The sequence below is a fragment of the Vibrio sp. PBL-C16 genome (assembly GCF_034321865.1).
Taxonomy (GTDB): Bacteria; Pseudomonadota; Gammaproteobacteria; order Enterobacterales; family Vibrionaceae; genus Vibrio; species Vibrio alginolyticus.
This window is the reverse complement of sequence record NZ_JAXLNY010000002.1, coordinates 3113913-3276969: the sequence shown is the minus strand read 5'-3', so window position 1 is coordinate 3276969 and position 163057 is coordinate 3113913. Positions and strand designations below refer to the sequence as shown.

General features: G+C 46.6%; 138 protein-coding genes, 10 tRNA genes, 11 rRNA genes and 2 riboswitches (1 of these 161 running past the window's edge). Of the genes, 52 read left to right on the top strand and 107 right to left on the bottom strand.

The window, feature by feature from the left end; translation table 11 throughout:
• The 7 genes from UQW94_RS23345 to UQW94_RS23315 all read right to left on the bottom strand — a co-directional run.
• Window positions 1–2458 (bottom strand): 23S ribosomal RNA (locus tag UQW94_RS23345); the annotation flags it as partial.
• A 302-nt stretch (window positions 2459–2760) separates the two neighbouring features.
• Window positions 2761–2836, bottom strand: a tRNA-Ala gene (locus UQW94_RS23340).
• A gap of 42 nt (window positions 2837–2878) precedes the next feature.
• Window positions 2879–2955, bottom strand: a tRNA-Ile gene (locus UQW94_RS23335).
• Between the two features lie 66 nt (window positions 2956–3021).
• Window positions 3022–4574 (bottom strand): 16S ribosomal RNA (locus UQW94_RS23330).
• Between the two features lie 317 nt (window positions 4575–4891).
• Window positions 4892–5008: ribosomal RNA gene (rrf, locus tag UQW94_RS23325) — 5S ribosomal RNA — on the bottom strand.
• 93 nt (window positions 5009–5101) lie between these two features.
• A 23S ribosomal RNA gene (locus tag UQW94_RS23320) occupies window positions 5102–7992 on the bottom strand.
• A 306-nt stretch (window positions 7993–8298) separates the two neighbouring features.
• Window positions 8299–9851, bottom strand: a 16S ribosomal RNA gene (locus tag UQW94_RS23315).
• A gap of 571 nt (window positions 9852–10422) precedes the next feature.
• Here UQW94_RS23315 and UQW94_RS23310 point away from each other — a divergent pair.
• Entirely contained in the window at window positions 10423–10878 is a 456-nt protein-coding gene (locus tag UQW94_RS23310) for an RNA-binding protein (RefSeq protein ID WP_017636066.1), read from the top strand.
• Here UQW94_RS23310 and murI read toward each other — a convergent pair.
• Genes murI through btuB form a run of 3 tightly spaced genes read right to left on the bottom strand, consistent with a single transcriptional unit; the run spans window position 10841 to window position 14263 of the window.
• Window positions 10841–11644 (bottom strand): glutamate racemase, encoded by an 804-nt coding sequence (gene murI / locus UQW94_RS23305; protein WP_005389694.1) that lies wholly within the window; start codon window positions 11642–11644, stop codon window positions 10841–10843. The two genes, UQW94_RS23310 and murI, sit on opposite strands and share 38 nt — an antisense overlap.
• A gap of 31 nt (window positions 11645–11675) precedes the next feature.
• Window positions 11676–12368, bottom strand: coding sequence for an adenine nucleotide alpha hydrolase (locus UQW94_RS23300; RefSeq protein WP_225474221.1), 693 nt, complete (start codon window positions 12366–12368; stop codon window positions 11676–11678).
• Window positions 12369–12427: 59 nt separating this feature from the next.
• The gene (gene btuB, locus UQW94_RS23295; protein WP_322142587.1) at window positions 12428–14263 is read right to left on the bottom strand and encodes a TonB-dependent vitamin B12 receptor; all 1836 of its coding nucleotides are present in this window, start codon (window positions 14261–14263) and stop codon (window positions 12428–12430) included.
• A 55-nt stretch (window positions 14264–14318) separates the two neighbouring features.
• Window positions 14319–14519: riboswitch (cobalamin riboswitch) on the bottom strand.
• A 184-nt stretch (window positions 14520–14703) separates the two neighbouring features.
• Between btuB and trmA the strand changes: the two genes are divergently transcribed.
• A complete protein-coding gene (gene trmA, locus UQW94_RS23290) occupies window positions 14704–15813 on the top strand; it encodes a tRNA (uridine(54)-C5)-methyltransferase TrmA (RefSeq protein WP_154204964.1) in 1110 nt (369 codons plus the stop codon).
• Between the two features lie 66 nt (window positions 15814–15879).
• Here trmA and UQW94_RS23285 read toward each other — a convergent pair whose 3' ends face one another.
• Complete coding sequence (locus UQW94_RS23285; protein ID WP_005378634.1) at window positions 15880–16245, bottom strand: YijD family membrane protein; 366 nt, start codon at window positions 16243–16245, stop codon at window positions 15880–15882.
• Window positions 16245–16886, bottom strand: coding sequence for an HTH-type transcriptional repressor FabR (gene fabR, locus UQW94_RS23280; protein ID WP_005378632.1), 642 nt, complete (start codon window positions 16884–16886; stop codon window positions 16245–16247). Before fabR ends, UQW94_RS23285 begins: the two co-directional genes overlap by 1 nt.
• Before the next feature lie 263 nt (window positions 16887–17149).
• On the opposite strand from fabR, the gene sthA reads away from it, so the two are divergent.
• Entirely contained in the window at window positions 17150–18580 is a 1431-nt protein-coding gene (sthA, locus tag UQW94_RS23275) for a Si-specific NAD(P)(+) transhydrogenase (protein WP_322142586.1), read from the top strand.
• 57 nt (window positions 18581–18637) lie between these two features.
• Here the strand turns inward: sthA and dinF are convergent, their stop codons facing one another.
• The 3 genes from dinF to lexA form a co-directional block, all read right to left on the bottom strand.
• Complete coding sequence (gene dinF, locus UQW94_RS23270; RefSeq protein WP_225474223.1) at window positions 18638–19987, bottom strand: MATE family efflux transporter DinF; 1350 nt, start codon at window positions 19985–19987, stop codon at window positions 18638–18640.
• A 55-nt stretch (window positions 19988–20042) separates the two neighbouring features.
• The gene (locus tag UQW94_RS23265; RefSeq protein ID WP_017636072.1) at window positions 20043–20837 is read right to left on the bottom strand and encodes a class I SAM-dependent methyltransferase; all 795 of its coding nucleotides are present in this window, start codon (window positions 20835–20837) and stop codon (window positions 20043–20045) included.
• Between the two features lie 194 nt (window positions 20838–21031).
• Complete coding sequence (gene lexA, locus UQW94_RS23260) at window positions 21032–21652, bottom strand: transcriptional repressor LexA (protein WP_005378682.1); 621 nt, start codon at window positions 21650–21652, stop codon at window positions 21032–21034.
• Window positions 21653–22020: 368 nt separating this feature from the next.
• On the opposite strand from lexA, the gene plsB reads away from it, so the two are divergent.
• Window positions 22021–24447 carry a glycerol-3-phosphate 1-O-acyltransferase PlsB gene (gene plsB / locus UQW94_RS23255; protein ID WP_213970092.1) on the top strand — a complete coding sequence of 809 codons (2427 nt, stop codon included), beginning with the start codon at window positions 22021–22023 and terminating at the stop codon, window positions 24445–24447.
• 64 nt (window positions 24448–24511) lie between these two features.
• Here plsB and ubiA read toward each other — a convergent pair whose 3' ends face one another.
• Both ubiA and UQW94_RS23245 read right to left on the bottom strand, forming a co-directional pair.
• Entirely contained in the window at window positions 24512–25366 is an 855-nt protein-coding gene (gene ubiA, locus UQW94_RS23250; RefSeq protein WP_005378684.1) for a 4-hydroxybenzoate octaprenyltransferase, read from the bottom strand.
• Complete coding sequence (locus UQW94_RS23245; RefSeq protein WP_005378686.1) at window positions 25367–25906, bottom strand: chorismate lyase; 540 nt, start codon at window positions 25904–25906, stop codon at window positions 25367–25369.
• 161 nt (window positions 25907–26067) lie between these two features.
• Here UQW94_RS23245 and UQW94_RS23240 point away from each other — a divergent pair, with 161 nt between their 5' ends.
• Entirely contained in the window at window positions 26068–26478 is a 411-nt protein-coding gene (locus UQW94_RS23240) for a flagellar basal body-associated protein FliL (RefSeq protein ID WP_005378687.1), read from the top strand.
• Between the two features lie 63 nt (window positions 26479–26541).
• Here UQW94_RS23240 and glpG read toward each other — a convergent pair whose 3' ends face one another.
• The 6 genes from glpG to ftsY form a co-directional block, all read right to left on the bottom strand.
• Window positions 26542–27384 (bottom strand): rhomboid family intramembrane serine protease GlpG, encoded by an 843-nt coding sequence (gene glpG, locus UQW94_RS23235; RefSeq protein ID WP_017821294.1) that lies wholly within the window; start codon window positions 27382–27384, stop codon window positions 26542–26544.
• Window positions 27384–27704 (bottom strand): thiosulfate sulfurtransferase GlpE, encoded by a 321-nt coding sequence (gene glpE, locus UQW94_RS23230; RefSeq protein ID WP_005378691.1) that lies wholly within the window; start codon window positions 27702–27704, stop codon window positions 27384–27386. Before glpE ends, glpG begins: the two co-directional genes overlap by 1 nt.
• A 493-nt stretch (window positions 27705–28197) precedes the next feature.
• Entirely contained in the window at window positions 28198–29055 is an 858-nt protein-coding gene (gene rpoH, locus UQW94_RS23225) for an RNA polymerase sigma factor RpoH (protein ID WP_005378693.1), read from the bottom strand.
• Window positions 29056–29231: 176 nt separating this feature from the next.
• Entirely contained in the window at window positions 29232–30200 is a 969-nt protein-coding gene (ftsX, locus tag UQW94_RS23220) for a permease-like cell division protein FtsX (RefSeq protein WP_005378695.1), read from the bottom strand.
• On the bottom strand, window positions 30190–30864 hold the full coding sequence (gene ftsE / locus UQW94_RS23215) for a cell division ATP-binding protein FtsE (RefSeq protein ID WP_005378697.1): 675 nt from the start codon (window positions 30862–30864) through the stop codon (window positions 30190–30192). Before ftsE ends, ftsX begins: the two co-directional genes overlap by 11 nt.
• 22 nt (window positions 30865–30886) lie before the next feature.
• Complete coding sequence (gene ftsY, locus UQW94_RS23210) at window positions 30887–32119, bottom strand: signal recognition particle-docking protein FtsY (protein WP_104979838.1); 1233 nt, start codon at window positions 32117–32119, stop codon at window positions 30887–30889.
• Window positions 32120–32349: 230 nt separating this feature from the next.
• Here ftsY and rsmD point away from each other — a divergent pair, with 230 nt between their 5' ends.
• Together rsmD and UQW94_RS23200 are read left to right on the top strand one after the other, a co-directional pair.
• A complete protein-coding gene (gene rsmD / locus UQW94_RS23205; protein WP_005378702.1) occupies window positions 32350–32949 on the top strand; it encodes a 16S rRNA (guanine(966)-N(2))-methyltransferase RsmD in 600 nt (199 codons plus the stop codon).
• A 25-nt stretch (window positions 32950–32974) separates the two neighbouring features.
• Window positions 32975–33241, top strand: coding sequence for a DUF1145 domain-containing protein (locus UQW94_RS23200; RefSeq protein ID WP_005378704.1), 267 nt, complete (start codon window positions 32975–32977; stop codon window positions 33239–33241).
• 57 nt (window positions 33242–33298) lie between these two features.
• Here UQW94_RS23200 and UQW94_RS23195 read toward each other — a convergent pair whose 3' ends face one another.
• From UQW94_RS23195 to UQW94_RS23180, 4 genes are all read right to left on the bottom strand, one after another.
• Window positions 33299–33883, bottom strand: a complete 585-nt coding sequence (locus UQW94_RS23195; protein WP_005389671.1) for a YhgN family NAAT transporter — start codon at window positions 33881–33883, stop codon at window positions 33299–33301.
• Window positions 33884–33989: 106 nt separating this feature from the next.
• Window positions 33990–34211 carry a YecH family metal-binding protein gene (locus tag UQW94_RS23190; RefSeq protein ID WP_005378711.1) on the bottom strand — a complete coding sequence of 74 codons (222 nt, stop codon included), beginning with the start codon at window positions 34209–34211 and terminating at the stop codon, window positions 33990–33992.
• Between the two features lie 69 nt (window positions 34212–34280).
• Window positions 34281–34901: a lysoplasmalogenase gene (locus UQW94_RS23185; protein ID WP_005389670.1), complete on the bottom strand. Its 621-nt coding sequence runs from the start codon at window positions 34899–34901 to the stop codon at window positions 34281–34283.
• Window positions 34902–35982: 1081 nt separating this feature from the next.
• Window positions 35983–36351 carry a hypothetical protein gene (locus tag UQW94_RS23180; protein ID WP_005378717.1) on the bottom strand — a complete coding sequence of 123 codons (369 nt, stop codon included), beginning with the start codon at window positions 36349–36351 and terminating at the stop codon, window positions 35983–35985.
• A gap of 327 nt (window positions 36352–36678) precedes the next feature.
• Between UQW94_RS23180 and UQW94_RS23175 the strand changes: the two genes are divergently transcribed.
• On the top strand, window positions 36679–37008 hold the full coding sequence (locus UQW94_RS23175) for a DUF2500 domain-containing protein (protein ID WP_005389668.1): 330 nt from the start codon (window positions 36679–36681) through the stop codon (window positions 37006–37008).
• Here UQW94_RS23175 and UQW94_RS23170 read toward each other — a convergent pair.
• The 7 genes from UQW94_RS23170 to rhtB all read right to left on the bottom strand — a co-directional run bounded on the left by UQW94_RS23170 (window position 37005) and on the right by rhtB (window position 43680).
• On the bottom strand, window positions 37005–38018 hold the full coding sequence (locus UQW94_RS23170) for an acyltransferase (protein ID WP_017636080.1): 1014 nt from the start codon (window positions 38016–38018) through the stop codon (window positions 37005–37007). The genes UQW94_RS23175 and UQW94_RS23170 overlap by 4 nt on opposite strands.
• Window positions 38019–38301: 283 nt before the next feature.
• Window positions 38302–39519, bottom strand: coding sequence for an organoarsenical effux MFS transporter ArsJ (arsJ, locus tag UQW94_RS23165; RefSeq protein ID WP_136977232.1), 1218 nt, complete (start codon window positions 39517–39519; stop codon window positions 38302–38304).
• A 254-nt stretch (window positions 39520–39773) separates the two neighbouring features.
• Complete coding sequence (locus UQW94_RS23160) at window positions 39774–40268, bottom strand: cyclin-dependent kinase inhibitor 3 family protein (RefSeq protein WP_005383629.1); 495 nt, start codon at window positions 40266–40268, stop codon at window positions 39774–39776.
• Between the two features lie 12 nt (window positions 40269–40280).
• Window positions 40281–41282 carry an ArsJ-associated glyceraldehyde-3-phosphate dehydrogenase gene (locus UQW94_RS23155; protein ID WP_005383630.1) on the bottom strand — a complete coding sequence of 334 codons (1002 nt, stop codon included), beginning with the start codon at window positions 41280–41282 and terminating at the stop codon, window positions 40281–40283.
• A gap of 42 nt (window positions 41283–41324) precedes the next feature.
• Entirely contained in the window at window positions 41325–41660 is a 336-nt protein-coding gene (locus UQW94_RS23150; RefSeq protein ID WP_005378730.1) for a metalloregulator ArsR/SmtB family transcription factor, read from the bottom strand.
• 154 nt (window positions 41661–41814) lie between these two features.
• Window positions 41815–43038, bottom strand: a complete 1224-nt coding sequence (locus UQW94_RS23145; RefSeq protein WP_053304474.1) for an EAL and HDOD domain-containing protein — start codon at window positions 43036–43038, stop codon at window positions 41815–41817.
• A 24-nt stretch (window positions 43039–43062) separates the two neighbouring features.
• A complete protein-coding gene (gene rhtB, locus UQW94_RS23140; RefSeq protein ID WP_225474225.1) occupies window positions 43063–43680 on the bottom strand; it encodes a homoserine/homoserine lactone efflux protein in 618 nt (205 codons plus the stop codon).
• A gap of 65 nt (window positions 43681–43745) precedes the next feature.
• On the opposite strand from rhtB, the gene UQW94_RS23135 reads away from it, so the two are divergent.
• Window positions 43746–44756 carry an alpha/beta fold hydrolase gene (locus tag UQW94_RS23135; protein ID WP_005378733.1) on the top strand — a complete coding sequence of 337 codons (1011 nt, stop codon included), beginning with the start codon at window positions 43746–43748 and terminating at the stop codon, window positions 44754–44756.
• 244 nt (window positions 44757–45000) lie between these two features.
• Complete coding sequence (locus tag UQW94_RS23130) at window positions 45001–45825, top strand: Cof-type HAD-IIB family hydrolase (protein ID WP_017636084.1); 825 nt, start codon at window positions 45001–45003, stop codon at window positions 45823–45825.
• A 50-nt stretch (window positions 45826–45875) separates the two neighbouring features.
• On the opposite strand, the gene UQW94_RS23125 is transcribed toward UQW94_RS23130, so the two are convergent.
• A complete protein-coding gene (locus tag UQW94_RS23125) occupies window positions 45876–46346 on the bottom strand; it encodes an EVE domain-containing protein (RefSeq protein WP_225474227.1) in 471 nt (156 codons plus the stop codon).
• Window positions 46347–46393: 47 nt separating this feature from the next.
• Between UQW94_RS23125 and UQW94_RS23120 the strand changes: the two genes are divergently transcribed.
• The gene (locus UQW94_RS23120; protein ID WP_054575536.1) at window positions 46394–47944 is read left to right on the top strand and encodes a COG3650 family protein; all 1551 of its coding nucleotides are present in this window, start codon (window positions 46394–46396) and stop codon (window positions 47942–47944) included.
• A complete protein-coding gene (locus tag UQW94_RS23115) occupies window positions 47944–48540 on the top strand; it encodes a tRNA-uridine aminocarboxypropyltransferase (protein WP_322142585.1) in 597 nt (198 codons plus the stop codon). The genes UQW94_RS23120 and UQW94_RS23115 overlap by 1 nt, the downstream gene beginning before the upstream one ends.
• Before the next feature lie 83 nt (window positions 48541–48623).
• Here UQW94_RS23115 and UQW94_RS23110 read toward each other — a convergent pair whose 3' ends face one another.
• From UQW94_RS23110 to lptM, 7 genes are all read right to left on the bottom strand, one after another.
• Window positions 48624–51110 carry an EAL domain-containing protein gene (locus UQW94_RS23110; protein ID WP_322142584.1) on the bottom strand — a complete coding sequence of 829 codons (2487 nt, stop codon included), beginning with the start codon at window positions 51108–51110 and terminating at the stop codon, window positions 48624–48626.
• Window positions 51111–51248: 138 nt separating this feature from the next.
• Window positions 51249–51965 carry a 5-amino-6-(5-phospho-D-ribitylamino)uracil phosphatase YigB gene (yigB, locus tag UQW94_RS23105; protein WP_225474275.1) on the bottom strand — a complete coding sequence of 239 codons (717 nt, stop codon included), beginning with the start codon at window positions 51963–51965 and terminating at the stop codon, window positions 51249–51251.
• 8 nt (window positions 51966–51973) lie between these two features.
• Window positions 51974–52906: a tyrosine recombinase XerC gene (gene xerC, locus UQW94_RS23100; RefSeq protein ID WP_005378742.1), complete on the bottom strand. Its 933-nt coding sequence runs from the start codon at window positions 52904–52906 to the stop codon at window positions 51974–51976.
• A complete protein-coding gene (locus UQW94_RS23095) occupies window positions 52872–53603 on the bottom strand; it encodes a DUF484 family protein (RefSeq protein ID WP_017636089.1) in 732 nt (243 codons plus the stop codon). Before UQW94_RS23095 ends, xerC begins: the two co-directional genes overlap by 35 nt.
• Window positions 53597–54427, bottom strand: a complete 831-nt coding sequence (gene dapF / locus UQW94_RS23090; protein WP_225474273.1) for a diaminopimelate epimerase — start codon at window positions 54425–54427, stop codon at window positions 53597–53599. Before dapF ends, UQW94_RS23095 begins: the two co-directional genes overlap by 7 nt.
• A 10-nt stretch (window positions 54428–54437) precedes the next feature.
• Window positions 54438–55691, bottom strand: coding sequence for a diaminopimelate decarboxylase (gene lysA / locus UQW94_RS23085; protein ID WP_033907276.1), 1254 nt, complete (start codon window positions 55689–55691; stop codon window positions 54438–54440).
• 61 nt (window positions 55692–55752) lie between these two features.
• Window positions 55753–55869: an LPS translocon maturation chaperone LptM gene (gene lptM / locus UQW94_RS23525; RefSeq protein WP_005378746.1), complete on the bottom strand. Its 117-nt coding sequence runs from the start codon at window positions 55867–55869 to the stop codon at window positions 55753–55755.
• A 74-nt stretch (window positions 55870–55943) separates the two neighbouring features.
• On the opposite strand from lptM, the gene cyaY reads away from it, so the two are divergent.
• On the top strand, window positions 55944–56258 hold the full coding sequence (gene cyaY / locus UQW94_RS23075; protein ID WP_225474272.1) for an iron donor protein CyaY: 315 nt from the start codon (window positions 55944–55946) through the stop codon (window positions 56256–56258).
• Between the two features lie 69 nt (window positions 56259–56327).
• On the opposite strand, the gene UQW94_RS23070 is transcribed toward cyaY, so the two are convergent.
• Complete coding sequence (locus UQW94_RS23070) at window positions 56328–58856, bottom strand: class I adenylate cyclase (RefSeq protein ID WP_322142583.1); 2529 nt, start codon at window positions 58854–58856, stop codon at window positions 56328–56330.
• Window positions 58857–59202: 346 nt separating this feature from the next.
• Between UQW94_RS23070 and hemC the strand changes: the two genes are divergently transcribed.
• Genes hemC through UQW94_RS23050 form a run of 4 tightly spaced genes read left to right on the top strand, consistent with a single transcriptional unit; the run spans window position 59203 to window position 63282 of the window.
• Complete coding sequence (gene hemC, locus UQW94_RS23065) at window positions 59203–60141, top strand: hydroxymethylbilane synthase (protein WP_005383388.1); 939 nt, start codon at window positions 59203–59205, stop codon at window positions 60139–60141.
• A gap of 2 nt (window positions 60142–60143) precedes the next feature.
• Window positions 60144–60872, top strand: coding sequence for a uroporphyrinogen-III synthase (locus tag UQW94_RS23060; protein ID WP_053350816.1), 729 nt, complete (start codon window positions 60144–60146; stop codon window positions 60870–60872).
• A 17-nt stretch (window positions 60873–60889) separates the two neighbouring features.
• Window positions 60890–62101: a uroporphyrinogen-III C-methyltransferase gene (locus UQW94_RS23055; RefSeq protein WP_005378751.1), complete on the top strand. Its 1212-nt coding sequence runs from the start codon at window positions 60890–60892 to the stop codon at window positions 62099–62101.
• Entirely contained in the window at window positions 62101–63282 is a 1182-nt protein-coding gene (locus UQW94_RS23050) for a heme biosynthesis protein HemY (RefSeq protein ID WP_262634483.1), read from the top strand. The genes UQW94_RS23055 and UQW94_RS23050 overlap by 1 nt, the downstream gene beginning before the upstream one ends.
• A 664-nt stretch (window positions 63283–63946) precedes the next feature.
• Here UQW94_RS23050 and UQW94_RS23045 read toward each other — a convergent pair.
• The 12 genes from UQW94_RS23045 to trxA all read right to left on the bottom strand — a co-directional run bounded on the left by UQW94_RS23045 (window position 63947) and on the right by trxA (window position 75576).
• A tRNA-Ser gene (locus UQW94_RS23045) sits at window positions 63947–64037 on the bottom strand.
• A gap of 70 nt (window positions 64038–64107) precedes the next feature.
• Window positions 64108–64224, bottom strand: a 5S ribosomal RNA gene (rrf, locus tag UQW94_RS23040).
• A gap of 93 nt (window positions 64225–64317) precedes the next feature.
• Window positions 64318–67207: ribosomal RNA gene (locus UQW94_RS23035) — 23S ribosomal RNA — on the bottom strand.
• Window positions 67208–67470: 263 nt separating this feature from the next.
• Window positions 67471–67546, bottom strand: a tRNA-Ala gene (locus UQW94_RS23030).
• Window positions 67547–67588: 42 nt separating this feature from the next.
• Window positions 67589–67665: transfer RNA gene (locus UQW94_RS23025), tRNA-Ile, on the bottom strand.
• A gap of 66 nt (window positions 67666–67731) precedes the next feature.
• Window positions 67732–69284: ribosomal RNA gene (locus tag UQW94_RS23020) — 16S ribosomal RNA — on the bottom strand.
• 472 nt (window positions 69285–69756) lie between these two features.
• A complete protein-coding gene (gene fre, locus UQW94_RS23015; RefSeq protein ID WP_005382872.1) occupies window positions 69757–70470 on the bottom strand; it encodes an NAD(P)H-flavin reductase in 714 nt (237 codons plus the stop codon).
• Between the two features lie 14 nt (window positions 70471–70484).
• The gene (locus UQW94_RS23010) at window positions 70485–70754 is read right to left on the bottom strand and encodes a 2Fe-2S iron-sulfur cluster-binding protein (protein WP_009696789.1); all 270 of its coding nucleotides are present in this window, start codon (window positions 70752–70754) and stop codon (window positions 70485–70487) included.
• Window positions 70751–72604, bottom strand: a complete 1854-nt coding sequence (gene ubiD / locus UQW94_RS23005; RefSeq protein ID WP_033907314.1) for a 4-hydroxy-3-polyprenylbenzoate decarboxylase — start codon at window positions 72602–72604, stop codon at window positions 70751–70753. Before ubiD ends, UQW94_RS23010 begins: the two co-directional genes overlap by 4 nt.
• A 91-nt stretch (window positions 72605–72695) precedes the next feature.
• Window positions 72696–73688, bottom strand: a complete 993-nt coding sequence (locus tag UQW94_RS23000) for a hypothetical protein (RefSeq protein ID WP_005378756.1) — start codon at window positions 73686–73688, stop codon at window positions 72696–72698.
• A 105-nt stretch (window positions 73689–73793) separates the two neighbouring features.
• Window positions 73794–75053, bottom strand: coding sequence for a transcription termination factor Rho (gene rho / locus UQW94_RS22995; RefSeq protein WP_005378757.1), 1260 nt, complete (start codon window positions 75051–75053; stop codon window positions 73794–73796).
• A gap of 196 nt (window positions 75054–75249) precedes the next feature.
• Window positions 75250–75576, bottom strand: coding sequence for a thioredoxin TrxA (gene trxA / locus UQW94_RS22990; protein WP_004745500.1), 327 nt, complete (start codon window positions 75574–75576; stop codon window positions 75250–75252).
• A 111-nt stretch (window positions 75577–75687) separates the two neighbouring features.
• Between trxA and rhlB the strand changes: the two genes are divergently transcribed.
• The 3 genes from rhlB to UQW94_RS22975 all read left to right on the top strand — a co-directional run bounded on the left by rhlB (window position 75688) and on the right by UQW94_RS22975 (window position 80336).
• On the top strand, window positions 75688–77007 hold the full coding sequence (rhlB, locus tag UQW94_RS22985) for an ATP-dependent RNA helicase RhlB (protein ID WP_005378764.1): 1320 nt from the start codon (window positions 75688–75690) through the stop codon (window positions 77005–77007).
• A 20-nt stretch (window positions 77008–77027) separates the two neighbouring features.
• On the top strand, window positions 77028–78521 hold the full coding sequence (gene gppA / locus UQW94_RS22980; protein WP_054577299.1) for a guanosine-5'-triphosphate,3'-diphosphate diphosphatase: 1494 nt from the start codon (window positions 77028–77030) through the stop codon (window positions 78519–78521).
• A 171-nt stretch (window positions 78522–78692) separates the two neighbouring features.
• The gene (locus UQW94_RS22975) at window positions 78693–80336 is read left to right on the top strand and encodes a sugar nucleotide-binding protein (protein ID WP_054577298.1); all 1644 of its coding nucleotides are present in this window, start codon (window positions 78693–78695) and stop codon (window positions 80334–80336) included.
• 222 nt (window positions 80337–80558) lie between these two features.
• On the opposite strand, the gene UQW94_RS22970 is transcribed toward UQW94_RS22975, so the two are convergent.
• From UQW94_RS22970 to recQ, 3 genes are all read right to left on the bottom strand, one after another.
• The gene (locus tag UQW94_RS22970; RefSeq protein WP_005378770.1) at window positions 80559–81233 is read right to left on the bottom strand and encodes a 7-cyano-7-deazaguanine/7-aminomethyl-7-deazaguanine transporter; all 675 of its coding nucleotides are present in this window, start codon (window positions 81231–81233) and stop codon (window positions 80559–80561) included.
• Between the two features lie 234 nt (window positions 81234–81467).
• Complete coding sequence (locus UQW94_RS22965; protein WP_167415541.1) at window positions 81468–81773, bottom strand: DUF3630 family protein; 306 nt, start codon at window positions 81771–81773, stop codon at window positions 81468–81470.
• 9 nt (window positions 81774–81782) lie between these two features.
• Window positions 81783–83618 (bottom strand): ATP-dependent DNA helicase RecQ, encoded by a 1836-nt coding sequence (recQ, locus tag UQW94_RS22960; protein WP_042523966.1) that lies wholly within the window; start codon window positions 83616–83618, stop codon window positions 81783–81785.
• 178 nt (window positions 83619–83796) lie between these two features.
• Here recQ and rarD point away from each other — a divergent pair, with 178 nt between their 5' ends.
• The 4 genes from rarD to ggt all read left to right on the top strand — a co-directional run bounded on the left by rarD (window position 83797) and on the right by ggt (window position 88213).
• Window positions 83797–84714, top strand: coding sequence for an EamA family transporter RarD (gene rarD, locus UQW94_RS22955; RefSeq protein WP_258457744.1), 918 nt, complete (start codon window positions 83797–83799; stop codon window positions 84712–84714).
• Window positions 84715–84786: 72 nt separating this feature from the next.
• The gene (locus UQW94_RS22950) at window positions 84787–85584 is read left to right on the top strand and encodes an AraC family transcriptional regulator (protein ID WP_322142582.1); all 798 of its coding nucleotides are present in this window, start codon (window positions 84787–84789) and stop codon (window positions 85582–85584) included.
• 91 nt (window positions 85585–85675) lie between these two features.
• Entirely contained in the window at window positions 85676–86335 is a 660-nt protein-coding gene (locus UQW94_RS22945; RefSeq protein WP_322142581.1) for a LysE family translocator, read from the top strand.
• Between the two features lie 111 nt (window positions 86336–86446).
• Window positions 86447–88213, top strand: a complete 1767-nt coding sequence (ggt, locus tag UQW94_RS22940) for a gamma-glutamyltransferase (protein ID WP_322142580.1) — start codon at window positions 86447–86449, stop codon at window positions 88211–88213.
• 819 nt (window positions 88214–89032) lie between these two features.
• On the opposite strand, the gene uvrD is transcribed toward ggt, so the two are convergent.
• Window positions 89033–91207 (bottom strand): DNA helicase II, encoded by a 2175-nt coding sequence (gene uvrD, locus UQW94_RS22935; protein ID WP_005378778.1) that lies wholly within the window; start codon window positions 91205–91207, stop codon window positions 89033–89035.
• Between the two features lie 281 nt (window positions 91208–91488).
• On the opposite strand from uvrD, the gene UQW94_RS22930 reads away from it, so the two are divergent.
• The 4 genes from UQW94_RS22930 (at window position 91489) to UQW94_RS22915 (ending at window position 93942) form a co-directional block, all read left to right on the top strand.
• Window positions 91489–91749 (top strand): DUF2282 domain-containing protein, encoded by a 261-nt coding sequence (locus UQW94_RS22930; protein ID WP_005378779.1) that lies wholly within the window; start codon window positions 91489–91491, stop codon window positions 91747–91749.
• A 99-nt stretch (window positions 91750–91848) separates the two neighbouring features.
• Window positions 91849–92721: a DUF692 domain-containing protein gene (locus UQW94_RS22925; protein ID WP_213969099.1), complete on the top strand. Its 873-nt coding sequence runs from the start codon at window positions 91849–91851 to the stop codon at window positions 92719–92721.
• Window positions 92718–93476 (top strand): DNA-binding domain-containing protein, encoded by a 759-nt coding sequence (locus tag UQW94_RS22920; RefSeq protein ID WP_322142579.1) that lies wholly within the window; start codon window positions 92718–92720, stop codon window positions 93474–93476. Before UQW94_RS22925 ends, UQW94_RS22920 begins: the two co-directional genes overlap by 4 nt.
• A gap of 10 nt (window positions 93477–93486) precedes the next feature.
• Entirely contained in the window at window positions 93487–93942 is a 456-nt protein-coding gene (locus UQW94_RS22915; protein WP_017821782.1) for a DoxX family protein, read from the top strand.
• Window positions 93943–93973: 31 nt separating this feature from the next.
• On the opposite strand, the gene UQW94_RS22910 is transcribed toward UQW94_RS22915, so the two are convergent.
• Window positions 93974–94255 (bottom strand): hypothetical protein, encoded by a 282-nt coding sequence (locus UQW94_RS22910; RefSeq protein WP_005378786.1) that lies wholly within the window; start codon window positions 94253–94255, stop codon window positions 93974–93976.
• Window positions 94256–94346: 91 nt separating this feature from the next.
• Window positions 94347–95540 carry a multidrug effflux MFS transporter gene (locus tag UQW94_RS22905; protein ID WP_005382927.1) on the bottom strand — a complete coding sequence of 398 codons (1194 nt, stop codon included), beginning with the start codon at window positions 95538–95540 and terminating at the stop codon, window positions 94347–94349.
• A gap of 107 nt (window positions 95541–95647) precedes the next feature.
• Here UQW94_RS22905 and UQW94_RS22900 point away from each other — a divergent pair, with 107 nt between their 5' ends.
• Window positions 95648–96589 carry a LysR family transcriptional regulator gene (locus tag UQW94_RS22900; RefSeq protein ID WP_005378791.1) on the top strand — a complete coding sequence of 314 codons (942 nt, stop codon included), beginning with the start codon at window positions 95648–95650 and terminating at the stop codon, window positions 96587–96589.
• A 203-nt stretch (window positions 96590–96792) separates the two neighbouring features.
• On the top strand, window positions 96793–98583 hold the full coding sequence (locus UQW94_RS22895; protein ID WP_033907323.1) for an aminopeptidase P family protein: 1791 nt from the start codon (window positions 96793–96795) through the stop codon (window positions 98581–98583).
• Between the two features lie 122 nt (window positions 98584–98705).
• Here the strand turns inward: UQW94_RS22895 and thiH are convergent, their stop codons facing one another.
• From thiH to UQW94_RS22815, 16 genes are all read right to left on the bottom strand, one after another.
• Window positions 98706–99818, bottom strand: a complete 1113-nt coding sequence (gene thiH, locus UQW94_RS22890) for a 2-iminoacetate synthase ThiH (protein ID WP_322142578.1) — start codon at window positions 99816–99818, stop codon at window positions 98706–98708.
• Between the two features lie 34 nt (window positions 99819–99852).
• Window positions 99853–100620 carry a thiazole synthase gene (locus tag UQW94_RS22885; protein ID WP_213880928.1) on the bottom strand — a complete coding sequence of 256 codons (768 nt, stop codon included), beginning with the start codon at window positions 100618–100620 and terminating at the stop codon, window positions 99853–99855.
• Between the two features lie 5 nt (window positions 100621–100625).
• Window positions 100626–100880 carry a sulfur carrier protein ThiS gene (gene thiS, locus UQW94_RS22880; protein WP_005378804.1) on the bottom strand — a complete coding sequence of 85 codons (255 nt, stop codon included), beginning with the start codon at window positions 100878–100880 and terminating at the stop codon, window positions 100626–100628.
• Between the two features lie 38 nt (window positions 100881–100918).
• On the bottom strand, window positions 100919–101692 hold the full coding sequence (locus tag UQW94_RS22875; RefSeq protein ID WP_017633516.1) for a HesA/MoeB/ThiF family protein: 774 nt from the start codon (window positions 101690–101692) through the stop codon (window positions 100919–100921).
• On the bottom strand, window positions 101679–103094 hold the full coding sequence (locus UQW94_RS22870) for a thiamine phosphate synthase (RefSeq protein WP_322142577.1): 1416 nt from the start codon (window positions 103092–103094) through the stop codon (window positions 101679–101681). The genes UQW94_RS22875 and UQW94_RS22870 overlap by 14 nt, the downstream gene beginning before the upstream one ends.
• Window positions 103094–105034 (bottom strand): phosphomethylpyrimidine synthase ThiC, encoded by a 1941-nt coding sequence (gene thiC, locus UQW94_RS22865; RefSeq protein WP_005378810.1) that lies wholly within the window; start codon window positions 105032–105034, stop codon window positions 103094–103096. Before thiC ends, UQW94_RS22870 begins: the two co-directional genes overlap by 1 nt.
• Before the next feature lie 163 nt (window positions 105035–105197).
• A riboswitch (TPP riboswitch) is annotated at window positions 105198–105296 on the bottom strand.
• A 60-nt stretch (window positions 105297–105356) separates the two neighbouring features.
• Window positions 105357–105740, bottom strand: a complete 384-nt coding sequence (crcB, locus tag UQW94_RS22860; protein WP_005378811.1) for a fluoride efflux transporter CrcB — start codon at window positions 105738–105740, stop codon at window positions 105357–105359.
• Window positions 105741–105863: 123 nt separating this feature from the next.
• Entirely contained in the window at window positions 105864–107246 is a 1383-nt protein-coding gene (locus UQW94_RS22855) for a multicopper oxidase family protein (protein WP_213965903.1), read from the bottom strand.
• Window positions 107247–107490: 244 nt separating this feature from the next.
• A tRNA-Trp gene (locus UQW94_RS22850) sits at window positions 107491–107567 on the bottom strand.
• 61 nt (window positions 107568–107628) lie between these two features.
• Window positions 107629–107705, bottom strand: a tRNA-Asp gene (locus tag UQW94_RS22845).
• Between the two features lie 45 nt (window positions 107706–107750).
• A 5S ribosomal RNA gene (rrf, locus tag UQW94_RS22840) occupies window positions 107751–107867 on the bottom strand.
• A 93-nt stretch (window positions 107868–107960) separates the two neighbouring features.
• Window positions 107961–110851 (bottom strand): 23S ribosomal RNA (locus UQW94_RS22835).
• Window positions 110852–111210: 359 nt separating this feature from the next.
• Window positions 111211–111286, bottom strand: a tRNA-Val gene (locus UQW94_RS22830).
• Window positions 111287–111314: 28 nt separating this feature from the next.
• Window positions 111315–111390: transfer RNA gene (locus UQW94_RS22825), tRNA-Lys, on the bottom strand.
• Between the two features lie 2 nt (window positions 111391–111392).
• Window positions 111393–111468: transfer RNA gene (locus UQW94_RS22820), tRNA-Glu, on the bottom strand.
• An 89-nt stretch (window positions 111469–111557) separates the two neighbouring features.
• A 16S ribosomal RNA gene (locus UQW94_RS22815) occupies window positions 111558–113110 on the bottom strand.
• A gap of 506 nt (window positions 113111–113616) precedes the next feature.
• Between UQW94_RS22815 and UQW94_RS22810 the strand changes: the two genes are divergently transcribed.
• Window positions 113617–114165, top strand: a complete 549-nt coding sequence (locus tag UQW94_RS22810; protein WP_213969140.1) for a gamma carbonic anhydrase family protein — start codon at window positions 113617–113619, stop codon at window positions 114163–114165.
• Window positions 114166–114172: 7 nt separating this feature from the next.
• Here UQW94_RS22810 and UQW94_RS22805 read toward each other — a convergent pair whose 3' ends face one another.
• From UQW94_RS22805 to UQW94_RS22790, 4 genes are all read right to left on the bottom strand, one after another.
• On the bottom strand, window positions 114173–114436 hold the full coding sequence (locus UQW94_RS22805) for a DUF1488 domain-containing protein (protein ID WP_005379090.1): 264 nt from the start codon (window positions 114434–114436) through the stop codon (window positions 114173–114175).
• A 3-nt stretch (window positions 114437–114439) separates the two neighbouring features.
• Entirely contained in the window at window positions 114440–115273 is an 834-nt protein-coding gene (gene aroE / locus UQW94_RS22800) for a shikimate dehydrogenase (protein WP_005379088.1), read from the bottom strand.
• 101 nt (window positions 115274–115374) lie between these two features.
• Window positions 115375–116292 carry an oxygen-dependent coproporphyrinogen oxidase gene (gene hemF, locus UQW94_RS22795; RefSeq protein ID WP_053350839.1) on the bottom strand — a complete coding sequence of 306 codons (918 nt, stop codon included), beginning with the start codon at window positions 116290–116292 and terminating at the stop codon, window positions 115375–115377.
• Window positions 116293–116339: 47 nt separating this feature from the next.
• A complete protein-coding gene (locus tag UQW94_RS22790; RefSeq protein WP_005379084.1) occupies window positions 116340–116897 on the bottom strand; it encodes an L-threonylcarbamoyladenylate synthase in 558 nt (185 codons plus the stop codon).
• Between the two features lie 199 nt (window positions 116898–117096).
• Between UQW94_RS22790 and purE the strand changes: the two genes are divergently transcribed.
• Together purE and UQW94_RS22780 are read left to right on the top strand one after the other, a co-directional pair.
• Complete coding sequence (gene purE, locus UQW94_RS22785) at window positions 117097–117582, top strand: 5-(carboxyamino)imidazole ribonucleotide mutase (protein ID WP_005379082.1); 486 nt, start codon at window positions 117097–117099, stop codon at window positions 117580–117582.
• Window positions 117583–117586: 4 nt separating this feature from the next.
• Window positions 117587–118720, top strand: coding sequence for a 5-(carboxyamino)imidazole ribonucleotide synthase (locus tag UQW94_RS22780; RefSeq protein ID WP_225474240.1), 1134 nt, complete (start codon window positions 117587–117589; stop codon window positions 118718–118720).
• Window positions 118721–118785: 65 nt separating this feature from the next.
• Here the strand turns inward: UQW94_RS22780 and UQW94_RS22775 are convergent, their stop codons facing one another.
• From UQW94_RS22775 to UQW94_RS22760, 4 genes are all read right to left on the bottom strand, one after another.
• Window positions 118786–119355: a type I DNA topoisomerase gene (locus tag UQW94_RS22775; RefSeq protein WP_053350677.1), complete on the bottom strand. Its 570-nt coding sequence runs from the start codon at window positions 119353–119355 to the stop codon at window positions 118786–118788.
• Between the two features lie 76 nt (window positions 119356–119431).
• Entirely contained in the window at window positions 119432–119911 is a 480-nt protein-coding gene (locus UQW94_RS22770; RefSeq protein ID WP_033906575.1) for a DUF494 family protein, read from the bottom strand.
• A 2-nt stretch (window positions 119912–119913) separates the two neighbouring features.
• Window positions 119914–121023 carry a DNA-processing protein DprA gene (dprA, locus tag UQW94_RS22765; protein WP_322142576.1) on the bottom strand — a complete coding sequence of 370 codons (1110 nt, stop codon included), beginning with the start codon at window positions 121021–121023 and terminating at the stop codon, window positions 119914–119916.
• Window positions 121007–122101, bottom strand: coding sequence for a LysM peptidoglycan-binding domain-containing protein (locus UQW94_RS22760; RefSeq protein WP_151514380.1), 1095 nt, complete (start codon window positions 122099–122101; stop codon window positions 121007–121009). Before UQW94_RS22760 ends, dprA begins: the two co-directional genes overlap by 17 nt.
• A 138-nt stretch (window positions 122102–122239) precedes the next feature.
• Here UQW94_RS22760 and def point away from each other — a divergent pair, with 138 nt between their 5' ends.
• The 6 genes from def (at window position 122240) to UQW94_RS22730 (ending at window position 128609) form a co-directional block, all read left to right on the top strand.
• Window positions 122240–122758 carry a peptide deformylase gene (gene def, locus UQW94_RS22755; RefSeq protein WP_005379068.1) on the top strand — a complete coding sequence of 173 codons (519 nt, stop codon included), beginning with the start codon at window positions 122240–122242 and terminating at the stop codon, window positions 122756–122758.
• 33 nt (window positions 122759–122791) lie between these two features.
• The gene (gene fmt, locus UQW94_RS22750) at window positions 122792–123739 is read left to right on the top strand and encodes a methionyl-tRNA formyltransferase (RefSeq protein WP_005461453.1); all 948 of its coding nucleotides are present in this window, start codon (window positions 122792–122794) and stop codon (window positions 123737–123739) included.
• Window positions 123740–123819: 80 nt separating this feature from the next.
• Complete coding sequence (rsmB, locus tag UQW94_RS22745) at window positions 123820–125103, top strand: 16S rRNA (cytosine(967)-C(5))-methyltransferase RsmB (protein ID WP_322142575.1); 1284 nt, start codon at window positions 123820–123822, stop codon at window positions 125101–125103.
• 63 nt (window positions 125104–125166) lie between these two features.
• Window positions 125167–126543, top strand: coding sequence for a Trk system potassium transporter TrkA (gene trkA / locus UQW94_RS22740; RefSeq protein WP_005379062.1), 1377 nt, complete (start codon window positions 125167–125169; stop codon window positions 126541–126543).
• Between the two features lie 9 nt (window positions 126544–126552).
• Window positions 126553–127998: a TrkH family potassium uptake protein gene (locus tag UQW94_RS22735; protein WP_005386656.1), complete on the top strand. Its 1446-nt coding sequence runs from the start codon at window positions 126553–126555 to the stop codon at window positions 127996–127998.
• 26 nt (window positions 127999–128024) lie between these two features.
• On the top strand, window positions 128025–128609 hold the full coding sequence (locus UQW94_RS22730) for a DUF3157 family protein (RefSeq protein WP_169629131.1): 585 nt from the start codon (window positions 128025–128027) through the stop codon (window positions 128607–128609).
• A 33-nt stretch (window positions 128610–128642) separates the two neighbouring features.
• On the opposite strand, the gene trhA is transcribed toward UQW94_RS22730, so the two are convergent.
• Together trhA and UQW94_RS22720 are read right to left on the bottom strand one after the other, a co-directional pair.
• Entirely contained in the window at window positions 128643–129296 is a 654-nt protein-coding gene (trhA, locus tag UQW94_RS22725) for a PAQR family membrane homeostasis protein TrhA (protein ID WP_005379047.1), read from the bottom strand.
• Window positions 129297–129366: 70 nt separating this feature from the next.
• Entirely contained in the window at window positions 129367–130173 is an 807-nt protein-coding gene (locus tag UQW94_RS22720; protein WP_031781056.1) for a sporulation protein, read from the bottom strand.
• Window positions 130174–130469: 296 nt separating this feature from the next.
• Between UQW94_RS22720 and UQW94_RS22715 the strand changes: the two genes are divergently transcribed.
• The 5 genes from UQW94_RS22715 to UQW94_RS22695 all read left to right on the top strand — a co-directional run bounded on the left by UQW94_RS22715 (window position 130470) and on the right by UQW94_RS22695 (window position 134478).
• Entirely contained in the window at window positions 130470–130637 is a 168-nt protein-coding gene (locus UQW94_RS22715) for a hypothetical protein (RefSeq protein ID WP_005379043.1), read from the top strand.
• Between the two features lie 166 nt (window positions 130638–130803).
• Window positions 130804–131070 (top strand): YihD family protein, encoded by a 267-nt coding sequence (locus tag UQW94_RS22710; protein WP_017821571.1) that lies wholly within the window; start codon window positions 130804–130806, stop codon window positions 131068–131070.
• A gap of 311 nt (window positions 131071–131381) precedes the next feature.
• Complete coding sequence (gene ccoG / locus UQW94_RS22705) at window positions 131382–132803, top strand: cytochrome c oxidase accessory protein CcoG (protein WP_225474243.1); 1422 nt, start codon at window positions 131382–131384, stop codon at window positions 132801–132803.
• 48 nt (window positions 132804–132851) lie between these two features.
• Complete coding sequence (locus UQW94_RS22700) at window positions 132852–133838, top strand: serine/threonine protein kinase (protein WP_225474246.1); 987 nt, start codon at window positions 132852–132854, stop codon at window positions 133836–133838.
• Window positions 133839–133872: 34 nt separating this feature from the next.
• Complete coding sequence (locus UQW94_RS22695) at window positions 133873–134478, top strand: thiol:disulfide interchange protein DsbA/DsbL (RefSeq protein ID WP_225474244.1); 606 nt, start codon at window positions 133873–133875, stop codon at window positions 134476–134478.
• Between the two features lie 46 nt (window positions 134479–134524).
• Here the strand turns inward: UQW94_RS22695 and UQW94_RS22690 are convergent, their stop codons facing one another.
• Complete coding sequence (locus UQW94_RS22690; protein ID WP_005383867.1) at window positions 134525–135403, bottom strand: acyltransferase; 879 nt, start codon at window positions 135401–135403, stop codon at window positions 134525–134527.
• 149 nt (window positions 135404–135552) lie between these two features.
• Here UQW94_RS22690 and UQW94_RS22685 point away from each other — a divergent pair, with 149 nt between their 5' ends.
• Window positions 135553–136509, top strand: coding sequence for a DUF2860 domain-containing protein (locus UQW94_RS22685; protein ID WP_005383865.1), 957 nt, complete (start codon window positions 135553–135555; stop codon window positions 136507–136509).
• A 55-nt stretch (window positions 136510–136564) separates the two neighbouring features.
• Here UQW94_RS22685 and UQW94_RS22680 read toward each other — a convergent pair whose 3' ends face one another.
• Window positions 136565–138088 (bottom strand): YifB family Mg chelatase-like AAA ATPase, encoded by a 1524-nt coding sequence (locus UQW94_RS22680; RefSeq protein ID WP_005383862.1) that lies wholly within the window; start codon window positions 138086–138088, stop codon window positions 136565–136567.
• A 465-nt stretch (window positions 138089–138553) separates the two neighbouring features.
• Between UQW94_RS22680 and ilvG the strand changes: the two genes are divergently transcribed.
• From ilvG to ilvA, 5 genes are read left to right on the top strand one after another with little or no spacing between them, the layout of a single operon-like run.
• Window positions 138554–140200, top strand: a complete 1647-nt coding sequence (gene ilvG / locus UQW94_RS22675) for an acetolactate synthase 2 catalytic subunit (RefSeq protein ID WP_005378960.1) — start codon at window positions 138554–138556, stop codon at window positions 140198–140200.
• Window positions 140201–140211: 11 nt separating this feature from the next.
• Window positions 140212–140496, top strand: coding sequence for an acetolactate synthase 2 small subunit (gene ilvM, locus UQW94_RS22670; RefSeq protein ID WP_005378958.1), 285 nt, complete (start codon window positions 140212–140214; stop codon window positions 140494–140496).
• Window positions 140497–140508: 12 nt separating this feature from the next.
• Window positions 140509–141447 carry a branched-chain-amino-acid transaminase gene (gene ilvE / locus UQW94_RS22665; RefSeq protein WP_171345097.1) on the top strand — a complete coding sequence of 313 codons (939 nt, stop codon included), beginning with the start codon at window positions 140509–140511 and terminating at the stop codon, window positions 141445–141447.
• Between the two features lie 13 nt (window positions 141448–141460).
• On the top strand, window positions 141461–143302 hold the full coding sequence (gene ilvD / locus UQW94_RS22660; RefSeq protein WP_005383859.1) for a dihydroxy-acid dehydratase: 1842 nt from the start codon (window positions 141461–141463) through the stop codon (window positions 143300–143302).
• A 2-nt stretch (window positions 143303–143304) separates the two neighbouring features.
• Window positions 143305–144852, top strand: a complete 1548-nt coding sequence (gene ilvA / locus UQW94_RS22655; protein WP_042523890.1) for a threonine ammonia-lyase, biosynthetic — start codon at window positions 143305–143307, stop codon at window positions 144850–144852.
• Window positions 144853–144906: 54 nt separating this feature from the next.
• Here the strand turns inward: ilvA and punR are convergent, their stop codons facing one another.
• Window positions 144907–145809 carry a DNA-binding transcriptional activator PunR gene (gene punR / locus UQW94_RS22650; RefSeq protein ID WP_017821565.1) on the bottom strand — a complete coding sequence of 301 codons (903 nt, stop codon included), beginning with the start codon at window positions 145807–145809 and terminating at the stop codon, window positions 144907–144909.
• Window positions 145810–145961: 152 nt separating this feature from the next.
• On the opposite strand from punR, the gene punC reads away from it, so the two are divergent.
• Window positions 145962–147167, top strand: coding sequence for a purine nucleoside transporter PunC (gene punC / locus UQW94_RS22645; RefSeq protein WP_005378946.1), 1206 nt, complete (start codon window positions 145962–145964; stop codon window positions 147165–147167).
• A gap of 44 nt (window positions 147168–147211) precedes the next feature.
• Here punC and UQW94_RS22640 read toward each other — a convergent pair whose 3' ends face one another.
• The gene (locus UQW94_RS22640) at window positions 147212–147988 is read right to left on the bottom strand and encodes a transporter substrate-binding domain-containing protein (protein ID WP_322142574.1); all 777 of its coding nucleotides are present in this window, start codon (window positions 147986–147988) and stop codon (window positions 147212–147214) included.
• A 115-nt stretch (window positions 147989–148103) separates the two neighbouring features.
• Here UQW94_RS22640 and UQW94_RS22635 point away from each other — a divergent pair, with 115 nt between their 5' ends.
• The gene (locus UQW94_RS22635) at window positions 148104–148844 is read left to right on the top strand and encodes an amino acid ABC transporter permease (RefSeq protein ID WP_005383852.1); all 741 of its coding nucleotides are present in this window, start codon (window positions 148104–148106) and stop codon (window positions 148842–148844) included.
• A gap of 80 nt (window positions 148845–148924) precedes the next feature.
• Here the strand turns inward: UQW94_RS22635 and glmU are convergent, their stop codons facing one another.
• The 16 genes from glmU to mnmE all read right to left on the bottom strand — a co-directional run.
• Window positions 148925–150286, bottom strand: a complete 1362-nt coding sequence (gene glmU, locus UQW94_RS22630; RefSeq protein WP_047102566.1) for a bifunctional UDP-N-acetylglucosamine diphosphorylase/glucosamine-1-phosphate N-acetyltransferase GlmU — start codon at window positions 150284–150286, stop codon at window positions 148925–148927.
• 149 nt (window positions 150287–150435) lie between these two features.
• A complete protein-coding gene (locus UQW94_RS22625; protein WP_005378937.1) occupies window positions 150436–150858 on the bottom strand; it encodes a F0F1 ATP synthase subunit epsilon in 423 nt (140 codons plus the stop codon).
• 18 nt (window positions 150859–150876) lie between these two features.
• On the bottom strand, window positions 150877–152280 hold the full coding sequence (gene atpD / locus UQW94_RS22620) for a F0F1 ATP synthase subunit beta (RefSeq protein ID WP_005378933.1): 1404 nt from the start codon (window positions 152278–152280) through the stop codon (window positions 150877–150879).
• A gap of 35 nt (window positions 152281–152315) precedes the next feature.
• Window positions 152316–153182, bottom strand: a complete 867-nt coding sequence (gene atpG, locus UQW94_RS22615; protein ID WP_005378932.1) for a F0F1 ATP synthase subunit gamma — start codon at window positions 153180–153182, stop codon at window positions 152316–152318.
• 44 nt (window positions 153183–153226) lie between these two features.
• On the bottom strand, window positions 153227–154768 hold the full coding sequence (gene atpA, locus UQW94_RS22610) for a F0F1 ATP synthase subunit alpha (protein WP_005378931.1): 1542 nt from the start codon (window positions 154766–154768) through the stop codon (window positions 153227–153229).
• Between the two features lie 13 nt (window positions 154769–154781).
• Window positions 154782–155315, bottom strand: coding sequence for a F0F1 ATP synthase subunit delta (atpH, locus tag UQW94_RS22605; RefSeq protein ID WP_005378930.1), 534 nt, complete (start codon window positions 155313–155315; stop codon window positions 154782–154784).
• A gap of 14 nt (window positions 155316–155329) precedes the next feature.
• Complete coding sequence (atpF, locus tag UQW94_RS22600; protein ID WP_005378929.1) at window positions 155330–155800, bottom strand: F0F1 ATP synthase subunit B; 471 nt, start codon at window positions 155798–155800, stop codon at window positions 155330–155332.
• 74 nt (window positions 155801–155874) lie between these two features.
• Window positions 155875–156129: a F0F1 ATP synthase subunit C gene (atpE, locus tag UQW94_RS22595; protein WP_002540812.1), complete on the bottom strand. Its 255-nt coding sequence runs from the start codon at window positions 156127–156129 to the stop codon at window positions 155875–155877.
• 57 nt (window positions 156130–156186) lie between these two features.
• The gene (gene atpB, locus UQW94_RS22590; RefSeq protein WP_005378922.1) at window positions 156187–156999 is read right to left on the bottom strand and encodes a F0F1 ATP synthase subunit A; all 813 of its coding nucleotides are present in this window, start codon (window positions 156997–156999) and stop codon (window positions 156187–156189) included.
• Between the two features lie 8 nt (window positions 157000–157007).
• On the bottom strand, window positions 157008–157397 hold the full coding sequence (locus UQW94_RS22585) for a F0F1 ATP synthase subunit I (RefSeq protein ID WP_005378921.1): 390 nt from the start codon (window positions 157395–157397) through the stop codon (window positions 157008–157010).
• A gap of 189 nt (window positions 157398–157586) precedes the next feature.
• On the bottom strand, window positions 157587–158468 hold the full coding sequence (locus UQW94_RS22580) for a ParB/RepB/Spo0J family partition protein (protein ID WP_206949710.1): 882 nt from the start codon (window positions 158466–158468) through the stop codon (window positions 157587–157589).
• Window positions 158469–158492: 24 nt separating this feature from the next.
• The gene (locus UQW94_RS22575) at window positions 158493–159266 is read right to left on the bottom strand and encodes a ParA family protein (RefSeq protein ID WP_005383838.1); all 774 of its coding nucleotides are present in this window, start codon (window positions 159264–159266) and stop codon (window positions 158493–158495) included.
• 10 nt (window positions 159267–159276) lie between these two features.
• The gene (rsmG, locus tag UQW94_RS22570; RefSeq protein ID WP_005378902.1) at window positions 159277–159912 is read right to left on the bottom strand and encodes a 16S rRNA (guanine(527)-N(7))-methyltransferase RsmG; all 636 of its coding nucleotides are present in this window, start codon (window positions 159910–159912) and stop codon (window positions 159277–159279) included.
• The gene (gene mnmG, locus UQW94_RS22565) at window positions 159912–161807 is read right to left on the bottom strand and encodes a tRNA uridine-5-carboxymethylaminomethyl(34) synthesis enzyme MnmG (protein ID WP_005378901.1); all 1896 of its coding nucleotides are present in this window, start codon (window positions 161805–161807) and stop codon (window positions 159912–159914) included. The genes rsmG and mnmG overlap by 1 nt, the downstream gene beginning before the upstream one ends.
• A gap of 477 nt (window positions 161808–162284) precedes the next feature.
• Complete coding sequence (mioC, locus tag UQW94_RS22560) at window positions 162285–162719, bottom strand: FMN-binding protein MioC (protein ID WP_322142573.1); 435 nt, start codon at window positions 162717–162719, stop codon at window positions 162285–162287.
• A 100-nt stretch (window positions 162720–162819) separates the two neighbouring features.
• Window positions 162820–163057: the 3' end of a tRNA uridine-5-carboxymethylaminomethyl(34) synthesis GTPase MnmE gene (gene mnmE / locus UQW94_RS22555; protein ID WP_005383836.1), read on the bottom strand. Its footprint extends 1124 nt past the window's final position; the window shows 238 of its 1362 coding nt (coding positions 1125–1362); the start codon falls outside the window, past its right edge; it ends in the stop codon at window positions 162820–162822.

Below are 163057 nucleotides of genomic sequence, written 5' to 3'. Positions count from 1 at the left end.
TCTTGGGCGGTATCAGCCTGTTATCCCCGGAGTACCTTTTATCCGTTGAGCGATGGCCCTTCCATTCAGAACCACCGGATCACTATGACCTGCTTTCGCACCTGCTCGAATTGTCATTCTCGCAGTCAAGCGGGCTTATGCCATTGCACTAACCTCACGATGTCCAACCGTGATTAGCCCACCTTCGTGCTCCTCCGTTACGCTTTGGGAGGAGACCGCCCCAGTCAAACTACCCACCAGGCACTGTCCGCAACCCCGATAAGGGGTCGACGTTAGAACATCAACACTACAAGGGTGGTATTTCAAGGACGGCTCCACGCAATCTAGCGACTGCGCTTCAAAGCCTCCCACCTATCCTACACATGTAGGGTCAATGTTCAGTGCCAAGCTGTAGTAAAGGTTCACGGGGTCTTTCCGTCTAGCCGCGGGTACACTGCATCTTCACAGCGATTTCAATTTCACTGAGTCTCGGGTGGAGACAGCGTGGCCATCATTACGCCATTCGTGCAGGTCGGAACTTACCCGACAAGGAATTTCGCTACCTTAGGACCGTTATAGTTACGGCCGCCGTTTACCGGGGCTTCGATCAAGAGCTTCGACCGAAGTCTAACCCCATCAATTAACCTTCCGGCACCGGGCAGGCGTCACACCGTATACGTCATCTTGCGATTTTGCACAGTGCTGTGTTTTTAATAAACAGTTGCAGCCACCTGGTATCTGCGACTCTCAATAGCTCCATCCGCGAGGGACTTCACCGTCGAGAGCGTACCTTCTCCCGAAGTTACGGTACCATTTTGCCTAGTTCCTTCACCCGAGTTCTCTCAAGCGCCTTGGTATTCTCTACCCGACCACCTGTGTCGGTTTGGGGTACGATTCCTTACAATCTGAAGCTTAGAGGCTTTTCCTGGAAGCATGGCATCAATGACTTCACATCCGTAGATGCTCGACGTCGTGTCTCAGCTTTAAGAAGAGCCGGATTTACCTAACTCTTCAGCCTACGCACTTGAACCTGGACAACCGTCGCCAGGCCCACCTAGCCTTCTCCGTCCCCCCATCGCAATTGTAAGAAGTACGGGAATATTAACCCGTTTCCCATCGACTACGCCTTTCGGCCTCGCCTTAGGGGTCGACTTACCCTGCCCCGATTAACGTTGGACAGGAACCCTTGGTCTTCCGGCGAGGAGGTTTTTCACCCCCTTTATCGTTACTCATGTCAGCATTCGCACTTCTGATACGTCCAGCATGCGTTACCACACACCTTCAACCGCTTACAGAACGCTCCCCTACCCAATGCACTAAAGTGCATTGCCGCAGCTTCGGTTTACTACTTAGCCCCGTTACATCTTCCGCGCAGGCCGACTCGACCAGTGAGCTATTACGCTTTCTTTAAATGATGGCTGCTTCTAAGCCAACATCCTGGCTGTCTGAGCCTTCCCACATCGTTTCCCACTTAGTAGTAATTTGGGACCTTAGCTGGCGGTCTGGGTTGTTTCCCTCTCCACGACGGACGTTAGCACCCGCCGTGTGTCTCCCGGATAGTACTTACTGGTATTCGGAGTTTGCAAAGGGTTGGTAAGTCGGGATGACCCCCTAGCCTTAACAGTGCTCTACCCCCAGTAGTATTCGTCCGAGGCGCTACCTAAATAGCTTTCGGGGAGAACCAGCTATCTCCAGGTTTGATTGGCCTTTCACCCCTAGCCACAAGTCATCCGCTAATTTTTCAACATTAGTCGGTTCGGTCCTCCAGTTGATGTTACTCAACCTTCAACCTGCCCATGGCTAGATCACCTGGTTTCGGGTCTATATCCAGAGACTGAACGCCCAGTTAAGACTCGGTTTCCCTACGGCTCCCCTAGATGGTTAACCTTGCCACTGAATATAAGTCGCTGACCCATTATACAAAAGGTACGCAGTCACAGGACAAAGCCTGCTCCTACTGCTTGTACGTACACGGTTTCAGGTTCTATTTCACTCCCCTCACAGGGGTTCTTTTCGCCTTTCCCTCACGGTACTGGTTCACTATCGGTCAGTCAGTAGTATTTAGCCTTGGAGGATGGTCCCCCCATATTCAGACAGGATATCACGTGTCCCGCCCTACTCGATTTCACTGAACACACGTCGTCAACTACGGGACTATCACCCTGTATCGTCGGCCTTTCCAGGCTGTTCGTCTAACGCGTGTAAAGCTTAAGGGCTAGTCCAATTTCGCTCGCCGCTACTTTCGGAATCTCGGTTGATTTCTTTTCCTCGGGGTACTTAGATGTTTCAGTTCCCCCGGTTCGCCCTGTTGAGCTATGTATTCACTCAACAGTAATACCTTATGGTATTGGGTTTCCCCATTCGGAAATCCCAGACTCAAATGGTTTTTACTACCTAATCTGGGCTTATCGCAAGTTAATACGTCCTTCATCGCCTCTGACTGCCAAGGCATCCACCGTGTACGCTTAGTCACTTAACCATACAACCCGAAGGAGTTTCGAGTTGATGTTCAAATCACCAAAGTTGTCTCTCATTATTTGAATGAGCGAGAGACATTCGATTTTGCCGGACTCATCTCTTTACCTTCATTTTTAGAAAAAATGAAAACAAAAAGCCAAGAACACTTGAATGTGTTTTTTGGTGTTTGTCTTAAAGACAAACATTGAGAACTTTACAAACAATCTATAAAATGATTGTTTTGTCAGCTTTCCAAATTGTTAAAGATCTAGATTTTCTGATGAAAACCATTTTTAAAGATTCTTTTTCAAGAACACTTAAAGATGGTGGAGCTATGCGGGATCGAACCGCAGACCTCCTGCGTGCAAGGCAGGCGCTCTCCCAGCTGAGCTATAGCCCCATCAAGGTGTCGATACTGTCGCCAATTCCTTGGGAAAGAAATTGGTGGGTCTGAGTGGACTCGAACCACCGACCTCTCGCTTATCAGGCGAACGCTCTAACCACCTGAGCTACAGACCCAGTATCGTCTCTTTACTTTATAAACCATATCAATCTGTGTGAACACTCATCGCAATAATCATCGTTTAAGGAGGTGATCCAGCGCCAGGTTCCCCTAGCGCTACCTTGTTACGACTTCACCCCAGTCATGAACCACAAAGTGGTAAGCGTCCCCCCGAAGGTTAAACTACCTACTTCTTTTGCAGCCCACTCCCATGGTGTGACGGGCGGTGTGTACAAGGCCCGGGAACGTATTCACCGTGGCATTCTGATCCACGATTACTAGCGATTCCGACTTCATGGAGTCGAGTTGCAGACTCCAATCCGGACTACGACGCACTTTTTGGGATTCGCTCACTTTCGCAAGTTGGCCGCCCTCTGTATGCGCCATTGTAGCACGTGTGTAGCCCTACTCGTAAGGGCCATGATGACTTGACGTCGTCCCCACCTTCCTCCGGTTTATCACCGGCAGTCTCCCTGGAGTTCCCGACATTACTCGCTGGCAAACAAGGATAAGGGTTGCGCTCGTTGCGGGACTTAACCCAACATTTCACAACACGAGCTGACGACAGCCATGCAGCACCTGTCTCAGAGTTCCCGAAGGCACCAATCCATCTCTGGAAAGTTCTCTGGATGTCAAGAGTAGGTAAGGTTCTTCGCGTTGCATCGAATTAAACCACATGCTCCACCGCTTGTGCGGGCCCCCGTCAATTCATTTGAGTTTTAATCTTGCGACCGTACTCCCCAGGCGGTCTACTTAACGCGTTAGCTCCGAAAGCCACGGCTCAAGGCCACAACCTCCAAGTAGACATCGTTTACGGCGTGGACTACCAGGGTATCTAATCCTGTTTGCTCCCCACGCTTTCGCATCTGAGTGTCAGTATCTGTCCAGGGGGCCGCCTTCGCCACCGGTATTCCTTCAGATCTCTACGCATTTCACCGCTACACCTGAAATTCTACCCCCCTCTACAGTACTCTAGTCTGCCAGTTTCAAATGCTATTCCGAGGTTGAGCCCCGGGCTTTCACATCTGACTTAACAAACCACCTGCATGCGCTTTACGCCCAGTAATTCCGATTAACGCTCGCACCCTCCGTATTACCGCGGCTGCTGGCACGGAGTTAGCCGGTGCTTCTTCTGTCGCTAACGTCAAACAACGCCGCTATTAACGACGCCGCCTTCCTCACGACTGAAAGTACTTTACAACCCGAAGGCCTTCTTCATACACGCGGCATGGCTGCATCAGGCTTGCGCCCATTGTGCAATATTCCCCACTGCTGCCTCCCGTAGGAGTCTGGACCGTGTCTCAGTTCCAGTGTGGCTGATCATCCTCTCAGACCAGCTAGGGATCGTCGCCTTGGTGAGCCCTTACCTCACCAACTAGCTAATCCCACCTAGGCATATCCTGACGCGAGAGGCCCGAAGGTCCCCCTCTTTGGCCCGTAGGCATCATGCGGTATTAGCCATCGTTTCCAATGGTTATCCCCCACATCAGGGCAATTTCCTAGGCATTACTCACCCGTCCGCCGCTCGACGCCGTTATCGTTCCCCGAAGGTTCAGATAACTCGTTTCCGCTCGACTTGCATGTGTTAGGCCTGCCGCCAGCGTTCAATCTGAGCCATGATCAAACTCTTCAATTTAAGATTTTGTTTGGCTCAATGAATACTGAACATTACATAAGTAATGTTTGAATTGACTGTGCTGAATCTTTCGATTCAATGGTCACTTCGTTTCATTGAAACCTAATTTGAAACCGAAGTTTCTAATTGGATTATCATCAACGAGTGCCCACACAGATTGATAGGTCTATATTGTTAAAGAGCTTGGCTTTCAGTGCCTTAGCACTTAAGCGAGGTGCGTATAATACGCTTTCCACTTTGAAAGTCAACATAAAATTCTAAACTTTTGTTTAAAACCTTATGTTGACTCGTCTGTATTCAGACAAGTCGGAAATAAAGCCTGGCGATGTTCTACTCTCACATGGGGAAGCCCCACACTACCATCGACGCTATTTCGTTTCACTTCTGAGTTCGGCATGGAAATCAGGTGGGTCCAAAACGCTATGGTCGCCAAGCAAATTCTTTAATCTGGAAAGCTGTTTTTTAATTCTCGTTCTTACACATTCAACGTTCTTTCATTGAGTCCATCAAAACCCCTTGGGTGTTGTATGGTTAAGCCTCACGGGCAATTAGTACAGGTTAGCTCAACGCCTCACAACGCTTACACACCCTGCCTATCAACGTCGTAGTCTACGACAACCCTTTAGGATACTTAAAGTATCAGGGAGAACTCATCTCAAGGCTCGCTTCCCGCTTAGATGCTTTCAGCGGTTATCGATCCCGAACTTAGCTACCGGGCAATGCGTCTGGCGACACAACCCGAACACCAGAGGTTCGTCCACTCCGGTCCTCTCGTACTAGGAGCAGCCCCTTTCAATTCTCCAACGCCCACGGCAGATAGGGACCGAACTGTCTCACGACGTTCTAAACCCAGCTCGCGTACCACTTTAAATGGCGAACAGCCATACCCTTGGGACCGACTTCAGCCCCAGGATGTGATGAGCCGACATCGAGGTGCCAAACACCGCCGTCGATATGAACTCTTGGGCGGTATCAGCCTGTTATCCCCGGAGTACCTTTTATCCGTTGAGCGATGGCCCTTCCATTCAGAACCACCGGATCACTATGACCTGCTTTCGCACCTGCTCGAATTGTCATTCTCGCAGTCAAGCGGGCTTATGCCATTGCACTAACCTCACGATGTCCAACCGTGATTAGCCCACCTTCGTGCTCCTCCGTTACGCTTTGGGAGGAGACCGCCCCAGTCAAACTACCCACCAGGCACTGTCCGCAACCCCGATAAGGGGTCGACGTTAGAACATCAACACTACAAGGGTGGTATTTCAAGGACGGCTCCACGCAATCTAGCGACTGCGCTTCAAAGCCTCCCACCTATCCTACACATGTAGGGTCAATGTTCAGTGCCAAGCTGTAGTAAAGGTTCACGGGGTCTTTCCGTCTAGCCGCGGGTACACTGCATCTTCACAGCGATTTCAATTTCACTGAGTCTCGGGTGGAGACAGCGTGGCCATCATTACGCCATTCGTGCAGGTCGGAACTTACCCGACAAGGAATTTCGCTACCTTAGGACCGTTATAGTTACGGCCGCCGTTTACCGGGGCTTCGATCAAGAGCTTCGACCGAAGTCTAACCCCATCAATTAACCTTCCGGCACCGGGCAGGCGTCACACCGTATACGTCATCTTGCGATTTTGCACAGTGCTGTGTTTTTAATAAACAGTTGCAGCCACCTGGTATCTGCGACTCTCAATAGCTCCATCCGCGAGGGACTTCACCGTCGAGAGCGTACCTTCTCCCGAAGTTACGGTACCATTTTGCCTAGTTCCTTCACCCGAGTTCTCTCAAGCGCCTTGGTATTCTCTACCCGACCACCTGTGTCGGTTTGGGGTACGATTCCTTACAATCTGAAGCTTAGAGGCTTTTCCTGGAAGCATGGCATCAATGACTTCACATCCGTAGATGCTCGACGTCGTGTCTCAGCTTTAAGAAGAGCCGGATTTACCTAACTCTTCAGCCTACGCACTTGAACCTGGACAACCGTCGCCAGGCCCACCTAGCCTTCTCCGTCCCCCCATCGCAATTGTAAGAAGTACGGGAATATTAACCCGTTTCCCATCGACTACGCCTTTCGGCCTCGCCTTAGGGGTCGACTTACCCTGCCCCGATTAACGTTGGACAGGAACCCTTGGTCTTCCGGCGAGGAGGTTTTTCACCCCCTTTATCGTTACTCATGTCAGCATTCGCACTTCTGATACGTCCAGCATGCGTTACCACACACCTTCAACCGCTTACAGAACGCTCCCCTACCCAATGCACTAAAGTGCATTGCCGCAGCTTCGGTTTACTACTTAGCCCCGTTACATCTTCCGCGCAGGCCGACTCGACCAGTGAGCTATTACGCTTTCTTTAAATGATGGCTGCTTCTAAGCCAACATCCTGGCTGTCTGAGCCTTCCCACATCGTTTCCCACTTAGTAGTAATTTGGGACCTTAGCTGGCGGTCTGGGTTGTTTCCCTCTCCACGACGGACGTTAGCACCCGCCGTGTGTCTCCCGGATAGTACTTACTGGTATTCGGAGTTTGCAAAGGGTTGGTAAGTCGGGATGACCCCCTAGCCTTAACAGTGCTCTACCCCCAGTAGTATTCGTCCGAGGCGCTACCTAAATAGCTTTCGGGGAGAACCAGCTATCTCCAGGTTTGATTGGCCTTTCACCCCTAGCCACAAGTCATCCGCTAATTTTTCAACATTAGTCGGTTCGGTCCTCCAGTTGATGTTACTCAACCTTCAACCTGCCCATGGCTAGATCACCTGGTTTCGGGTCTATATCCAGAGACTGAACGCCCAGTTAAGACTCGGTTTCCCTACGGCTCCCCTAGATGGTTAACCTTGCCACTGAATATAAGTCGCTGACCCATTATACAAAAGGTACGCAGTCACAGGACAAAGCCTGCTCCTACTGCTTGTACGTACACGGTTTCAGGTTCTATTTCACTCCCCTCACAGGGGTTCTTTTCGCCTTTCCCTCACGGTACTGGTTCACTATCGGTCAGTCAGTAGTATTTAGCCTTGGAGGATGGTCCCCCCATATTCAGACAGGATATCACGTGTCCCGCCCTACTCGATTTCACTGAACACACGTCGTCAACTACGGGACTATCACCCTGTATCGTCGGCCTTTCCAGGCTGTTCGTCTAACGCGTGTAAAGCTTAAGGGCTAGTCCAATTTCGCTCGCCGCTACTTTCGGAATCTCGGTTGATTTCTTTTCCTCGGGGTACTTAGATGTTTCAGTTCCCCCGGTTCGCCCTGTTGAGCTATGTATTCACTCAACAGTAATACCTTATGGTATTGGGTTTCCCCATTCGGAAATCCCAGACTCAAATGGTTTTTACTACCTAATCTGGGCTTATCGCAAGTTAATACGTCCTTCATCGCCTCTGACTGCCAAGGCATCCACCGTGTACGCTTAGTCACTTAACCATACAACCCGAAGGAGTTTCGAGTTGATGTTCAAATCACCAAAGTTGTCTCTCATTATTTGAATGAGCGAGAGACATATCGATTTTGCCGGACTCAATTTCGAATAATCACTGTAAAAGTGATATTCCCAAGAACACTTGAATGTGTTTTTTGGTGTTTATCTTTCGATAAACATTGAGAACTTTACAAACAACAATAAATTGTTGTTTTGTCAGCTTTCCAAATTGTTAAAGAGCTATGTTAGCTACAAGCTTGCGCTTGTGAACTATCAATCTGTGTGGACACTCATCGTGTATAATCATCGTTTAAGGAGGTGATCCAGCGCCAGGTTCCCCTAGCGCTACCTTGTTACGACTTCACCCCAGTCATGAACCACAAAGTGGTAAGCGTCCCCCCGAAGGTTAAACTACCTACTTCTTTTGCAGCCCACTCCCATGGTGTGACGGGCGGTGTGTACAAGGCCCGGGAACGTATTCACCGTGGCATTCTGATCCACGATTACTAGCGATTCCGACTTCATGGAGTCGAGTTGCAGACTCCAATCCGGACTACGACGCACTTTTTGGGATTCGCTCACTTTCGCAAGTTGGCCGCCCTCTGTATGCGCCATTGTAGCACGTGTGTAGCCCTACTCGTAAGGGCCATGATGACTTGACGTCGTCCCCACCTTCCTCCGGTTTATCACCGGCAGTCTCCCTGGAGTTCCCGACATTACTCGCTGGCAAACAAGGATAAGGGTTGCGCTCGTTGCGGGACTTAACCCAACATTTCACAACACGAGCTGACGACAGCCATGCAGCACCTGTCTCAGAGTTCCCGAAGGCACCAATCCATCTCTGGAAAGTTCTCTGGATGTCAAGAGTAGGTAAGGTTCTTCGCGTTGCATCGAATTAAACCACATGCTCCACCGCTTGTGCGGGCCCCCGTCAATTCATTTGAGTTTTAATCTTGCGACCGTACTCCCCAGGCGGTCTACTTAACGCGTTAGCTCCGAAAGCCACGGCTCAAGGCCACAACCTCCAAGTAGACATCGTTTACGGCGTGGACTACCAGGGTATCTAATCCTGTTTGCTCCCCACGCTTTCGCATCTGAGTGTCAGTATCTGTCCAGGGGGCCGCCTTCGCCACCGGTATTCCTTCAGATCTCTACGCATTTCACCGCTACACCTGAAATTCTACCCCCCTCTACAGTACTCTAGTCTGCCAGTTTCAAATGCTATTCCGAGGTTGAGCCCCGGGCTTTCACATCTGACTTAACAAACCACCTGCATGCGCTTTACGCCCAGTAATTCCGATTAACGCTCGCACCCTCCGTATTACCGCGGCTGCTGGCACGGAGTTAGCCGGTGCTTCTTCTGTCGCTAACGTCAAACAACGCCGCTATTAACGACGCCGCCTTCCTCACGACTGAAAGTACTTTACAACCCGAAGGCCTTCTTCATACACGCGGCATGGCTGCATCAGGCTTGCGCCCATTGTGCAATATTCCCCACTGCTGCCTCCCGTAGGAGTCTGGACCGTGTCTCAGTTCCAGTGTGGCTGATCATCCTCTCAGACCAGCTAGGGATCGTCGCCTTGGTGAGCCCTTACCTCACCAACTAGCTAATCCCACCTAGGCATATCCTGACGCGAGAGGCCCGAAGGTCCCCCTCTTTGGCCCGTAGGCATCATGCGGTATTAGCCATCGTTTCCAATGGTTATCCCCCACATCAGGGCAATTTCCTAGGCATTACTCACCCGTCCGCCGCTCGACGCCGTTATCGTTCCCCGAAGGTTCAGATAACTCGTTTCCGCTCGACTTGCATGTGTTAGGCCTGCCGCCAGCGTTCAATCTGAGCCATGATCAAACTCTTCAATTTAAGATTTTGTTCGGCTCAATGAATACTGAACATTCCTTTCGCTAATAAATAGCAGAAGTAATGTTTGAATTGACTGTGCTGAATCCGAAGATTCAATGGTCACTTCGTTTCATTGAAACCTAATTTGAAGCCTAAGCTTCTAATTGGATTATCATCAACGAGTGCCCACACAGATTGATAGGTTCTTATTTTTAAAGAGCTTTTCTAACATTTTCAGCAACTTAGTTGCTCGTCGTTAGGGGTGCGTATCTTACTTCACACCGTGAGAGAGTCAAGCATTTTTTTTCAAATTTCTTTTCTCTCAATTCCGACTCGCTGTGTGACTTTCGTCTCACTCCGTGTCGGTGGATGCGCAGTATAGGGAGTTGAGAAATTAGTACAAGCGTTTTTTGCAAATAAAAAACCAATCGGTCACAAATTAGCCAAAAGTGCGATATTTGCATATTTCTTCGTCACATTTGAGACATATCACAGCAATTGGTTGGAAAAACACCAACCATATACGTAAGATTCATGTGTCTATTCTGTTAATGGACAATCGATCTCTTTATCACTATGTGTAGTAATTAAAATGACGTCTAAAAAAAATCTGATTTTATGTGTTGGGCTGGCCATCGTTGGGGGAATCATTTTCTCTCAATTCATCATCCCACCAGCCTTGAGCTTCCTCATTGGTGTTATCGCTACTGCTTTTCTTTTTTCATTTTCTAGCAAAACACCTGTTCTTCAATCTTCGGATCCTGATCCTTCAACTAAAACGCTGTATGTCGGCAACCTACCTTATAAGGCCAATGAGAGTCATGTTCGCGATTTGTTTGCTGAATATGGACAGGTCTATGCGGTACGCTTAATGAAAGATAAGCGTACTGGAAAAAGAAGAGGGTTTGGTTTTGTAGTGATGGCTGCGGCAGATGCCAAGCCAGCTATCGCTAAACTTAATGAAAAGGAATATATGGAGAGAACGCTAAAAGTGAGAATTGCGAACGATCCTAAACATCCGGATGGTGGTAAACCTGAACAGGATTAAAACCTAGCTTCTTTAAACAAATGTTCAGTGCATCTTCCTGCCAAGGAGTTGCACTGGCATAAATCGACTTACTTCCCTCTTCTGTATCCTCAATTTCATCACTTAATAGCAATGCTTTTACTCGACGTGCAATCGCTGCGCCTGAATCAATTAAAGTAACGTCCCCACCCAAAGCTTGATGAATCTCCTCTTTGATTAAAGGGAAGTGAGTACAACCGAGCACCGCAACATCGACTTTATCGCGAAGGGGAAGCAGGATATTTGTCAGTTCGTCGAGAGAAACGCTGTTGCCTCGCAACTTCTCTTCGGCCATATCTACCAAGCGAGTTGATCCCACCAGCTCAACTGGTTTGCCTTGCGCAAAGTCCCGTATTAACTCGTGAGTATATTGGCGTGTTACTGTCGCCGGAGTGGCGATCAGCCCTACCCCTTTTGATGCTAAAAGCGATGCGGGTTTAATCGCAGGGACAACACCAACAACGGGAATCGATAAGTTTTCGCGTAAGGAAGGAAGCACTATGGTGCTCGCCGTGTTGCAAGCAATGACGACAATGTCGACTTGGTGTTCTTCGACTAATGAAGAGACCAGTTGGTTAACTCGTGAAATGAGTACAGCCTGATCGAGTTCACCATAAGGGTAAGCCTGATTATCGAATAAGTATAAGTAGTCTAGCTGGGGCAATAGGCGATGTATCTCTTGGAATACAGAAAGACCACCAACACCGGAGTCAAAAACTAGGACTTTTTTCTTACTTGCTACTCGCACGAGCCTTACCTAAAGAACAGAAACGTTGCGATCATACTGCGTAGATTTGTTTTGGCAATGCTTTAGCATGGTATCTTTGATGGCTGAATCTATCTCCAGATTCTACATCTCGCTTCGTCAACTCGATATGTCCTTGAAAAGATGACGAAGACGTAACCAATGTGTGAAATTCACCATTTTCCCCACAGGGATCAATTTGACTTGGTAATGACTCTATTAGGGCTTTGTCATACCAGCGACCACACCATTCTGGAGGGAGAACTCTTCCGTCGATGGTGATTAACATCGTTTGAATACCACGCTCTATGATTTCCATCGCTAGTTTTTCGCTGCTCTCCCCTAATAGAGGAAAGACGCATTCCCAGCCAACAGGTTCAATATAGCTGCGTCGGTAATCGGCAATGCCATTACAAAACATATCACCAAATGCGACAGCTTCTATGTTCAGACCACTACTTTGTAATGCATTAACGATGGTTGATTGATAAATGTCGTTACTCGGAAAGACTTCAGGCAGTTCGATAGTAATGAGCGGAAGCGCAAGTAAGTCTGCTTGCATTTGTACAACCTCAAGCGGAGTTGCTTGAAAAGGGACTTCTTTCCCTACGTAAGTCGTGTACAAACCGACAACTTGATAATTTGGATTCTCGTTAAGGCGCTCAAGCGTTAATGTCGAATCTTTACCGCTGGACCAACTGATCACCACTCGCTTGGGTTTCTTCATTCGATTTTCCACCACAAAATATTAAAAACCGCCCGAAGGCGGTTTGTGTTCATTCACGATTAGAATTCGTAGCCAACGTTGAGATAGTACGCTCGCTCTGCAGCAGGGTAACCTTTTGCCATCTCATACTCTTCATCAAGTAGATTATCGATACGAGCGCTAATAGAGGTCGACTCATTCGGATAGTAAGTCACTGCCGTATCAACCAACGAGTAAGAAGAAAGCGTAATATCTTGTGAAGGCCAAGTGCTGTAATCCACATCTGGACGCTTACCGACGTACTGATAGCTAACCGACCAATCCACTTTATCGAAGCTCACTAAAGCATTCCACTTATACATTTCTTTAGCGCGGCGCTGCAACTGATGCCCTTTATCGTCTTCAGCATCTTTGTAATCTGCACTCAACTGGTGCTGCACAATCCCTGTATCAAACTCAGCAACAAGCTCCACACCTTGGATATGTGTTTCACCATCGACATTCAAATATTTGTATGTGGTTGGATGGTAATCGATAAGATTCGTGATTTTATAGTCATAACCCGTGACGGACCAAAAAACGCCTTGGACATCACCGCTGAATGCTAGCTCCCAAGCATCTGACTCTTCCGGCTTCAGATCTTTCTCACCGTATGTTGGGTCATACTGTTGATATAGGTTTGGAGCCTTAAACGCAGTACCAAAAGAAGCTTTAACCCCAAACTCTGGCACAAACTGGTAACCAGCCGCTAAGCTGTAAGTGAACTCACTACCGTATTCTTCGTTATCATCAAGGCGAGCACTGCCCTCAAGCATTGCTTTATCAATACTGGTGGTTGCCATACCAAACAGAGCGCCATTGGTACGATCAAACGTTTTATTCGCACTCTTGTCTTTATAAGATTCGTTGCGCCAATCAATACCACCAGCAAACGTCGTATTGTTGTTTAGCAAGTAACTGTTGGTCCACTGGACATTTTGCTGCTCAAGTTCATCTTCAGTACCTGAGTGTTTGCCTTTTGCTTGCTCATAGTTCCAAGACTTCTGTTTCTGTGCCGTTACTTGTAGTTCTGACATCACATTATCAGACTGATACTTACCGCCCAGAGTGACAGAAAGATCTTCTTTTTCTGCTTCGTAGTAACCGCGACTGCCGTAGCTGCTGTCATATTGATAAACATTTTCGTAAGCACGTAGGTTACCAAATGCAGACCACTGGTCATTGAAGTTGTGCACGTAACCTAGCAGACCATTCTTTGTATCAAAGCCATGGCGATCGCTGTCATTAACTCCCGGTACAGGACGAACGTTATAACCATCATCACTTTCACTACCAAGCGCGATATTTAGCTGGCCGCTCTCTGTGACTTTAATACCAGATGCCACACTCAATTCCTGGTAATCTAAGCTGCCTAAACCCGCACTTAACTTCGTTCCTTCTTCGTCAGCACGCGCAATGGTGATGATATTGATCACGCCACCAATCGCTTCTGAGCCGTAAAGTGACGCACGCGCACCACGCACGTACTCAATACGTTGAACGTAAGTAAGTGGGATTTGGTTAAAGTCCACAGCGCCCTTCGCTGCTCGTGCAAAACGTACGCCATCAACCAGTACTAAAACTTGGTCGGAACTGGTTCCACGAACAAATAAAGACGCTAACTGACCACGACCACCATTTTGTGAAACTTGAATTCCGGTAAGGCGACGCAATACATCTGGTAGGGTTTTCGCTTGAATGCGATCGATGTCTTGTCGAGTAACTACTTCGACATCTGCCAACGTACGGCTTTCGGCTTGCTCAAAACGGTTTGCAGTAACAACGATGGTTTCGTCAGTGGAGGTTTCTTGGGCCTGTAGATAAGAGACAGGTGAAAGCAGCGATGCCAAAGTGATCGCCAGTGCGGATTTTCTCATTGTATTGTCCTAAATCGCGTAATTCCTTCCGAGCCCTGTCATCATGACAGTCCAGTGCTGTGGCTCAGTTGTTGGCAGGTATTCGGACTCAAGAGCACGGGTGTACCGCCTACTTGCTCGACTTCCCACATAAACTAATGCAGTGTCTGATGAGCGTTCGTTCTCTTTTACCGCTGCGCGTCAGTTCTGGATTCACACCAGATTCCCATTTCAGCCATCTAGATTGCTAGATAGCACCAACTTGAGGCAAATATTATTCAGCTATTGATTATTTGTCCAGCCAATATTGCCCTTAGAAGTTGTAACGTTTTGATTGATTTTGCTTTCTACTCTGCCTGTACGCACTATCTTTAAATCAATTCCAGTACAAAACTGGACATCCTATTGAGATTGAATAAAATCTGCGCTCTTAAATTGAATGCACCATAAAAGGTAAGATCATGGCTACTCTTGATGTAAACCCACAACGCTACCAAGAACAACTGGCTGAAAAAGTCGAACGTCTCACGGATATGTTCGCGCCATACAACATGCCAGAACTGGAAGTGTTTGAATCACCAGAGCAGCACTACCGCATGCGTGCTGAGTTCCGTGTTTGGCATGAAGGCGAAGATCTTTACTACATTATGTTCAACCAAGAAACTCGTGAGAAGTACCGTGTTGACCAATTCCCTGCAGCAAGCCGTCTGATCAACGACCTGATGCCGCTATTGGTTGAAGCGATGAAAGACAACGACTCACTACGTCGTAAACTGTTCCAGGTGGATTTCCTGTCGACACTAAGTGGTGAGATTCTGGTTTCACTCCTTTACCATCGCCAACTTGATGAAGAGTGGATTGAAAACGCGAAAGCCCTTAAACAGCGTTTAAATGATGAAGGCTTTAACCTAAACATCATTGGTCGCGCTCGTAAGATGAAGGTTGTCCTAGACCGAGACTACGTTATCGAGAAGCTCGATGTAAATGGTCAAAGCTACATCTACCAACAAGTAGAGAACAGCTTCACTCAGCCGAACGGCAAAGTCGCAGAGAAGATGCTGGAATGGGCTGTCGACTGTACCCAAGAAAGCACTGGTGACCTACTAGAACTTTACTGTGGTAACGGTAACTTCTCGCTGGCGTTGGCACAGAATTTCGACCGCGTACTGGCAACTGAGCTAGCTAAACCATCGGTTGTATCTGCACAGTACAACATTGCAGCAAACGAGATTGATAACGTACAAATCTTACGTCTATCAGCAGAGGAATTTACTCAAGCGATCGAAGGTAAGCGTGAATTCCGTCGTCTACAAGATGCAGGTGTGGATCTGAAGAGCTACAACTGCAACACGATTTTTGTCGATCCACCACGTGCTGGGATGGATGTCGATACTTGTAAAATGGTGCAAGGTTACGAGCGCATCATGTACATCTCTTGTAACCCTGAAACTCTAAAAGAGAACTTAGACATTCTATGCGAAACACACAACGTGACGCGTTTTGCTCTGTTTGACCAATTCCCTTATACCCACCATATGGAAGCGGGCGTGCTATTGGAACGCAAAGCGTAACCCACTGCGTCAAATACAAAAAAAGCGAGCTCAATGGCTCGCTTTTTTGTATTTGATTCGTTTTGCTTATTCCGCAGAAGTCTTCTTGCTGACAAAACCTAACTTCTTACCAATCCATGCGAGTAAGATCATTGAAACCATGATCGCAAAGAAGTTTGAGCCTGCTTCTGGGTATTGCGCCTTAATAAACGCAGAGTGGCCAAACGCACCTACGAAGAAACACGCCAAGCCAACTAATGGGATATCTTCTGATACCGGATTATTTAGGTACTCTTGGTAAAGAGCTTGTACAGCCAGTACGAGTGCAATCAATGGGAAGATTGAAAAAGACACTTCACTCATGGTCAACCATGACAACAAAGCATCACCACACATACCTGCAACCAGTGCCAAAATCAGCGTTTTCTTTTCAGATTTATTTCCATTCGACATTATTCTATCCCGCCTTTTAATCGGTTACGTTCACGTTCTTTGCGATACCAATAGGCCCCTTTGGCTATCATTCGCAATTGCATGATCAATCGCTCGGCGAGTTCATCGCGCTCACGTCGATCTAAATCTAAAGCTTCAGCCCCCGAACTGAAAACCAAAGTCACAGACGCTTCTGCTTGAGTATACGCCTCTTCTCTGGTCACGCCGGTGCTCATTAAATACTCGGTTAATTCTGCCGCAAAATGCTGGATTTCTCGAGCAACAGCGGTACGAAATTCAGCAGAAGTGCCGGAGCGCTCACGCAACAACAAACGAAAAACGTTCGGACTACTTTCAATGAATTCCATAAAGGTTTCGACCGAGGTACGAATTACGCTACCTTCTTTCACAATACGTTGACGCGCCTGACGCATCAGTTGGCGTAGTAGCAAACCGCCTTCATCAACCATGGTTAAGCCTAGCTCATCCATATCTTTGAAGTGACGATAAAAAGAAGTCGGTGCAATCCCTGCCTCTCGGGCGACTTCTCGCAAGCTAAGGCTGGAAAAGCTGCGATCCGCACTTAACTGACTAAATGCCGCATCGATCAATGATCGACGTGTCTTCTCTTTTTGCTGTGCGCGGATTCCCATCGATTTCATTCTTAACTTGCTCTTTTTCTGTAGGGTACAAGAGCCTCAATATAACGCAATTTGCTCCTACGGAGAAAGATATGTTGCTTCGCTCGCTCTGAGCGCCGAGAACGTTACTATTGGAATGCATCTAATTGCAATGTTCTCGATGCAATTTATAGACATACAACATACCAAATCACCCTTTTGGTCGATTCTGCGTGATCACTTCCACTCTCTAACAGGCATGACGTGTACCAATAGAGTAAATGAGTTAAAATCGCGCTAAAGCAATGTTAAGCAAATATAACAAGGAAGGCATCATGGCGCATGTTAATCACTATGACGTGATCGTAATCGGTAGTGGCCCTGGCGGAGAAGGGGCTGCAATGGGATTAACCAAAGCGGGACTGAATGTTGCCATTGTCGAGAAAGAAAGCAGTGTCGGTGGCGGTTGTACTCACTGGGGTACTATTCCATCAAAAGCACTGCGTCATGCCGTTAGCCGCATCATCGAATTTAATAGCAACCCGCTATTTTGTCGAAACAACACCAGCGTTCATGCAACATTTTCTGACATTTTAGGTCATGCTAAATCGGTCATTGATAAGCAAACTCGACTTCGTCAGGGCTTTTATGACCGTAACTCATGCACACTTTTGTTCGGAACCGCGCGATTTGTCGATAACTACTCAATTGCAGTGATGCAAAGCGACGGCACAGAAGAAATCTATTCAGCGGATAAGTTTGTCATCGCGACGGGTTCTCGCCCGTATCAGCCTAACGACGTAGATTTCTTGCATGAGCGTATCTACGACAGTGATTCCATTTTGAGCCTGAAACACGACCCTCGCCATATCATCATTTACGGTGCGGGCGTTATCGGTTGTGAATACGCTTCTATCTTCCGCGGCCTTGGAGTGAAAACCGACCTGATCAATACCCGCGACCGTTTGTTGGAGTTTTTGGATAACGAAGTGTCAGATGCGCTGTCTTACCACTTCTGGAACAGCGGTGTGGTAATTCGTAATGATGAGACCTATGAAAAAATCGAAGGCACAGAAGATGGCGTGATTATTCACCTACAATCTGGCAAGAAGATGAAGGCTGACTGCTTGTTGTATGCGAATGGTCGAACAGGTAACACCGATAAGTTGAATTTAGGTGCAGTCGGTCTGGAAGCGGACTCTCGCGGACAACTAAAAGTAAACCGTAACTACCAAACCGACATCGAACACATTTACGCTGTAGGCGATGTCATCGGTTACCCTAGCCTTGCAAGCGCCGCTTATGACCAAGGGCGATTTGTCGCACAAGCCATTACGAAAGGTCAGGCAGAAAACTATCTGATTGATGATATTCCAACAGGTATCTACACCATCCCAGAGATTAGCTCTGTGGGTAAAACCGAGCAAGAGCTAACAGCTGCGAAAGTACCGTATGAAGTAGGACGCTCTTCGTTCAAGCATCTAGCTCGTGCACAGATCGCAGGAAAAGACATCGGTAGCTTGAAGATATTGTTCCATCGTGAAACCAAAGAAATTTTAGGGATTCACTGTTTTGGCGAACGTGCCGCGGAAATTATCCACATCGGTCAAGCCATTATGGAGCAAAAAGGCTCAGCGAATACCATCGAGTATTTCGTCAATACCACCTTCAACTATCCAACAATGGCCGAAGCGTATCGTGTCGCTGCGTTGAATGGTTTGAACCGCTTGTTCTAATCTATGCTTCTTGATAGCAGACAGAAAAACAGCAGGCTTGGACCTGCTGTTTTTATATCAACATTGTGCTAGGAAGGTATCCTTGTGCCATTGGTAGAGAAAGATAACCCCTAAACCAATACCCCGCATCAACATAAAGCTCGTCATTGCAAACCACAGCGCGTGATTTTCCCACTCGGCGAACAAGTAAAAGACAACAAAGAAACTGCTAGTCGCGACAAACATGCTATTGCGCATGTCTTTGCCTTTGGTTGCACCGACAAAAATGCCATCCAATAGAAAGCACCACATCGACGCAAGTGGCATCACCACCAGCCAAGGTAGATACACCGCTGCTTGCTGTTGTACCGCCTCAATTGAAGTGATCATGGCGATCAACTGGGATCCCGCCAAACCAAAGAGCGCGGTCAGTCCTAAACAAATAACCAAACTCCAAAAGAAAGTGCCGACAAGCGATTCACTCAATTGTTGCCTATCTTTGGCACCAATCGCCTTCCCGACCATGGCCTCCATTGCGTAAGCAAAGCCATCCATGCCATACGAGATAATCATCAGGAAGCTCATCAGAACCGCATTTGTAGCGACAACCTCATCACCAAAGCTCGCACCTTGGAACGTCATAAAGCTAAAAGCCGCTTGCAGACACAAAGAGCGCAAGAAAATATCGCGATTCAATTTCACGAAGCGCCCTAAACCGTGTTGAGTGCTGGCTAGCAACTTTTGAGGTGATGGTAATTGTCTCTCTCGCCAGGTTTTCCAGACACACATGAGACCAAAACCCATGCCTGAGTAGTCAGCAATCACTGATGCCAGCGCAGCGCCTTCTACTTTCCACCCCAAACCAATCACAAACAACAAATCGAGGGCAATATTAGTCACGTTGGTGATGATCACCATCCACATTGGTGCTTTGGAATTTTGCGTTCCGAGCAGCCACCCCAACAACACAAAGTTCATTAGCGCTGCGGGGGCACTCCACACACGGATAGAGAAATATTGCATGCCGTAGTGTTTTACCTCTGCGCTGGCGTCACTCCAGCCAAAGATCAAATCAGCAATCGGGTTATGGGCAATAAGGAAGACTAACGCAAACAGCAGCGCCATAAGTGAGCCTTGCATAAACACCAAGGCAAGTTGCTTTCGGTCTTCACCGCCATAGGACTGCGCCGCCAACCCAGTAGTCGACATACGCAAAAAACCAAGCAGCCAAAACGTCACGCTGATCATGGTGCTGCCCAACGCAACACCACCCAAATACCAAGCGTGGTCTAGATGACCAATCACCGCAGCATCGACCAAACCGAGCAATGGAACAGTAATATTCGACAGCACCATAGGTATCGCTAAAGCTAAAACTTGGCGATGAACTTTTGGGTTAGATAAAGGAGAGAAGATTGAATTTGTCACAGGCACCTCATCAGTAAGATCGACGAGTGTACCTGAGCGCTTAACGACTAGCCAATTACCACTTGATGTGAACGAGGACTGGCGTGAGGCGATGCTTCAACATTGGAATCTTATTAAGCCAACGCTGCCAAGCTTTCCAACGAGAACAGAATCTATCGAATGGCGAGAAAGCTTTCACCCATTGTGCCCATGGTAACCATTGCAATATCTGTGCTGCAGGTGCTTCAAAGCCATGAGCATAACGATCAGAGCCAAGCTTTTGTCCCCACTTGGTTTCCGTTAAATCTCCTGCCAGCACCATACACAGTTCAGCAGAAACAAAATGTCGACCCAAGGTTTGAATAAATTTCGCGACTTGACGCTCTGTGCAATCGAGCAGTGCCATTTCACATAAAATGAGTACCGGTGCTTGCTCTGGAATAACTAACGTCTCTAGCCACGACATTTCATCCACACTGCCACAGCGATGTTCATAGCGTTCATTTTTGTGGAACAAGCGCTGACGCCATACCAAATTTTCCGTCACATCCAGCTCTATCCAATGGCAGCGTCCATTATCCAAACGATAAAAGCGGGTATCCAACCCCGCTCCGACATTGATTATCCAAGCATCGGGATACTGCTGTAAGAAGTGGCTAACCTGCTGGTCACAAAGCTGAGTCAGCGTCACGTGCAGCAATTGCTTCTGCGCAATATCACCACTCAAACAATCCGGCGCCATCTTACAGCTCAAACACGCTTTAGCAGCTATCGGATCGTACACCAAGCCATTGTCGACCATGCTTTCACGGCTACGCAATAACAGTGGCTTTAATAAATGGTTAGGAACTTGATGTTTAGACTGAGACATGGGCATTTCCTGCGCCAGAGAGAAAACATAGACATTAATAAAGATGATAATGAATATCAATTACATTATCAAGCTTATAAATTGGTCAAAACAAACAAGGTCAAGATGATAAGCAAGCTTTTGGAGGAGGTAGAAAAAGAGAAAAGAAGAGAAAAGACAAAACAGCCCAGATGAACTGGGCTGCTTAAATGCACTTACATCCAATCGGTATTACGAATAATACCAACGGCTAAGCCTTCTATCGTAAGGTGCTGAGACGTTAAGTCCACTTGAATTGGGGCAAACTCTTCATTCTCAGCATGCAGTAATATGGTTGAACCTTTGCGCTCCAAACGCTTCACAGTCACATCATCATCAACACGCGCAACGACAACTTGACCGTCTCTCACGTCTTGGGTTTTATGCACCGCGAGCAGATCGCCATCCATAATCCCGATGTCTTTCATACTCTCGCCATTTACACGAAGTAAGAAATCCGCTTGCGGTTTGAACATCGCAGGATCGACTTGGTAGTGCGCCTCTACGTGCTCTTGAGCCAGAATTGGCTCACCCGCTGCGACTTGACCAATCAAAGGCAAACCCTGCTCATCATTGGCTGCGTCTTCAAGCAGGATACGAATCCCACGAGAAGCGCCTGGAATAATTTCAATTGCTTGCTTACGAGCAAGCGCTTTTAGGTGTTCCTCTGCGGCATTCGCAGAGCGGAAGCCAAGCTCACGCGCAATCTCTGCACGAGTTGGTGGCATTCCGGTGTCATCGATTTTACTTTTGATCAAATCGAAGACTTGTTGTTGGCGTGGCGTTAACGGCTTCATGTCTCACCTGTCTTTTTATACAGTTAACTGTGAGTATATCCAGTAAATGCTCAAATGAAAACCCAATTGGTTGTTTTTTAATTTATTTGTGGGGAGCTTTCAGCTTACCGATTAAGTTCATTCTTTATTCGTTTAAAACACCGACTTTTCAGTTAATCAAGTCAAAGCAATAACTTAGGGGTTCGACTAATTTACAGCCAATAAAATTAAAAGGTTTGACCAGTTTCTGGTATCCTTGCAGCGCTTAAATTTTATCGCCTAGGCTTATTTCTATTGCCGTACTCATCTCTTTTTATAGAGAAGACATGCAAAGCGGAAACTGAAATAAGGTTAGGCCTGTTTGAATACCTATTGAGGCTGTGAACTTTATGTCTTCTGGACAATCATTTTCACGTTCATTACTAAAACTACCTTTATCGGTACTGGTAAAGGGCACCACAATCCCGTCGAACCCGATTGAAGATCTGAACATCGACCTAACTAAACCGATTGTATATGCCCTGCCGTTCCGCTCGAACGTGGATTTGCTGACACTGCAAAAACAAGCCATGAGCCTTGGTCTACCCGACCCGCTCAGCCCGCTGGAAATCAATGGCAAAACGCTGAACCGTTTCGTCTTTATCGCTGCGCGTCCAACTGTGATGAACAACGATAATGATGTCCCAACCGATTCTGTCTCTCTGTTCACTGACTTACTGGAACTGCACAAGCTGGATAGTGAGTTGGATGTTCAAATGATCCCTGCAACCGTGCTTTGGGGTCGTAAGCCAGGTAAAGAAGAGAACCAAAAGCCTTACCTTCAACCGATGAATGGTCCGCAAAAAGCCAAAGCAGTAATGGCGGCGGGACGCGACTGCTTAGTTCGCTTTAGTCCCGTGGTATCTCTGCGTTATATGGCAGACTCTCACGGTACCGACAGCGCAATTGCGCACAAACTGGCTCGCGTGGCGCGTATCCACTTCTCACGCCAGAAACTGGCTGCTTCAGGCCCAAACTTGCCACAACGCCAAGTGTTGTTTGCTCGTTTACTAAAATCTCCAGCTATTGAACTGGCGATTGCTGACGAAGCCAAGAGCAAAAACATCTCGATTGATAAGGCACGTAAAGAAGCCCACGACATCATGGATGAAATCGCCGCCGACTTCTCCTACAGTCTGGTGAAAAACGGCGACCGCATCCTGAGTTGGTTATGGACAAAACTATACCAAGGTTTGCACATCAATAACGCCTCGACTGTGCGTCGTTTAGCGCAAGACGGCCACGAAATTGTGTACGTTCCGTGTCACCGTAGTCACATGGACTACCTGCTGTTGTCTTATGTTTTGTACCATGAAGGCATGGTGCCTCCGCACATTGCGGCAGGCATTAACTTGAACTTCTTCCCGGCCGGTCCTCTTTTCCGTCGCGGTGGGGCGTTCTTTATTCGTCGTAGTTTTAAAGGCAACAAACTGTACTCAACCATTTTCCGAGAGTATCTAGCTGAGCTGTTTGCCAAAGGCTATTCAGTCGAGTACTTCAGTGAGGGTGGTCGTTCACGTACAGGTCGCTTACTGCAAGCGAAAACGGGTATGCTGGCTATGACCATCCAAGCAATGCTACGTGGTCTAAACCGCCCAGTAACACTAGTGCCGGTCTACATCGGTTACGAGCACGTAATGGAAGTAGGCACTTACGCGAAAGAGCTGCGTGGCAAACGCAAAGAGAAAGAAAACGCAGGGCTTGTACTGCGTACTCTGCGTAAACTGCGTAACTTTGGTTTGGGCTATGTGAACTTCGGTGAGCCAATTCAGCTCAACCAATACTTGAACGAGCATGCTCCTGAGTGGACGAAAGACATCGACAGCATGGGTGGTAACAAACCACAATGGATGAATCCTGTGGTCAACGACCTTGCTAATAAGATGATGACGCACATCAACGATGCGGCGGCAGCAAACGCGTTGACCTTGTGTGCAACCGCACTGCTTGCTTCTCGTCAACGTGCACTTTCTCGTGACTCGCTGATCAATCAGATCGAGTGTTACTTAAAGCTACTCAAAAATAATCCGTACTCAAGCACCTCCACTATCCCTACCGAAAGTGCTGAGGAGTTGGTCGATCATGCAATTTCGCTTGATAAGTTCGTGATTGAAACCGATAGCATGGGTGACATCATTTCGCTGGACCGTAGCCAATCGATCCTGATGACTTACTATCGCAACAACATCATTCACTTGTTCGCTCTGCCGTCATTAATTGCCCAAATGCTCATTCGTCAGCGCAACCTTTCGGTAGCCAAGATTCAAGCGAATGTCGCGCAAATCTACCCATTCTTGAAGAAAGAGTTGTTCTTAAGTTACCAAGAAGACGAGTTAGATGAATTGGTCGTTAAAACACTGCATGAATTTGCCGAGCAGAAAATGATTAGTCTTGATGGTGATAAGCTGGAAATCAATCAATCGAACAACCAGCCTTTGGTTCTGCTAGGTCGTACGATAACTGAAACGCTGCAACGCTACTCTATCGCGATGAACTTGCTTGTTGCTTACCCTGAACTGGGTAAATCGGACCTAGAGCAGAAGAGCCAAGATATTGCTCAGCGCCTAGGGCGTTTACACGGTATTAATGCGCCAGAATTCTTCGATAAAGGTGTGTTTACCGCCATGTTCAATACGCTCAAACAGCAAAAATACCTTGATAACGATGGTAACTGTGACACGAAGAAAACGCAGCAATTTGCACGACTACTGTTCACTCTGCTTTATCCAGAAGTGAAACTGACGATCGAAGAGAGTATTCACCAACTTCGGTCGTAACCGTTTTACCTTCTTCCAATAAGAAAAAAGGCATCCAATCGGATGCCTTTTTCTATTTCTTCGCTTACCAAAATGCGACCAGTAACCCTATCGCTATCACCATGCCAACATAATTGTTGTTAAGGAAAGCCTTAAAGCACAACTCACGCTCACGGTGACGAATTAAGTGCTGCTGATAAACAAACAATGACGCTGCAATCAAAAGGGTCCAGTAATAACTTTGTCCCAATTGGTAGAACTGCCCTAACCAAACCAACATCGCGAGTGTAATCAGTTGCAACACACCAATAATAAGCTTGTCATGACGACCAAACAGAATTGCCGTCGATTTAATACCAATCTTTAGATCATCATCTCGGTCTACCATCGCATATTGAGTGTCGTACGCAATGGTCCACAAAGCGTTAATGAGGAACAAAAACCAAACAATCAATGGTAATTCCCCAGTTTGTGCAGCCCAAGCCATTGGAATCGCCCAGCTAAAAGCCAAGCCTAAAAATAGCTGTGGAATATGAGTGTAACGCTTCATAAATGGATAGATGAACGCCAACACAATGCCAGCGAAGGATAGCTGAATCGTCAACGGGTTCATGGTCAGCACTAACAAAAACGAGCTGATACCCAAAACCAAAAATAATCCAATCGCCTCTTTTGCTGTCACTTTCCCTGATGGCAGTGGACGTTGCTTAGTACGCTTTACATGGCCGTCGACTTTGCGATCTGCAAAATCATTAATCACGCACCCCGCACTACGCATTAGGAATACCCCCAATACAAACACGATGAATACATCCCAACTTGGCATCCCTTGGGCTGAGATAATTAGCGCCCAAATCGTTGGCCACATCAGTAACAGTGAACCAATCGGGCGATCCATGCGCATCAGTTGCCAATATGCTTTGGCTTTTTCTGCGGACATTTACACTGTCTCCTTAGCGTAAACTGGTGAATTAGATAAGAATAACTCAGCAACTAGCATCGGTTTGTGATTCATCCACAACCTTGAGCGTCGCGCTAACAAACGTCCTTCTGGTACGGCTACCCATCCCATTTGTAAAGAGTCTCGCTCAACGTTATCTGCGCTGAACACTGTTAATCCTAATGGGATATCCCCTTGTTGAGCCAAATCATACTGCTGATCAACTAAGGTTGAGCGAGGAATCAATGTCCGCCCAATAACCCAGTTATTATTGTCACCGCACAAAATTACCTCTCTCAGTAAGCAATCTTGTTCGGACAATAACTGGCTTTCGTCCTGTTTTAATGTCGCTGCAGTGACGATCTGATTTTGTAGTAATTCTACCGTTAACGCTTGGCAGTGCTGTTTTAAACGACGTGACAAAGACCCTTGCTCTTCAAGCCAATGCTTGGCAAATTCATTTGGAAATTCGAATTCTTCGGGGTTTTGCCACTCTACTTCCAATAAAGAAGCAAGATAGAGTGATGTTGGCTGATTCATACTAGTATTCAATTGGAGGCTTTATGCGTACAATAAAGCAACAACTTACCGTCCATAGTAATGTATGTAACCGTAAGTTCCGTTATTTGTTATAGACGGCCCATTGTATCAAGACTGAAGCGATTCGAATATCGCGATCCAGAGAAAGAAAAGTTAGAAATATGTACAAACGTTATATAGCCCAAATTATTTTTGCGTTAACCATACTATTCGCCGCACCAAGTTGGGCTGAAACGGAAGAAGCTGGACCTAAGTTGGCATACTTTACCCTAGAGCCTGACCTCACTACTAACTTTTACACCAAAGGCAAAAAGTTAGGTTATGTGCAAGTGCGCATCGACATCATGGTAATGAGTCAACAAGATTTATCAGTTGTTGAGCATCACCAACCTTTGATTCGCGATGCAGTGATTGAATTATTGGGTAAGCAAACAGAAGATACGATTAAGTCCCTGTCTGGCCGAGAAGATCTGCGCAAAACCTTAGTGACGACCCTCAACGAAACGCTTTTGCCTGAAACAGGTAAAACCATCATTGCCGATTTGTTGTTTACAAAATACCTTTATCAATAAACCCAAATCCGTTTTGAACATAAAAAAAGACCGCTCTTGAGCGGTCTTTTCATTTCATCTGCTTTAAGCTTGCTGTTGGTATTTCATCTTGCCAGAATCAAACAACGCAATCGCCATCCCCGACAGTAGCCCAACTAAGTGAGCGGTGTTTGCAATCGCCATAAATGGCTGCACAAAACCAAGAACTAACCATACCAACATAAAGACGATGATTGGCTTAGGTAGCGTAAGGCCTAAATGTGGCAAGCGGTAACCTAATATCCACAAATAACCAAGCAGTGCATAGACCACGCCAGACAAGCCGCCGAAGTTAGCCCCTTCAACATAGAACTGGCCTGCCCCTGAAAGCGCTGCCGACACCACAAAGAGTTGCAATAGCTTACCGGAACCGAGACGACGTTCGATGTCGCCACCCAACTGCCACCACCATAGTAAGTTAAACACGATGTGAGTTACTGAAAAGTGCAGTAACGCATGACTTAGCCATCGCCACACTTGCCATTGTTGCCCCTCAAAAGCCGGGAAGTGCAACAACTTAAACACGCCATTGCCAAAGCCAAACATTTGTAACAAGTAGATGATGATACAGACTGTCATGATCAGCAAAGTCATGGGGCCAGCTTTCGCTTTGACCATGCTTATGATACTCGGGCTGGAATAATGAAATGTGCTCTTACGAGTATCGGCAACGTCCCACGAGGCGGCGCTGTATTTTGAATCAGACGGGTTAGCAAGGAACTGCTTAAGTTCGGCTTCCGCTTCTATTTCATGCTGGCTATCAGTCAGCCACAGCGCAAATTGCCCATCCCCTTCTGGCATCATTTCGATGTCAATTTGGCGAGAGGCCATATAATCAATAAAGGCTTGCGCCATACGTGGATTATTTAACGTTACCAATCTCTTCATTAACTTCTCACTATCGGTAGTTCTGCTCGATGCCAGGCTTCAAAGCCACCATCTACACTGTACACCTGTTCAAAGCCTTGGTTAACCAAATATTGCGCCGCACCTTGGCTACTAATACCGTGGTAACACATCACTAGAATAGGTTGTTCGAACTCCACTTCATCCATAAACGCAACGATCGTATCGTTAGTTAAGTGATACGCGGACTCCGCATGCGCAACGGCAAACGATTGAGGGTCACGGATATCTACAAGCTTCGCATCACCCTGCTCGAGCAGCGCTTGCGCACCTTGTACATCGATATGCTTAAACTGATCCATTTACTTTCTCATTGTCTTATTAATATACCCAAGCAACCTCGAACCTAACGTACTAATCAGCACCCGTGGTACAGCATAAAATCCATATTTGAAGCTGCTTGGGTATACTGCCGCTATTGTAACCTATCCAACGGCAAACTTAGACACATGGATAATCAGGGTTTTCAAAAGTGTACACATTCCAACCATTTGTGGATAAAGCTGTGAATTGCGTTGATAAAGTGTATTTGGATCTTTTGATCCACAATATGTAGTGATGATCCTGATCTAACTGTGTGTATATCTATAACTATCCCCAGATGGAAAAGTGCTTGAATCCCTTATTTTGTCCGGGTTTCGAACAGTTGATAAATAATTACTTCACAGAGTTATACACAGGTAGCACATAAAATCCGGATCGCAAACGCTATCGATTTTCGATCGACAATAAAAAAGCCGAGATCACATGATCTCGGCCTTCTATGAAAATCTTACTTTCAATTAGCAGTGGAAATTAAAATTCACCCACGGCCAATTTTAGTTTCTTCATTGCATTTTTTTCTAGCTGGCGAATACGCTCGGCAGAAACACCGAACTCATCAGCTAAGTCTTGCAATGTTGCTTTCTCATCATCTAACCAACGAGAACGCACGATGCGCTGACTACGCTCATCCAAACTCGCTAATGCATGACCCAAGCGATTGTTGGTGTGCATTTCCCAGTTGGCGGCTTCAATGTTGTCGGCCACATCAGACGATTTGTCTTCTAGGTATAGCATCGGCGCTGTGTAAGCGTTTGAACTGTCGTCTTCATCAGTTGGCATATCAAAGGTTGAATCCACCGCCGCTAAGCGTGATTCCATCTCGCGAACTTCAGAAGGCTCAACACCTAACTCGCGCGCAACGGTTTCCACTTCACCGTTGTTAAACCAACCCAAGCGCTTTTTCGACTTACGCAGGTTGAAGAACAATTTACGTTGCGCTTTAGTGGTCGCAATTTTCACGATACGCCAGTTACGTAGCACGTATTCGTGGATCTCTGCTTTGATCCAGTGGACAGCAAAAGAAACCAAGCGAACCCCTACTTCTGGGTTAAAACGCTTAACGGCTTTCATTAGACCGATGTTACCCTCTTGCACAAGATCCGCCATTGGCAAACCGTAGCCAGAGTAACCACGAGCAACGTGAACAACGAATCGTAGGTGCGAAAGAATTAGACCTTTTGCAGCCTCAATCTCACCTTTATAGTGTAATCGTTCTGCCAGCTCACGCTCTTCGTCTGCAGTCAGCATTGGGTAGCTGTTTACTGAGCGAATATAGCTATCAAGGCTATCTTGCGTGACTAGAGCCATCGGATACGCTTCTTTTGTCATTCAATTCCTCATCAATCTCTGATCTGGAGCATTACATTGCAATTTAGCTTCGATATCTTGAACTCAAAATGAACAAGTTTCAAGAAGGGGAAGCAATTATCCATAAACATTTGGTCTAAGCAAGGGTTCAAAATTAGCTAGTGCTAATGAAATCCAAGTAATAAGACCGCCATCACTTAAACTGGTTCAATTTCTTTTAAATGTCGTTGCGCAGAAAAGCGCGCCGCAATACATCCCAAAAGACTCCCAATGATGATTAGTAACAAAGATTCATCCCAACTTAGACCAATCAGGCGGAACTGGCTATCGTACAACGCAGCAAGGTCTTCCACCGCACTATTCATGACAATGGTCACTAAAGCCGTTACCAACCACGCAATAGTGGCACCTAACACGCCAAACCACATACCTGTGTACAAGTAAGGGCGCAGAATGAAACTGTCCGTCGCACCGATCAGTTTCATGGTTTGAATCTCTTCTTTATTCGCCAGCACATTAAATCGCAATGTATTGCCAACGATTAAAAATACCGCACCGAGCATCAGCACTGTCAGGGTAATGACAATAATACTCGCGAGAGTTTTGATGGCATCAAGACGCGCTAGCCAGTCTTCGTCAAGTCTCACGTCGGTCACATCTTGTTGCTCTCGAACGTCTTTGGCTAATGACTGAATATCACTTTTTAGCTCCGAATCTGGCGTAATCACCAACACACCAGGTAGCGCATAGCCACTTAAGAGGCTGATAGCTTGGTCGAACCCTGCATATTGGCTTAAATCAGATAGACCTTGTTGCGGTGAAATATACTCTACCTCTTTTACCAAAGGCCAAGTTTCAATTTGATCTTTGAGAACCATCACTCGCGCATCCGGCATACCTTCAACTAAGTAAGCACTAACTTGTGAAGGAGAAGCGACATCTTCCGCTGCCCCCGCAACGTTTTTCCCCAATAGATACAAACAAGCTGGCATGGCAAGTGCCATGGAGATGACCGCTAGAGTCAGAATGTTGCCTAGTGGTCGTTGCCATAAGGCGCTAAAAGAGGATTTAGCTTGTTTTGCGTGGACAGAGAAAAAACCATCGGTATTCGCACGCTTGGCACTGCGGCCTTTCCCCTTCTTTTGGGAGTGCTTGTTACCTGCCATAGTCTTCTACCTCACTTAGGAAGCCTTGGTTCAATTCAAAATGACGATACTGTGGGCGAGTGTTTACTAACCCCACATCGTGCGTGGCAAGTAGGATAGTCACGCCCGCACGGTTAAATTCTTCGAATAGACGCAACACACGGTTGGATAATTCTGGGTCAAGGTTACCCGTAGGCTCATCAGCCACCAGCAACGTTGGTCGATTAACCACAGCACGGGCAATACCGACGCGCTGTTGCTCACCACCAGAAAGTTGACTAGGTAGACAACGAGCTTTATCGAGTAAGCCCGTTTTATCTAACGCCGCAGAAACACGGCGTTTGATTTCGTTTTCAGAAATCGATTCGATACGCATTGGCAGAGCGACATTGTCGTACACACTGCGATCCATCAATAGGCGATGATCTTGAAAAACAATCCCAATATTGCGGCGCAAAAAAGGGATGTCTTTGCCTGGAATACGCGTGATGTCGTGGCCATTAAAATGGATTTTGCCATCGGTTGGTCGCTCTATCGCGCAGATCAATTTCAGCAAGGTACTTTTACCAGCCCCGGAATGTCCGCCTAAAAACGCCATTTCACCGCGCCTCAGGTGAAAATCGACTTTTTGCAGTGCTTGTCGACCACCTCGGTAAGCTTTGCTTACTTGCTGAAATTTGATCACCGTTGATTTCCTCTAACTCTTTTTATTCTTCACGACTAAACAGTGCGTCAATAAACTCTTGAGTTTCAAATGGACGCAAGTCTTCGATACCTTCACCCACACCAATGTAACGAATTGGAATACCGAACTGATCAGCAATAGCGAAAATTACGCCGCCCTTGGCTGTACCATCCAGCTTAGTCAAAGTAATCCCGGTTAGAGGGGCAACATCACTGAAAAGTTTCGCTTGGCTAATGGCATTTTGTCCTGTACCTGCGTCAAGCGTTAGCATGATCTCATGTGGTGCAGAGTCATCAATTTTCTTCATCACACGTACAATCTTACGCAGCTCTTCCATTAGGTTCGCTTTGTTCTGTAGACGACCTGCTGTATCAGCAATCACCACATCCACACCACGTGCTTTTGCCGCTTCAATCGCATCATAGATAACAGAGGCACTGTCTGCGCCAGTATGTTGAGCAATCACAGGAACATTATTACGTTCACCCCACACTTGTAGCTGCTCAACCGCTGCGGCACGGAAAGTATCGCCCGCTGCAAGCATCACTTTTTTGCCTTGAGTTTGGAACTGCTTCGCTAACTTACCGATGGTCGTGGTTTTACCCACGCCATTTACACCTACCATCAAGATGACGTAAGGCGTTTTGTTGCTATCGATTTCTAGTGGCTGTTCGACTTTAGAAAGAATCTCAGCCATTTCTTCTTTCAACAAACCATAAAGGGCTTCGCCGTCTTTCAGATCGCCACGTGTGGCTTTTTCTGTCAGGTTGTTGATGATTTTTGTTGTGGTATTCATGCCCACATCAGCAATAAGCAGTTGCTCTTCTAGCTCTTCAAATAAGTCCTCATCGATTTTCTTACCACTGAATAGACCGAAGAAGCCAGCACCAATATTTGCTTTTGTTCGGCTTAGGCTGCGTTTAAGACGAGCAAAAAAGCTTTCTGTTGGCTTTTCTTGTTCTTGAACACGAGGCGCGGCCGATACGACTTCTGGCTCCTCTGCTTCTGCTTCTGCTTCTGCTTCTGCTTCTGCTTCTGCTTCTGCTTCTGCTGGGGCAGCCTCTGATTGTTTCGCTTCTTCTTCAAGTTCTGGCGTTGCTTCCGCTTGCTCAGCAACCGCTTCGGTTTGCTGCTCTTCAGAAGGCGCTTCCACTGCTTCTTCTTTTACTGTTTCTTCAGTTTTTGGTTTTGGGCTTTGTTCTTCGTCACCAAAACCTAGCCACGAAAGTAATCCGCGCTTCTTTTTTTCCGTCATCTGGGGCTATCCTAGATTGTTCTTTTATCTATTAATGACTCTTTTTTGACAAGATTATTATCTGTCTAAAAAAGGCTAATGACAAAGTTCTGAAAACTTTCCGATTAGGTAATTCTAATCTTATTAGTGTTACACTCTGTCATCTTGAATATTCTGGGCTGTATCCAAGCTCCAAGCTCATTGCTTGGGCGATTAGATATAGTATCACTTTATTAGCGGTCAAAAAATCTATGGTAAGACGTCGCCAGCAAAACTCATCACAAAAAAAGCCAACAACGGGCTTTGTTCGCATTATTAGTGGCTTATGGAGAGGCAGAAAACTTCCTGTACACGATGCTGAAGGCTTACGCCCCACGACCGATCGCGTCAAAGAAACGCTGTTTAACTGGTTAGCTCAAGATGTACCACAGGCAAAATGTCTCGACTTGTTTGCTGGCTCTGGCGGCTTGGGATTTGAGTCAGCTTCACGCCAAGCAGAGCAAGTGACCATGGTTGAGCTAAACCCACAAGCTTTCCAACAGTTACAAAAGAATGTTGCCTCTCTTAACGCGAACAACATCCAAGTGGTAAATACCGACGCACTGAGTTTTTTGAAGCAACCGGGTTCTGCTCACCATGTGGTGTTTATTGACCCACCGTTTCGCAAAGGTCTATTGGATGAGACCGTGGCTCTGCTAGAACAAAATGGCTGGCTCGCGGAAGATGCGATGATTTATATTGAAACAGAAAAAGAACTCAATATTGCCGACTTACCAGAAAACTGGCAATTACATCGAGAAAAAACAGCAGGCCAAGTGAGCTATCGTCTGTACGAACGTACCTCCGCATAACGCCTCGATTTAAAAGGATACTTAAATGAAAGCACTAATTATGCTGGCCAAAGCGGCTATCGCCTTTGTTTGGTTAGTATTAATCCTAAATATTTTTATGCCCTTTCCCGGCAATGCCGCGATTGCGCTATACATCATGACCGCTTTTTTGTTCATCATGCACGGTTTACAAATGGCCATCTTCATTGGTGCATTTGGCGACAAAATAAAAATGAGCAGTTGGGAAAAATATTCAATCCTGATTTTTGGTATTTTTGCCCTACTCGATATTCGTCGTAAACACATGATGTAATCGCTCAGATACGAAAAAGCCGCTCTTGTGAGCGGCTTTTTTTCTGCGTTTTGTTCGTCACCCAATGTAACTTTTTACACCATCCAAGAACATTTGAGTGGAGATCATCACCAGTAACAAGCCCATTAAGCGTTCTACCGCCTTCAAGCCACGTTCACCCAACAAGCGATTAAAGAAGCCATAAAACATCAGTATAAAAAATGTTGCGCCCCACGCAATTACGACTGATGCTGACATTTCCAACATTTTCTCTGGATGTTGCGAAGACAGTAAAAGCAAGGCTGCAATCACTGAAGGGCCCGCGATCATAGGAATGGCCATCGGAACAATAAAGGGCTCCTCGCCTGCTGCCAGTCCAGTGATGCTGCCAGCACTCGGGAAAATCATCTTAATCGCAATAATGAAGAGAATAATGCCACCTGAAATGCTGAGCGTTTCTGGCTGGACATGCAAAAAACTTAAGATGCTTTGTCCTGCAAACAGAAACAGCATCAAAATCAGTAAGGCAAACAGTAGTTCACGAATCAATACCTTACGACGACGCTTGGGATCGATATGTTTGAGAATAGACAACACAATCGGCAAGTTACCGAGAGGGTCCATGATTAGAAACAGCATGGTCGCTGCAGAAAGAATGTCCATATTCTGGCCTCACCTAAAAAATGGCGGCCAGTGTATAGCAAACTGACAACATGAGTATATGACTGAGGGCGAAAACACCATATTCACCCTCGATCTTAGCCGCCGTTTAGTGATTGCAAACTCGCGCCATATTGACCACAAACTTACCTTCAAGCTCACGAATTTTGTCGCGCTTGAGCAAAAATGCTAGTAATGCATCTAAGTCTAGATCATTCAGTTTACAGGTGTGAAAGCGAACGCTAGCGCCAAAGTGCTGTGTGAGGGCTTCGCGATCCATTGGCGTTTCTCTAAGTAGGTTTAGCAGCTCGTGAGCATGGATTTCACTCATTATTGACTCCAGTTATTAAGAACAATGCGTTCAGTTTACTGAAATCCTCAAGAGCTGCTTTGACTTAAATTAGTAAATGATTGAGGCAACAATGAGGGCATGAGCAAAAAAGTAACTGCCACTCACCCACAAATAGGCGTGTTTCATCGGTTTTCGATAACCATGTATCGCGTATGCCAGCGCCGAATAGATCAGAACTAAGGTTCCGCTAAAGCCGATAGCATTGGCGTAACTCGGCACTTGTAACCAAACTTCACCGGCAGCCCAAGCAAGTTGAACCAGCATCATCCCCATGATCACAACGGGGAATACCAGAGAGTCGAGTTGAGGTAGCAACAAAAAGAACGCTACGATACTCGCTGCAAGCAGCAGGGCCAACAGCCACCAGACAATCTCACCATTAAGCTGCACCCAAAATGACTTGCTGTAGCATACCTGGGCAACCAGATAAGCCGTAAAATAGATTAGCTTACGAGTTTTAAACGAGTGCAGCGTATCTGCCACCATAGACACAATAAGCCCACCCGCAATCCAGTAGGTATATGTTGCGGATGCACCTTGAGTTAACACCAACACAAGAAGAAGTAGCAGAGTAAAGATTTTAAACACGAGGGATTGTGTCGGGTTAGCTTGCTTTGCTCCCAACACGGAATACACACCTGATAGCCCTATCGCCAGCCAACTCCACATGCAGTATACACCTTTTACTTAAACTCGCCGCTAGTCTAGGTAGACCAGTTTTGATGTAAAGACGCAATCTACGAAAGTTGGATCTCGCTAGCGATTCGAAACATTTTGTAACCCTCAGCCTACGTAATAATAAAGCCGATGAGCCTGAATGATGCCACTAAACATTGGGGCCAAGCTTTGCTCATCAGCCGAACCCATCAAATCACACGACACAATAACCAGCGCTTTCTAAAACTATTTAACTGAAAAACAGATAAGTGCTCCAGGTAAGCCGCCATTTCACAAACTGACGATTAAACCACCAGAATGTATGTAATGCAGGCAACAAGAATAAATAACAGACACAAAATAGAAAATAGTCTTAGTAGCACTCTAAGAGAGGAAAAACTACTGATGATTAGGGGTAAAAACTAAGAAAACTGACCTTAATTCAGTAAAAAAAACATCAGACAAGAAAAGTAAGTCAATGATAAATAAAATCATAATTTCAATAACAGATAAAAGTGCGGACTTCATAAACCATAAAATCACTAAACACTTTTGAAGCCCATATTTTCTCATAAGGTAAGAAAATCTCACTCCATGCTTTCGATTTGACGATGCAACCTCATAGCACATTTTTTAATTTTCTCAATTTTTGAGAAATACAGACAAAATAAAGACCCAACATACTATTCGAAACAAAAAACAATTACAAAGCCAACACCACAAACCATTTAACATTATAAAATCAAACACTTAAAAACAAAAAGGATAAAAACAAAACAATGTGAACACTTTAAATACAGGACAAAAAACATAGTTTCATTAGTCAGAATCACGTAAAACCAGACAAGTTAAGTGTGGTTTTTGAAAAGATTAACGAGCATATGTTGATCAAACCCCAAAAACAGTGCTATATTAAATTCATCGAGTTCATCAAAGATTAAGGGGTAGTGTTATGATTTCATCTTCTCAAAAACAAGGGCTGGTTATGATTGCAGTGGTTGTGGGTTTAATGACACTGCCAATGATGTACTAACCAAATGATTTAAAATAAAAAAGGACGCAAATGCGTCCTTTTTTATTTATCTGTATTGCTCTACTGAATGTGCTTAGACAAAATATCCCAGTGCATATAGTAGAAACCAAGAGCGGCCAGCGTAATCAACGTCATTAGCAAAATTGCTGTACGCCAAATAAAGCGAGAGCTTCTTGGTGTCAGCTCTTTTTCACAAGCATCACATGCCGCCATAAAGCCTTTACGATCATCCAGCTTGTAATCGTCTTCGTGCACCACTTTATTACGCACTGTCGCGATGAATCGAAGCTTTGCTATCACGTCATGCGGTAAACGTTCTTCACAACTATTAATAAGTTGGTGCAACCCTTTCCCTTCTGCATGGTACTGAGTACGCAAAAGTTTTTCGATCGTTCGGGTACGCATGACTACTTTTTCAATATCTGACATCGTAACCCTCCTTACCAGACCCTTCCTATGTTCATTATTTTTATTCTTCTATAAATTTAGAGCTTTTTCGAGCCGTTAAGTGTAATTTTACTTTCAATTTGTGCCCTTGAGCTCATATAGCCTAACAAGTGAAAGCCGCTTCGTTCAGCTTTAGTGACTTCGCTTGCAGATGAAGCGACGATTTCATCGCGCATCATTAAGATAAATCGTGAAGTGCGCCGAATAATCTCCATATCCCTTTCATTAGATTATGAATAAGTTACCTCAACTCATCGTTTCGTCAGCGAGTTCTGTAGAATGGGACCCGATAAAACATTGGAGGTTAATATGCCAATCTCACTTATTGTCGCCCTATTCGCCCTTATTGCCTTGGGCGCTTGGGTGTTTTTCCGTTTTTATAGTAAGCACTATGTGGGCGAAGACGCTCCAGAGCAAAGCGCGCAGGTAACGGTTTTAGATAAACAAGCGATAGACATACCAAACGCACCACCAGGTCAAGACGATCAAGAGTATTGGATTTACGTTCAACGTGGTTCTATCGGTCCAAAGCGTGAATTCCAAATTGGAGTGCATTACTACCATGCACTCAATCCTGGAGATAAGGGAACACTGACCTATCGCGGCAACAAGTTCCTTCACTTCGCTATCAAACGTTAAGGCAGTAACCAACGAGTCTTGGCAGAACGAGAAAAGAGATAGCTCATCGCCAAGGCTCCAGCTCCACTTAGAACGATCCAGACTGGAATCACCCACGCAGGATGTCCTGTGTACCAACCGAACTCTTTCATCGGCCATAAGAAAATAGGATGAAGTAAGTAAATCCCTAAGCTGTGCTGACTGATCACACTTACCACTTTTTGTACTTTTGGTGATAAGCCTTCACCAAAGTAACGCCCGATCATAAAAATCATCGAAGCTGCTAGAATCACATTCAGTGTTTTATAAGAGAGCCAGCGCCCAACCGTATACTTCTCCGCCTCTAAGCTATTTGTCACAACCATCGTAAAGGTCACTGCCAACGCCACGAGTCCTAGCCCAACAAATAGGGTCACCATAGAGCGATTCAAAGGTACCTTTTGAAATAAAACATACCCCAGTGGAAGGTAACCCATATAAAGCCACATCTGATTACTCCAAGGGCCATCAATCTTGAACAAGAACAGTGTGCTGGTGAAAAGCCAAAATGCGAGATAGGTATACAAGACGTTGTCATCCACGTTGCGTACCATCCATTGAAACAGCGGAATCACAAAATACAGTGGTATAAAGTAATAGAAAAAGCCGAGATGGTAATACGTTGCGTGGAATGGGCTATTGCTTAATACCTCTTTTACGGTTTCAAAATCAAAGCCTTGAGAAGTCCAACCTGAAAGGTATGCATAAAACATCGACCAAATAAGGAATGGAACTAAAACTTTGCCCAAACGCCTTTTGATATAATACTTACCGTCAAATGGTCGAGTGTCACTGAGCATTAGCGCTCCGGTGATCAAAATAAAAACTGGCACTGCCCAGCGGGTTACGCTATTCACGCCTACCGCTGTCAGCCATTGGTCAAATGGAATCACTCCTAACTCATTTCGATACGGTGCCAAGACGTGAATGGCGATCACTGCTACCGCTGCGAAACAGCGCAATAAATCAAAAAACAGAACCCTTTCTCTCATACCTTTCCCTACTTTGAGTCGCTTATCGTTTATAGCATAGGGTAAATCTCAACCAGTGAAATGGTTAACAATCTGTTTTTGCTTATTTTTAACTCAACAATGACCTACAACGGGGATTTCATCACCACTCTAATCACTTAACGAGAACCAAAAACCAAGCATCAGTATTCACTCTCGATGCCAAACCGACACAATCTGATTACAGCAAACGGCGCATAAGAAACAAAAATGGCTCCGATTTGGAGCCATTTATACCATCTACAGATAGCGATACTGGGGATAGTTACGCAGTAGCAACATCAGCTTTTGGCAACTTAATTGAAATCAGCGTCGTCAGTGCCAAGAAAGCAAAAGAAACCCATAAGCACGCTGCAAGACCAGCCTCTTGGTAGATCCAACCCGATAATACCGTGCCAATCAAACGTCCCACCGCATTGGCCATGTAGTAAAAACCAACATCCAACGAGACGCCATCGCCTTTAGCGTAGCTCACTATCAAGTACGAGTGCAGCGAAGAGTTAATGGCAAACACAGCGCCAAAAATCATCAAACCTACCACAATCACCAATTCAGGCTGCCAACCGATTTGCACACCATAAGCAATACCAGCCGTAATTAACGCTAGGACTCCTGCCCACACCAATGCTGCACTACCATCAGGCACACGACCTTGCGCTTTGCCAGTAATACGCGGCGCAAAGCCTTGCACAAACCCATAAGCAATGACCCACGCAGCGAGAAAGCTACCAACCCACAAGTGATCCCAGCCAAACACGCTACCAAGATAAATAGGCAGAGCAACGACAAACCACACATCACGAGCACCAAACAAGAACATGCGAGCTGCGGATAAAATGTTTATCGATTCAGACTTGGAGAATATTTGGCGAAACTTAGGTTTACTCTTTGCTTTACCCATGTCCGCTTCTAGCCAGATCATGCTGCAAATAAACACTAATGTAAGTACACCCGCCATAATAAACATCGAGTTTTGAAAACCCACCCAAGACAGCAGCAAGCCACCAACAAAAAAGCCCGCTCCTTTGAGTGCATTCTTCGAGCCAGTCAAAATCGCTACCCATTTGTAGAGCGCACCTTGCTGCTCGTCTGGTACTAGCGTTTTAATCGCGCTCTTAGCACTCATTTTGTTCAGATCTTTGGCAATCCCCGACAGAGCTTGCGCTGCCATCACCCAAGCAATGGTCAGCCATGCATTTGGTACTGCGAGCATCAGCAACGCAAACACTTGCATCGCTAAACCAATGTTCATGGTTTTATTTAGGCCTAACCTTGCGCCCAACCAACCACCAACCAGGTTTGTCACCACACCAAAAAATTCATAGAAAAGAAACAGTGAGGCAATAGCTAACGTGGAATAACCTAAGTCATGAAAATAGAGCACCACCAGCATACGCAGTGCGCCATCGGTCACCGTAAAGTTCCAATAGTTAAACGTCACTAACATGTACTGACGAATACTTTTGCTTAATTGAGAAATCATATTGACCTCATATGTACAGCGATAGAAGCATTTAGATCATCATGTTCTAAATACTTCCTAACCTGTACAGCAACATTGACCAATACAATGTTGCTGTGATTTTCAAAAAATGCCCCAACATCAATAAAAAGCAAAATACACCTTAAAAACAATGCATTAGTTAATATTAATGGCTTTTTTTGTAAACAGTCGTATCCTGAAGAAGCTCGAATTTAGCTTTTGGATCATAATGAACCAAAAGCTATTTAAGCTGATCAAGCGTCTTGAGCCACGCGTTCGATGTACTCAACTTGCACAGGTTTTGTAAATGCACCAGGGCGCAATGCCTGCACTTCTCGCACGATATCTTCTAACTGCCATTCCTTTTCTAGGAGTAGGTGAGCAGCGAACAAACCTGTGCGCCCCGAACCACCCATGCAATGCATCGCAACTTTGCCACCTTGAGCAAGAATCGCGTGCAGTTCCGGACTGGCTTGTTGCCACTTCGTCGCAAATTCTTCATTTGGTGCGCAGTCGTCTTCAATCTCGATCTGGAACCATTTCATACCCAGTTGCTGAGTGGCTTCACCCAATGCAGAGACATTCTTCGCAGCTAATTCACTATCATCTAATGCAGTAACGACCGCTTGAACACCCTGCTCTTTCAACTGTTCTAACGACGCATGCAAATCGACACCTTTCGTTCCTGGGCACGGTGTTAAGATTAAAGCACCGGAGTCCAAATCTAATTGCCATGTAGGATGAGACATTGTGACCCCCTTTTAAGCCAAACCAACGTTACGAACCAGCTCTGCTGTGCGCGTTGCATAACCCATTTCGTTATCGTACCAAGCGTAAATCTTAACCATACGAGAACCCACAACCATGGTTGATTGCGCATCAACGATGGTTGAACGTTGGTCGCCTTTATAATCGATAGAAACTAAAGGACGCTCTTCGAAGCCAAGGATGCCTTTCAAATCACCTTCAGATGCTTCTTTTAACAGTGCATTCACTTCTTCTGCTGTGGTATCACGCTTCACATCAAAAATGATGTCTGTTAACGATGCGTTTGCTAGAGGTACGCGAACCGCATGACCATTAATTTTGTCTTTTAATTCTGGGAAAATTTCGACAATCGCCTTCGCGCTCCCCGTCGTGGTCGGGATAAGGCTCATGCCGCATGCTCTTGCACGGCGTAGATCTTTGTGTGGCGCATCCAAAATAGTTTGCGTATTCGTCAGGTCGTGAATGGTCGTAAAAGAAGATTGTTCGATACCCAATTTCTCATGAATGACTTTAACCACAGGTGCGATACAGTTAGTCGTACACGAAGCTGCTGTCACGATACGATGTTTTTCAGGGTCGAAAATATGGTCGTTCACGCCCACCACAATGTTCGCAATACCTTCTTCTTTCACAGGTGCGCTTACCACGACACGTTTCACGCCTTGCTCTAGGTATTTGTTTAGGAATGATGTTTTGCGATGTACGCCTGTCGCTTCAATCACAACATCACAATCAGACCAGTTCACCGCATCGATATCGCGTTGTTGAGTCGTGGCGACACGCTTGCCGTTGATGACGAGCTCACTGCCTTCGACCTGAACTCCATGATGCCAACGACCTTGCACTGAATCGAATTCTAATAAGTGACCAAGCGTAGCGGCGTCACCTGCGACATCGTTGATTAACACAAACTCCAATTCTGGCCAATCAAATGCCGCTCGCAGCGCTAAGCGACCAATTCGGCCAAAGCCATTAATTCCTACTTTAATTGTCATAGTTTTACCCTCTAATCTTCTACCTTGAATCTCTATTCGCTGTTAACAGCAAGCCTCACGACTTTTATCGTGTAAGCGTGTGATGTCGTCTTGGTATTCCTGCTTCAAACAGTTTGATGCCACTAAGTCTTCAATTAACTTTCGCATCCAACCTGGCAATTGCTGTGATAACTCGTAATACACCCATTGCCCTTGGCGTTTATCCACCAAGATGCCACTGGACCGTAACTGAGCAAGATGACGAGAAACTTTCGGCTGGCTCTCTTGCAGAGCAAACGCCAAATCACCAACGCAAGTTTCACCTTCACGGGCCACGAGCATTAAACAACGTACGCGTGTTTCATCGGATAACAGCTTAAAAAACTGATGTGGAAGCATAATGAACATACCTATATATGGATATGCGTATATGTTTATTTAATTAAGATATATCGTCAAGAGGAAACCGTCCATCGTCATAAAAGTTTCACATCTAACGAACAGCTTGATTGTAAAGAGAGAGATTCAAAGAGATAAAAGATAAGACACGAAATTATGCAGTCGCGATGCTTTGACTCCAGCGAACCGCTTCACCTAAGGAGAGCTTCACTTCCTCTAAAGGCAACCCCAATTGCATCGTGATTTTTTCAACCCCTGACCAATCGGCACGCTCGTAGCACTCTTCAAGGGAAATAAGTGCACCATAAACCCCTTTGCGATGTAATAGCGCTTGTTGTACTGAATGACTAAGCGGTAACTGCCTAACTAAAGATTCCACCGAAAGATCCAGCAACGCATCTAGAATCGACAACAAACCAACCATGAAACCTTGTTCGTTGAGATGAGAGAATGGCTGATAGCGCGACATCAATTGGCAAAATTGAGCTCGTTGCAATGAAAGGTGATACAGCTCTCGAGGTTTGTTACTGGAGATATACGATGCCACAACCAAAGAGACAAACTGCTTAAGGTTATCCTGGCCAAGATAAATCAATGCCTGACGAAAAGAGCTGATTTCGACAGCCAAATTCGGCGCTTGCGTATTTACAAAACGCAATAATTTATACGAAAGCGCGACATCTTGCGTAATGATGGACTCGATACGAGTAAAGTCAGGCTCAGGAGCACAAACTTCACGAAACAGTTGCAATGCCAACACTTGCTCAGGACTGACGTATTTAGTCTGCGAGACGAGTGGCTTGCTAAAAAAATAACCTTGGAAAAATTTAAAGCCAGCCGCTTTCGCTTGCTCAAATTCTTCTGCGGTTTCAACACGTTCTGCTAAAAAGTGGTATTTGACGCGTTTGGCAAGGTGTGTTTTGACCAGTTCACAGGCCTTTTCGAGCCCCATCGCCATAATGTCGAGCTTCACAATATGCACATATGGCAAAAAACGACGCCATTCTGGTGTTAGGGTGAAGTCATCCAAAGCGATCAAGTAACCTTCTCGATAAAACTCACGAATCGCATCAAGAAGCTCATCCGTAGGTTGGCACGTTTCCAACACTTCGATGACAATTTTGTTTTTCGGCAAACTGCGCGGCAAACGTCGCACCAAGCTTTGATGAGGAAAGTTAATAAAGCATCTTGAAGAGGCAATCACTGGGTTAGTGCCCAGTGATAGGAAGTTTTCGACGATCAGCCGGTATGTCGCTCGATTTGAATCAATATGTGAAGGGTATGCGTTACTCTCCCCGTCTCGAAACAACAATTCATAACCCAGCGTCTGTCTTTTTCGGTTAAAGATCGGCTGGCGAGCGACATACGTTGTATTCATGCTAAAGAAGGACCTATAAATGGCTTATGACTTTGCAGCTGCTAATAATGCACCACAACCCATGAACATTGAACCGAATACTTTGTTTATTTTTCCCATGATTTTATCGGAGCGAATAAAGCGTCCCATTTGTGCTGCCAAGCTCGTGTAACCCAACATTACACACGCATCAATCACGACCGTAGTGACGCCAAGCACCAACAGTTGCGTGATTTGGTCTTTTGCCGGGTCAATAAACTGCGGGAACAACGCCACCAGAAAAACAATCGATTTAGGGTTGGTGAGGTTAATTAACACTGCCTTGTACAACAGCGCCGTGCCTGACATCTCGTTGTGGTTTTCAGCTGCGACTAAGCTTGATGTGTCGCGCCATTTCTGAATCCCCAGCCAAACCAGATAAGCGGCACCAACCCATTTAATGACAGAAAATGCGGTTTCTGACTGCGCGACAAGCGCACCAATACCCGCCCCCACCAGCGCGATGTGGATAACTAAACCAATTTGTAAGCCAATAATGGCACCCAGTGATTTACGGGTACCGTAACTCAAACCATTACTGATTGAGTTCACCGTGCCAGAGCCCGGAGCCAAACTAAAAACGATTGCTGTTACTACATAAGCTAACCAGACATGGGTATCCATTGCATTTCCTCACTAATTCTTCGATGATACATCGCGTAAACAACGTATCTTCAGGTAATCAACTAATGGCGACTAACCATTCACCTTTGACTTATACTCAAGAGACATTATTTGAGCAAGCAATTGGTGGTCCGATCGCAGCACTTTGGCAAACTCGCCAAGAGGGCTTTGTTAAAGGGACTGAGAAAAAGAACATTTACTGGTGCAAGCTAACCAACCCAGAGCATAAAAAAGCCGTGCTCATCGTAAATGGACGCATTGAGTCTTCCTGGAAATACCAAGAGCTGTTTTACGATCTCTACCGCCAAGGTTTCGATGTCTATTCCTTTGACCACCGCGGACAAGGTTTATCAGATCGTTTATTATCTGACTCAGATATGGGTCACGTCTATGACTTTACTGATTATATTGATGATATGGACATCGTCGTAAAAAAACACGACCTTAGCGAATATCAACAATGCTTCATCATCGCGCACTCTATGGGCGGCGCGATCGCGACACGTTACCTGCAAACTCACCCAGAACACCCTTTTACTGGTTTGATTCTAAGTGCGCCCATGTTTGGCATTAACCTGCCATGGTACCTATCACCAATAGCGATTCCGGTCACACAAATTATGTCAGCGGTATCAACTTTGCCACGCTATGCACCAGGACATCAGGCCTACTTCCCTAAGCCCTTTGAAGATAACCCACTTAGCCAAAGTTACGGCCGCTACCAATGGTTCCGAAACCTATATACGGAAAAACCGGAACTGCAAGTCGGTGGGCCAAGCACTCGCTGGGTTTGGCAAGGGCTCATGGCCGCTAAGCAGTGCTTTTTATTAACTCGCCAAGTCAAAATACCAGTCATCCTAATCCAAGCCGGAAACGATCGGATTGTTAGCAATCTCGCGCAAAAGCGTTTTATTGATAAATTGCGGAAAACCAACCCGCACGCGGAGCTGCTTTCTATCGAAGGCGCACAGCATGAAATCTTGTTCGAGACCGACAAGTATCGTAATCAAGCGCTCGATGCGATTTTCCGCTTTATGAATGACCCTAAATCGCCATCAAACGAACAAGCACAATAAGAACTCTAGGCGACCATTTCACGACTAAGATTAAAGAGGAAATGTCTACACATCGATTTACCCTCTTTTTCATCCTCATTTTGGCGTACACTGCTTGAACTTGGCTACTTTGACACAGTGTTTAACCGCATAGTGCTACGAGCCCAAGTTCCCCCGCATTCGGAGCAGTACGATCTAGTCAGTCTGCTGTACTCCGTTTGCAATTCACCTGTTCCACACTATCCAAACCGTTTACGAGGACTTCATGAGCACATCGCTACCTTGCAAAGAGATCACCAAAATCGTTGCCTCTGATCTGGATGGCACGTTACTCGCACCAAACCATCAGCTCAGTGCTTACTCAAAAGAGACGCTAAAAGCGCTGCATGAAAAGGGTTATACCTTTGTCTTTGCAACCGGCCGTCACCACGTAGACGTTGCGAGCATCCGTCGCCAAGTTGGCATTCCAGCTTATATGATCACGTCGAATGGTGCCCGAGTGCATGACCAGGAAGATCAGCTAATGTACAGCGAGAATGTCCCTGCGGAACTGGTACAAGGCGTGATCGACACGATCAAACATGATCAAGAAATACTTATTCACATGTATCAAAATGATAGCTGGTTGATGAACAAGGATGATGAAACGTTACGTGACTTCCACGATGAATTCACTTACGTCTTATTTGATGAAGACCACGCCCCAACTGACGGTATTGCGAAAGTTTTCTTCACGCATCCAGGAGAAGACCACGAACGTTTGGTCGTATTTGAAAACAAACTACGTGAGCAGTTTGGTGATAAGCTGAACATCGCATTTTCAACGCCTTGGTGTTTGGAAGTAATGAGCGCTGGCGTGTCTAAAGGTCATGCTCTTGAAGCGGTAGCGAAAAAACTCGACCTCACGTTAGAAAACTGCGTAGCATTTGGTGATGGCATGAATGACGTAGAAATGCTGTCGATGGCAGGTAAAGGGCTAGTTATGGGTACATCACACGAAAAAGTGATGAAAGCTCTACCAAATAATGAAGTAATTGGCAGCAATGCAGAAGATGCGGTTGCACACTACCTACAAGAACACTTGCTGTAAGCTTCAATACTCCAAATAATGAAGGGCTGCACATTCGCAGCCCTTCTCTTTTATCGCTGACTTGGCAGCTTCTCTTTGCCAAGAATCGCGTCCCATTCTTCTTCTGCCACGGGCATAATCGACAAGCGATTTCCACGTTTCACCAACGGCATGTTCTCAAGTTCTGGCATCGCTTTCATCACCGACAACGGAATCACTCGCGCCGTTTTACGTACAAACTCTACATCCACCATAATCCAACGCGGGTTGTCTGGGTCTGACTTTGGATCGTAATAATCGCTTTCGGGATCGAATTGGAAATGATCGGGATAGGCTTCTCTCACAACTTTAGCAATACCTGCCACGCCAACATGTTTACAAGAAGAGTGGTAAATCAGGACTAAATCGCCCACCTTCACTTGGTCACGCATCATATTGCGCGCCTGATAATTACGAACTCCCTCCCAACATGAAACCTTTTGGGTTCGAAGCGTGTCAATAGAAAAGGTATCTGGTTCAGTTTTAAATAACCAATATGCCATAATGCCATCCGATGCCGATTGAGTAACAATAATGAGGAAGATATAACATGAAGGCTTTGAAAAACCCAGTGGCGCTTGCCACCCTGCTGGTTCTGCAAGCATGTAGTTCACAGCCGCCACAATCTGGTGCCGCTGACCCAACCTCTCCACCTGCAACCTTAGATAAGCCTGAAACCATTCAACCTCAAACTTTTATGCTGCGCGGAAAAGTGATCGTCGGTCACGAGAGCCAATACATCATGCCTTGTGGCAGCGACAAGCAATATTGGTTGCAACTGTCACCACAGCAAATGCAACGAGCAATTCAGTTAAATAACGAGCCTTACCAGACCATGTATGGCGAGGTTATCGGCCATCTCAACCCACCGGGCATCGATGGGTTTTCTGCTGATTTCGATGCTAACTTTGTCGTGGAACAAGTGAACTTCCTCACAACGGAAAATCCAAACCGTTGTCAGCAACCAAACAAACCAACTCGCGTGTTTGGTAATGAGCCTTCTTGGTCGGCAAGCTTTGAGGCTAATGGACTAACATTCCAGCAAATCGGCAAACAAACCACAAAATTAGCGATTAAAAGCAGTCAGCTTCAACCTCGCCAGCGCACTTATCAACTACAAGATGGTGAGCTTCGCTTAACAGAAAACCTCTGCTCAGACACAATGAGCGATTCTTTGTATGGCTGGAAAGCAACACTAAAACATGATGGCGAGACGTATCAAGGTTGTGGTATGGCTGCAAACGTCGATGCAACGCTTGGTTGGGCTAATACCTATGTCGCGACCTCAACTCAATCACAAGGTTTTGAAGTACAAATGACCTTAAACCCAGACCACAGCGCCACAACAAAATACCGTTACGCCAATGGACAAGCACCATTAATCGAGCGTGGTTACTGGCAACAGTTAAGTCCGTCTCAGGTTCAAGTTGTCATGACGCATCATCAACAGCAAAGGCTAATGTCAGAGCGACTGTTTACTCGAGAAGGCAATCAGCTCAAAGCGACCAAAGAAAAAGTCGGTAACTTAGTATACCCAATCGCCGATGGTGGTTTAGTCCTTTATCCTGCCACCGTTCGTGATGAAGGCATCATGCAACCAGCCGAAAAACGCACCAACAACCCCATCGGTAGTGCTGACGTCCCTTCTAGTGCAGAGTTTGATTCAAAAGTAGATGCCGCGGTGCGCAACTACTTCTTTATCCATCAAACCAACCCCAACAATAACCAATACCGTTGGCTAACTTACGACCTCAACAGCGATGGTAACGAAGAGCTATTGGTACAGTTGGATTGGTGTGGTTCCGGTGGCTGTACATTGCTAATATTTGAACATCACGAAAAGGAATGGCGCTTTAATAGCCGCATTACACTAGTGCAAAGCCCGATTATGCTCGGCCAACAAACCTCTCATGGTTGGCGAGATCTGATTTTTAATGTCAGCGGTGGCGGAGCTAAAGCGGCTCAACATGTGATGCAATACACTGGGGTTAGCTACCCACTCAACCCAAGCATGGCGCCAACGGCAACGCCGAACCAAGTCAGTGGCGTGCGTCTGTTCTCTGATGGGATAAGCCCGGTGCGAGAAGGAGTTCGTCTGTAATGTCACAACCGTGTCCAACCTGCGGTTTTCAATTCAATTGTATGTGCTCGCTAATGCCGAAACTTAACAGTGAGCACAACATCCTGCTGTTAATGCATCCGAATGAACTGAAGCGTGATACTAATACCGGCCAGCTACTAGAGCAGTGCCAACTCAGCATTGAGCGAGTAATCTGGGATCGCAAACAGCCACCAGCAGAATTACTCTCTCTATTAGCTGATCCGTCGCGGTATCCGGTGTTGCTCTTCCCCTGTGAAGAAAGTATCACACTCGAAGATGTGGTACTCCAAAGCCAGCAACAAACCAAAACTCCGCTGTTTATTATTTTGGATGCCACCTGGCAAGAGGCGCGCAAGATGATCAATAAGAGCCGTTGGTTAGAAGGTATCCCTGCTATGGGATTGTCTGCGTCGGCGGACTCACAATATCAGCTGCGACGCAACCAACAACAAGGCAATTTGTGCACGTTTGAAGTCGTTGCACATCTGCTCGGGCAACTTGGAGAACAAAACAACCAACAACAAATGCAGCGCTTTTTTGCCCATTACCTATCTCTGTTTCAAGCTGAAAAGAGTGGACACGCTCTTAAGCGTTAAACATTAAACTCAGTAGAAGAACCAAACAAAAAACGCAGCCTACGCTGCGTTTTTTACGACAAGAAGTTTCACGTGAAACATCATTAAAACAGTCGAGTCGGCTCGCCAAGATAGTAACCCTGCAAATAATCCACCCCCATGTCTTGTGCAATGGTGCACACCTCCTGATTGTGGACGAACTCCGCCACCGTCTCCGCGTTAAACACCTGGCACAAACGCACCAACTGGGAAGCGATCTTGCGCTGTTTTAAGTCTTTATCAATATCACGAATCAAGCTGCCATCGAGCTTTATGACTTCTGGCTCCAACTTCAGGATTTCATCGATATTCGAATAGCCGGACCCAAAGTCATCAACAATGATACGCGCCCCTAAGCTTCTAAAATGACTGCACACTTCTATCATTCGGCCGTAGTCTTTGATCTGCTCAGATTCCAGCACTTCTAAACCAATTCGCCTTGGGTCATTTAGCTGGCTAATTTCATGCTCTAAAAGCATTAAAGTTTTATCACTGAGCAAATCTTGCGGCGATAAGTTTATAGAAAAGTCACCTTGCTTATCTCGCATATAATGCAACGTAGAATGAATCATGTGCCGACTTAGTCGAGTGTAAAGATGCGTATCAGAGATAATTGGCAGAAAACGCCCTGGCGCAATCACCGTTCCATCGGCTTCCAGAATACGAACCAAACATTCTTGGCTTGCCAATTTGTGGCTACCCGCATGCACAATAGGTTGGCTATAAGTGATGATATTCTGTTTGAGAATGGCTCTACTGACGCAACTTAGCCATCCAAGTTGCTCTTTACGCACATCCTCACTGACTTCAATATCTTTCGCATTACAGATATGGGTATTACTGCGTACACCAGAGCGCCTCGCTTCGATGCCTTTGAGTAAGAGCTCATCCACTGAAGCGGATGGAAAGTCTCGACGACTCACTAAGCCGCCGCATAGCGAGATAGAAAGATAATCTATTTCACGTAGGCCAATTGGCTCAAAATTAGTTTGTTCTACCGCATCAGCAAAACGCGTAAAGTGCTGTTTGATGGTTTCGCTGCTTTGGTCAGCTTTAAATATGAATGCCCACTCACCAACCCCAATACTATAAAGCTGCAAAGCCGTTGGCATGCCGAAACGCTTTCGTAGTCGATTCGTAAAGTGCATTGAGAGATCTTTGAGTAATTGATCTCCCACTCGGTAGCCATATTTTTCGTTGATATGACTAAAGTTAAGTAGCTTTAGAGTCAACAAATGCTCATCCAAATCGATGTTACTCAGCCGCTCTTGCAATGCGACCCGGTTTTGTAATCCCGTGCGACTGTCGCGTCGATAGCTTTCTTGTAACTTGCGCGTTTGGCGATCGAGTTGATATCCCATATGCGCGTTCATATGGTTGAGATCGCCGATCGCATTTCGAATCAAGCTAAACAACGGTGAAATAGAGGAGCTAACGGGCGACTTAGGCAAGTTCAATGTTTGCACTTCGTCTCCCTCTCGCATCGCTAAATACGTCAGGCTGTGATGAAGAATTTCGGGCTGACCAATACCACCATGCAGTTCCCCCATACAGTAACTACCAAACGTCGTCGCAATATCTTTGAAGGCTTGGACTTCGTCGCTGCTGTCAATAAAGTCTAACCGTGACGCGCAGTTAAAAATCATCACGACTTCAGGTTGGTGCATGGCTAACTCAACCACACCATGCCGCACTTGCTCGAGCGTTAACGAGGGATGGTTATAGCAAAATTGCACTTCGTCACCAAGACACCAGGGCCTGTCGAAGCTCATACTGCCATCAGCGTGCAGCTCCGTTACCGTACAAACTTCCTTTCGCCCTAAGCTTTCTCGATACAAAGGAAAGCTGAGCAGTTGACTCAGCGTCACGTCATGGCCATCCGCCAAGTAACGCTTGTATACGTCCAGCGCTTTCTTCTCACCTAAACAATACAAGCGCGTTCCTTTTGCATGAGTGACTTTGTGTGGCATGCCAATCGGGTTCCACTCCGAATACGCATCAGTCCATAGCTTCAAAGTATCACTGTGCAAAGCTACGGCAACCACAGCGTTATCGTAAACTCGGTTTTGATATAGCACCCAGCAGCCATCGTCAATACTCTGCGCCAACCCTCCAGAAATCACTACTTCTTCACTGGCGAAGGTTTGAAACAAGGGATAGTCACGTCGTTCAATTTGCACAGCAAAGCTGAGGATTACCTGTGAATTATGCTGCATTAGAAGAGAGCGCTTGAGCTCCCCGCCATCAATGTCAGGGGAGTAAGAGTATGTTTGTACCGCAGAAGTCAGCGTGGTTTGCTCAAATTCAATCACACTCACTAGGCAACCAGAGGTAAATATCTCCCCTTCCAGAATCACATTACGCGTACTATGCCCCATAACATGAGCATTCGGCAGCGACGACAAAACGGCGTCTGCAAGTGTGGTCGTAATTTCGCGCGATTGCGTCGACAATATTTGTACTAAAAATTGTTTATCTGAGGAAGTCGGAAAAGTGACTAAAAAGTCATTCAGTTGACTGACATCGTGAACCAGTTTTGAAAAAGCTCGCATGGACCTACCACTGCCGTAACACTATCTTCACCACGACGTGTGGCGTTACTATTTTTATTTAATAGAGAATAATTTACGTGGCTTTGCGCTGCTTTTCTAGACACAAAATGAGATTAGAATGGATTAATGCGAAAGCAATTAAAAAAGTGTGAGTAACGGCTGCAAACTATTGATTTCAATATCAGGTAAAGTACGTGTTTTTGAATGGTTAATAACATTTTTATTCATATCATTAAACCAACAGGCTGCAAAACCAGCCAACTTTGCACCATGCACATCCGTGGTTAGATGATCACCGACATGCAGAATATTCTCCGCAGGAATATCCAAGAATCGCTTCGCTTTAGTAAACATATCGGTTGCGGGTTTCGCCAATCCATCTGGTCCTGCTTTAAGTACCTGTTGGAAATAAGGCGCAAGATCGATGCGGTCTAAATCCACATTACCGTTGGTGATTGCTACCAACGGGATGTGCTGCGCGAGTTCCTCCAGTACATCGAGGCTTTGCTGCGGCACTTCAAAACGGTTACGCCAGTCCAACGCAACGTCTACTGCGGCTTTCGCGGCGGCATGTGCTGCGTCTTCGTCGTAGCCTACTTGGGAGAAGGCTTGCTGAAGTTGCACTAAACGCCATAAAGTGACATCGCTCTTCAGCTCGGGTTGTTGCTGCACAACTCGCTGTTTGAGAGCAAACCAATCCGCTTTGTTCATATGAGCAACCGCTGGATGATGGTGCTTGAGCCAAGATAGCAACTCACGCTCCATGCGAACGATCACAGGATAGTTGTCATAGAGGGTATCATCTAGGTCAAAGGTCATTGCCTTAATAGGCTCGATACGGCGATAAAATTTCATACTTCGGCTCACTCCCCGTTCTTTTTGCGTGCGCGTGGGTGGGCTTGGTCGTAGGCTTGCGCCAAATGTTGGAAATCCAAGTGCGTGTAGATTTGGGTCGTCGAAATGTTCTCGTGCCCTAAAAGCTCCTGCACCGCACGTAAGTTATTGCTTGATTCGAGCATATGTGTCGCAAATGAGTGACGCAATTTATGCGGACTAATATGGCTTGCGACAGACTGTTTCTGCCCCCATTCAGCCATGCGCTTTTGCACGCTACGATGCGAAATACGCGTTCCGAGCTTAGATACAAACAAGGCGGGCTCACCTGGAGCGGCTAAATCACCACGAACGCGTAACCACTTCCCAACCCACTCGGTTGCCATCCCAGAGAACGGCACTTTACGTTCTTTATCGCCTTTACCAATAACACGAAGCTCACCACTACGCAGTTGTACGTCACGTACATCCACACCCACCAACTCAGCCAAACGTAAACCGGCGCCGTACATCAGCTCCATCATGGCGCGATCGCGCACAGCCAGCGGGTCGTCCTCGTTGACTTCAAGTAATTGGCTCACTTCGTCAACATCGAGGTTTTTGGGCAACGGGCGTTTTTTACGAGGTGCTGAAACCCCTTTGGCTGGGTTAGCCGACATCTCGCCACGCAGAATAAGGAAATCGAAAAAGCTACGCAGCGATGAGAGGCGCGTTGCCAAACTGCTGGCTTTCATGCCTTCTCGCATGCCCTTACCTGCTAATTGGCGCACCCAACCAGCATCCACTTGAGACCAATCTTTGAGCCCCATTTCAGCTAAGTGCTGCGCCATAGTTTCTAGCTGCTGTTTGTAATTGCGCTGAGTATGTAGGCTAAGCCCCTTTTCGCTTCGTAAGAATTCATAGAAGCGCTCAAGAGGCTTTTGCAGACTATTTGGCAGAGGAGTGTTGGGAGTTGTCGTCATCGTAACTTTGCCATACCAGTGTTTGAGCGAGATGTGCCACTACTAATGATAGGTGACGCAAAAACAAGGTATCCATATCTGGCTGAAAATGGCCGCCATCTTCACTAGAAAAAGCAAGCACGCCCAGTGTTTGCTGTTTCACGAGCGGCAGTACCACATAGGAACCCATTTCCGGCACTTCCATGTTGCCAAACAAAGCTTCACGATCTACTTTGCGAAGACGTCCTAAGTACGCATCTTTGCCATTTAAGTGAGTGGTCGCAAAGCGTTGATAACTTTCCTTACTCAATTGAATCGATGCGTCGCATTGACTAAACAATCGAACAAACGCACGTAAGCCCAATGCTTTGGCTTTATCTTCGATAGAATGAATGACTTGTTTAAAGTCACCACACTTTAGAATCTGCCCCTGCAAATCCATAAATTCGTAAAAGGTGCGATCATTGTTCGCCGCAAGCGACATTAGTGTAGTGATCTCTTCCTCTAACTCTTCAATGCGCTGACGTTGGCGATTCATTTGGATGTGTACCAAAGATACCGCGCCTAAGTCTGAGTGTGGGAAAGATAAACGATCCACAAGCTCCGGACGTTGCACAAAAAAGTCTGGATGATCTTTGAGGTACTCGGCCACTACTTCAGCCGTTAAGGCATCTGCTTCTACTTGAGACAAACCGTTTCCTTTTTCTTCAACTAGCAAGATAATTGACCATCAAATACATGCGTTGTAGGTCCGGTCATAAACAACGGCTTGCCAGGGCCTTGCCATGCAATTCGCAATTCACCACCAGGTAGAGAAACCTTAACGTTTTCATCCAACAAGTCCTGCAGAATCCCAACCGCGACTGCCGCGCATGCACCACTACCACAAGCTTGTGTTTCTCCTGCGCCTCGCTCATAAACTCGAAGACGAATATGGTCACGGCTCACCACCTGCATAAAGCCAGCGTTGACGCGCTCTGGGAAACGCTCATGCGACTCAAGCAGCGGACCGAGAGTTTCCACTTCTGCCGTATCCACATCGTCGACCACGGTCACTACGTGCGGGTTACCCATGCTCACAGCACCACAAAACAAGGTATTGTCGCCTGCTCGCATGATGTAAGTTTTCTCTTTTTGCTTCGCTTTGAAAGGAATTTTGTTCGGTTCAAACTCTGGCACGCCCATGTTGACCGTCACTTCCCCATCATCTTCGATGTTGAGAATCATCTTTCCTTTCTTGGTGCTCACGCTGATGCTGTATTTATTGGTCAGCCCCTTCAAACGAACAAAGCGGGCAAAACAGCGTGCACCGTTACCACACTGTTCAACTTCACTACCATCGGCATTAAAAATCCGATAATGGAAGTCGGTTTCAGGGTCGTAAGGGGCCTCTACCACAAGCAATTGGTCAAAACCAACGCCAGTATGACGATCCGCCAAGCGGCGGATCAGGTCTTGCGAGAAAAACACGTTCTGGGTAATACAGTCGACGACCATGAAGTCGTTGCCCAAACCGTGCATTTTGGAAAAGTGGAAATGCATTTGTTGTGTGTTACTCCGGTAGAATCTGTTCCAGCTGCCACAAACTGGTCAGCTCCTCACGCTGGCGAACTAAGTGGCTTTGTTTACCGTCCACCATCACTTCTGCCGCTCGGGTACGAGTATTGTAGTTCGAAGACATCACAAAACCATAGGCACCTGCTGAACGAACCGCGAGTAGATCACCTTCTTGCAAAACGAGTGCGCGATCTTTACCCAAGAAGTCGCCGGTTTCACAAATAGGACCAACCAAGTCGTAAGTCTGAGCTTCACCCTTTCGCGGTGAAACTGGCACAATATCTTGCCATGCTTGGTATAGCGCAGGACGCATCAAGTCGTTCATTGCAGCGTCGATAATCGCAAAGTTTTTATGCTCAGTATGTTTTAAAAACTCAACACGCGTTAGCAAGATACCTGCGTTCGCAGCAATTGCACGGCCTGGCTCAAAGATCAGCTCCAAGTCTTGGTGATTTTCAAGACGGCCTAGTAACGCTTTGGCGTAATCAGAAGGCTGAGGTGGTAATTCATCACGATAGACCACACCCAAACCGCCGCCGACATCAAGGTGACGAATGTTAATGCCTTGTGCTTTTAAATCATCAATCAGAGCTAATAAACGGTCTGTCGCGTCGATAAATGGGTCTATATTGGTCAGCTGAGAACCAATGTGGCAGTCGATGCCTTGCACATTCAAGTTCGGCAGGCTTTGCGCGAATTTATAAACATCTGGCGCACGATCAAACGCAATGCCGAATTTATTATCGCGAAGACCAGTCGAAATGTAAGGGTGTGTTTTCGCGTCGACATCTGGATTGATACGAAGAGAAATTGGTGCAATCACACCAAGCTCACCCGCAACCTTGTTCAAACGTTCTAGCTCTGGCTCAGATTCAACGTTGAAACATTTGATACCTAGCTCAAGAGCGCGCTTCATCTCTGCCGATGTTTTACCAACACCAGAGAAAACGACTTTTTTCGGATCACCGCCTGCGGCAATCACACGCTCAAGTTCACCACCCGACACGATGTCAAAACCCGATCCCAAACGCGCTAGCGTGTTCAATACGCCTAAGTTTGAGTTGGCTTTCACCGCGTAGCAAACTAGGTGAGGATGCTGACCCACAGCACTATCAAACGCCTTCCAATGGCGCTCTAGCGTGGCTCGAGAATATACGTAAAGAGGAGTGCCATATTGCTCTGCAAGAGCTTGAAGTGGGACGTCTTCGGCCCAAAGCTGGCCATCATCCTGATAGTTGAAGTAATCCAAAATTCGCTTCCCTTATTTTATTCGACTGCTGAACCCTAATTTCACCCTAAGGTGCGGTTATTTATTGTGATTGCTCATTCTGTTGAGTGTCATCTGGAATGTATAGTGAGCCAGACTGACCACACCCCGCTAAGGTCGCGGCAACCATCACAAACAACACAGTAACTAATTTTTTCATTTCGCATATCGTGATTATTGAATCAATGCCCCCTATAATCGCACCACACTCAGGAAAAGCAATAGGATAGACGGATGAACGATACTGAATTTCATCAACTGGTGGATGCGCAGATGCAAATCATCGAAGAATCCATCGATGATTCAGGCGCAGACATTGATTACGAAGTCACTGGCAACGTAATGACATTGGAATTTGAAGACCGCAGCCAAATCATCATTAATCGCCAAGAGCCGATGCATGAGATCTGGCTAGCGTCCAAATCTGGTGGTTTCCACTTCAAACTTATTGAAGGTCAATGGACCTGCTCAAAAACGGGTATGGAGCTATTTGAAATGGTGAAGCAAGAATGTGAAAAGCACGCGGGCGAAGCCATTGATTGGGCATAATTCTGGTCAATCGTCACCAAAACAAAAAGAGCACCGAAGTGCTCTTTTTGTTTATTGATACGGGTTTAATTACGCGTTCACAGTTTTGGTCGGGCGACTCGGTGAACAACCGTCATTACGGTAAGGAATGATATACGCATTCCCCTCTTCAGGGTGAATAATTTGATAGTACTGAGGCAGGTTAAAGTTAATAAACTTAGACGCGACGCGACTATCGTCTTTTACCGACGTGTAGAAGCTGTTTACAGACGAAATCATTTCATCTTTAGAGCCGCTAAATTGGTGATACACTTCCACTTGATTTGACTCATCCAACACATAAATATTGAAGCCATCTTCGTTATCTTCAAAGAAGAACTGCACCAGACCTTCACTGGCAAACCCATCCACCGCTTCAGGCATTTGATATTCTTGCTCACGATCGAGCATTAATAGCGGCGAGCCTTTGAGTTTGTTAGTGGAAATGCTGCGGTAGAAATCGATGGAATTTTCTAGCTTCTGCACCGACACACCACGACGTTCAAAGAACAACCCATAAGTCTGGTTACCAAGACGCATCGCTTTAAAGCGGCGGCGTTTCTCTTGCTCTACTGGTTTCAAGCGTAAGTCGATACATTCAGCTAAAAGCTGGTAAACCATATTACGCATCACACCACGCATGTTCTTCGCATAGCAGAACACATCCACTGATTCTGGTGGCAACGCATCTTGGTGCATTTTGCCCAAAATGGTTTTCAGTGCATCCAGCATCGCCGTTTCCCCTTTGAAATGCAGCGTACGCACTTCATGCCAAGAGTTACGGTAAACAAGGTCAACACTGCCGACTAAATTTTTATGTTCTGGACCAAAGCTAAAAATATCGGTGTTCTTAACATCCACTTTCAACGAACGACCAGAAAGTTCAGACGTCGGATCATTTTCAAAGTTGATGAACATCGCAAGCTGGCTTATTTCACAAGGACTCGCTAGCGCCTGCATAGATGGACGACGCTTACGCAACGCAAAAGTATTTCGTAAGTCACTCACCATTTGGTAAAACTTATCAATATCTAGCTGCGCTTCACGTACCACGGCATGTAAACGAGTCGATTCAGTGATCAAGCCATTGAAGAATGCCCAAGCAACCAACTTACTCAAGTATTCATGATGTTCTAAGTATGGCTGCCCCAAAATGCGGTGCGCAATAAGTGGTTGTTTATAGAGGTACCAACCAGACTTGTTCACTCCCCCTTTTTTCACTTCGATAAAGCTCAAGTCAGGCTCGTGCAGATCAGGTGAAATCTGTGGGTTTAGTAACGTTACTTTGCCCGGCAATACTTCAAAAGCAGCGTAGAGTTTACGGGCCAAAATACTGATGTCTTGCGGACTGATAGCAGAAGTGATGTCGTTACGACGCGCAAATTGAATCAAGTTACGGTAGCTTTGCATCAACGCATCCAGCAATGCATGATGTACCACCTTTACTTGTTCAACCTTCCAATTACGGCGGTCATCGAGCTCTGCAACGACACTGGAATCCCAATTCCATTTTGCAATCATATCGCTCAGTGCTTCACGACGCCAAGCTACTGAGCCAACATTCGGCTCACGAGATAGTTTTTCATGGGTTTTGAGATAGAAACAGCGACGCACTAAATCCAAACGTGTATCGTCTTGAATTCGCTCTAAGTAACGGGTTACTTTTTCCAACATTAAGTAGTACGCATCCATGCCATAGAGATCAGGCTCATGGGCAAAGAAACGACGTTTAGTGTCGATACTTAACAATTGAGTATGCGGGTATTCCCACGAGTAAGCTTCTAGCAAGATGGCTTTTAATACCGATTTGTAGGGAGAGTCGATGCTTTTGTATAACTGCCACAAGTTCGAGCCGAAGTATTCTTCAGCAGGAATGCAGTTCAATTTACCAAAGTCGATCCATTCACTACAGTCGATGTAACCATCACTGCAAAGTTGAGAAACGTACTCGTCGTAACACTCTTCCATTTCTGGCGGCACGATTTGCCATAACAAACGCTGTCCGGCAATGCGCACCGCACTACGATAGAATTCATCTAGCAAAAGTAAGTGCTGAGATGAACCACAGTTATCACCTGTCATCTCCTCAGAATGATTGCTTCTAAAGCGCTCTTTATCCATTAAGAAAAAGTTCGCTTCCACGCCTTTGCTTTGTGCCCAATCCGTGATGAGTAGGCATTTATTGGTCAATAACTCGCGTTCGTCACAACCCATCTCTGGAGAAATACACACCCAAATATCCAAATCACTGGAAGTACTTTGACCAATCGAGGAGGTACTGCCCATGGTGTACAAACCCAATATAGCGGGCTTTTCTACCGTCTTGAGCGGCTGACCAATGGCAAGTTGAATATCATCTATGAATTGTTGCTGAATGCTATTTAGTTCAAGCCCATGCACACCAAACGGGACATCGGCATCATAATAGCCAGGAATTACAGGATGGTTGTAGTTCAACAAGGCAGGAATCAAATGGAAGACTTGCTGGCTTTGCGAATCCATAAGCGCCAGCGCGCGATCAACTCGCTGCTGATTCAAATTATCTAGTCGCTGGATGATTTTTTGGGTGTAAGCCTGCAAGGGGAATTCCTTGGTTGAACAATCACGAAAATCTGCTGACGTTTTAAACCAAAATGGCTTAAAAACGTGATCAATTTAACACTTTTATTGGTGCGGGTAAAGCTTCACGCCCGCGTATCACTCTGGATACAAAACCATACTTTAGTCACAAAATTAATCGCGCGGTAGTGTCGCTCTTATTACCTATTACTAATAATAGTCCTTAGCCTAATTGAGAATCCAGTCACACTATTTTCATAACGTCATGTAATTCCATTCATAGCCTTCAGAGATAACGAACTAACAGTAAGCATTTCTTGATGAGAATGGTAGGATAAACCCAAATCCAAACAGCATTGAGAAGATCATGACACAATCCACACCGATTCGCATTGCAACTCGAAAAAGCCCTCTTGCTTTATGGCAAGCTTACTTTGTTAAAGACGCCCTTCAAGCCGCTCACCCTGGCTTGGAAGTCGAGTTAGTAACCATGGTGACCAAAGGTGACGTGATTTTAGATACACCACTAGCAAAAGTTGGCGGCAAAGGCTTGTTCGTAAAAGAGCTTGAAATCGCGATGCTAGAAGGACGTGCAGACCTCGCCGTTCACTCAATGAAAGACGTACCCGTCGATTTCCCAGAAGGCCTTGGCCTCGTGACCATTTGTGAGCGTGAAGATCCTCGTGATGCCTTCGTCTCTAATACCTATAGCCACATTGATGAGCTCCCTCAAGGTGCCGTGGTTGGTACTTGCAGTTTGCGCCGTCAATGCCAACTGAAAGAATATCGTCCGGACATCATCATCAAAGAGCTTCGCGGTAATGTGGGCACTCGCCTTGGTAAGTTAGATGCGGGTGAGTATGATGCAATCATTCTTGCTGCGGCTGGCCTCAAACGATTGAAGCTTGAAGAGCGCATTCGTAGCTTTATCGAACCAGAGCAATCACTACCAGCGGTAGGCCAAGGTGCTGTCGGTATTGAGTGCCGCCTTGACGATGAAAGACTGCTTAAGCTGCTTGAGCCACTTAACCACCAAGACACCGTAGACCGCGTTTTGTGTGAGCGCGCAATGAATCTGACCCTAGAAGGCGGCTGTCAGGTACCTATCGGCAGCTATGCCCTGCTAGACGGCGACAACATTTGGCTACGCGCATTAGTTGGCGAACCAGATGGCAGCGAAATTGTTCGTGGTGAAATTCGTGGCCATCGTAAAGATGGCGAAGCATTAGGAGTGCAGCTAGCCAATGAGCTGCTAGATAACGGCGCTCGTGAAATCCTAACTAAGCTGTACGCAGATCACGAATAACCATGGCAGTGTTGGTCACTCGGCCGGGAGAGCAAGGCAGCGCGCTTTGCTCTCTGCTCGAAAGGCACGGCATTTCCGCATATCACCATCCTCTGATCGACATTGTCGCCGATCTCACGGACACGCACCTCTCTAAACATCTACATCAAGCTCAAATTGTTATCGCTGTTAGTCGACATGCAGTGCAATGTGCACAGCAAATCTTAGCCAGCAACGGGATGTCATGGCCGAAACAAGCTATTTACCTTGCCGTTGGTCAAAAAACAGCACACTATTTAAGCAAATGTACCCAACAGAAAGTACACTATCCCCAAGTCAGTGATAGTGAACACTTATTGCGACTGCCAGAGCTCAACAATGTGGCACAACAACAAGTTCTTATCCTTCGTGGTAACGGCGGAAGAGAGCTGATCAAAGATGCATTGGTGAGGCGTGGCGCAAAAGTTCACTATAGTGAGACTTACAAGAGAGAATTCATCCCATTCGATCCAGTAAGCTGTATCTCACTATGGAAAAACCTACAAATTAACCAGATTATTGTCACCAGTGGTGAACAACTGGATTATTTGTGCAGCCAATTGACGTCGGAGCAATTGACTTGGCTTAATCAACAAGAGTTGTATATCCCCAGTCAGCGTATCGCTGACATCGCAATTCAAAGGGGGTTCACTCGCGTGAGATGCACGGGAAGCGCATCCAACCAAGAATTACTGGCGGCTCTCCAGCCCTAGCTACACAGGATATAGGCATGACAAGTAAAAATAACGACCAAAAAAATAACGATAAAAACCTTTCCGAAGAAACCTCATCGGCACCGCTAGTCGAAAAAACCACATCGCAGCAGGATGCGGACCTTAAAAAAGAGCAACCACAAGCGGCCGAGCCCCCAAAAACAGCAGAGCCAACCAAAGTCGAGTTTGAAGAAAAACAAGGTAAACGTGGTGTCAAACTAGGTACGGTCGCTATCATCTTATCGATTATTTTTGGCGGTGGCCTCGCGTACAAGCTGCATCAACAGCAAGCCGATTACCAAGCGCAGATCGCCCAACTAAAAAGTCAGCTAGAAAGCACTCAAGCTTCCATGAAGCAAGAACTCAGCCGGGTACAAGAAGAAACCATCGAGAAAGCAACAACCGTGACACACAAAGCGGAAGTGGTACTTGGACAGCAACAGAAGAGCATTGAAAGCTTACAGCTCGCCGTTGCCGATGTGAAAGGTCGTCGACCAAACGACTGGCTATTAGCGGAAGCCGATTACCTTGTCAAATTAGCTGGTCGTAAATTGTTCTTAGAGCACGATGTAGAAAGCGCGACTCAACTGATGGAAAGTGCAGACCAACGCATTGCAGCACTGAATGACCCTAGCCTCGTCAAACTACGTAAAGCAATGGCGAACGATATCACCAAACTTCGCACGATCCCGCTAATTGACCGTGATGGATTGGTACTACGCTTAACTGCCCTACAACAGCAAGTAGACAAGCTCCCTCTCGCCAATGCACTGCTACCTGAAGCTGAAGCCGTAGAAAACACTGAAGTGTCTGAAGATATCGCAAACTGGCAAGATAACTTAATGACCTCTTTGAAGGACTTTTCAGAAAACTTCATTACCTTCCGCACGCGCGATGGTAACGTCATTCCACTGCTTTCTCCTGAGCAACACTTTTACCTGAAAGAAAACATCAAAGCCAAATTGGAAACGGCAATAAAAGCGGTGTACCAAGAACAAGGTGAAATTTACACCACATCTCTAAAAACAGCCGACAAATGGGCATTAGCTTTCTTCAACCAAGACGATAATTCTGTTAAAGAGTTCAACAAAACGGTTAACCTACTAAGTCAGCAAAATATTCAAGTGGAATACCCAACAAAACTGCAAAGTCAGTCTCAACTATCAGATGTCATCCGTGAACGCCTACGTCGTGAAGTCACAACGATGACAGGCATGGAGGATAAGTAATGTTTCGTCTTATTTTCCTATTTGTTGTACTAGGCGCAGGACTATTTGTTGGCACCCAGTTTTCTGGTCAGCAAGGCTATGTACTCATCTCCATTGCCGAGAAAACGATCGAGATGAGCGTAACGACATTAGTGGTTTTCGTTATCGCTGCACTCGCAGGTCTTTTTCTGCTTGAGTACCTGATTAAGAAGTTAGTTTATGCTAGTTCTACAACATGGAACTACTTCAGTGTTCGCAAAATGCGCCATTCCCGCCGATACACCAATGAAGGCATTATTAAACTTCTAGAAGGTGACTGGAAAGGTGCTGAGAAGAAAGTAACTCGCTGGGCAAATCATCACGATATGCCGCTGCTTTGCTACTTGGTTGCGTCTGAAGCCGCACAAGGCCAAGGTGATAAAGCAAAACGAGATCACTATCTAGCGCTAGCGAGCCAACAAGAGAACGCCCATCTCGCAGTAGAACTGACTCGAGCGAAACAATTTATCCGCGACAACGAGTTCGAGTCCGCTTTCGATACCTTGCAATCGTTAAAAAGTCAGTATGCGAGTAACTCTATTGTATTGAACTTGCTGAAAACAACGTACATGCAGCTAAAGTTGTGGCAACCTCTTATTGACCTCTTGCCACAACTAACCAAAGCAAAACTCATCACGGAAGAAGAACATGCAGAGCTGATTCAAAAGGCGCAGTGCGGCTTACTCCATGAAGTAGCGCAACAACAAGGTAGCGAAGGGCTAATCTCCCATTGGAATAGTCTCTCACGTAAAGTGAAACAAGACACACCCCTCGTAGCCTGTTTTGCTCGAGAACTCATCACACGAAAAGCTGATGCAGAAGCCTTTACCGTGCTAAAAGAAGCATTAAAAAAACAACCTGCCCCAGAGCTTTATCAACTTCTGCCAGATCTAAACCTGCCAGATACCCACCCTGTCGTGGTCTTCTTAGAGGGCGTAGTGAAGAAAGAACCGGATAACGCCGCTGCCCATAGCGCATTAGCGCACTTCTATTTCCGTCAAGAGAAGTGGCAAGAAGCCCAAGATCACTTTGAGATCGCCTTAAAGCTTCGCTCTGACGTCTCTGACTATGCATTCCTAGCAGACACACTAGAGAAGCAAAATCTAACCAAAGCTGCTCACGAAGTCTCTCGTAAAGCTCTCACGCTCGTCCAGAACGACTAAGTAGCAGTCATCTAACCAAGCCGGCAGCTTACTGTCGGCTTTTTTATTGCCTGCTACTAACCCTTTAGTCCTTGGTCATCAAGATGTTTATCAAATTCATTGGCTCCCAAGTAGTGCCCGACTTCCTAGTAACTCACTATCGTTTCACTTTCACTCTTCTCTTTTGACTACTCTGATCCTGTCATTCCAGCAGAATCCAAAACAATTTTAAAAGATGCAGGAATACGTAACTTTAGCCTGTAGAAGTATGGTTTTAAGACGTAGCTAGATTTAGGCAATAGAGCACGCGCGTCGCTAGACTGAGTAAAACAAAAAGATACATCAGTGAAACAGTGACTATTTGAGTATGCTTATTTGTTCGGTCTATCCCGTAAAAGGGGCTAGAGAAGCAATGGTAGTGCTTTAAGAGAACAATAAGGCAATATATGGTTCAACAATCTCCAACAACCTTATCGGGACAGCATGCAGTGATGAGGATGAACAGCGTTAGAGGCAACTGCACTTCTTAGCAAAAATCAAAACGTCACAACCAATACCGATACCAATATTACTTTGTCGAAAAGTAGATCGCATATGGAATTGATTTTTGGCAAGCATAGATAGAGTAATAAAGATGTGCGGAAATGAAAAAAGCCTCGCTATTTCTAGCGAGGCTTCTTAATAGTGGCGGAGAGATAGGGATTTGAACCCTAGATACGCTATTAACGTATGCCGGTTTTCAAGACCGGTGCTTTCAACCACTCAGCCATCTCTCCACAAATTGTCATCAACAGATTAGTACACTGATGATGTTGTTACTTGTCTATGCAAATAACGATGTTTAAAGCCTGGCGATGTCCTACTCTCACATGGGGAAGCCCCACACTACCATCGGCGCTATTTCGTTTCACTTCTGAGTTCGGCATGGAAATCAGGTGGGTCCAAAACGCTATGGTCGCCAAGCAAATTCTTTAATCTGGAAAGCTGTTTTTTAATTCTCGTTTTTACACATTCAATGTTCTTTCATTGAGTCCATCAAAACCCCTTGGGTGTTGTATGGTTAAGCCTCACGGGCAATTAGTACAGGTTAGCTCAACGCCTCACAACGCTTACACACCCTGCCTATCAACGTCGTAGTCTACGACAACCCTTTAGGATACTTAAAGTATCAGGGAGAACTCATCTCAAGGCTCGCTTCCCGCTTAGATGCTTTCAGCGGTTATCGATCCCGAACTTAGCTACCGGGCAATGCGTCTGGCGACACAACCCGAACACCAGAGGTTCGTCCACTCCGGTCCTCTCGTACTAGGAGCAGCCCCTTTCAATTCTCCAACGCCCACGGCAGATAGGGACCGAACTGTCTCACGACGTTCTAAACCCAGCTCGCGTACCACTTTAAATGGCGAACAGCCATACCCTTGGGACCGACTTCAGCCCCAGGATGTGATGAGCCGACATCGAGGTGCCAAACACCGCCGTCGATATGAACTCTTGGGCGGTATCAGCCTGTTATCCCCGGAGTACCTTTTATCCGTTGAGCGATGGCCCTTCCATTCAGAACCACCGGATCACTATGACCTGCTTTCGCACCTGCTCGAATTGTCATTCTCGCAGTCAAGCGGGCTTATGCCATTGCACTAACCTCACGATGTCCAACCGTGATTAGCCCACCTTCGTGCTCCTCCGTTACGCTTTGGGAGGAGACCGCCCCAGTCAAACTACCCACCAGGCACTGTCCGCAACCCCGATAAGGGGTCGACGTTAGAACATCAACACTACAAGGGTGGTATTTCAAGGACGGCTCCACGCAATCTAGCGACTGCGCTTCAAAGCCTCCCACCTATCCTACACATGTAGGGTCAATGTTCAGTGCCAAGCTGTAGTAAAGGTTCACGGGGTCTTTCCGTCTAGCCGCGGGTACACTGCATCTTCACAGCGATTTCAATTTCACTGAGTCTCGGGTGGAGACAGCGTGGCCATCATTACGCCATTCGTGCAGGTCGGAACTTACCCGACAAGGAATTTCGCTACCTTAGGACCGTTATAGTTACGGCCGCCGTTTACCGGGGCTTCGATCAAGAGCTTCGACCGAAGTCTAACCCCATCAATTAACCTTCCGGCACCGGGCAGGCGTCACACCGTATACGTCATCTTACGATTTTGCACAGTGCTGTGTTTTTAATAAACAGTTGCAGCCACCTGGTATCTGCGACTCTCGTCAGCTCCATCCGCAAGGGACTTCACCGTCGAGAGCGTACCTTCTCCCGAAGTTACGGTACCATTTTGCCTAGTTCCTTCACCCGAGTTCTCTCAAGCGCCTTGGTATTCTCTACCCGACCACCTGTGTCGGTTTGGGGTACGATTCCTTACAATCTGAAGCTTAGAGGCTTTTCCTGGAAGCATGGCATCAATGACTTCACACCCGTAGGTGCTCGACGTCGTGTCTCAGCCTTAAGAAGAGCCGGATTTACCTAACTCTTCAGCCTACGCACTTGAACCTGGACAACCGTCGCCAGGCCCACCTAGCCTTCTCCGTCCCCCCATCGCAATTGTAAGAAGTACGGGAATATTAACCCGTTTCCCATCGACTACGCCTTTCGGCCTCGCCTTAGGGGTCGACTTACCCTGCCCCGATTAACGTTGGACAGGAACCCTTGGTCTTCCGGCGAGGAGGTTTTTCACCCCCTTTATCGTTACTCATGTCAGCATTCGCACTTCTGATACGTCCAGCATGCGTTACCACACACCTTCAACCGCTTACAGAACGCTCCCCTACCCAATGCACTAAAGTGCATTGCCGCAGCTTCGGTTTACTACTTAGCCCCGTTACATCTTCCGCGCAGGCCGACTCGACCAGTGAGCTATTACGCTTTCTTTAAATGATGGCTGCTTCTAAGCCAACATCCTGGCTGTCTGAGCCTTCCCACATCGTTTCCCACTTAGTAGTAATTTGGGACCTTAGCTGGCGGTCTGGGTTGTTTCCCTCTCCACGACGGACGTTAGCACCCGCCGTGTGTCTCCCGGATAGTACTTACTGGTATTCGGAGTTTGCAAAGGGTTGGTAAGTCGGGATGACCCCCTAGCCTTAACAGTGCTCTACCCCCAGTAGTATTCGTCCGAGGCGCTACCTAAATAGCTTTCGGGGAGAACCAGCTATCTCCAGGTTTGATTGGCCTTTCACCCCTAGCCACAAGTCATCCGCTAATTTTTCAACATTAGTCGGTTCGGTCCTCCAGTTGATGTTACTCAACCTTCAACCTGCCCATGGCTAGATCACCTGGTTTCGGGTCTATATCCAGAGACTGAACGCCCAGTTAAGACTCGGTTTCCCTACGGCTCCCCTAGATGGTTAACCTTGCCACTGAATATAAGTCGCTGACCCATTATACAAAAGGTACGCAGTCACAGGACAAGCCTGCTCCTACTGCTTGTACGTACACGGTTTCAGGTTCTATTTCACTCCCCTCACAGGGGTTCTTTTCGCCTTTCCCTCACGGTACTGGTTCACTATCGGTCAGTCAGTAGTATTTAGCCTTGGAGGATGGTCCCCCCATATTCAGACAGGATATCACGTGTCCCGCCCTACTCGATTTCACTGAACACACGTCGTCAACTACGGGACTATCACCCTGTATCGTCGGCCTTTCCAGGCTGTTCGTCTAACGCGTGTAAAGCTTAAGGGCTAGTCCAATTTCGCTCGCCGCTACTTTCGGAATCTCGGTTGATTTCTTTTCCTCGGGGTACTTAGATGTTTCAGTTCCCCCGGTTCGCCCTGTTGAGCTATGTATTCACTCAACAGTAATACCTTATGGTATTGGGTTTCCCCATTCGGAAATCCCAGACTCAAGTGGTTTTTACTACCTAATCTGGGCTTATCGCAAGTTAATACGTCCTTCATCGCCTCTGACTGCCAAGGCATCCACCGTGTACGCTTAGTCACTTAACCATACAACCCGAAGGAGTTTCGAGTTGATAATCAAATCACCAAAGTTGTCTCTCATTATTTGAATGAGCGAGAGACATTCGATTTTGCCGGACTCAAATTCCAAGAACACTTGAATGTGTTTTTAGTTGTATTCATAAATGAATACTTTGAGAACTTTACAAACAACAATAAATTGTTGTTTTGTCAGCTTTCCAAATTGTTAAAGAGCTAGATTTTCTGATGAAAACCATTTTTAAAGATTCTTTTTCAAGAACACTTAAAGATGGTGGAGCTATGCGGGATCGAACCGCAGACCTCCTGCGTGCAAGGCAGGCGCTCTCCCAGCTGAGCTATAGCCCCATCAAGGTGTCGATACTGTCGCCAATTCCTTGGGAAAGAAATTGGTGGGTCTGAGTGGACTCGAACCACCGACCTCTCGCTTATCAGGCGAACGCTCTAACCACCTGAGCTACAGACCCAGTATCGTCTCTTTACTTTATAAACCGTATCAATCTGTGTGAACACTCATCGCAATAATCATCGTTTAAGGAGGTGATCCAGCGCCAGGTTCCCCTAGCGCTACCTTGTTACGACTTCACCCCAGTCATGAACCACAAAGTGGTAAGCGTCCCCCCGAAGGTTAAACTACCTACTTCTTTTGCAGCCCACTCCCATGGTGTGACGGGCGGTGTGTACAAGGCCCGGGAACGTATTCACCGTGGCATTCTGATCCACGATTACTAGCGATTCCGACTTCATGGAGTCGAGTTGCAGACTCCAATCCGGACTACGACGCACTTTTTGGGATTCGCTCACTTTCGCAAGTTGGCCGCCCTCTGTATGCGCCATTGTAGCACGTGTGTAGCCCTACTCGTAAGGGCCATGATGACTTGACGTCGTCCCCACCTTCCTCCGGTTTATCACCGGCAGTCTCCCTGGAGTTCCCGACATTACTCGCTGGCAAACAAGGATAAGGGTTGCGCTCGTTGCGGGACTTAACCCAACATTTCACAACACGAGCTGACGACAGCCATGCAGCACCTGTCTCAGAGTTCCCGAAGGCACCAATCCATCTCTGGAAAGTTCTCTGGATGTCAAGAGTAGGTAAGGTTCTTCGCGTTGCATCGAATTAAACCACATGCTCCACCGCTTGTGCGGGCCCCCGTCAATTCATTTGAGTTTTAATCTTGCGACCGTACTCCCCAGGCGGTCTACTTAACGCGTTAGCTCCGAAAGCCACGGCTCAAGGCCACAACCTCCAAGTAGACATCGTTTACGGCGTGGACTACCAGGGTATCTAATCCTGTTTGCTCCCCACGCTTTCGCATCTGAGTGTCAGTATCTGTCCAGGGGGCCGCCTTCGCCACCGGTATTCCTTCAGATCTCTACGCATTTCACCGCTACACCTGAAATTCTACCCCCCTCTACAGTACTCTAGTCTGCCAGTTTCAAATGCTATTCCGAGGTTGAGCCCCGGGCTTTCACATCTGACTTAACAAACCACCTGCATGCGCTTTACGCCCAGTAATTCCGATTAACGCTCGCACCCTCCGTATTACCGCGGCTGCTGGCACGGAGTTAGCCGGTGCTTCTTCTGTCGCTAACGTCAAATAATGCAGCTATTAACTACACCACCTTCCTCACGACTGAAAGTGCTTTACAACCCGAAGGCCTTCTTCACACACGCGGCATGGCTGCATCAGGCTTGCGCCCATTGTGCAATATTCCCCACTGCTGCCTCCCGTAGGAGTCTGGACCGTGTCTCAGTTCCAGTGTGGCTGATCATCCTCTCAGACCAGCTAGGGATCGTCGCCTTGGTGAGCCCTTACCTCACCAACTAGCTAATCCCACCTAGGCATATCCTGACGCGAGAGGCCCGAAGGTCCCCCTCTTTGGCCCGTAGGCATCATGCGGTATTAGCCATCGTTTCCAATGGTTATCCCCCACATCAGGGCAATTTCCTAGGCATTACTCACCCGTCCGCCGCTCGACGCCGTTATCGTTCCCCGAAGGTTCAGATAACTCGTTTCCGCTCGACTTGCATGTGTTAGGCCTGCCGCCAGCGTTCAATCTGAGCCATGATCAAACTCTTCAATTTAAGATTTTGTTCGGCTCAATGAATACTGAACATTACATAAAGTAATGTTTGAATTGACTGTGCTGAATCCGAAGATTCAATGGTCACTTCGTTTCATTGAAACCTAATTTGAAGCCGAAGCTTCTAATTGGATTATCATCAACGAGTGCCCACACAGATTGATAGGTCTATATTGTTAAAGAGCTTGCTTTGCGAGAAGTTTTTCTCTCAAAGCGGAGGTGCATTCTAGCGATTTAATTGACAGTGTCAAACACTTTTTAAATTTTATTTTTCGTAGAAGCTTTCACCTCTCCGACCCTGCTGAAGCCTTATCGCGTCTGCCGTGTCGGTGGATGCGCATTATAGGGAACTCAGATCCGTTCGCAACCCTTTTTTGAAAAAAAATGGAAAAAAATGACTGTTCGATGACTATTTCATCAAAAAAGCAAAAAAGAGGGTAAAAAACCCTCTTTTTCTGCCTTAAAAGCCGTATTTAAATGAATGCGTACGCGTCTGCGAACATACGTTCGCTCTTCGCTTTCTTGTTCTGAGTGAACTGTTCACGTGCTGCGCCAGCCATTTCAAAACGACCTGCAATATAGATATCGTAGTTTTCTAAGCTTTCGAAATCTTCAGCTACAGCTTGTAGCACGTTACCAACTTTACCTTGCCAGTCTGCAGGAGCTTCTTCTACTACCGGCACAAAGTGAACATTGGCAAACTTGTCGGCAATCTCGACCAGTTCGTCTTTAGCATAAAGCTGGCAGTTATCGCGCGCACCCCAATATAAATAGATAGGATTGGTTTTATTCTGCGCTACGCAGTGATCCAGAATCGAGCGAACGTAACTGAAGCCTGTACCACCAGCAATTAATAATAATGGGCGTTCGCTTTCTTCTTGAACCCAAGCATCGCCATGTGGCGCATCAATTTCAATCTGACCATCAGTTTCAAGCGCCGCTTGCATTGCTTCGACAACTTCTTGTGCATAAGCGTTGTGTTCCGCCGCACCGATGTGCAGTTCAAGTTCACCTTCATGACGACAAGGGCTGCTTGCGATAGAGAAAGGACGTTTGTCTTTTTCACCCATCACCACCATTAGGTACTGACCCGCTTTAAAAGGCACTGGTGATTCTGGATGAAGAAGGATTTGGTAAGTATTACAAGCTAACGGCTGAATAGACTTTACTTTACATTGGATGGTCATGGTGTTCCTCTCGCTTACTCGTCAAAAGTAAGCACTAAATTACTTTCTGTATAGGCTTGGCAAGGGAATATCCAACCTTGCTGTTGCTCTTTTTCGGTTAGCATCGGTTCGAGGTGATAGCTCACCTCGCCCGTTAGCTTTTTACACATGCACATGGCGCAAGCGCCAACTTGGCAACGGTGTGGGAAGCGAATATTGTTGTTGAGCGCAGCTTCCAACACCGTCTCCCCTTCTTTTACTTGGAATGTAACGTCCATTGGTAGAAGGTGGACTTGATGACTCATAGAATACCTAACTGGTCCCAAATCTCATCGACTTTAGCCACAAGTTTAGGATCTTTTTTGATAGGCGTACCCCACTCGCGCGTGACTTCAGATTCGAACTTGTTGGTCGCATCCAGTCCTAATTTGGATGAACTCTCAGTCTTACCAAGCACTTGAATCGTGTCTCTATCTGGGTCCATTCGAGTTGTCACCGCCCAAATGATGTCATTCCAATCTCGTGCATTAACGTCATCGTCGCACAAAATGATGAATTTGTTATCCGTGTACTGAGCAAAGAAGCCCCATAGATGTTCCATCAATTCTTGGGATTGACCAGCTTGGTCTTTCTTCATAGTCACGACAGCAAATTGGTTGTTTGCTGTAACTGGAAGATAGACGTCAACAATCTCAGGGCGTTGCTGTTTCAACTCATTTAGTTCTGCTTCGGTAATCGCTTTGCTGTCTCGCTCAGTGACCTCGGTTCGCGTCGCCAGCTCGGCATCCCATTTAATGGTCGCATCCAAGCCCATTTTGGAGCCAAGCCCAACCACTGGTGAAGCAAAGTCGAGCGAGTCGATTGGCGTGTTATCTATCATCAAGGTATCACGTACAGGATCCATATGCTCTGACATGGCTTTCACGACATCATTCCAATCTCGTGCGTTTACCGATTCATCGCACACAATAACAAACTTGGTATACATGAATTGACGTAAGAAAGACCACACGCCCATCATTACGCGCTTGGCATGTCCTGGGTACTGCTTCTTCATGGTGACGACGGCCATTCGGTACGAACAACCTTCTGGCGGAAGATAGAAGTCTTCAATCTCTGGGAATTGCTTTTGCAGAATAGGCACAAACACTTCGTTTAATGCCACACCCAATACAGCTGGTTCATCTGGCGGACGACCTGTGTAGGTGCTGTGATAAATAGGGTCTTTACGCATAGTAATGTGCGTAATAGTAAATACGTGGTGCTTTTCTTTTTCGTTATAGTAGCCAGTGTGGTCACCGTAAGGACCTTCATCAGCAAACTCGTTCGGGTCGATATAGCCTTCCATCACGATTTCCGCGCTCGCTGGCACTTCCAAATCGTTGCTGACTGACTTCACGACTTCCGTTTTGCTTCCACGTAGCAAACCTGCAAATGCGTATTCCGATAGCGTATCTGGCACTGGTGTTACTGCGCCAAGAATGGTTGCTGGGTCTGCACCAAACGCGACCGAAACTGGGAAAGGTTTACCTGGGTTGGTTTCCATCCAATCGCGCAGATCAAGCGCACCACCACGATGGGCTAACCAACGCATGATGATTTTGTTCTTGGCAATTTTCTGCTGACGGTAAATGCCTAGGTTCTGACGTTTCTTATTTGGACCTTTGGTTACGGTTAAGCCCCAAGTAAGCAGCGGCGCTACATCTTCTGCCCAGCAGCTCATTACCGGAATTTTATCCAAGTCGACTTCATCACCTTGCCAAACAATGTCTTGGCATGGTGCTTTACGTAAACGCTTAGCCGGCATGTTCAATACTTGTTTGAACACTGGCAGTTTTTCTAAAGCGTCTTTGAAGCCTTTTGGTGGCTCAGGTTCTTTTAAATAAGCCAGCAGCTTACCGACTTCTCTTAATTCTTTAACATCTTCACGTCCCATACCGATTGCGACACGCTCTGGTGTACCAAACAGGTTAGTCAAAACAGGTACGTCGTAGCCGATTGGGTTCTCAAACAACAGCGCAGGTCCACCAGCACGCAAGGTGCGGTCGCTGATTTCTGTCATTTCATAAGCGGGATCGACAGGGTGAGTGATGCGTTTAAGTCGACCTTTCTGTTCTAGGTGGTCGATAAATTCGCGTAAATCCTTAAAACTCATAGGCCTTCATGCTGGCTGATTAAACTGTCCGCAGTATAACAAATAGGAGGACGCTAAGATCCTCCTATTTTGTGTGGGTATGTGAGCCAGATTACTTTAATACTTGTTCAATCTGCCGAGTCTTTATCTGATGGTTCGAAGATACTAACTCTTCCAACCAGGTTTGATGCCCTTGTTGAGCAAGCTCTCGAGCAACCATGGTTGCTTCTTCTGATAACGCCATTTTTCTAACTAGAAACTGCTTTACTTGCGGAGATAGAGGGTTAGATTTTGTAAGTAGACTAATAGCTTCTGGCTTGAGTGATGGGTTAACTGTGGCATTCATCAATTGCTGAATGGAAAAAACGTCTCCAACCGCAGCTAAACGCTCAAGCTCGGACTGGCTGTTGTAATCGGCTTTCATCCGCCAGAGTAAGTTGTACACTTCCTCATCCTGACTAACTTGTGCCAACCTGACTATCACGGCCGTCGAGGGTAACCAACTGGTCACATTTGCTTTGGTTAACTGGGCCGTTAATGCAGCAAGCGCGTTGGGTGATAAACTGTCTAACTCTCGAATCAAAAGCGCTTCACGCGCTTGAGCTTGTTGAGATGGCCCTGTAAGCCATTGCTTTAAGTTAAGCTCTCTTCGTTCAGCTTGTAAGACAAAGTCCAAGGTACTTTGGTCTTGTTTCCAACGCTTAATCAAGCGACTCGCAATAACGGGAAAGTTAAAAGCGGGTACACTAAATTCATACCCATCACCTCGCTCTAACACTTGATAAGTCGGGGTCATACGGATCTGGGACTCAACAAACAGAGCCATTCGAGGCGTGAGAATCACATCTTGCTTTTCAAGCTTTTCCAACAATTGAAAGCGCACCACCTCTTGTTGAGGCAAAGCAAGTCGATCAAGGGCAAATTTAAGCGAGTCGACTTCATCTCTGACAGCGTAATCAAGCAGTTCAGAGACTTTAGTCTGTATTTGAGTATCCTGAAGCCACTGTTCTACTACAGACTCATGCATTTCCTTGGCAGATAATGTCGCAGGTAGAGTGATAAGTGACAAGCTCAGGAGTAATGACGACAACATTCCTTGTTGCATGTTAACCTCCCGATAACATTTCCTTCATTCTGATACTTCTATCGGGAGAAAGCAATAAAAAAGCCACCGATATACGGTGGCTTTTCGCAGAATGACTATTTGAGACTATTGACGACGCATCGCATCGAAGAACTCATCGTTGGTCTTCGTCATCGCTAGCTTGTCGATTAGGAATTCCATTGCGTCGATTTCGCCCATTGGGTGAACAATCTTACGCAGAATCCACATCTTCTGTAGTTCGTCAGTCTTCGTCAGTAGCTCTTCTCGACGTGTACCTGAGCGATTGAAGTCAATCGCAGGGAATACACGCTTCTCAGCAATCTTACGGTTCAAGTGCAGTTCCATGTTACCTGTACCCTTGAACTCTTCGTAGATAACTTCATCCATTTTAGAACCAGTATCTACTAGTGCCGTTGCGATGATAGTTAGGCTGCCGCCTTCTTCTACGTTACGTGCAGCACCGAAGAAACGCTTAGGACGATGTAATGCGTTTGCATCCACACCACCTGTTAGTACTTTACCTGATGAAGGCACTACGGTGTTGTAAGCACGAGCTAGGCGAGTGATAGAGTCAAGCAAGATAACCACGTCTTTCTTATGTTCAACAAGACGTTTTGCCTTCTCGATTACCATTTCCGCTACTTGTACGTGACGAGATGCTGGCTCATCGAAAGTCGACGCAACCACTTCACCTTTAACTAGGCGCTGCATCTCAGTTACTTCTTCTGGACGTTCGTCGATAAGAAGAACCATCAACTCACACTCTGGGTGGTTGTACGCGATGCTTTGCGCGATGTTTTGCAGAAGCATTGTTTTACCCGCTTTAGGCGGAGCAACAATCAGACCACGTTGACCTTTACCGATTGGCGATGCCAAGTCTAAAACACGTGCTGTAATGTCTTCTGTTGAACCGTTACCACGCTCCATCACCATGCGCTCATTCGCATGTAGAGGGGTAAGGTTTTCAAATAGGATCTTGTTACGGGCGTTGTCTGGTTTATCGTCGTTAACGGTATTGACTTTTAGAAGGGCAAAATAACGTTCACCGTCTTTTGGTGGACGAATTTTACCAGCGATAGAGTCACCAGTACGTAGGTTAAAGCGACGAATCTGACTTGGTGATACGTAGATATCGTCCGGACCCGCAAGGTATGAACTATCTGCACTGCGTAGGAAACCAAAGCCGTCTTGCAGAATTTCCAGAACCCCATCGCCAAAGATGTCTTCGCCGCCTTTCGCGTGCGCTTTTAAAATCGCGAAGATGATGTCTTGTTTTCTTAAGCGAGCTAGGTTCTCTAATCCTAAGCTTTCGCCCAGTTTTACAAGGTCAGACACAGGTCTGTTCTTCAGTTCGGTAAGGTTCATGGTGGTGGATTCTTGTTTAGTCAAAATAAGATCTGTTTTCTAGTTAAGATGGATTTGGTCTCAGGATCGACCAAGAAGAGAAATTTGTTCAATTAACGCGCGATAAGTTAGCACTAATTAGTATTCTAGTCCAGAGTTAGAAAAACAAAACCGTGCATTGTAACTTTGCACGGTTTTATCTGTAATCACTTGGTGATTATAAGTTTGCGTCTAGGAACTCTTTTAGTTGAGTTTTAGACAGAGCACCTACTTTCGTTGCCGCTACGTTACCATCTTTAAATAGTAATAGCGTTGGAATGCCGCGAATACCAAACTTAGGTGGTGTACCTGCGTTATGGTCGATGTTTAGTTTACCGATAGTGAGTTTGCCTTCGTACTCGTCTGCGATTTCGTCCAAAATAGGAGCGATCATTTTACAAGGACCACACCATTCTGCCCAAAAATCCACTAGAACCGGGCCTGCAGCGTTGATTACATCGTTTTCAAAACCGTCATCAGTTAGCTGCAAAATCTTATCACTCATCTTCCACTCCAATGTGTTTTTCGAAACTGGTTGGATGATAACCAGTAATTAGATGCCCTATTGGAATGTATTTACTTTCGTATTGCAAGCTTTAGCTGATATTCTATAGCCATGAAAAAGACGCATATCACAGAGCAAAAGTTCGCCGATTTGGGCTTAAAGCCCCAAGTTATTGAAGGATTGGACAAAAAAGGGTTCGAATTTTGTACCCCTATCCAAGCCTTGGCGTTGCCGGTCCTGCTCACCGGCCAAGACATCGCAGGCCAGGCCCAAACGGGTACTGGTAAAACGCTCGCGTTTCTTACTGCTACGTTCAACCACCTTCTGACGACTCCGGAACATGAAGGTCGTAAGCCTACACAGCCACGCGCAATTATTATGGCGCCTACACGTGAGCTCGCTATTCAGATTTACAATGATGCAGAATCATTAACTGAAAGCACAGGTCTAAAAACCGCTCTAGCTTACGGTGGTGAAAGCTACGACAAGCAACTTGCGAAACTGCAAGACGGCGTAGATATTCTGATCGGAACAACAGGCCGTATCATCGATTTCTACAAACAGCGCGTATTTAACCTCAACAACATTCAAGCTGTTGTTCTGGACGAAGCCGACCGCATGTTCGATCTTGGCTTTATTAAAGACATTCGCTTCTTGTTCCGTCGTATGCCTGAGCCAAAAGAGCGTTTGAACATGCTGTTCTCAGCAACGCTGTCTTACCGCGTTCAAGAACTGGCATTCGAACACATGAATACTCCTGAGCATGTCGTTGTCGAACCAGAACAAAAAACTGGCCACCGTATCCAGGAAGAGCTTTTCTATCCTTCGAATGAAGACAAAATGGCGCTGCTTCAAACACTAATTGAAGAAGAGTGGCCAGATCGCGCTATCATTTTTGCCAATACCAAGCATAAGTGTGAATCGGTTTGGGGTCATTTGGCTGCCGATGGACATCGTGTAGGCCTTCTTACTGGCGATGTACCGCAGAAGAAGCGTGAGAAGATTCTTGAGCAATTCACCAAAGGTGATGTCGACATCTTAGTTGCAACTGACGTTGCAGCGCGTGGCCTGCATATTCCTCAGGTAACGCACGTTTTCAACTACGACCTTCCTGACGACTGTGAAGATTATGTTCACCGTATTGGCCGTACTGGTCGCGCTGGTGCGAGCGGCCATTCGATCAGTTTTGCTTGTGAAGAGTACGCGGTTAACCTACCAGCAATCGAAGAATACATTGAGCACACAATCCCAGTTTCAGAGTACGATTCGTCGGCACTGATTCAAGATCTACCGGCTCCGATTCGTATGCGTGCACCACGCAACCAACAGCGCCGCACGAATACTGGCGGTACCCGCTCTGGTTCTGGTAACCGTAAGCCGCAGGGACGTCGTCCACGCCAACCGCGTCAATCGGCACCAAAACAATCGTAATAGGAAACTGAGTTCGTTTTATGAGTCAAGCAGGATCATCACCGCTATATGCCGCCATCGACCTCGGGTCGAACAGTTTTCACATGCTCGTTGTGCGTCACATCGATGGCAGCGTTCAAACAATGGCTAAAATTAAGCGCAAAGTTCGTCTAGCAGCGGGCTTAGATGAACATAATTCTCTTAGTATGGAAGCTATGCAGCGAGGATGGGACTGCTTAAGTCTATTTGCGGAACGCTTGCAGGACATTCCTAAACAAAACATTCGCATCGTCGGTACTGCAACATTACGTACCGCGACCAATGTAGATGTGTTTTTAGAAAAGGCTAACCAAATTCTAGGCCAGCCTATCGAAGTGATTACTGGTGAAGAAGAAGCTGCCACTATCTATAAAGGTGTCGCTCACACCTCTGGCGGTAGTGGTCGTCGCCTTGTAGTCGATATCGGTGGAGCAAGTACCGAACTGATTATCGGTGAAGGTTTCGAAGCCAAAGCACTGACCAGCTTAAAAATGGGCTGCGTGACTTGGCTTGAAAACTTCTTTAAAGATCGCCAATTGAATGCTCGTAACTTTGACGCGGCAATTGAAGGAGCGAAACAGACCATCCAGCCGATTTTAGAACGTTATACAGAAATTGGTTGGGATGTGTGCGTTGGTGCATCAGGCACTGTTCAGGCATTGCAAGAGATAATGCTGGCGCAAGGCATGGACGAAGTAATCACTCACTCCAAACTCAAGCGTCTACAGAAGCAAGCCATGTTGGCCGACCATTTAGAAGAGCTCGATATTGAAGGCTTAACACTTGAGCGCGCATTAGTGTTCCCTAGTGGCCTCTCTATTTTGATTGCCGTTTTTGAATTGCTTGAAATCGATGCTATGACACTGGCTGGCGGCGCACTACGCGAAGGCTTAGTGTATGAGATGGTTGAAGAGCTTCGTCAAGAAGACATTCGTGCCCGCACTATCGCTAGCGTACAAAATCGTTATCAGCTCGATCACCAATACGGTGAACAAGTCGCTAGTCTGGCACACACGCTTTTACAGCAAGCTGGAGGCGATGAGTGGATTACAGAGCCTCAGGGCAAGATATTACTCGAGACCGCCGCAAAACTGCATGAAATTGGCTTAACTATCGATTTCAAAAAAGGCGGAGAGCATAGTGCTTACTTGCTGCAGAATTTGGATCTGCCTGGTTACACGCGCGCGCAGAAGTTCTTTATTGGTGAAGTGGCTCGTCGCTATCGCGAACAACTCACTTCTTTACCTGAGCAGCATGCATTATCAGGCTCAAGTGCCAAACGAGTATTGAGACTGTTGCGTCTTGCGGTTCTGCTCAGCCATCGTCGCAATCCTGATCTAGAGCCAAATGTGACTCTAACAGTTGAAGGCGACAATCTAACGTTACACATTGATGCGCAATGGCTAGAGAAAAACCCACTGACTGCGGCTGAGTTGGAAATTGAATCCAACCGTCAGACAGACATCGGCTGGCCGTTAAGCGTCGTAGCAATATAATCGATCACTTCTGTCATAACGTATTAAGCCCAGGCGTTCGCTTGGGCTTTTTTGCATCTACTTCCCCTACAAAACGTGCTGCCCAGCAAAAATCTCAGCTTCTCCGCTCTACATCGAAAAACAGCCATGCTTTATTGATAAACACAATTTAGCCAACCAAGATGCACCATCATGAAAACCGTTTTAATGACTGGCTTAACTGGCACCCTCGCCCCAAAAGTCGCTCATCAGTTTCACCTACGCGGCTGGAACATATTGGAGTGGAATCACCACCAAATCTCACCAGATGATCCAGAGCAAAGTGAACAATTTTGGCAGCAACACCACATCAATGCGGTGTGCCATATGGCGATGGGAAGTGAAGAGTGGGCAGCGTGGCTTGGTGAGCAATGCAAACGCCACAATATTCCTTACCTCTTTGTCAGCACAGCAATGGTATTTGATGCCACAAAAAACGGGCCTTATGGCATCTTTGAAGAAAGAAACACCCAAGATGATTACGGCAAATACAAAGTTCGTTGTGAAGATGCAATCTGGCAAGCAAATCCAGATGCGATGGTTGCTCGAATTGGTTGGCAGCTCCATCACCAAGCAGAAGGCAATAACATGTTGGCGCATCTCGACCGCCAATATGAAGAGAACGGCGTTATTACCGCTAGCACGGCTTGGTATCCTGCGACTTCTCATATGGACGATACTGCACTCGCCTTTTTGCAGCTTATTGAGCGGAACGAAGCCGGTTTATATCACCTTGATAGCAACTTAAAAGATAAGTGGAATTTCTACGAACTCGTTTGTGCACTCAAACAGCATTACAACAAACCATGGCAAGTGCTGCCAAGCAATGACTATCACCATGACCAACGTCTAACAGATGAACGAATTGCCTTGCCGCCATTGAGTGAACGTTTCACCAAGCCAGAGCAAATCCAGCAAGCCGGCATCATAGGAATCAACTGGGGACGCACGCACATTCCCCACTATCGAAACAATGGTGTATCGGTCACAACGTTATGCGCCAACCAAATAGAACCGCTTCAGCAAGCGTGCAGTGAAGAAGCAATCCCAAAGGCAGAAACGAACATCAGCGCACTCAAACTACTTGATGTCGTGACCATCGCGACACCTGCGCATACTCATGCAGAGATCATAAAGACGTTAGGTTCAACCAAGCTTATCTGTGAAAAGCCATTGGTGGGATTGAATTCTGACATAACTCACTGGCAGCAACCGAACGCCAACCTATTGGTTAATTACGCCTTTGCTCAGCTTAATACCGCCAAGACGATAGAGAAGTGGCTCACTTCGCAAACCCAACCTTGTGTGGTCAATCTAGTCACCCAAGTTAACCTACCGGGCACCTTCACGCTCAAAGAGTGGTTTCTTGAAACTGCCAGTCACCCTATATCTTGGTTGCTGCACTGCTTTGGAGACTATTATCAATCGACACTGGTTGAGGAAAACGGCCAACTGATCGTTGATCTGCAATGTGGCGACCACCAGCTAAGGTTTGTATTTGAACTAACAGGTGAACCGGGCATCGAGCACAATCTAACGATTCAATCCAACCAGACCTTAACCAGCAAAGGCTACTACCGTGTCGGAGAAAAATGGCGTTTCGAGCCCATTCTCGTTAATGGCAACGCGATAAATGATGGAGAGTACAGCGAGTCTGATTGCTGGCAGGACGCCAATCAACGCAGTGTCGGTTTGATGTTGGCGATGTTCAATCAAAGCATCAGCTGGGATAACGGCCTGCAACTTGGCGCCTTCGATGCGCAAAAAGCCATTTTGATTGAGAAGATGCTCTGTTAGCCATTTCACCAGCGAGCTTCCTCTACGTGCCGTACCTTCGATTAAAAGGTCTCACTCGGGACCTTTTTTACTGCTCATTTTTACCTTCGTACAGCTCAGGAAGCTTTTGGACACCCATGATCTAATTGCTCCCCACGCTGTACAAAACCCTCTAAATCCCAGTAAGCAGGTACAAAAAAGCCGCTTGATTTAAGCAAGCGGCTTTCGGGGTTCCCACTGATATTAAGACTGAACGCTTGTCGTCACCTTAAAGTCAGGGTTCACCGCAGTCAGCTTCTTAATTAGGTAATTCAGTAATACGCCGTACATCGGAACGAACAAACCAAGACTGATAATCAGTTTGAAGCCGTAATCCACCAGCGCGATTTCCGTCCAATGCTCTGCCATAAATGGATCTGGGCTTTGATAGAACGCAATGGCGAAGAAAGCGATGGTATCAAGTGCATTACCGAAAAGCGTTGAACACGTTGGTGCCACCCACCATTGCTTCATTTGACGTAGGCGGTTGAACACGTGCACATCCATGATCTGACCAAGTAGGTACGCCATGAAGCTAGCAATCGCGATACGAGCAACGAATAAGTTAAATTCCCCTAGGTGACCAAAACCTTGGAATTGACCTTCGAAGAACACCACCGATAAGAAGTAAGACACTGCCAAAGCAGGCAACATCACTAAGAAGATGATCTTACGCGCCAACTGAGCACCGAAAATACGCACCGTTAAGTCAGTCGCTAGGAATATAAATGGGAAAGTGAATGCGCCCCAAGTGGTATGGAAACCGAAAATAGTAAACGGTAGCTGAACTAGGTAATTGCTAGATGCAATAATGACTAGGTGGAATAGAACCAGATAGATAAGGGCGTTGCGCTGCTGCGCAGGGGTAAAGTTACTCATGCGATACCTTTTTAGTTTGGTTTGGGGGTGAGGGAACCCAAATCGAGTCACTGAATAAAGTGGCTCTTACCAACAATGTAAAATGAAAAATAAACTGGCTTGGCTCTTTCTGAGCGAAGCGGTGGGCGATTATACATTAACCACTTTTCGCCGCAAGTCGTCTGTTTTACGCAAACGTTTGAGCATAAAAAAGGGTGTTTCATGTGAAACACCCTTTCAAGAAAAGTTCTATTTTTAGAAGCCGCGTTGAAACAATCCTGCGAGATAATCCAACTCTTCCCTGCTCTCTTCAATCGCTAACGCTTCAAACCAAATCGCTTCGCTGTAATGCTCTGCTTTCATAAACAGTCGGCAACCTTCAAAGTCGATCAGCCAAGAGTGAATGTCCGCATCCCACTGCTTTTCCACCACAGTAGCAGAAAGCAAACTAACTAAACGCTCACCTAAAGCAGGAAAGCTATCAAGGTCAAAGCTCGGCGCGGTAATGATTAAGCGCCCTTCTTGTGGCATGTAGTCCGCTAAGCCAAATTCCTTTTGCATCTTGGTTCCTTATCCGTGGTGAGTAATGTGTTCTTGAATCAAATCAAGGAATGGATCGGCGTACTTCTCTAGTTTGCGCTGACCAACACCGCTGACTGCCAGCATTTCGCCGTAAGACGTTGGCAGAATTTCCGCCATATCAATCAAAGTTGCGTCACTGAAGACCACGTATGGTGGCAAACCATCTTCATCAGCAATCGACTTACGCAGCTTACGTAACTTAGCAAACAGCTTTTTGTCGTAGTTCTTGCTGGTCAGTTTATCTGACTTCGCCGCACGTGCTGCGGTGTCTAAACGTGGAACCGCTAACTCTAGGGTCACATCGCCACGCAAAAGCGGACGTGCCTCTTCGGTTAATTGCAGCGTTGAGTTACGCGTGATGTTTTGAAACAACAGCCCTTTGTGGATTAACTGACGGAAGATACTCACCCAGTAATCGTGGCTGTGGTCGCGCCCTATCGCGTAGGTAGAAATCTTATCGTGCCCGTTTTCACGTACACGAATGTTTTGCATGCCACGTAACACTTCTACCACGTAGCCCATACCAAAGCTCTGATTAACACGGTACACACAAGACAACGCCTTACGTGCTTCTTCTGTTGCATCAAAGTGCTTCGGTGGATCTAAGCAAATATCGCAGTTGCCACATGGCTTCTCACGATACTCACCAAAGTAATTCAATAGCACCTGACGACGACAAGTCTGCGCCTCAGCAAAGGCACTCATCGCATTCAGTTTGTGGGTTTCCACCTGCTTCTGTGGACCATCGTCTTTCTCATCCAACATACGGCGCAGCCAACTGATGTCCGCTGGGTCATACAACATCATCGCTTCTGCAGGTAAACCATCACGCCCTGCACGACCCGTTTCCTGGTAGTAGGATTCGATATTGCGCGGGATATCAAAGTGAACCACAAAGCGCACGTTTGGTTTGTTGATGCCCATACCGAATGCCACGGTCGCCACTACAATTTGGATGTCATCACGTTGGAAAGCTTCTTGAACGTAAGCGCGCTCATCAGCGTCCATACCTGCGTGATAACCAGCAGCACGAATGTGGTTGTTGCACAGCTTCTCGGTCACCATCTCAACTTTCTTACGGCTACCACAATAGATGATGCCGCAGTTACCCTTTTGGGTTTCAAGATAACGAACGATTTGCGAAACCGGCTTGTGCTTCTCAACTAAGTTGTAGCGAATGTTAGGACGGTCGAAGCTGCCTAGATAAACCTCTGGATTATTCAGTTGCAGACGCTCAAGAATATCTCGGCGCGTTGCATCATCCGCCGTCGCCGTCAGCGCCATAAATGGCACATGGGAAAACTGCTGCTTAAGTTGACCAAGCGCGGCGTATTCTGGACGGAAATCGTGTCCCCACTGGGAAATACAATGCGCTTCATCGACAGCAATCATCGATAGCGGCAAGTTTTCCAAGCGCTCAATGAAATCACGCATCAATACGCGTTCTGGCGAGACGTACACCAACTTAAGATGACCAGTGTGCATGCGGTTATACACGCTGAGCAGTTCTTCACGAGGCATGGTCGAGTTAATGCATTCAGCCGCTACACCGTTGGCTTTAAGCTGGTCCACTTGGTCTTTCATCAGCGAAATAAGCGGAGAAATCACCAAAGTAATACCAGAGCGAACCAAAGCAGGGATTTGATAACACAGCGACTTACCGCCACCAGTAGGCAGGATAACTAAGCTGTCGCGACCTTCTATCGCAGCGTCAATCACCAACTGCTGACCATCACGGAACTCTTGGTAACCAAACACATCCTCCAACACACGTTGAGGCGTTACAGGCGAATCAGATTGTTCGGCTAACAAGGTCGAGGTCATGAAAAGTCTCAGATTGGGTCTTAAAAAAGAGGTGCTTATGCATACCACTGGCACACAAAGTGAGGGCACATTGTAATGGGGTTTCATGGTGAATAAAACCGCAAATTGTTAGGTGTTTCGCATCACGACTCGTATACTGATTTTCTGCTCTATAAAACACACAATTAGGTGACACTTCATGACACCAGAAGACGAACAACAACGCGCGCGGCAAGGTATCTTGCTAGCGATTGGTGCGTATACCATGTGGGGCATTGCGCCGATGTACTTTAAGTCCATCGCACAAGTATCTCCTTTGGAAATTTTAAGCCACCGAGTGATATGGTCTTTCTTTTTGCTTGCTGCACTCCTCCATTTTGGCCGTCACTGGCGCTCGGCTTACCACATCGCGAAAGACAAAACGAAAATCGCTTACCTGATCGCAAGTTCCATGTTAATTGGCGGCAATTGGTTGATTTTCATTTGGGCGGTAAACTCGAATCATATGCTCGACGCCAGCTTAGGTTATTACATTAACCCACTGATCAACGTCTTACTCGGGATGGTATTTTTGAGAGAGAGACTGCGTAAATTACAGTGGTTCGCGGTTGTATTGGCAGGTTGTGGCGTACTCGTTCAACTGATTGTATTTGGCTCCGTACCTGTTGTTGCGATGGCGTTAGCAATGAGCTTCGGCTTTTATGGCTTATTAAGAAAGAAAGTCAGTGTCGATGCAAAAACTGGCTTGTTTATCGAGACATTACTTCTACTGCCAGTGGCCGCTGTTTATTTGCTTTTTATTGCCGATACACCAACCTCAAATATGCTTACGAATCCACTTACGTTAAATAGTTTGTTGATCGCGGCTGGGGTTATAACAACCCTGCCACTGCTGTGCTTTACGGGTGCAGCAACAAGACTCAAATTATCGACTTTGGGCTTTTTCCAATATATAGGCCCAAGCTTAATGTTTTTACTTGCAGTATTGATGTATGGCGAACCCTTTACCATGGATAAAGCGATCACTTTCGTCTTTATTTGGGGAGCACTAGTCGTGTTTAGCTTTGATGGATTACGTAATAACCGTCGCTCACGCCGAATCGTTCAGCCACAGTGATCGTTTTTTACAAGACAAGTTAGAAATTGCCAGATAAGCTTGGTCATAATGTGACCAAGCTTTTTTTGTTTAATGGAACATATTCAGTACTACGCAACCGACCATGACAACTTGAGTCTAATAGAGGCGAAATACCAGAAATTTGCTTTTCAAAGGCATTACCATCTGGATTTTCATCTCGGCCTGATCACGCATGGTGCGCAGAAGTTCCAATACCAAGGTAACAGCCACCAAGTTGGTCACGGGCAAATTGTGATTATGCCGCCGGATGAGCTGCACGACGGGCAATCTAAGCTCGAGAGTGGCTACGAAGTAAATGTGTTTGCGATCGAACCTCATCTATTGAGCGATCTGGCTGATCTTAAGCAAAACGGTCAAATAATACACTTCAACGAACTGATCATCTCGGATCCGCAGATATTTTCACAACTTAGTAACTTACACGGGCTGCTTCGTCGTGAAAACCTCAGCCAACTCACCAAAGATTGCCTTCCTTTTGAAGGATTTAACCAACTTTTTGATCGCTACGGATCGCTTGAGCGACAAAAAGTGGTGCCGCTAGGAAACCAATCGCTTGGGACGTTAAAAGATTACCTAATGGCGAACCTTGGCCAAGCAGTGCGTTTGGATTCACTTTCAGAGCTGTGCCAACTGAGCCCAACTCAGTTCCAGCGCCACTTTAAAGCGCAAACTGGCATGACGCCTTATGCATGGTTCGCACGCCTGCGCCTTGAACAAGGCATGAAGTTACTGCAAGCTGGTCAATGTGGTACCGACGTCGCTCATCAAATCGGTTTCTACGATCAAGCGCATTTCAGCAAAGCGTTTAAGCAGACCTACGGCGTTTCCCCTTCTCAAGTAACTCGTTAATTTCATTTACCGAGAAAGCTGTCAGTTTTTTACAAGCGCCACAGGTAACTTGCCACGACAATAGCCGCATTGGTTATATTTGAGATGTGTTATGAATGAATCCACCACATTGCTGACGCTCGCCAGCATTCACTTTATTGCCCTAATGAGTCCCGGTCCGGACTTTGCGCTGGTCGTACAAAACGCGACGCGTCATGGTCGTCAAACTGGCTTGTACATTGCGTTGGGGTTGTCTGTCGGTATTTTGCTGCACTCTTTGTTTAGCCTGACAGGCGTGAGTTATATCGTCCACCAGCACCCAGTGTTGTATTCGGTGGTGCAACTGCTCGGTGGTAGTTATCTGCTCTATTTAGGTATTGGTGCATTGCGCGCAGTGATCTCGATGATCAAAAACCCACAGGCGGATCAACCTAAGAAGCAAAACAACCTAGTGATCAGTAATAAGCGTCAGGCATTTGCGAAAGGATTTGCGACCAACATTCTTAACCCGAAAGCCTTGGTGTTCTTTATCAGTTTGATGTCGAGCTTAGTCCCTGCTGGCATGTCGATTACTGGCAAAGGTACTGCCTTGGTCATCCTGTTTGGCTTGTCGCTATTCTGGTTCTCTAGCCTTGCATGGATGCTGTCGACACAGCGCTTACAGCGTAAATTACAACAAGTGGGTATCTACATCGACGGTCTATGCGGCGTGGTATTTACTCTAGTGGGCGGCAGTATTCTATACCAAACTATCAATACTTTTATCGGATAAAGTACTGATTTAAAAGCGTAGCACAATCGACATTTCTAAGATTGCTGACTCGACGTGACTCTCCATAACTGCCAAGCTCAAAGCACAAAACTGGCAACATGGAGAGTCATCATGCATTGGACGTTCAACCGACTCGTGACCACGGGTCTTTTTCTTACTTCCCCACTCGTCTTATCTACCTCAGCCTTTGCTAACCAAGCAGCAGATGCGGTTGCACCGGAGCACAGTACTGGCTTCGAGCAAAAGCAATTGGTCAAAGCCAAAGGTTATATGGTCACAGCAGCCAACCCACTTGCAACCCAAGCCGGGGCAAATGTTCTTGCACAAGGGGGCAATGCTATTGATGCCATGGTTGCCGTACAATTGATGCTGGGCTTGGTAGAGCCGCAATCATCAGGTATTGGTGGCGGTGCCTTCTTAGTGTATTGGGACAGTGAGAAACAAAAACTGACTACGTATGATGGACGCGAAACCGCACCGCTCGCCGCAACGCCGAAACTCTTCCTAGATGACAAAGGACAACCACTGCAATTTTACGATGCGGTTGTCGGTGGGCGTTCCGTTGCCACTCCTGGTACAGTGAAACTGCTGTGGGACACGCACCAGAAATACGGCAAGTTGGAATGGAAGAAGATAATCCAACCCGTGATTACCTTGGCTGAGCAAGGTTTCGAAGTCAGTCCTCGCCTCGCGAGTCTGATTGAAAAAGATGCCAAGCGCCTATCTCGCTTCCCTGCGACTAAGGCTTACTTCTTCAATCCAGATGGCTCACCAAAAGCCGAAGGCACGTTGTTGAAGAACCCTGAATACGCGCAAACTCTGACGGCAATTGCAGAGCAAGGGGCAAAAGCTTTCTATCAAGGCGATATCGCCACAGACATCATCAAGACAGTACAGAATGCACCGGGCAATCCTGGCGTATTGGCACAACCTGACTTTGATGCGTTCCAAATCAAGCAACGTGAGCCGGTTTGTGCGGCTTATCAAAGCTATGATATCTGCGGCATGGGACCACCTAGCTCTGGCGCATTGACGGTTGGACAGATTCTCGCGATCACCGAGCAATACGATCTTAAAGGTTGGGGAGCCGAAAGCGCGAAATCATGGCAAGTGATCGCCGATGCATCGCGCCTTGCGTTCGCGGATCGTGGTAAATACATGGCTGACCAAGATTATGTGCCAATGCCAACCGAAGGCTTGCTTGATAAAGATTATCTCAAACAACGTGCTGAGCTCATTCAAGTCGGTAAAGCCTTGAGTAAGGCTGAAGCCGGTAATCCTCCTTGGTCGCACGCCATGAACTTAAGCATGGACCAATCGATCGAGCTGCCTTCCACCAGCCATTTCAATATCGTCGATAAGCAAGGCAATGTGGTTTCAATGACAACAACCATCGAGAACGCCTTTGGCTCACGCTTGATGGTACGCGGCTTCTTGCTCAATAACGAACTGACCGATTTCTCTTTCCGCACGCATCAAGATGGTGTGCCAATCGCAAACCGATTAGAACCGGGCAAACGCCCACGTTCATCTATGGCACCAACCATTATGATGAAGGATGACAAGCCTTACATGGCAATTGGCTCACCGGGTGGCAGCCGCATCATTGGTTACGTCGCACAAGCCATTATCGCCCACACGCAATGGGATATGGACATCCAAAGCGCGATTAATCAGCCACGATTGCTGAACCGTTTTGGCACCTTAGATATTGAGCAAGGTACCGCCGCAGAGGGCTTACAGCCTGCTCTGGAGAAGATGGGCTTTAAAACCGATGTTCGGGATTTGAACTCTGGTCTGCATGCGATACGAATAACAAAAGACGGTCTTGAAGGCGCTGCGGATCCAAGACGTGAAGGTGCCGCTATCGGGCAGTAAGAGTCTTTCGCTCGACCCCTTGTGCGAGATCTCTCACAAAGGGTTGAGCAAACCTCTCTTTTTTAATGGTAAAACCGTACAACAAATATAATAAGCCATTGAATTTAATACTTATGTATCTTTTTTGAACGCTAAGAGTGTAAAAAAATGTGAGATTAGCCCGTTGTTGGAAATCGTTAAACACGTAATATTAAACCTGTCGGAAGGATGCTGACACGGAACAGGAAACACCACGGACTTGGTGAACTTCAGGAAGAAGAAACGGTTATTCAGGATGAATAGTCAGGCATGGATTGCAAAATTGGACATTGAACGGAATCAATAGTGACTAGGATGGTTGCTACTAAGGACGGGAAATGGACACCTCTGGACGAGGCAAGGATTTGAACATCAGGATGATGTCAGGGACACCGCTCAGGGAACAAGTGATGAGAGCTAACGAGGATAGTTAGCAGACCAGGATAAGGTCACTAAGGACACCGCTAGGAAGGCGACGTAAGGATTAAGCTGACGGATTCAGCACACTATCATGGATTAGATGCATGGAGCACTCTTAGTAGCTGGATTGCTGCGAGTAAGACTATAACCCCGATGGGCGCAAGCCCTCGGGGTTTTTCTTTGCCTAAAGTTTTTCTCAGTAGATCTGCTGAAAACAGGCATTCACCCACAACGCCCACCTTTCACTTCAAACGGCATCGTTAAGTCGCGCTTTTGTACTCCATTTATCATTCCATTTTTTACTGCGTTAGCGACACCAAAACTGCACAAACAAAAAGAGCCGCCGAAGCAGCTCTTAAGTTGATGAGTTTTGGTCAAGCCTTACAGTTTCTCTAGTCGTGCGTAAGCAGTTACCAACCATTTGATGCCTTCACCGTTAAAGGCAATCTGTACACGGCTCTGTGGACCACTGCCTTCGAAGTTGATGATGGTGCCTTCACCAAACTTTGGATGCATCACACGAGAACCTAGCGTAAAGCCGGTTTCATTAAAGCTCTCTTTCACAACAGTTTGGCTAAATCGACCACTGCTTGAAGGACGGCTAACTTGCGCCTTCATTCGTACTTCATCTAAACAAGTTTCTGGCAGTTCACGGATAAAGCGAGACGGTTTATGGTATTTATCCTGACCGTACAAACGACGCATTTCAGCATAAGTGATGTACAGTTTCTGCATCGCACGGGTCATGCCTACGTAACACAGACGGCGTTCTTCTTCTAAGCGCCCTGCTTCTTCTGCCGACATTTGGCTTGGGAACATGCCTTCTTCCACACCGACCATAAACACCAATGGAAACTCTAGACCTTTCGCACTGTGTAATGTCATGAGCTGAACCGCATCTTCAAATTCGTCCGCTTGTCCTTCGCCCGCTTCTAGTGCTGCGTGGGTTAGGAATGCCGTCAGCAGTGACATGTCTTCGGCTTCTTCTGGTTTCTCGAATTGGCGAGTTGCGGTCACCAATTCCTCCAAGTTCTCAATACGTGCCTTAGACTTTTCGCCCTTCTCTTGCTCGTACATCGCGAACAAGCCCGAGTATTTAATCACATGGTCAGTTTGGTGATGCAGCGGCATCTCTAAGGTGTCGTCTTCTAGCGCGGTGACAAGCTCGATAAAACGGCTCAGAGCACCAGCAGCGCGACCAGCAAGCACCTTCTCGTCCAACATTGCCACACTCGCTTCCCACATGGTGCAACCACGATCACGAGCCGCAAAACGGATGGTTTCAAGCGTCTTATCACCCAAACCACGCGTTGGCGTATTCACCACACGTTCAAACGCCGCATCATCGTTACGGTTGGCAATCAGACGCATGTAGCTCAAGGCATCTTTGATTTCCTGACGTTCGAAGAATCGCATGCCGCCGTAGATACGGTAAGGCAGACCGGCTTGAATTAACGCTTCTTCCAGAACACGCGACTGGGCGTTGTTACGGTAAAGCATCGCAGCGTCATTCAGAGCACCGCCCTTGTCTTGCCACTCTTTGATTTTGTTCACCGCAAAACGGGCTTCATCTAATTCGTTGTAAGCGCTGTAAACCGAGATGGGCTCACCGACCACGCCATCCGTCCACAACTCTTTACCCATACGCTCGGTGTTATTCGCAATCAGGGTGTTAGATGCTTCCAGAATGGTCTTGGTTGAACGGTAGTTTTGCTCAAGACGAATGGTATTTACGCTTGGGAATTCGAGCGTAAACTTCTCAATATTCTCGACTTTTGCACCACGCCAACCATAAATCGACTGGTCGTCATCACCTACGATCATCACGTGACACTCAGGACCCGCCATCATACGTAGCCAAGCATATTGAATGTTGTTGGTATCTTGGAACTCGTCCACCAAGATATGCTTAAAGCGTGCTTGGTAGTGTTCACGGACGAACTTGTTATCACGCAGTAGCTCATGTGCGCGCAGCAAGATTTCCGCAAAATCGACTAAACCAGCACGGTCACACGCCTCTTGGTAAGCGGTGTACAACTGCAGATATGTCTTGGTCACTGGATCATGGTACGCATCAATGTGCGACGGGCGCAGACCTTCGTCTTTCTTGCCGTTAATCCACCATGCCACTTGGCGTGCTGGCCATTGCTTCTCATCGAGGTTTTGCGCTTTGATCAAACGCTTTAGCAGACGCTGTTGGTCGTCACTGTCGATGATTTGGAAATCTTCCGGTAGCTTGGCATCAAGATAGTGTGCACGCAGAATACGGTGACAAATGCCGTGGAAAGTACCATTCCACATACCGCCTGCACTGCCCATCATTAGCTCTTCGATACGTCCACGCATCTCTGCCGCCGCCTTATTGGTAAAGGTTACCGACATGATTGAAAACGGAGAAGCTTGCTCGACCGACATCAGCCAAGCGATACGGTGAACAAGAACGCGTGTCTTACCACTTCCTGCGCCAGCAAGAACGAGCAAGTTTTCTAGAGGTGCTGCAACAGCTTCACGTTGTTTATCGTTCAAACCGTCGAGTAATAGAGATGGATCCATCATGATGAGAGCTACTGGTTATTTATACATAAAAACCGATTATAACCTAAACAACCTGGTGCTGTTTAGACAAAACTTGATAAAAAAATTGATGTTTTTTTGCCCAACACATCAATTAGTTATACCTATTTGACCCTGCAAACCCATTTACTTCAGAAATTTTTCTGAAAGTTTTTTAGCCAGTTTCCTATCTTTTAAGTTAAGCAAGTTGATAACAAAAACGCCAAAACAGGCGATTCATCTTGCCAACTTAAAGTAAAGGAAATCATTCAGAGGAATTTATTATGAAAAAGTCGAATCTAGCTGTTACTGCTGCTGTTACTGGTCTTCTAGCTCTTGGTGGCACAATGCTAACTGCAGCTCCAGCTGTCGCTGCTGAAAAAGAAAAGTGCTATGGCGTTTCTAAAGCAGGTAAAAACGACTGTGCAACAAAAAGCAGCTCATGCGCTGGTACTTCTAAAGAAGATAACCAAAAAGACGCATTCGTAGTCGTACCAAAAGGTCTTTGTGACAAGCTCGCTGGCGGTAGCACTTCTTCTTCATAATCTTTTATCGCTAGCTATTGTGAGGATGCGTTGACGCTCAACCAACGCAAAGCCAAGACGCATCCTTCTCTTCCCGCACGATTTGAAAAGGAGTTTCACGTGAAACACCACACCTTCCACGACCTTGTTGGAGTTGGATTAAGAACCCCTCACCTCGATTACTTTAGCCAAAACCAACCCGAGTTGTCTTGGTTAGAAATCCACAGTGAAAACTATTTCCAACCCAATGCAACAGAGCGCCATCAGCTACAAACGCTTCGCGAGCAATATCAAATTAGCTGCCACGGTATTGGTTTGTCGCTAGGCTCGGTGGAACGTGTTAGTCAAAAGCATCTTGCGCAACTTAAAGCACTGATTGGCTCAATCGACCCAATCCTTGTTTCTGACCATTTAAGTTGGAGTGAAAACGGCGGTCACTACTTTAATGACCTGCTTCCACTTCCGTATACGGAAGAAGCGCTCAACGTGTTCACTCGTAACGTGAATGAAGTGCAGAATTATTTGCAACGCGAGATCTTGATAGAGAACCCATCTAGTTATGTGAAGTTTCAACATTCGACCATCAGCGAATGGGAGTTTCTTACCGAAGTGCAAAAGCGCACTGACTGTCGTTTATTGCTCGATTTAAACAATGTTTATGTTTCGGCGTTCAACCACGGTTTTGATTGCGACACATACCTAGATGCGATTCCAGCCGACAAAGTGGATGAGATTCACTTGGCAGGTTTTATCATCAAACAACTCGACAAAGGTGAGATATGGATTGATACCCATAGCCGCCCGGTTAGCGATGAAGTTTGGCAGTTGTTTTCACAGTGGACAAAAAAACACGGTCCACGTCATACGTTGATTGAATGGGATTTGGATATCCCCGCGCCAGAAGTCTTATTAGGAGAAGCACAGAAAGCATCGCAACTACTGTTGCAAGGCACACTTCCAAGTGAACAAAGCGAGCCAAGGAAGGCATCATGAATCTAGCCACCTTACAAAGCCAGTTTGCTAAAGCCCTGCACTATCAAGCGCTCGGTGAAGACTGCGATATTGCCAGTGATGAGTTTACCGCTGATGAACGCATACAAATTTACCGCAATAACTTTATCGTCAGCTTAAGCGAAGTGTTGTCCGCGACCTACCCGATGGTTGAAGCGCTGCTTGGTGAAGAATGCTTTGAGCAGATAGCTCGCCAGCATGTTCTTTCTTACCCATTAAAAGAAGGAAATGTGGTGCATTATGGCGAAGGCTTTCAAGACACCATCATGCAGTTTAGTCAGGTGATCGCACAAGCACCTTACAGCCCTGAAGTCGCACGCTTCGAGTGGCATATCGACCTAGCTCGTCAAGTACAGTATGAACAATCCAATGCAGCGGAATTAAAACCGCTTGCGTTACTTGGCGAAGTGAGTGAAGAGCAACAACCCGCTTTAGTCTTACACCTTAAAAAGGGCTGCCGCAACTTTGACTCCAACTACGCAGTATTCGATCTATTTAGCACGATTCAAACTGGGCAATTCGAACAACTTAATATCAACCAATTACAGCAAGGTGTCATCTCGATTCAAGCCAATGGAGAAGCCTTGTGTCACGCACTCGATGCCGATGTGTTCCAACTGCTGCAATGTTTAGAGCAGAAGCAGAGTTTGAGCGAAATACCTGAAGTTTTACTCGCTCATCTCAATCGCATCATGGCACTCGATATTGTTGACGGCTTTACATTGCAATCAATCTAAGGAGCACTCTATGAAGGATACGGTTAAAAACTTAGTGAATCGGTATGACGATTTAATCAGTACCTTACAAGCAGCCTTTGTCCCTTTACTACTTCTCTTTTGCCGCTTTTGGGTTGCTTGGGTGTTCTTCAATTCAGGACTAATCAAAATCTCGTCTTGGGATAGCACGTTGTACTTATTTGAGCTGGAATACCAAGTGCCAATCTTGCCATGGGAATTGGCGGCTTATTTAGGTACGGCTGCGGAGTTGGTTCTACCGGTGTTCTTGGCACTGGGATTGATTACCCGCCCGATGGCAGCAATGCTGTTTGTGTTCAACATCATCGCAGTGATCTCTTACCCACTGTTGTGGGAGAAAGGTTTTTATGACCACCAACTTTGGGGATTGATGATTCTTATCGTAATCGTATGGGGGCCAGGACCGCTGTCTTTGGACCACATCCTGAAAAAGAAAATGACGAGCTAAAAAAATCCCCGCATCATGCGGGGATTTTTTATTATTTATTCAAGTAAGCCAGTAGCTCTTCTGCTGAGATACCTTGCTGAGCGAGGTCTTTTGCCATCTGCTCGACTTGTTCATCTTTGCGTGACTCAATCACTTGCTGAAATTGGTACACGATATCACGCAAAATTGGCAGAGGTACTTGTTTAGCCGCACTACGAATACGCTCGGAGCTTTGATTACCCAGCTCATTAAGCAACTTGCCAAACATCACCTTTTCTGGTGAATCTTCCATTTGCTCTAGAATACGAGCCATTTCATACGTGGTTAACGACATTACTTTTTGAGTTCCGTTATGGTGTCAGGAAAAGTCTGAGTGACAAATATACACGCCTTACTTACATTGGAAAATACTAAATTACACTGATTTACGCTTTCGCAAAGCTCGAGTGCCAGTTCTTCCCTGCTTTTGTAAACAGAACGACCAACGCAGGTAATAGGACCCACATATGAATTGCAATCAAGGTTTGTGGATCCAGAGATAAGCGTTGCAGTGTACCCACCAACAAACCAGAGCCACTCATTTGGAACAATCCAAGCAGTGCAGCTGCCGTGCCCGCCTTATCACCAAACGGTTCTAACGCTTTCCCTGCCGCTGCACCCAGAATGAATGCAAAACCTACAGAAGACATAAAGATAGGTAACATGAAAGAAAGCGCGGTATTCTGACCATTCATCACTAGCATGATCACACCTGCGAGACCCAGAGTTGAGATCCCGGTGACCAAGGTGTTGTGAGTTCCAACGCGCTCCATGAACTTAGGCGCCAGCATACATGCCGCAATGTTTATCACCGCATTCACACCAAACCAGAAAGTGAATTCATTCATCGACAGCCCCATCCCCGTCATCAATACCGACGGTGCTGAGGTAACGTAAGCAAGAATAACCGCCATCGCCATCAAGCATAATGACGCATGGAAAACAAAAGATGGTGTGCTAAGCACTGCCCAATACCGACTAAGCTTAAACACGGCTTGCTTTTCTGTTGACGGGTTAGTCTCTTTCATCATGAAAAACATCAATGATCCAGACACCACAGCAAAACCCGCCATAAAGCTAAAGTTAGCACGCCAGTCAAATTGCTGAGTTAACCAGCTACCTAGAATTGGAGCTAAAGCCGGAATGAAACAAATCGCACCGTTAAGGTAGCTGATCATTTTGCCGCTTTTTTCCGGGCCAAAGATATCGCGAACTGTTGCAAAGGCTGCTACCGATGTCGCACACGCACCTAAGCCTTGTAGCAGTCGGGAAACCAACATCCACTCAATATTTTGAGCACTCCACGCCAATAAAGCGCTCATCGCGTAAATGGTGATACCGCCCAATGCAACAGTTCGACGTCCGAGTTTATCTGCTAAGGGACCTGCGAATAGCTGACCAACACCCATAGCAAATAAGAACCAAGTGATCGTGTCTTGTGCTAGCGCATTATCGACCTGAAAAGTGGAAGCAATAAGAGGTAAAGCAGGTAGATAAATATCAATCGCTAAAGGACTGAAAAGAACCAAAAGGGTCAATAACGCCATCTGTTTTTTACTATTAGAAAACTGGCTAGACACACAACACTCCGAATTGGATAAAGAACTTTGGGTAAAGCTTAATCATCTGATGATATGAATGGAAATGATGTATAATCATGAGCATTATTCCTCAGAGGAAATTCACTGTGAACGTCGAAAAACTGGCTCGTATCGATTTAAATCTATTGGTCTGCTTTAAAGTGCTGATTGAAGAGTTAAATGTTACTCGTGCGGCCCACCGATTGTGCTTAAGCCAATCCGCCGTAAGTAAATCACTGGCTAAACTGCGCATTCAATTTGATGACCCGCTTTTCACTCGAAACTCACATGGATTAACACCTACGCCGCGCGCATTGTTTCTTAAACCGAAACTGGATCTGTTGATAAATCAGTTAGAAGTGCTGACTCAACCCGAAGAGTTTTCTCCGCAAAGCAGCGAATACCGTTTTCAAATAGCAGCGGTAGAGAGTGTCTACCCTCTCATTCTACCCCATTTCTTACCGGCGATTTTTCAACAAGCACCTGGCGTGACAATCAGCACACACCCGTGGTCGGATAATACATTTAAAATGCTTCAACGCGGCGAACTGGATTTAGGCCTAACTGGAAAAGATATCGATATAAACGATGCCAAGCTGACTCTTCAACCACCCGATGACATTTGCGAGTTGGAAATTTATCGTGATTACCAAATGTGCATCATTCGCAAAAACCATCCTGCGCTAAAACAACCTTGGAATCTGGAAGCCTATCTCGCCCTACGCCATGTACAAGTACGCTGTGATGGCAACGACCGTTGGTTGCTGGATTATCGCCTTGCAGATATTGGCGCCGACCGCGATATTGCCGTCACCGTGCCCGACTTTAACAGTGCCGCAAGTTTATGTTCATACACCGACTTTATCTTTACTGCGCCAAGTCATTTTGTGCAACTTGCGGCCAAACAGCTTGATTTGGTCGTGCTGCCACTACCGTTAGAATTCCCACCTATGGCTTACACTTTATTCTGGCACCGAGATAGAGAAAACGACCCTGCATTAGGCTGGCTACGTACGATGATCACACAAAAAACCGATCACCTTAGATAAAAACACCGCACTCAATTTGCGCTTAGCGGCTAAAATGAGTAGCTTAACTGTTGTAGTCCTTTTTGGCTCATCTATGGCCTAGTTGTACTCCGACTCTATTGAAGTGATTGCGAACCTCAATGGAATCGTAAACTGCATGAAGCAGATGGAAACAGCTCCCACACCTGAGCATGAAGGAGCGGTAATTTGAAGGAATAACACAGATGCACAACGATACCCAAAGCCGCGTGAATGCAATTCGCGAATGGCTAGCACAACATAATATTGATGCCCTACTTGTCCCACATGAAGACGAGTACTTGGGCGAATACGTACCAGCGCACAACGAGCGTTTACATTGGCTAACTGGCTTTACTGGTTCTGCTGGTGCTGCGGTAATCACCAAAGACAAAGCCGCTATCTTTGTTGATGGTCGCTACACAGTACAAGTAACAAAGCAGGTTCCTGCTGATCTATTCGAATACCGTCACTTGATTGAAGAGCCTGCACTAGATTGGATTAAAGACCATCTTGCAAATGACGCGTCTGTGGCAATCGACCCTCGCATGCACAACTCTGCTTGGCTAGACATGGCACAAGCAAAACTTGCAGGTACCCTTGAGCTTAAGATTCTCGATAGCAACCCAATTGATGAACTGTGGCACGACCGCCCTGCTCCTGTGGTTTCTGATGTTCGCCTAATGGCAACAGAAACAGTTGGACAATCAAGTGAAAGCAAACGCCAAGAAATCGCAGAGCTCGTGAAAAAAGCCGGTGCAGACAGCGCAGTGATCACAGCACTTGATTCTATCTGTTGGTTGCTCAACGTTCGTGGTCTAGATGTCTCACGTCTACCAGTTCTTCTTTCTCACGCGATTCTGCACTCAGACTCAAGCGTGGAATACTTCCTAGATCCTGCTCGCCTACCTGCTGAGTTTGACGCTCATGTTGGTGCCGGCGTGACGGTTCATCACCCAGAAGCATTGCAAGCACGACTAGAAAACCTAACTGGCAAGAATGTACTGGTTGACCCTGCGACAAGTAACGCGTGGTTTAAGCTGGTTCTACAAAACGCTGGCGCATCTGTGGTGAGTAAAGCTGATCCATGCCTAATGCCAAAAGCAGCAAAGAACGCTGTTGAAATCGCAGGCATGAAAGCATGTCATATCCGTGATGGCGTAGCGATGAGTAAGTTCCTTTCTTGGTTAGATGCTGAAGTCGTTGCGGGTAACCTGCATGATGAAGCGACGCTGGCAGACAAACTGGAAGCGTTCCGCAGCGAAGACCCGACACTTATGGATCTTAGCTTCGATACTATCTCGGCAGCAGGTGGCAACGCGGCGATGTGTCACTATAATCACGAGAACCAACCTGAACCTGGCAAGCTAGAACTGAACACACTTTACCTAGTGGATTCAGGCGGTCAGTACCTAGATGGCACGACAGACATCACGCGTACCATCGCGATCGGTCAGCCTTCACAAGAGATGATTAAACAATTCACTCTCGCGCTAAAAGGCCACATCGGTGTTGCACGTGCACGTTTCCCGAAAGGCACACGTGGTTACCAAATCGATACGCTAGCTCGTCAGCACCTGTGGGCGGAGGGCTACGATTACGATCACGGTACTGGTCACGGTGTTGGTCACTTCCTAAGTGTTCATGAAGGTCCAGCAAGCATTTCGAAGAAGCAAATCGACGTGCCTCTAACAGAAGGCATGGTGCTGTCCAACGAGCCAGGTTACTACCGTGCGGATGCGTTTGGTATCCGTATCGAGAACCTAGAGCTTGTTGTTGAAACCCCAACTAACGGTGACTTCCCTGTTCTGTCATTCGAGTCGCTAACACGCTGTCCAATCGACAAGCGCAACATCAATGTTGATATGCTAACTCGTCCAGAGCTTGCTTGGTTGAATGATTACCATCAGAAGGTATGGGATGAGATCAGCCCACTTGTTGAGGGTGATGTGAAAGAGTGGCTTCGTCAAGCAACGCTACCAGTAGCACACAGCTAGAAGCTAGAAGCTAGAAGCTAGAAGCTAGAAAAAAGTAGAGGGTTGATGTTTTGCATCAACCCTCTTTTCTTTACTTATGTTTCACGTGAAACATAACGATGACCAGTGTCTTTATTTGCTGATTAACCAGAATACGCCGAGTGCCAATCTCGCCATACAGGATCAAAGCCTTTGGCTCGAATCATATCTTCCACAGAACCAGCACTTCGCTCATCACTGATCTCAAACTGCTCGAGTTCAACATCATCCATCGCATAACCACCCGGCTGAGTTTTAGATGCAGCAGACATACTGGTGATACCTAACGGTAATGCATTGTCTCTGAACTTTGGTGATTCACGAGTCGATAATGACAACTCCACTTCTGGATTCAACAAGCGATAAGCGCAGATCAACTGCACAAGCTGTTTATCCGTCATGACTGATTTGGGTTGGAGCGCGCCCTTACAAGGACGTAAACGTGGGAAAGAAATTGAGTAACGAGTCTGCCAATATGTGCGCTCAAGATAGTCCAAGTGCGCTGCCACATAAAAACAATCTGTTCGCCACTCTTCCAACCCTATTAAAGCACCAATACCGATCTTATCGATGCTCGCCTTTGCAAGACGATCGGGTGTATCCAATCGGTATTCAAAATCCATCTTATTGCCACGCAAATGGTGCTCGGCGTAAGTCGAAGGGTGATACGTTTCTTGATAGACCATCACCGCATCCAAACCCAATGTCTTGAGCTCAGCGTATTCGTCTTGATCAAGTGGCTGTACTTCCATCGCTAAATAGTTAAAGCGCTTCTTAATCATCGGCACCATTTCGCGGAAGTATTTCATGCCCACTTTGGTTTCGTGTTCGCCAGTCACCAGCAATACGCTATCAAACTTCATGCGCTTGATTGCTTCGACCTCTGCAACCACTTCGTCCCGATTCAAGGTACGACGCTTGATTCTATTCTCCATCGAGAAGCCACAATAAGTACAAGCATTGGCACACAAGTTAGAAAGGTACAATGGAATGTAAAGCGACATGGTATTACCAAAGCGCTTACGAGTTGCCGAATATGACAGCTGCGCCATTTGCTCTAAGTACGCTTCAGCCGCTGGTGAAATTAGCGCTTTAAAGTCTTCCAAATCACGCTTGGGTTTATTCAATGCTCGCTCGACGTCTTTTGCCGTTTTCGCATAGATAGACATCGAAATGTCATCCCAATTAAGCAGCTTAAATTGTTCAACGAAGCTCATGTTTTCCTCGCTTAATAGCTAAACCAATCTAGGACTAAAGCTCATCTAGGAATGACGTCAGTGGACTCGACGCAACCGCATGAGAAACCTTACCTGCAAGTCCGGCTTCATAAGCCATACGCCCCGACTCTACCGCCAACTTAAATGCTTTCGCCATCGCAACGGGATCGCTCGAAGTCGCAATCGCGGTATTAACTAGCACGGCATCCGCGCCCATTTCCATCGCACGCGCGGCATGTGAAGGAGCACCAATACCCGCATCAACAATGACAGGAACATTAGCTTGGTCGATGATGATCTCTAGGAAATCGTGAGAAACTATCCCTTTGTTGGAACCAATCGGAGCACCCAATGGCATGACAGCAGCGCAGCCAACCTCTTCCAATCGTTTACACAGAACCGGGTCAGCATGACAGTAAGGAAGGACAATGAAGCCTTCACGAACCAGCTGTTCAGCGGCTGCAAGTGTCTCAATTGGATCGGGCATCAAGTACTTCGGGTCTGGATGAATTTCCAGTTTTAGCCAGTTAGTACCCAACGCTTCTCGCGCCAGTTGTGCAGCAAACACAGCATCTTTAGCATTCTTTGCTCCTGATGTGTTTGGCAATAAGTTCACACCCGCTTTTACTAGAGGCAGCAAAATATCGTCTTGTTGGTCATTCACATCCACACGCTTCAACGCCATGGTCGCAAGTTGAGAACCCGATACTTGAATCGCTTCTGCCATTAATCGGCTGCTGGCAAATTTCCCTGTTCCCGTGAACAGTCTTGATTCGAATTGTTTATCACCAATTTTAAGCATCGACTTTAACCCCCTGCGATCGCTTGAAACAAAGAGATGCTATCTCCCTGTGAAAGAACTGTGCTAGCCCACTCACTGCGTGGCACAACATTGTTATTAATTGCAAAAACACAGCCCATTTCAGGCAGCGCAAATTGACTAATGATTTGCTGTAGATTCGACTCACTGGCAACTTGATGTGACTGGTCATTGATGACAATAGTGATCACATCTAAGTCAGCAGCGGTCATTTGTGTTGTTTGTTGTTCTGATAACGTCATTGCTTCCAACTCTCTTAATTCTGCCCATTACTCACAAGCTAAATCTGAGCACACACTTGGCACTGTTTATCTTTGCTTATCGCCATGGTTTGCCATTGCAGTTTCAACCCATCAAACAGATGCAACTTGGCAGTCTCGACATGAAACTTTCCCGTCGCCAGTTTTTGAATTGCTGCTATCGCTTGGTAGTTACCAAGTGTGCCGACCACCGGACCGACGACACCGCTCTCACTGCACTTTTGCGTTTGCGGTAATTCGTCGAACGGATACAAACAGCGGTAACACGCTTTACTCTGCGCTTCTTGTTCACTTGGTGTTTGGTAATCAAAGACAGCGAATTGCCCTTGCCAACCAATTGCCGCCGCCGAGATGAGCGGCGTATTTTGCTCGAAACAAACTTGGTTAATTAGCTGACGCGTTGGCATGTTATCGGTGCAGTCGAGCACCACATCCGCTAGCATCACCTCAAGCTGAAGCTGTGCTTTGTCTAATCGCTTATTGAGGGCACGAATTTGAACCATAGAATTAAGTTCAGTAAGTTGCTTTACAGTCGCTTTTGTTTTCGCAACTTGGAGGTCTTGTTCACGATAAATGATCTGACGTTGTAGGTTACTGCTATCAACTTCATCATCATCAACCACAACCAATTTACCAACACCCGCTGATGCCAAGTACAAACTCGCTGCGCTCCCTAACCCACCACAACCGATGATCAGCACATGCGATTTACTCAAACGCTCTTGCCCAATTTCGGCAATTTCAGGCAGAGCGACTTGGCGCTGATAGCGAAGGAACTGCTTATCCGTGAGCATGCTCGCCTCTCTTGGTATCCGCCAACTCACTATTCTGATCAGTGAACGTTAGCTGTCTTTCCTTCATCAGTTGTGCGAAGAACTCGATGGCCGATTGAGGTGATTCTGCCAACGTAATAGCACGCACTACTGCTAAGCTAGAAACACCTGTTTGCCAAACTTGGTCAGCATTAGATTGGTCAATGCCACCAATCGCGACCGTCGGAAAGCCAAGCACATAGTCACTACCTGCTTTGTCTTTTACGGGACGGAAAACCAACTCTGTGTTTCCGTAAGGAATGCTATCAATCAGCTTTTGATAAAGAGACAAGCGCACCAAACCTTGTGGTTTCGATGGCATCTGTTTTGTGGTGGTTGGGAAAATATGCCCTAGCGCGATGTAACTAGGATGAATTTGTACGATGCGCAGTAGCTCATAATAACCATGAGTAGAAAGACCAAGACAAATGCCGGCTTTAGTTAGCTGAGCCAAATTCGATTCTTCTATGTCTTCTTGTCCTAGGTGAACACCATAAGCGCCATGCTTGATTGCCAACTGCCAGTAGTCATTTATGAACACTTGTGCTTGATACTGACGACCTAGCTCAATTGCTCGAATGATCTGTTGTTCTAAATCGGCTTGTTGTGGGTTCTTTATTCGCAGTTGAATAGTGTTGATGCCTAGTGGCAGTAGACGCTCAATCCAAGCAACATCATCAACGACTGGATAGAGCCCTAGACTTTGCTTAGTTAGAGTTGGAAAGCTAACGCTCTCACCTTGTGCAGACCAACCAACTTGAATACCTAGTCGGTTATCCTCCAGTACAGGTGTGGGGAAATCATCAAATTGGTCAGCCCACTGAGTAGATCTTCCCTCGTTAAGGTTGCCATTCAACAGTGTTTCACGTGAAACATTCGCTTGTTGAGTTAGCATTCCTCGAGCAAGTGTTAACGCATCTTCGATAGGAAAATCGAGTACTGTCAGCGTTACTATCCAAGCAAGGTGATGTTCAGGATCGAACATTGCGTTGAGTTTGGACTTAACGGAAAGCGCTCTCACTTCGTTGTTAATTGGGTGACGCCAGATATCAAGCTGAAGCACTTTCTCCTTTTTATCGGATACCTGAGTATCAGCAATACCAATATAAATCGCTTTCGACGGTTGCTTAGCACACGCTTCTACCGACAAAGCAGAGCGGTAATAGAGCACAAATGAACTCTCATTCTCAGAGTCATAACCATTAATAAGATCTGTCGTTATGCGTGTGGTCTGTTGGTCGCGAACAAGCTGAATAGATTGAGTTGGGCTCACACCCAACTCAATGTCTTCGATGCTAAAACCCTGTTCTTTCGCCAACAACAAACATTGCTGAACTAAACCAGTCAGTTCAATCAATGATGACGGAATAAGGATTTTGCTCATTAGTCACTTACCTCGGCATGTGCTGCTGGGTGGTATAGCTCGGAACCTGACTCTCTAAATTCTTGCGATTTCTGACGCATCCCCTCAAGAGGATCATCCAGCATTTTGATCGATATAGCTTGGTCCGCAGCAACTTGCTCAGTGTCTTTCGCATACTCTCGTACCTCTTGCGAGATCTTCATCGAGCAGAACTTTGGTCCACACATCGAACAGAAGTGAGCAACTTTGCCGGACTCTTGAGGCAAGGTTTCATCATGGAAAGCACGAGCAGTATCTGGGTCGAGCGACAAGTTAAATTGATCTTCCCAACGGAACTCGAAGCGAGCTTTAGAAAGCGCATTATCACGAACTTGAGCGCCAGGGTGCCCTTTCGCTAAATCAGCGGCGTGCGCAGCAAGCTTGTAAGTGATCATGCCTACTTTCACGTCTTCTTTGTTTGGTAAGCCAAGATGCTCTTTAGGAGTTACGTAGCAAAGCATTGCACAGCCATACCAACCAATCATGGCAGCGCCGATGCCTGAAGTAATATGGTCGTAACCAGGAGCGACGTCTGTCGTCAGCGGACCAAGGGTATAGAAAGGAGCCTCATGACAGTGCTCTAACTGCTCTTCCATGTTCTCTTTGATCATATGCATTGGAACATGACCAGGACCTTCGATTATCACCTGTACGTCGTATTCCCACGCTATCTTGGTCAACTCACCAAGAGTGCGAAGCTCTGCAAATTGCGCTTCGTCGTTAGCATCGGCTACCGAGCCAGGGCGCAGACCATCACCAAGAGATAGTGCGACATCGTACTTAGCACAGATTTCACAGATCTCTCGGAAGTGGGTATATAAGAAGCTTTCTTGGTGATGCGCTAAACACCATTTCGCGATGATAGAACCACCACGAGAGACGATGCCAGTAACGCGTTTTGCAGTCATTGGCACATAACGAAGTAGTAAACCGGCATGGATAGTAAAGTAGTCAACGCCCTGCTCTGCTTGCTCAATCAGGGTATCGCGCATCACTTCCCAGTTAAGGTTTTCCGCAACACCGTTCACTTTCTCAAGCGCTTGGTACATTGGCACGGTACCGATCGGAACCGGACTGTTACGTAGAATCCACTCGCGAGTTTCGTGAATATTGCGTCCAGTAGAGAGATCCATAACGGTATCGCCACCCCAGCGCGTCGCCCACACTAGTTTCTCTACTTCTTCTTCAATCGAAGAAGTGACCGATGAGTTACCGATGTTGGCGTTCACTTTGACCAAAAAGTTACGCCCAATGATCATTGGTTCGGATTCTGGGTGGTTGATATTAGAAGGGATAATAGCGCGACCTTCGGCGACTTCTTTACGCACAAACTCTGCAGTAATGTCCTTTGGTAGGTTCGCACCAAAGCTTTGACCCGGATGCTGTTGATTCAGCACTTCATCGCGATACTTGGCACGCCCCATGTTTTCACGCAGCGCGATATATTCCATTTCTGGGGTAATAATACCTTTGCGAGCATAGTGCAATTGGGTCACACAATGGCCATCTTTGGCACGTCGAATACGTGGTAGATTACCGTAACGAAGATCGTCTAGTGTTTCGTCTTCTAAGCGTTCTTTGGTGTACACCGAGCTTACTTCATCAAGTAGCTCAGTATCGGCACGCTCTTCAATCCACCCTTCTCTCAGCTTAGGTAAGCCGCTATAGAGGTCTATGGTGTGCTCTGGATCTGTGTATACACCCGAGGTATCGTAAACGCGTACTGGCTCATTAGGCTCGAAAATAGGCGCTTCTTTTGTGCCTCCAATAAGGCTATCGGCGAGTGATATTTCACGCATTGGCACACGAATATCTGGACGTGAGCCTTCTACGTAGACTTTGCTTGAATTGGGGTACGGTTGTACCGAGAGTGTATCAATGAACTGTTTTGCTTCCAGTCTCGCTTGTTTGCGACTCGACATAGCATTTTTCCTTGCTTTGTTATACTAGATAAAAAGTAATTGGATAAAAATGCTTGGCGGATAGATGCGACAAGAGGAGTCAAATTAAGGCTAGTTAAAGCTTACGATATTTGCCTGTAACAACATTCGACTTTTGATAGATCAACCAGAAAGAACTCCGGTGTGAATATCTTCTCTTGTTCCCTTCGCAGATTCTAATCTGATCAGGTTCAACGGATCCCGAATTAACGGTCTCAGCCTTATGGCACTCCGACAAGTGATGTCAGTATATAAAAACGGCTTGGTGAAACCAAGCCGACCTGTTCAATTTTTAACTACTTTGCTAGCTGCGCATCAATAATTGAAAGCCTATCCACGCAGCTGAAATACTTAACACGACATTCAACAATACGTTCAACCCCATCTTAAAGAAAGCGCCCTGCTGCATAAGCAACACATTATCCATCGAGAAGGTGGAAAACGTCGTTAGTGCCCCTAAAAAACCCAAGCCAATCACTTGTCGCCAAGGTTCCGTTGCCAAAAGTTCATTATCGAAAGCTGCTATCAATAAGCCCATCATAAATGAGCCAACAACGTTAACGGTTAACGTACCATATGGAAAACCACGCCCCAATAAAATGACACAAAGTTCAGAAATTAAGTAACGAGAACATGCACCAAATGCACCACCCAATGCAATAAAACCCAAAACGGATAGTTGTCCCATAATTCCCCCAGAAAAGTTAATGGCGACATTGTAATCAAATTTACGGCAATAGTGATTATACAATCTTAGAATTCAGCAAAGTATAGCGCTTAAAACTTATCAAGATTTTAAAAGTTACAGGAGTCACTTTACTTCAATGTAACCCATCAAACCCGTCTTCATATGTTCAATTACATGACAATGGTACATCCAACGCCCTGGGTTATCTGCAACAAATGCCGCTTTCGCACTGCCGTTTTTTCCAAGTAAGACCGTATCGGTATGAAACGGTTCGTCGAGTTTTTTGCCATCTAACTCAAGAACCGTAAATGTGTGTCCATGAAGATGAATAGGATGATGATATTGGGTGACGTTCTTTAGGTTGAAGATATAGGTTTTTCCCATCTCCAATGTTGAAAGCGGCGCTGGAATATTATCTTTGCTCATTCCCTCCCAAGCCCGTTTGTTCATCAGCCAGAATTGGGGGATCGCTTTGCCCGATTTATCAGCAGGAGTGATCGCCCCCTCCCACTCAAACACATAATCGATTTGCTCTGCATTTTTCAAATCGAGAGCTGGCACAGGGTTGAGAGGTAATAAAGGCAGTTTCTGGTTGTTCGACAGATCAGACTCAACAACGTCAAACTCGCACAAAGGGAATGGGAAGCGTCCTTTCATTTGACGCACATAAACACGTTTTCCAGCCTTTGGAGCAATCAATCCGACATCTAACCTCATTCCTGGACCAATTTTATGCTCAGTGAGCTTGTAAGGCGTTTTAACAGGGTTACCATCAATAGCGATAACCCAAGCCTCTGCACCTTCAATAGCGATCGGGTAAGTAATGGTGTTATCGACATTAGCAATTCTTAATCGCGTGGTAGCATTCTGCTTCAGCGTATAAACAGGTTCATGCACACCATTGACGCTACTCCACTCTCCGGGAGTCCCCATACGAGCGCTCAAGCGCGGTACCATAAGGTTCTTCCACTGACCTTGTTTGTCTAAATGCCAATGCTTTAGAACTATTTCCTGTTCTTCATCAAATAGAACAGGCTCAGCCTCTTCAACGATAATTAGCCCAACTAAGCCCATACCAAGTTGCTTAACGCTATTCATGTGGGGGTGATACCAAAACGTGCCTGCATCTGGCGGTGTAAATTCATAAACGAATGTTTCACCCGGCATGATAGGCGGCTGGCTTAAGAAAGGTACACCATCCATTTCAATAGGGATTCGCAAGCCATGCCAGTGGATTGTAGTCGGCTCTGAAAGCTTGTTAGTAAACCTAATTATAACTTTCTCGCCTTGGCGACAACGAATCGTAGGCGCTGGAATCGAACCATTAAATGCGAGTACGTCTGTGTTAAACCCAGGGATCAATTCTGCAGTAGAAGGCTCTGCAGTGATATCGTATATATATTGCCTCTGCTTATTAGTGCTCCTAGATAGAGAACATGCAGGTAGAACGGTAAGCGCGGAGATTGCTAAGGATGATTGAAGAAAGCGTCGACGAGATATATCCATACATAGTTACTCATTAATCCAGATCGGTTGAGTGTAACTAAATATAAATAGTGATTCCCCTTTATTATTAAAATTTCGGGCCACTGATCATTACAGCTAACTGTAGTTTCGTTCGTTCAGTAGATTAAATGCTGCCAAAGTACAGCAGAAAGCCATACTTACGGGATAAGAGTAGAAATAAGCTGTAATAATGAGAAGAAACCAGTTACAAAAAAGGCTCTGACCTAAGTCAGAGCCTGATATGTGGCAGGGGTGGAGAGATTCGAACTCCCAACACGCGGATTTGGAATCCGCTGCTCTGCCAATTGGAGCTACACCCCTATAGAATTTTCATATTCTAGATTTGACAAAACCTCGCATAAGCGAGGTTGTCGATATTAAGTGGCGGAGTGGACGGGACTCGAACCCGCGACCCCCGGCGTGACAGGCCGGTATTCTAACCAACTGAACTACCACTCCGCAGTGGTATCACTCGCTTTAATAAGCAAGCGTCCAAAATTTAAAGCCTGGCGATGTCCTACTCTCACATGGGGAAGCCCCACACTACCATCGGCGCTATTTCGTTTCACTTCTGAGTTCGGCATGGAAATCAGGTGGGTCCAAAACGCTATGGTCGCCAAGCAAATTCTTTAATCTGGAAAGCTGTTTTTTAATTCTCGTTCTTACACATTCAACGTTCTTTCATTGAGTCCATCAAAACCCCTTGGGTGTTGTATGGTTAAGCCTCACGGGCAATTAGTACAGGTTAGCTCAACGCCTCACAACGCTTACACACCCTGCCTATCAACGTCGTAGTCTACGACAACCCTTTAGGATACTTAAAGTATCAGGGAGAACTCATCTCAAGGCTCGCTTCCCGCTTAGATGCTTTCAGCGGTTATCGATCCCGAACTTAGCTACCGGGCAATGCGTCTGGCGACACAACCCGAACACCAGAGGTTCGTCCACTCCGGTCCTCTCGTACTAGGAGCAGCCCCTTTCAATTCTCCAACGCCCACGGCAGATAGGGACCGAACTGTCTCACGACGTTCTAAACCCAGCTCGCGTACCACTTTAAATGGCGAACAGCCATACCCTTGGGACCGACTTCAGCCCCAGGATGTGATGAGCCGACATCGAGGTGCCAAACACCGCCGTCGATATGAACTCTTGGGCGGTATCAGCCTGTTATCCCCGGAGTACCTTTTATCCGTTGAGCGATGGCCCTTCCATTCAGAACCACCGGATCACTATGACCTGCTTTCGCACCTGCTCGAATTGTCATTCTCGCAGTCAAGCGGGCTTATGCCATTGCACTAACCTCACGATGTCCAACCGTGATTAGCCCACCTTCGTGCTCCTCCGTTACGCTTTGGGAGGAGACCGCCCCAGTCAAACTACCCACCAGGCACTGTCCGCAACCCCGATAAGGGGTCGACGTTAGAACATCAACACTACAAGGGTGGTATTTCAAGGACGGCTCCACGCAATCTAGCGACTGCGCTTCAAAGCCTCCCACCTATCCTACACATGTAGGGTCAATGTTCAGTGCCAAGCTGTAGTAAAGGTTCACGGGGTCTTTCCGTCTAGCCGCGGGTACACTGCATCTTCACAGCGATTTCAATTTCACTGAGTCTCGGGTGGAGACAGCGTGGCCATCATTACGCCATTCGTGCAGGTCGGAACTTACCCGACAAGGAATTTCGCTACCTTAGGACCGTTATAGTTACGGCCGCCGTTTACCGGGGCTTCGATCAAGAGCTTCGACCGAAGTCTAACCCCATCAATTAACCTTCCGGCACCGGGCAGGCGTCACACCGTATACGTCATCTTGCGATTTTGCACAGTGCTGTGTTTTTAATAAACAGTTGCAGCCACCTGGTATCTGCGACTCTCAATAGCTCCATCCGCGAGGGACTTCACCGTCGAGAGCGTACCTTCTCCCGAAGTTACGGTACCATTTTGCCTAGTTCCTTCACCCGAGTTCTCTCAAGCGCCTTGGTATTCTCTACCCGACCACCTGTGTCGGTTTGGGGTACGATTCCTTACAATCTGAAGCTTAGAGGCTTTTCCTGGAAGCATGGCATCAATGACTTCACATCCGTAGATGCTCGACGTCGTGTCTCAGCTTTAAGAAGAGCCGGATTTACCTAACTCTTCAGCCTACGCACTTGAACCTGGACAACCGTCGCCAGGCCCACCTAGCCTTCTCCGTCCCCCCATCGCAATTGTAAGAAGTACGGGAATATTAACCCGTTTCCCATCGACTACGCCTTTCGGCCTCGCCTTAGGGGTCGACTTACCCTGCCCCGATTAACGTTGGACAGGAACCCTTGGTCTTCCGGCGAGGAGGTTTTTCACCCCCTTTATCGTTACTCATGTCAGCATTCGCACTTCTGATACGTCCAGCATGCGTTACCACACACCTTCAACCGCTTACAGAACGCTCCCCTACCCAATGCACTAAAGTGCATTGCCGCAGCTTCGGTTTACTACTTAGCCCCGTTACATCTTCCGCGCAGGCCGACTCGACCAGTGAGCTATTACGCTTTCTTTAAATGATGGCTGCTTCTAAGCCAACATCCTGGCTGTCTGAGCCTTCCCACATCGTTTCCCACTTAGTAGTAATTTGGGACCTTAGCTGGCGGTCTGGGTTGTTTCCCTCTCCACGACGGACGTTAGCACCCGCCGTGTGTCTCCCGGATAGTACTTACTGGTATTCGGAGTTTGCAAAGGGTTGGTAAGTCGGGATGACCCCCTAGCCTTAACAGTGCTCTACCCCCAGTAGTATTCGTCCGAGGCGCTACCTAAATAGCTTTCGGGGAGAACCAGCTATCTCCAGGTTTGATTGGCCTTTCACCCCTAGCCACAAGTCATCCGCTAATTTTTCAACATTAGTCGGTTCGGTCCTCCAGTTGATGTTACTCAACCTTCAACCTGCCCATGGCTAGATCACCTGGTTTCGGGTCTATATCCAGAGACTGAACGCCCAGTTAAGACTCGGTTTCCCTACGGCTCCCCTAGATGGTTAACCTTGCCACTGAATATAAGTCGCTGACCCATTATACAAAAGGTACGCAGTCACAGGACAAAGCCTGCTCCTACTGCTTGTACGTACACGGTTTCAGGTTCTATTTCACTCCCCTCACAGGGGTTCTTTTCGCCTTTCCCTCACGGTACTGGTTCACTATCGGTCAGTCAGTAGTATTTAGCCTTGGAGGATGGTCCCCCCATATTCAGACAGGATATCACGTGTCCCGCCCTACTCGATTTCACTGAACACACGTCGTCAACTACGGGACTATCACCCTGTATCGTCGGCCTTTCCAGGCTGTTCGTCTAACGCGTGTAAAGCTTAAGGGCTAGTCCAATTTCGCTCGCCGCTACTTTCGGAATCTCGGTTGATTTCTTTTCCTCGGGGTACTTAGATGTTTCAGTTCCCCCGGTTCGCCCTGTTGAGCTATGTATTCACTCAACAGTAATACCTTATGGTATTGGGTTTCCCCATTCGGAAATCCCAGACTCAAATGGTTTTTACTACCTAATCTGGGCTTATCGCAAGTTAATACGTCCTTCATCGCCTCTGACTGCCAAGGCATCCACCGTGTACGCTTAGTCACTTAACCATACAACCCGAAGGAGTTTCGAGTTGATAATCAAATCACCAAAGTTGTCTCTCATTATTTGAATGAGCGAGAGACATATCGATTTTGCCGGACTCATCTCTTTACCTTCATTTTTAGAAAAAATGAAAACAAAAAGCCAAGAACACTTGAATGTGTTTTTTGGTGTTTATCTTTCGATAAACATTGAGAACTTTACAAACAACAATAAATTGTTGTTTTGTCAGCTTTCCAAATTGTTAAAGAGCTATGTTTCTTCACAAGGAAGTTACATTTTCTAAAGACTTTCAGAGTCAAAAATACCAACCAGTATCAATTGCTTGTTCTGGTTTGGACGTTTTATTCCAAAAATACTTAGAGAATGGTGGGCGATACCGGGCTCGAACCAGTGACCCCCTGCTTGTAAGGCAGGTGCTCTCCCAACTGAGCTAATCGCCCACATTGTTTTGATTTCCGTGGAAGGAAATGGTGGGTCGTGCAGGATTCGAACCTGCGACCAATTGATTAAAAGTCAACTGCTCTACCAACTGAGCTAACGACCCAATGGTATCCCGTAGGGGAGTCGAACCCCTGTTACCGCCGTGAAAGGGCGGTGTCCTAGGCCTCTAGACGAACGGGACACTAAGTGAACATCTTGGGGGATGTTCTATCTCTTAAACTTCATAAACCGTATCAATCTGTGTGAACACTCATCGCAATAATCATCGTTTAAGGAGGTGATCCAGCGCCAGGTTCCCCTAGCGCTACCTTGTTACGACTTCACCCCAGTCATGAACCACAAAGTGGTAAGCGTCCCCCCGAAGGTTAAACTACCTACTTCTTTTGCAGCCCACTCCCATGGTGTGACGGGCGGTGTGTACAAGGCCCGGGAACGTATTCACCGTGGCATTCTGATCCACGATTACTAGCGATTCCGACTTCATGGAGTCGAGTTGCAGACTCCAATCCGGACTACGACGCACTTTTTGGGATTCGCTCACTCTCGCAAGTTGGCCGCCCTCTGTATGCGCCATTGTAGCACGTGTGTAGCCCTACTCGTAAGGGCCATGATGACTTGACGTCGTCCCCACCTTCCTCCGGTTTATCACCGGCAGTCTCCCTGGAGTTCCCGACATTACTCGCTGGCAAACAAGGATAAGGGTTGCGCTCGTTGCGGGACTTAACCCAACATTTCACAACACGAGCTGACGACAGCCATGCAGCACCTGTCTCAGAGTTCCCGAAGGCACCAATCCATCTCTGGAAAGTTCTCTGGATGTCAAGAGTAGGTAAGGTTCTTCGCGTTGCATCGAATTAAACCACATGCTCCACCGCTTGTGCGGGCCCCCGTCAATTCATTTGAGTTTTAATCTTGCGACCGTACTCCCCAGGCGGTCTACTTAACGCGTTAGCTCCGAAAGCCACGGCTCAAGGCCACAACCTCCAAGTAGACATCGTTTACGGCGTGGACTACCAGGGTATCTAATCCTGTTTGCTCCCCACGCTTTCGCATCTGAGTGTCAGTATCTGTCCAGGGGGCCGCCTTCGCCACCGGTATTCCTTCAGATCTCTACGCATTTCACCGCTACACCTGAAATTCTACCCCCCTCTACAGTACTCTAGTCTGCCAGTTTCAAATGCTATTCCGAGGTTGAGCCCCGGGCTTTCACATCTGACTTAACAAACCACCTGCATGCGCTTTACGCCCAGTAATTCCGATTAACGCTCGCACCCTCCGTATTACCGCGGCTGCTGGCACGGAGTTAGCCGGTGCTTCTTCTGTCGCTAACGTCAAATAATGCAGCTATTAACTACACTACCTTCCTCACGACTGAAAGTGCTTTACAACCCGAAGGCCTTCTTCACACACGCGGCATGGCTGCATCAGGCTTGCGCCCATTGTGCAATATTCCCCACTGCTGCCTCCCGTAGGAGTCTGGACCGTGTCTCAGTTCCAGTGTGGCTGATCATCCTCTCAGACCAGCTAGGGATCGTCGCCTTGGTGAGCCCTTACCTCACCAACTAGCTAATCCCACCTAGGCATATCCTGACGCGAGAGGCCCGAAGGTCCCCCTCTTTGGCCCGTAGGCATCATGCGGTATTAGCCATCGTTTCCAATGGTTATCCCCCACATCAGGGCAATTTCCTAGGCATTACTCACCCGTCCGCCGCTCGACGCCGTTATCGTTCCCCGAAGGTTCAGATAACTCGTTTCCGCTCGACTTGCATGTGTTAGGCCTGCCGCCAGCGTTCAATCTGAGCCATGATCAAACTCTTCAATTTAAGATTTTGTCGGCTCAATGAATACTGAACATTACATAAAGTAATGTTTGAATTGACTGTGCTGAATCCGAAGATTCAATGGTCACTTCGTTTCATTGAAACCTAATTTGATACCGAAGTATCGAATTGGATTATCATCAACGAGTGCCCACACAGATTGATAGGTCTATATTGTTAAAGAGCTTTCCTGTTGAGCTTTGCTCAAAACAGGACGGCCATTTTAGCGAGTTAAAGTTTAGTGTCAATCACTTTTTTCAAACTTTCTTCAAGCGTTTCCGCTTGGCTAATTTGGCTTGCTAACTTGGCTTCTTACTTTCGAAACTTAAGCTTCGAAGCGTTGCCGTGTCAGCGAGGTGGCATTATAGAGATTGCGATCACATTGGCAAGCCCTTTTTCTCGTTTTTTTTGATTTTTTTATCGTTTGGGTGTTTTTTATTCTAAAAGGCGAGTTTTCACTACTATTCTACCTCCATACACCCTGTAATCGCCCTGAATAAGGAAAAAAGATGAGCTCAATGAGAAGCTACAAAGGTATAAAGCCTGAACTTGGTGAGCGTGTTTACGTTGACCCAACCTCTGTTTTAGTCGGTGATATCCGAATTGGCGATGATTCTAGCATTTGGCCATTGGTAGCAGCGCGAGGCGATGTAAACCACATTCACATTGGTGATCGAACGAATATTCAAGATGGCAGTGTTTTGCATGTCACCCATAAGAACGCCGAAAACCCAAACGGCTACCCATTGATTATTGGTAATGACGTTACGATTGGCCACAAAGTGATGCTGCACGGTTGTGAGATCCACGATCGTGTTTTGGTTGGTATGGGAGCTATTGTTTTAGATGCTGTTGTAATTGAGTCAGAGGTGATGGTCGGAGCAGGCAGTTTAGTGCCACCTGGGAAAGTATTAGAAAGTGGCTACTTATATGTTGGAAGCCCAGTAAAACAAGCTCGCCCTCTATCAGAAAAAGAACGAGCTTTCTTGCAAAAGTCTGCCAACAACTATGTGCAGAACAAAAACGACTACTTAAATGAAGTAAAAGACTTGAACTAAAACCCTGTTAACCGATGATGATATGGCCTTCTTCGTTGAAGGCTTCATCTTCTATTAGCTCTTCAGCCATTTCTTCTAGGTCGAATCGGTAATCAGTAAACACTTTAATTGCCGCTTGCTCAGTTTCAATCAGTGAACCACTGAGCTTTTCTAACTTTTGTTTCGTCACAAAGCACTCTATTAGTGCGCCTGATTGTTGCGCCGAAAAGTTTACCGATTGTGATACTTCATCCCATGATTGAATATCTGGGAATAAGATGGATTGATTCATCGCTTATTGACCTTCAAGGTTCTTTCTTAGTTCTCTGAGAATTTGTTTGGCACCAGGACGTAAGCCACGCCAGAGCATAAAGCTTTCCGCAGCCTGCCCAACTAACATTCCAAGACCGTCATACGCATGAGCGGCACCATTCTCTTTTGCCCATAAGTTAAAGCTCGTCACCCCTTTGCCATAAATCATGTCATAGCTTGTACTGTTAGCGGCAAAGATGGAGGATGAAATAGTCGGCAGTTCACCACTAAGAGAAGCGGATGTGGAGTTAATGATGACATCATACTCTTCATCAATACTTGCTATCTCTTTGGCGAGGATAGGACCGTGAGAGACAAACAGCTCTGCAAGCTCCTGTGCTTTACTAAAGGTACGGTTGGTAATGGTTAAAGAGGTCGGCTTTTGATCAAGTAGTGGCTTAATAACACCACGAGCTGCACCACCAGCGCCAATAATTAGGATTCGCGCGCCTTCCAATACAACCTGATGCTGAAGCAGATCTTGCACTAAACCTGCACCATCAGTGTTGTCACCGATGATTTCACCATCGTCTAACTTCTTGAGGGTATTTACCGCGCCTGCTAACTGAGCCCGTTCTGTCAATCGACTAGCAAATTGATAAGCATCTTCTTTAAATGGCATAGTGATGTTGCACCCCTTGCCACCTTCAGCAAAAAACACCTTCGCCGCGTCAATAAAACCATCAACAGGTGCACTTTCTGCGGTGTACACCAAAGATTGATTAGTTTGACGAGCAAACAAGGTGTGAATGAATGGCGACTTACTGTGTCCGATAGGATTACCAAACACGGCATAGCGATCGATTTGCTGGGTCATTTCCTTACCTTTGTTCCTTACTTAGATATAGAGAAAACAGGGCCACCTGATTACAGATGACCCTATCACTATCTATCTATATAGAAAAGGAGATTCCGTGCTTACCACTCTCGGGGCGTTAGGTATCGCTCGTAAAGTTCAGCTTCTGGCGATCCCGCTTCTGGCTCGTAGCAGTACTCCCAGCGAGCGAGCGGCGGCATTGACATCAGAATCGACTCAGTACGCCCACCACTTTGTAAACCAAATAAGGTACCACGATCATACACTAAGTTGAACTCTACGTAACGGCCGCGACGATATAGTTGGAATTCACGCTCACGCTCACCATACTCGATCTCTTTACGACGAGAAACGATCGGCAAGTAAGCCTGGCAATAGCCTTCACCGACTGCTTTGATGTAAGCAAAACACTTATCAAATTCCCACTGGTTTAGATCATCAAAGAACAAACCGCCAACACCGCGAGTTTCATTACGATGTGGTAGGAAGAAGTATTTGTCACACCATGCTTTATGCTCTTGGTAAACATCGTCACCAAATGGCGCACAAAGCAGTTTTGCAGTGTCGTGCCATGATTGGCAATCTTCTTCAAATGGATAGAACGGCGTTAGGTCAAAACCACCACCAAACCACCAAATTGGGTCTTCGCCATCTTTTTCTGCAATAAAGAAGCGGACATTGGCGTGTGAAGTCGGTACATAAGGGTTTTTAGGGTGAATAACCAAAGAAACACCCATCGCTTCAAAACGACGACCCGCTAGCTCTGGACGATGCGCTGTCGCAGATGCTGGCATTTCTTTCCCTTCCACATGCGAGAAGTTCACGCCTCCCTGCTCGAAAACAAGGCCATCACGCATAACACGTGAGCGCCCACCGCCACCAAGACGTTCGCCCGGTTCACGATGCCATGCATCCTCGACAAAGACGGCCTTTCCATCTTCTTGTTCTAACTGCTGACAAATGGAGTCCTGAAGTGACATCAAGAACTGCTTTACGGCGTGCTTATCGATCGCTGACATACGTTATTACCTATTACGTGAAACCTAATGATGGCTGGCTAGCAGGGTTAACCCTGTCTTAATATTTGTGAAGTTTTGGCGTCACGAATCTCGCTGGGTTTATCACGACCGCTGGTCTCGCCACGAAGAATGGCGACCAGCTTATCACCCAACTGCTCTTCGACTTCTTCCGTGGTCATACACGGTGGTAAGCCGGAAAGATTCGCGCTGGTAGAGGTTAACGGCTTTCCGAATGCATTACACATTTTTTGCACCAAAGGATGATCAGTCACACGAACCGCAATTGAATCAAACTGCCCTGAAACCCAGTTGGATACTTTATCGCTCGCTGGCATGATCCAAGTGTATGGGCCTGGCCAAGTGGCATGAACAGTCTGTAATTGTTCTTCAGTCAACTGAGATTCATCAATATAAGGCAAGAGCTGATCATAACTTGCCGCGATGAGAATCAGCCCTTTTTCTACCGGACGCTGCTTGAGCTCTAATAGCTTTTGAATTGCTTCTGGGTTATCTGGATCACATCCGACACCAAAAACCCCTTCTGTTGGATAGGCAATCACTTCGCCTTGCTTGAGTGCGTTGAGCACTTGTTCAAAGTTATCCACCGATTACTTCCTATTTGTTTGACTGTGTTGTTTTCACTAAGTGTACAAATATTCATTCTCAGACACTAAAGCAATTTTTTTATAAAATGTATCAATAGCGCCAACAACAAGACGCAAACGTTTGCTTGAGATAAAAATCCCCGTATAATGCGCACAAATTTATAGCTCACCTAATTTTTGCAGCTTAAAGGAGTTTGAGATGAAAGTCGGTATCATCATGGGTTCTAAATCCGATTGGCCAACCATGAAACTAGCAGCGGACATGCTAGACCAATTTGGCGTGCCTTACGAAACAAAAGTCGTGTCAGCACACCGAACTCCTCAATTACTGGCTGACTACGCCAGTGGCGCAAAAGAACGCGGCATCAAAGTTATCATCGCAGGCGCAGGTGGTGCAGCCCACCTACCAGGTATGGCGGCGGCGTTTACTAGTTTGCCAGTGCTTGGGGTTCCCGTTCAGTCTCGTGCACTGAAAGGTATGGATTCACTGCTTTCTATTGTACAGATGCCAAAGGGAATTGCGGTTGGTACATTGGCGATTGGCGAAGCGGGCGCAGCAAACGCCGGTATCCTAGCAGCGCAAATCCTAGGCACTCATGATGAAAACATCATGGCGAAGGTAGAAGCATTCCGTAATGAGCAAACGGAAACAGTTCTCGCAAATCCAAACCCTGCAGAGGATTAATCAGATGCATGTACTGGTTCTTGGTGCGGGTCAGTTGGCTCGTATGATGTCTCTGGCTGGTGCGCCACTGAATATTCAAATTTCAGCTTACGATGTCACCAACGGTGATGTCGTTCACCCTTTAACTCAACAGGTACTTGGCCATGGTTTGGAAAATGCGATTACGCAAGTTGATGTGATTACTGCCGAGTTCGAGCATATTCCACATGACGTGCTCAAGGTTTGCGAAGCGAGCGGCAAGTTCCTACCAAGTACGCAAGCCATCAAAGCAGGTGGTGATCGCCGTATTGAAAAAGCACTGCTTGATGATGCCGGCGTGCGCAACGCGAAATACTACGTCATTGAAACTCGTGAAGACTTTGACCGCGCAATTGAACACGTTGGTATGCCAATGGTTCTGAAAAGTGCATTAGGTGGTTACGATGGTAAAGGCCAATGGCGCTTAAAAGAAGCTTCTCAAGTCGACGACATTTGGACTGAGATGGCAGAGTGCATCGCGGCAACACCAACTCAAGCGATTGTTGCTGAAGAGTTTGTTCCTTTTAACCGCGAAGTATCACTGGTTGGTGCTCGAAGCAAAGATGGCAGTGTGGAAGTGTACCCTCTGGCAGAGAATGTTCACACCAACGGTGTATTGAGTCTTTCTACTGCGATTGATGCGCCAGGGTTACAGGAACAAGCAAAGCAAATGTTCACGGCAGTCGCAGATAGCCTAGATTACGTTGGCGTATTAGCGCTTGAGTTCTTTGATGTCGATGGGGCACTTTTAGTGAATGAGATTGCTCCACGCGTGCACAACTCTGGTCACTGGACACAGCAAGGTGCAGAAACGTGTCAGTTTGAAAACCATCTGCGCGCAGTGTGCGGCTTACCATTAGGTAGTACGAAATTGGTTCGTGAAACCTCAATGATCAATATTCTTGGTGAAGACACACTACCAGATGCATTGTTATCAATGGATGGTTGCCACCTTCATTGGTATGGCAAAGAGAAACGTGCAGGTCGCAAGATGGGACACATCAACGTGTGTGGCGACTACCCAGGAGAATTGCACCGTAGGTTGTGCGCCCTGGCAGACATCTTAGACCCAATAGCTTTCCCAGCCGTGCAAGCGTTCGCTAAACAGCCTCAACACTAACGTTTGGCAGCAAAAAAACAAAAAAGGGTCGCACGATGCGACCCTTTTTAATTCCTTTGATGTATTTACCCTTGCTGGGTGTGCTGACACTTACGATTAGCACATTGCAATTTCACACCACTGGCAAGTTTCTTCTCCACCAACAGAGTAAAACCACACTCTTCGCATCGCCCCTTGACCGGAGCAAGGTTCACAGCAAATTTGCATTTAGGGTAGTTATCACACGCGTAGAAGGTTTTGCCAAATCGGGTTTTACGCTCAACCAAATGTCCTTTGCCACATTCAGGGCAAGCGTGTTGCTCTTGTGACTGCGCCTCTGGCTCTGGTTGATTAATCGACTCAATATGATGACAAGCCGGGTAGTTACTACAACCGACAAACATGCCGTAGCGCCCTTGGCGGAGTACCAACTCATTGCCACACTCAGGACAAGGCACACCCAACTCTTTCACGATGTGCCCATCATTGCTGTGTAGCGGTTTAATGTAATCACAGCTTGGGTAATGGTTACAGCCGAGAAATGGGCCATGTTTTCCGTGCTTGAGAGTCAGCTCACCACCACATTTTGGACACGGCTCGTGCTCCAAAGCGTGTTCATGGGCAGAGAAAAGGGTGTTGTCGATTTTACTACTCATACTTACCGTTTCGTGAAAAACACACAAAAAGACAAGCTCGCGTTTATTCTAGTTAAACTCAAACTTGCCCAGATGGTTAGTGAAGAATCCCTTGTTCCTTGGTGTACAACAGCTCTTCCATTAGCGTGTAAGCGTTTTCGTTGCCAGGCACATTAAACAGCACCATCAGAATGATCCATTTGAGATCTTCAAGCTCAAACTCACTCGTTTCTAATCCCATCACTCGGTCAATCACCATTTCGCGAGTTTCTGTGGTTAACACATTGATTTGCTCGAGAAACAATAGAAATCCTCGGCATTCCAAATCTAAACGCTGCGTCTCTTTCGCTGTGTAGATACGAGTTGATGACGAAGCCATGCAAGTCGAGATTGCAGAAGAGGTGTCACTTTGCTGCAATGCGGCAAGCTCTTCTAACCAGACAAGGGCTTTGTAGATATCTTTTTGTTGGAAGCCTGCACGAAGCAACTCTTCTTCCAACTCGTCTTGTTCGACCTGTAACTCTGCATCGCTATGGATGTAGGTTTCGAATAGATACATCAGTATATCCATCATCATAGCTAGCCCCTCCCCTTTCGAATATAGCCACCTGAAACCGCAACGACATGCCCAGAGAGTTCTAACTCTAAGAGCTGCATCATGACTTCTTGGACAGGTATATGGGTCCTGTTTGCAAGAATATCAACCGGTGTAGCTTCACTTCCTACGTTAGCTAACAGCTGAGGAAATGGCAATTCTTCTTCATCATTTAACGTAGAAAATAAATCGGTACTCTGATTAATAGACCAATCAAGCAAGGACTGTATTTCATCTAAGACATCTTTCGTCTTTTCTACGAGGCAAGCGCCATGACGTATCAACTGGTTTCCACCGCAGGCATTGGGGGCATTGATTGACGCTGGCAGAGCAAATACTTCTCGACCTTGCTCAAGCGCGTAACGAGCTGTAATTAACGAGCCGCTCTTTTTCGCCGCCTCGACGACCAGTACACCAAGCGATAATCCACTAATAATACGATTACGACGCGGGAAGTTTTCTGGGCGCGGCTTGGCATTAGGCCGAAACTCAGACACCAAAGCCCCATGTTCAATAACACGTTGCGCTAAACCACGATGACGTGCCGGATAAATATTTTCTAAGCCAGATCCTAGCACCGCAATCGTCTTACCACCCGCTTGCAACGCACCATCATGCGCATGACCATCAATGCCTAAAGCGAGACCACTGGTGACAATAAAATCGTGCTGAACAAACTCTGCAGCAAACTGACGTGCATGCTGTAATCCATCAATACTCGCATTTCGACTTCCAACCATCGCGATTTGTGGCTGAGAAAGACAAGCAGGGTTTCCTTGAACAAAAAGTAGAGGTGGCGGTGCAACGATTTGTTTGAGCTGAGGTGGATAACACGGGTCAGTCAGTGTCAGGATATGATGATTTGTAGAAGCCTCAAGCCAGCTTAAACAAGCATCGACTTCTTTATCTGTTGAAGCCCAAGCTTGAATTTGCTTAGTTGTTAACCCAAGTTGTTGTAGCTGTTCAGGAGAGAAGTTTACGATGTTACGTGGCGTGTCTCTTGCCAGTAGCTTATTCATTTTGACGCCGCCAATGCCTGGTAAACAACTCAGTTTTAACCAGGCAGCGAGATCATCGTTATTTCGTCGATTCATCGATGGTTAATTCGTCCGCCAACGGTGACACCACCGAAATATCTTGGTTAATGGGTTTCGTACTGTTAGTGATCAGTGCCAAGCTAAAGTACTCATAAGGGCGAATGACCAGCAACTCACCAACTTTGCTTTGAGGCAAAGTAATTTTCTTATCAAGCACGCCAAACTCTTTCTTGAACTCATCGCCGTCTTTGTAAACTGGGTGCGCGTCTTCTTTTAAATCAAACACACTGCCTTGCTTCAGATTGTCTGACGTGCCTTTATCAATCACCACAACTTGGTTAGTTGAACTAAAGCGAATACCTTCGATATTACCTAGCAACTTTGCAGAACTGCCTTGTGGCGACGGCAGCGGATAGAACGTTGTTGTGAAGTCAGTATTCTCAACCGATTGATTTGGCAACGCGATATCGTTACGTAGGATTTCTTGCATTTGCGATGTAAGCTTCAAACCTGAATAATCACTCGAAGCTTCAACGAGCTCGCCTTTGGCAATCAAACGCAGCGCGGTAATCTCTTCGGACACATCGTCACGCGAAAAGGTAGCTACTGGTCGGTAAATAGCCCAACCTGTCGCGGTCTGATTGCCATTGATATACAGCACATCTTCTGCAGTCAGATACTTACTGCCTTTGCTGCTACCCATCACTTTTGCAGCATTGTTCAACGAATCTTTATCTAGCAACCGATCCGATTTAAGGTAAGGCATCACCAAACCTTCCGCAACGGTTGGTACGGCTTTCTTTTCTGTGATGCGAACTTTCGGGCTCAGCTTCTTAACCGGTTTTAGGCTCAACACGGGCTGACCGTTAATCCACACCAAAGACAGCTTGTCTCCGGGATAAATTAAATGAGGGTTATCGATTTCCGGGTTTACTTGCCATAAACGAGGCCACAACCACGGGCTATCTAAGTACATGGCCGAAATATCCCATAGCGTATCGCCCTTCACGACTACATACGTTTGTGGCGCATCATCTTTAACAGTCAGTGGGTTCGCATCCACATTTGCTACAGCGTTGAAAGAGAAAAGTAGCGGCAACGTAACACTGGCAACGTTGCGGAAAATTCGATTCATGACCCTCGTCCTTGGTCTATTAAGCAGGAACCAGAATGGAAATTGGTGCAAGGATGCTGTCATTTAGGCTATAAAATGTCTAGAATTGAGCCAACAAGGTTTGTGCTGTTTCGGCACAGTTCAATATTTCGAGTGAATATGTCTGTATTACAAGTATTAACATTCCCGGATGATCGCCTGCGCACAGTCGCAAAGCCTGTTGAAGCGGTGACCCCTGAGATTCAAAAAATCGTCGATGACATGATTGAAACCATGTACGACGAAGAAGGTATTGGCCTTGCTGCAACGCAGGTTGATATCCACAAACGTATCGTAGTGATTGATATTTCAGAAACTCGCGATGAGCCGATGGTGCTAATCAACCCTGAGATTCTGGAAAAGCGTGGCGAAGATGGCATCGAAGAAGGCTGTCTGTCGGTACCAGGTGCGCGCGCACTTGTGCCTCGCGCTGCAGAAGTTACCGTTAAAGCACTGGATCGTGATGGCAAAGAGTTCACCTTTGAAGCCGACGACCTGCTAGCGATTTGTGTTCAACACGAGCTTGATCACCTACAAGGTAAGCTGTTCGTGGATTACCTATCGCCACTGAAACGCAAACGCATTCAGGACAAGCTAGCGAAAATCAAACGCTTTAACGAGAAGCAGCAAAACGCTTAATCTCGAACCATACCAATTAGAAGGAAGTCTACCTTGAGTCAGTCTTTACGAATTGTCTTTGCAGGTACTCCGGATTTCGCCGCCCGTCACTTGGCGGCGTTGTTGTCTTCGGAGCATGAAGTCATCGCGGTTTACACAAACCCAGATCGTCCAGCGGGTCGTGGCAAAAAATTGGCTGCGCCACCAGTAAAACAACTGGCGCTAGAACACAATATCCCGGTTTACCAACCTGAAAGCTTTAAGTCCGACGAAGCGAAACAAGAACTTGCCGATCTGAACGCCGACCTCATGGTTGTCGTGGCGTACGGTATGCTGCTGCCACAAGCAGTTCTTGATACCCCTAAACTGGGTTGTATCAACGTACATGGTTCTATCCTACCTCGTTGGCGTGGTGCGGCTCCAATCCAACGCTCTATTTGGGCGGGCGATGCAGAAACTGGCGTAACCATCATGCAGATGGACATCGGTCTCGACACTGGTGATATGCTGAAGATTGCAACTCTGCCAATCGAAGCGACAGATACCAGCGCTTCAATGTACGAAAAATTGGCTGAGCTTGGTCCAGAAGCCCTGATTGACTGCCTAGCAGACATTGCTGCGGGTAAAGCAGTGCCAGTGAAGCAAGACGATGAGCTAGCGAACTATGCGAAAAAACTCAGCAAAGAAGAAGCACGCATCAACTGGAACGACGATGCGGCGCACATTGAGCGCTGCGTTCGTGCATTTAACCCATGGCCAATGAGCCACTTTGAGGCGGCAGAAAACAGCATCAAAGTATGGCAAAGCCGTGTGGCAGAGCAAACCAGTGACAAGCCAGCCGGCACCATCGTGCAAGCAGATAAAACCGGTATTTATGTTGCGACAGGCAACGGCGTACTGGTGCTAGAGCAACTGCAAGTTCCTGGCAAAAAAGCCATGTCAGTTCAGGATATTCTGAATTCGCGTGCGGCTTGGTTTGAAGTTGGCACTCTGCTGGTTTAAGCCATACTAGGGGTTATTATCCCCGATTATACGAACTTTTAGAGGGCAGAGATGCCCTCCTTTACTTTAAGGTACTCATCATGAATGTTCGCGCTGCGGCTGCTAACGTCCTGTATCTTGTCGTCGACAAGGGCCACTCACTTTCAAGCGCTCTTCCAGCGGCTCAACAAACGGTACGACCTCGTGACCACGCTCTGTTACAAGAGATCTGTTACGGTGCGCTACGTTACCTACCTCGCCTAGAAATGATCGCAAACCAATTGATGGATAAGCCGCTAAAAGGCAAACAACGTGTATTCCATCACCTAATTCTGGTTGGTATTTACCAACTGAGCTTCATGCGTATTCCTGCGCACGCAGCAGTCGGTGAAACGGTTGAAGGCACTAAAGAGCTGAAAGGTCCTCGTCTGCGTGGTTTGATTAACGCGGTATTGCGTAACTACCAGCGCAACCAAGAAGAACTCGACCAAATGGCCGTCAGCAACAACGCTGGCAAGTACGGTCACCCAAGCTGGTTACTAAAACTGCTGCAAGAGGCCTACCCAAAGCAATGGGAAAGTATTGTTGAAGCGAACAACCAAAAAGCACCAATGTGGCTGCGTGTGAACCATCAACACCACACTCGTGATGAATACCTTGCGCTGCTCAAAAATGAAAACATTGATAGCACGCCACACACAGAAGCAATGGACGCCATAAAATTGGCCACACCATGTGACGTGATGAAGCTACCTGGTTTTGATAAAGGTTGGGTTTCGGTACAAGATGCGGCGGCGCAGCTTTCGATCAACTACCTAAAACCACAAGACGGCGAACGGATTTTAGATTGCTGTGCTGCGCCAGGTGGCAAGACTGCGCACATTCTAGAGCGCACGTCGGGCAGTGAAGTGGTCGCGATTGACTGCGACGACACACGCTTGAAACGTGTGCATGAAAACCTGAAGCGTCTCAACCTTCAGGCAAAAGTGGTTTGCGGTGATGCGCGTAATCCACAAGAATGGTGGCAAGGCGAGCAATTTGATCGCATTTTGCTGGATGCCCCATGTTCTGCGACTGGCGTGATTCGTCGTCACCCAGACATCAAATGGCTACGTCGTGCAGACGACATCGCCGCATTAGCAGAGCTGCAAAGTGAAATTTTTGATGCCATGTGGACGCAACTGAAGCCCGGCGGCACCATGGTTTACGCGACTTGTTCAATCATACCGCAAGAAAACGTGGAGCAAGTAAAAGCGTTTTTAGCACGTACCGCGGATGCGCAACTGCTGGATTCTGATCCCGACCAGCCTGGTCGTCAAATTCTACCAGGCGAAGAAGATATGGATGGTTTCTACTACGCAGTGCTAACTAAGACACACGCGTAACAGCATGCTAAATAGGGCGATTGAAGTGATTTCAATCGCCTTTTTCAGATACGAGAAAAGAGTATGAAGATCATTATTCTTGGTGCAGGTCAGGTTGGCGGCACACTGGCAGAAAACCTAGTGGGTGAAAACAACGACATCACCATCGTCGACAATAATGCCGACCGACTGCGTGAATTGCAGGACAAATACGACCTACGTGTGGTCAATGGCCATGCGAGCCATCCAGACGTGCTACACGAAGCTGGCGCGCAAGACGCCGATATGCTCGTCGCAGTAACCAACACTGATGAAACCAACATGGCCGCCTGTCAGGTCGCGTTCACTCTATTCAATACCCCAAACCGCGTTGCGCGTATTCGCTCTCCAGAATACTTGGCAGAAAAAGAAGCCCTGTTTAAATCTGGCGCTATTCCTGTTGATCACCTTATCGCACCAGAAGAACTCGTCACGAGCTACATCGAACGTCTGATCCAATACCCAGGCGCGCTGCAAGTGGTGAGTTTTGCTGAACAGAAAGTCAGCCTAGTGGCGGTGAAAGCTTACTATGGTGGCCCGTTGGTGGGTAACGCGCTGTCTGCTTTGCGTGAGCACATGCCGCACATCGATACCCGTGTGGCGGCGATTTTCCGTCAAGGCCGTCCGATTCGCCCACAAGGTACCACCATTATTGAAGCCGACGATGAAGTGTTCTTCGTTGCAGCAAGTAATCATATTCGCTCAGTGATGAGTGAGCTTCAGCGCCTAGAAAAACCGTACCGCCGCATCATGATTGTTGGAGGGGGTAACATTGGCGCAAGCTTGGCAAAACGCCTAGAGCAAACTTACAGCGTGAAGCTGATTGAGCGTAACTACCAGCGTGCAGAAAAGCTCTCTGAGCAACTAGAAAACACCATCGTGTTCTGCGGTGATGCGGCAGACCAAGAGCTTCTCTCGGAAGAGAACATCGACCAAGTCGACGTCTTCATCGCGCTGACCAACGAAGATGAAACCAACATCATGTCTGCAATGTTGGCAAAACGCATGGGCGCTAAAAAAGTGATGGTGCTGATCCAACGTGGCGCTTATGTAGACCTGGTACAAGGCGGCGTAATTGATGTAGCAATCTCACCTCAGCAAGCCACTATTTCAGCCTTGCTAACGCACGTTCGTCGCGCTGATATCGTAAACGTATCCTCACTTCGCCGCGGCGCTGCGGAAGCGATTGAAGCCGTCGCTCACGGTGATGAAAGTACATCTAAAGTGGTTGGACGTGCGATTGGAGATATAAAGCTTCCACCTGGGACCACCATTGGTGCTATCGTTCGTGGCGAAGAAGTTCTTATTGCCCACGACCGTACGGTCATCGAGCAGGATGACCATGTGGTGATGTTCCTGGTCAACAAAAAATACGTATCAGACGTCGAAGCGCTATTCCAGCCGAGTCCATTCTTCCTCTAGGATTTTCCTATGGTCAACTTACGTCCCGTACTGTTTGTTATCGGGCTGGTTTTATCCAAACTGGCCCTGTTTATGTACGTGCCGACTTTGGTCGCTTTCTTTACCGGTACGGGGGGGTTCCTCGATTTCGCCCAAGCCGTTGTGATCACGCACCTTGCCGCCTTCATCTGCCTAACGATAGGTCGAACCGCCAAGTTCAAACTCAGCGTACGCGATATGTTCCTCATCACCAGTTTGGTTTGGACCATCGCGAGTGCGTTTGCCGCCTTGCCATTTGTGTTTATCAACCACATCAGCTTCACCGACGCCTACTTCGAAACGATGTCGGGTATCACCACGACGGGCTCAACGGTGCTCAGTGGCCTAGACAACATGGCGCCGAGCATCTTGCTGTGGCGCTCTATTTTACAGTGGCTTGGTGGCATTGGTTTTATCGTGATGGCGGTAGCAGTGTTACCTATGCTGAATGTCGGTGGTATGAAGCTATTCCAAACCGAATCATCAGATTGGTCGGATAAAAGTAGTCCAAGAGCGAAAACGGTCGCCAAAAACATCGTAGCGGTTTATTTGATGCTAACAGGCTTATGTATTTTGGGCTACTTGGTCACCGGCATGAACCTGTTCGAAGCAATCAACCATGCCTTTACTACGCTATCGACGGGTGGATACTCTACATCTGATGGGTCAATGAACCACTTCTCTAATGGCGCACATTGGGTGGCCACTACCTTTATGTTCTTAGGTGGTTTGCCGTTTTTGCTCTTTATCGCCGCATTACGTAAACGCCGTATTGATGTGTTGGTTAACGACGCTCAAGTTAGAGGATTTGCGTACCTGTTCGTATTCTCTAGCTTAGTGATTTCAGCTTGGCTAGTGATTCGAGATGGGTACACCATTTTGGATGCCCTGCGAGTGTCGATGTTTAATATTGTCTCTGTCGTCACCACAACTGGCTTTGGCTTAGAAGACTTCACCGCATGGGGCGCATTACCCACTACTCTTTTCGCATTCTTAATGATGGCGGGAGCATGCTCAGGATCAACGTCTGGCGGGATCAAAATCTTCCGCTTCCAAATTGCAATGACGCTGCTAAACAAACAAATGATGAAGTTGATTCACCCTTCTGGGGTGTTTGTACAGCGTTATAACCAGCGACCGGTGAATGATGATATTGTTCGCTCAGTGGTGGCATTTGGCTTGATGTTTTTTATCACCATTATCTTTATCGCGGGTTGTTTAAGTGCTCTTGGCCTCGACCCTGTGACCAGTATTTCTGGCTCAATCACCGCCGTTGCCAATGTTGGCCCTGGTATGGGCAGTGTGATTGGCCCGACAGGCAACTTCGCGCCTCTGCCCGATACTGCCAAATGGCTCTTAAGCTTTGGGATGTTAATGGGCCGCTTGGAAATTCTGACTATTCTTGTACTGTTCTTTCCTGCGTTTTGGCGCCGCTAAGCAGACTCTAATTAAAAGGTATAACAATGAAAACATGGATTACTCTGGCGACCCTACTTGCCGCCTCATCCACATACGCCGCCGAGGTCATCACTTTAGCCGATGGTCGAGAAGTGAAGTTGAACGATGACTTTACCTGGGAGTACGTCATGAAAAAACCGGCGCAACAAGCGACGGAGACACAAACAACAGCAAGCGTAGTTGAAACAATCGCAGCTCCTGCGATTGCGACAATTCCTGTGGTAACGAAAACCGTTGGCACGACCGTAGTGGTAAACGCCAAAAAGCCAACCATGCAGCTATCAGATTCAGGTGTGGATATATTGATTGGTTCAGCAAGCTATCAAAGCGGTGAGCTTATTTTACCTACATCAATCACTAACCAAAGCTCTCAATCTGTCATTCAAGTGGAAGTTGAGGTGCAAGTGTTTGATATGTCTGGTCAGCAACTGGCAAAAGAAAACGTGACGGTTTGGCAATCCATCAAGCGCATGGCGGATACCTACCTGCGACCACAGCAAGCGGAACAAGGTAAGAGCATTAAATTGGCTGTACCGCAATCACAGCAATACCAGTTTTCTGCCAAAGTGCTAGAGGTAAAAACTCGCTAATACGTGTTTAATATTCTTTGTTGAGCCTATCGGCTAGATAGGCTCAACAAAGTAATAAATCGCAAAGAAATGGCACACGCAGCCAGCCAAAACAAAGCCGTGCCAGATCGCATGGTTAAAGGGAATGCGCTTCGCGACGTAGAAGATTACCCCTAGTGAATACACAATTCCACCAGCAGCAAGCAGTGTAAGTCCGCCGACATCCAAGTTAATAGCTAATTGATAAATCACAATCAGCGATAACCATCCCATCACCAAATACGTCATCAAAGAAAGCTTTTTAAATCGATAGACGAACGCAACTTTCATGATGATGCCAATCAACGCAATGCTCCAAATAACGATCATCAACCCAAATGCTAGAGGTGTTCTTAAGCTGACTAACAAGAAAGGGGTATAGCTGCCTGCTATCAAAAGATAAATAGCACAATGGTCGAAGGTTTTTAGCCAACGTTTCGCTTTGGGATGAGGGATCGCATGATAGAGCGTCGAGGCCAAAAATAGCACGATAATACTCGCTCCATAAATCGCCATACTGGTAAGCGTTAAAGTGTCAGCTTGATGGTCTATGGCTTTAACTAACAGCAGTATCAAGCCAACAATACCAAAAATCATCCCTATACCGTGGGTGATGGTATTGGCCAGTTCTTCACGTTGACTGTATTGAGGTTTCTGCAGCTCGGACATCAATGCGCCTATACTAGAGTTTGAAATTTGCTCTAGTATGGCACATTAGGCTTACACGTGTAATCTTAAATTAAGACTCATGAACGGCAGTAGTTTGATCGAGATAATTGAGTACCAGTTCGCCAACTTGATCTGGCTTAGTCGTGGCAGGAATGGTCAGCTCTCGCTTGAGTTTGCCACTACCCAGTAAGCTCGCGAGCATGCCACCTTGCCCCTTGCGTGTGCGGTCAACTTCAAACCACAACTTGAGCTCTTGCTCACTGCGGTGGGCAACAAATTCTAATTCGCGCCACACGCCGTGGTAAGGTCCGTCGGTTGGCACCAGTTCAAACTCTTGCACAAATGGTAGATCGAATCCTTTCACTTCCTCGCATTCCACCTGGCGAATTCGTAAACCTTGCGCTTCAAATGCAGATAGTACCGCATCCATCAGTGGATCAGGTCGAACGGTGAGGATGTCTTTATCAGTCGGATCCAAAGCAGCGGCAACGTCTAAGCCGGTTTCTAACCATACTTTGGCATCACCAATGGTGATAGGCGTGTTCCAAGGCACATCGAGCTTAACATCGAAGGTACGCTCTTCGCCGGAATGGATGGTAAATGCGTAAGGGAGACTCCACTTAGCAAGCACATGAGTTTGAGGTACTCGGCGCATGCTGTGTCCTTCTCGCGCACCACGGTCATCAGGGGCTTCTGCGATGTAGCGGCAACAGAGTTTTAAATCAATGTTGTCGATCGCTTGTTCAGTCGCACCACCATATACATGGATAGACACATCCACACTTTGACCTGGGTATAGCACGTCTTGGTTTAAGATTGAGTCGACCTTCGCGCTCCCAATCCCAAAACTGGCAAGTGTCTTCTTCAAAAATGACATAGGCACCTCCTTCATCGAGATCTCATACTACTACTGCTGATCGTGGGATCAAACAAAAATTGCCTCGAACATCGCGACAAAATGACAAAATCTAAACAATTCAATTGCTCAACTATCGACCAATTATTACAAGGATGCTAATCTTACACTTGATATGCATGCATATCGGTATTCCTGACTCATTAACTGGATTGGCGAGAGCCAGAAGAGTGATTCTTCAATCTTGTTGGAGCCTAGCTCATAATGATTCAGGCCATTACATCGGCAATGGATATGCCTGACAGTTAGGTAAATTAATGCGCCCAACAACAGTCAGGTTCGCACACACTAATACTAGTGCAATGCGCCGCCGCAGTGGCTTTACTACTGCACCAAAGGCAAAGCAAGTTGCGCCAGCAATGACATTGGTTGAGAAGACAGCAATGATGTCGAGTGTTCCGGCCAAAGTTATCAAAGCAGCTTAATCAAAAGCGCGGCGCCAGCTGCGCTTTTTTCTTTGCACGCAACTCATAAAACTTCAAAGACTTAGAACAAACCACGGTGAAAGAGATCGTTTTTCCTATTTGGTCTTAGCAAAGCAATTTGGTACCTTTACTGCTAATTACACCTATAAATTCTGTGGAGAAAGAAATGAAGTGTCATCGCATTGAAGAGCTGCTTGAGCTACTAGAGCCTGAATGGCATAAAGATCAGGAGCTGAACCTATTGCAGTTCATCGTTAAGCTGGCAAAAGAAGCAGGCTATGAAGGAAAGCTAGAAGATCTGACCGACGATGTACTGATCTACCACCTTAAAATGCGTAATAGCAGCAAAGATGAAATGATCCCTGGACTCAAAAAAGACCAAGAGGACGATTTTAAAACGGCGATCCTACGCGCTCGTGGCATCATCAAATAACCAGCTCAACAGCCAGTATTCTTTAAGCGACTCTCTCTGTGAGTCGCTTTTTTATAACCAAAGTTTTTAGTCCCACAATTGGTTATAACTGTTCAGCCAATTATCAGGTTAACTGTACTGATTTTTGTTGTTAAACATTGACTGCGTTAAAGAAAAGGAATTGTTATTGATTGTATAATCGCCGTTCATCAGTATTTACTAAAATAATTATGTCCGGTCATGATTTATGATAAGGACGAAGTAGCAATGTCATCGAGCGACATCAATAGAAATGACGCCGTACATTATAAAAGCCTAAGAAGGATGAGTGCATGAGTCAGGATAAGATCGATATCAAAGATGTGACTCCTAAAACCTACAACCCTAAGACTCATAAAGGGAATGGGGATCGGTTCAACCCAAGTAATCGCATCTATGTACGCGAAAGCAAAGGGACTTACCAGAAACTGCGTCGTTACGGTGGTTGGTTCTTACTGCTTCTCTTCGCTTTGATACCGTGGATCCCTTACGGTGAACGTCAAGCGATCTTGCTCGACATTGGCAACCAGCAGTTCAACTTTTTCGGTACCACATTGTATCCGCAAGATCTTACCCTACTCGCCTTGCTATTTGTGATCGCGGCGTTTGGGTTGTTCTTTATTACCACCTTCTTAGGTCGAGTTTGGTGTGGCTATCTCTGCCCACAAACCGTCTGGACCTTCATGTATATCTGGTTTGAAGAGAAGCTCGAAGGTAGTGCCAATAAACGCCGCAAACAAGACTCCAATAAGCTGACGGCGAATTTAGCGATGCGTAAAACCGTCAAACATATAGCTTGGTTTACCATAGCGCTCGCCACTGGTTTTACTTTTGTTGGCTACTTCGTACCAATGAAGCAATTGGTTATCGACTTTTTCACCTTTAACGCCAACTTTTGGCCCGTCTTTTGGGTAATGTTCTTTGCCATTTGTACCTATGGTAATGCTGGTTGGATGCGTTCCATCATGTGTATTCACATGTGTCCTTACGCGCGCTTCCAGTCTGCCATGTTTGATAAAGACACCTTCATCGTTGGCTACGATGCAAAACGTGGGGAAAAACGTGGCCCACGTCCGCGTAAAGCCGATCCAAAGCAACTTGGTTTGGGTGATTGTATTGATTGTGATTTGTGTGTGCAGGTGTGCCCAACAGGTATCGATATTCGTGACGGCTTGCAGTATGAATGTATCAACTGTGGCGCCTGTATTGATGCGTGTGACAACACCATGGATCGCATGGGTTACGAGAAAGGCCTAATTAGTTACACCACCGAGCACCGCTTATCGGGTAAGAGTACCAAAGTCATGCGTCCGAAGCTGCTAGGCTATGGTGCCGTACTACTAGTCATGGTCGGTCTTTTCTTTGCCCAAATTGCAGCGGTAGACCCAGCCGGCATGAGTGTTATTCGCGACCGTAACCAACTGTTCCGCGTTAATAGCTCGGGAGAAGTAGAAAACACCTACACCCTCAAGGTGATCAACAAAACTCAGCAAGTGCAAGAGTACTCGTTGGATGTTGAAGGGCTATCCGATGTAAGCTGGTATGGTAAGCAGACAATTCAGGTCCAGCCAGGTGAGGTATTGAACCTGCCAATGAGTCTTGGTGCCGATCCTGACAAGCTAAACTCTGCGATTACGACAATTCAGTTTATACTCACCGATAAGAGCAACGAATTCACCATTGAAGTGGAAAGCCGATTTATCAAGAAGCTATAACTTCGATGACTAATGGAAAAAGGCTCAGTAATGAGCCTTTTTGTTTATATGTCCCAAAGTATGTTTAACTTTGACGCCCTTACCCCAGACTTTATGTGGTACGCGTTAGAAAGCATCGGCGTTCGCGCAGAATCAGGCTTTCTTCCCCTCAATAGCTACGAAAACCGTGTTTATCAATTTACTGACGAAGAGCGTCGTCGTTATGTCGTCAAGTTTTACCGTCCTGAACGTTGGAGCAATGAACAGATCCAAGAGGAGCACGACTTTACTTTAGAGCTGATTGGCAATGAGATCCCCGTCGCACCACCTGTGCGCATCAACGGTGAAACCCTGCATCACTATCAAGGCTATGCTTTTGCGCTGTTTGATAGCGTGGGTGGTCGCCAATACGAGGTTGACAATTTAGATCAGCTCGAAGGTGTAGGGCGTTTCCTTGGCCGAATCCATAAAGTCGGCAGCCGCCAAGCCTTCCAACATCGCCCTACGATCGGCTTACAAGAATACCTGTATCAACCAAGAGAGATTCTGCAAAACGCCAATATGATTCCAATGCACTTGGAGAACAGCTTCTTCAATGACTTGGATATGCTGATCAAATCAATTGAAAGCCACTGGCACGAAGGCTTCAATATGATTCGTTTGCATGGCGATTGCCACCCAGGCAATATTTTGTGGCGAGATGGCCCTATGTTTGTTGATTTGGATGACGCTCGTAACGGCCCTGCAGTACAAGACTTATGGATGCTACTGAACGGTGAACGCCAAGACAAACTGATACAGTTGGATATTGTTTTAGAGGCTTACCAAGAGTTTTGCGACTTTAATCCTGCAGAATTGAAACTAATCGAGCCACTTCGCGGTCTACGAATGGTGCACTATATGGCATGGCTAGCAAAACGTTGGCATGACCCTGCATTTCCTCTCGCTTTTCCATGGTTTAATGAGCCAAAATACTGGGAAGGTCAGGTCCTTGCATTTAAAGAGCAGATCGCCGCTTTAGAAGAAGCACCGCTGTCTTTAATGCCTCAATGGTAAGTCAGGCCAAAAATTCAAAAATGGAGATATTTCGATGAAAAAACTGTTCGCACTGTTTTCTATGCTGATGTTAAGCCTGTCGGCACATGCAGCGCAATTCAAAGAAGGTGAACATTACAAAGTATTGGATCTTGAGGCATCAAAAAAACCTCTTGTGACGGAGTTTTTCTCTTTCTACTGCCCGCACTGTAATAGCTTTGAACCAGTTATCCAGCAACTGAAAAAGCAGTTGCCAGAAGGTACTAAGCTATTAAAAAACCACGTTTCTTTCATGGGTGGCAACATGGGCCCATCAATGAGCAAAGCCTACGCAACGATGGTTGCACTAAAAGTGGAAGACAAAATGGTGCCAGTGATGTTTAACCGCATCCACAATCTAAAGAAAGCACCACGTAATGATGAAGAACTTCGTCAAATCTTCCTTGATGAAGGTGTAGATGCGAAAAAATTCGATTCTGCATTCAAAGGCTTCGCGGTTGATTCAATGGTTCGCCGTATGGACAAGCAATTTGAAAACAGCGGTCTAACCGGCGTTCCTGCGGTTATCGTTAACAACAAATACCTAGTTCAAGCACAAAGCATCAAAACGATGGATGAGTACTTCTCTCTGGTGAACTACTTGCTGACACTAAAAAAATAAGCACATCGATATCAATCAAAAGGGGAGCACATCGCTCCCCTTTTGTTTACTTGTAAATCTCTTGTAGTAACCGATCTTTTTCTTGCCACACATCACTCAGCCATTGCTGAAATTGCCGCTTATAGGGCTTATCGTTGAAGTAATCACCGAGCACTCGTTCATCAACGGGTAACACATTCACACGCACAACCACCTTGCCCATTCGACCCATCAATAAATCCTTGAACGGTTTATGCGTATTTTCTGGGTACGCCAACGTAACGTCGATAATGCTCTCGAACTGTTCCCCCATCGCCGCTAACGTGTACGCAATCCCGCCCGATTTTGGTTGCAGCAAATATTGATAGTTTGCTTTACTCTTACGCTGCTTTTCTTCGGTAAATCGGGTTCCTTCGACATAGTTAACCACTGTGGTTGGAGTGTGTTTGAATTTAGCGCACGAGCGACGTGTCGTTTCTAAATCTTGACCTCGCTTATGAGGGTTGCGGATCAGATACTCTCGCGAATAGCGACGCATAAATGGCATATCGAGCGCCCAACACGCCATCCCGATGAAAGGCACATACAGCAGTTGTTGCTTGAGGAAAAACTTCGGCATGGGAATACGGTCTTTAAACACGCAGCAAAGCACAACAATATCTGTCCAACTGAGATGATTACTGATCAGCAGATACCACCCGTCTTTTTTAAGCGCTTCACCGCCCTGAACATCCCACTCAACACGGTTAGATACCGCCAGAATGCACGCATTAACGGTAGCCCATAACCACATCACCTTATTGGCACAAGCGGTCGCTATCGCTTTTAGCTTTACGCCAGGAAGCAATATTTTAAATACAGCGATAACACAAATTGCGAGTGAACAAACCGCAGAATTGAGAATCACAAAAGAAGCGTTAAAAAAAAATAACAAATATGCCAACATGATAGTCAAACAACAGTGATAATGTGTGAAGAATAAAACAGCGTGTAATTATACTGCGCCTTTGCCACATTGGAACATGCGTGGGAATGGTCAGATTTGTTACCGCAACCAATATGTGCACCACTCATTCGACAACAAGGAGATAACGAATGAAACCAAGGCTACTTCTCTTGCCTTTGGCCTTTGTCGTCAGTTCTGCTCAGGCTCAACTCGCTGAAACCGCAGGTTTTGGCGGTGAAATTTCGCTGAATGCCGGATTCATATCATCAGAATCCAATTTCAATACAGAAAATAGTAACACCATCGATTCTCTCGATAAGCGTGCCGATAGTGACAGTTCCGTTATCGCTGCACCGCTAGGGAGTGTGACATACACCTTTGGTAGCCGACTCAACCACCAAGTTTACGCCGGTACCACACGCTCAGATGTCGCGGTAGGTACACTCGCTTTTCAGTTGGGCTATCAACACGAGCTACAATCTGGCACCGTGATCGATGTTTCCTATCTGCCGACGGTACTCAAAGGCGAAACTTGGCGCAACCCTTATCAAGTAGGAACCGCACGTAAAGAGACGGATGTTGACGGCAATGCGTATCGCTTTCAGATCAAAGGGTTAATTGATAAGAACTTCAACCTTGATCTTGCTTATGCTGATAAAGACATCGAGCAGGAGGAAGTGACAGACCGCTCACTTGCTCGCGATGCTAACCTTTACTATGTCAAAGGCGACTATCGCATTCCACTCAACCAAACGTCTATGTTGCAACCCGCTTTCACCTACATCAATCAAGATGCCGACGGTAAGGCGGAGTCATTTGATTCGTACGGATTTGACATTAGCTGGTTTAAATTTATCAACCGCCATCGATTGGCTCTCACCGCGGGTTACGCATGGAAAGACTATCAAGCCGCTAGCCAAACTTTTGCTAAAACACGAAATGACGACACCATCAGCCTATTTGCGGCCTACGAATATCAAAACGTATTTGACTGGCAAGACTGGTCGTTCATTTCTTTAGCCGGCTATAGCCAAACTGACTCGAATATAACGTTTTATGAGGAGAAAGAGTACCTATTGTCGCTTGGTCTCAACTACACCTTCTAACGTCCTTCATCGCAACAAGGTGCTTACAACACTTGTTGCGATGACACTTTGCTGTCTATACCGCTTGCGCCGTAAGCTGTTTCAGTAAACGGTCCATCGCTCGATACCCAAGTGCCTCAGCCAAGTGCGTTCGTTCAATTTGCTCCGCCCCATCCAGATCGGCGATTGTTCGCGCCACTTTGATAATACGATGATACGCACGAATCGAGAGCCCTAAACGATGCAAAGCGGTTTCAAGAAACTCAGCATCACTCTTATGCAAGGGACAAAACGCCTCAATTTCTCGACTACCTAGCAGTGCATTGACCTTACCACTGCGGTTTAGCATATTGTTACGCGCATGGCTCACACGCGCTTTTACGATAGCAGTCGGCTCACCGCGATCACCTCCTTCTGCTAATGTCCCTTTGGGCAAAGCTGGGATTTCTAAAGACATATCAAAGCGATCTAACAGTGGTCCAGATAATCGACCAAGGTAGCGCAAAATAGCTTGTGGATTGGTGCGCGCTTGATTGCCTTCGTAATATCCTGTCGGGCTTGGGTTCAATGCTCCAACTAATTGGAAGCGAGCCGGAAAGCGTGTTTTACCTTGCGCTCGAGAGATAATGATCTCGCCAGATTCGAGCGGTTCGCGTAACGAGTCCAGAACTTTACGATCAAATTCGGGCATTTCATCGAGAAACAATAACCCGTTGTGGGCTAAAGAGATCTCCCCTGGTCTGGGTACCGAACCACCGCCGACTAATGCCGCCATTGAACTTGAATGATGCGGAGAACGAAACGGACGCGACTTCCAGTTATGCTCATTAATTTCACTCTGAGTCAACGATGCCACCGAAGCGGTTTCCATTGCTTCTTCGTCACTCATTTCCGGTAATAAGTCACACAAACGCGAAGCCAACATCGTTTTTCCAGTACCTGGCGGGCCAAGGAAAAGTAAGTTGTGGTTTCCAGCGGCAGCAATCTCCAGTGCTCGCTTACCTTGTTGTTGGCCAATAATATCTTGTAAGTCTCGACCATGTTTTTCGATCGTTTTTCGCTTAGGCGTTTGAAAAAGATTCAGTCGATGTTGACCACAAAGCTCGGCACATACTTCCAGTAATGATTGGGCCGATTTATGTTGTTCCTTCCCCACCAGCGCCGCCTGATCGCCATTCACATGTGGGACGACCAAATGACGTTGAATCTTACTGGCTTCCAGCGCAGCAGGCAGCACACCTTTTACAGGTCTCAGACCACCAGATAGTGCTAACTCACCCACAAATTCGTAGTTTTTGAGCTTATCTGTCGCGATTTGCTCCGAAGCGGCCAAAATTCCCAATGCAATAGGAAGATCAAAACGTCCTCCCTCCTTGGGTAGATCTGCCGGAGCCAAGTTCACGGTGATCCGCTTAGCAGGAAATTGAAAGTTAGAATTAATGATCGCACTGCGTACGCGATCTTTGGACTCTTTTACCGTTGTCTCTGGCAAGCCTACTAAGGTAAACCCTGGCATGCCGTTGCTGATATGAACTTCTACACTAACCGATGGCGCTTGCACCCCGACGCTTGCTCGACTATGAATGATTGCCAGCCCCATACGTTCCTCAATTTTTTTGAACACTCTGTAAACAAATGTTTTATCTAGTTGGTTATGTTATATACCGCGTCCCAATTGAGAGTTAATGTGAAAAAAGAATGACTTTTTGCTTGTCATGCAGCGGAATTGTGTGATACCACTAATGACGCAAACAATTTCGTAGAACATTACACAACATTTTTTAACGAAAAAAGAACGACAGACAGATGAACCTTTTCGCTTATATCAACGCACTGCTAGCCCTGATTATCGTGGTCATTATTGGCACCGCGCGGGGTATTGTGGGCGAAAGGTAACCACAAATTACAAAAAACCCCCGCACTGAAAAGTCCGGGGGTTTTTTTACAACTACAAGTTGTCATCTGTCTAACCCTCGGACAGTTTAACGGGAAGAATGGGAGTGCACATGAAGTGCAATAAATATGGCAATCGCTACGAGCCACAACGTAGCAAAGGAGGTTTACGATGACTGGTGCACAACTTGTCGTAGCCGCTTTAAGACAGCAAGGCATCGAAACCGTTTTTGGCTACCCCGGCGGGGCCATCATGCCAATCTATGATGCTTTGTATGACGGTGGGGTGGAACACATCCTATGCCGTCACGAGCAAGGGGCCGCTATGGCAGCTATCGGGATGGCTCGTTCCACTCAAGACGTTGCTGTGTGCATGGCAACTTCTGGCCCAGGAGCCACTAACCTTGTTACCGGCCTTGCCGACGCTTTCCTTGACTCCGTACCTCTAGTTGCCATCACAGGCCAGGTTGCTAGCTCTCATATCGGTACCGATGCATTCCAAGAAATGGATGTGATCGGAATGTCCCTAGCCTGTACTAAGCACAGCTATCTCGTGACCGAAATTGAAGATCTAGCTCCGACACTTGCCGAAGCCTTTGAGGTCGCAAAAACCGGTCGTCCGGGTCCAGTCATTGTCGATATCGCCAAAGACGTTCAACTCGCTCAAGCACCCACAGACCTTCTTCCTCCATACATAGCACCAGCAATCGAAGATGTCAGCGCTGAAGATATCAAACGTGCGCAAGATGTGCTGGCAGCATCTACTCGCCCAGTGTTGTATGTTGGTGGTGGCGTGCAACTTGCGAAAGCAACCGATGCAGTACGCGAATTTCTTCGCTTAAACCCAATGCCTGCAGTTAGCACATTAAAAGGTCTCGGTACCATTGAACGCCATGATCCTCACTATCTTGGTATGTTGGGTATGCACGGCACCAAAGCCGCCAACCTAGTGGTTCAAGAAGCCGATCTATTGATTGTGGTTGGCGCGCGTTTTGATGACCGTGTGACGGGTAAGCTCGACACGTTTGCACCAAATGCGAAAGTGATTCATATCGACATTGATGCTGCGGAGATTCATAAACTGCGCCACGCCAACGCACCATTACGTGGCGACATCAACACCATTCTTCCTCAGCTAGAGCTGACTCAAGATATTTCACCGTGGGTTCATCATAGTGAAAGTCTGCGCAGCGGCTTTAAGTGGCGTTACGACCACCCGGGCGAGTTAATCTACGCACCGCTATTGCTTAAACAACTGTCTGACATGATGCCAGATAGCTCAATTGTCTCGACCGACGTCGGTCAGCACCAGATGTGGGCAGCGCAACATATCCAGCCACGCGAACCACAAAATTTTATCACTTCTGCTGGCCTTGGCACCATGGGCTTTGGCTTGCCAGCGGCGATGGGTGCTGCAGTCGCACGTCCTGATGATCAGTCTATCCTTATTACAGGTGACGGTTCATTTATGATGAACGTTCAGGAATTGGGCACGCTGAAGCGTCGTCAGATTCCAGTGAAGATTGTCCTTCTTAATAACCAACGTCTTGGCATGGTTCGCCAATGGCAGTCATTGTTCTTTGACGGTCGCCACAGTGAAACCATTCTTGATGACAACCCAGATTTCGTGATGTTAGCAAAAGCGTTCGATATCCCGGGCAAAACCATCACCAAGAAAGAAGAAGTCGAACCTGCTCTCAAAGAGATGCTAGCGAGTGAAACTTCTTACATGCTTCACGTTTTGATTGATGAAGAAGAAAACGTGTGGCCATTGGTGCCACCTGGCGCATCAAACAGTGATATGTTGGAAAATACATAGGAGACAATCGCATGGACAGATATTTACTCGACATCAAAGCCGATGACAAACCGGTACTGTTGGAGCGCGTTCTACGTGTGATTCGTCACCGAGGTTTCGTGATCAAACAAGTCGCTGCTACGCAAAACCACGAAAGCAAAGTAGCCAGCGTCGAGATCATCGTCGACAGCGATCGACCAATCTCGTTTTTGATCAATCAAATAGAGAAGTTGTGGGACGTTCGTAAGGTTGAGGTGCTAAAAATCCGCAACGATGAACTGCCAAATCACAACTTACAACAACACGTAAGTGCATAAGGAAGGCAACAAATGGCAACGAAAACTGCAGATTTCATTTGGTTTAATGGTGAGATGGTTCCATGGGCAGAGGCGAACGTTCACGTTCTGACTCACGCAATGCACTATGGTACATCCGTGTTTGAAGGCGTGCGCTGTTACAACACACCAAAAGGCCCAATTGTCTTCCGTCACCGTGAGCATGCACAACGTCTAAAAGATTCTGCCAAGATTTACCGCTTTCCGATCCCTTTCTCTGTAGAGGAAATCATGGAAGCGACCCGCGAAACACTGCGCCAAAACAAACTCGACAGCGCTTACATTCGTCCATTGGGTTTTGTCGGTAATGTTGGCTTAGGCGTATGTCCACCAGTTGGCACTGAGATGGATCTAATCATTGCAGCATTTCCTTGGGGCTCTTACTTAGGCGAAGAAGCGCTAGAAAAAGGTGTCGATGCGATGATTTCAAGCTGGAATCGCGCTGCGCCAAACACCATCCCAACTGCGGCTAAAGCAGGCGGTAACTACCTATCTTCACTACTGGTTGGTGGTGAAGCGCGTCGTCACGGTTACGACGAAGGTATTGCGCTAAGCGTAGATGGTTACCTATCGGAAGGGGCTGGTGAAAACATCTTCGTTATCAAAGATGGCGTAATCGCCACACCACCAGCAACTAGCGCGATTCTACCGGGCATCACTCGTGACTCGATCATGACAATTGCACGCGATAAAGGCTACGAAGTACGTGAAGCGAACATTGCTCGTGAAGCCCTTTACCTTGCCGATGAAGTCTTCATGACAGGTACTGCGGCTGAGATTGTACCAGTGGCAACCATCGACAAGATTGAAGTGGGCACTGGTAAGCGCGGCCCTATCACTAAAGAACTACAAGCAGCCTACTTTGGCCTATTTGACGGCACCACGGAAGATAAGTGGGGCTGGTTAGACTATGTGTACCCAGAACAGAAGTAAGAAGGATTAGGAAATGCCAAAATATAGATCAGCTACCACCACACATGGTCGTAACATGGCGGGTGCACGAGCACTGTGGCGTGCAACGGGTGTGAAAGAAGAAGACTTCGGTAAACCAATCATCGCCGTTGTAAACTCGTTTACTCAATTTGTTCCGGGTCACGTACACCTGAAAGACATGGGTCAGCTTGTAGCACGCGAAATCGAAAAAGCTGGCGGTATTGCGAAAGAATTCAACACCATCGCGGTTGATGATGGTATCGCAATGGGTCACGGCGGCATGCTGTATTCACTGCCTTCACGCGAACTGATCGCAGACTCAGTAGAATACATGGTCAACGCGCACTGTGCCGATGCCATGGTATGTATCTCTAACTGTGACAAAATCACTCCAGGAATGTTGATGGCATCTATGCGTCTTAACATCCCTGTTATCTTTGTTTCTGGTGGTCCAATGGAAGCGGGTAAAACCAAGCTTTCTGATCAGATCATCAAACTAGACCTTGTAGATGCGATGATCCAAGGCGCGGATCCAAAAGTGTCTGATGAGCAAAGCGAGCAGATCGAACGCAGCGCATGTCCAACGTGTGGATCGTGTTCAGGCATGTTCACTGCAAACTCAATGAACTGTCTAACGGAAGCACTGGGTCTTTCTCAACCAGGTAACGGTTCTATGCTGGCAACGCACGCTGACCGTGAACAACTGTTCCTTAATGCAGGTCGTCGTATCGTTGAGCTGACTCGTCGTTACTACGAGCAAGATGACGAATCAGCACTGCCGCGCAACATCGCTACGTTTGATGCGTTCGAAAACGCAATGGCACTGGACATCGCAATGGGCGGTTCAACCAACACCATTCTGCACCTACTTGCCGCGGCGCAAGAAGGTGAAGTGGATTTCGATATGGAAGATATCGATCGCCTATCACGTCAAGTACCACACCTATGTAAAGTGGCACCATCTACCCAGAAATATCACATGGAAGACGTACACCGCGCAGGTGGCGTCATGGCGATTCTTGGTGAGTTAGATCGTGCAGGTCTTCTACACAATGATGCGCGCACCGTGCTTGGCCTTTCGATGAAAGAGCAGCTGGCGAAATACGACATCATCCAAACTGAAGACGAAGAAGTACTTAAGTTCTACCGCGCAGGTCCTGCGGGTATTCGTACTACTCAAGCGTTCTCACAAGATTGCCGCTGGGATCGCCTTGATGACGACCGTGCGGAAGGTTGTATTCGTACTATCGATCATGCCTTTAGCCAAGAAGGTGGCCTAGCCGTTCTATCAGGCAACATCGCATTAGATGGTTGTATCGTTAAGACTGCTGGTGTGGATGAGAGCATTCATAAATTCACTGGCCCAGCCGTAGTTTTCGAAAGCCAAGAAGACGCCGTAGAAGGCATCTTGGGTGGCAAAGTAAAAGCAGGCGACGTGGTTGTTATCCGTTACGAAGGCCCTAAAGGTGGTCCGGGCATGCAAGAAATGCTTTACCCAACCACTTATCTAAAATCGATGGGCCTTGGCAAAGAGTGTGCACTTCTGACTGACGGCCGTTTCTCTGGCGGCACATCAGGTCTGTCAATCGGTCACGCCTCTCCTGAAGCAGCAAACGGCGGTGCAATTGGCCTGGTAAAAGAAGGCGATATGATCGCAATTGATATTCCAAACCGTTCAATTTCACTCCAAGTGTCTGAACAAGAACTTGCTGAGCGCCGTGCAAAACAAGACGAACTAGGCTGGAAACCAGTTGACCGCCAACGTGAAGTTTCCTTTGCACTCAAAGCGTACGCGAGTATGGCAACCAGTGCTGACAAGGGTGCAGTACGAGACAAGTCGAAGCTAGAGGGCTAGCAATGATGGAAGCTCAACCCGAAAAACAAGTGAACCAAACTGGCGCAGATTATCTGCGCCAAATCCTTCGCGCACCTGTTTATGAAGTAGCAACAGTGACGCCACTGCAAGAAATGCCTCGTTTATCTGCACGTATCGGGAATAACGTGCAGATCAAGCGTGAAGATCGCCAACCCGTACACTCGTTCAAATTGCGCGGTGCATACAACATGGTGGCGAGTTTATCTGAAGCACAAAAAGCCGCTGGTGTCATTGCAGCATCGGCAGGTAACCACGCTCAAGGCATGGCGCTCTCTGGTACTAAGCTAGGCATCAAGACCACCATCGTGATGCCCAAAACCACACCAGACATCAAAGTCGATGCGGTACGTGGCTTCGGTGGCAATGTAGTGCTGCACGGCAGCAACTTTGATGAGGCAAAAGCGGAAGCGGAACGCCTTTCTGATCTGCATGGGTACACATTTGTCCCTCCTTTCGATCACCCACTGGTGATTGCAGGTCAAGGCACCATAGGCATGGAAATGCTGCAGCAAAATGGTCACCTTGATTACATCTTCGTCCCTGTCGGTGGTGGCGGTTTGGCTGCCGGTGTTGCGGTACTCGTGAAGCAGCTAATGCCAGAAATCAAAGTGATTGCGGTCGAGCCAGAAGATTCTTCATGCCTCAAAGCGGCATTGGATGCAGGTGAACCAGTAGTATTAGACCAGGTCAGCATGTTTGCCGATGGCGTTGCAGTAAAACGCATTGGTGAAGAGACGTTTCGTCTATGCCAAAAGTACATTGATGGCCATATTGCAGTCTCTAGCGATGAAATCTGCGCAGCAGTAAAAGACATCTTTGAAGACACCCGTGCGATTGCAGAGCCTTCTGGCGCGCTTGCTCTGGCGGGTTTGAAGAAGTTTGCTGAGCAAAACAAACTGCAAGGTAAGAATTTAGGTACTGTGCTGTCTGGTGCCAACACTAACTTCCATGGCTTACGTTATGTTTCTGAGCGTTGCGAGCTTGGTGAGAAACGTGAAGGTTTGCTTGCCGTCACCATTCCTGAGCGTCAAGGTGCCTTCTTTGAGTTCTGTAACCTCATTGGCGGCCGCGCCGTAACGGAGTTTAACTACCGCTACAACGATGACGCATTGGCAAATATCTTTGTCGGTGTGCGTTTGCAAGGCGGTCAGGAAGAGCTAGAACATATCATTCACGACTTACGTGATGGTGGCTACCCAGTGGTTGATTTGTCTGATGATGAAATGGCGAAGCTGCACGTGCGCTACATGGTTGGTGGTAAGCCGTCTAAGCCGCTTAAAGAGCGCCTCTACAGCTTTGAATTCCCAGAATATCCGGGAGCGCTACTCAAGTTCTTAAGCACACTCGGTACTCATTGGAATATCAGCTTGTTCAACTACCGTAACCACGGCGCTGACTACGGACGTGTTTTATGTGGTTTCGAGTTAGATGAAAGCGATTTAGCTCAGTTTTCTGCACATTTACGTGAACTTGGCTATCAATGCAAAGACGAGACAGACAACCCATCGTATAAGTTTTTCTTGTCATAAAACGCCACATTTCAAATATATCAAAGACAACACCTCGCATTAGCGAGGTGTTTTTTATGACTGTAACCAATCTTTATGTAGCTGATTAGGCGACCCAAGATAGTCCACCATCCACTGGATCAATTTATGATTATCATCTTTGCGCCATACTAAGCAGCAGTGACTGAGCGGTTTATCATCCGGCATGACCTTCTCCACCAGCACACCATCATTGATTAAGGGTGTTGCAATATGACGTGGCATGTAACCCACGCCCACCCCATTTTTTAAACATTCAATCGCACTATACCAATTGGGCAATAATAATCGGCGCTGTTGCGGATAATGGCCAGTATGGCGTTTTGGCAGCACGTTCGAAGTATCATCAAGACAGATCGCCGGAAATTGACTCACAAACTCTTCAGTAAGCACTTGTTGTCTAACGCAAGGATGAGCGGGTGACATTACAAATGCCCAATCTAATACGCCCATATCTTTGACTTCAAAATCTCCCCCAACGGGAACCGCAGATGTCGCGCCAACGACAATGTCGGCTCGACCTTGTGCTATGGCTTCCCAAGAACCATTGAAGACCTCCATATTGATCTGCAATTCAGCAAATTCAAACTCGCGATAAAAATCTTCCACCAAAGGTTTGAGTTTTTCTAACTTCACCACGTTATCTAAGGTCAGCTTTAACGTGCTTTTCCATCCTTGAGCCGCTCGCCGCGTTTGTGCTTTCACCTCTTCCATTTGACGCAGCAAAGAGCGCGCCTCGGCCATAAAAAGTTCACCCGCTGGAGTTAGCTCAACTTTCCTTGGTAAACGTCGAAACAGCACCACATCTAAATCTTGCTCGACCTGCCTTACTCCATAGCTGATGGCTGAGGGGACTTTATGCAATACCTCAGCCGCAGCGGTGAAACTGCCTAAACGGGCAACCGTATCCAGCATTTCCAAAGACGCTTTAGAGAACATGATTTAACCTTTCAAAAAATTTGATTGATAACCAACAATTTTAGCGTTTTATTTTCTCAAAATCGAAAAATAGAATAATAAGGTAAATAAATCAGGGTTGGCGCCAACTGATGTTGATTAAAAAATGATTAAATAATTTGACTGGTTGAATCATGAAAATCTCAAAACTACAGCTCATTTATCTGGCAGCATTATCGATGCTTGGCTTCGTTGCTACCGATATGTATCTGCCAGCATTCAAAGCGATGGAAATCGACTTTGCAACAGGCCCTGAGCAAATTGCGCTCTCTTTAACGGTATTCCTCGTTGGTATGGCGATTGGCCAACTAATGTGGGGATTGGCATCCGATAAATTTGGCCATCGTAATACACTCGCAGCCGGGTTGGTGCTATTTACTATCGCGTCATTCGGTTTGGCTTTCTGTGATCAAGTATGGCAACTACTCACACTGCGCTTTATCCAAGCTATCGGTGTGTGTGCACCAGCCGTGATCTGGCAGGCTATGGTCATTAAGCGCTACTCAAGCAGTAGCCAACAAATTTTTGCGACAATCATGCCACTCGTCGCGCTATCACCAGCACTAGCACCTCAATTAGGGGTTGTGTTGGCAGATAACTTCGGCTGGCACAGTATCTTTATTACGCTAACACTAGTTGGCGTCTTTTTGGTCTTTGCGACCATGGCACAAAAAGACGAGAAAGCAGAAATCAAACAAACCAGTATGTCTGCCGACATCAAAGCGCTGCTGAGTTCTAAAAAATACCTTGGCAACGTGTTTATGTTTGCGACGGCTTCAGCTGCATTCTTTGCTTACCTAACTGGGATGCCAGAAATCATGGCGCAACTGGGCTACGAAGCAAAAGATATTGGTTTGAGCTTTATCCCACAAACCATCGCGTTTATGGCTGGTGGCTACTTAGGTAAAGTAGGCGTTCGAAAATTTGGTGATGAAAAGGTTCTGCGCCAACTGATTGGCCTATTTAGTGTCGCGGCATTAATGATTTTCATTGCTTCACAGTGGGAGCTGTCATCGATTTGGCCTATTCTTGCGCCATTCTGTTTGATTGCCGTTGCTAACGGCGCACTGTACCCAATCGTGGTAAACCGTGCACTGGCCAGCGCACAACAGAGCCCTGCAACAGCAGCAGGTCTGCAAAACAGCCTGCAAATCTGTGTAAGTAGCTTCTCAAGTGCATTGGTAGCCGCAATGGCAAGCCAAGCTCAGATGGTTACTGGCATCGCAATCATCATCTGTATGGGTGGGCTGTGGATGGGATACATTCTGTCGAATCGCGAATTATCCAAGCACTTTACGACTCCTGACAACGCCCGAGTCGTGAGTGAAGACGAACTTTAATCGTTCTGATAATAAAAAGAGCCGCGCAATGCGGCTCTTTCTGTTTATAAGCTTTTCAACCCCCATTTCTTGGCAGTCTGCTTAAAAAAGCCTTGAGTCTTTTTCAACTCTACCCAGTGATTGATGTAATTAATCCATACTTGATCGTCTTGCGGCAACAACATAGCAATTGGGGTTGGTTTACGCGGTGCGGTCACTGGCACTATCGCCAACTGTTTAAACTTATCCACCAACGTCGCTGCTTCCACATTGGACGTCACCGATACATCGGCCCTGCGAGCTAGTAGTTCTTGGAAGTCGCGCGCTGGCGCTTCAATAACAATATGCTGAGCAGACGGGAAGAACTCTTTCACCATTTTTTCTTGTACCGTACCTAACGTCGCCGCGACTTTTACTTCTGGTTTATTAAAATCTGCCCAATCAGAGAATTTGGCGAGATCTTTCTTTTGCACCACAGGTACAAAGGCAAGGTAGAAATACGGCTGGCTGTATCCAGCTACTTTCGCGCGCGACATGTTCAGAGATGCGCTGCCAGTAATATCGTATTTGTTGGCGGTAATGCCATTAACTAGCGTCTTCCAATCCGTGGCTACATACTCCACTTTTACACCGAGATCTTTAGCAAGTTCTGTTGTTACATCGATATCGAAGCCACGATAACTGTTTGTCGCAGGGTCTTTCATCGTCATCGGATTCCAATCTCCCGTCGTTCCAACTCGGAGTACGCCATTGTCTAAAATGGATTGAAGACGGCTTTCAGCGTGAGCGACTTGAGTCGCAGCAAGCAAACACATTCCTAGCACTAGTAAAATCTTTCTCATTTTTATTCCCTTAAAAATAATGACCTTATACGGTTTAATAATTAACCTTTATTAGAGCTCTACTGATAACATAGCAGCAACAAAGGAAGTTTTTTAGTTAATTCAGGGAGTAAATGTGACGTTTCGAACTCTATGGCTGTTTTCACTGCTATTACTCACTGGTTGTTCAGATTATCAATGGGGCTGGTATGTACTTGACCCTTCGACGGATCAAGGGCTCACCAATCTAAAGTTTTTAATCGCTGGGTTTAATGACACCATTCAGGTATCACTCCTCAGTATGTTATTTGCGATGAGCTTGGGTCTGATCGTTGCGTTACCCGCTCTGTCGGACTCTGCCTCTCTGAAGTGGATAAACCGTATTTATGTCGAGGTGATCCGTTCAGTGCCAGTTTTAGTCTTACTACTTTGGGTGTATTACGGCATGCCTACGCTATTGGATGTCTCACTCAATCACTTTTGGGCGGGTGTTATTGCACTGACTATCGCTGAGAGTGCGTTTATGGCGGAAGTGTTTCGCGGTGGGATACAAGCTATCAGCCGTGGCCAGCATGAAGCAGCTGAGTCTTTGGGCTTAAGCTATTGGCAAAAGATGCGCTTGGTAATTCTTCCCCAAGCGTTTCGGCAAATTCTCCCACCACTGGGTAATCAATTTGTCTACATTCTCAAGATGAGTTCTTTAGTCAGCGTGATTGGTTTAAGCGATCTCACTCGCCGTGCTAATGAGCTGGTGGTGAATGAGTACTTACCCTTAGAGATTTATACCTTCCTCGTTTTGGAGTACTTGTTGCTCATCCTATTTGTATCTCAAGCCGTTCGTTGGCTCGAAAAACGTATTGCCATTCCTAGCTACTAGCGATGAAGCCTTAGCTAGAAACAACAAAGCCGCTCTTATTGAGCGGCTTTGACAATATAGCGATAGAGTGCAGGTATTGCTTATTTCTGTTTTACAGGACGCTGCCAGCCAGTAATTTTGCGCTCTTTGACGCGAGTAATTACTAACTCACCTTCTTCAACATCTTTTGTTAGTGTCGTGCCTGCACCGATGGTTGCGCCATCAGCGATAGTGACAGGCGCCACCAGCTGGCTATCAGAACCAACAAAAACATCATTACCGATGATGGTTTTAAACTTGTTCGCACCATCGTAGTTACAAGTGATAGTACCTGCACCGATGTTAGTACGTTGGCCGATCTCTGCATCACCTAAGTAAGTTAGGTGGTTCGCTTTTGAACCTTCTCCGATGCGCGCATTTTTCACTTCAACGAAGTTACCCACATGGGAATCGTTACGCATTTCAGCACCAGGACGAAGGCGAGTAAATGGACCAACCGTACATTCTTCACCAACCGTTGCACCTTCAATCACACTGTAAGGGCGAACGATGGTGTTGTCGTCGATTTCACAATCTTTCAGTACACAACCCGCACCGATAACCACGTTATCACCCAGTGAAACTTTACCTTCGACGATAACATTCACGTCGATTTCACAGTCCATACCGCACTGTAACTCACCACGCAAATCAAAGCGTGCTGGATCGCGTAGCATGACACCTTGCTCTAGTAGCTTCTGAGCTTGCATTGACTGGAAAGCACGCTCTAGACGAGCAAGCTGTGCGCGGTCGTTGACCCCTTCCACCTCAATGGCATTGACTGGGTGTACTGCCTCAACGGCACGACCTTCATCGTGTGCAGCTGCAATAACGTCAGTTAGGTAGTATTCGCCTTGTGCGTTGTTGTTGTTTAAGCCAGACAACCAACGCTTAAGATCCCCACCAGTCGCAACCATCACGCCAGTGTTGATCTCTTTAATTTGTTTTTGTTCTTCTGTTGCATCTTTTTGCTCAACGATCGCCACAACAGGACCATTCTTACGGATAATACGACCATAGCCTGTCGGGTTATCTAGAATCACTGTTAGTAGTGCAATACCGCCAGTTGGCTGTGCATCTAATAGGTTTTCAATCGTTTCAGCTGAAATCAGTGGAACATCACCGTAAAGCACCAGTACTTTTTCATCGTCTTCAAACTTCGGAGACGCTTGATCAACCGCATGACCTGTCCCTAACTGCTCCGCTTGAAGCACCCAATTTACAGGCTCTTCTGCAAGAGTGGTTTGCATTTGATCACCACCGTGACCAAAGACCAAGTGGATGTTTTGTGCGCCAAGACCTGTACATGTATCGATAACATGTTTTGCCATTGGCTTGCCTGCCAAAGTGTGTAGCACTTTAGGCATGTTCGAATGCATACGGGTACCTTTACCCGCTGCAAGAATCACAGCACTGAATTTCATTGATAACCTATTGACGTTTTATGTTAATTGGCCGTTATTTTAAACAGCTCTTTTAAAATAGTTAATGGAGTAAGGTAAATTTCCAACTAAAATTAATCAAAAAGGCGACCAATTGGCCGCCTTTTTTCATGCAACGTTGCTAATTGAGCTTAGCGACGCTTTTTTGTCAGCTCGATAACTCGTAGCTGAGCAATGGCTTTAGCCAGTTCACTGGCCGCTTGTGCGAAGTCCATGTCACCATGCTGATTCTGGATTTGCTCCTCAGCGCGGCGTTTGGCTTCTTCTGCCTTCGCTGCGTCTAGCTCTTCACCACGGATAGCTGTATCAGCTAGTACAGTCGCTGTACCAGGCTGAATCTCTACCATACCACCAGAAACATAAATAATTTCTTCGTGGCCGTGCTGTTTCACAATACGCACCATACCAGGCTTGATAGCGGTCAGCAGCGGTGTGTGACCATGGAAAATACCAAGTTCACCTTCGCTACCGGTCACCTGAAACGTTTCAACACGACCAGAGAAGATTTTCTTCTCAGCGCTTACTACGTCTAGGTGAAAGGTTATTGCTGCCATATCGCCTCCTAGTTAGCCTTATAGCTTCTTCGCATTCTCAATAGCATCGTCGATGCTACCGCAGTACATAAATGCCTGCTCAGGAATGTCGTCGTATTCACCAGCTAGTAGACCTTTAAAGCCACGTAGAGTCTCTTTTAGAGGTACGTAAATACCAGGGTCACCTGTAAATACTTCTGCTACGTGGTAAGGCTGAGTTAGGAAACGCTCAATCTTACGTGCACGAGATACAACTTGCTTATCTTCTTCAGATAGCTCGTCCATACCTAGGATAGCAATGATATCTTTCAGCTCTTTGTAGCGCTGAAGAGTCTGCTGAACACCACGAGCAACTTCGTAGTGATCTTGACCTACTACTAGTGGATCAAGCATACGAGATGTTGAATCTAGCGGGTCGATCGCAGGGTATAGACCCATTGCAGCGATGTTACGGTTAAGTACAACCGTTGCATCCAAGTGCGCGAACGTTGTTGCTGGAGACGGGTCAGTCAAGTCATCCGCTGGTACGTATACCGCCTGTACAGACGTGATAGAACCTGATTTCGTTGACGTGATACGCTCCTGAAGTACACCCATCTCTTCTGCAAGAGTTGGCTGGTAACCTACCGCAGAAGGCATACGACCTAGTAGTGCTGATACCTCTGTACCTGCAAGTGTGTAACGGTAGATGTTATCAATGAACAGTAGTACGTCACGACCTTCGTCACGGAAACGCTCTGCCATTGTTAGACCAGTCAGTGCAACACGTAGACGGTTACCTGGTGGCTCGTTCATCTGACCGTAAACCATCGCTACTTTTGATTCTTCAGGCTTCTCAACGTTTACAACGCCCGCTTCCTGCATCTCGTAGTAGAAATCGTTACCTTCACGAGTACGCTCACCAACACCAGCAAATACTGATAGACCTGAGTGCTGTAGTGCGATGTTGTTGATAAGTTCCATCATGTTAACGGTCTTACCTACACCTGCACCACCGAATAGACCGATTTTACCACCCTTAGCGAATGGACAAATTAGGTCGATTACTTTAACGCCCGTTTCTAGAAGTGCAATTTCGTTTGATTGCTCTTCGTAGCTTGGTGCACTACGGTGGATAGAGTAAACCTCTTCCGCACCCACTTCACCACGCTCGTCAATCGCGTCACCTAGGACGTTCATGATACGACCTAGAGTTTTAGTACCTACTGGTACTGAAATTGGAGCGCCAGTGTTAACCACTTCTACTCCACGACGTAAACCATCAGAGCTACCCATTACGATACAACGAACTACGCCACCGCCTAGCTGTTGTTGAACTTCAAGAACTAGACGCTCTTTTGAGTCCGTTACGTTTAGAGCGTCATATACACTAGGTACATCGCTCTGTGGGAACTCTACGTCGACTACCGCACCGATGATCTGTACGATCTTACCTGTAGCCATCGTTAATCCTCTAAACTATTTCGTTTTACCTAAGCTTAAACCGCAGCTGCACCACCAACGATTTCTGATAGTTCTTGTGTAATCGCAGCCTGACGGGCTTTGTTGTACACAAGTTCCAAATCGTCAATCAAACTGGTTGCGTTATCCGTTGCAGCCTTCATCGCAATCATTCGAGCCGCTTGCTCACAAGCAAGGTTCTCAACCACACCTTGGTATACCTGAGACTCTACGTAACGCACTAATAGCGTATCCAGTAGAGGTTTTGGTTCAGGCTCATAGATGTAGTCCCATGAATGCTCACGCTGCATCTCTTCGCTGTCCGATTTAGGCAAAGGTAGCAATTGATCGATCGTTGGTTGCTGAACCATAGTATTTACAAACTTGTTGAATACTACATATAGACGGTCCAGTTCACCTTCATCGTATTTCTTCAGCATTACGCCAACAGAGCCGATTAGGTCTTGTAGGCTTGGATTATCTCCAAGACCAGAAACCTGTGCCGCAACTTTTGCGCCACCATGTTTAAAGAAAGCTGTTGCTTTTGAGCCAACAACGGCTAGCTCAATCTCAGCACCTTTCTCTCTCCATGCTTGCATGTCTGTAACGGCTTTTTTGAACACGTTAATGTTCAAACCACCACACAGACCACGGTCTGTCGAAACGATGATGTAACCAACACGTTTAGCTTCACGCTCTTCTAGGTACGGATGACGGTACTCTAGGTTTGCGTTAGCCACATGACCGATCACTTTACGCATTGTTTCAGCGTATGGACGAGAAGCTTCCATTGCATCTTGAGAACGACGCATTTTTGAAGCTGCTACCATTTCCATCGCTTTCGTAATTTTCTGAGTGCTTTTAACACTACCGATTTTATTACGTATCTCTTTTGCGCCGGCCATCGTTACTCTCCGTTAGTTGGTGGCAGAAACTGCCACCGACCTAATTACCAAGTTTGGGTTGCTTTGAAGTCGTCAGTCAGTTTCTTCAACTGAGCTTCGATTTCATCGTTGTAAGCGCCAGACTTGTCGATCTCAGCTGCTAGTTCAGCGTATTGACCGCGAGCGTACGATAGTAGAGCCGCCTCGAAATCTAGAACTTTGTTAAGTTCTACATCATCAAGGTAACCGCGCTCTGCCGCGAAGATAGTTAGAGCTTGGTCAAATACAGACATTGGAGCGTACTGCTTCTGCTTCATTAGTTCTGTAACTTTTTGACCATGGTCTAGCTGTTTCTTCGTTGCGTCATCAAGGTCAGAAGAGAACTGAGCAAATGCCGCTAGTTCACGGTATGCAGCTAGTGCTGTACGGATACCACCTGATAGTTTCTTGATGATTTTCGTCTGAGCTGAACCACCTACACGAGATACTGAGATACCTGGGTCAACAGCAGGACGAACACCAGCGTTGAATAGCTCAGTTTGTAGGAAGATCTGACCATCAGTAATCGAGATTACGTTAGTCGGTACGAATGCTGAAACGTCACCTGCTTGAGTTTCGATGATAGGAAGAGCAGTCAAAGAACCAGTCTTACCTTTCACTTCACCGTTAGTGAAACGCTCTACGTACTCTTCGTTTACACGAGCTGCACGCTCTAGTAGACGCGAGTGTAAGTAGAATACGTCACCTGGGAATGCCTCACGGCCTGGTGGACGTTTAAGTAGTAGAGAGATCTGACGGTAAGCTACCGCTTGCTTAGATAGATCATCGTAAACAATCAGTGCGTCTTCACCGCGATCGCGGAAGTATTCACCCATCGCACAACCTGCGTAAGGCGCTAGATATTGAAGCGCTGCAGATTCAGAAGCTGATGCAACTACAACGATAGTGTTTTGTAGTGCGCCGTGCTCTTCTAGTTTGCGAACAACGTTAGCGATAGTCGATGCTTTCTGACCGATTGCTACGTAGATAGAGAAAATACCAGAGTCTTTCTGGTTGATGATCGCGTCGATCGCCAGTGCTGTTTTACCAATCTGACGGTCACCGATGATAAGCTCACGCTGACCACGACCGATTGGGATCATTGAGTCAACTGACTTATAACCAGTTTGCACAGGTTGGTCTACCGATTTACGGTCGATTACACCTGGTGCGATCACTTCTACAGGCGAAGTCATTTTCGCTTCGATTGGACCTTTACCATCGATAGGCTCACCCAGCGTGTTTACTACGCGGCCTAGTAGCTCTGGACCAACTGGCACTTCAAGAATGCGACCAGTACCTGTAACTTTCATGCCTTCCTTAAGGTCAGCATATGGGCCCATTACAACCGCACCAACCGAGTCACGCTCAAGGTTAAGTGCCAGTGCATAACGGCCACCCGGTAATTCAATCATTTCACCTTGCATCACGTCCGCTAGGCCGTGGATGCGGATGATACCATCGCTTACCGATACGATAGTACCCTCGTTGCGAGCTTCACTAACAACTTCGAAAGATTCGATACGTTGTTTGATCAGATCGCTAATTTCCGTGGAATTAAGTTGCATGCTCCAATCCCCATTAAGACTGCAATGCATCGCTCAGGCGGTTCAAACGACCACGCGCTGAGTCATCGATGACTAGGTCTCCGGCTCGAATAATAACCCCACCAAGTAGGGTCTCATCTACACTGCAATTCAGCTTCACTTTGCGTTCAAGACGCTTTTCAAGTTTGCTGCCAATGTTTGCAAGTTGTTCATCAGAAAGCTCTGTTGCTGAAATTACTTCAACATCAATTTCTTTCTCATGTTCTTTTTTCAGAGTAAAAAACTCTTTACAAACATCAGGAAGGGCCGCTAAACGACCATTCTCAGCCATTACCTTCAAAAGGTTTTGACCGTGCGCATCAACTTGCTCGCCGCAAACTGCAACAAAAATTTCTGCCATTTTGTCAGCAGAAACCGAACCCGTTAGTAGTTCGTTCATTTGTTCGTTTTTGGCCACTTCAGCAGCAAAAGATAACATTTGGCCCCATTGGTCCAACTGGTCTTTCTCTAAAGCAAAGTCGAAGGCTGCTTTAGCATAGGGGCGTGCGATAGTAGTCAAATCAGACATATGCGCCCCCAGACTTAAAGTTTTGCAGTAATGTTGTCGAGAATATCTTTTTGCGCATCTTTATCGATAGAACGCTCAAGGATTTTCTCAGCACCAGCTACAGCCAGAGTAGCAACTTGTTTGCGCAGCTCATCGCGTGCACGATTGCGTTCAGCTTCAAGTTCTGCTTCTGCTTGCGCTAGGATTTTCTGGCGTTCTGCCTGAGCTTCCTCGCGAGCTTCATCAAGAATTTGAGACTTACGCTTGTTCGCTTGTTCGATGATCTCAGTTGCTGTGCGCTTCGCTTCTTTCAATTGATCAGAAGCGTTGGCTTGTGCTAGATCCAAGTCTTTCGCAGCACGTTCTGCTGCTTGAAGACCATCAGCAATTTTCTTCTGACGCTCTTCGATCGCTTGCATCAATGGTGGCCATACATACTTCATGCAGAACCACACAAATAGTGCGAACGAGATTGCTTGACCTAGCAGAGTTGCGTTTATGTTCACAACAGCTACCCCTCTATTTGGACTTAGTGTTAATCAGTGACAAGCGATAATCGCCCGTCCCGAGTTAAAGGTGATTAACCTAGTTGACCAACGAATGGGTTTGCGAAAGTGAATAGTAGCGCGATTACGATACCGATCATTGGAACCGCATCAAGTAGACCCGCGATGATGAACATCTTAACTTGTAGCATAGGAGCCATTTCTGGTTGACGTGCAGCACCTTCTAAGAATTTACCACCTAGCAGTGCGAAACCAATCGCTGTACCAAGAGAAGCAAGACCGACGATAATACCTACGGCGATTGCAGAAAAGCTCAGTAAAGTTTCCATTACTATCTCCAATTTATAGTTGTTGGCTTAGTGCCCAAATAAAAAGCTTTAAAAAAATTAATGATCAGGATCTTCGTGTGCCATTGACAGGTAAACAATTGTCAACATCATGAATACGAAGGCTTGAATCGTAATAACCAATATATGGAAGATTGCCCACGGTAGTGAACCCATCCATTGTAAGTACCATGGTAGCATTGCCGCACAAAGAATGAATACAACCTCACCCGCGAACATGTTACCGAATAGACGCATACCAAGTGATAGAGGTTTCGCTAATAGCGATACCACTTCAATTAGTAGGTTAAACGGAATCATCAGTGGGTGATTGAATGGATGTAGTGCAAGTTCTTTTGCGAATCCACCTAGACCTTTTACTTTGATGCTGTAGTAAATCATCAATGCAAAAACGCCTAGAGCCATAGCCATGGTGATATTCACATCAGCAGACGGTACAACCTTAAGGTAAGGAATACCTAGCCAATGCTCTGCTGGGTATGGTAAGAAGTCGATAGGAACTAAGTCCATCACGTTCATCAAAAATACCCAACAAAAGATAGTCAGTGCTAAAGGCGCGATCAGTGGGTTGCGTCCATGGAACGTGTCTTTGACGTTATCGGCGACAAATTCAACGATCATTTCTACAGCACACTGAAGCTTACCCGGTACACCCGCTGTTGTTCTCTTTGCTACTTTGTAAAAAATTCCGAGGAAAATTAAACCAGTAAACCAAGAAAAAAACAGGCTATCGATATGTACGTTCCAGAAACTTGTCTCCGACCCTACTAAACCCAACTTGTATAGCGATAGGTTAGAAAGGTGGTGGGCAATGTAACCGGACGATGTTAGCGCTTCACCTGGCGCAGCCATAACTCATCCTATTTTTTGTTGTTAATGAATAGCACTGGTGCACAGATATTAATACCTAGTACCAGCAAATAGGTTAGTTTGAGGGGAACAAGTTCCACCTGCATATACATGTAGGCAACATAGAACAGTGCAACCGTGATGAGAATTTTCAGTACTTCACCCGTATAGAAGGAAGCAGCGATGCGCTTGGCAGCGCGAGCTCCACTAAACATGAAAGCACACAGCGCGAATACTGCATTGGCAACAACAAAAATGCCTCCGCCAATCAGCGCTGAAAATCCCCAGTCAGGATTTATGGCTACCGCCATTCCTGCTGCCACAAAAATAACCGCGCCAGACTGGATCATTAACAATTGCCTTGCGAGCTCTCGTCCTGGTCTAGCTAACGCAGCTACCATGTATTCGTACCTCTAGTAATATCCACTTCGCACTTAACTCTCTGTGCTGGGAAATTGGCGAAAATTATACGTTCAGTTCAACGTAAAGCAATTCGATTGCATCAAAAACTTACAGTTTTGTTTACAAAACGACAACTTTCGCACAAAATTCGATTAATTCGATTAATTGACCTAAATCAATTATCTCATCTAGGCCTCAAGCTTGGCAATTAGTTGGTCCAATTTGTGAGGCTCATCAAGACTTATCGTCAATTTCGCTTTTCCGTTTGCAGAACGGGTCAGAGAAACTTTTGCATCAAGCAGCTGACTCAATTTATGCGACATTTGCTCGGCTTCGGTATCCTCTTGTTGCCCTTTTTGCTCATTTTGTGGGGCTAAGCACTTTTTTACTAACTGTTCGGTTTGGCGAACAGTCATTTGCTTCTTAGCCACTTGTTGAGCAACTTCGACTTGCTGTTCGCCTTCTAACGCTAACAGAGCTCGAGCATGACCCATTTCCAATTTTTTATCTGCAACCAGACCTTTTACATCTGCTTCCAACTGATTCAGACGTAATAGGTTACTCACCGTCGTTCTTGATTTACCAATCACATCGGCCACTTGCTGATGTGTCAGCGTGAATTCATCTTGTAGACGTTCAAGCGCTTGGGCTTCCTCAATCACATTCAAGTCTTCACGTTGAATGTTTTCAATCAACGCCATGGCGATGGCGGCACGATCTTCAACTTTTTTCACCAAACACGGCACGCGTTTTAAACCCGCCTGCCTTGCAGCACGCCAGCGGCGCTCACCTGCGATGATCTCAAACTGACCACTTTCGACCTGGCGAACCACGATTGGTTGAATAATGCCTTGTGATTGAATCGAAGCCGCTAGTTCTTCTAGCGCTTCAGGCGCCATATCTTTACGCGGTTGGTATACGCCCGGTTGCAATTGACCAATCGCTAAATCGGTTAATTCACCGTCTGCCGATAATTCTTGGCTATGCGATGCAATATGCTGTTTTTCACGAGCAAACGAACTGGTCGACAATAACGCATCCAGTCCTTTTCCGAGACCACGCTTAGACATGGGATTGAATTCCTTAGGTTAGAGTTAAACTGGGATTTCTTCGCGGCGGAGCATTTCGCCCGCTAGAGCAAGATACGCTTTGGCACCTGCGGAGTACTTATCGTAGTACATTGCTGGCTTACCGTGGCTTGGCGCTTCAGCCAAACGAACATTACGCGGAATGACAGTACGGTAAACTTTATTCCCAAAGTGTTTTTTAAGTTGATCGGATACTTCATTCGATAAGCGGTTGCGTGGGTCGTACATGGTACGCAATAAACCTTCGATTTTGAGGTTTTCATTCACAACAGCCGCTAACTTGCTGATTGTATCCATAAGAGCAGTTAAACCTTCTAACGCAAAGTATTCACATTGCATCGGCACCAGCACAGAGTCAGCTGCCGCCATCGCATTGATTGTAAGAAGGTTTAGAGAAGGAGGACAATCAATAAAGATGAAATCATAGTTATCGCGAACTGACGACAATGCATTTTTTAGACGCACTTCACGAGCGAAAACTTCCATCAATTTGATTTCTGCCGCGGTTACGTCTCCGTTCGCCGCGATCAAATCATACTTCCCTGTTGTTTGGGTACAAACGACTTGATCGAACGGTGTATCTTCGACCAAAAGATCGTATGCGGTGGCGTCGACCATATACTTATCCACGCCACTGGCCATCGTAGCATTGCCTTGCGGGTCGAGATCGATCACCAAAACCTTGCGCTTTGTTGCCGCCATCGAAGCCGCTAAGTTAATGCACGTTGTTGTTTTGCCGACCCCACCTTTCTGGTTGGCGATTGCTACAATTTTACCCACGATTACCTCGCTAATTTTCCTTGCGCGATAAGATTACTAGATGACGATCACCTTCCAACTCAGGAACAGCCAAAGATATGATCTCTGTCACACTGCACCATTCAGGAAGCTGATCCATTTCATCTTTAGGGTGCTGTCCTTTCAGCGCTAGAAACACCCCGTGCTCTTGTTTCGGCAAATGGTGGCACCATTCCACCATGTCTGTCATTGAAGCAAAAGCTCGACTCAAAACGCCATCAAATTTTTCTTCAGGCTGGAATTCTTCGACGCGACTTTGAATTGGTGTCACGTTTTTCAGCCCTAATGTGTGCACAACTTGCTTGATAAAACGGATGCGTTTGCCAAGACTGTCGAGCAAAAAGAAGGTTTTCTCAGGGTTCATGATTGCCAAAGGGATGCCCGGTAACCCCGGACCAGTACCAACATCAATGAAGCGCTCACCGGGCAGGTGTGCGCTTACAACGATACTATCAAGAATATGTTTCACTAACATATCAAGCGGATCACGTACCGATGTTAAATTGTACGCTTTGTTCCATTTATCGAGCAGTTCGACATAACCAACTAACTGCTCTCGTTGCTGTTCTGACACTTCCAAATCGGTTTTCGCGATCAGTGAATCCAGCTTTGTTCGCAATGCGCTCATTATTCTTCCTCACCTTTCTTCAGCAAACCATGCTTTTTCAAGTGAACAAGTAGAATAGAAATTGCAGCAGGCGTAATACCAGAAATGCGTGATGCAATACCGATGCTCTCTGGTTTGGCCTCGCTCAGTTTAGCAACGACTTCGTTTGATAAACCTTTTACATCGCGGTAATCCAAATCAGCAGGTAACTTGGTATTTTCGTGACGCAGTGATTTTTCGATCTCTTCCTGCTGACGCTTGATGTAACCATCGTATTTCACTTGAATTTCAACTTGCTCAGCCGCTTGCTGATCTTCAAGAGCAGGAGCAAACGCTTCAAGTTGCGTCAGTTGCGAATAAGTGATCTCTGGACGACGCAGAAGATCCTCACCACTCGCTTCACGGGCCATTGGGGTTTTCAGCAGCTTGTTCAACTCGTCAACACCCTCTGACTTCGGATTCATCCACGTTGCTTTCAAACGCTGACGCTCCGTTTCCATATTGTTGATTTTCTCGTTAAAGCGAGCCCAACGAACATCATCAATCAAGCCTAGCTCGCGCGCTTTTTCCGTTAAACGTAAATCGGCGTTATCTTCACGAAGTAGCAGGCGGTATTCCGCACGAGAAGTGAACATGCGGTACGGCTCTTTGGTACCCATGGTCGATAAGTCATCAATCAACACGCCCATGTAAGCTTGGTCACGACGTGGGCTCCAGCCTTCTTTGTCTTGGCTAAACAAGCTTGCATTTAGACCGGCCATCAAGCCTTGCGCTGCGGCTTCTTCGTAGCCAGTCGTGCCATTAATCTGGCCAGCAAAGAACAAACCATGGATGAACTTCGTCTCGTACGTTTGCTTCAAATCACGTGGATCGAAGAAATCATATTCAATCGCATAACCTGGGCGAACGATGTGTGCATTTTCAAACCCTTTCATTGAGCGCACGATTTGTACTTGCACATCAAATGGCAAGCTGGTCGAGATACCATTAGGGTATAACTCGTGCGTGGTTAGGCCTTCTGGCTCAATGAAGATTTGGTGGCTGTTTTTGTCAGCGAAACGCATCACTTTGTCTTCAATAGACGGACAGTAACGAGGACCAATACCTTCAATCACACCTGCGTACATTGGACTGCGATCCAAGTTACTGCGGATCACATCGTGAGTTTGTTCATTGGTGTGGGTGATGAAACATGGAATCTGACGCGGATGCTGTTCACGTTTGCCCATGAACGAGAATACAGGCGTTGGGTTATCACCGTGCTGAGCTTCTAGCACTGAAAAATCAACAGTACGAGCATCAATGCGCGGTGGAGTACCTGTTTTTAAACGATCCACGCGGAACGGCAGTTCACGCAGTCGATCCGCTAATGCGATCGATGGTGGATCCCCGGCACGACCACCAGACGAGCTTTCCATACCTATGTGGATCTTACCACCAAGGAAGGTACCCACGGTTAGCACAACGGCTTTCGCATGGAAGCGAAGTCCCATTTGAGTTACCACACCAACTGCGCGATCTTGTTCAACAATCAGATCATCAACTGATTGCTGGAACAACGTTAAGTTAGGCGCATTTTCTAATGCATTACGAACGTACGCTTTGTACAGAGCGCGATCGGCTTGAGCTCGAGTTGCTCGTACTGCAGGACCTTTGGAGGCATTTAGTGTACGAAACTGAATACCTGCATGGTCGATGGCTTCAGCCATCAAACCGCCCATAGCATCTACTTCTTTTACTAAGTGACCTTTACCAATACCACCGATCGCCGGATTACAAGACATCTGGCCTAATGTATCGATGTTATGGGTAAGGAGAAGCGTTTTTTGTCCTGTGCGTGCAGATGCGAGCGCGGCTTCCGTTCCTGCGTGTCCGCCACCGACAACAATGACGTCAAAGTTTTCGTGATAAAGCATGAACTGACCTCAGGTATTCAAAGGGATTTAATGGACAGATAAAGGAGCCGTATTTTACCTGCTTTATGCCAGAGAGAAAAACGTTTTCTCGTTTTATCCGTTTTAAGCTTCAAGATAAATATATATAAGATCTATATATATGATCTTTTATTAGATCTACTATTAGGATCGACCGTTTCTGTGGATAACCTAAAAATGATCAACAAGATCATGGATCTTCTTTGGATCATATCTTGTGATCATGATTGGATCAGATCGAGGATTACCTGGGATCAAAAGTGGTAGTTATACACAGGGGGTAAAATTGATCAAAGTTGTTATTGGGATAACTAAAGGAAAATCACTGGATCTTATTGTAGTTATCCACAGTCTGTTTGGTTGGTTTTTGAGCGGTTAAACAAAATAATTTGGTGGGAGTTATTCACATGGGAGAAAACAGAGCCGAATTTCGACTCTGTTGAAGGGAAAGTCGTGAGTTTAAAAACGTTCGATATTCTCTTTTAACCACATCTCTGCGGCGTTTTCTGGCACATCATGGCTCAGTACATCGATTTTAAAGCAATCTGCGAGAGGGGTTGCACCAATATCCTCTAACAAATCATAAGCGTGTTGACCAGCGGCACAGAACGTATCGTAGCTAGAGTCACCAATCGCAATCACCGCAAATTTTACATCAGTCATTTTTGGCGGTGTATTTTGTAATGCTGCGATAAAAGGTTGGATATTATCAGGATACTCACCAGCTCCATGTGTAGAGGTGATCACCAACCACGTACCTTGATTTTCGATATCACAGAGGGAAGGCTGGTTGTGGATCGTTGTTTCAAATCCATTCTCGTTGAGTAGATCACTCAGGTGATCCCCTACGTATTCTGCGCCACCTAACGTGCTGCCTGTAATAATGTGGATCATACTTCTTCCTTATTGAATGCGACGGCTAAAGCTCATGGATGGCTTGCCGTACAAAAAGAAACGCGGTGTGAGTTAAGCTCAGCACCGCGCGTTCGATTATTTACTTCCCGATACAGAATGAAGAGAAGATTCGTCCCAGTAAGTCGTCAGAACTGAACTCACCGGTAATCTCATTGAGATGTTGTTGGGTGATGCGTAGCTCTTCAGCCAATATTTCACCTGCCATATAGCCTTCAAGCTGCTCCTGGCCTATTTGAAGGTGCTGTGCGGCACGTTCTAATGCATCGAGATGACGACGACGAGCCATAAACCCACCTTCACTGTTGCCAGAGAAACCC

Bases quoted from the DNA above. Each gene is read 5' to 3' on its own strand.
- UQW94_RS22730 (WP_169629131.1), top strand. From the start codon at position 128,025: ATGAAAACATGGATTACTCTGGCGACCCTACTTGCCGCCTCATCCACA.
- UQW94_RS22640 (WP_322142574.1), bottom strand. From the start codon at position 147,988: ATGAGAAAGATTTTACTAGTGCTAGGAATGTGTTTGCTTGCTGCGACT.
- UQW94_RS23120 (WP_054575536.1), top strand. From the start codon at position 46,394: ATGAAGGCTTTGAAAAACCCAGTGGCGCTTGCCACCCTGCTGGTTCTG.
- thiS (WP_005378804.1), bottom strand. From the start codon at position 100,880: ATGACGTTATCAGAACAACAAACAACACAAATGACCGCTGCTGACTTA.
- ggt (WP_322142580.1), top strand. From the start codon at position 86,447: ATGCATTGGACGTTCAACCGACTCGTGACCACGGGTCTTTTTCTTACT.
- UQW94_RS22695 (WP_225474244.1), top strand. From the start codon at position 133,873: ATGAAAAAACTGTTCGCACTGTTTTCTATGCTGATGTTAAGCCTGTCG.
- ccoG (WP_225474243.1), top strand. From the start codon at position 131,382: ATGAGTCAGGATAAGATCGATATCAAAGATGTGACTCCTAAAACCTAC.
- UQW94_RS23150 (WP_005378730.1), bottom strand. From the start codon at position 41,660: ATGCTTCCACATCAGTTTTTTAAGCTGTTATCCGATGAAACACGCGTA.
- recQ (WP_042523966.1), bottom strand. From the start codon at position 83,618: ATGACCTCGACCTTGTTAGCCGAACAATCTGATTCGCCTGTAACGCCT.
- UQW94_RS22585 (WP_005378921.1), bottom strand. From the start codon at position 157,397: ATGGTAGCTGCGTTAGCTAGACCAGGACGAGAGCTCGCAAGGCAATTG.
- UQW94_RS22720 (WP_031781056.1), bottom strand. From the start codon at position 130,173: ATGTCATTTTTGAAGAAGACACTTGCCAGTTTTGGGATTGGGAGCGCG.
- punR (WP_017821565.1), bottom strand. From the start codon at position 145,809: ATGTTCTCTAAAGCGTCTTTGGAAATGCTGGATACGGTTGCCCGTTTA.
- mnmG (WP_005378901.1), bottom strand. From the start codon at position 161,807: ATGCTTTATCACGAAAACTTTGACGTCATTGTTGTCGGTGGCGGACAC.
- UQW94_RS22760 (WP_151514380.1), bottom strand. From the start codon at position 122,101: ATGAATCGAATTTTCCGCAACGTTGCCAGTGTTACGTTGCCGCTACTT.
- ilvE (WP_171345097.1), top strand. From the start codon at position 140,509: ATGGCAACGAAAACTGCAGATTTCATTTGGTTTAATGGTGAGATGGTT.
- UQW94_RS23125 (WP_225474227.1), bottom strand. From the start codon at position 46,346: ATGGCATATTGGTTATTTAAAACTGAACCAGATACCTTTTCTATTGAC.
- UQW94_RS22680 (WP_005383862.1), bottom strand. From the start codon at position 138,088: ATGGGGCTGGCAATCATTCATAGTCGAGCAAGCGTCGGGGTGCAAGCG.
- rho (WP_005378757.1), bottom strand. From the start codon at position 75,053: ATGAACCTTACCGAACTGAAGAACAGACCTGTGTCTGACCTTGTAAAA.
- UQW94_RS22580 (WP_206949710.1), bottom strand. From the start codon at position 158,468: ATGTCTAAGCGTGGTCTCGGAAAAGGACTGGATGCGTTATTGTCGACC.
- UQW94_RS22735 (WP_005386656.1), top strand. From the start codon at position 126,553: ATGGTCAACTTACGTCCCGTACTGTTTGTTATCGGGCTGGTTTTATCC.
- trhA (WP_005379047.1), bottom strand. From the start codon at position 129,296: ATGTCCGAGCTGCAGAAACCTCAATACAGTCAACGTGAAGAACTGGCC.
- UQW94_RS23265 (WP_017636072.1), bottom strand. From the start codon at position 20,837: ATGTCTCAGTCTAAACATCAAGTTCCTAACCATTTATTAAAGCCACTG.
- glmU (WP_047102566.1), bottom strand. From the start codon at position 150,286: ATGAAATTCAGTGCTGTGATTCTTGCAGCGGGTAAAGGTACCCGTATG.
- uvrD (WP_005378778.1), bottom strand. From the start codon at position 91,207: ATGATGGATCCATCTCTATTACTCGACGGTTTGAACGATAAACAACGT.
- UQW94_RS23060 (WP_053350816.1), top strand. From the start codon at position 60,144: ATGGCAGTGTTGGTCACTCGGCCGGGAGAGCAAGGCAGCGCGCTTTGC.
- trxA (WP_004745500.1), bottom strand. From the start codon at position 75,576: ATGAGTGATAAGATTTTGCAGCTAACTGATGACGGTTTTGAAAACGAT.
- xerC (WP_005378742.1), bottom strand. From the start codon at position 52,906: ATGACGACAACTCCCAACACTCCTCTGCCAAATAGTCTGCAAAAGCCT.
- rarD (WP_258457744.1), top strand. From the start codon at position 83,797: ATGACACCAGAAGACGAACAACAACGCGCGCGGCAAGGTATCTTGCTA.
- ubiA (WP_005378684.1), bottom strand. From the start codon at position 25,366: ATGTCCGCAGAAAAAGCCAAAGCATATTGGCAACTGATGCGCATGGAT.
- UQW94_RS22855 (WP_213965903.1), bottom strand. From the start codon at position 107,246: ATGGATATATCTCGTCGACGCTTTCTTCAATCATCCTTAGCAATCTCC.
- lptM (WP_005378746.1), bottom strand. From the start codon at position 55,869: ATGAAAAAATTAGTTACTGTGTTGTTTGTGATGGTTGCCGCGACCTTA.
- UQW94_RS22895 (WP_033907323.1), top strand. From the start codon at position 96,793: ATGCACAACGATACCCAAAGCCGCGTGAATGCAATTCGCGAATGGCTA.
- UQW94_RS22690 (WP_005383867.1), bottom strand. From the start codon at position 135,403: ATGTTGGCATATTTGTTATTTTTTTTTAACGCTTCTTTTGTGATTCTC.
- UQW94_RS22700 (WP_225474246.1), top strand. From the start codon at position 132,852: ATGTCCCAAAGTATGTTTAACTTTGACGCCCTTACCCCAGACTTTATG.
- dprA (WP_322142576.1), bottom strand. From the start codon at position 121,023: ATGAATCGACGAAATAACGATGATCTCGCTGCCTGGTTAAAACTGAGT.
- UQW94_RS22945 (WP_322142581.1), top strand. From the start codon at position 85,676: ATGAATGAATCCACCACATTGCTGACGCTCGCCAGCATTCACTTTATT.
- hemF (WP_053350839.1), bottom strand. From the start codon at position 116,292: ATGTCAGCGATCGATAAGCACGCCGTAAAGCAGTTCTTGATGTCACTT.
- UQW94_RS22625 (WP_005378937.1), bottom strand. From the start codon at position 150,858: ATGGCAGCAATAACCTTTCACCTAGACGTAGTAAGCGCTGAGAAGAAA.
- UQW94_RS23200 (WP_005378704.1), top strand. From the start codon at position 32,975: ATGAAAGCACTAATTATGCTGGCCAAAGCGGCTATCGCCTTTGTTTGG.
- UQW94_RS22775 (WP_053350677.1), bottom strand. From the start codon at position 119,355: ATGAGTAGTAAAATCGACAACACCCTTTTCTCTGCCCATGAACACGCT.
- atpA (WP_005378931.1), bottom strand. From the start codon at position 154,768: ATGCAACTTAATTCCACGGAAATTAGCGATCTGATCAAACAACGTATC.
- UQW94_RS22805 (WP_005379090.1), bottom strand. From the start codon at position 114,436: ATGAATCAATCCATCTTATTCCCAGATATTCAATCATGGGATGAAGTA.
- UQW94_RS23145 (WP_053304474.1), bottom strand. From the start codon at position 43,038: ATGAATACAACGTATGTCGCTCGCCAGCCGATCTTTAACCGAAAAAGA.
- ftsX (WP_005378695.1), bottom strand. From the start codon at position 30,200: ATGGCAGGTAACAAGCACTCCCAAAAGAAGGGGAAAGGCCGCAGTGCC.
- UQW94_RS22710 (WP_017821571.1), top strand. From the start codon at position 130,804: ATGAAGTGTCATCGCATTGAAGAGCTGCTTGAGCTACTAGAGCCTGAA.
- UQW94_RS22915 (WP_017821782.1), top strand. From the start codon at position 93,487: ATGAAGGATACGGTTAAAAACTTAGTGAATCGGTATGACGATTTAATC.
- rhtB (WP_225474225.1), bottom strand. From the start codon at position 43,680: ATGGATACCCATGTCTGGTTAGCTTATGTAGTAACAGCAATCGTTTTT.
- UQW94_RS22950 (WP_322142582.1), top strand. From the start codon at position 84,787: ATGGAACATATTCAGTACTACGCAACCGACCATGACAACTTGAGTCTA.
- def (WP_005379068.1), top strand. From the start codon at position 122,240: ATGTCTGTATTACAAGTATTAACATTCCCGGATGATCGCCTGCGCACA.
- atpD (WP_005378933.1), bottom strand. From the start codon at position 152,280: ATGGCTACAGGTAAGATCGTACAGATCATCGGTGCGGTAGTCGACGTA.
- UQW94_RS23190 (WP_005378711.1), bottom strand. From the start codon at position 34,211: ATGAGTGAAATCCATGCTCACGAGCTGCTAAACCTACTTAGAGAAACG.
- UQW94_RS23285 (WP_005378634.1), bottom strand. From the start codon at position 16,245: ATGTCGAATGGAAATAAATCTGAAAAGAAAACGCTGATTTTGGCACTG.
- mioC (WP_322142573.1), bottom strand. From the start codon at position 162,719: ATGATCCACATTATTACAGGCAGCACGTTAGGTGGCGCAGAATACGTA.
- gppA (WP_054577299.1), top strand. From the start codon at position 77,028: ATGAGTCAAGCAGGATCATCACCGCTATATGCCGCCATCGACCTCGGG.
- UQW94_RS22780 (WP_225474240.1), top strand. From the start codon at position 117,587: ATGCATGTACTGGTTCTTGGTGCGGGTCAGTTGGCTCGTATGATGTCT.
- UQW94_RS22975 (WP_054577298.1), top strand. From the start codon at position 78,693: ATGAAAACCGTTTTAATGACTGGCTTAACTGGCACCCTCGCCCCAAAA.
- thiC (WP_005378810.1), bottom strand. From the start codon at position 105,034: ATGTCGAGTCGCAAACAAGCGAGACTGGAAGCAAAACAGTTCATTGAT.
- UQW94_RS23180 (WP_005378717.1), bottom strand. From the start codon at position 36,351: ATGTCAGATATTGAAAAAGTAGTCATGCGTACCCGAACGATCGAAAAA.
- UQW94_RS22870 (WP_322142577.1), bottom strand. From the start codon at position 103,094: ATGAGCAAAATCCTTATTCCGTCATCATTGATTGAACTGACTGGTTTA.
- ilvD (WP_005383859.1), top strand. From the start codon at position 141,461: ATGCCAAAATATAGATCAGCTACCACCACACATGGTCGTAACATGGCG.
- yigB (WP_225474275.1), bottom strand. From the start codon at position 51,965: ATGAAATTTTATCGCCGTATCGAGCCTATTAAGGCAATGACCTTTGAC.
- UQW94_RS22970 (WP_005378770.1), bottom strand. From the start codon at position 81,233: ATGAGTAACTTTACCCCTGCGCAGCAGCGCAACGCCCTTATCTATCTG.
- UQW94_RS22810 (WP_213969140.1), top strand. From the start codon at position 113,617: ATGAGCTCAATGAGAAGCTACAAAGGTATAAAGCCTGAACTTGGTGAG.
- UQW94_RS23155 (WP_005383630.1), bottom strand. From the start codon at position 41,282: ATGACAATTAAAGTAGGAATTAATGGCTTTGGCCGAATTGGTCGCTTA.
- UQW94_RS23300 (WP_225474221.1), bottom strand. From the start codon at position 12,368: ATGAAGAAACCCAAGCGAGTGGTGATCAGTTGGTCCAGCGGTAAAGAT.
- ubiD (WP_033907314.1), bottom strand. From the start codon at position 72,604: ATGAGTTTTAAGGATTTACGCGAATTTATCGACCACCTAGAACAGAAA.
- thiH (WP_322142578.1), bottom strand. From the start codon at position 99,818: ATGAGCTTCGTTGAACAATTTAAGCTGCTTAATTGGGATGACATTTCG.
- UQW94_RS22685 (WP_005383865.1), top strand. From the start codon at position 135,553: ATGAAACCAAGGCTACTTCTCTTGCCTTTGGCCTTTGTCGTCAGTTCT.
- glpG (WP_017821294.1), bottom strand. From the start codon at position 27,384: ATGAAGAGATTGGTAACGTTAAATAATCCACGTATGGCGCAAGCCTTT.
- UQW94_RS22770 (WP_033906575.1), bottom strand. From the start codon at position 119,911: ATGATGATGGATATACTGATGTATCTATTCGAAACCTACATCCATAGC.
- UQW94_RS22965 (WP_167415541.1), bottom strand. From the start codon at position 81,773: ATGCAAAAGGAATTTGGCTTAGCGGACTACATGCCACAAGAAGGGCGC.
- UQW94_RS23245 (WP_005378686.1), bottom strand. From the start codon at position 25,906: ATGAATCAGCCAACATCACTCTATCTTGCTTCTTTATTGGAAGTAGAG.
- sthA (WP_322142586.1), top strand. From the start codon at position 17,150: ATGTTAAGCAAATATAACAAGGAAGGCATCATGGCGCATGTTAATCAC.
- UQW94_RS22920 (WP_322142579.1), top strand. From the start codon at position 92,718: ATGAATCTAGCCACCTTACAAAGCCAGTTTGCTAAAGCCCTGCACTAT.
- UQW94_RS23135 (WP_005378733.1), top strand. From the start codon at position 43,746: ATGGCGACTAACCATTCACCTTTGACTTATACTCAAGAGACATTATTT.
- UQW94_RS23310 (WP_017636066.1), top strand. From the start codon at position 10,423: ATGACGTCTAAAAAAAATCTGATTTTATGTGTTGGGCTGGCCATCGTT.
- ilvA (WP_042523890.1), top strand. From the start codon at position 143,305: ATGATGGAAGCTCAACCCGAAAAACAAGTGAACCAAACTGGCGCAGAT.
- UQW94_RS23170 (WP_017636080.1), bottom strand. From the start codon at position 38,018: ATGAGAGAAAGGGTTCTGTTTTTTGATTTATTGCGCTGTTTCGCAGCG.
- UQW94_RS22885 (WP_213880928.1), bottom strand. From the start codon at position 100,620: ATGCTTAAAATTGGTGATAAACAATTCGAATCAAGACTGTTCACGGGA.
- aroE (WP_005379088.1), bottom strand. From the start codon at position 115,273: ATGACCCAGCAAATCGATCGCTATGCCGTGTTTGGTAATCCTATCGGA.
- ftsY (WP_104979838.1), bottom strand. From the start codon at position 32,119: ATGACGGAAAAAAAGAAGCGCGGATTACTTTCGTGGCTAGGTTTTGGT.
- fre (WP_005382872.1), bottom strand. From the start codon at position 70,470: ATGACCATCCAATGTAAAGTAAAGTCTATTCAGCCGTTAGCTTGTAAT.
- rhlB (WP_005378764.1), top strand. From the start codon at position 75,688: ATGAAAAAGACGCATATCACAGAGCAAAAGTTCGCCGATTTGGGCTTA.
- ilvM (WP_005378958.1), top strand. From the start codon at position 140,212: ATGGACAGATATTTACTCGACATCAAAGCCGATGACAAACCGGTACTG.
- punC (WP_005378946.1), top strand. From the start codon at position 145,962: ATGAAAATCTCAAAACTACAGCTCATTTATCTGGCAGCATTATCGATG.
- UQW94_RS23010 (WP_009696789.1), bottom strand. From the start codon at position 70,754: ATGAGTCATCAAGTCCACCTTCTACCAATGGACGTTACATTCCAAGTA.
- crcB (WP_005378811.1), bottom strand. From the start codon at position 105,740: ATGGGACAACTATCCGTTTTGGGTTTTATTGCATTGGGTGGTGCATTT.
- atpH (WP_005378930.1), bottom strand. From the start codon at position 155,315: ATGTCTGATTTGACTACTATCGCACGCCCCTATGCTAAAGCAGCCTTC.
- purE (WP_005379082.1), top strand. From the start codon at position 117,097: ATGAAAGTCGGTATCATCATGGGTTCTAAATCCGATTGGCCAACCATG.
- arsJ (WP_136977232.1), bottom strand. From the start codon at position 39,519: ATGATTTCTCAATTAAGCAAAAGTATTCGTCAGTACATGTTAGTGACG.
- lexA (WP_005378682.1), bottom strand. From the start codon at position 21,652: ATGAAGCCGTTAACGCCACGCCAACAACAAGTCTTCGATTTGATCAAA.
- UQW94_RS23050 (WP_262634483.1), top strand. From the start codon at position 62,101: ATGTTTCGTCTTATTTTCCTATTTGTTGTACTAGGCGCAGGACTATTT.
- UQW94_RS22715 (WP_005379043.1), top strand. From the start codon at position 130,470: ATGCGCCCAACAACAGTCAGGTTCGCACACACTAATACTAGTGCAATG.
- cyaY (WP_225474272.1), top strand. From the start codon at position 55,944: ATGAACGATACTGAATTTCATCAACTGGTGGATGCGCAGATGCAAATC.
- UQW94_RS22930 (WP_005378779.1), top strand. From the start codon at position 91,489: ATGAAAAAGTCGAATCTAGCTGTTACTGCTGCTGTTACTGGTCTTCTA.
- UQW94_RS23195 (WP_005389671.1), bottom strand. From the start codon at position 33,883: ATGGACATTCTTTCTGCAGCGACCATGCTGTTTCTAATCATGGACCCT.
- trkA (WP_005379062.1), top strand. From the start codon at position 125,167: ATGAAGATCATTATTCTTGGTGCAGGTCAGGTTGGCGGCACACTGGCA.
- UQW94_RS23115 (WP_322142585.1), top strand. From the start codon at position 47,944: ATGTCACAACCGTGTCCAACCTGCGGTTTTCAATTCAATTGTATGTGC.
- plsB (WP_213970092.1), top strand. From the start codon at position 22,021: ATGTCTTCTGGACAATCATTTTCACGTTCATTACTAAAACTACCTTTA.
- rsmG (WP_005378902.1), bottom strand. From the start codon at position 159,912: ATGAGCGCATTGCGAACAAAGCTGGATTCACTGATCGCGAAAACCGAT.
- UQW94_RS23185 (WP_005389670.1), bottom strand. From the start codon at position 34,901: ATGTGGAGTTGGCTGGCGATAGGGCTATCAGGTGTGTATTCCGTGTTG.
- UQW94_RS23110 (WP_322142584.1), bottom strand. From the start codon at position 51,110: ATGCGAGCTTTTTCAAAACTGGTTCACGATGTCAGTCAACTGAATGAC.
- UQW94_RS23160 (WP_005383629.1), bottom strand. From the start codon at position 40,268: ATGTCTCATCCTACATGGCAATTAGATTTGGACTCCGGTGCTTTAATC.
- dapF (WP_225474273.1), bottom strand. From the start codon at position 54,427: ATGCATTTCCACTTTTCCAAAATGCACGGTTTGGGCAACGACTTCATG.
- atpB (WP_005378922.1), bottom strand. From the start codon at position 156,999: ATGGCTGCGCCAGGTGAAGCGCTAACATCGTCCGGTTACATTGCCCAC.
- atpE (WP_002540812.1), bottom strand. From the start codon at position 156,129: ATGGAAACTTTACTGAGCTTTTCTGCAATCGCCGTAGGTATTATCGTC.
- rpoH (WP_005378693.1), bottom strand. From the start codon at position 29,055: ATGACAAAAGAAGCGTATCCGATGGCTCTAGTCACGCAAGATAGCCTT.
- UQW94_RS23130 (WP_017636084.1), top strand. From the start codon at position 45,001: ATGAGCACATCGCTACCTTGCAAAGAGATCACCAAAATCGTTGCCTCT.
- hemC (WP_005383388.1), top strand. From the start codon at position 59,203: ATGACACAATCCACACCGATTCGCATTGCAACTCGAAAAAGCCCTCTT.
- btuB (WP_322142587.1), bottom strand. From the start codon at position 14,263: ATGAGAAAATCCGCACTGGCGATCACTTTGGCATCGCTGCTTTCACCT.
- UQW94_RS23000 (WP_005378756.1), bottom strand. From the start codon at position 73,688: ATGCAACAAGGAATGTTGTCGTCATTACTCCTGAGCTTGTCACTTATC.
- rsmD (WP_005378702.1), top strand. From the start codon at position 32,350: ATGGTAAGACGTCGCCAGCAAAACTCATCACAAAAAAAGCCAACAACG.
- atpG (WP_005378932.1), bottom strand. From the start codon at position 153,182: ATGGCCGGCGCAAAAGAGATACGTAATAAAATCGGTAGTGTTAAAAGC.
- UQW94_RS23175 (WP_005389668.1), top strand. From the start codon at position 36,679: ATGCCAATCTCACTTATTGTCGCCCTATTCGCCCTTATTGCCTTGGGC.
- glpE (WP_005378691.1), bottom strand. From the start codon at position 27,704: ATGGATCAGTTTAAGCATATCGATGTACAAGGTGCGCAAGCGCTGCTC.
- fabR (WP_005378632.1), bottom strand. From the start codon at position 16,886: ATGAAATCGATGGGAATCCGCGCACAGCAAAAAGAGAAGACACGTCGA.
- rsmB (WP_322142575.1), top strand. From the start codon at position 123,820: ATGAATGTTCGCGCTGCGGCTGCTAACGTCCTGTATCTTGTCGTCGAC.
- UQW94_RS23055 (WP_005378751.1), top strand. From the start codon at position 60,890: ATGACAAGTAAAAATAACGACCAAAAAAATAACGATAAAAACCTTTCC.
- UQW94_RS23240 (WP_005378687.1), top strand. From the start codon at position 26,068: ATGTACAAACGTTATATAGCCCAAATTATTTTTGCGTTAACCATACTA.
- UQW94_RS22875 (WP_017633516.1), bottom strand. From the start codon at position 101,692: ATGCTCACGGATAAGCAGTTCCTTCGCTATCAGCGCCAAGTCGCTCTG.
- trmA (WP_154204964.1), top strand. From the start codon at position 14,704: ATGGCTACTCTTGATGTAAACCCACAACGCTACCAAGAACAACTGGCT.
- ilvG (WP_005378960.1), top strand. From the start codon at position 138,554: ATGACTGGTGCACAACTTGTCGTAGCCGCTTTAAGACAGCAAGGCATC.
- UQW94_RS22910 (WP_005378786.1), bottom strand. From the start codon at position 94,255: ATGTCGTTAACCACGTATGAAATGGCTCGTATTCTAGAGCAAATGGAA.